We start from the raw sequence: 230,686 nt of genomic DNA, 5'->3' as shown, positions 1-230,686 counted from the left end.
ACCCTTGAATGTAACTTCCTTACCAACAGATCTTTCAGATGCAACGGCTAATAATTCCGTTACCGGGAAATTACGCTCTTCGAGCACTTTGAGGATTTCGCCGCCCACCAGACCGGTAGCGCCTACTACTGCGATTTTCATTCTTGCATTAAGATTAAAAATGGATATGATATAACTTACAACTCTTCTTGTCCAAAAAGGATTCTGAAAAGTGCCGCAAATTTACGAGGAATTTTAGAATGAATTGTGTTTGGGCCTCATTTAATGTATTTAAATTCAGGATTTAAGGGCAAATCTGAACATTAATGAGTGTCGGAACAATAGAAGGGCATAGTCAGAACAGGTGAATTTTTGTAGGGGCGATACAGATATCAAGCGGAACGTCATATTGATCTTTGTCCTCAATTTTTTCAACAGGATCAAAAAAAGACAGACCAATTTTAATGGCATCCGGTCTGCATTTTTTTAAAAACCGGTCATAGTATCCCCCGCCGTATCCTACTCTGTATCCTTTCAAATCAAAAGCAAGCAGTGGGACAAAAATGGCATCAATCTGCTCAGGATCAACTTTTTGAGAAGTCAAAGGGTCAGGTTCGGGGATTTTCCATTGATTTTCGATCAGCGATGTTTCAGCTGAAATCAGATAATGTTCCATCTCCCTGGTTCCCGGAATAATATAGGGTGAAGCAATCGAAACCGAAGGATATTCCCGTCTGACCATATCGATAATTGGCCAGGTATCGACCTCTTTGGAATTACGCTGAGGCAAAAATGTGTGTAAAATATTGAATTCTTTGTCTTTCAGATATTTACGGACATTCGCGGAAACTGCCGCCATTTTTTGCGCAAGGTCGATGGCTTCGAGCGCCTTTCTTTTACTTATATATTCCTGGCGGAGAGAAGATTTATCCATGTCAGCATGCATGTTTGCAATACATTATATCAAATGAAATATTTTTTATATCAAATCCCGTTGTGTTCATTACCAGTTCTTTATTCTCTAAAAAGTTGCCGGCAGGCCCAGACTTAATCCTTCTTTTTTCGCCTTTTTACGCTATTGTTTGTACTTTCACGCTCGCGTTTTAAAAAATCTTTAACTATAGTATAGAAATAAGACATGAGCAAAATTAAAGTTGCAAATCCCGTAGTGGAACTTGACGGAGACGAAATGACCAGAATTATCTGGAAGTTTATCAAAGAAAAACTTATTTTACCTTATCTGGATGTAGATATCAAATATTACGATTTAGGTGTTGAATATCGTGATGAAACGAACGATCAGGTAACAATAGATGCAGCCAACGCAATTAAAGAATATGGTGTTGGTATCAAATGCGCTACCATTACGCCTGACGAAGATCGCGTAACTGAGTTCAATTTGAAACAAATGTGGAAGTCTCCAAACGGAACGATCCGTAACATCCTGGATGGTACTGTATTCCGTGAGCCTATCGTGATGAGCAATGTTCCCCGATTGGTAACCAACTGGACTGCACCTATTATCGTTGGTCGTCACGCTTTCGGTGATCAATATAAAGCAACTGATTTTGTAGTACCTGGAAAAGGTAAGCTTACCATCAAATTCGAAGGAGAAGATGGCAATGTGATCGAGCACGAAGTGTATCAGTTCAAAGGACCTGGTGTTGCGATGGGAATGTATAACATCGACGAGTCGATCCGTGGATTTGCCCGTGCTTGTTTCAATGTTGCGCAGGATAAAGGCTGGCCGCTATACCTTTCAACAAAAAATACGATCCTGAAAAAATACGACGGACGTTTCAAGGATATTTTCCAGGAAATTTACGATCAGGAATATGCGGGAAAAGTACACTATGAGCACCGTCTGATTGATGACATGGTTGCTTCTGCATTGAAGTGGGAAGGTAACTTTGTTTGGGCTTGTAAAAACTATGATGGTGACGTTCAGTCTGATACAGTTGCGCAAGGTTTTGGCTCACTCGGCTTGATGACTTCCGTGTTGGTTACGCCCGACGGCAAAACAATGGAAGCCGAAGCTGCACACGGAACTGTGACCCGTCACTACCGCGAGCATCAAAAAGGAAAACCAACTTCTACCAACCCGATCGCTTCAATTTTCGCATGGACGCGCGGTTTGGCATTCCGTGGAAAACTGGATGACAACCAGCCGCTGATCGATTTCTGTCTGGCTCTTGAAAAGGTGTGTATCGAAACTGTGGAAAGTGGAAAAATGACCAAGGATCTTGCTGTGGGAATTTATGGTAACGACGTGAAACATGGTGACCATTACCTGTACACGGAGGAATTCCTTGAAGCCATCGATACCAATCTGAAAGCTGCATTGGCATAATACCAATTTATTTTTGGCAAAAGCGGCCGGTTTCACCAGAAACTGGCCGCTTTTGTTGTTGCGGGTATCATTTTATTATAAATTACTAGTATCCGCTTATAAACCTGACTATTGAAAAAGGCCACCTGCATATTAACCCTTTTAATCTCCCTGACCATGAGCCGTCTGGCGGCATCGGTATGCATTTTGCGGATAGAGGAAGTGAAGACGATTACCACATCAGAAACTGACTCCGTACGTAAAGCGGGGCAAAAGGATATTATCGATATTTTTAAACAATGGAAAAACAAGAACAAGTCTGATTCATTGAACAGGGTTCCCAAGATCAGATCGGGTAAGCCAATATTTTCAATAGTTCCGGCTTTGGGTTATACCCTTTCGTCGGGATTGACGGGCTCGATCAATGTCAACACAGCTTTTTACACCAGCAATCCCAAGACAACCAACATTTCCAGTATTACTACCAATTTTATCTACACCGAATACAAGCAAATGACTATTCCGGTGCAGGCCAATATCTGGACGAGGAATAACAATTATAATTTTATCGTAGACTGGCGGTTTTTTAAATATCCGCAGGATACTTATGGCCTCGGCTCCGATACCAAGCTGGGTGACGCATTCAGGCTGGAATACAAGCATCTTCGCTTGCATCAGTCGGTTTTGAAAAAGATCGGGAAATCTTTTTTTGTGGGACTTGGGTTTTTCTACGACAAACGCTGGGATATCCGGCAGGAGGAGGACCCTGAGAAGAAAAACGAAGATATTGAAACTTATGGGCTTGGCCGGAAATCGTCTTCTGTGGGGCCTGTTGCCACGATTTCTTACGACAGCCGAACCAATTCCATCAATCCCTTACATGGATTGTATACCAATATTCAGTTCAGACCAAATATGAAAGGCTTGGGTAGTACGAGCAACTGGCAGTCGCTGGTGATAGATGTGCGGAAATATATAAACTTGCCGCGAGGTAGCCAGAATACGCTGGCGTTCTGGAATTATAACTGGCTCACTATCGGCGGTAAACCTCCGTACCTCGATTTGCCCAGTACCGGATGGGATCCGTCCAATAATATCGGTCGTGGTTATATCCAGGGCCGGTTCAGAAGTACTAATCTGCTTTATTTCGAGTCGGAATACCGGTTTGCACTGACGAGAAACGGACTTCTGGGAGGCGTTGTGTTTGCCAATGCGCAAAGCGTCAGCGACTGGCCGTCAAAAAACTTTAAAAAAATAGCCCCTGCCGGAGGCTTTGGCATCAGGATCAAAGTAAACAAAACCTCCGGAGCCAACATTGCCATCGACTACGGCTTCGGTATGGATGGATCGAGGGGGTTGTTTGTGAATTTGGGAGAAGTATTTTAGATTAAAGCTTCTTATACCTAATTGAAATCCGTGACCATCTGAATCAGCAGAATATTCTCATGTGAACAGGCTTCTTCAAAATTTTTAACATCATATGATGCCAAAGCATTGATTCGGTGAAGTTTGCAAATCGGCATCGGTCACTGAAAAAACATCTACTAATGAACCTAAATGCACAAATCATCAAGGAATCAGGAAAGCCAAAATATGCAGTTTTGCCTATTGCTGACTATCAGTTGTTACTAGATGAGCTTTCCGATTTTGACAGCATCGAAGATCTGGCGGACTATTTGAAGGCAATCAAAATTCAATCGCAAACAAAAGTCTGGCATACTTTGGACACTGTGAAATCAGAATTAGGCCTGTAATAGCGGCCAAACAACACCTGACAATCCATGTCAACACATTTCTCCTTTAATTACTCCCCGGCCGCCAGCTTTTCACAAATCTTTCCCCTTATAACACAATCAACATCCAAAAAACCTGTACCTTTGCGGGCAATTTGTTGATATCGATACCAGTACCTTCTTTAACTAAATTTTTGTTGCAATGTCCGCAGTAGCAGAGCAAACCCGGTTGGAAACCCGGTTGGCCGACCGGATCAACGCCCTCGAAGAATCTTCGACACTGGCAATGACCAAAATGGCCCGTGAATTGGCTGCCCAAGGCCATAGAGTAATCAGTCTGAGCGTGGGAGAGCCGGACTTCAAGACGCCCGCACACATCTGCGAGGCTGCAAAAAAAGCAATTGATGATGGATTTCATGGTTATTCGCCAGTGGCGGGATACCCTGATTTGCGCAAGGCAATCGCTGACAAGTTAAAGCGCGATAATAATATTGAGTGGAAGCCGGAAAATATCGTGGTTTCAACAGGTGCCAAGCATTCTTTGGCCAATGTGATCCAGGTTTTGATCAATCCGGGCGATGAGGTTGTGATTTTTGCACCTTACTGGGTCAGCTATTCCGAAATGGTGAAGCTGGCAGAAGGAAAGTCGGTGATTGTCGACGGTGCTTTTGAAAATGATTTTAAAGTAACAGCAGAACAATTGGAAGCTGCCATTACACCACGGACCAAAATCGTGATGTACGCATCTCCCAATAACCCCACCGGTGCCGTATATTCTGAAAAAGAATTGAGAGAAATAGGTGCCGTGCTTGAAAAGCACCAGGGAGTTTACGTTCTGGCTGACGAAATTTATGAATATATCAATTTTACTGAGGAAGGACATTTCAGCATCGGATCTATTCCTGCGTTGAAAGAACGTGTCATCACGGTAAATGGTGTTGCCAAAGGATATGCGATGACCGGATGGAGAATCGGGTTTATCGCTGCTGCAAAATGGATCGCCGACGGCGTTGAAAAATTGCAGGGCCAGGTAACTTCCGGAACGAACTCCATTGCCCAGAAAGCTGCCACTGCTGCTTTTAACGGTTCTATGGAACCTTCATTGGAAATGGCAAAAGCATACGCCCGCCGTCGTGACCTGGTGGTAGGTTTGTTGAAAGAAATTCCTGGATTCAAAGTTAATGTTCCTCAGGGCGCTTTTTATGCTTTCCCTGATGTGAGCTATTATTTCGGAAAGTCAGATGGAACGACAACTATCAATGACTCGGATGATTTTTCAAACTGGTTGCTGAACAGCTTCTATGTTTCAACAGTAGCCGGTTCCGGCTTTGGTGCACCAAACTGTATCCGGATCTCTACTGCCGCCGCTGACGAAGCACTGGCAGAAGCGGTTGAAAGGATCAAAACAGCCGTCGCTACTTTAAAGTAATCACTTTTGAAATCTTAAAAGCCTCATAGGTGTTACCTGTGAGGCTTTCGTATTCTATGATTATACCGTTTGGCATAATTGCGGAAATTATAGAGCTGACAGCCAATAGCTAACCGCCAAAAGCGAATTCACACAATGAGTAAATACTATTTTCTGAAAGTTAAAGAAATAGAGAAAGAGACCGAAGAAGCATCTACTATACATTTTTGGCACCCGATCAACGAAGTAGTGGCTTACAGGCCGGGGCAGTTCCTGACATTATTATTGCCTTCTGAAGATAAAAAAGTGCGGCGTTCCTATTCGATGTCGAGCTCTCCATATACGGATGTTTCCCTGGCCATAACGATAAAACGGGTGCCGGGCGGCTTTGCCTCCAACTTTCTTCTTGACACAATAAAAGAAGGTGACGTTGTGGAGGTGATGGAACCTATGGGAACGTTTTTTCCAAAACAGGCCGACGATCAAACCAGGCAGGTTGTGTTTATTGGTGCAGGAAGTGGGATTACACCTTTATTTTCAATAGCAAAGTCCATTTTGATGGTCGAGCCGGAAAGCGAAGTTTTCCTGATTTATGGAAGCAGAAATGAAGAAAGCATCATTTTTAAAGATAAGATCAGCAAGCTGGAGGCAAAATACGGCGCCAGGTTTACGGTTGTTCACACATTGAGTCAGCCATCTGATTTCTGGACAGGCGAAAAAGGGCGGCTAAACAAATCCCATATTCTGAAAATCATGGAAAAATTGCCGTCGCTGGATAAAAGTCAGGCAGAATTTTTTATGTGCGGACCTGAGGATATGATGGAAGAGGCGCACCGCGCATTTTCCATTTTGGGAATTCCTGATAATAGGATCAGAAAAGAAAGTTTTCTTACAGCCACCGCAGCGCAACCGGGAGAGGTCACTATGGAAGAGGATAATTCTTTAATAACAAGAGAGATCACTTTGTTTTATGAAGGCGCGGAATATAAGCTGCCTGTAAAACCTCATGAAACAGTTCTGGAGGCGGCATTGAATATGGACATCGATTTGCCGTATTCCTGTCAGGCGGGTATGTGCACGGCTTGTCTGGGACGATGTGTTTCCGGAAAGGTTCACCTGGACGAGGAGGATGCACTTTCACAGGCTGAGTTGGATGAAGGGTTTATCCTGACATGCGTGTCACATCCGATGAGCGATGATGTGATTATTGAAGTGGAGTAAAACGCAATATTTTAAAAGATAAAAGCAGCTCTCGTCATTGGGGCTGCTTTTATCTTTTCATCAAAATTACCTTTTGGCCGGAGGAGCAGGAGGTGGCGGCGGAGGTACGACAGCCTTCGCTGGTTTTGCCGGTCTGGCAGCAGGAACCGGTGGAGGCGGAGGGGCCAGAGCTCTTCGGCTTCGGGGAACGCGCGCCACCCTGGGACGAACAGTCGTTTCAAGTTTTTCGAAGCCCAGTGCCTCAACACCTATTTTTACGTTGATGTCGTTGATTTTATCATTGAGTTCCTCACTTTCAACCTCCAGCCTGCGAACGGGTTCCTCCGCCTTAAGAGCTTCTTTTCTTGTTGCTGCAAGCTGAGAATTCAAGTTTGAGATTGTTTCTTCCTGCACTTTGATTTTTTGTTCAAAATCGGCCAGTTGTTTGTCGAGGTCTGTCTCATTGACTGACTGCCCTGGCTTTTTGCCACGGTCGAACAGAGAAGAGCGTTTTTCCATCAGTTCAGATCTAAGCTGCATCGCCTGATCTTTTTTCCACTCAATTTTCTCCATTTCACGATGGTATCGCTCCACCTCGAACTGCTGCTTTTCCATTTCAAGGTTTATTTCTTCAATACGTTGATTCAGCGGCTGCATTTCATTTTGAAGGGCCTGCACTCGCTTATGGATCTCATTCATTTTTTTGTTCAATGAATCATTGCCAAATGAAATATCGAAGTTAACTGGGTCCAAGGTCGCGTCTGCAATAATTTCTGCAAGCTGGCCATCTTCTTCTAGTTCAAGAATAGCTTGATCCTCCACTACCTCAGATAGCTCATTCTCAATCCGGATTTCCTCAAGGCCCGATCTGTTTTTGTCCCGGATTGTATGCTTGATTACTTTCTTTGGCTTCGGCTTATCGACCTTCTGGGCTACCGAGTAGATCGAACCTCCGATGATCAGACTTATGGCAATCAATATTACCGGCATGGACCCAAATGTGCTGGCAGGTTTGGAGTTCATACCCAAAACCCTTTGTATCCTTTTCAGCAGCAAGGGCTTGCTTGAAGCAAATGCCATCGCCATTTGAGGTGCATTTTGCCACTCCGCCACTTTTACCAACGCATGTGCAAGTGAAACGCGGTCACCGCAGGCGGACAGTGCAATGTCGTCGCAGCAGTGTTCACGTTCCGCACGGATTTTTTCCGAGATCCACCAAATCGCAGGGTGAAAGAAGAAAACGACTTCAAGAAAAGACTGGAGCATATTCACCAGATAATCGTTCCGGCGAATGTGTGCCAGTTCATGAGCAAGTATCGCTTCCACCTGCGCGGTCGAAAATCCGGAGAGCAATCCGATGGGAATCAACACAACCGGCCGGAAGGCCCCGATGACCATGGGGGTAAGTATTCTGGCAGTTTCTTTGAATTCGATGGCTTGTGAAATATTCATCCGGGCTGTAAGCACACCGAACCTCGCACGCCACTCTTTGTCCATCACAACTTTTGCGTTAGTCCGCAGCCTTTCGGTAAATATCCACCCACCCGCAAATCTCAAAAGCAAAAATGCTGCGCCGATCAGCCAGCAAATAACCAGCTCCGAAATATGCGCGGAAAGCCACATCTGAAGTTTGAAGCTAACAGGCAGCTCGTATTTGATATTCTCCAGTGTCACCGAAGTTGGGACATAACTGGATAAGGGTTTTGCTGCGGGAATGGAGATAGCAGCCAGTTTTAAATAATAATATACAAAAGTCGCAGCTGAAATAAAGACTTGAAATGTCAGCGCAAATACGCCGGTAAGATAGCGTACATTGGCGGAGTAGGAGCGGAGGAGATATAACGCAAAAACCGTTATCAGCGCAAGCGCCGCCCCTTGCCATACAGAATGAACCAGAGTCCATCCGAAGGCGACGACAGCCGAATCAGAAAGCAAATGGGAAATGATTTTCATGACGGACGATTGTTTTCCAGGTTATCTAATAATTCACGGATTTCATCTAGCTCTTCCTTCGAAGTGGAGTGGTTGCCCAGCGCCTGCATCACCATTTGCGCGGCTGAGCCTTGAAATAATGTATCGACCATTTTTCCAAGCAGATTTTGCTGCGTTTCTTCTTGGCCGAGCAGCGCGATGTAAATGTGGGAGCGTCCCTGTTCGGTCCGGTAGAGCAGGCCCTTGTCGTGCATGATCTGCATCAACTTTAATGTAGTGGTATAACCTACATCTTTGGTCGCCGAGAGCGCATCGTGTACAGCTCTTACGGTGCTCGGCCCCGCTTGCCACAAGTAATTTAAAATTTCGAGTTCTGAATCGGTCGGTTTGATATACATGGCGTTAATTGGACTACGATAATCTTCGTATCAAATGTCTACGAAAAAAATCGTACTTGCAAGGGTTAAGTACGATTTTTTTCGTAATATAAATATTTAATTGGATAAAGTGTATGGTTTTCAATTGGTTATATCAAAAAGAAGAGTTTTTGACCTAGATAGGTATGCCAAAAGCCCGAAGGGCTGAAATTATTATAGCAACGAATTATGGCGGAAGTGGAAACCCCTTAGGGGTGACATTGTACCGAATGATATCACCACCGTCGGGTTTCATATCAACGATGCGATATCAATTTCTAGAACAATTACATTCCTTCGGGGTTGGAGGAAACCGTAGTCGTATGGAACTACAAATAAAAAAAGGCCAGCCACTGAAATGACTGACCTTCCAAGAATATAAATTTCGTGGTCCTACACGTAAGTATTTAGCATTACAGGCATTACCAGCATCAGGATATCTTCGTTCTCTTCCTGCTCTGCCGGGATGATTAATCCTGCCCGGTTCGGAGCGGAAAGCTCGAAAGTAATGGTCTTGCTGGATAAGTTGCCCAAAACTTCAATCAGGAATTTAGCATTAAAACCGATCTCCATATCGTCGCCATTGTATTCGCACATCAATCGCTCGTTGGCTTCGTTGGAGTAGTCAAGATCTTCTGCTGAAATGACCAGATCATTCAACGACATTTTCAAGCGAACCTGGTGTGTTGTCCGGTTTGAGTAAATAGAGATACGTCTCAGAGAACTCAGGATTTCCATCCGGTTAATGGTAAGCGTATTCTGGTTATTGGTCGGAATCGCATTTTCATAATCAGGGAAACGCTCGTCGATCAAGCGGCAGATCATTCGGATATGTCCGAAATTGAAGAATGCATTGGAAGATGTAAACTCGGCTTTTACGGGAACGTCGTCAGAAGGAAGACATGATTTTAACAAATTCAGTGCTTTCCGCTGAATGATCATCGAAGTGTCCACATCGGATTTGATGTCGGTGCGACGGTAACGTACGAGGCGGTGTCCGTCGGTTGCTACGAATGTAGCGTTCTCGGTACCCATTTGAACGAAAACCCCTGTCATCGCCGGGCGAAGATCATCGGTGCTCGTTGCAAAAAGTGTATTGGCAATTGCGGAACTCAGTGCCGAGGAAGACAGATCCACAGACTGGCCTCTGTTTACTACCGGCGTTTTTGGAAAATCGATCGGGTTTTCTCCCGAAAGCTTGTAGCGTCCGTTATCAGATATGATCTCCGTTCCGAAGGTTTCACTGTTAACCTGTAAGGTAATAGGTTGCTCCGGAAGCCCGCGAAGCGTATCAAGCAATAATTTCGCAGGAATTGCAATCGCACCTTTCTCAGAAGATTCCACTTCAATCTCCGTAATCATAACGGTCTGAAGATCGGAAGCTGTTACGGTCAAAGCATTTCCTTCGAGCGTTAACAGGAAATTCTCAAGTATAGGTACAATTGGGTTCGTTGAAACGACACCATTAATAGCTGACAGCTGTTTAAGAAGGATTGATGACGAAACGACAAACTTCATAATTCGTGACGTAAGTGTTTGATTAGATTAATTTAAAGATAACAGATCACGCGAATCTGTTTTGTAGGGAACAAAAGTATAAAAAATTACGCAGGAAGCACCTTACTCAGGCATATTTTCGCCGTCTTAAATAGTAGTGGAGTCCACCGAAAACTCCTATGAAAGCCAGGGGAATTATCAAATTAACGCTTTGCCAGAATTTCCTTTTTTCCTGAATCTGTATTTTGTCCAAAGCGCGGATGCTTACCTGCTTGGTCCTGGCACTGATCAACCCGTTGGCGTCCGTCATGTAATCAAGCGCGTGCATCACGAAATCCTTGTTTCCAAAAGTTTGCTTGGAGACGCGGTCGTAGCCGAGGGGAAGGGGTGTATTCCTTTTATAATCATAATCATTGACCACAATGTCGCCGTCGGAACAGATAATAACCTTTCCTGTATTACCGCTTTCTTTGAATTTCACTGCCCTCGGATCGTCCGGCAATATCCGGTTTTTGAAAAGAGAGCTGAAAGAACCTTCCAGCAGAACACCTGCGATCTTTACCCCGCCTCTGTAATCGGCTGCAACAGGTTCTTTCCTGGCTTCATTATAGCCTATTAGTGCCGGGGAATTGACGAGCTGAGTATAAGGTGACGTCATCAGAAGCGGTGTCTTGACAATTTCAGCGGCACCTCCGACTGTATCTATGGAACTCAAAAACCGCGTGTACACGGCATTAATGTTTCTGCTGATGGGGTGTTGGCCGAAGTTGTTCAGAACCGGGAAAAAACGCCAGGGCAGAGGTTTGATCTCGGGCTGGTCACCCATGTTTCCGACATTAAGCAGAATTTCGGCGCAATTAAGGTCTTTTACCAAATTAGTATTCACGCGTGCGCCCCATCGGAAAAAAAGATCGCTGAGATTCAGGTCTATGGGCTGCGCATAATTTCCGTCCAGGCTTACACTGTCTACTCTGGAACCATCTACAAAAAAGATTGCCCTTCCGCCGCCCACAACATACTGGTCCAGCTTGAATTTCTCATCTTCTGAAAAAGCACTGTCTGGCTTCAACACGAGCAATGCATCCAACCCGTCATAGGATTCCGGATTATTCATATCCAGAAAAACATCATAATTCTGCTGAATTGTCGCAATCAGGTCACTTAACCTGGCTGGCGGAACTTTGGTATGGCTTACTACCAGACCGACTTTTTTTCTTTCCCGGTTAGCGAGCAACCTGATCGCAGAAGCAATTTCAAATTCAACGCCTTCATACGACTGATTCAATTGTTCTTCGGGAGAGCTCGCCCTGTTACCTTTCAGCAGCTGCACCGGAACAGCCAGGGTGTCGGCCTGTACAATTACGCCCGGGAAGATGATCTTTTCAGTCCGTTTGCCGTCTTCGTTGGCAAATACATTTGTTGGTGTAAGGCCTCTGTCTACAAGATTGAGAAATTGCTTTTGGCGCTGTTCTTCATTAACAGCCTGGGTTGGATCGGAATAATTGACCGTCAAATGGCCGTTTGCGTAGGTTTTGAATTCGTCAAGTGTTTCCCGCGTAGCGCTTTCCAATCTCTCAAAGCCTGCTGGAAAGTCACCCTGTAGGTATACGTTAACGGTTATGTCCTGGTCCAGATCGTTCAGCAGTTGTTTGGTCGCATCGGAGATGGAGTAGCGTTTGTCTTCCGTCAGATCCCACCTGAAAAATAGTATTGACGCTAACCAGTTAATCCCCGCCAGAACAGCTATCAGCAAAATAAGACGGAGAATTGTATTTTTCATGAATGCGGTTTTGATCCTGCCGGCTGATTTTGGTAACAAAAAATGGACGTGCCAGATTTGCAGGTTTAACGTCCAATTTTTTGCAAAAATATAAAAACCAAAAATCAATTGGTTAATTATTGTTGATCCAATAAACCGCCGGATTACAGATATGACTTACTTTTTAAACTTACAGGTGGCGTTATCCGCAAATTGATAATAGGACTTGTAGTTGACTGCTTTCGGGTTCATGCAGCCTTTGAGGTTCAAGAGCTCGATGTTCCGGAAATCGATGGGATGGCTTTCGGCCTGCAATGCAATGTAGCCGCTGCCGAGCGGCGTATTGTCTTTTTTGATCCACCCGGCCTCGTCCCCAACTTTGCCGTCTTTAAACGTATGATTTTTACCAACATACCCGCCGCCCACTTTCGGATTGGTAAAAACCAGGACTGTGTCGCCTTCGATCAGATGATACACGATGGAATCGCCAAGGACAATCGCTTCCGCAGTGACCCACTGATCGCCGTTGTAGGTTTTGGATGTGGAATTGATACAGTGATTTTCATCCACCTTACCATTGATCTCGACAATCGTCCCGGGTGTACAGAGATTGCCAGTGGTCCTTTCACCTGCATTCAAGCCGCCCAGATACTGCATTTCCAACGAGATCGGGAAATCCTGGTCAATTCCCAGGCTGGCAGCCGACTGGGAATGCAGCATGATACCGCTATTGCGCACATTCCACGATGCCCCACCCGGCACCTGATTTCCGGTAAAACGATACTGAAGACGGATTTTATAATGTGAAAATGGCTTATTATAATACATGTGGCCATATTCCGTAGTAAAACGCTCGTATTCTTTGTAGTTCACCCGGATCATATTGTCCTCGACAATGAAGGTGTTTTTATAATTGTCATTTACCTTGTGCCCCGCGATTTTGATATCCCAGCCGGTAAGATCTTTACCGTTGAAGAGCGATTGCCATTCTTCCTTATCCGCTTTTTTCTGGGCAAATGAAGTGAATGAAACGAAGAGTAACAGGATGCAGATTTTTTTCATTTTGAGAATTTTTGATGCTTTTTTTGCCACGGATACACGAATTCCCACGGATACGTTAGTGCCTTATTCCTGTATTCGTGGCAAAACTAATTAGTAAAAATTCAAAGCACCAATCGCTTATATTCTAATTTCCCTCGTCCGAAATTAACAAGCAGTCCAAGTTTGTTGCCGGAGACTTTGAGATAGTTAATCGTCTGAGCAATATGTTCGTCCGTCAGAAAAGTTACACATTTTAGCTCCAGAATGATTTTGTCGTAAACCACAAAGTCCGCCCAGAATTTGTGACGAAGCAGAATTCCACGGAAATAAACGGGGTATTCTTTCTCTCGCTCGTAACAAATGGCATTCTGAGTAAGCAAAATTTCCAATGCATCTTTATACACAATTTCCAGGAAACCATGTCCGAGTTCATTGTGCACTTCCATGCATTTGCCGATAATCTGATACGACTCTTCTTTGTAAATCAAGTCCATAAAAAAGGAATGTAACATTTAAGTCCATTCCCTTTGACGTTGATTACGTAATTTGGTAACGTTTTAAAATTACCTCCGACGCCGCGACTTCGGCTTAGCCCCTGACGTTGGCGTAGGCCTCCTGCTCCGTCCGGAAGAAGAAGAACGCTCCTCCCTCGGCTTGCGAAAACTGTCACGGCTGCTATTATTGCTGCTGCGGTTCGGACTGGGAACGGTTCCGGCAAGATACAAATCCATACTGCGACGTGCCAGATTGGTATCTTTTACCTTCACTTTGACTATGTCCCCAAACGTATATATCTTTTTGGTACGCTGACCTACGATCCGGTAATTCTCTTTTTCAAGCTCGTAATAGTCGTCTCCCAGGTCGGTCATCCGGATCAGACCTTCCGACGCGGTCTCAGTGATCTCTACAAATATCCCAAATTCGGTAACTCCTGTAATGATCCCGTCAAATTCCTTGTCAGGGTCCATCATGCTCATGAACTCTACCTGCTTGTATTTGATGGAAGCTCTTTCTGCCTCGGCAGCAAGTCTTTCCCGTTCGGAAGAATGTTTGCTCGCAGCCTCGTAAGTTTCCTTGTCCACATTCGCGCCGCCGTCCAGATAATGCTGAAGTAGTCGGTGCGCCATTACGTCAGGATACCGGCGGATCGGGGAAGTGAAATGAGAATATCTTTTGAATGCAAGCCCGAAGTGCCCAAGGTCTTCCACGCTGTAACGTGCTTTTGCCATGGTGCGTACCGCCAGCGATTCGATGAGGTTCTGCTCGGGTTTGCCTTCTACCTTTGCCAGCATGCTGTTCATGGATTTGGCAATTTTATTTTCTTCATCCACTTCGAGTTTATGCCCTAATTTGGCAACAAAAGTGGCAAAAGTTTTCAGGCGGTCAGGGTCGGGCGCTTCGTGAACCCTGTATACCATTGTATTTTCCACATCACCTTTGGATAGTGAATATACATATTCGGCCACCCGTTTATTGGCAAGAAGCATGAATTCCTCGATCAGCTTATTTGAATCGTGCCGCTCTTTTTGGTAAATACCCAGTGGTTTTCCGTTTTCATCGAGACGGAACCTCACCTCCGGCGTTTCAAAATTGATTGCGCCATTTTTAAAGCGCTCCTTCCTGAATATTTTGGCCAGGCTGTTCAGAGCTTTGAGTTCATTGGGAAAATCCCCTTCTCCTGAATCCAGTACCGCTTGTGCCTCCTCGTAAGAAAACCGTCGGTCGGAATGTATCACAGTGCGCCCGAACCATTCTTTTAAAACTTTCCCTTTCGGGCTTATCTCAAAAATCGCCGAAAATGCCAGCCTGTCCTCATTTGGACGTAAGGAACAAAGGTTATTGGACAATTTTTCCGGAAGCATAGGCACTGTCCTGTCGACCAGATACACCGAAGTTGCGCGACGATAAGCCTCTTTTTCCAGCTCTGTTCCCGGCAGGACGTAGTGCGAAACATCCGCGATATGCACGCCAACCTCAATAACACCATCTTCCAGATATTTTACCGATAAAGCATCATCGAAGTCTTTTGCATCCACCGGATCAATCGTGAACGTCAGTATGTCGCGGATGTCCTTGCGTTTGGCTATATCTTTTTTAGCGATCTTATTTGGGATTTTTTGTGCTTCCGCCTCCACCGTTTCAGGGAAATGATAAGGTAACCCGAATTCCGCCAGGATCGCATGCATTTCGACATCGTTGTCCCCGGCTTTGCCCAGAATTTCCAGAATTTCACCTTCGGCCTGACTTCTTCTGGTTGGCCATTGCAATACTTTTACAATAACCTTATCGCCGTTTTGTGCACCCTTAAGTTCTTCAAGTTCAATAAAAATCGGATCGAACAATTTCTTGTTATCCGGCTGCACGACTGCAAAACGGGAGTTGATTTCTATAATTCCCACAATCTCCGTGCTGGATCTTTCGACGATTTCTGCTACCCGGCCTTCTACCCTGCTCTTGCCTGAATCATTTCTGCCGGACCTCGATCCACGGCTGCTTTTGGTCAAAGGCTGAACCGCTACAATATCACCGTCCCACGCACCGTTCAGAAGTTCTGCTTCTACGTAAATATCGTCTTCGCGGCCTTCGATGATTATAAATGCAAAAGACTTGTTAACCCTGTCCACACGACCGGTAAGCCCTTTTTTTACCTCCTTGTCAGGCCCGGCAGCATAAGAACCATTGTGGTGAACCAGCCTGCCCGACTCCTCCAGTTCGTGTATGATCTCGTTAAAAAGTTGCCGCACCTTTTTGTCCTGAACGCCAAAATGGTCATGGACATCAAATGGCCTGAATGAATGTTCACTGTTCAGATCGAAGAAAGCGGCAATGTCAGCTTTTAAATTATCTATATAGGAAACAATATGGTGAGGTGTTCTGACCTCTTTCTTTTCTTTATTCTCTTTTCTTGGTTTTTTATCTTTCATGTAATTCTTTAATTCTTTGGGCAGTAATAAGCATTATTCCACCCTTGTGATATTTTCCGGTTTTACGGTCTGGAAACAATGTAGCCTAAGATAAAGCTGTGCCAGTACCACAACATCCTCCCTGCAATACCGGCAAATTTTAGAGAGATCCTTTTCTTCGTAATATACCTTGGTAACCTGGTCCCCGCTCATTTCGTTTTTACTTCCCGGAACGTCAAAAACGGCAGCCAGCAGGTCGAGGGAAGTGTAGCTTTTGTAATCACCGAATTTCCAGAGCTCCATGGTGTCCTGATGCAGAATTTCCCACGGTTTTTTGCCTGATATCTGCAGTGCCCTTGGGATTTCAATACAATGGATCAGCATACGGCGACAGATGAAGGGAAAGTCAAATTCTTTGCCGTTATGCGCGCAAAGTACCAGTTGGTCGGCAGGGTATTTTTCAATCAAAGCCTTGAATTGAAGCAGAAGCTGTACTTCATCATCTCCCGAAAAGCTACTTACTTTAAAAGCAATTTCATCTCTCTCATTCCAGTAAAATGCCCCGAATGCAATGCAGACAATCTTGCCAAATTCAGAATATATCGCGCCACGGTCGTAAAAATATTCGGCGTTAGACATTGTTTCGTCCCCTCTTTTGAGACTGACCGCTTTTTTGTCCCATAACTTCTGCATCCGTTCCGGCAGCTGCTCGTAAGATGCAAATCCCGCTACGGTCTCAATATCAAGCAGGAGGAAATTCTTAAACCGCTTCTTAAATTCTTCTGTCATTATAGTGGTGTGTTTTGGTTAAAGATCTTCGTCAGGACAGGTCGCTTTTAGTCAAGAAGTTGTCATTTATGGTCATTGATTGTCATTTAGTCGTTGATAGTCAACACCTGACAACAAATGACCATTTATGACTACAAATGACGACACCTGACCACAAATGACATTTTCCTTCACTCATGCAAAACCCCCTCCATTCCCAGGGAATCAATAGTGATCAGGTTGGATTCGATGATGCTGTCTGGCACGAAGATAAACTTTTTATCGTATATCTGGTTTTCAAGGAAATAACTGACCCAAAACTCATTATTAAGGTGGAAAACATCAGGCATGATCGGTTCCACCACAACATGTCCGCCGGCAGCGATTTCGGGAAAAAAATGTCTTAATGTGGAAGTCCGCTGATCTGAATTCGTTCCGGATTCGCTGTTTCCATAGCCTTTGGACGTGACAAAACAATTCGTGACCGGTTTTTCGTTGCGATTGATCACGATAACATTCCATTCCGGCGCCTTCAATTCGTTGAAAGTTCTGGCAATGGCGACCTGTATTCCCTGAACGGGGTGAAATATGATGTCCTTTTTCATTAAACCGTTACTTGCAATTCCATCTGGAAAAGCGCTGCTAAATGATTTTTTAATTGATTAGAAACTTCGTCCATGTCGATATCATAGCCCAGCTCTGCCGACATAGACGTCACCGCCTTGTCCTGAATGCCGCAGGGAATGATATTTCCAAAATAGGATAAATCAGTATTGACGTTCAAAGCAAAGCCATGCATGGTGATCCACCGACTGGCTTTAACGCCCAACGCACATATTTTTCTGGGATTTTTTTGCTCAACGTAATCCAGCCAAACGCCCGTCAGCCCCTCGATTCTCCCTGCTTCAATACCATAATTGGCCAGTGTCAGGATAATTCCCTCTTCCAGCGTCCGCATGTAGCGGTGAATATCCGTAAAAAAATTGTCAAGGTCGAGAATCGGGTAGCCCACCAGCTGGCCGGGCCCGTGGTAAGTAATATCGCCTCCGCGGTTGATCTTATAGTATTTGGCGTGTTTTTCTTCCAGACCGCTTTCCTGCAGCAGCAAATGATCCGGTTTTCCGCTTTTTCCCAAAGTATACACATGCGGGTGCTGGCAGAAAATCAGGTGATTGGGCGTAGGGATTTGTTGTTCTGAGGCCAGGTTCCGGTTCCCGGTTTTCACGGCAGTAGTTTCCGCAAAAAGTTTTTCCTGATAATCCCAGGCCTCCTGGTAATCGATCAGCCCCAGATCCTGAAAATGTACTTGTCTGTTAATGAGGGTATTCATTATAAAATTTCCTGAAATCAAATTTATTTTTCGCAACCAGCGATACTTTTTAAAGCCGCTAACGTCTAAAAGTCAATTGAAAAGAATGTTCGCAATATGGAATACGGCTTTTCTCTTTAGTTCTTTTAATAATAACACTAATTTGCAATATAAATGTTCGTCAAAAAGAAACTAGCCTATTATCCACATCATAGATCGAGCTATATGAAAGCTTTGCTAAATTTTCTGCACTCGAAAACCACCTATGTGTTGGAATTGCTTACAATGCTGCCTTTTTTTAGAAAAAGGAGCATTTCTTCACACAAAGCCAAGGTCCTTAGTGACTTAAAGCAATCCGTCAAAGAGATGCATTTGGTCAAAGAAGGCAAGTTGATTGCTCGGGATGCGGATGAGCTTTTCAATGAGCTTTAAGGTAAAAGTCATTCCCAAATTTGAATCGGAGCTTAAATGACTAGTCAAAAAATACCCCTCTTTGAAATTTGAGTTTAGAGATCTAAAAGAATCATTAAAAATCTCTCCGATTCAGGGTATCCCGCTCGGTCACGACGGCTTTAAAATACGACTGTCCATTGTCTCAAAAGGAAAGGGTAAGTCGGGAGTAGGCAGGATCATTACTTGTGTTTTCGTATCTGAAGAAACTGTATACCTTCTATCCATTTTCGATAAAAGTGAAAAGGACAATATTCAGGATAAGGAATTGAAAGAATTGTTAAAACTCCTTCCGAAATAGAAATTAATCTACACACATGGCGGCACACAATGACATTGGAAACTGGGGAGAGCGAAAAGCTTCAGCCTTTTTAGAAGAAAAAGGATTTGAAATAATCGAAAAAAATTACCGCCACCGCCACGCCGAAATTGACCTGATCGTCAGAAAAGACAAAATGCTGACTTTCGTCGAGGTGAAAACCCGCACCGGCAACGCGTTTGGCATGCCCGAAGAATTTGTTAATGTTACCAAAGCCAGGCTGATCATGGCTGCGGCAGAACATTATATTTACGACAAAGACTGGCGTTTCGATATCCGTTTCGACATTGTTTCCATCCTCATCCTTCCAACCGGGAAAACGGATATCAGGCACGTAGAAGATGCTTTCTGGAAATAATGCCTGTAAGAAACTCATTGACAAGTAGAATCAATTTGTAAACAGATTTTGAGGATAACATTTCTTATTCTTAAAGCGCTGTTAATATGAATGATGATCTGCCTATTGGTCGTAGGGAAATGATTAAAAAAAGCTCGCTTCTGCTGGCGGGCTCAGCGGTTTCGGGCCTTTTAAACACTTTTGCTCCAAAATTTCAGCTGGGTGCGTGCGACTGGTCTGTCGGGAAAAGTATGAATCCCGAAGCTTTTGACCGTGCCAAACAAATCGGTTTGCAGGGTATACAGGTCAGTTATAATACAGGTCAGGATCATAAAGGACTTTCCGTTCCCGCCACGCTTCAGGCGATCCGCGACGCTTCCGAACGTACGGGCATCAAAGTTTCCAGTCTGGCGATAGGCGAGCTGAACCGGGTACCTTACAAATCAAAACCCGAGACAGAAGAGTGGGTATGGAATAGTGTAAATGCCGCGCAGGCGCTTGGCGTTAAGGTAATTTTGCTTGCTTTTTTCTCCGAGGGCGATCTCCGGAATGATGACGCCGGGAAAAAGGCCGTGGTCGAACGTTTGAAAAAAGTGGCCTCTCATGCAGAAAAACAAGGTGTTACCCTGGGTATTGAGTCATATCTGACGGCTCAGGAACACCTGGATATCATACAGGCGGTGGGTTCAAAAGCCGTCAAGGTATACTACGATTTCCGGAATGCCGTAGATGCCGGCAATGATATTTACAGGGAAATTCCCATGCTGGGGAAAGAAATGATCTGTGAAATCCACATGAAAGAAAATGGCCAGCGCCTCGGACAAGGTACGCTCGACTGGCCGAGGATCGCAAAAGCTGTCAAAGAAATTGATTACCAGGGGTGGATGCAGATAGAAGGAGCAACACCTCCGGGCGTCGACATTATTGAATGTTATAAAGACAACCGGAAGTATCTGGAAACGCTGTTCTCCTTTTCCTGAAACCACCATTGCGAACCATATTTAAACCCGTAATATGACTTTCGTTATCCATACTTTTCCCAGATTCCTGGTCTTTTCCGTAGCTTCCATTTTATTGGCTTTTTTCGGTTTCAAATACCAGAATCATCAGCCTGGGTTACCACAAAAATCATTCGTAGCAATCAACGCGCAGGAAGATTCTTCCCGCCTGTTTTTGCCCGACGATCTTGAAGCGACACTCTGGGCCGAGGCGCCTTTGTTTTACAATCCTACCAATATGGATATTGATGCAAAAGGACGTGTCTGGATTACGGAGGCGGTGAATTACAGGGATTTCAATACCAAACCCGCGGAACGTTTGAGCCATAAACAAAAAGGCGACCGGGTCATGATCCTGGAAGATAAGGATGGAGACGGGAAAGCGGAGTCGGCGAAAGTGTATGTAGAAGATACATTGTTGACCGCGCCTCTGGGCATTGCGGTGATTGGTAATAAAACCATCGTCTCCTGCGCCCCGAACCTGATCATTTATACAGATACAGACGGAGACGACAAGCCCGATCATCGGGAGGTATTGTTAACCGGTTTCGGCGGATTTGATCACGACCACTCCTTACATTCCGTCGTTTCCGGGCCGGACGGCAGGTATTATTTCAACACAGGCAATGCAGGTCCGCATCATGTAACGGATAAAAGTGGCTGGACTTTACGCAGTGGGAGCTTGTACACCGGAGGTACTCCCTATAACAAAAGCAACGAAGGAAACCAGAAATCGGACGATGGCCGGGTGTGGGTAGGAGGGCTTGCATTACGGATTAACCCGGACGGAACGGGATTGAAAGTTTTGGGACACAATTTCAGGAACAGCTACGAAGTTTGTCTGGACAGCTATGGCAACATGTGGCAGAATGATAATGATGATCAGGTGATTACGTGCAGGGTTTCATTTTTACAGGAAAATGGAAATGCCGGCTATTTTTCACAAGACGGTACACGGTTTTGGCAGGCGGACCGCCGGCCGGGCCAGGATATCTTCACAACGCACTGGCACCAGGAAGATCCTGGCGTGATGCCGGCTGGTGACAATACCGGCGCAGGTTCGCCGACGGGTATTGTTTATTATGAAGGAGATGCTTTGGGTAAAAATTACCGCGGAACGCTGCTCAGCTGCGAAGCCGGGCGAAATGTCATTTTTGCTTACCAGCCTGAAAAAAATGGTGCAGGTTTCAATCTCAAACGACGTGACCTGATAAGCTCGTTCCCCCAGGCTTCCGAGCGTTATGAGTGGTATGAAACGGACAATGATTTCAGGAAATGGTTCCGTCCTTCGGATGTATCAGTTGGGCCTGATGGAGCTGTGTACATTGCTGACTGGTACGATCCCATCGTCGGCGGGCATGGTATGCGCGATAAAAAAGGCTACGGCAGAATATATCGCATCACACCTAAAGGCAAAAAACTGACTATTCCCCAACTTGATCCGAATACTACAAATGGCTTGGTCGAAGCATTGAAAAATCCCGCTGTAAATGTCCGTGCGCTTGGATTTGAGGGATTGAGAAGCAAAGGAGATGCTGTTGTCGAAGATGTTATGAAGCTGCTTTCTGCCGAAAACCCATTCCATCGGGCGAGGGCGATCTGGCTGCTGGCGCAACTGGGGCAAAAGGGGAAGGCAGAAGTTGTGAAGCTGCTGCAATCTCCCGACGCGTCGTTTCGGCTCACGGCTTTCCGGGCATTAAAATCGGTAGATGCGGTAAGCCCCTATTTTAAACAAATGGCAGAAGACCCTGACGCAGCAGTTCGCCGGGAAGTGGGGATTGCGCTACGGGATGTGCCTTATGAAAACGCGCAAGAGAGCATTTATCAGCTTCTCAGACGATATGATGGAAAAGATCCATGGATGCTGGAAGCAATTGGCACAGCATCGGATGGTAAGGAATCGGAGGTATATAGCTATGTAAGCGAACATTACAAGGCTGATCCCTATCACTTTTCACCTCAGCGCGCAAATCTGACCTGGCGTTTGCACCCGGTCGAGGCTGTTGACGAGCTAAAGGCACGCGCGGGATCGGATCAGGTTCAGCCAGCCGAGCGACGCAAGGCATTGACTGCAATTGGTTTCATCAAAGATAAAAAAGCTGCCGACGCCATGGTTTCCTTGTCCAAATCGGCATTTCAGGATGTGTCAACCCAGGCATCCTGGTGGCTCAATTTCCGCAAAACGAACGATTGGGCTGACCTGCTGAACTGGGAAGAGGCGACAACGCAGGTGATGACGCCTGCATACCGCAAAATGCTGGAAATGAAGAAAACCGTTTCTGACAAAAACCAGCCGATGGCAGCCCGCATTGAAACTGCAAAACAAATGGCGTCCGATCTCAACGGTGGAAATATTCTGGTGGACATGCGGGTACAGGGACAATTGCCCGATACCATCGCCAGGTCGGTGAGTGAAGTGATTTTTAAAAACCCCGATCAGAACATCCGGGTGGTGGCCAGCCAGTTTTTTCCAAGAAACGGGAAAGTCCTGAAAACAGACTTCATTGCGCGGATGAACGGGAATGTTGAAAAAGGTGAAAAGCTTTTTGCAAATACCTGTGCGGCATGCCATAAACATGGAAAAGCAGGAGCCGACATCGGGCCCGACCTGACTTTGATCCACAAAAAATTTGATAAAAACGGCTTACTGGATGCTATCGTCAATCCGTCTGCCAGCATGGTTTTTGGCTACGAGAGCTATACCATTGTTACCAAAAAGAATGAAACGTACTTTGGTTTTCTGCTCAGCGACGGGGCTAATGTGGTATTGAAAGACGCCGCCGGTCAGCAGCATTCCGTCAAAGCCGACCAGATCAAAAGCAGGGAAAAAATGCCTTCGTCGCTCATGCCTGAACCGACAGCGCTGGGTTTGAACGAGCAGGACCTCGCAGACTTGACGGGTTATTTAATGAGTTTTAAATAATGGTTTTACAGTCCTTTCTGGAAATTTTTACGGTAATTCAGCGGGCTCATTTTCATGTTTCTTTTGAATATTTTATAAAAATGAGAAACATCACCGAACCCGCTTTCCATGGCAATTTCCGAAACAGGCTTGTCGGTTGAAAGCAATTGCCGGATCGCGAAATTGATGCGGTAATCAATCACCGTATCCATGAAAGTCTTATTGGTTACCTTTTTGAAGTACTTGCAAAAGGCATTGGGTGACATGTTGACGATGCCCGCTACTTTATTCAATAAAATCTCGTTTCTGAAATTGTCGACAATGTAGCCCAAAGCCGCATTGATCCTTTCTTTGTTGCTATTCAGCTGTTGCGCCACCATTCCATCCTGGTCCAGCAAAATATACTCCCTGGATATGGCCAGGTTTTCCAGGATATCGAGCAGCATCTGCATTTTCCTGAAAGCGTTTTCCTCCTGGGCCAGCAGTTTCATCTGGCTGCTGATATTTTCGGTCGTTTTGTCAAGATACCGGATGCCATAGGCGCTGATCTTGAACAGGTTATTGATATTGGCCAGTTCGGGTTTATTAAAAAATTCGGTTCCGAGAAAATTTCTTTCAAACTGCACAACGATGGATTGTACATAACCGCCCGGCTCCGTCACGTCTTCCGATTTCCACGAATGCGGCAGGTCTGAACCCAGAAAAACCAGGTCGCCATCTTCAAAATCCCCCATATTTTTCCCTACATACCTTTTGCCCCTCCCCCTCACGATCAACGTCAGTTCGAATTCCGGATGAAAATGATAGGGAACCGTAAAGCTTTCCAGCTTAAACGAATTGACCAGAAAAGACGCGTGGGATTTCGGATTCAGGGATTCAAACTGAGCCTTTATCATTGACTATATTATTCACAAATGATCAATTGTAATAAAAATAGATAAAATACTCCATTAAATGGCCATTATCGGCCTAACTGAAAATGCGGGAACTACCGAAATTTGATATGATTATTCCTAAATCTTAAAAACACTCGACATGACCGATTTCCTTGCCCCGGACCTAACCGGCTTTAAAACTGTATCTACGGAAGAAATTGACAGCTTCAGAAAAGACGGGCACATTTTGATCCCCGACATTCTGAATGAAACCGAAGTGGCCTATTACAGGGATGTGATTAACAAAGCCGCGTTAAAGTTTAATACCGAAAAGCGTAAGCTCGAAGACCGTGACACCTACGGAAAAGCATTTCTCCAGATTATGAATTTGTGGGAAATGGATGAGGATGTGAAAAATTATACACTGGCCAAACGTTTCGGGAAGATTGCCGCAGATTTGCTGGGCGTCGAAAATGTCAGGATTTACCATGATCAGGCATTGTACAAAGAACCCGGCGGTGGTTTCACGCCCTGGCACCAGGATCAATACTATTGGCCGCTCGACACCGACAAAACTGTCACTATGTGGATGCCATTGATCGATATTACCGAAGACATGGGTATGCTGACCTTCGCGTCGGGCTCGCATGAAGCCGGTTTTATCGAGAATATGCCGATTTCGGATGAATCGGAGGCTGCCCTGGAAAAATTTATTCAGGAAAAAGGTTTTGAGATCAAGCGAGCCAAAACGATGGACGCCGGGGACGCAACCTGGCACTACGGCTGGACCCTGCACTCGGCCCCGGGCAATAATTCCAAAGAAGTACTGAGGGAAGTAATGACCATTATTTTCATTGCCGATGGCGCCAGGATCACCGAACCTCAAAACAAACATCAGGAAGCCGACCGCCAGCGCTGGATGTGTGGCGCATCTGCCGGAGAATTATTGGCATCCGAGCTCAATCCATTGGTTTTGTAACAAGGAGTCGGATTTTAAGTCAATCGTAATTTCGTAACGATATCTTTAACGGTAACCAGTATGGTTAGTGCGCCTGCTATGATCAGGTAAAGGCGATCGAAATAATTGTCGACGGGTAATTTACGGTCGAATGACAAAATAATGATCTTCAACGCGGGCACTAACGCGGCAAATTCAGTGATTATCAACAGAAACTCCTTTTCATTGATATTGTGAAAACCGCGTCTGATCCCGCAGGTCAGACCATACGAGATGGCACCGATCAGGCCCATGATAAGTGGTGGGGCAATTCCGCTCAGGGATTCCCTCACTACAAGAAGATGTTCGTTCATTGAAAGCGAAGTTAGCCGGGGCTAGCTGTGGTGAACAATAGTCCTTTTTGACGCTTTCACGGCAGACCTGCCTTTTTTTGAGGAATAACTTTGTCGTTTTTGTCGATTCGAAAACCTATGATAGCACCGGCTATTGAGCCAAACAATGCTCCAAAAGGCCCGGCAATTGCTCCAAAAATAATTCCGGAAGTGGCTCCAATTGTTAGTGGAGTGCTGGAAAACCTGTTTTCTTTTTGATCTGTGTGCATATGTTCTGTTTTTTCTAACACAATAGAACAGAATTTATACAAAATTAACAAATAGCCCAGCTCTCGGGTTGCAGTCCTCGAGGGTAGATTCTTGTCAACTTTGCTTTCTTAACATTTGCGACTCGTAGACGCATTTTGTATTTTAGTCCACGCGGGTTTTGGAATTATTCTGGCATGACAGACGAAAATCTTTTATCGGAACAAAATCAGATAACAGCATTGAAAAATGGTGACGAGGAGGCATTTACCAGAATCTACCATGACTACTGGTACAGAATGTTCCTCGTCGCCTACAGAAAGCTGCAGAACCGGGAAGTAGCGGAGGAAATTGTACAGGATATTTTTACCAGGCTCTGGAAAGAAAGAGCTAATATACAGGTTGCCAATCTGGACTACTACCTGTTCTCGGCTGTGCGATATGAGGTCATAGATCATATCCGGGCCAAAGGTGTACAGGGCGATTATGACAATTATTTCAGGGCTTTTTCCAGATTTGAAGACCTGAATACTGAAAATACCATTGTCTTTAACGATCTCGTCAATACCATTCACAAGGGCCTCGAAATGCTTCCCGACAAGCCCGGCGAGATTTTCCGTTTGAGCCGGCTTGAACATTGGCCAGTTCCCAAGATCGCCGCGCACTTCAATTTATCCGAAAAAGCCATTGAATACCATCTGGCGAAAGCAACCCGTTTTTTCCGGGTTTACCTCAATGAAATGCTTATTTCGCTTCCTTTTTTATTCCCTTGTTTTCTTTGACAATGTCATTTTTTTTCAATCCGAATAATGATCGGGTGATTTGAGGATAAACCTTTGATCATTTGGTGCTAGTGCCATAGTAGCAAAATTATATAGTACAATTTCAATGAATTCTGCCCATTTTTTTCATTTCTATATAAACTTTCGAAGAACCGTCGAAAGTGTTTAGGAAATTTTCCCACTTCCACGGCTTAACGTTAGAAATGAAAAAAGCTTTATAACGGGTTACCCCGGTTTCAGGGATGGACAAAAAAGAAATTCTGGCGCTGCTTTCGAAATACCGCCAGGGGAAATGCGATGATGAAGAAATCAGGAAAATCCATTTGTGGTACGAAAGTATCAATCACGACCCGGAATTTTCGCTGACCACGCATGAAAAGCAGTTGCTTGAAAACAAGTTGCTGAAAAATATCCGTAGGGAAATCAATGATAGTGAATCTGAAATACTGGAAATAGAGGAAAATAGAGGTTGGTGGAGAACATCTTTCGTTTATTCCGGCATTGCCGCCAGTCTGATCATCGGGATTTTTTATCTCTTGTTTTTTAATAACCAGAGACGGAATGAAAAGGCGCTTGCCGGATCATTGATCACCGTTTCGCCTACCAGCAAACTGGTTATTAAGAAAAATGAAACGTCAGAGAGCGAACAAATCAGGCTTTCGGACAATAGCCTGGTTACAATGTCGCCGGGGAGCGAGGTAACCTACCCCGAGGAATTTGAAGGAGGCAAAAGAGAAGTGCAGCTGAAAGGCAATGCGTTTTTTCAGGTAACTAAAAATGAGTCCAAGCCCTTTCTGGTATACAGCGGAAAGCTCATTACCAAAGTTCTGGGAACCAGTTTCTGGATCAAAACCAATGAAAAGGACATGGCGCTGGAAGTGGAAGTGGTGACCGGGAAGGTGTCGGTTTTTGAAAATAATATGGTAAAAGAATCCGATCCTGAGGCTGCGCATACTGATAAGAGCAACAACGGTGTGCTGCTGACGCCCAACCAGCGGGTAACCTATTTTTCGGAAAGCGGGCATCTGCTGACCAGCATTGTAGCGAAACCAGTCGTGATCGAGGACCGGAAAGTTTCTGCCAGGCTGAATTTCAATAATACACCCCTGCCCGAAATTATAACCGTGTTACATCAGGAATACGGTATCGAGATTGTTTTTGCCAATGACCGCCTTGAAAAATGCACTTTCACCGGCGATGTTTCGGATATGTCATTGTATGAAAAGCTGGATCTGATATGTAAATCCAATTCGGCGGATTATGAAGTAAAAGGAACCCGGATACTTATTTCGGGAGAAGGCTGTGAGATCTGATCATTTTGTGAGAACCATATATATAAATTCCTGACCCACATATAACCGAGCACCACCAATGAACTTCAAAACCTGACCCCGCCGCAACCGGACGAACACCATCGTCTGGGTTCCATTTTAAAAAGCCGGTAATGATCCCCACCATTACCGGCCGATTCTTCCTTCACTCTTTAAACATTTATCCTGGCAGATAAACGGAGTGAAGTTTTTGTCCTGATTTTCACAACAGAACCTTTCAAAATTATGCAAAAATTTCGACAGTTTAAATTTTGTGCGTCCCTGTGCGTGCTTATGAAAATTTCCCTGACCCAGATCATTTTTTCCATTGCATTTGCCGGCTTCACCTACGCCGGGCATGAAGGACGAGCCCAGGAAATATTAGATCGAAAAGTGACTTTGCATGCTGAAAAAGCGGAACTCAAGGAAGTTCTTAAACAGCTGGAAACACAGGCGGACGTGAAGTTTGCCTATAGTCAAAGAACAATCAGAGCGGAACGAAAAGTGATTTTACATGCTTCCGGACAGCGGCTGTCGGAAACTTTGAATGCGTTGCTCACCCCTTTGAACATAAGTTATCAGATTGCCTCCGGCAGGATATTGCTTACGGCAGCAAAGCCTCAGTCCATTAAAACGGTTGAGAAAATTCTTGAAAATGAAACAGATCCGCTGCTCGCCCAGATCAGTGGCAGGGTGACGGACGAAACCAGCGCGCCGCTACCCGGCGTAAGCGTGGTGCTGAAGGGAACGCAAAGAGGGACTACGACGGATGGTGACGGCCAGTTTAAACTGGAAGTTCCCGACGCCTCGGCGGCCGCCGGCGGCCCGGTGGTGATCGTGCTCAGTTTTGTGGGTTATGTGACGCAGGAAATCAATATAAGCGGTCAGACCAGTTTGTCGGTAAGTCTGGTGCCGGACAATACTGCCCTGAAAGAGCTGGTTGTGGTAGGTTATGGAACGCAGAAAAAAATAAACCTGACAGGCGCGGTAGCCACGGTGGGGTCCGAGCAGGTTACCAACCGGCCGGTTACCAATATGTCGAGTGCCTTACAGGGCGTTTTGCCGGGTGTGGCGGTTGTGCAAAGGTCAGGTCAGCCGGGCAAAGACACAGGTATTATCAGGGTGCGGGGTGTGGGAACGATGAACAGTGCTGCCACCGCCGCCTCTCCGATGGTCGTTGTTGACGGGTTGATTTCTTCGATGGAAAACCTTAATCCGAATGATATTGAAAGCATAAGCGTATTGAAGGATGCATCTGCGGGGGCTATTTACGGATCGCGTGCCGCAAACGGGGTAATACTGGTAACAACTAAAAGAGGGAAAGCTGGTAAGCCGGTGGTGAGCTACAACGCTTATATAGGTTTTCAAAAGCCGACCAATCTTCCCGATTATCTGGGATCTTACGAATATGGGAAATTGCTGAACGAAGGACTGGTGAATGAAGGCCAGCAGCCCAGATTTACCGATGCCGAGCTTGAAAAATTCCGGGACGGTTCCGATCCGGTCAATTACCCCAACACCGACTGGCTGAAACTTTTGTACAAGGGTTCAGGAATACAGCAGGCCCACAATCTAAGCGTTTCGGGCGGAAGCGAAGCTTCACGTTATCTGCTTTCATTTGGTTATCTCAATCAGAAAGGGTTAATAAAAGCTACTGATAATGAGCGATATAATGTCCGTGTCAATCTGGACAGCAAAATTTCGGAACGGCTTTCCGTAGGGCTTACCTCTTCATTTATAAGGCAGGGCATCAGTGAACCATCCGCGATTGGGACTGCGCCCGGTCTGGATTTCAGTATTGTATATGCAAACCGCATTCCGCCGACAGTGGCCGACAAGTATGCCAATGGTACCTGGATGAGATACCTGGACGGAAACCCTAATGCCTGGGTGCAAAATGGCGGCTCGGTAGGTAATACGATTTCGAATGGAATGGGCAATGCTTTTGCCGAACTGGTTATTGCGAAAGGATTGAAACTGAGAGGTTCTGCCGGAGCCGATTTTACTTTTACCGACCGGAAAACGCATATCAAGGATCTCACCTATGGCGATGGAAGTTACCAGGGGCCGAATTCTATCAAAGATGAAAACCTCCGCAATTCCCGCATTACTTTACAAGCATTGCTGACTTACGAAAAGAGCTTTGGACAGCATAACTTCAACGTTCTGGCAGGCTCATCACGCGAAACATACTCATATAAGGAAGACAAAGCTTTCAGAAGAAACCTGCCGAGCAATAATCTTACAGACATTGACGCGGGTTCGACGGAGGGTATGACCGCAAACGGGCTGAGTTATGAAAGTAAGCTGGGCTCGTATTTCGGTAGGGTCAATTATGATTACAAAGGGAAATATCTGCTGGAAGCCAGTATGCGTTACGATGGATCATCCAAATTCGCTGCGGATAAAAGATGGGGCGTTTTCCCTTCATTCTCGGCGGGATGGAGAGTTTCGGAAGAGGAATTTCTTAAAGACATACAGATCATTACTGATCTGAAACTGAGAGGTTCGTACGGTTCGGTAGGTAATAATGACATTCTGGACTACCTGTATATCCCGACTGTTGCTCTTGGCGTGAACTATCCTTTCAATGGTACCATTGCTGCGGGTGCCGCCCAGCAAGTAGCTGCCAATCCCAATTTGCAGTGGGAAAAAAGTACCACTTTTGATATAGGCGCGGATGTAGCTTTATTTAATAACAAGCTGACCGTAACGGCCGATTATTACAACCGTTATACAAACAATATCCTCGTTGCGGTTCCGGTATCGTCAATTTACGGACTTCCGGCACCGACTGTCAACGCGGGAGCGATGAGAAACAAAGGATTGGAATTGGTTGTAGGCCATACCAACCGCGTAGGGGATTTTTCTTACGGCGCCTCATTTAATATCGGCATCAACAAAAACATTGTAGAGAAATACGCAAACCCGGCTAAAACCAAACGGATCCAGGCAGAAGGTTATGCATGGAATTCCTTTTTTGGCTATGAGGCAATCGGCATGTACCAAACCGACGAGCAGGTTCAAACGCTTCCAAAAGTGGTAGGTTCGCCGGTTCAGAGAGGGGATTTGATTTTTAAAGACCAGAATAACGACGGTAAGATCAACGGCGATGACCGGGTCGATCTGGGAAATGATATCCCTAAAACAACCTATGGCCTTAACCTGAATGCCCGTTACAAGAACTTTGATATCTCCATACTAGGCCAGGGAGCGGCGAATGTCCGACAATATTTACAGGATCAGGTGCAGTTTGCTTTTGTAAATGGCTACAAGGCGCAAACCAAACATTTGAACCGCTGGACGCCTGAAACACCCAACGCCCGCTTTCCCAGAACGCACGTAAGCCAGTGGCACAATTATGCGATCTCCAGTTTCAGTGTAGTGAACTCGAGTTACCTGAGGATGAAAAATCTGCAAATAGGCTACAATGTTGCTCCAAAAGTTCTTAAAGCGATAAAAGTCAGTTCGTTGCGAATTTATCTGAGTGGTCAGAACCTTTTGACTTTTACCAAGCTTGACAGCGGATTTGATCCCGAAAGTGCGGAAAATGCCCAGTTCGGCTATCCGAATGTGAAAGTTTACACTGCTGGTTTAAATCTCAATTTCTAAACTCCAAGACGATGAAATTCATATACAAAATATTCTGCCTGACAATTTTCGGTTCGCTATTCACTTCGTGCGGGGAAAAATTTCTGGGTGTTTCTCCTACTGATAAACTATCTGATATGACTTTCTGGAAAACAGAAAAGGATGCGGATATGGCCCTGGCGGGTGTTTATAACAAATGGGAAGAGGTTAATAATGTGCTCTGGTGGGATCTGATGACCGATAACGGTTTCTCGCAGTATGCCTGGGACAATGTACAGGTGATCGGGAACGGTCAGGCCAATGCGTCCAACTTCGGGAAAGATTATTTTAACTATAACCTGATCCGGAAATACAACCAGTTTATAGAAAAGATACCGCAAATCGACATGGACGCGGCGAAAAAGGACAGGTATCTGGCCGAAGCACGTTTTCTGCGTGCCTATGATTATTTTCGGAAAGTGCAGTTTTACGGGGACGTGCCGCTGGTTACCGAAGTAATTGAAAACCCGGAAGATGCAAAAATCGAAAAAACACCGAGGGCAGAAGTTGTGAGTTTTATTCTCAGTGAGCTGGATGCAGTTTCCAAAATACTCCCGGTGCAAAACATGCGTCAGTCGGGCGGGCATGTTACGAGCGGCGCGGCACTTGCATTGAAAGCCCGGCTTGAACTATACGAAGGAAAATACGCGGATGCCATGGCCGATGCCAAAAAGGTAATTGATATGGCAAAAAGTGGGGTTTACCAGCTGTTTCCTGATTATTACGGATTGTTTCAAGTGGAAAATGAGAACAGCAACTACGAATCCATTCTGGAAATACAGTATATCAAGGACACCTATGCCAATAATTTGTGGCAAAACATCCTGCCGTCCAAAGAAGGCGGTTGGTCGTCTATTTCAGCTGTACAGAGCATTGTGGATGCTTACGAGATGAAAGATGGCAAAACGATTTCGGAGTCGGCATTGTACAACACCGAAAAGCCGTTTGACAACCGCGATCCGAGGCTTGCTATGACGGTTCTGTACTCGGGAGCCAGATACAATGGCAGGTTTTTCAATACGCTTGAATTGTCCAGCCCGGATTTTTACCAGTCAGCTTCTGCTCCCAAGAGTGGTTATAATGTATTGAAATACACCACAATTGTACCTGAAGCGTTATTAAATAATGGTGATGCGAACGTGATGATCATCCGCCTCGCAGAAGTGCTTTTGACTTATGCAGAGGCAGCGATCGAATCAGGGCAGATCACCGCTGATGTTTACGATGCGATTGATATGGTGCGGACCCGGGCCAAAATGCCGGTTGTTGACCGGACGGTATATGCTACCCAGGCGAAGCTCAGAGAACTGGTCAGAAGAGAGAGAAGAGTGGAGCTTGCTTTCGAAGGACTGCGCTATTTTGATATAAAAAGATGGGATATCGGTGCCCAGGCATTGAACGGTCCGGTATACGGTTCACGACTTGGGACTGTCAATGCGGAAACGGGGGCGGTAAACTGGTCTGCGACGAGAATTAAAGTGGAAGACCGGGTTTTTCAGCCCAGCCGTAAATATTATCTGGCTATTCCGCAGGCCGAGCTCGATGCAAATCCGAACATACAGCAGAATGCAGGCTACTAGGACATATCGGCATGCCAGCGACGGAATTGAAAGCAAGAATATGTCTCTGCATAAGTAAGTAGGTGACTAGCAGCCAATTCTTTTATTGGAATAAAAACACGTATTTGGCACTTTGAAGAATACCAGGATCAATTAATAGAAAAATGAGAAACAGGGTTTATATAGGTATTGGTGTGGCGGTGATTCTCATGTCCTCTTTTACGTGGTCTGGAGGTTGGTTTGGCCAGAAAGTCGATTACAATTCTGAGGTCAAGCCAATCCTGAACAAGCACTGCATGGGCTGCCATGGCGGTGTCAAAAAAGCCGGGGATGTGAGTTTTCTGTTTGAGCACGAAATGCTGGAACCGGGTAAATCCGGGAAGGTTCCTGTGGTGCGCGGCGATGCTGATGCCAGCGAGATGATCCGCCGTATCCTGAGCAACGACCCGGACGAAAAAATGCCGAAGAATGGTACACCGCTTACTGAAGATGAAATCGGCACTTTAAAGAACTGGATCAATGAAGGAGCCGCGTGGGAAAAACACTGGTCTTACAAACGGATTGAAAAGCCCGAGGTACCGTCGTTAAATAATGTCTGGAACCTGTTTGGGCTGCTTGATACCGGCGATAAGAAATGGGCAAAGAACGAAATTGACCATTTTGTATTAAAAAAACTGAAAGAAAAAGAACTGTCAGTTTCTCCGGAAGCCGACAGGGCAACTTTGATCCGCCGCGTGAGCCTGGACATTACCGGGCTGCCGCCGACAGAGCAGGAGGTCAGCGATTTTAAAAATGACAAATCAGAAAATGCCTATGAAAAAGTAGTCGACAGACTACTGAAATCGCAGGCTTACGGCGAAAGATGGACATCGATGTGGATGGACCTGGCCAGGTATGCAGATACCAAGGGGTACGAAAGCGACGGTGGCAGGACCATGTGGCGCTATCGCGATTATGTGGTGAAATCCTTTAATGAAGACAAGCCTTTTGACCAGTTTACGATTGAGCAGCTTGCCGGGGATTTGTTGCCCAAAGATCAGAACGGCTTTCCCAAAGAACAAAACCTGATTGCGACTGGTTTTCACCGGAATACCATGACAAACAATGAGGGCGGTACCGATGACGAAGAGTTTCGTACAGCCGCGCAGATCGACCGGGTAAACACAACCTGGGAAGTGTGGCAGGGTACTACTTTCGCTTGTATCCAATGTCATAGCCATCCTTACGATCCGATTCCGCACGAGGATTATTACAAATACATGGCATATTTCAATAATTCGAGAGACGAGGATGTTTGGGATGAATGGCCTAAGCTGCGGTTTTACAAAGGAGAGGATTCCGCCCGTGTTGAGAGGGTGAAAGACTGGATCAAAAAATACAATCCTGCACAAGAGGCTGATGTTAACCAGTTTATGCGGGTAATGGAGCCGAAGATCAACGCCCACAATTTTGTAAAAGGCGACGAGTCCACGGTACATCTGATATCCTACTATGCCGTAAAAGACAAAGGAAATGCCCGCATCCCGCAAGTGGATCTGACCCATGCCGATAATGTGGTGATGAATGTTTCTACCAAAGCTGAAAAAGCGGTTTTGAAACTTCATCTCGACAAGCTTGACGGACCTGTGATATCGGAAATAAAAGTACCTGTAAGAGACACTGTTGTAATAGCGCCGATTTCGAAGGCGGCCGGTAAGCACGATATTTACCTGAGCTTGACCAGTCCAAAAATGCCGGAAGAATGGGTCAGGATTACCTGGGCGGCTTTTCAGAAGGCATTGCCGGGCAAAGACCAGCCCGATTACGCCCAGATTGTTGCTGATTATGCTACCGCATTGACCAAGTCAACCGAAAGTATGCCGGTTATTTGGGAGGGTAAAGGTGATTTTGCGAGAAAAACGCATGTTTTTGTCAGAGGGAACTGGATGGTAAAAGGAGCGGAAGTAAAACCGGATGTTCCAAAGCTTTTGGCCCCAATGCCCAAGGAATTTTCGAAAGACAGGCTTGGATTGGCTAAATGGATCGTGAATCGTGAAAACCCGCTGACCGGGCGCGTGATCGTGAACCGTTTCTGGGAGCAGCTTTTTGGAAGGGGTTTGGTAGAAACCGTGGAAGATTTTGGGTCACAGGGCAGCGAGCCGACCCACCAGGAATTGCTGGACTGGCTGGCTGTCAAGTTTATGGAAGAAGATCACTGGAGTGTGAAAAAACTTTTGAAAACGATCGTGATGTCGGCCACATACCAGCAAAATTCAAAATCGGATAAGGTAAGACAGGAAAAAGACCCGTACAATATCTGGATATCGCGAGGCCCGAGAGTAAGGCTGAGCGCCGAGCAGGTGCGTGACCAGGCTCTGGCTTGCAGTGGGTTGATTTCAGATAAAATGTATGGTCCAAGCGTTATGCCTCCGCAGCCGGATAAAATCTGGCAGTCGCCTTACAGCGGCGAAAGCTGGATTGTAAGTGAAGGGCCGGACCGTTACCGGAGAGGGGTTTATACGTATTGGAAACGTACGGCGCCTTATCCGTCGATGACAACGTTCGATGCGCCCAGCCGGGAATTCTGTCAGTCGCGGCGGATTTTGACCAATACACCATTGCAGGCGTTGGTCACGTTGAATGATCCGGTTTATCTGGAAGCTGCTGAGAAACTGGCCGGTACGATGAAAAAAAGAGGGAAAACGCCAGAGCAGCAATTGAGCGAAGGGTATCGTATGCTGACCTTTCAGCCAATTGAAGCTAAAAGCCTGAATGTGCTTTTGAAAATATATCAGGAAGCTCTGACCAATTATAAAAAGACACCGTCCGATGTGGACAGCATTCTGGTTTACGGAAAAGAAAAGTCTCCCGAACTGGCAGCCCTGACGATTTCGGCGAATGTGATGCTGAACCTGGACAACGTGGTGACCAAAGAATAGCCCAGATAGCCCAGGGCTTCAGCTCTGGGTCCGGGATGTGGTCGGGGAAGCGTCAGAGGACGTATCGGCGACGGGTGTCCGAAAGGGTATCGGCGGTGGCCATCCAGAGAGGCATCGGCGTTCGATCGCATTGGATCCCAGGGCTGAAGCCCTGGGCTGGGGATAAACCGGCATCGGGTGTACCAACCCAGGACTTCAGTCCTGGGACTGAGACAAAAAAGAACAAAAAACATGGAAAAACTACTAAAAGAACTTCAACACGCAGACTTGCAGCGCCAGACCAGGCGTCACTTTCTGCAATCGTGTGGATTCGGGCTTGGAGCATTGGGATTGGGTTCTTTACTGAGTTCATGCGGCGATTCAACGGCCGGAACTGATATTTCGGCTGAAAATATTTTAGCAAAGATCCCGCAGTTTGCACCCAAAGCAAAGCGTGTTATTTACATTCACATGGCGGGCGCTCCGTCCCAGCTTGAATTGTTTGACTACAAGCCGGAACTTGTAAAGTACCACGGGAAAGACTGCCCTGCCGAGTTTCTTGAGGGGAAGAAATTTGCCTTTATTCAGGGTGTCCCGAAAATGCTGGGACCTCAGGGGAAATTTGCACAATATGGTCAATCCGGCGCCTGGATGTCGGATTATGTTCCTTATCTGCAGACGGTTGCGGATGAAATCACATTCGTCAAATCCATGCATACCGACCAGTTTAACCATGCACCTGCCCAACTGCTGCTGCATACAGGAAGTGCACGTTTGGGGCGGCCGAGTTTGGGTGCCTGGGCAGTATATGGACTGGGTTCGGAAAATAAAAATTTACCGGGATTTATAGTGCTTGCATCAGGCGGCAGGCAGCCTGATGCTGGTAAGAGTGTTTACGGCAGCGGATTTTTGCCTTCTGTTTATCAGGGCGTGCAATGCCGTACAGGCGGCGACCCGGTTTTGTATGTAACAGACCCCAGCGGGATGAACCGTAACATGCGTAAACAGACCATTGAGGCCATCAATGAGATCAACAGGCAGACTTACGAGGATGTACAGGATCCCGAAATTCTGACACGCATCAGTCAGTATGAAATGGCTTTCCGGATGCAGATGTCTGTGCCGGAAGTAATGGATGTGTCGAAGGAACCGCAGTTTATCCTGGATATGTATGGTGTAAAACCGGGTGAAGGTACCTTTGCGATGAATTGTCTTTTGGCAAGAAAGCTTGTTGAAAATGACGTTCGTTTCGTACAGCTTTTCGACTGGGGTTGGGACGGACATGGAACTTCCGCCGGAGACAATGTAGAAGGCGGGTTAAGAAATAAATGCCAGCTTTCGGACAAACCAATCGCCGCGTTGATCCAGGATCTCAAAATGCGCGGTTTGCTGGAAGAAACACTGATCGTCTGGGGTGCGGAATTCGGCCGGACGCCCATGCAGGAAAATAGAAATGGCCTTGTAATGCCTTATATGGGTCGCGACCACCATTTGGATGCATTTACAATGTGGATGGCCGGAGGTGGCGTGAAAAAAGGTTATTCGCACGGAGAAACCGACGAGCTGGGTTATTATGGGGTAAAAGACCGCGTACACGTCCACGATCTTCAGGCCACGATCCTGCATCTGATGGGTTTTGATCATGAAAAATTCACATATCCTTTCCAGGGAAGAAATTTCCGGCTGACAGATACCGAAGGAAAAGTTGTCAAACAGGTAATAGCTTAAAAATTCGAAAAAACGATAATAAATCCTTTGATGACCAAAGTAAAAGCATTCCGGATGCAGTTAAAAGCCGGAAATGAGGCGGAATATAAAAAGCGGCATGACGAGATCTGGCCGGAATTGGCAAGTCTCCTTAAAAGTGCGGGAATAGAAGAATATTACATCTTTCTGGACGAAGAGACACTTGCGCTTTTTGCTTTTCAGAAATTGGGAGAGAATGATACCTCAGCCAGTCTGGCGTCTTTGCCGATCATGAAAAAATGGTGGGATTACATGGCTGATCTGATGGAAGTTAATAATGATAACTCTCCAAAGGCTGTTCCATGTCCCGAAATTTTCAGATTGTAACTACATAAGAATGATTTATCCACTTTTGCAAGCCTCAGGCTGGGCTCTTTTTATCGGAAGGTTTCATCCCGTCCTGGTTCATTTACCGATCGGGTTTTTACTCGTAGCCGCTCTTCTTGAGATAGGCAGACGAACCGGAAAAATCAATGTAAGCGAATCCGCAGTCTCGTTTGTTCTGTTCTGGTCGGCAGTCGGAGCGACTTTTGCATGTATTGCCGGTTATCTCCTGTCGCTGGGCGGAGGGTATGACGAGGAGCTTTTGGGTGATCACATGTGGCAGGGCATAGGAGTAGCGGTTTTTGCATGGATTGCCTGGCTGCTCAAATCCGACTGGACAGCCTGGAGAATCCCCTTCGGCCCTAAGATCTACCTGCCTGCTCTCGGCTTGGCAACCCTGCTTACTTTTACCGCCGGCCATGATGGTGGGTCGCTCACGCATGGTGAAGATTATCTGACCCAATATACGCCGGAACCATTCAGGAGCCTGGCCGGGATACCCCCCGCGAAAGAACAAACTACTGAAATAAAGCCGATTGCAAACGTGGAGCAGGCGGTCGTATACAAAGATATCGTTCAGCCGATCCTGGAACAGCGCTGTGTGCAATGCCATAATGAATCCAAGAAAAAGGGCGACCTGCGTATGGATGAGCTGGCGTTGCTGGTAAAAGGTGGAGAAGGCGGACCGGCTTTTGTAGCAGGAAAGAGTGCAGAAAGTGATATGATCAAGCGCTGTCTGCTGCCGGAAAGTGACGATGATCACATGCCTCCGAAAGGCAAGCCGCAGCTTTCAACGGAGCAGATCGCATTGCTTTCCTGGTGGATCGATCAGGGTGCACCGGCAGATAAAAAAGTGTCGGAACTGAAAGTTTCGGATCAGGTAAAGCCTGCTTTGGCGTCGCTGGGAACAGGTTCTTCGTCGTCTGGCAGTACAAAAAGCAGTAAGTCCGCCGTACTTAGTCTGAAAGTACCGGCTGCGAACGAAAAAGATATTGAGGCGCTGAGAAAAGCAGGCTTAATTGTAAATTCACTGGCGCAGGATCAAAACCTTATTGAAGTAAGTGCGGTAAATGCGCCGAATTTTGATGATAAACAAATGGCACTGCTGGCTCCGCTTTCCGAACAGATCGCCTGGCTGAAACTTGGAGATACCAAAATCACTGATGCTGCCTTAAAGGAAATTGCAAAGCTGAAAAATCTTAATAAACTGCATCTGGAACATACGGCTGTAACGGACGCCGGCCTGGCGAACCTGAAAAACCTGGCCTACCTGGAATACATTAATCTGGTCGATACCAAAGTAGGGGATCCTGGATTAAAGGATGTGGCATCAATGAAAGGACTGAAATCCGTGTATGTCTGGCAATCGGCTGTGACCGATAGTGCTGTCAGCCAGGTTAGCAAACAACATCCCGATCTTTTGATTGTCAGCGGATTTAATGAAGCCACAGTAGCACAATTCCTGCAAGCGGGCGATTCTACGGCTCAGAAGAAACAGTAAATTTTATTCATCCAAAGTATTTCAGGCAAATATGAACCGCCGCAATTTTGTAAGCACTGCATTGGCTACGGCCGGAGTATTATCGGGCATTGAGTCCATCGCATCAGAAAATCCTGCACCGTCCCGGTTTGACAATAAATTATCTTTAAAAGTACTCGGGACTAACTGGGGTTTTACAGGTACAACGGATGAATTTTGTGCAAAGATTAAAAAAGAAGGTTACGACGGAACAGAAATGTGGTGGCCTGGCTCCAAAGAGAGACAGACAGAATTGCTTTCGGCTTTAAAGAAGCATGGATTGGAAGTAGGGTTTCTCTGCGGCTCGGGAGAAAGACAATATCCTGCGCATCTGGATGCTTTTAAAAAGCAAATTGACGCGGCTACGACGCAGTTTGGTCAAAAACCACTTTATATCAACTGTCACAGCGGGAAGGATTATTTTACCTATGAACAGAATAAAGCTTTTATTGATTATACTACCGAAGCTTCTTCCAAAAGCGGAATTCCCATTTATCATGAAACACACCGCGGGCGGATGCTTTTCGCTGCCCATATTACCCGTAATTTCATTGAAAAAAACCCCGGTTTAAAACTTACGCTCGATATTTCGCACTGGTGTAATGTGCATGAAAGTCTGTTGCAGGATCAGGAGGAAACGATCAAACTGGCGCTTTCGAGGGTGGGACATATCCACTCGCGGATCGGTCATGAAGAAGGGCCACAAGTGAATGATCCGCGGGCACCTGAGTGGGAAGCCGCTGTGAAAGCACACCTGGCGTGGTGGGATGCAGTAGTAGAGCAAAAAGTAAAAAATGGTGAAACCCTGACGGTTCTGACCGAATTTGGCCCGCCTAATTATCTCCCGACTGTTCCTTTCACGGGCCAACCGCTGGCTGATCAGTGGGGTATCAATGTTTATATGATGCAGATGTTAAGAAAAAGATATCTGAAGTAAATCGGCATCGATTCGATGGATGGGAAATTCATTTTTTTATAACTTGCAGTTATATCAAACGTCGGCTTTATACTATGAAAAACACACACTTTCTGATCGCAAAGGAAGAAAAGGACATCCGTAAAGCCTTTTTAGGTGCATTTATTGGTCAAATAGACGGCAGCAAAGCAATGTCGATCAAAGACTTTCAGGAGCAGATTGCAAATGCAATGGAATTTCCGGATGAACCTGCTAGGAATCTGGAAGAGTTGGACGCTATGCTCAACGACCTGCAGTGGATCAAAGAACAAAAAGTGATCATTTATATCAATCATTCCTCAGACTGGCTTTCCAAAGAAAAATCTGAGGAAAAAATTCTTTCTGTCATCGACATTCTGGATGCAACCGCTGAAGATTGGAAATGGATGGATGATGAAGAAGAAGAAGGTTTGGTCAAGAAAGAGTTGCAAATCGTTTTCCAGGATTCGCCCAGAATAAAGAATTTGCTGGAAGAGCAGGAGATTCCGTTTGGCATATTTGACTGACCAGGAGGGGGGCGTCATTTATTGTCATTCATAGACATGTGTTGTTACTTGTTGTTAAGAGCGATACCTGACCACTTTACGACTACCCTGACCAGACGCGATTACTTCATGACTACCCCTGACCAAAAATGACCATCCCTGACCAAAGACAACATCATAATTTCTTGGCGGTTTTGCATAGCATATCCCGCTTCCATTGAAAATACCCCATCACAGCCAGAGCGAGAAATACTGCATATAAAATCGCCGTTAAATGCAGGTCTTTGTAAAAATACATGACCACGTAACAAGCGTCGGCGAGGATCCAGACAATCCAGTTTTCGAGGTATTTTCTTGCCATCATCCATTGCCCGATGAGACTGGCGACAGTTAATGCGGAATCGGCATAAGTAAGGCTTGCATTCGTAAAGTGACCCAGAAGGAATCCCCAGGAGAATGTGACAACTATAAAAATGAATCCGAAAACAGCATAAAGTTTTAAGGGAGTGGATGTTACCCTTACTCCGTCGTGACTTTTGCCACCAAATTTCCACATCCACCAGCCGTAGATACTGGTCACAAAATAGTATCCCTGCAATCCCATATCGGCGTAGAGCCTCACCTGCCAGAAAACCGCGGCGTATAAAACAGCGTTAATAATTCCGAAAAACCAGCCCAGCACATTCTGGCGGGTGTTGAGATATACACAGATTGCACCGGTAACAAAGCCCAGAATTTCAAGCCAGGTAGTGGCAATACCTCCCAGGGAAATGGGTTGATTGAGCCAATCGATCATTTTACGGAATCAGCGGGTTATGGAGGTAAATATATCGGATTAACAATTAAGTAATTTGTCCTGATCTTCTTTTGGACCTATTTTTGCAATGATTTGATAACGGTTAAACAAATTCAAAAAAACTGTTGTTACCTATAATGCCGGTCAGGAAATTTCCTGGAACGGCTTTTTGCGTTTAATCCTGTCATACATTCACTGCGGCGGAAAACCGGCTAATATTGAAATTACTTGGAAGTTAAAGACTTATTGAAACTATACGGAGGCGACAGTTACCTGGATCTGCTGGTCTCCCAGATTGACTCAAAAAATCCGGAAGCCGCTCACGTTCAGATCAAAGGATTAGTTGGAAGCCTTGATGCAGTAGTCACTGCGGCAATCCAGCAAAAAAAGAAAGGTCCGGCAGTTTACATTTTAAGCGACCGGGAAGAAGCTGCCTATTTTCAGAATGATCTGCAGAATCTGATTGGAAAAACGGAGGTCCTGTTTTATCCGACATCTTATAAGAGGCCTTATCACTACGAGGAAGTGGACAACGCCAATGTCCTGATGCGGGGGGAAATTCTTAATAAACTCAATGTGAGCAGGGCTGTCCCGCTCCAGATCGTGACTTATCCTGAGGCTTTGTTTGAGAAAGTAATCAACAAACGGTCTCTGAAAGCCAACACTTTTTCTGTTAAGGTTGGCGAGAAGCTGGATCCGTCCTTTCTGACTGAATTTCTGACGAGTTATGGTTTTGAAATTACAGATTTCGTTTTCGAAGCCGGGCAGTTTTCGGTCCGGGGGGGTATTCTCGATGTCTTTTCATTTGCGAACGAACATCCTTTCAGGATTGAATTGTTTGGGGACGAAGTGGAGAGTATCCGGTCATTTGATCCCGATACACAGCTTTCTTTGGAAACCGCCAAGCAGATTAACATTGTACCGGATATTCAGCAAAAACTGTCGCATGAAACGCGGGAATCCTTCCTGAATTTCTTTTCTCCTGAGACAGTTTTATGGTTCAAAGATGCTGAACTAACGCTGGAAGTAATTGAAAAATGTTTTGAAAAGGCTGAAAAAGCACTGGAAGAAGTAACCGGGGGAGGTGTGCAGATCGTAGCCAATCCGCAGGATTTGTTTGAAACGAGAAGAGGGTTTCTGAGCCAGGTTAAAAAATTCAAAACCGTTGAATTCGGGAAAAGATCTTATTTCAAAACCGAAAGCAAGCTTCCCTATTCTTCAAAGCCGCAGCCTTCTTTCAATAAAGATTTCAAAAGATTATTGGATGATCTGTCTGATAATCAGTCCAAAGGCTTTGTCAATATCATTGTGGCCGAGCAGCCCAAGCAGCTCGACCGGCTTGAAAGGATTTTTGAGGATCTAGATCCTTTTGTGAAATTCCAGCCGATGCACATCTCGCTCCGGGAAGGTTTTGTGGACGATAACCTGAAGGTTGCGTGTTATACCGATCACCAGATTTTTGCGCGCTTTCACAAATACAGGCTCAAAGAGAAATTCAGCAAATCGAAGGCGATTACACTGAAAGAACTCAAATCCCTGCATCCGGGCGACTTTGTGACCCACGTGGATTACGGGATCGGTCGATTTGCAGGTATGGAGCGGAAGGATGTAAACGGAAAGGAACAGGAAGCGATCAGGCTGATTTACCGGGATAATGACCTGCTGTACGTAAGTGTGCATAACCTGCATAAGATCGCCAAATACACCGGCAAGGAAGGCACGCCGCCGGCGATGAGCAAGTTGGGCTCGGGTGAGTGGGAGGCTAAAAAATCGAAAGTTAAGAAGCAGCTCAAAGACATTGCGCATGAACTAATCGCACTGTATGCCAAGCGCAGGCAGGCGCCGGGTTTCCCGTTTTCGCCGGACAATTACATGCAGGCAGAGCTGGAATCTTCATTTTTATACGAGGATACGCCCGACCAGGCAACGGCTACAACCAATGTAAAAGAGGATATGGAAAAGGCACATCCGATGGACCGTCTGGTTTGCGGGGATGTAGGTTTTGGAAAAACTGAAATTGCAATCCGGGCTGCCTTTAAGGCGGTTTGTGACAGCAAACAGGTTGCGGTTCTGGTGCCGACGACGATTCTTGCTATGCAGCATTTCAAGACTTTCAGTGATCGTCTGGCAGATTTTCCGGCGAGAGTTGGTTACATCAACAGGTTCAAGTCTACGAAAGAAATTAAGGATACGCTGAAGGATACTGCCGATGGGAAAATAGATATATTGATCGGTACCCACCGAATTTTAAATAAAGACATCAAATTTAAAGACTTAGGGCTTCTTATTGTCGATGAAGAACAAAAATTCGGGGTAAAGGCAAAAGATCGGCTGAAGGAAATGCGGGTTAATGTGGACGTACTTACCTTAACCGCTACGCCGATCCCGAGGACACTGCATTTTTCACTCATGGGAGCCAGGGATCTTTCGGTGATCGCTACGCCGCCGCCTAACAGACAGCCGGTTACGACAGAAGTACATACTTTCAGTGAAGAGTTTATCCGGGATGCAATCAGTTTTGAAGTGCAGCGGGGCGGGCAGGTTTTCTTTGTACATAACCGTGTCAACGACATTGAATCCATTGCCAATATTATCATGCGATTGGTACCGGATGTCCGGATCGGCGTGGCGCACGGGCAGATGGATGGCGACAAGCTGGAAAAGGTCATGGTGGCTTTTATCGAGGGAGAATATGATATTCTGGTCTCTACCAATATTATCGAGTCGGGAATTGATATTGCGAATGCCAATACAATCATTATTAATTCAGCGCACATGTTCGGGTTATCGGACCTGCACCAGATGCGCGGTCGGGTAGGACGTTCCAATAGAAAAGCTTTTTGCTATCTGCTGACACCTTCAGTATCTACACTGGCAAGCGATTCTAGAAAGCGTTTGCAGACGCTGGAAGAATTTTCGGAGCTGGGCGACGGTTTTAAAGTGGCTATGCGCGACCTGGATATCAGGGGGGCGGGTAATCTTTTGGGCGCGGAGCAAAGCGGTTTTGTGAATGATCTGGGTTATGAACTTTACCATAAAATGCTGGATGAAGCGGTTCAGGATCTTAAAAATAATGAGTTTAAAGACCTTTTCACGTCGGCGTTGGGGCTGCCCAAAAATCTGGTTCCGGATTGTCAGATAGAAACGGATTTTGCTACACTGATTCCTGACGATTACGTCAAAAATATTTCAGAAAGACTATCGTTATATACCCGCCTTGACAATATTGAAACTGAAGACGAACTTGCCAAATTCGAAAAAGAAATACTGGACAGGTTCGGACCGGTCCCGCCGGAAGTTTCGGACTTATTGCGAACGGTGCGTTTACGCTGGGCAGCAGAGCGTATGTACTTCGAAAAATTGACCCTGAAAAGCAATACCATGAAAGGCTACTTCGTTACTTCGCAGAACGATGAGTTCTTTCAGTCGTCGAAATTCGGACAGGTTATAGAGTATATTAAAAAGCATCCGAAACAAATTGCTTTGAAAGATCAGAAAGGTAAGTTGATGTTGATCTGCGAGGATGTAAAGAGCATTGATCAGGCCCGGAGTATTTTGTCGGAAATGACCCAATAAACGATTTTTAAGTAATAAATTCGATTCATTTCATACATTTGCGGTTTAGCATACTATAAAATACCAAACACTTAAGTCACTTTAAAGCAATGATTTGCATGCAAAAGATGGGTATCCGGTCGATCTCGTTGATTCTGATTGTGTTATTAGCGGCTACTTCTTGTAGTAAAAACAAAAAACCGACAAGCTTGAAACCGGGAAAAACCAGCTCCAAAACGGGTCTGGCTTATAACGGTAAAGATGGCTTTGAAGTTAAACAATATAAGGCCCTGCCTGCAGGTCCGGACCTTGTTTATATTGAAGGAGGCCGATTTACGATGGGTTCTCTGGAAGAGGAAGTGATGAACAGGCGCGATAATCCTAAAAGAACTGTAAGTATCCAGTCCTTCTACATGGATCAGACCGAAGTGGCGAACGTTCACTATTTGGAATATCTGAATGCAGTGCAGCGTGATTCTTCCGAAGAATTTTACAGCAAAGCACTTCCTGATACCAACGTTTGGTTTAACGATTTATCGTTTAATGATTCTTATGTAACCATGTATCTTCGTCACCCTGGTTTCCGTTTGTATCCGGTTGTCGGCGTTTCGTGGGTTCAGGCAAATGACTACTGTGCATGGCGCACGGCAGCTGTTAGTCAGGCCAACAATACAGCTGGTGCAGCCGCCAGTGGAAAGAAAAAAGGCTTTTCGTTTGGCAAGAAAAAGAAAGCAGCTGCTGCCGAGGCCGAAGCTGTTGCCAGCACGCAGGCTGCTCCGCAGCTTAGAATTGAAAGTGGCTACGTGATGCCGCCATACCGCCTCCCGACAGAAGCAGAGTTTGAATATGCTGCTATGGCAATGATAGGCACCCAGTATTCGGATGAAAATCAATCTAATCAAAGAATTTACCCTTGGGACGGTTCCACAATGCGTAATCCACGCGGCCGTAAGCAAGGTACGATGTTAGCGAATTTCAAACGTGGCCCCGGTGATTACGCGGGTATAGCAGGTAAATCCAATGATGGAGCGATCATTACCCAGGAAATCCGTTCTTATCCGCCGAATGATAACGGCCTTTATGACATGGCCGGAAACGTGAGTGAATGGGTATATGACGTCTACCGCCCGCTTTCAAACTCGGATGTAAATGACCTGAACTCTTTCCGCCGCGATGGTTATCAGGATGAGGCAAAAAGTTATGATACAAAAAACAATAACTCACTGGTGAATGATAATCTGAGAGTTTACAAAGGAGGTTCCTGGTCGGACGTTGCCTACTGGTTGTCACCCGGCACACGTCGCTATATGGATCAGGATTCGGCAACTGCGATGGTTGGTTTCCGTTGCGCAATGATTGCCACAGGAAGCCACAAAGAGTGATTTATCAGGTAAAAACATAGGCAAGTCGCTGCTCATTCAGAGTGGCGGCTTTGTTGTTTTTAATGGTGTGCCAAAGCGATTGTCATGATATAAAATTTACGGCAGCCTGCGGCTTTCAATGTTTCTGCGCACTCTTCTAAAGTTGCGCCTGTTGTGAGCACGTCATCCATGATGATGATGTTTTTGGCGGAGATACTCTCTTTCACCAGAAAAACACCTTTTACATTCTCCCGACGTTCGGCTTTGGTTTTTCCGGTTTGGGTGGCGGTGTGCCTTATTCGTTCCAGAGTGGTTCCTGTCCATGGAATTCCGGTGGCTTTGGAAAATCCGGCAGCCAGCAGATCGCTTTGGTTATAGCCTCTCAGTTGCTTCTTTTTCTTGTGTAAAGGTACGCTGATGATCAGATCGGCATCGGGAAGATGGCCCGCAGCAGCCATTTCCTGCCCAAACATAAAACCCAGTAAAGTCCCAACTTCTTCATTTCCCTTATATTTCAGTGCATGTAATAGCTTCTGGACTTTCCCTTTTTTTGTAAAAAGTAAAAACGAACTTGTTGAAAATACTTCCGGTGCATTTACAAACTTGAACTGCATGATGTCTTTGTAAATACCGTCGGCTGTGATTCTGGGGAGGGAAATTCGGCAACCGGTACATATAACTTCTTCATTTCCAATAAGACTTTTGTCACAAGCTTCGCAGCATCGTGGAAAAGCGAGGTCGATAAAATCGTTCCAGATAGTTCTAAGGCTCATATTTTAAACAATATCAAGTGAGTGATTTTCGCGCGGACTGAATACCTTTGCACAGTAAAAATTCTGATTCCCGACATGACAACGCTGATCGTTAATGCACAAGTAGTAAATGAAAACAGCACGCATCAATATGACGTGCTAATTCAAAATGGTCACATAGAAAGGATAGGAAAAGATTTGCAAAGCGTTCATGCGGATCATGTCATTGATGCAAAAGGAAAGTATCTGATGCCAGGTGTGATTGACGATCAGGTACATTTCCGGGAGCCGGGACTTACGCATAAAGCGACTATTTATACAGAGGCCAAGGCAGCTGTGGCTGGTGGGGTAACATCCTTCATGGAAATGCCGAATACCGTTCCAAATGCACTCACGCAGCAGTTGCTGGAAGATAAATACCACATTGCTTCTGAAACATCTTTAGCTAATTACTCATTTTATATGGGCGCCTCTAACGATAATTACGAGGAGGTAATGCGGACAGACCCGTCCAGGATTTGTGGTATCAAGATCTTTATGGGTTCATCGACCGGAAATATGCTTGTAGATGCGCCCGAAGTCCTCGAAAAAATATTTGCCAATGCACCTTGCCTCATTGCCACACATTGTGAAGACGAGTCGACCGTGCGCAAGAGGATGGCGTTTTTTAAAGAGAAATACGGAGAAAACGTTCCATACAATATTCATGCGTTGATAAGAAATGAGGAGGCATGCCTTACTTCATCTTCTTTTGCCAGTTCGCTGGCCCATAAACATAAAACCAGGCTGCACATTTTACATATATCAACCGGAGACGAAGTTTTCCTTTTTGAAGTAGGAAACAGAAGTAACGGGCAGATTCTTTTGTCTGACGGGCAGCAGAAACTTATCACAGCTGAGGCTTGTGTACACCATTTGTGGTTTGATGCTGAGGACTATCACAGGCTTGGGAACAAAATCAAATGTAACCCTGCGATAAAGGCGCCGCATCACAAGGAAGCTATTTTACAGGCGGTTTTGGATAACCGTATTGATGTGATTGCTACCGATCATGCCCCGCATACTGTGGAAGAGAAAGCGCAGCCTTATTGGCAATCCCCCTCCGGCCTGCCACTTGTGCAGCATACACTTAATGTGATGCTGGAACTTAGCAAAGAAGGTAAGATTTCAGTGGAACGGGTGGTCGAAAAAATGTGCCACGCTGTTGCTGACTGCTTTCAGATCAAAGACCGGGGTTACATCAGGGAGGGATATTGGGCTGACCTTATTTTAGTAGATTCTCAGGCAACGACGACCGTGGAGGCGGGAAATATCTATTCTAAATGTGGTTGGTCTCCGTTTGAGGGCAATCAGTTTAGATCCGCAGTTACACATACATTTGTCTCCGGACATCTGGTATTTGAAAATGGCAAATTTGATGAAACTGTGAAAGGGAAAAGATTACTATTTAGCCGCTAGGTATCGGTAGTAATTCTGGATAATGTCTAAGTCTGCCTCGGTCCAGTCAAGGGACGGCAATTCCTCGGATTTAAGCCACATAATTTGCTCGTGCTCGGTCAGCTTAATGTTCTTAGTTCGGAGACGGCAAACAAACGGGACAAGGATTATTTCGCGCCAGCCCTGATCTTTGGAAGTGACAGGAAGCTTGTGTAAAATTTCAATTTCAACGTTGAGCTCCTCTCTTATTTCCCTGACAAGACCTTCTTCGTCTGTTTCATTTTTCTCCAGCTTGCCTCCCGGAAATTCCCATTGTAGTGGAAAAGATAAAGCAGCACTTCGCTGTCCTGCCAGGATTTTTCCATTATGTTCAATCACAGCACAAGGCACTCGTACAACCAACTTTTCAGAAACCAATACTTCAATCATAGAGGCAGACACAGTAATTTACCGCAAAAATACTACATCTAATGTTAACTTACGTTGAATTCTTAAAACTTGGAAGAGTAATATTTTCAAAACAGCTCTCCTGATCTGTGACGTGGTAAAATTCCCATGTGCCTGAAAGCCTTTTCAGTAACCTCACGTCCGCGAGAAGTTCGTTTCATATAGCCCTCCTGAATCAGGAAAGGCTCGTATACTTCCTCAATGGTTTCTGCTTCTTCTCCGCAGGCTGTCGCAATCGTTGATAACCCAACCGGGCCTCCTTTGAATTTTTCGATGATGGTACTGAGTATGCGGTTATCCATTTCGTCCAATCCGTTCTGATCAACGTCCAGAGCAAGTAACGCAATTTCAGCAATGGCTACGGTTATTCTGCCGTTACCTTTCACCTGGGCAAAATCCCTCGTGCGGCGTAGAAGATTATTGGCTATACGCGGAGTGCCGCGGCTTCGTCTTGCGATTTCAAAAGCGGCATCATCTTCAAGTGGAGTTCCCAGAATTGCGGATGAACGCTTCAAAATAGTGGTCAAAAGCTGAGCATCATAATACTCCAGGCGGGCATTGATCCCAAACCTGGCGCGCAAAGGAGAAGTGAGCATGCCGGCCCGGGTAGTGGCCCCTATCAAAGTAAAAGGATTCAGTCCTATCTGAATACTGCGGGCGTTGGGGCCGCTGTCCAGCATGATATCTATTTTATAATCCTCCATAGCCGAATACAGATATTCTTCGACAATAGGATTCAAGCGGTGAATTTCGTCAATAAAAAGGACGTCGTGTTCCTGTAAATTGGTAAGGAGTCCGGCCAGATCACTGGGTTTGTCCAGCACCGGTCCTGACGTTATTTTAATGCCCGCGCCCAGTTCGTTGGCTACAATATTGGACAAAGTGGTTTTTCCAAGCCCCGGAGGGCCATGTAATAAAACATGGTCTAGTGCATCGCCGCGCTGCCGTGCGGCCTGAACAAATATTTTAAGGTTTTCAAGAATCTTGTCCTGCCCTGTAAAATCATCAAAAGACAGCGGTCGTAGTGCGCGTTCGATTTCCTTTTCAGTATTGGAAAGATTTTCTTTTTCTCCGGACAGATAATCCTGGCGCATAATCAATTTGTTATTTAGCCAAAAATAACGGTTTTAATCTGCAAAATGAAAGCCTACCGGATGATCATCACAGAGCCGCGTTTGACAGTCGGAGCGCGTTCGGGGTAGTAAAGACTTTCATAGGACAGCACATATGGATAACTTCCGGGCTGCACTTTCAACCCTTTGTATGTACCATCCCAGCGATCTTCGAGGTTATTGGTCGCGTAAATCACCTCTCCCCAACGGTTGTAAATGCGCATAGAGAAATTGGTATAATACGCCCCAAAGATCTCCAGGATTTCATTATGTCCTTCCCCGTCTGGCGTGAATGCGTCAGGAATAAAAAACCGTGGTTCGCATTTATCCACCACATTCGTGGACTGCTCCGTTACGCAACCATCATTATTTGTGGCCTGAACGGTATATGTTCCCTCCAGGTTCACCGAGATAGTCTGAGTAGTATCGCCGGAGGGCTGCCATTCATATTCCAGCACGCCCTGCCCTCTCGCATCCAATGTGACTGATTGGCCGTCCGGAATACAGATTACGTATTCAGGTGCAAGGTTAAGGATCGGAGAAGGTAACTCGCCAACCTGGATCGTGTCTGAATTGAAGCAATCGTTGCGGTCTTTTACAATAACAAAATAAGAACCTGGCTGACCAACTGTGATGTCTCTTGTCTGTTCACCGGTACTCCAGTTAAATTCAATCCAGCGTTCACTTCCTACTGACAGAACAACGGAACTGTCACGGCACAAAGTGGTGTCGGGGCCGATGGAAAATGCCGGCGGGCGGCGCAACGTAATTTCGAGTGTATCGGCAGAAAAACAGTCACCCTGAGGGCCATTGAAAGCCACCGCAATGTATCTGCCGGTTGCTGTGGCACGATATGTTTTTTCACGGCTAACCACCCGGCCTCGGTGAATCCAGGCATATACCTCGGCAGTCACTTTCATATCCAGCGGAACATATGCACCACAAGTATCTTTGTCCGGACCAAGGTCTATCTGCGGAGGTGTTTCATAAATTGTAACTTCCTGAATGACTGTTGTGTCTTTGCATTTATTGGTAGCACGCATCGCAACCATGTAAGTACCAGGCTGGGTATAGGTATAAGTAGCCTTTTGCTCCTTGGACGGAGCGGTAAAACTGCCGTTTCCTAGAAAATCCCAGGAGTACATATCTTCGATGGGCTGGCAAATGGGGCTGGCCTCAAATGTCGTAGGCTCATTTGTACAAAATCCGTTTGCCTCAAATCCCGGGCCGGAGGATTCTTGCGTAAAATCCTGAACCATATTCGGTAGCCCCAACTGACTGTTTTTTCCTCCCAGATTTACCCCGTCTCTTTCATAATCCACGCCTGTTAACGAGTTGCCTTCCGGCTCACCAATGACGGCCAGATATTCGCTTCCCTCGATAGCCATATAAATCCTGCCGTCGGGGCCAAACTGGAGAGCACCGTATTTTCGGTTCGCGGAACTGTCTATGGTGATAGCCGTTTCAGTCAAAAGGCTGTCGGGGAGTGTAAGATCGTATTGTTTAAGATAGGAATTCGTACCGTTTTCGCCCTGGAATGAAATGTACATTTTTTCTCCCGTGGGCGAAAATTCAATTCCATAAGCAATGGGCGGAGCCGGGCCAAGGTCGATTGTTTTATCGTAGGTGAGTACACCTGTTGAATCATTGAAATTGAATAACTCCACGTAATTCTGCGGAGGACCAGGTATGATCACCGCAAGTCTGCGCTGACCGGATGCGCTGTCGGGAGAAGAGAATTTCATGTAGCCCTCCGCCTCATTGGGGCTATCATGTACCATGCCCAGTTCAGGGGAGCTGGTTTCTACCAGACCGCCAGGTGTAGCGTGAAAAATGCGGAACTTATTGGTGCCGTAGTCGTGGGAAATGACCCAGTAAGTACTATCAACATCGTTACGCGCAGACACTATACGTTCCGTGGTTGGGGTTTGTAAAGTAGTGTTTTGTTCGATGATCATTCCCTTGCCGTTATTCCTACGCATATCCACAACACTTACCGTCAGGAGCTTTTCCCCGTTGATATCAGAAGTCGTAAATACATTGAAAAGATACTCGCACCCGCGGCAGGTAGGCTGCGGGACTATCAAAACGGATTGGGTGGAGTTCGGGCTGCCTTTCAATGGGACGCAATTAGCCAGCTCAAAACATTGCATGACCTCCCCGTCCTTGTTGTATATAGTTATCCCGTCTGAATAGAAGAGCAACTGACCTTTGGAATTGGCAATTGCAGAAGTACCTTCGGGCGTATTCAATTTACCATCAGTAATGGGGGACGGCGGATTATTGGAGAAATCGAGCCCCGCATTTCCACCGAAATACCACTTTGAACCTTCCTGGGCGGCTGGCTCCATACATATTTTCACATTGATCCTGTCCTGAATTTTACAACCATTTGGCAGGATAACCTCTACCGAATAACACCCTGAACTGTCTACTTTCAAGGTTTGTGTCGTGTCGCCTTTCGGGTACCAGACGTATTTCGCACCCGCGGGAGCGCCGTTAGGGTAAGGATCAAGGGTAAGGGTATCGCCGGGGCAGATCGTAGTGTCGGCTTTCCACTGCTGAAAAGGCGGAGGTAGTTCTCCTATGGTAACACTTTTAAAAACTATTTCTGTAGCCCCGCCGGCAATGGTTCTGGTTAAAGTAACATTATAGGTTCCAGGGGAAAGATAAGAGTGTTGCGGGTTTCTACGGGTATCGGTAGCGCCGGCTTCGCCAAAATCCCAACGCCACGCAGTAGACGTTTTCAGCGTATCACTGAATGAAGTCGAGTCAGATTCGCAATCCGGGTTTTGCATGCATTGTCCCTCAACAACAAAGGGAGTCTGCGCCTCAGCATATACCGAGGATAGCAGTATAAGAAGGAGAACCGGATAAAATATTTGTTGGTACTTATTATAAATTCGCCCCATGTTTCGTTACTTGTTCAAACACCCCCATCCTTCACAATTAATATCTGGTTACCCGACAATACTAACGAAAATAAAATGTTAAAATTTTGTGTGATATTGTCGCAAAAACCACTCTAATTTGAATATTAATACGCAATTTGATGATATTTTGTGAATTAAATTACCTGATTTTTTTTGAGCCTTTTCATCGACCTGCTTTAAAGTACGTCAATAAGTTATATTTATGATAAAGCGTATACTACCTCTTTTGTTGATGACACTCCTTGGTTTGAAAGGTTGGAGTCAGGATCCGCAGTTTTCTCAGTTTTACGCAAATCCGTTATACCTTAATCCTGCTCTCGCGGGCGGTGCGCTTGCACCCCGCGCAACAATCAATTACCGCAATCAATGGCCTTCCTTGTCGGCAAACTTTGTGACTACCTCTATCGGAGCGGATGTATTTTTGCCAAATTATAACAGCGGACTGGGCGTGCTGGTGACAATGGACAGCCAGGGTTTAGGCAATCTGAAGTCGACAGAGGCTGCACTCCAGTATTCATATCAATTGCAGTTAAATGAGGTTACATCTTTGCGGCTGGGTATCCAGGGTGGTTTTGCATCCCGTACGCTGGATTATTTCGGATTAACATTTGGTGACCAGTTTAACAATGGCGGACTTACAGGGCAACCTTCGGAAGATCCTTTTGCAAAAGGAGGGCCCAATGTTTTTTATGCAGACTTCGGTGCGGGGATGATGTTGTATTCCGACTGGTATTGGGCTGGCGTATCTGCGCATCATTTGAACCGGCCGAATCAGGCGTTTTCTTCCATTTCTGACGCCAGGCTGCCGGTTAAGGCGAGTTTGCAGGCTGGTTTGCGGATTCCTTTTGCCGGTTATACATTTTTAGGCGACGAAATTGACAAGGAAAAGACCATTTCCCCGGCGATTATGTACAAGAAGCAGGGAAAGTACGACCAGTTTGATGCCGGTTTATATGCGACAATAGAGCCATTGGTACTCGGCGCCTGGTACAGGGGGATTCCTTTCAAAAAATATGCGCAGAATATCAATAACCATGAATCACTGATATTTCTGGCAGGGTTTCGTCAGGATAAGTTTTCTATCGGTTACAGCTATGACCTGACGATTTCTACCCTCGGAGCGAGCAGCGGCGGCGCTCATGAAATTTCCCTCTCCTATATATTTGATCCTTTCGACTCAAAACCACGGCGGAGCAAAAGCAGTAAAAAACAACTTTCCTGTCCCAAATTTTAAGGATAGTAGCGCTATCGACTTGTAGCAAATATAAACTGGCGGTTAAAGGGTAAAGTTGGAAGCAGTTTGTCTTCTTTATTACAATTGAATCACCGTTTAACATTATATCCATCCATGGTTAATTGCTCTAGGCTCAGCGTTTTCGTTGCCTTGTTTTTGCTTACGATCTCGTGGAGTGCTCAGTCAGCTGCTCCTAAAAAGGAATTTTACGAGATAAGAATTTACCACCTGAAAAATCCGGATCAGGGATCGAGGGTGGAAAAGTATCTGAAAGATGCCTATCTACCGGCCATGCATCGCGCCGGGATCAAGAATATTGGTGTGTTCAAACCTGTAGCATCGGATACTTCTGCCGGAAAGCTTATTTATGTCCTGACTCCGTTAAAATCACTTGACCAACTCTTAGCTCTTCCAAAAACACTGGAAAAAGATGCGGCTTATTTATCAGCGGGCAAAGATTATATTGATGCAGCTTACAATAATCCACCTTATGCCCGTTTCGAATCCATTGTTCTGGAATCATTCCGGGATATGCCTGTACACAAATTGCCCAATTTGTCGGCACCGAAAAGCGAACGGGTCTATGAATTAAGAAGCTATGAAGGGCATACTGAAAAAATCCACAGGAATAAGGTGAAAATGTTCAATGACGGTGGGGAAGTACCGCTTTTTGACAGGCTCGGATTTAATGCAGTTTTTTATGGTTCGGTCATTTCAGGTAGTCACATGCCGAATCTGATGTACATGACCACTTTTTCTGATAAAGCTTCCCGCGACGCGCATTGGAAATCGTTTTTTGAGGACGACGTTTGGCTCAAACTGAAAGCAAATCCGGAATATCAGAACAACGTATCAAAAAACACGATCTTCTTCCTTTATCCTACGGATTATTCGGATATTTAGGAGGCCGGATCAATGTTCATTTTGAAGTGATGGAAGTTGGTTTGCATCTTCAGGCAAAGCCGGTTCCATCACTTTTTTTATTTTAAATCGATTTTATGAAAGCCGCTGTTTTAAGAAATCTGCATGAAGAGCTTGTTATTGAGGAACTTGAAAACCTGGATCCTGCCGCAGAGGAGGTAATTGTTGAATTGAAAGCAGCATCTCTCAATCACAGGGATGTATGGATCCAGAAAGGGTTGTATCCAAAAATTACGACTCCGATTATCCTTGGCTCAGACGGTGCAGGTATCGTGATTAAAGTTGGTGAAAGTGTTGAAAAGGCTTGGATTGGCAAGGAGGTGATTATCAACCCTTCTCAAAACTGGGGTGACAACCCCGATTTTTATGGTGCCGATCATAAAATCCTGGGACTGCCTGATAACGGCACTTTCGCCGGGCAGGTAAGGGTAGAAGCCAAATATCTGGTTGAAAAGCCGAAACATCTTACTTTTGAACAAGCATCAACCCTGCCACTTGGGGCACTTACAGCGTGGAGATCGTTGATGACACGCTGCCGTTTTACGCCGATTGACAAGGTACTGGTTACCGGCGCAGGCGGAGGCGTGGCGCTTTTTGCCATTCAGTTTGCTATCGCAGCAGGGGCGGAAGTATGGGTTACTTCAGGATCAGACGAAAAAATTCAGAGAGCGATTGAGCTGGGTGCGAAAGGTGGGATCAACTACAAAAATCCAACCTGGTACCGTGATTTGCTTGTAAAGGCGCGGGGGCCCAAAATCGGATATTTTAATGTGATCATCGACAGTGCCGGCGGGCCTGGTTTTGCAAGACTGATAGATATTGCTGCACCAGGATGCAGAATTTGTTTTTACGGGGGAGGAACAGGCAATATCACTGACATTGTTCCAGCCAAAGTTTTTTTTAAGCAACTCAATATCTATGGTAGCACAATGGGTACGGAATATGAATTCCGGCAGATGATCAATTTTATTGAAGAAAAAGAAATAGTACCCATTATAGACAAAGTATTCCCGATCGAACAGGCTGAGCAGGCACTAAGGTATATGGAGTCCGGGCAACAGTTTGGTAAAATAGTTTTGAAGATTGAATGACCTAAGTTTTCTAATAAATCGCTCATCGCGCCGGCGACCCGGTCATTCAATCATTCAATGTTATTTTTTAACCGCTTCAATCGCTCCACGAACACTCCCGTGTTCTTTCAAGAGAGATTCTGCCTCATCCGGAGAAATATGAAGTTCATCGATGATCATTCTCAATGCCCTGTCGACCAGCTTTTCGTTGGTAAGTTGCATGTCTACCATTTTGTTGCCTTTTACTTTCCCAAGCCGTATCATCACCGCAGTTGAAATCATATTGAGTACCAACTTTTGAGCTGTTCCTGATTTCATCCTCGTACTGCCAGTCAGAAATTCGGGGCCTACTACCACTTCAACCGGAAATTCTGCTGCTTTTGCAACTGGCGAACCGTCATTGCAAACGACGCAGCCTGTCAGCAATCCCGCTTTTTTTGCTTCGTTCAGCCCCCCAATTACATAAGGCGTCCTTCCAGAAGCTGCAATTCCGATAAGCGTATCGTTTTCATTCGGTTCATAAGTTGCGAGATCTATCCAAGCCTGGTTCCAGTCGTCTTCAGCATTTTCTACAGCCTTTCTGATCGCCTTGTCGCCTCCCGCAATAATTCCGACTACCAGATCAAACGGAACGCCGAAAGTAGGGGGACATTCGGAAGCATCGACGACGCCAAGCCTGCCGCTGGTGCCGGCACCTATGTAAAACAGCCTCCCACCTTTCTGCATACGCGGAACGATCTGCTCCACCAGCGCTTCTATTTGAGGAATCGATTTTTTTACAGCATTGGGGACTGTCTGATCCTCCTGGTTGATAGAGACCAAAATATCTTTGGTGCTCATTTTTTCGAGATCGTGGTAAAGCGAAGATGATTCTGTGGTAAGCATTGTATATGGTGATTTTTATGAATCAAAATTAAATCTTTTCCTTTTACCATCCTTTTAACGCCATAAATTTGGTATTTATCATAGATTAATAACAAATAATCGCGTGAATGTTTGGAAAATAAAAAGATACCCTTCTAATTTGTAACATAAATAAAAAACGAGCGAAATTTCGCTAAATTTAATTGTTACGCTAAAATGTCTTTAAAACTAATCATCCCAGTACTAGTTGTCACGCCCCTGGCGTGAGTGGGACGATTATAATAGATCTGGCACCTCGCTCACTACAACGAGTGGGGTATTTTTATTTTAATCCAATATTTTCACCATGGCGACAGAATTAAATAAGTTTTCAAAAACCCTAACCCAGGAAGTTACAAATCCAGCTGCGCAGGCGATGCTGTATGGCATTGGTCTCACTGAAGAAGATCTTCAGAAACCGCAGATTGGTATCGCCAGTACCGGCTACGAAGGAAATACCTGTAATATGCATTTGAACGGTCTTGCTGTTTATGTAAAACAGGGAATACAGGCAAATAAAGATATGATCGGATTGATATTCAATACGATAGGTGTTTCTGATGGTATGACCAACGGAAATGACGGGATGAGATATTCGCTTCCCAGCCGTGATATTATTGCCGATTCTATAGAAACGGTTGTAGCTGCGCAATGGTACGATGGCGTTATTGCAGTAGTGGGATGTGACAAGAATATGCCCGGCGCCATCATGGCTATGGCACGTCTGGACAGACCCGCTATCATGGTTTATGGAGGAACAATCCGTTCAGGACATTATAAAGGCCAGAAACTGGATATTGTTTCGGCGTTTGAAGCACTTGGAAAGAAGTTTGCCAACAATATATCGGACGAGGATTTTAAAGGAGTAATCCAAAATTCCATTCCCGGACAAGGTGCCTGCGGTGGTATGTATACTGCCAATACGATGGCGTCGTCTATCGAAGCAATGGGTTTGAGCTTGCCTTTCAGCAGCAGCTGGCCTGCAACACACCCAGGTAAGCAGGAGGAGTGCAAAAAGATAGGTGTAGCGATGAAAAGGCTGCTTGAACTGGATCTCAAGCCAAGAGATATCATTACTAAAAAGTCGCTGGAAAATGCATTGACTGTGGTAATGGCTTTGGGCGGCTCTACAAATGCAGCTCTTCACTACCTGGCCATTGCGCGCGCCGCAGATGTGCCGCTGACATTGGACGATATCCAGGCTATCTCGGATCGTACGCCGTTCATAGCCGATCTGAAACCGAGCGGAAAGTATTACATGGAAGACCTGCTTGAAATCGGAGGTGTTCCCGCGATTATGAAATATTTGTATGCAGAAGGTTTGATCCATGGCGACTGCCTGACTGTTACCGGTAAGACATTGGCGGAGGATCTGGCGGAAGCTCCGGACCTTAATTTTGATACACAAAAAATAGTTTTCCCACTTTCTCAGCCGATCAAGTCATCGGGACATATCCAGGTTATGTATGGCAATCTTGCACCGACGGGCTCTGTTGCCAAGATCACTGGAAAAGAGGGGCTCCAGTTTGACGGGACTGCCAAAATCTGCGAGCACGAAACAGAGATCATTACGGCGCTATCAAAAGGAGAAATTTTGCCAGGACAGGTTGTTGTAATCCGCAACGCCGGTCCAAAAGGAGGACCAGGGATGTCTGAAATGCTGAAACCGACCTCAGCTGTTATGGGAGCAGGTTTGGGAGATAAAATTGCCTTGATCACAGACGGACGTTTTTCTGGCGGTACCCATGGTTTTGTAGTAGGACATATTACACCTGAGGCATTCGACGGCGGGCCAATCGCGCTTGTAAAAGACGGCGACCGTATTACGATTGACGCCAATACGCGCCAGTTGACCCTGCATATTTCTGATGAAGAAATGGCAATCCGGAAAGCAGCCTGGGTTAAACCGGAGCCACGTTTTACAAAAGGAATGCTGGGAAGATACATCCGCACAGTAAAATCAGCCAGCGAAGGCTGCGTTACTGACGAAGCGTAAGATTGATAGCTTGAAAATTCATCGGACTAAATAAAAAAGAGAAGTCATGGAATTTAATGAAAATCAAACAGAAACAGTCCAGATTGCGGAGCCGCAGGTTTCGGTAGCTAAACCGGAATTGATCAATGGTTCGCATGCATTGATCAGGTCTTTGATTGAAGAGGGTGTGGAAACGATCTTCGGATATCCCGGCGGAGCTATTATGCCGGTTTACGATGCGATTTATGATTATCAGGATCAGGTCAACCACATTCTTGTACGTCATGAGCAGGGTGCCGCGCATGCAGCCGAAGGCTTTGCGCGTGTAACCGGGCGGGTTGGCGTTTGTATGGTGACTTCCGGTCCTGGCGCTACCAACCTTGTGACAGGAATCGCAGATGCAATCATCGATTCGACTCCTATGGTGTGTATTGTTGGGCAAGTTGCAGCTCACTTGCTGGGAACAGACGCTTTTCAGGAAACGGATGTGATTGGAGTTACTATCCCGATTACAAAGTGGAACTACCAGGTTACCCGTGCCGACGAAATTCCTGAGATTATTGCAAAGGCTTTTTATATAGCTAAATCCGGCCGTCCCGGACCAGTGCTTGTTGACATTACAAAAAATGCGCAGCAGGAGTTGATGTCAAAATCTTTTACATACAAAAAATGTGAAAAACTGGTCAGCTATCATCCCCGCGTTTCTCCAAAACAGGACCAGGTAGAAGCAGCTGCAAAGCTCATCAATGAAGCGAAAAAACCGTTTTTGTTCTTCGGTCACGGCGTGCAGATTGCCGGGGCTGAGCAGGAATTACTGCGGTTCATAGAAAAAACAGATGTACCGGCGGCGTCAACATTGTTGGGTCTCTCATCTGTGTCTGTCGATCACCCGAATTACGTGGGCTGGCTTGGGATGCATGGTAACTATGGTACCAATGTGTTGACCAACCAATGTGATTTGATTATTGCGGTCGGTATGCGTTTCGACGATCGTGTTACAGGAGATTTGAGCAGGTATGCGAAACAGGCTAAGATCGTACACATCGAAATTGACCCGGCTGAAATTGATAAGATCATGAAGGCAGATGCGCCGGTTGTAGGTGATGCTAAAAAAGCGCTTGAACAGCTTCTTCCACTGGTAAAAGAAAACAACCATCAGGAATGGCGTGCCGAATTCAAAAAGTTTGACGCGATTGAAGATGAAAAAATCACACAACCAGAACTCGCTCCTACCACTGAAAAGATAAAAATGGCGGAGGTAATCCGCACACTTTCTGATAAAACAAAAGGTGAGGCCGTTATTCTGGCAGATGTTGGCCAGCACCAGATGATGACCGCACGTTATTATCAGTTCAAAAAACCGAATTCATTTATTACTTCCGGCGGGTTGGGTACAATGGGCTATGCATTGCCGGCAGCGTTTGGGGTAAAAGTAGGTGTCCCCGACCGTGAAGTGGTCGCTATTATCGGGGACGGCTGTTTTCAGATGACGATTCAGGAATTGGGTACCATTGCGCAAAGTGGCCTGCCAGTAAAGATCATTATTCTCAACAACAACTTTTTGGGAATGGTACGGCAGTGGCAGCAGCTTTTCCATCAGAAACGCTATTCATTTGTGGAATTGCAAAACCCTGATTTTATCACCATCGCCAAAGGTTTTGGTATAGACGGGCATACCTGCGCGGAAAGGGAAAATCTTCATGCGTCTCTGGACAAAATGCTTGCTTCCGATAAACCTTATTTGCTGGAAGTATTGGTTGAAAAAGAAGAGAATGTATTCCCGATGGTTCCTACCGGGGCCTGCGTGGCGGATATCAGACTGGAATAAGTTAAAGTCGGCTAAATTTAAATAACATGACAACATACACCATCTGTGTTTTTACGGAAAACACAATTGGCATCCTTAACAAGATTACCACTATTCTGACGCGGAGGCGGATCAATATCGATAGTCTGACCGTGTCTGAGACGGAACGTAAGGGTATTTCACGATTTACGATCGTCATACATTCCGAGTCCCGTGAAGTGGTTGAAAAGCTGGTTCGCCAGATCCGGAAAGTGATCGAAGTGCTGGCCGTGTTCGGGTATCTGAACGAGGATATCGCATTTAATGAAATCGCAATGTTCAAGATTTCCACGCCAATAGGTGCGAAACCGCTTGATATAGAAACCATTAATAAGGTATATAAAGCCTGGGTAGTATACTGGCACCTCACTTATGTGATCATCCAGAAAACCGGGACGGAAGAAGAAATTTTCGAATTCTTCGACTACATCAAGCCGCACGAGATCCTTGAATTCGTAAGATCAGGAAGGGTTGCGGTAAGCAAATCGCCTCAGACTCTGGTGGATTATCTGCCGGAAGCAGAGTGGGAATATTACCAGTAGCAAATATTTTTAGTAGTATTGTTTTCAATTTGTAGTAAATCAATAATTCAATCAATAATCAATGGCAAAATTAAATTTCGGCGGGGTCGAAGAAGAAGTAGTTACCCGCGAAGAATTCCCTCTAGAAAAAGCACGTGAAGTACTTTCCAATGAAACAATTGCTGTAATAGGATACGGTGTTCAGGGACCAGGTCAGAGCTTGAATATGCGTGACAATGGTTTCAACGTAATTGTTGGACAACGTAAAGGCGGTAAATCATGGGACAAGGCAGTTGCTGACGGATGGGTACCTGGCGAAACTCTCTTCGAACTTGAAGAAGCATTGGCAAAAGGAACAATCATTTGCTACCTGCTTTCTGACGCCGCTCAAATCGAGTTATGGCCGACCGTTAAAGCTAATCTTACTGCCGGAAAATCATTGTATTTCTCACATGGTTTTGGCGTAACTTATAAAGATCAGACTGGTATCGTACCTCCTGCTGATGTGGATGTATATCTTGTAGCCCCAAAAGGGTCAGGAACTTCACTGCGTCGCTTGTTCGTAGAAGGTAAAGGATTGAACTCTTCTTTTGCGGTTTTCCAGGATGCAACTGGTAAAGCACGTGAAAAATGTATCGCAATGGGTATCGGTGTTGGTTCAGGATATTTGTTCGAAACTGATTTCTACCGTGAAGTTACATCTGACCTTACAGGTGAGCGCGGAACTTTGATGGGCGCGATCCAGGGAATTTTCGCTGCACAATATGAAGTACTTCGTTCGAACGGACACTCTCCATCAGAGGCTTTCAACGAGACAGTTGAAGAATTGACGCAGTCATTGATGCCATTGGTTGCTGAAAATGGTATGGACTGGATGTATGCCAACTGCTCTACAACTGCACAGCGCGGTGCGTTGGATTGGTGGAAACCTTTCCGCGACGCTACTAAGCCTGTTTTCGAACAGCTTTACAATTCTGTAAAAAGCGGCGAACAAGCAAAAATCTCTATCACCCGCAACTCACAATCTGATTACCGTGTGAAGCTTGAAGAAGAATTGGCTGAACTTCGTGAATCGGAAATGTGGCAGGCAGGCTCAACCGTTCGCGGCCTACGTCCGGAACGCAGCTAACCCCGGACTGAAGTCCGAGGCTATGTAGCCTCACAACCAAGCCCCGGACTTCAATCCGGGGCGATTTTGTTTCCAAATCAGCAATGAGCACTAACCATCAACTTCCGACACTCGACAATATTTTCCTAGCCGCAGAACGACTACGCGGTGTGATTAACCATACCCCTATCTTTTATAATGCACATCTTTCGGAACAGTATCAGGCGAATATTTATCTGAAACGGGAAGACCTGCAGACGGTGCGTTCGTACAAGATCCGTGGTGCATATAATAAAATGGCGAGTATGAGTGCCGAGGCGCTGGCGGGCGGAATCGTCTGTGCGAGTGCAGGTAACCATGCCCAGGGCGTCGCTTACGCCTGTCGCAAAATGGAGGTAAAGGGCGCGATTTTCATGCCGACCACTACACCGGCACAAAAAGTAAAACAGGTTCGGTTATTTGGTCAGGACTGGATAGAAATTCATCTGGTAGGCGATACTTATGACGACGCCTATCACGCATCGATGCGTTACAGGGATACTACAAATGCTGTTTTTGTACATCCCTTTGATGATCTGCAAGTGATTGAAGGCCAGGGAACGGTTGGTCTGGAAATTTTCAAAGATGCCGATTTTAAGATCGATTATTTGTTAATGGCGATTGGCGGAGGCGGATTGGCTTCTGGTATATCAACCGTTTTTAAACAACTTTCTCCTAAAACACAATTAATTGGTGTAGAGCCGCTTGGTTCCCCAACTATGCAGAAATCGATTGAGGAAGGACATGTGGTCACGCTGGACCATATCGACAAATTTGTGGATGGAGCAGCCGTGCGCCGGGCAGGTGATATCACTTTTGACATCTGCAGTAAAAGCCTGGACAAGATACTATTGGTTCCCGAAGGAAAAGTCTGCTCTTCGATTTTACAGCTTTACAATGAAGAAGCAATTGTTGCCGAACCTGCTGGCGCATTGACGGTTGCAGCTTTGGACTTCATAAAAGATGAAATCAAGGGGAAAAATATCGTTGCACTCATCAGTGGCGGCAACAACGACATTACGCGCACCGAAGAAATCAAAGAAAGATCCTTGCTTTATGAAGGTCTTAAACATTATTTTATTATTCGTTTCCCACAACGTTCCGGTGCTTTCAGGGAGTTTTTGAATGTACTCGGGCCGACGGATGATATAGCCAGATTTGAGTACGTCAAGAAGACAAACCGCGAACAAGGGCCTGCTTTAGTTGGAATTGAACTTAAAAACCGGGAGGATTTTGAGCCGCTGATCAAGCGAATGGATGCAGGCCGCATTGTTTACGAATACCTCAATAACCAGCCTGATTTGTTTCAGTTTATGGTTTAGCAATACTTATAACTATCACATTTTGCTACGCGTCCCTTCCGATATCAGCTCACAGGAATTTGAATCCCTGAAGATTCAGGATATGACTTTTGTAGCGTATCGGAATGAAGTGTATCCGTCGCGCTATGACGTTTTTTTTGAGGAGCATGCGGTAATTGTGGTTTTGGAAGGGGAGAAAAAGTTTACAAGCCCGACCCAGGAAGTTCATGTCAAAAAGGGGGATATACTTTTTGTGCAGCGTGGATTTTATCTGATGTCCGAATCCATTAATGAATCTTATAAAAGCTTGGTTTTTTTCTTTGATGAAAAGCTGCTGAAAGAGTTTGTGAATTTGCATCCCGAGCTTTTCAATCCCGGAAAAGCCGCTGCTACATTTGAAAAGCCGATATTGCTTTTGGCTTCTGACGATAATTTTGAGAAATTCATTCAGTCTGTATTTCCGTATTTTCAGTCGCGTGCTGAATTGAAAAATCATTTTTTACGGCTTAAATTTCAGGAATTACTCCTGCACCTGCTTGAACTGGATACATCAAAACAACTCAGAGCAATACTTTACAGCCTCTACATCGGGGAGAAAGTAGACCTGGCATTTCTGATGAACAGCTACTATCTGAAGCCGCTCACTTTGAATGAACTCGCGAGATTGTCGGGTCGTAGTCTTTCTGCTTTCAAGCGCGATTTTCAGGAGGAATTTCAGACGTCACCCGCCGCATGGCTTAAAAACAAGCGCCTTGAATATTCGGATTTTCTGCTTCGTAACAGCACCAAAAATGTCTCGGAAATAAGTACAGAGATAGGTTACGAAAGCGTTTCTCACTTTATTAAAAGTTATAAGGAAATGTTTGGGGTGACTCCGAAGAAGCATGGTTGAAACCCTGAGATTTCATCTTGTTGGCCGATTTCTTATATTTGTTAAGTTCAGATAAATCCAATTTCATGGAAATTATACATGTTTATCCCACCAAGGCCCAGGAAAAGGTAGTAGTGGCTTTTCTTGAGTCGTTAAAAATTCCATTTGAAAAACCGGAATCTTTGCCCTCACATGTTTTGGCTGGAATTCAGAAAGGGAAGGACGATATCGAGGCAGGAAGAACAATGACTTTAGAAGAGTTTCAGAGAAGAAAACGTTGAAGGAATGAGTTTAGAAGTAATACTTACACACACTGCAGTGGAAACCTATGACGCTATCTTTGAACAGATTACCTTAAAATTTGGCTCAAACGTCTCTGATAAGTTTCAGGATAAAGTTTTCAAAATACTGAAAACAATCTCAAAATCGCCATTGATTTTCAAAGCCACGACAGAAAATCAGAATATTAGGAAAGGGTATATAAACAAAAATTGCTCTTTTTTCTACGAAGTCACTGCTACACAAATACATATATTGTTCTTTTGGGATAACAGACAAGAGCCGTTGATCAGCTAGATGTTATCCCAACATTCGAAAAACTTCAATAAAGATTCCCGCCCAAAAGGGCGCTTCAAACCAAAATCGCTACTTTTTGAACGTTTTACGTTATCGTAATTCACTTTATTTTACGGTAATTTGTACTCTCATTTCTTCTCTTAAGAAATACGTTTTGAACGGTTATTTTCTTCAAAGTCAGTGAGAAAGGCGAAATTTTAATTTATAAAAAATGAGTAATCAAGCGAGTACCCTTTTTGACAAAGTGTGGGATGCACACGTTGTCCGCAAAATCGAGGACGGTCCGGATGTTTTCTTCATCGATCGCCATTTTATTCATGAAGTAACCAGTCCGGTTGCTTTTCTCGGGCTCGAAAGCAGAAACATCGGTGTAATGTACGCCGAGCGCACATTTGCTACTGCCGATCACAACACACCAACTATTAACCAGCACCTTCCGGTGCAGGACCCTCTTTCTGCAAACCAGCTGAAAGCGCTTGAAACAAACTCTGCAAAATACGGTATCTCCCACTGGGGACTTGGACACGCCAGAAATGGAATTGTACACGTAGTAGGCCCGGAAAACGGGATTACACTGCCGGGTATGACGATCGTTTGCGGTGATTCACATACTTCAACCCACGGAGCTTTTGGTGCAATTGCCTTTGGGATAGGTACTTCCGAAGTTGAGATGGTTCTTTCGTCTCAATGCATCATGCAGCCGAAGCCGAAGAAAATGCGTGTCAACGTAAATGGTAAATTGGGCAAAGGTGTTACACCGAAGGATGTTACATTATATATTATTTCAAAACTGACTACTGCCGGCGCAACAGGCTATTTTGTTGAATATGCAGGCGATGTATTTGAAAACATGAGCATGGAAGGCCGTATGACGGTTTGTAATATGAGTATTGAAATGGGTGCGCGTGGAGGTATGATCGCTCCCGACGAAACTACATTTGCATATATCAATGGCCGTGAACAGGCGCCGAAGGGTGAGAAGTGGGACAAAGCGCTTGCCTATTGGAAAACATTGAAAACAGACGAAGGTGCTGTTTTTGATAAAGAATATAACTTCGATGCAGCTGATATCGAGCCAATGATCACCTATGGAACAAATCCGGGGATGGGTCAGGGTATCTCTAAGGCGATTCCTTTTTCAGATCAGGTAGAAGGAGGAAAAGCTACTTATGATAAGTCTTTGAATTACATGGGCTTCCATGAAAATGAATCCATGCTGGGCAAGAAAATAGATTACGTGTTTATCGGTAGCTGCACCAATGGCCGTATCGAGGATTTCCGGGCTTTTGCGTCTATCGTAAAGGGAAGGAAAAAAGCTGATAACGTTACGGCATGGGTTGTACCGGGGTCGCATATCGTAGAAGCGCAGATTAAAGAAGAAGGAATTCTTGATATCCTTACAGAAGCTGGATTCGAACTTCGTCAGCCAGGATGTTCGGCTTGTCTTGCGATGAACGATGACAAGATCCCAGCCGGAAAATATGCGGTAAGTACTTCAAACCGTAACTTCGAAGGTCGTCAGGGCCCGGGGGCAAGGACGCTTTTGGCAAGTCCACTAGTGGCTGCTGCTGCGGCAGTGACTGGTGTTGTTACTGATCCGAGAGATCTTTTGTAACCAGACCTCGAAATCCATAAAATTAATTATTATTCAAAGAATAACTGCTGAGGTATAGGATTAGGCAAGGCCCGACAGCCAACAGCCGAAAGCCGAAAGCCGAAAGCCCCATAATATGGCATACGATAAATTCACAGTACTGACAAGCACGGCAGTTCCTTTGCCGATAGAAAACGTTGATACGGATCAGATTATCCCTGCACGTTTTTTGAAAGCCACCAAACGCGAAGGTTTTGGTGATAACCTTTTCCGTGACTGGCGCTACAATGGCGACGATAGCCCGAAACAGGATTTTGTACTGAACAATCCTATTTATTCAGGGAAGATCCTCGTAGGCGGACATAATTTTGGAAGCGGATCAAGCCGTGAGCACGCAGCCTGGGCTATTTATGACTATGGTTTCCGCTGCGTGGTATCCAGCTTTTTTGCAGATATTTTTAAAGGTAACTCATTGAATATCGGTATCTTGCCAGTACAGGTAAGTCCCGAATTCCTCGATAAAATTTTCCTGGCCATTGAGGCTGATCCAAATACGGAACTTGAGATAAATCTTCCGGAACAAACCATTACAATTCTTGCCACCGGCGAGCAGCAGTCATTTGATATCAATGGCTACAAAAAGCATAATATGATCAATGGCTTCGATGATATTGATTATCTGCAGGCTATGAAAGGTGAGATCAAGGAGTTTGAAGCTGAGAGAATATATTAAAAAGGTTATCGGCTGTCAGCTATCGGCAATTGGCTTTAATGTCGGTTCCGTGGCTGACGACAGACGACCGTAAGCCCTATGAACAGCCGCTATATAGAAATAATGGACACGACACTTCGCGATGGTGAGCAAACCAGCGGTGTGTCGTTTTCCGCATCTGAGAAGTTAACCATTGCCCAGCTTCTTTTGCAGGAAGTAAAAGTGGATCGTATTGAAGTGGCATCTGCCCGGGTTTCGGAAGGTGAATTTCAGGCGGTACGGAAAATTACCGACTGGGCAAAGGAGCATGGCCTTTTAAATAAGATAGAAGTCCTGACTTTTGTTGACGGTGATGCATCAATCAACTGGATGCTGAAAGCCGGAGCAAGGGTGATGAATTTGCTGACCAAAGGGTCATTGAATCACCTCAAACATCAATTAAAGAAAACGCCGCAAGAGCATTTCGAAGAGATAAGAAATGTAATCGAACTGGCGGATTCTAATGGTATTGAATGCAATGTTTACCTGGAAGATTGGTCCAATGGCATGCGTAATTCTCCGGAATACGTATTTGCCTCGCTGGATTTTCTGACAACGTTGCCTGTTAAAAGGATACTTCTTCCTGACACGTTAGGCATTCTTACTCCTTCGGAATCCTATGACTTTGTAAAAACCATAGTGGACCGATACCCCAAAAGTCATTTCGAATTTCATGCACATAACGACTACGATCTGAGTGTCGCTAATGTGATGGAGGCTTTAAGAGCTGGTGCTCATGGACTACACCTGACTGTAAATGGAATGGGCGAAAGGACAGGCAACGCTCCTTTGGCAAGCACTATTGCAGTCTTGAATGACATGCTCCCGCAGTTTCAAACGTCGGTCAATGAAAGGTCTTTGTACGCGGTCAGTAAGATCGTGGAAACGTTTTCGGGAATCCGTATTCCTTCCAACAAGCCTATTGTCGGCGAAAGTGTCTTTACGCAAACTGCTGGTATCCACGCGGATGGTGACAAAAAAAATAACCTGTATTTCAGCAAGCTGATGCCGGAGCGGTTTGGCCGACAGCGACTTTATGCGTTGGGCAAAACTTCCGGAAAGGCTAATATTGAAAATAATCTGCGAGACCTTGGCATTACATTGGCCGACGAAGATCTAAAAAAGGTAACACAGCGGATCATTGAACTGGGTGATCGGAAAGAGGCGGTGACACCCGATGATCTGCCTTATATCATTTCCGATGTACTCGCCAGCAATGCGATTGAGGAGAAAGTAGTGATCGTCAATTATGTCCTCACGCATTCAAAAAACCTGAAACCTTCTGCTACGCTGCAGATTAGGTTCGGGGACGAAATTTTTGAGGAAAATGCACAGGGCGATGGACAATATGATGCATTCATGAATGCACTGAAAAAAATCTACTGTCAAAAAGGGATCAGTTTGCCAATGCTGACCGACTATACCGTGCGTATTCCGCCCGGTGGAAAAACGGATGCACTTTGTGAGACGATCATTACCTGGGAAATTAACGGTAAGGATGTCAAAACAAGAGGACTGGATTCAGATCAGACCGTTTCGGCTATTATGGCTACCCAGAAAATGTTGAACCTGATAGGCATACCGCATAACCAGGATCTTATTGCGCAGATTCCGCTCATGAATTCATTGTAAGTCGCTGATAGGGAGGCTATTAAATCAAATATAATTTACTGATTATCAATTAATTTATTAATGAAGAAGAATATCTTAATAGTTCCTGGTGATGGAATCGGGCAAGAAGTTACTGAGGTTGGAAAGAGTGTACTCGTCAAAATTGCTGAGAAATTCGGCCATGAGTTTATTTATGATGAAGCCTTAATGGGCCACGTGGCGATTGAAGCCACGGGTAATCCTCTGCCTGATGAAACGCTTGCGAAAATGCGGGCTTCTGATGCAATACTTTTCGGGGCGGTAGGCCATCCGAAATACGACAATGATCCAACAGCAAAAGTACGTCCTGAGCAAGGTCTGCTTAAAATGCGTAAGGAGCTGGGTTTATATGCCAATTTACGTCCCATCAAATTGTTTGACGAACTCTTGGGCGCGTCATCTATCAAGCCTGAAATCCTGAAAGGGTCGGATATTCTTTTCTTCCGGGAATTGACAGGGGATATTTATTTTGGAGAAAAAGGCCGTAAAAATGATAACAATTCGGCTTATGATATCGCGGAATACAGCCGCTATGAAGTGGAGCGTATCGGTCGCAAAGCTTTTGAAGCAGCCCGTACAAGAGGTAAGAAATTATGTTCTGTTGATAAAGCTAATGTTTTAGAAACAAGCCGTTTGTGGCGTGAGGTCATCCAAGGGCTTGCTGTTGAATATCCTGATATCGAAGTAGAACACCAGTTTGTGGATTCGGCTGCGATGATGCTGATCAAAGATCCACGTCGTTTTGATGTTGTAGTGACTGCTAACTTGTTCGGAGATATCCTTACAGACGAGGCTAGTCAGATCGCTGGCTCAATGGGTATGCTTGCGTCTGCATCGGTTGGGGACAGTACCGGCGTTTACGAACCTATTCATGGTTCAGCTCATGACATTACCGGAAAAGGTATCGCCAATCCGTTGGCATCAGTGCTTTCCGCGGCGCTGCTTCTTGATATTTCATTTGGTCTGAAAGAAGAATCTGAGACAATTATTGCGGCGGTCGACAAATTATTGAAAGATGGTTTCAGAACCCGCGATATCGCTGATGCCTTAACTCCTGCCGACAGGATTCTTAATACGGAAGTAGCTGGTATTGAGCTTTTGAAACGGATTTAAATAATTGCAAGTTTTGCCAAATATTATTTGTTGTGAACAAAAGTTATGTTTTCTTTGCAGAAGAAACATGCAGTTAGCGAAATTTCGCAACTTTGAAATCATGAACACACGCGATAAAAACTTAGCCCTTCTTAATCTGACTATCCCGTAAGAGCGGGAAAGGTAATGTTTTGACTCGTTTTAAAACCCTTTCCACAATCCGGAGAGGGTTTTATATTGTTTGAAAATTATTAAATTCGTATCCATTAAAATTTTAATACCCGCAAATGAGTAATCGAGTTCAAGTCTTCGACACAACTTTACGAGACGGCGAGCAGGTCCCAGGCAGCCAATTAACTACGGAAGAAAAGATTGTTGTAGCCACGCAGCTCGAAAAACTAGGGGTAGATATCATAGAAGCGGGTTTTCCGGTATCAAGTCCTGGCGACTTCCGGTCGGTGGTGGAAATTTCAAAAGCAGTTCGTCAACCGATCATTTGTGCGCTTTCGCGCGCGGTTCAAGGCGATATCGATGCGGCAGCCAATGCTTTGCAGTATGCGCAGAGAGGCCGCATCCATACCGGAATCGGATCTTCGGATATTCATATTCAGCATAAATTTAATACGACCAGGGAAAAGATCATCGAACGAGCTATTGCGGCCACAAAATATGCCAAAAGCAAGATTGAAGACGTAGAGTTTTATTGCGAAGATGCAGGAAGGGCAGACTTGGTATTCCTTTCCCAATTGGTTGAAGCTGTGATTGGTGCGGGGGCCACGGTAGTGAACATTCCGGATACAACAGGCTACTGTTTGCCGGATGAATATGGAGCAAAGATCAAGTATATTTTTGAGCACGTTTCCAATATTCATAAAGCAACAATTTCAATACATTGTCATAACGATCTTGGCCTTGCAACTGCAAATTCAATCGCTGGTATAACCCAGGGCGCGCGCCAGGTAGAAGTTACGATCAACGGAATAGGTGAACGTGCAGGTAATACATCCCTTGAAGAGGTTGTGATGGCACTTACCGTTCATAAGGAACTAGGTCTTGAAACCGGTGTGAACACGCAGTTTATTTATCCAACAAGCCAGCTGGTTTCCAAAATGATGCGTATGCCAGTGCAGGCAAATAAAGCAATTGTAGGAAGGAACGCTTTTGCACATTCCTCTGGAATTCACCAGGACGGTTTCCTGAAAAATACATTGAATTACGAGATCATGAACCCTCAGGATGTAGGTGTTGACAAGTCAGACATTGTTTTGACAGCGAGGAGCGGGCGTCATGCATTGAAGCACCGTTTGGAATTATTAGGGTTTAGTTTTGATAAACAAGCTCTGGATGAATTGTATACGCGTTTTCTGGAAGTCGCTGACCTTAAGAAGGAAGTTAATGACGCAGATTTAGTAGATCTTGCTCGCACAGCGATTCCCGTGTAATTAGAATCTTATTAGAATTACTTAAACGTACCGAATCTGAATTTGATGTTTTAAAGAAATTTTTGTAACATTACATATTCAATAACATCCATCAGATTGCAAAAAGCCCTCGGTGATTCTGACTAAGGGCTTTTTTCTTGTATTATAGTATAATCGTACGGTTGCCGTGAATAAAAACACGGTCATTAAATACGAGTTTAAGCGCCTTCGATAACACGGCTTTTTCCGTATCTCTTCCCAGCGTAGCCATATCCGAGGCGGTTTGTCTGTGATCCACTGATTTTACATCCTGCGCTATGATAGGTCCTTCATCCAGGTCATTATTCACAAAATGTGCTGTTGCCCCAATAATTTTCACCCCCCGCTCATAAGCCTGCCTGTAAGGGTTTGCACCTATAAATGCTGGTAGAAATGAATGATGGATATTGATGATCTTATCAGGGAAATTGCTGACAAATTCAGGAGAAACAATACGCATGTACTTGGCAAGAACCAGGTATTCAGGGCGATAAATGTCCAATGTCCTTAATATAGCCTGCTCATGTTCTTCTCTCGTTTTATTTTCATGCGAGATAAAATGGAACGGAATCCCGAATTTCCCGACGAGCGGTTGAAGTGTATTGTAGTTGCTTATTACTGCCATAATAGTAGCATCCAGTTCGTCAAACGCATACCTTATGAGCAGTTCTCCCAGGCAGTGGTGCTCCTTGGTTACCAGGAGTACGATGTCTTTTTTCTTTTTTGGATTGATACGGACATTCAGGCCATGCGGTAGCTCCGTTCTGAGTACCTGGAGGACTTCATTTACATCCGTTTCTCCCTCAAATTCCGTACGCATAAAAAAATACTTCGAAGGGCTCACATATTCGTCGTTCCGGATGATATTCTGATTGTGGGCGAAAAGAATTCTGGTTACCTGATAAATCAGACCTTTGTGGTCTGGTCCGTCCATCAGTAATATATGACGCTGAATCATTGGCAGTTTGAACTTTGCAAAAAACAATTTTACGAAATAACATATTATAAAGTGTATTCAAACTATACATAACCCGAATATCTTCTTTACTAATCTGCGAAGGCAGGTAACGATTAAAGAACAATTTCTGTTTTTTGGAATATCAGTTTATCAAAATACAATGGCAGAAGAATTAATAATTCCCGCGGGAGCTGGTCGAGCTATGGTTTACGAGGCATTGTTACCGCAAATCAATGCGCTGGTTGAAACAGAAAGTGATCTTACAGCGAATCTGGCAAATATCGCAGCAGCTTTAAAAGAAGCTTTTAGCTTTTTCTGGGTCGGATTTTACTTGGTTAAAGAAGGCCAGCTTGTACTAGGGCCTTTTCAGGGGCCGATAGCTTGTACAAGAATCCCCTTTCATAAAGGTGTGTGCGGTGCAAGCTATACCAGAAAAGAAACGATCATAGTTCCTGATGTAGAGGCTTTTCCAGGACATATTGCATGCAGCTCGGCGTCAAAGTCGGAAATTGTATTGCCTGTTTTTCACAGAAACGGAACAGTCGCGATGGTCTTGGATGTCGATAGTGATCAAATGAACGACTTCGGTGATGCGGATGCAGCAGGACTTCAGCAAATAATCGCGTTGATCGAAAGGAAACTATAAGGCATAAAAAACCTCACCGCAGTTTGACGAGCAGTGAGGTTTTTTTATTGCTGTTATTTAATTCAGCGAAAACATGGGCAGTCTCAGCGCAACAACATTGTTGAACATGAGTTTGCAAATTTTGGGATCCATATAATCGATTAACGGAAACTCCGAAACGAGCGACATCACTTCAAATTCACTTTCTGCCCTTACCACGCACCAGAGCCTGGAGTAATCATCTGACAATGCATAGGACATTAGTTTCCCTTGCTCCATCAGTTCATTGATCTTTTTTCTCTGAGCAGGTATTTTCGCTGTAAAATCTTCCGACATAACAGCAGGAAGCTGGATTTCAACCATATATTGGCTCATGGGCGATAGAAGTTTGGGTTATAAAATACCTCTTTCATACTTCGACAATAATAAAAGGATATGTTCCGATTATTAGTTCCTGTGGGTAATGTAGTAAATATCTGATAAAAACATTCCTGCAGTTTTCCAACCATTTGAAATTTGGCTGTGTCATAACTTTTACGGATTGTGAAATGTGGAATTACACAGTCAAACATATAGAAACAGTAATCAACTATCTTTGGGTAGCGGTGCTGATCTAACTAATAACCGAATGAAGCACCCCTAACCTTCGGATGACCTTTAACGAACAGGAATTGGTGAAAGGCTGTAGACAGCGCAACCGAATCGCCCAAAAACAATTATATGACGTTTTTGGGGGTAAGTTGTTTGCTATTTGCCTGCGCTACACCAAAAACCGCGCTGACGCAGAAGATGTTTTACAAGATGCGTTTATTAAAATTTATGAAAATATAGATTCGTTCCGGAGCGACAGTCCGCTGGAATACTGGTTGCGTTCTGTAGTTGTTAACACAGCTCTGAACCATCTCAGGCAGCAGAAGTACTGGAAGGATCTGGATGATATTGAAATGCATCATAATGGCATTGCAGACAAGGAAATTACGCTGGGCAATTTTCAGATGCAGCAACTACTGGAATTGATACATGAATTACCGCCAGGCTGTCAGACGATATTTAACCTTTACGCCATTGAAGGTTATCAGCACAATGAAATTGCCCAGAAATTGGGTATATCTGAGGGAACATCCAAATCGCAATATGCAAGAGCGCGAGGAATTCTTCAGCAAAAATTGAACAAAGAAAAAAGATTTGATGATGGATCCGTCCGGAATAAACAATTTTGAAGATCAGTGGAAAAGAGCTTTGCAAGAAGCATCTGAGACACCTCCTCAATCAGTTTGGGAGGGTATAGAAACGCACCTTGACCAGCATGACAACGGCAGGATAATTCCTCTTTGGTGGAAATCGGCCAAAATCTGGTACGCTGCGGCCTCTGTTGCCGCGCTCTTACTGGCGGGAGGAATTTGGTATAAAAATGCAGGTACGAACCATGAAAATGCTTCTGTACAGATTGCCGCTAATCAGAAAGCTGAAAAAGCATTGACCCACGAAAACTTGGCAACCAATGAAACTGAAAAAGCCGGCAAGGGTAATGCAAGTGCCCCAGTAATAGCCAACAATGGTGTTTCCCAATCCAAAAGTGAAATTGCTGAGGTAAACAAAAAAGCTGATACGAAACAAAATACCACCGAAAATGTAACAGGAACTTTGGGAAATACCGGTTCTCTGGCATCGAAAAGGTCAAACTCCCAAGGCGAGCAATATGCAGGAAAAAATTCTTCAAATAAAAATGCGCCGGAACCTAAACCGGTTGCTCTGTCCGAACTTCCTTCTGAGAAAATTGCGGCTGTGAAAGAAGTTGCGGCAGTTATAGCAGTTACTGAAACACCTGAAAAATCCATTTCCGCGGAGCGGTTGACAGGGTTACCATACAGTGATCTTGATGTTCATCTTCAGAAACGGTATGTATTTTTCCGTCCCGAAGTAAAATCTGTAACCAAGGAAGAAGAAACTGTGAAAAAGAAGGAATATTGGGCCGGTCTGAGTTTGATGCCGGCATCATTTAACCCTGATGTAAAATTGAAGGAGGCCCCCATGGCTTTTGCTGCCCAATCACTCTCAAATAAAAAATCGGTGACTGGTAGTAGTGAAGCCGGTGCCTCATACGCGGTTCAAACGCAGGGAGGTGTGCGTATCTCGAAACACTGGTCTATGGAATTCGGGCTTAGTTACCTGAAGGGAAATTCCAGCTATTTGGGGGGAGGATATGTGTTAAGTGCCTATAACAGTCAGAAATCCAACGTTTTAGAATCTGCCGTAAGTCCGGCTTATGGTAACAAAAATGCCGATTTTATCAATAATGGTGCACTTTATATTGATGTGGATAAAAAGGTGAGCAATAATTACCAGTATCTGCAGTTGCCCGTGCAGGCCGGATTTACGCTGAATCCCGAAGGAAAACTAAGTTATTCTTTATTGGGCGGACTTATGGCTAATTTTTTCCTCAGCAACGAGCTGGAATCTGCATCTGGTGACATCATCAAAACAACGGCCGTCGACCAGGTGTATCGTGACATGAACTGGGCGGCAACAACAGGTTTACGTTTTAACTACAGGCTGTCTTCGAAGTGGAAAGCGAGCCTTACGGGATCGTATCAAAAAGCAGTTTCTTCCGGTTTCAGGTCTAATCAAAGCCTGGATTCCCACCCCTATCTGTATGGGGTCTCTTGGGGTGTCCGTTATTCTTTTTGAAATAATTTAAAGGATATTTCCAACCAATTCGTATTGTTCTGAATCTACCTAGAGTAACCTTAATTGGCGGATCAGTACATATTTCTTCTTGATTCCCAAAATTGGCCAAACATCTATTAGCCATGATCAAGACTCTTAAAGTTTCCTTTTCAACATTAACTTTCATCGCTGCTGCGCTGATTAGCTGCACGAATGATACAGTTAATCCTGGGAGTAACGAGGTAACTCCAGTTGAGATTCCCAGCCGGATTTCCGATGGTACTACTAGTTTCGCATTTGATTTTATGCATAACCTGCTGGAAACGCAGCCTGCTGAAGACAATCTTTTTGTTTCTCCGCTCAGCCTGCATATGGCATTGGGCATGCTTTTGAACGGAGCTGAAAACGAGACCTCCCAGGAAATATTGAAAGCATTGAAAATGGAGGGAGTATCCATTGAAGACTTAAACAGCGCCTACAAAACGCTGATCAATAACCTTCCTGTCGCTGATTCGAAGGTAAGTCTCGGACTTGCCAATTCAGCCTGGTACAAAAGCGGTTTTCAGGTGGAAACAGATTATCAGAATGTGCTTAAAAGTTCCTTTAACGCTGAAATAACCGGTCTGCCTTTCGATGATGCCGGTAAAGACAGGATTAATAAATGGGCGAGTGATAAAACAAACGGCAAGATCAAAAAGGTGCTGGACAAAATAAGTCCTGAGCACGTCATGTTTTTGTTGAATGCATTGTATTTCAAAGGTGACTGGAGCTATCAGTTCGATGCCAAAAATACCGTTGATGCACAGTTTCAGCTCGAAAATGGCACAACCAAGCAGGTTAAGATGATGAATGTAAAATCTGACTTTAAATCTGCTTCCAATACAACATACAACGCGGTGTCTCTCCCTTACGCAAACGGACAGTTTAATCTTACACTGGTGATTCCTAATGGCCAGAATACTGTGGACAAGGTGCTAAAAGAGATGACTGCAGAAGAATGGAACACACTGCAATCGACCGGGCTAAGGAAAGCAGGTATCAATGTTGGATTACCGCGTTTTACCCTGGACTATTCTGCTGATCTGAACAGTACACTTGATAATATGGGCATCAAAAAAGTATTTACAGGTGCCGCTGAATTGGGCAAAATCAATAAAACAGCCGACTTGTATGTCGATTTTATTAAGCAGGATGCCTATCTGGGAATAGATGAAAAAGGGACCGAGGCCGCAGCTGTCACAACTATTGGAATTGGATTGACTTCCGTCACTCCCGAACCACCCAGATTCATTTGCGATCGGCCTTTTGCATTGATAATAAGCGAAAATACATCCAATACAATACTATTTATGGGAAGGATCAAAAATCCGGAAAGTAAATAGGCTGGGCCGTTAGGCACAGCAGATCTATTAGCCATAATAAAAACATTAAAGATAAAAAATGTCGGAATTCCGGCATTTTCGGGGTGCGTTATCGTCCGAAGGCATTGCTTTCGGACGATTTTGTTTTTTGTTCCAACCTTTTTTTAAAAGGCTGTGTCTTGGAATTAGCTAAGTATTAATATGATTTTTACTTGTGTCCCCTAACTCTGAGCTATGAAATCAACACCTCTACACATCCTCTTTGTACTGTCTGCAGTTTTGTTCTGGTCATGTAATGACCAATGCAAAGAGACGCGCGTTACACGCCGCTTTTCCACAGTAACACTTTCACTGATGGAACTTCGGACGCTGGTTAAGACTGAATCTCCGCGTTTAATGGAGAAGCCCGGGAAAATGTATGTTAAGGGCAAGTATTTGTTTGTCAATGAAATAAAAGAAGGTATCCATATCATCGACAACAGTAATCCTTCAAGCCCTAAATTCGTTTCCTTTCTGCGGATTCCTGGCAATGGCGATATTGCGGTGCGCGACAATATACTTTATGCTGACAGTTATTCGGATCTTGTGGCGGTGGATATCACCAATCCTTCCAGTCCCAGTGAAGTGGAACGACTCAAAAACGTATTTGTGTCCGGTCAATTTGAAGGGGGGAATTGGGTCGTGAACGAATCCGTTGGGTCCATCACCGATCAGAATGTTGATTATGTTACAGAAACGGTTACCGTCAATTGCGAAGAAAACGTATCCCCCAATTTCTGGTGGGGAGGTATGTTGGTGTTCGCTGACAGGGCGTTTTTCGGTAGCGCGGCTAGTTCTTCCGCACCCCAGTCTGCGGGTGGTAGCAGCGGACAGGCAGGGTCAATGTCACGTTTCGCGATTCACAATCAATTTCTTTACACAGTCGGTCAAAACAATCTTCGGTTGTTTAATATATCAAATCCGAAAAAGCCGGTCGATTTCAAGAACATTAACTTTGGATGGGGTATAGAAACAATCTTTCCCTATCAGAACAAGCTGTTTATAGGGTCTGCGACAGGGATGTTTATTTTTGATAACTCCGATCCGTCCAATCCGGTGCAGTTGTCCAGCTTCCAGCATGGTCGCGCCTGCGACCCGGTTGTTGTGCACGACGACATTGCCTACGTGACACTTCGCACGGGCACTGCCTGCGCAGGAACACAAAACCAGCTGGATCTCGTGGATGTAAGCAACGCATCATCGCCACAATTGATCAAAAGCTATCAGATGGAGAATCCCCACGGGCTGAGTATTGATTTCCCGACATTATATCTGTGTGAAGGTGAACATGGTTTGAAGGTTTTTGATGTAGCAGACAAGTTTGGTGTGGACAAGCATCAGCTTGCACACTTCAAGGATATGGATGCGTATGATGTGATTTCCCTGGGTAAAACCTTGCTTTTGATAGGCAAAGATGGTTTTTACCAATATGATTCAAGTAACCCGAAGGATCTGAAATTACTGAGCAAAATCCCGGTGGGAAAAGCGATCTGAGATCTAAACCTTTTTCCCCGATGAGACGTAAAATATTATTTCTAATAGGTCTGACGCTAGCCGGTGCCTCATTGAGAGCACAGGAATTACTGGACACCAAACGGAAGTTTTATGTGAATCAGACAGAATTTGGCATTTTAGCGGGTAGGGTGAAATATCCAAATCTCTATAATGGCAACCAGGAACAAGTGGACAATAAGTTCAGCCTTACCGTTCAGACATTCAATGGGATACAGATTGATGAGCGTTTCGCAACGGGTATCACAGTTGGTATGGATTGGTATAAAGCAGCACTGCTTAATCCTGTGGCCGTGGGCTTTCGTTATAATCTCACCAAAAAAAGTCCCGTGAAATTATTTGCTACGGCCGATGTGGGCTATGGCTTTACCTGGTTTCATGATGATTCCGAAGGTTTTGATACCAAAGGTGGATTGATGATCAATCCTGGTTTAGGGCTTAAATATGGACGAAAGAACGGTGCAGCATTTACGATTGCGATGACGTATAAACGACAGGAGGCCCGCGTCAACAAGCCGGTTCTCTGGGATCAAACCGAACGTTCGGAAGAGAGAATATACAACCGGCTGGCATTGAGGTTAGGAATGAGTTTTTAAAAATCATAACAACCATGAAAAAGTACATATCATTGATAGCCATCACATTGCTCTTCGGGTTGACCGCTTTTCAGTGTGAACAAAAAAGAGACTGTTGTGTGCCTCCTGTATGCAGCGAAATACATACCCTCAAAGGAAAATGGCGGCTCACAGGGTATGAGAATAATTTAAACGGTCAGATGGAAAATGATCCTGAGCCAGATGGAAAGGGGGTGATCTTTACATTTGATGACAACTCTAAGGAGGGAAGTATAACCGGACATACTTTTGTGAACGAGGTTTCCGGATCTTATACATTGGGGGAAGGATGTTCCTTTAAAGTACTGGTATTCGGCGGGACAAAGGTTGGTGAACCTGTAGATTTCAGTCGGAAAGCCTGGCTCAAATCCGACGTGAACGGATACTATCAGATTGTTGGCGGCACACTCAAAATAGGGTTTGCCGGGTCCCAGGACATGATGGTATTTAAGAAGATATAACCTTAATTTTTTTCTCAAAATCCTGAATTTCCTTTAAGAACATTGCTTCACCACGGTGATACCAGGCCCGGAATTTTCCGGACTGGTCGGTATGCCTGGGCAAATAATCGAGCAGGACAGATAAGTCAAAAACCTTTGACATAACTCCGGCCCCGGAAATTACGCCGTCTATTGCGTTGCACGCCTGTTCAAAGTGATTCGGAACAGGGACCATCATGACCGGCTTTCCCAAATACATGGCCTCACACACCGACTCAAACCCTGCGGTCGTCACCAGAGCCCGGCAACTTGCCAGCATTCTAAGGTATTTTTCGCTGTTAATTTTGTGAAAAGTCAGAGTCTGGTCTACAACAAATTCATCGGGCGCTTCCGGATTATCCCAAAAACAATGCAACTGAACATCAGGATGAGCCGCGTGCCAGTCTGTAATCTGTTTGCTCAGGCTGTGGTGCGTCATATACACCAGAAAAAAATCATCTTCCCTTGTCGGAAGATTAATCACCTCCCGGCGTAAAAGGGGGGGGACAACAGTTACTTTCAAGTCGTTGCGCGATTCAATTTCACGGAATGACAATGCAAGGCGCTTGGCCGCAAGCCAGGAAGTGGCTTTGGAATTGAGATTAATCAGTATCTTATTGATACCCGGTTTTTCAGGAAAAACAAACCTCGGGTGCAATAGCAGATATTGATGCGCAATACAAATCATGGGAACCGTAGTTCCGTACAGCAAATTATACAGCCCGCTGTAAGTTTCATAAAAGCTGATAATCAGATCGGGATTAATTTCCTGTATGGATTCACGGATCTTACGAAGGCTTTTCAGGTATTTCGGCAAGTTGGTCAGGTGCGTAAACACCGTCCGTTTAAGGTTCATTCCGCCACCATGCGCGTTGTAGATAATATTTGGTGCGTCAAAATGCAAAACGGGTGCGGAAATCTGCTCGGCAAAAAAAGATGGAATAGTTCGTCCTGGTGACGCGCCGACCATGGCCGCTGTGATTTCGTGCCCCGCAGTTCTCAAAATCTGGCTTAACGAAATAGCCTGGGTCAAATGGCCCCGGCCTTCTCCCTGTACCAAAAACAGAATCCTCATAGCCTTGTTATAAGATACGTTGGTTTTTCCCGAGGAAAAGCCCTGAAAAAGCAACCTGCTTTTCTACTCCGGGGAAATTTTCAATAATAGTATTGGAATTGCTGTTTTTGCTGACAGGTTTTGGCTCCACGGCCGACGATTGATTGTAATACAAAAGACTCCAGTTTCCGTCAAAATCTTCCACCAGTGCACTTAGGGTTTCGACCCAGTCGCCCGAATTCATGTAGGTAATGCCATCGATTTCACGAATAGCCGGGTGGTGAATATGGCCGCAGATAACCCCGTCGCAACTTCTTGACCGTGCAAGCTCCGTCAGCTTTTCCTCGAAGTCGGTCATGTAATTAACAGCCATCTTCACCGACTGTTTGATGCGCTGCGAAAGAGAATAATATGGCAGGCCTCTCCATTCGCGGTATTTGTTATAGAACTTGTTGACCCATAACAAAAAAGTATAGCCAAGGTCACCCAGGTAAGCGAGCCATTTAAGATGTGTGGTTATAGAGTCAAAAACGTCACCGTGGGTGATGTAAAAGCGTTGTGACCCCGAGTTGAGGATATAATCTTTTCTGATCTGAAAGTGCTTGCCGAGGCGTAAGGGGATGATCTGATCCAGAAAATCATCGTGATTGCCGCGAATGTAAATCACTTTGGTTTTGTTTTCTTCGATCATTTTTAAAACCCTTTTGAAGAACATGGTGTGTTTCCGCTTCCAGACTCCATATTTTTTCAATTGCCAGGCATCAATGATATCACCATTCAGAATCAGCTTTTTACAAGAATAGCTTTTCAGAAAATTAGTAACTTCTTCTGCCTTCGAACCACCTGCTCCGAGGTGTAAGTCAGAAATAATAATTGTTCGAAAGTGAGTGGTATCTCCCATGTTACAAATTTTCTCATTTTATATTAACTGGATGTTACTCGCAGGTTATCAGTAGGTTAAGTTTTTTCTTGTCAGAACTATTACAATTGGTTAGAATTATCTCTATATCACGTATTTGTAATATGTCAAGGATAAAAAATACTTTTTTAATAATTGAAAAATTCGCCTGCCATCGCCGTTCACGGATTCTCCGAGCCAGCTATCTGGTTTTTTGAATTGTACGTCCAACTTCTGCGTTGGAAATTGAATTGAATTTGATAATATTATGATATCATTTTACTATCACAATATCAACTATGATTGAAAAAGAACTACGCTCGATTTCAGGCTATTTGCTCTTTGCAATAGGCCTGTTGATGCTCTTTGGCGGCATTGCATTTTCGATTTCAGATGAAACCCCGTTTTTAGGCATCCTGATCTCACTGACTGGCTTCGTTATACTTATAGGACTTACAGTGATCAATCCGAACGAAGCGGTTATTACTACGTTTTTTGGCGATTATATGGGAACAATGAAGCAAAATGGTTTGCGTTGGGTAAACCCTTTGTTTCGCAGGAAAAAAATCAGCCTGCGCGCCAGGAATCTCAACGGGCAAAAACTGAAAGTCAACGACAGGCTGGGTAACCCGATCGAAATTGCGGCGGTGGTAGTATGGAGAGTCGGTGATACTGCAAAGGCTTCTTTCGAGGTGGATGATTATGTCAAATATGTAGAAATACAGTCTGAGGCTGCTGTAAGGCACCTGGCGGGTATTTATGCATACGATACGATGGAAGATGAAGATCTGCAAATCCAGGAGGTAACATTGCGGGACGGCAGCGGAAAAATCAATGAAATGCTGGAAGCTGAGCTCACCGAGAGACTAAGCCGCGCCGGAATTGATGTACTTGAAGCAAGGATCAGCCACCTGGCCTATGCGCCCGAGATCGCGGGAGCAATGTTACAGCGTCAGCAGGCTTCGGCAGTGGTAGCGGCACGGCGGCAAATTGTGAACGGAGCAGTAGGAATGGTCGATATGGCGCTGGCCATGCTGTCGGAAAAAGGGATTGTACAATTGGATGAGGAGCGCAAAGCTGCCATGGTGAGTAATTTGCTGGTAGTTTTATGCGGTGAAAAAGCGGCAACTCCCATTTTGAACGCCGGAACTCTTTATCCTTGATATGGCCGAAAAGAAAGCATTTGTACTACGCGTAAATCCTGATATGCTCAAGGAACTGGAAGCCTGGGCACAGCAGGATTTTCGTAGTTTGAACGGACAAATAGAGTATCTGCTCAGCGAGGCTTTGAAAAAGAAGAAACGTACGAAGGCAAAAGAAGACGAAGCCGGGGATGTAACAGGATAATTTATCTTGCCATTGCTATACCGCTTTTCATTGTCTTACGTAAGATAGTGTGAAGCGGTATATTTTTAATCAACAGGGCAGTATTGGTGTTTTTGTAAAACAAAGTATTAAAATTGCAAACTATAGTTGTTGTACTATCTAATTTTAACAGCGCTGATGAAGCATATTATCAAGACTTTTATTTTAACAATTCTTTCTTTTCAGCTTTTTGCACAAATCCCTCCTACCTTTCAATGGCTGGCTGAAGGCACCGGTTTCCGGGACGTAGTTGAAGGTGAGATCATGGAAATCTCTCTGCCGGGCAATCAGGAGAAGGTTATTGTATCAAAGCAGCAGCTTACACCTTCGGGTGCGGGAGTGGCGCTGGATATCAAAAGCTATACAATGAGCCAGTCCGGAGATAAAGTGCTGATTTATACCAATGCAAAAAAAGTTTGGCGTTATCAGACCCGGGGCGACTACTGGATTTTTGATCTTACCTCCAAAACATTGAAACAACTTGGGAAAGGTCTCCCGGAATCTTCAATGATGTTTGCCAAATTTTCTCCTGATGGTAAAAAAGTAGGCTACGTGAGCAAGCATAACGTATACGCGGAAGATATCCAGACCGGAGAGATCAAACAATTAACCAAAGACGGTACCGACAGAGTGATCAACGGAACGTTTGACTGGGCTTATGAAGAAGAATTTGACTGCCGGGACGGTTTCCGCTGGAGTAACGACAGCAAATCCATCGCTTTCTGGCAGCTGGACGCACGAAAGATCCGCAACTTCCTGATGATCAATACTACGGATTCTATTTATTCTTTCAATATACCGGTGGAGTACCCGAAGGTTGGCGAAACCCCTTCTCCGTACAAGATTGGTGTCATCGATATCAATAGTGCCGAAACAAAATGGATGAACATTCCGGGAGATCCGCAAAATACCTATCTGCCGAGAATGGAGTGGTCAGGACAGCCTGGCGAACTTGTTGTACAGCAATTGAACCGCAAGCAGAATGAAAGTACGCTTTTCTATGTGGACGTTCAGAAAGGAACTGCAAAGCCGTTTTATTCCGAAAAAGACGAGGCATGGATCGATATCAAGAGCCGCTGGGAAGATGACCCGATGGGCTGGGACTGGATTAACAACGGAAAGGAATTTCTGTGGGTAAGCGAAAAAGACGGCTGGCGGCATGTTTACCGGGTGAGCCGCGACGGGAAAAAAGAAACACTTATTACAGCGGGCAATTTTGACATGATCAACCCTGTCAGGATCGATGAAAAGAACAATGTGTATTATTTTATAGCCTCGCCTGAAAACGCCACGGAAAGCTATCTGTACAAAGTCCCGCTGGACGGAAAAGGGAAAGCGGTGCGGGTTTCTCCGGCAGACCAGACCGGCTGGCATACCTACAGCATTTCTCCGCAAAGCAAATTTGCGATGCACAGTTTTTCCAATGCCCAGCTTTCACCCATGATGGAATGGGTCACGCTGCCCGATCATAAACCGGTAGATCCTGCGAACTCTATCCAGCAAATCATGATGCGCATTAGGCCGGCTGCTATCGACATCGAATTTTTTAAGGTCAAAACAGATGAGGGTGTTGAAATGGATGCCTGGATGGTGAAACCAATGAATTTTGATCCGACAAAAAAATATCCTATCGTTTTCACTGTGTATGGCGAAGCAGCGGGAAGTACTGTAAAAAATACCTATGGAACCGGCCGGAATCGCCTTTATAACGGAAGTATGGCGCAGGATGGTTACATATACGCATCGATGGACAATCGCGGCACACCTTCACCAAAGGGAAGGGCATGGCGTAAGTCTATTTATAAAAATATCGGGACCATTAACATAAAAGATATGGATGGAGCGGCTGTGGCGATGTTCAAAAAATATCCTTTTATAGATACGAGCAGAGTGGCAGTGCATGGGTGGAGCGGAGGCGGTTCATCTACGCTGAATTTGCTTTTCCAATATCCGCAGCATTTCAAAACGGGAATAGCAGTTGCCGCGGTTGCAAACCAGCTTACTTACGACAATATTTATCAGGAGCGTTATATGGGCATTCCGCAGGAAAACAAGGAGGATTTCATCAAAGGGTCGCCGATCACCCATGCTAAAAATCTGCGGGGAAAATTGCTCTACATTCATGGGACCGGCGATGACAATGTACATTATCAGAATGCGGAAATGCTTGTGAATGAGTTGATAAAGCATAACAAAGTGTTCCAGTTTATGCCTTATCCAAACCGCTCGCACAGTATCAATGAAGGTGAGGGTACATCCGCGCATCTGAAAACTCTGTTTACGGATTATCTAAACAAAAACTGCCCTCCGGGAGGCAAATAGTTTTCGCAATATTTTGATCTAGCTATGAAACGGTTCTTTTTTGGAATAGTAATAAGTGTCCTCGGTTTTCAAGCAACAGCGCAGGTTAGCGAAGGTACAAAAGTCGGTATTGCCACGGGACGTGGGCTTAATGCGCAAAGATCGGATGTGTTCTGGACCTCGCCGACGGCCGTTTCCAATGTGATCGGTGATTTTTACATAGATTCTTTGTGGCAGAATGGAAATGTAAAGTTCACAAACAAAATACCCCAGTTCGGTGGCGGGGAATCGGACAGCCTTTCCGGAATAATGGTACGTTACAATGTGCTGAACAATGAACTGGAGGTGCTTGTTGATAAAAGCAAGAACGATATCCGGGTTATTCGCGGTAACCAACTGAAAAAATTCACGATCCGAAATGGAGCTGATGCTGAAACTTATGTAAATGCGGCAACATTCAAATCAGAAAAGCCTTTATCGGGCTTTGCATCAGTTTTGGCAGTGGGAAAACTGACGCTCGTTAAATATTTCTATCCCAAAATCACAAAACCTAATTACAATCCTGGCTTTAATACCGGGGAGAAAAACACAATTGTACGTGTTGCGAGCGATTACTACATTGTTTCGAATGACAATCCGGAGAAGCTAAATGTCAGCAAAAAAAGTATTCTGGCATTGATGAAAGATCGGGGTGCAGATGTTGAAAACTACATCAAAGAGCATGATGTAAATTTTAAAAGCGAAGAAGATCTATCCGGGCTGTTCAGTTTTTACAATTCGAAATAATTGACAACTGTCCGCCGACGATCAACTTCACCGGCGGACAGTTTACCTTATTACTTCCCGTAAAGTTTCTTGGCTGCTTCTTCATATTTATCTCCTGCCGACCATTGGGGAGCCTTTTCACGGTTGGCGATGAGCCGGGCCGCGTAGGTATAGGCCTGACTGAATTTGAGGAGATAATTAAAATCGATTGTCTCGGGATTATCAGAAACCTGGTGGTAATTTTTCATGATATCCCCATTGAATTCCTTGAAACCGGGCGTGAAAGTAGGCGAGGGAATACCCTGCTTCGCGAAGCTTACATTATCCGAACGGTCAAACAAACCTTGCTCCGGTGACGGATCTGCAAATATTCCAAGCCCGAATGCCTTGGTGGCTGTTTCCATTTCGGCTCTCGCGCCAGTCCGGTCCAATCCCATTACTGAAACTATAGTAGTATCATTGTAGCCGGCACCATCAGAATTGATATCAAAAATACATTTGTTAAGTGGTAGCAGCGGATGGGCCGCATAATATTGGCTTCCAAGCAAACCGACCTCTTCTCCGGTCAACGCTACTATGAGTATTGAGCGTTTCGGAGGGTTTTTGGCAAAAGACTCGGCGGCGCTCAGCAGTGCAACTGTGCCAAATGCATTGTCGCGGGCACCATTAAAAATACTATCCTCGGGAGTATATGGTTGTCCGCCTTGTTTTCCAATCCCGATATGATCGTAGTGGGCTGTGAGCAAAACATATTCATCTTTCAGTTTTGGATCGGAGCCAGCTATATAGCCGACAACATTGTAACTGTTAACAAGCTGGGCTTTTCTTCCGCTGGTTTTAAACGTGACTTCCTTTACACCCCGCAAGGCACGTGTAAGATTCGCCTCTTTTCCATTGACCCAGGCATGAGGGATCGTTTTTGCTACGCTACCATCAGCAGCCAAAGCCATTTTTTCACCGGTAAAATATTTATTCACTACATTCCACGGTATAGGCGCATTGAAAAGCTCGATGATTGCGATAGCCCCTTTCTCAATCGCTACTTTGCGTTTTTCGCTTGATGAGGCAATCATTTCGGCTGGTGTCTGTACATCGGGTGTTCCGCTTTGGACCAAAACGATTTTGCCATTCACATCGAGGTCTTTGTAATCGTTCCAGCCTTTCGAAGCATTTTCCAGGCCATAACTTGCATAGACCAGTTCAGATTTCAGGTCAGCGGCGTCGCCGCTCATTAATATCCAGTCGGTCCCGCTTTTCAACACATCCGCGTCGGCTGTGATTTCGCCGGTTCCATTTGCGCCCATTTTTTCAAAAGGCACATGCTGGTAATATGAAGTCGTTCCAGCATCAGTCACGCCCGGTACTGGTGTAACCCCAAACTTGCGAAACTGCTCAGCAATGTATCGGGCCGCTACCATGTTTCCCTGCTCGCCAGTCCGCCGGCCCAAAAGCTCATCCGCCGCCAGAAACCGCATATGCCCTTCTGTATCAGATTTTTTAATGCTGAATTCAGGAGGAAGCGATTTCTTCTTTTGGGAAAAAACCGGCGCTTGGGTAGCAGCCAACGAAGCTATGCAGAGTAGTAAAGTTTTTATTTTCATGTTGTTGGAATTGATTAAAAAGCCAGCCGGACGATTTTGCCTACATCGACAAAATCGTCCGGAGACCCAATTTAGCCAAAAAACTTCACCCAACGCAGGGTTTCAACCCTGCTCAGACCAGAAAAGGTGAACACCAAATCACTATGCGTTCAAGATCACAGCCGCCTCCTTAGCAAAATACGTAAGGATACATTTTGCCCCGGCGCGGCGGATGCTCAGCAGAATCTCCATCATGGCACGTTGGCCGTCGAGCCAGCCATTTTGGGCGGCGGCCTTCACCATTGCATATTCGCCGGAAACATTGTAAGCGGCAATGGGGATGTCAAAATTTTCGTCCAGCAGACGTATGATATCAAGGTAAGACAAGGCAGGTTTCACCATCAGCATGTCAGCACCTTCTTCAAAATCAAGCCCCGCTTCGAGCAAAGCCTCTCTTTTGTTGGCCGGGTTCATCTGGTAAGTTTTTTTATCCCCGAATTTGGGTGCCGATTCCAGAGCATCGCGGAACGGTCCGTAAAATGCGCTTGCATATTTCGCGGAGTATGACATGATGCTTACCTCTGTAAACCCGTGGTTGTCGAGCTGGCTGCGGATATAGCCTACACGCCCATCCATCATATCGCTTGGGCCGAGGATATCGGCACCGGCTTTTGCCTGGGCGAGTGACATGTTGCCCAGTATTTCCAGCGTGGCGTCGTTCAGTATTTTCCCGTTTTCAACCAGGCCGTCATGCCCGTCGGAACTGTATGGATCCATGGCCACATCCGTCATGATCACCAGCTCGGGAAATTTTTCCTTAATGGCCGTAATGGCTTTGAGGTAGAATGTATTTTCGTGGTAGCTCTCCGAGGCAAAACGGTCTTTTTTGCTCTCCGGATAATTGGGAAAAAGATCGATGGCTTTGATACCCAGATCGGTAACTTCTTTCAGCTCTTCCAGCAAATTGTCCAAGGAAAACCGGTAAATGCCCGGCATCGATTTCACTTCCACTTTTTGATTAAATCCCTCCTGAACAAACATCGGGAAGATAAAATCGGAAACCTGTAACGTTGTTTCCTGCACCAGATCTCTGATAGCGGAAGATTTTCTATTGCGTCTAGGGCGACGGGATATATAGGTCATGATGGGCTTTCGGCGATCAGCTTTTGGCTGTCGGCTTTTAATTTGGTAATTAATTTCTAATACTTTTTAATTAACCAATCCACCAAACCAAGAGTTCTTTGCGTCCTCCTTTTTCCATCCTCCCTTTCATCCTGGTTCACCCCACCATCAATTTAAAACCCTCTCCATGCAAATTCATGATCTGGATGGTAGGGTCTTCCCGGAGGTATTTCCTCAGTTTGGTAATATAGACATCCATACTTCTTGCGTTGAAATAGGAATCGTCGCCCCAGATAGTTTTAAGGGCAAAGCTACGGCTGATGGGCTGGTTGAGGTTCTGGCAGAAAAGTTTGAGCAGCTCGGACTCCTTGCTGGTAAGTCTTGCAGATTTGTCGTTGGCCGTCAATTGCTGGTGGCTGTAATCAAAGCTATACTGGCCGATCTGGAAAACGGTAGCTTCCTCCCGGTTATCGGGTTGTTTTTTATAGCGACGGAGGATCGCCTCGATGCGAAGCAAAAGCTCTTCTCTGTCAAATGGTTTGGTGACATAGTCATCCGCGCCCACCCGGAAGCCCTGCATGGTATCTTCCTTCATGGATTTTGCGGTCAGAAATATAATAGGCACATCCCGCCCGCTCATCCTCACTTCTTTTGCCAGAGAAAACCCATCCTTTTTTGGCATCATCACATCAAAAATACACAGGTCGTACGCTTTGTCGACAAACGATTGCCAGCCCTTCTGGCCATCGGTAGCCAGGTCGGTCGGAAAGCCTTTATCGATCAGATATTCCTGAAGCAGAGATCCCAGGTTGGTATCGTCTTCAACGAGTAAAAGATTAGGCATTAGTAAAATATTAAAAATTATGTTTGCAAGATACTAAACCTGCATATTCATTATTTGCCTAAAACTAACGATCTTTCCAGTGTGTGAAACCTTCTTAATTCATAAAAAATGTTAAAGATGTTCTTATGGATCGTCGCTGTCATCGCGATTCTCGGCATTATCTACCTCGCTGGTCCGCGGGTTTCCAAAGCGGAACTCACCCCAGCCCTGCCAAATGTGAATGCCGACCTTGTACAGCTCGACGAAGAGATTAACCAAACAGAAAAAGCGACTCCGTTCTTAAAGCCTGACAATCAGGCAAGAATTATTTGGGCAGATTCTTCTAAAAAAGAAAAGACACCTTACAGTATTGTTTACATACATGGTTTCGGCGCAAGCTGGGCCGAGGGTGATCCTGTACACAAGGATCTCGCAAAAAGATATGGAGCCAATTTATACCTTGCGCGTATGCATGACGCCGGTATCAGTGATCCCGAAGCATTTGAGGATCTCACACCGGAAAACTTTCTGGCCGGGGCCAAGCAGGCGCTGGCTATCGGCGAGGCTATCGGGGACAGTGTAATTGTGATCGGGACATCGGCCGGCGGCCTGTTGTCGGTTTATCTGGCATCCACGCATCCTGAGATAAAAGGTCTGGTACTTTACTCGCCATGCATGGCGGTGGCTAACTCTTCCATGAAACTGATCACCGGTCCCTGGGGTAAGCAAATCCTGCATTCCGTCATGGGAGAGTATCGTGAGCCAACCGACGAAGACGCTGAACGTGCCAAGTTCTGGTTACAACGTTATCATACCAATGGCCTGATCACCTTGCAGCAAATGATCGATGCGATATCCAGACCGGAGGTTTTTGAAAAAATCAAAATGCCGGCGTTCGTAGGGTATTATTATAAAAATGAAAAAGAGCAGGATGAGGTGGTTTCTGTGAAGGCTATTCAGAATATGTTTCCTGAACTCGGTACGCCCGAAAATTTGAAAGTACTTAAGGCATTTCCTGAATCCGGCGATCATGTGATCAGTTCCAGATTACGGTCGAAAGATGTGAAGGGCGTGTATGAGGCGACGGATGAGTTTTTTCAGCAAAAGCTTGGTCTTAAACCAGTAGAAAAAAACATTTTGCAGCCTTGAAATGGTACCCGGGAAAAGACCAGTAACATAAAGAATCTGGTTAAACCCATCAAAATTGCTTTACTTTGCCGCCCTAAACGGACATTTATCCTAATTAATCAATAATAAAAGGAACCATGGCTTACGGTTTATTAAAAGGAAAAAGAGGAATTATATCAGGTGCACTCGACGAAAACTCGATCGCGTGGAAAGTGGCATTAAAAGCAAAGGAAGAAGGGGCCACATTTACATTGACCAATGCTCCGATCGCAATGCGGATGGGCGCAATCAATGATCTGGCGAAGCAATGTGATGCACAGATTATCCCTGCTGATGCTACGTCAGTTGAAGATATAGAAAATCTTTTTACACAGTCCGTAGAGATTCTGGGGGGCAAAATAGACTTCGTATTGCATTCGATCGGTATGTCGGTCAATGTGCGTAAGGGCAAATCCTATGGCGACCTGAATTACGAATGGTTTCAGAAAGGGATAGATATTTCGGGATTGTCCCTGCATAAATTCCTGCAGGTAGCAGAAAAGCTGGATGCAATCAATGAATGGGGCTCGGTTGTGGCATTGTCATACATCGCCGCACAACGTACCTATTCTTTTTACAGTGATATGGCCGAAGCCAAAGCCGTGCTCGAAAGTATCGCCCGCAGCTATGGTTACCGTTACGGAAAAGCGAAAAATGTGCGTGTAAACACCATTTCTCAGTCCCCTACCAAAACAAAAGCAGGTTCCGGAATCGAAGGTTTCGACGCTTTCTACGACTTTGCAGAAAAAATGAGCCCGCTTGGAAACGCTACTGCCGACGATTGTGCCAATTACGCAATTACTTTGTTCTCGGATCTGACGCGTTTCGTAACCATGCAAAACCTTTACCACGACGGAGGATATTCGTCAACAGGCATATCCGAAGAACTGGTTGAAATGATACAGAATCAGCACAAATAAGAGTTTAGATGATAGTTATAAAAACCCTTTGGAGCTAGGTTCCGAGGGGTTTCTGTTTTTTTGGTAAAATAAATCAACTCGTCAGCCGTTTCGCGTTGTATGATATTTGTGAACTAATTAGTTTCGCTAAATAATTGAACAACATGGATCGCACGGTAACCCACCCTATTTTCAAGACATATTTGCTTCACTGGAAGTACATCCTTTTTTTCGGATTTTTCATGCTGTTGGCTTCCTGCGGAGGCGAAAAGGAAACTGCCGCCACCGCCCCGCCAGTAACAGTTCACACATTGGTTTTTTTGGATAAAACGCAAAGCGTGAATGTGAACAAAGGTTACGTGAATGAAAAGTACCGCCAGGCGCTGACGGATATTGTGGAAAACAATATGAAAAACAAAGGCGACAAGCTGGAAGTATATTTTATCCATGAAAATACCTCCAAGGCCCGCGCCTTATCCCTGACCGTTCGCAGTGAAAAAGATAACCTCGAAGGTGCCAATGCAACTGACCGCGAAGGAATTGAAACCGCTTTTCAATTGGCTCTGCAACGCGAAAAAGGCATTTACCTGAAACAATTGCTGACCAAAATGAACCAGCAGAACACAGGCGCTTCCAACCAGTCGACGGATATTTGGGCGAGCCTGCCGGTCATCGCCAAAGCGGGCGAAGACGGATCGGAAGTAAAGGTGTATTATTTCAGCGACATGGTTGAAAGCGTAAAGGGGTCCGGTCGCCGTGATTTTCATATCAAACCACCGGTAGACGATAACCAGGCCGAGGCAGCTGCCAAAGAAGACATCAAACAGCTTGCAAAATATACAATCGGTTCTCCGCAGGTGACCATTGTTTCCCCTTTCGAACCGACAGCATCCGTCAAAGAAAACAACCCGCACGTTACCCATTACTGGCAAACGCTGTTTCAGGAGTTAGGAGGGGTCAGTATTGAGGAGTTGTAGGAATTCTATAAACCAGCAACAGTCTTCAAATTCTCAGTTCCGTCGAAAATGGCTGAAATAGGAATCCGAAGACCATCGATTGCAAAGCTAGTGACTGGGCCCTGTGAAGATTTCAATACAAGGTCATATTCATTGCCTCTAAGGTGGTACTGTTCCAAAGTCTGGTTTTCAGAGTCAATAATCCAATACTCTTCAATCTTATGTGCCTGATAATCTTTGAATTTCACGCCTCTGTCTCTTGATTCTGTCGATTCAGAAAGTATTTCTATTACAAGATTCGGGGCGGGAAATAATGTTTGGTCCTCGGTGAAATTTGCGGATATTTCTTTTTTGAAAAAACAGATATCTGGTTCGTAATCATTGCGGGTCAACGTGATCATGATCTTTTCAATTCCCACAAAACCCAGATCGTTTTTCCCGCAATATATGCTTAGGAGCCTGTACAACAACCCGCTCGCCGCATTATGCCTTTTGGTAACAGGAGAATGAACAATGATTTCGCCATTGATAAACTCTACTTTTTCCTGTTCGGTGACGTCGTTATAAAATGCAAATCTTTCCATTACCCAGCCCAATTTTCCCGGTCCAGGCTGCGGTATTGAATCGCCTCTGCGAGGTGCTCAACCTTGATATCATCACTTCCTGCGAGATCTGCTATGGTCCGCGATACTTTCAGGATGCGGTCGTAAGCCCTGGCCGACAAACCCAGCCTTTCCATCGCCGTCCGTAAAAGAGCCTTACCGGGATCGCTGATAATGCATATTTCCTTTACCATTTCTGGCGGCATCATGGCATTGGAGTAAATTTCCTTTTTGTCCTTAAACCTTTCTGTTTGCCGTTCCCGGGCCTTGATCACGCGGTTACGGATACTTTCGCTGCTTTCGGATTTCCGGGTAGAAGCGATCTGGTCAAAGGAAACAGGGGTTACTTCTACGTGCAGGTCAATGCGGTCGAGCAAAGGGCCGCTGATCTTATTCAGATATTTCTGCACAACACCGGGCCCGCAAACACATTCTTTATCGGGATGGTTGTAATAGCCGCACGGACAAGGGTTCATACTGGCGATCAGCATAAAATTCGATGGGAATTCAACCGTCATTTTTGCCCTCGAAATAGTGACTTTACGTTCTTCCAGCGGCTGCCGCATTACTTCCAGAACTGTTCTTTTAAATTCAGGAAGCTCGTCCAGAAACAGTACGCCATTGTGTGCCAGAGAGATTTCCCCGGGCTGAGGAAAACCACCGCCACCTACCAATGCCACATCACTGATCGAATGGTGCGGCGCGCGAAAAGGACGTCTTGAAACCAGCGTGGCGCGTTTCCCGAGTTTACCGGCTACTGAATGAATTTTTGTGGTTTCCAATGCTTCGGGCAGGCTCAGCGGGGGAAGAATGCTTGGGATACGTTTTGCAAGCATGGTTTTTCCGGCACCCGGTGGTCCGATCATGATGGCATTATGCCCGCCGGCTGCGGTGATTTCCAGTGCTCTCTTGATATTTTCCTGACCCTGTACGTGTTCAAAGTCAGCATCATATTCATTCTGAGAAGTAAAAAACAAATCCCGCGTGTCAACAACCAGCGGCTGTATATCCGACTTTCCTTCAAAAAAAGCAATGGCATCTGTAAGCGTTTCTACAGGAATGACATCGATGTTGTTCACAATAGCAGCCTCGTGGGCGTTTTCCGCAGGTAGTATAAATCCTTTCAGACCTTGTTTTCTTGCTTCGATCGCGATAGGGAGAACGCCTTTAATAGGTCTTAAAATGCCATCAAGCGACAACTCGCCCATAATCACATAGTCTTCAAGGTTTCGTTCACAAATGAGCTGCTCGGAAGACTGCAGGATACACAGTGCAATAGGCAGATCATAGGCAGAGCCCTCCTTACGTATATCCGCAGGAGCCAGGTTCACGACCAGTTTTTGGCGGGGCATTTTGTAATCGAAGTATTTCAGAGAAGCCTCTACGCGCTGCTGACTCTCTTTTACTGCACTATCGGCCAGACCGACCATGAAAAACCCTATTCCCTGGGCTACATTTACTTCAATGGTGATCATTGTGGCGTCCACACCGGAGACGGTGCTGCCGAAGGTTTTTGCTAACATGTGTGTGTATAAATTTTATGGTTAATGAGGGATTTCAATTCAAGCATTTCGGCAAAAATAGCAGGAAATCGGAGAAACAAATCATTAATTGAAGATTGCTTGTCAATCAGCCAAAACATCCCTATTTTATTGAAAAATGTCGATATCTGTCTCATGAACAAATATATTGCTCTGCTTTGCCTGTTTTTCGGGTTAAAAAATGTGGTCTCAGGTCAGGAAAATAGCAGTACTCTCAGAGGAAAAATCATCTGCATCGATCCTGGTCACGGCGGAACTGCACTTACTGATAGTTACCGCGTGGGACGTGCGGGCGAGCGGGAAGAGTGGGTTAATCTGAGGGTGGGATTACTGCTTCAAAAAAAGCTGGAAGCCAAAGGTGCGACGGTGATCATGACCCGGACAGTAGATAAAATCGTCACATTGCCGGAGCGTGCAAAACTGGCGCTGGATAACAAGGCCGATCTTTTTGTTTCGATCCATCATAATGCTACCGCGGACTCTTCCGTCAATTTTCCGATTATTTATTTTCATGGTAACGGATCTGAAAATCAGGCGAGTGTTGCATTGGGAAAAGCATTGGCTTCCCGTTTGCTGAAGCATTTGTATAAAAGTAAAACACCGGTTTCCGTCGTTTCCGATTTTACGGTTTTTGCCGAGTTGGGCGCGTCGGTTTTGCGTAATACTTATGGTATCCCGGCGATTCTCGCAGAAGCGTCGTTTTTTACAAATGCACAGGAAGAGCAGCGTTTAAAGTTGCCGGATTACAATGAAAAAGAAGCCAGTGCATATGCGGAGGCCCTCGAAGTTTTTTTCTCAAAACCAATCGAAAAAATACAGCCTAAAAACTCCATCGTACCGGTTATCCCCGCGTTCAAGGTTTTCCAGGAAGCCGAACGCATGACTCCTATCGCCAAGCGTTGGAAGCAGGATTTTATGGAAGGCGAAAAGTTGATAAAACGAAAGGATTCAACTTCCTTACAGCAAGCATACGAACTTTTTACTAGGTCTGCCCGCTCATTTCCCGACTCCTATGTTGCTGCTCGCTGTCACGCAAATCGTGCCAGGATTTTAATGCAGACAGGAAAAACGAAAGAATCGGAGCAGGAGGCGCAGCGGGTAAAAGAGTACTATATCGCATTTCCCTGAGGAATGCTCAACATATCATTTTTTGTCCTTTGCCACGCATTTCATAACCGGATGCCGCTAGATATCATTCCACCACTGCGGATACACAAATGTACGTCGGGATAATACCTGTACTTCTGATCCGGACTTCCGCATCTTCTGCCTGGGTATTACCGGTTAATACCAGGGCAGTATCAAGCCCGAACTTGTTCCCGCCCAAAATGTCGGTGTGGAGGGTATCTCCTACCATGAGAATATCCCGTTTGCTGACATTGGGATAATTTTTGATGTGCTGGTACGCAAAAATGAACATCTGAGGATCCGGCTTTCCAAATCGTATGAATTGTCTGCCGATAGTATCTTCCACCATTTTGGCCAAGGCGCCAACGGCTATGGATAAACGGCTTTTGGACGCGGGGTAAGTTTTGTCCGTATTGGCGACAATTACAGGAATATTCCTTTTTCTGAGCAGGTTGAGCGTTTTGGTCAGGTCTGTATTCCAGTCAAAACCTTCATCGTCCAGAAATACCAACGCGTTTACATCAGCTACGGAATTCAGGTCCAGCTCTCTGATCGATAGCGTTTTCAGGTCTTGTGTGGCGATGTAATGTGCGGAATTATCGGTTCCGAGATAAGCAACAATCCCTTTTCTTACTTTCAAATCAAGGTATTCGCGGGCCAGCATACCCGATGAAATAATGCGATCGGGTGTAACATCGTCGATGCCCAGCCGTACATAGGATTCTGCAAGCTGCTCGGGGCTGCGGGAAGCATCATTGGTGACCACATAAAAATCTTTGCCATTCTCCCGGAGGTAGGCAAAGGTATTTTCAATGCCCGGAATCAGGCCATTATATGTTTTTAAAACACCAAAAGCATCAAAGAAAATAACTTCATATCTTGACAAAACAGATTTAAAATTGTCTAATATCATAGGGCTGGTGTCTTGGAGTAAAAAGAGGGATATCTGATGTTGTCCCTATATTTTTAATATTCTAAGGATTTTTTCTGCATCGAAACCGTCGATGGAAGGAAAATAAAGCTCGTAAGCCTCCTTTTGCAATTTGGTGCAATAGGATCTGTGAAAGAAATACTTACCGTATTTGATCACATAGTTCAAGATAAAGAAACGGTAGGCTTCCTTCATAAAACGTACTTCTTTCTCAGTCAAAGGATATACTTTATGATACTCCTGAAGAAATATCATAAAACGGTCTTCCATCAGCGGCCCCATCAGATAACTGAAAACCGTACGGTCACCGACATTGGAAACGACCCGACTGAAAAAATAGAAATCCATGATCCTGGACGACACCCTGAACCAGTCGTAATCCCAACGTGAATAAAATTTCAGATCTTCGGTCACAGAAAAGTTACCGATATTCCAGTCCACAAAAACGGGCATCAGGTCGAATGAACTTACATTCAGCCGCTGGATATTTTTCATGAAAATATCGCATTGTCTTTTCAGGGTTTGGATGTAACCGCGATGTTCGTATTTCCCGGTATCGGTTTCAAGAATATCCAGGAGATGCTGTATGTCTGTGCGCAGGTTTTTGGAAGATTTCGGAATGGATTTTCCTGCCCTGAAACACGCCTGATGAAACTTGGCGGCTTCCGTCCCCAGTTTCCTGATCTGATCCTCATTCAATCTGCGGGGCATGCGGTTCATAGCCCGGATCGGATTGTAAAAAACTACCCAGGTATCGACAAAATCCTCCTGATAACGATAGGTATAAACCTGATTGTTTTTCATAAGAGACCTCGCCAGAACGTTTTCATAAGGAAACAGGAGGTTGTTGGCCAGCGTCTGGATAATGCGGTGATCCTCTTTGAAATGCTCGTATTTTCCGAAATAGGAAAGCTTGGCAATTACTTTATCATCATTGTCGAGTGTGACCCTGAAAACGTGATTGGTTGATACTTTGGCACTGATATCCTCAACAAATTTCACACCGATAGAATTATCAAACCCTGCCCAGGCCGTACGGATAATTTCGGGATAATCTTTTAAACGCATTATTGATCTTCATTAGGCCTTGCAGGACGCCGATGTGTTCTCCTGCGAAAGTTGAAACTGCTTCAAAGGTAACAACTTCAAAGAAGTTGAACGCGGAAACGGGTGTATGGATCGAAAATAATAAATAATTTTGCGTCAAACTTACCAGTTATATTTTGTTTTACTATTTCTCCCGTTTCCTGATCCGCTTTGCATTGCCTATTTATTTAAAAAAGCTTTGCGTTGCCAATCTTGATAAACTGCCTGTCGGAAAGCCACTGCTTTTAGCTTCTAACCATCCCGATTCGTTCTTTGATGCGGTTGTTATCGGTTCCGTCCTGCAACAGCCGATCCATACCCTCACCCGGGGCGACGTTTTCAAAAAGCCTTCGGCTGCTTTCTGGCTTCGGCAGATCAAGCTGATACCCGTTTTTCGTGGCTCTGAAGGAAGGCACAATGTGAAAAATCATGATGTTACCACCCGAGAAAGCCACGATGCACTCAAAAAAGGCGATGCAGTGGTAGTTTTTTCGGAGGGGATTTGTGTGAATGAATGGAAATTGCGTCCGCTTGGAAAAGGTACAGCGCGCATGGCTTACCAGACCTGGTATGGTGATGATGCTCTGAATGATATGAAAGTGATCCCGACCGGACTCAATTATGAACATTTCAGAGGGCCGGGTAAAAGGGTTTTCCTGCGTTTTGGCCAAGAAATCAATAAGGAGGAAATCGGGACGAGCCCGCTGGAATATGAAAAATGGCTGCGCGAATTCAATGAAATCCTGGACCTGCGCATGAATGCCGAAATCCTGACCATACCTGCGGACTTGCCGCGAGAAGAGCATCAAACCAGGCTAAATGCATTTTTTGGGAATTGTGACGCTCCCCATACCAGCAGCGCATTGTTAAAGGCAATCGGCTGGTTGGGCAGATCCATTCACCGGCCATTGTATTCATTTTTTGTAAAGAAAACCGCGAAGCTGACGGGCAGATCGGTATTTTATGATTCAGTGCTTTTTGGCTTGCTGGTCTATATTTATCCCATCATTGTAACGCTGCTGTCTATTATACTTGGTGTTTTTGCTGGCTGGCAGGCTGGGATCGCGTTATTTTTCGTGCTGCCGGTATTAGCTTGGTTTGGGGCGAGGTACAATTAATCCTTAACCCTGTTCAGTCTCATCATTTTCAGCATCCAGTCGGGTAGCGGACGCTGGTGTTTCCTTTTTTGTATATCAAGAAACCAGCCGATTTTTTTCAGGATTGGCAGTTTGTGGGTTTCCACCAGTTCGATCAAAGTACCATCAGGATCTTCCAGATAAGCAAAACGGCCTGCCGCAGATTCCATTCCGAATGACTTTTCACTGTCAATGGTAAAAGGATATCCCTGGGCCTGGAGCTTGGTCTTGAGCGTATCCATATCAAGCGTATCAAAACAAAGGTGGATATAGCCGCAGTCACCCCAGAAACGGTTTTCAAATATCTTCTTGGGCGTACGGTCGAGCGCTTGTATCAGCTCAATCTGAACATCACCAAGCAGTTTGCTGAATGCACCCTCCGGAGTAAAGCTTTTTCTCAACAATACTCGTCTGAAACGCTGACCCGGAATAGATGTTGGCAAGTCTTCGAAGACGCCGGTTTTATCATAAACAACTTCGAGCGGCTGCAACAGGTTTTTATAGAAAACAAGGGATTTGTCGACATCCGTCACACCTACCACAACGCCGGCAACCCCTCCTACCGGTTTGCCTGTTTTTTGGAACCAGGATGCGTCACCAGTGATCTGGAATGTGTTGCCATAAGGATCGGTTCCCCAGAAACCTTCGCCCTCGGGTAGGGCAACCAAAGGGCCTACTGCTTCCTTGGATTGGCTTTTGAGCCATTCGTGCGCCTTTTTTACATCCGGCGATTTGAACCGGATTGCATTGATACCCAGGTCTCCGGGTTCGGTTTTGAAATTGGCGGGCTGGGAAGTGCGGCTGGTAAAAGACCATATTTCAAGACCGCCACCGCCAGCGAGGTTAATCGCCAGGATCGCATGACGGGCGTGTACAGCTCCGCCTGTATAAGGAGTCATCAGAGGCGCTTCGGCCTTTTCATCGAAAACAGGCACGTCGAAGCCCAGGATACGGCGGTACCATTGCCAGGCCTCAGGTGCATTCTGAACACCAATTCCAACTTGTTGAATTCCTGATATTAGCGGCGCACTCATTATTGATTATAGATTAAAATTTAGGAATCAGATCTCAATCCGGTTAAACGGACGGCAATTTTACAAAATAAAAAAGGAAATCAGACCTCCGGCAGGATATTGCACGGAAAATCAAAAAAATGTGGAAAAATTTCTCACAACACAAGACCTAATTGATTAAGAGATAAACATAATAATTCATATCTTTAAAAGAGATTTTCAGAATTTTATTTTAAAAACCTGAAAATCAACGCATCCATTTGACTGCTCTCGCCGTATATACGACGGACGGTCTCAATTAAAGTTAGAATGAACCAGTCTGTAGTTATTGCACCGATTACCCAGAGTTTACCTGAATTTTTAAGTTCAAAACAGTATTCAAAATTAGTCGTTGTAGCGGATAACAATACAAAAAGACACTGTTATCCTGCATTAAAGACGATTTTGCCAAAACATAAGCTGATATCCGTTCCCAGTGGCGAGTCATTTAAAATATTGGCAACCTGCGAAAAGATATGGGAGGCGATGACCAGTGAGGAGCTGGACAGACACGCACTGGTGATTAATATAGGCGGCGGGGTGATCGGGGATATGGGCGGTTTTTGCGCAGCGGTTTATAAACGTGGAATAGATTTTGTGCAGGTGCCGACGACACTTCTTTCTCAGGTAGATGCAAGCGTAGGAGGTAAGCTTGGGATTGATTTTCAAGGATTTAAAAACCATTTAGGCGTTTTTAATATTCCAAAAACAGTACTGATAGATCCTGACTTTCTGACAACTTTGCCCGAAAGAGAAATACGTTCGGGTTTTGCGGAGATAGTCAAACATTGCCTGATCGCAGACGCTGAAAAATGGAACGAGATCAGACAAAAAGATTTTGAATACCAGAACTGGAATGACCTCATTGCACATTCGGTGAAAATTAAGCAGAATGTGGTGGAGCAGGACCCGACGGAAAAAGGCTTGCGGAAGATCCTGAATTTTGGGCACACGCTAGGACATGCCGTGGAAACATTGTTTTTAGGCAAAACAGAAAACCAGAGACTGTTTCATGGGGAGGCGATTGCGGTGGGGATGATCATGGAAAGTTATTTGTCTTTTGAAAGGAAAATGATCGATGCCCAGACGTTACAGGATATTGAAGAATTCCTTTTCGCAACCTATGGAAAAGTGGAGATCAAGCCGGAGGAAATAGAGCAGATCATTGCACTGACGCGGCAGGATAAGAAAAATAAAGGAAAAGAAGTACGGTTTTCATTGCTTAATGGAGCAGGGCAATGCGGTTATGATATAGTAGTTTCTGCTTCTGAAATGCGTAAATCAATAGCTTATTATTTGGGATAATTGTACGTGGATTTTGGGATAAGCTATTGTTCTGGTTTAGATTATTTTTTGATATTCTTAAATATTTATTTACAACCTGACAAAAATTAAATGCTTATGTTGAAGTCCGTTACAATCTATGCCGCTTTACTTTTGGTAGTTATAATCGCGGGGTGCTCGAGTGGCCGTAAAGTGTTTGTGGAGCACGATTATAGTTATGAAACCAATTTCAAAGATTACTCCTCCTATACGTTTCTGGAGTGCGAAAGAGATACGAATAATCTTTGCACGGAAATATACGAGGCGATCCGCCGTCAGATGCAGGTGAGGGGTTATAAGCTTACTGCTGAAAAACCTACTCTGCTGGTTAATTACGGGATATTCTATGATAACCTGCGCTACCAGGGATACATGCAGCCTGTGATTAAAAACTGGGTGGATACGGAAAACGATGGTTTCCGTTATGAGCCTATCAAATATGCGCTGGATAAAGGGACATTGATCGTATCGCTGATTGACGCGGACAGTGATCAGGTGGTGTGGAGAGGATACGCTTCCGGCATATTTAAAGGCGTTGAAAATTCAAATAACCACTACCGGAGTGTCGTAAGACGTATTTTTGACCAATACCCGCTCTTTGCAAAAGGGTATGATCCGAGGAGATACAGTGAGCAGGTAGGACGGTAAGAGATCATCCGGATAACAATAAATGACCTTATGACCTAATGTCAGACTGAGCGGAGTCGAAGGCTTTCCAGCAACTTCGACGCTCAGTCTGACATTCTTTTTTACCTCAACTTCAAGGTAGCAAGCGTCAAAATCGCCAGGATAATTCCTACGATCCAGAAACGCGTTACTATTTTTGATTCGTGAATTCCTTTCTTTTGATAGTGGTGATGCAGCGGCGACATGAGGAACACTCTTCGGCCTTCGCCGTATTTGCGTTTGGTGTACTTGAAATAGCTGACTTGTACAATAACAGATAGGTTTTCGGCTATGAAAATCCCGCACATAAAGGGGATCAACCATTCTTTCCTGATCGCCAGTGCAATAACTGCAATCACCCCTCCAAGCATCAGACTACCCGTGTCACCCATAAACACCTGGGCTGGATATGCATTATACCAGAGAAACCCGACACAGGCCCCGATAAACGCAGCACAAAAAATTACGAGTTCTCCCGAATTTGGGATGTACATAATGTTCAGGTATTGCGAAAACTTGGTATTACCTGATAAATAGGCCAGGACGCCTAAAGTAAGCGCAATAATCCCTGAAACGCCCGCTGCCAGACCGTCGATCCCATCGGTGATATTTGCACCGTTGGAAATAGCTGTTATAATAAAAATGGCTACAATGGTATAAATCACCCAGGTGTATTCTTCCGGAAGCCAGCCGAATAACAGGGTTTTGTAGTCAAATTCATTGTTCTTGATAAATGGTATGGTAGTTACCGTAGGGTGAATGATATCCCGGTATCGCTGGATTTCTCCCAGATTGGAGCTGAGCAGGGGTTGGTCATACACGCGTATCCGGACGTTGTCGTTAAAAGATAGGGTCACGCCGACAATAAGTCCCAGACCGACCTGCCCGACAATTTTAAACTTTCCGTGAAGGCCTTCCTTGTTGTTTTTGAATTTTTTAAGGTAATCATCTACAAAGCCGATCATGCCTGTCCAGACGGCGGTGATGATCAGCAGTACAATATACACATTGCTAAGCTTGGCAAACAATAGTACGGGGATCAACAGAGAGGCAAGGATAATAAACCCGCCCATCGTTGGGGTTCCGGCTTTTTCCATCTGACCTGCCAACCCAAGGTCACGGATGGATTCACCCATTTGCTTTTTTCTCAGAAAATTGATGATCGACTTTCCGTATGTAGCGGCGATGAAAAGGGATAACACCGTTGAGCCCAGAGCCCTGAACGATATATACTGGAATACACCGGCACCGGGAATATTGAAATTTTTGTCGAGATATTCGAATAGATAATAGAGCATGTAAAAACGTATTGGGATGACAGATGCAAAGTTGCTTCTTTTCGAAGATTACACAAAAGGTCAGCAGATTATTAAGGATCGAATTCCTGAGTCAGCTTGAATATCTTTTTGCAAAAATTTCCAAAAGCTCTTCTTTATCATCAAAGTGGTGCTTTACCCCTTTGATCTCCTGATAGTTTTCATGCCCTTTTCCGGCAATAAGGATAATATCTTCCGGATTTGCTTCTTCGCCTGCCTTTTTGATCGCCTCCCTACGGTCCTCGATCACCACCGTTTTTTTATAGTCCAGCGGAGGAACACCTTTTCGCATTTGTTCCAGAATATCCATAGGTTCTTCATAACGGGGATTGTCAGAAGTCAAAATCACCCTATTGCTGTATTTACATGCGATAGCGGCCATTTTCGGACGTTTTTCCGCATCACGGTTTCCACCGCATCCCACAATGGTGATGACTTTTTCGTTTCCGTGCCGCAGATGGTTGATTGTTTCCAGCACATTTTCCAGTGCATCCGGCGTGTGTGCGTAATCTACGATCCCCACAACGTTGTCGGCGGAATGAAACTGTTCAAACCTGCCCGGAGGGCTTTTCAGATTGGATAGTTCTGTCAGCACCGACTCCGCTTTTTCTCCCAGCAACAACGCCGCTCCGTACACAGAAAGCAAATTATAAGCATTAAACCTCCCGATCACCCTGAACCATACCTCCTGTTGGTTGATCTCCATGTGCATACCTGTAAGAGTATCGGAAATGATTTTCCCCTTAAACGATGCGAGGGTCTGCAGCGAGTATGTTTCCACTTTTGCCTTTGTATTCTGCACCATTACCGTTCCGCGTCGGTCATCCACATTCACCAGGGCAAACGCGCTTTTAGGCAGCTGGTCAAAAAAACCTTTTTTGGCTTTAATGTAATTGTCAAAAGTTTTGTGAAAATCGAGATGGTCGTGCGTGATATTGGTAAAAATCCCACCTGCGAAATGTAGTCCGGCAATGCGGTGCTGACTGACAGCGTGGGAGCTAACCTCCATAAAAACATGGGAACAGCCTTTTTCAAGCATTTTGGCAAGAAGCTGGTTCAACGCAACCGAGTCGGGGGTGGTATGCGTGGAAGGAATCACCTCGTCTTCGATCTGATTTTGAACCGTCGATAAGAGTCCACACCGATATCCCAGCGCGCGGAAAAGCTGAAAAAGAAAAGTGGCTACTGAAGTTTTTCCGTTTGTACCGGTTACGCCTACCAGCGTAAGTTTCCTGGAAGGATGCCCGTAAAAAGCAGAGGCGATCTGGCCCATTGCGGCCGCCGAATCAGGCACAACAACATAAGTTACGTTGTCGCTTGTTTGCTGCGGAAGTTCTTCACAAAGAATCGCACTTGCGCCGGTTTCGGTGGCTGTGCCGATAAACTGATGTCCGTCCGTCTGCGTGCCGCGGAGGGCCACAAACAAGCTTCCGGGCAAAACCCTTCTTGAATCTATAATGATATTTTTAACCGGAACATCGGGACTGCCAATGATCGTCGCGTCGGCGATGCCGGTAAGAATATCGCCTAATTTTTTTTCCTGATTGGTTTCCATGAAAGGAATTACTGTAATGTTAAAAGGATTGTTTTGATCCCCGACCTGTTTGAACCTGGCGGCAGCGATTGCTCCACCACCTTGCCTGAACCTCTGAATGTCACGGTGAATCCTTTGTTTTCCATGATATACAAAGCGTCGCGCATGGGCATTCCCTGAAGATTCGGGATATCCCTAGCATCGATGCTGCGCGATTGCCATTTCGTCTTCCCTTTTTTGAAAAGCGAACCTGCGGCATATTCTTTATCTTCGGGTACGGGCGTAAGTTTCAGTTCTTTGCTGATAATCTGAAGGTCTGAAGTTTTACCGGCCCATTTTACGTCCTGCGAAACTTCGGGAACCGAGTCTTTCAAAGGTTTTTGAATGCTGACGTCATAAGCATAAATACGGTCGGCCACTTCCTTGAAAACCGGAGCCGCAACACTGCCGGCATACCGGGTATAGTCCGCGCCGGAACTTTTGGGATTGTCAATAATGACAATGCAGCTGTATTTGGGTTTGTCGGCTGGAAAGTAGCCGGCAAACGAAGTATAGTTTTTTCCTTCTGTATATACACCGTTAATAAGCTTTCTCGCAGTTCCTGTTTTACCGGCAATTCTGTAAAGGTCGTTTTTGACTGTTTTTGTCAGACTGTTTTCCACAACGCCTTCCAGCATCTTCTTCACTTTTCGGATCGTCTCTGGAGAGCAGATCGGCTTTTCTTCCACGTACGGGATCATTTTATCTTCCACGTCTTCTGCATTTCTGATCTCGCGTACGATCATCGGGCGAACCCAGTAACCGTCGTTGGCCACAGCGTTGTAAAATGCCAGCGTCTGGAGCGGGGTCATTTGCATTTCGTACCCATGCGCCATAAAATAGAGCGAATAATTGCTCCAGTGTTTGGACGACCGGTCACGGATCAGCGGAGGCTTTTCCCCTTTCATGCGGATTCCGGTGGGCACAGTCAGGTGGAACCGTTTGAGGTAGTTAAGATAACTGTCAGGTTTTGTGGCAAAATACCGCTGCATTAATAACACAATACCAATATTGGAGGATTTTTCGAGTACCTGAGAAGCGGTAATCGTGCCAAAACCACCCCGGTGGGCGTCTTTTATAGTATGGTTTCTGAATCGCATGGCACCCGTGCCGGTATTGACGGTAACCTGATCCGGGTTCATTTTTGTTTCTTCCAGCAATGCCATCATTGTCGCCAGCTTGAACGTAGAGCCGGGATCGTTGCTTCCTGCGAGAGCATAATTAAAGACTTCTTCGTATTTATCATTGCCCCGTTTTGTGAGATTGGCCATCGCTTTAATCTCCCCGGTCGCTACTTCCATCACCACCACTGATCCAAAATCAGCCTGCATCTCTGTCAGTTTTCGTCTGAGCGCAATTTCGGCCATATCCTGGTAGCTCATATCGAGCGTAGTATAAATGTTCTTACCGGCTTCGGGCTGTACGTTCAGTGCATCTCCAACAGGGATTTTTACACCACCTTCTACCATTTCAACCCATTCTATGCCCGATTTTCCTTCCAGTTCCTTGTCGAAACTTGCCTCTATCCCAATATAGCCTCTCCCGCTTTTTGGGTCAATGCCGCCAATAGTGCGGTCTGCCAGCGGACTGAATGGTTTGTATCGTTTGTAAATTGTCTCAAATTTTCCACCACCTCCTTTGCGGTCTTTTGTGAAAAATGGCCATTCTTTTATTTTTTCCCTTTCCAGATGTGTGATTTGTCTGGACTTTAATCTCAGATACCGTTTCGTCTTGCTGTTTCGGTAGCGTAATATTTTGCTTCTGTAACCATCGGCGGTATTTTCTCCGAAATTTTTGGCCAGCAAAGCGCTTAGTTTGTCGAGGTTTTTGTTAAAGTAGGCCGAGTCAGGCACTTTTGTATCGAAGCCTACATAATAATAAGGCAATGAAGTAGCCAGGAGGCTGTTATCGCTGGAATAAATGTTGCCGCGCATAGCGGGTATGGTGTCCAGCTTGAGGTCATTTTTTAAAGAGTATTCAGCCCAGGTTTTCCCCTTAAATGTGTCGTAATACTGAACGCGGATCAATTTTGCAAAAACCAGTACCGCCAGTAAAAACAACAGCCACCCCACGGTCCTCGCCCGGTTGATCAGGGCCTTTTTATTATTCTGACCGCTTTCAATGTCGTTCCTCATTACTTGTTTGCAAAGAAATATTGATGATGAAAAGTTGAGTGTCTGTCAGGTAGCGAGGTTAGTCTTCTTCTTTGAGGATTATTTTTTTCGGAGGGGTCAGGTTTTCTTCCAGGCCGCTTGCCTTCACTTTCTCGATCACGACCGACTGCAATCCGCTTTTCATATATTCTGCATGAATCGACGTATATTCCGCACGGAGGTCGTCAACTTCTTTTTTCAGTTTAATGCTGTTACGGACATATTGCTCCGACTGAAAGCCGATCCTTTCATAGGCGACCAGAAGAATGACAACCCAGCCGAAATAATAAAAATATTTCACCGGAACCCGCTCTTCCTGTCCGGGCAATTTTTCACCAAAAACTTTGTCCAGCGGTAAAAAGCGGTTCAGCCAGTTGAACAGGTGATACTCCCGTTTTGGCTTCGGCTTTTTAGGCGGTAAAGGTTTGATACGTTTCCTATTTTCAGGCATTCTTTCTCCTTGGTTATAGTTATGTTCTGTCACTTATGGTAAAGTATGGTCATTTTTTGTCATTTATCGATATTCAAAAGCAACCTCATGACTACACCTGACCACAAATGACTTACCCTGACAACATCATGACCAGACCTGACTATATCTTCTCCGCAACCCGCAACTTCGCGCTTCTCGCTCTCGGGTTACGGGCGGTTTCCTCCGGTGTGGCTTCGATAGGTTTACGGGTGATGCTTTTAAGGGGCTTTATTTCATTACCATAAAAATCCTTTTCAACCTGACCATCAAATTTTCCCTTTTGTATAAAGTTTTTCACCAACCTGTCTTCCAGCGAATGGTAGGACATTACTACCAGCCTTCCGCCCGGATTCAGTACCTCCGCGGTTTGGGTAAGAAACTCTTCCAAAACGCTCAGTTCATCGTTTACCTCAATGCGTAAGGCCTGAAAAACCTGTGCAAAATACTTGTTTTCGCGGTGCTTGGGCGCATAACGCATCAATATCCCTTTCAGCTCACTCACGGTTTCTATGGGTGAATTATGCCTTGCTGCAAAAATGGCCTCGGCGGCAGTGCGGGCATTGGTAACCTCGCCGTACATACCCAATATCCTTTGTAACTCGGCGGTAGACCTTACATTTAAAACTTCCCGTGCCGTTTTTTCGCTGGCCGGGTTCATCCGCATATCGAGGTCAGCGTCGAAACGCGTGGAAAAGCCTCTTTCCGGCGTATTGATCTGATGCGACGATACGCCCAGATCTGCTAGAATACCATCCACTTTTGGCGCTTTATGCAATTTCAGGTAACGTTTGAGGTGCCTGAAATTGGCTGCAATGAATGTAAACCGCTCGTCATTTTTGTAGGCCTCCGCATTGGCGAGGGCATCGGGATCCTGGTCAAAAACCAGTAGCCTTCCGGTCGTCAGTTTTTCAAGAATCGCCCTGGAATGTCCGCCTCCGCCAAATGTTACATCCACATATATTCCTTCAGGTTGAATATCAAGCCCGTCCAGACACTCGGTTAACATTACAGGCTCGTGATATGTACTTTGTAAATCCATTTGTTAAAAGCAACGTATTTAGGAACTATTTCTTGCCGGGAGGCAGTTACAAACTTAGCAATTTTCAAGCGTAGGAATCACGGTTGACATTGGATTTAATTTTAACGCCGCACCTGTAATTTCATAATAAAGGATTGTATATGAGATTAATAAATTCTGTCGTGGCCGTCATGTTTTTTGTTACGCTGGCGGCATGTGATTCGTCTTCACAAACAAATTTGAAAACCGGTATATGGAGGGCGACATTGAGCCGCGATGCGCACAAGCTGCCCGTAATTCTGGATGTCAGCAAAAATCCGGATGGCAAAACGTACACTGTGTACTCGGTCAACGGAGCTGAAAAGCTGCGGTTGGATACGGCCTATTTTCAGAATGATTCCCTGCATATTCCGATGCTGCTTTTTGATTCGAAAATTGTGGCGAAGCTGGAAGGGGATCAGCTGACTGGTAAATATTACCGCTATCTCAATGGAGCTACATCGGGGTTTTTACCTTTTGAAGCTAAGTTTGGTGAAAACTATAAGTTCTTCAAAGAAGGCGAGGCGAAAAGCGCTAAAAATATCTCCGGAAGCTGGGCCACATTATTCAAAAATGAACTGACAGGCGATACTACCCAGGCAGTTGGAAATCTATCTCAAACCGGCACCGCTGTGGAAGGCTCATTTCTTACCCCAACAGGGGACTACCGTTTTCTGACTGGCAGCGTCAATGGCGACAGCCTTTACTTATCGACCTTTGACGGTTCCAATGCTTATTTGTTCAAAGCCGCGATCCAAGCTGACGGATCTTTGAACGGATCCTTCTGGTCGGGGTTGAAAGCATACAAAACGTGGAAAGCAAAGCCCGATCCTTCTGCAAAACTTCCCGATGCGGACAAGCTGACTTACCTTAAGCCTGGGTTTGAAACCGTCAATTTTACCTTTCCGGATGCAGATGGAAAAAATCTGTCACTGACTGATGCCCGTTTCAAAGGAAAGCCGGTTATTATCCAGATCTTGGGTTCGTGGTGCCCGAATTGTATGGACGAAACCAATTTTCTGGCCCCCTGGTACAAAAAAAATAAAGAGCGGGGCGTAGAGATCGTTGGGCTTGCATTTGAACGGTCAGACAAGCCGGAGGTGTCCGGACCCAGGATCAAGCGTATGAGCGACCGCCTTGGAATCGATTATCCTGTTTTACTTGCGGGTACCAATACTGACGAAGCTACCGGAAAGGCACTGCCCATGTTAAATAAGGTAATGTCCTATCCTACAACTATTTTCATCGATAAAAAAGGAAAGGTCAGGAAAATACATACTGGTTTTTCGGGGCCGGGAACGGGCAAATATTACGATGATTTTGTCGCTGAATTTAATGGTTTGATGGACAAACTGATCAGCGAAAAATAGTTAAGAAGAGCGCATCGGTATTTAAAAGGCCGATGCGCTTTTTGTTTGACCGAAAATAGTATGCTTGCATAATGGTGTATGGATTTCTTACATTTGTAAGGCCAGGATGTTCCCGGTATCCGATTTATTATTCGATCATGCGCAAGGAAAAAACAATCGATTTCCAGATAAAATGGGCCTGGCATTCCATTTCGAGAATGTACAATGCCTATGCGGCGCGTTATGATACAACCATGGCCGTTGGTTATGTATTGTTAAACATCGACATAGAAAACGGAACTCCCGCAACAAAAATAGCCCCGCTGCTGGGAATGGAGCCCAGAAGCCTGGTGCGGATGCTTAAAACGCTTGAAGAACGCGCGCTCATCAAAAGGGAAGTAAGTAAAAGTGACAAGCGGTTTGTGAGAATAGTACTTACCGATCTGGGAAAGGAAAAACGAGAATTGGCCAAAGAAGGCGTTATTTCTTTCAATACAATGATCAGGGACAAAATCCCTCTCGACAAGCTGGTCACTTTTTTTGATGTGATCAAAGAGATCAACAGGCTCGTGGAAGAGGAAAACCAGAAACTGCGGGCGGGAGAAACGGAAGGTGAATTTTTGACAGACAATACCTGAACTCTGACATTTAACACCAATTTTCCTGGAAAATTATCCTAAAAACCAAACCTTTAAAGAATGAATCGTTCAATTCGTAAAGTAGCTGTGCTGGGCTCAGGTATAATGGGATCGCGCATTGCGTGCCATTTCGCCAATATAGGTGTTGAAGTTTTATTGCTGGACATTGTTCCAAAAGAATTGTCCGAGCCTGAAAAGGCAAAAGGACTGACAACTGCCCACCCGGCTTTCCGTAACAGAATCGTAAATGATTCATTTCAACAGACTTTGAAGGCTACGCCAGCCTCTCTTTATAGCCCCGCTTTTGCATCAAGAATCAAGTTGGGAAACTTTGATGATAATCTTGCCGATATCAAAAACTACGACTGGGTGATAGAGGTGGTGGTTGAGCGGCTCGACATCAAGAAAACCTTATATGAAAAGGTGGATGCACTGCGAAAGCCGGGCACATTGATTACCTCCAATACTTCCGGAATCCCTATCCACCTGATGTCGGAAGGGAGGAGCGATGACTTCAGAAAGAATTTCTGCGGGACCCATTTCTTCAATCCGCCAAGATACCTTCGTTTGCTGGAGATCATCCCGACACCTGAAACAGACCCTGCGGTAGTGGATTTTCTCATGCATTACGGTGATCTTTTTTTAGGGAAAACAACCGTTCTGGCAAAGGATACACCCGGGTTTATCGCAAACCGGCTCGGAATTTACGCATTGATCCAGACGATAAGGGTGGCCGAAGAAATGAAGCTCACTGTGGATGAAGTGGATAAACTGACAGGTCCCGTAGCAGGTCGGCCCAAGTCCGGAACATACCGGTTGTCTGACGTGGTCGGGCTGGATACGACAGTGCATGTTGCCAATAATTTATATGCATCGGGCGAAGGGAAAGACGAGTCGCGGGACGGGTTTATTTTGCCGGCTGTAATGCAGAAACTGTATGAAAATAAATGGCTGGGGGATAAAACCGGTCAGGGTTTTTATAAAAAAATAAAAGACGAAAAAGGTAAATCGGTAATCCTTGCGCTGGATTTTGAGACATTGGAATATAGACCTTCCCAAAAAGTGAAATTTGACACTTTGGAAGGTACCAAGGCAATTGGCGATGTTGCTAAAAGATTTGCCGTACTGATCGCCGGGAAAGATAAAGCCGGGGAATTTTACCGGAGAACCTTCGCCGATATTTTCCGTTACGCTACATTTCGCATACCTGAAATTTCTGATGAAATATTCCGTATTGACCAGGCCATTTCCGCCGGCTTCGGGTGGCAACTGGGACTTTTCGAAACCTGGGATGCGATCGGCCTGAAAGATATGCTTTCGGTTATGGAAGACCTGAAACTCAAACCGGCAGACTGGGTTTATGAAATGCTTGCAGCCGGTCATGATTCCTTTTACAAGATCGAAAATGGCAAAAAACTGTATTACGACATTCCTTCGGCATCATACAAGAAAATTCCGGGGCAGGAAAGCTTCATTTTGCTGGGCAACCTTTCCAACAACATTGTATGGAAGAACGCCGGGGCCAATTTGTACGATCTTGGAGACGGTATCCTGAACCTGGAATTTCGCTCCAAGATGAATACTATGGGCGCGGAAGTGATCGAGGGCATTCAGAAAGGTATCAGTTTGGCGGAAAAGGATTTTCGCGGGCTGGTGATCGGAAATGAATCAAGTGAGGCGTTTTCCGCCGGGGCCAACCTCGCGATGCTGTTTATGTATGCCATCGAGCAGGAATTTGATGAGATCAATCTGGTTATAGCCCAGTTTCAGCAAACCATGATGCGGGCGAGGTATTCTTCGATACCTGTTGTGACAGCTCCGCATACACTTGCATTGGGAGGCGGATGCGAATTGAACCTTCATGCGGATAAAGTTGTGGCACATGCCGAAACTTACATGGGATTGGTAGAATTCGGGGTAGGAATTATTCCAGCCGGAGGCGGCACGAAGGAAATGGCGCTCCGGTGCTCGGATATGTACCAGGCTGGGGATACCGAATTGAACATCCTGCAAACCGCATTTATGAATATTGCACAGGCAAAAGTATCCGCTTCTGCCCAGGAGGCGAAGGAAATGAATTACCTTCAGGATAAGGACCAGATCGTGCTGAACCGTTCCCGGCTGATTGCGGAGGCCAAGCAGGCTGCTATGGATCTGGCGGACAACGGATATACCCAGCCAAAGCAGCGAAACGACATCAAGGTTCAGGGGAAAACGGGTATGGCATTGTTCATGGCGGGAATTGCGCAAATGCGGCTGGCCAATTACATCTCTGACCATGATGCGAAAATCGCGAATAAACTGGCTTATGTCATCAACGGAGGCGATCTGAGTTATGCGCAGAATGTTACGGAGCAATACCTGCTGGATCTTGAAAGAGAGGCATTTTTATCCCTCTGCGGCGAGAAGAAAACACTTGAGCGGATGCAGGGGTTACTGAATGGCGGTAAGCCGCCGCGGAATTAAACAGCGGGCTTTTGATGACGGGAATTATTGCTTAGCCAATTTATGTTCTGGAATTAGTAGAATATTCGACTTAAAGTTCGATATTTAGAATTAATCAAGTGAAATGTTTTCTAAAACCAATGCATTTTTGCGCATAGAAAAACGCTAAAAAGTACATTTGATCAACAATGATTTCAAAAAAAGCAAAATACGCCCTTAAGGCTTTAAAAGTTCTGGCAGAACAATATGGGAAAGGACCTGTGTTGATCTCCTATATTGCAGAAAAAGAAAAGATCCCCAAAAAGTTTTTGGAAGCAATATTGCTAGATCTGAGGAACAACGGTGTTTTGCAGAGCCAAAAGGGAAAAGGAGGAGGATATTTGTTGCGTGTGCCACCGGGAGAGGTGAATTTTTCAAAGGTGCTGCGGATTATAGACGGTCCTATCGCGCCTGCACTTTGTGTTTCCATGTTTTTTTACGGAAAATGTGATGACTGCAAGGATGAAGAAACATGCAGCCTTCGGACAGTGCTGGAAAAATGGAGGGATGCAAACCTGGCCGTGCTGGACAGAACGACTTTGAACGACCTGCTTCTCTCAGAAAATGCAGCTCAACCTGATATTTTATTGTAATTACAGGCGGTCATTTCTGACGTACAGCCTCGTACCGTCAAAATTTCCCAGAAAAGTATAGTGGGTTTGGATAAAATGAAATAGGCGGGGATAACTTTCGATTCCCTGTGTTTTTGGATCCTGGACCCAAAAGCTGTTTTTCCCAACCGCATCCAGCAACACCGCCGGTTTATTTCTTTCCATATCTGCAAGATACCGACTTCGGTATTTTTCCCGCAAAGGATGATCGAAGATCGATCGCTCGGAATGGTTTTCTGCAGTTCCCTGCGCGAGCTGAGCTTCCACGTAATATACACATTGCCAGCCCCAAACAACCATGTAATCTTCTTTTTGAGTGTATTTTTTAAGCTCGGACACCACCGGACTTTGCCAGAGTTCTCGCGCATCGACTGAGGAATAATTGTTCAGCCGGCGCTCTTTGACAAAGTAAAAGGCATCATTAACTCCAAACCATGCAAGCAGCAGGATCGGGAAAATAACAGCCTTTTTTCCAAGTCGTGACAATCCGAGCGCTGCCAGCAAAGTCCAGGGAATGATACAGAAATTGAGATAATGGATAAAATCATTTCCCGATTTGGTGACTGCGTAAATGCTCGCTAGCAGCAAAAGGACAATTGTTGTGGGTACCTGATATACCCCCGCTCTTTTTACGGAAAATCCTGAGAACTTGCTGAAAGATGCTAAGATAGGAATGCTCAAAGCAATTGTAAAAGCGATAAAATCAGGACTTTGTGAAAATATTCTTGCAAACTGGGAGGGTATAGACAAAAATCCTTTTCCACCGGCATAGATTACATTCCCCAACAAATAAAAGTCGATCAGGTCTTTCAGGACATGGAATGAATATGTCCATATCAATGTGATCAGAGGAAATGTAAGTCCGCCTGCGATCAGTGCCAGCGATGGTTTATAGCTTTTTGTCGATCGAAAATTCCGGTAGCAAACCCAGAATGCTGAAAGTACCAGAATCATAGCCTGAGGCACGGCCTGAAGTTTTGCAAAAGGAATGGCCCCGGCAAAAAGTCCCAGTAAATAGGCAGTTACAGCCAATGATCCTCTATTTCTCGTCATTTTTGATAACAGCCACAAAACCAGCGCCAGCAGGAAAACCGGAAGCTGTTCACTCGAATAATGCACAAAATCGATTTCCTGGGTGAATGACAAAAAAATGACCGGCAGAATGAAAACCCTTCTGGCGACCGCAGCCCCTATCCAGTTTTTGAGTGCGGAAAACAGAAAAAGGAGTGAGCCTGCTGAGCAGAGCAGGCCTATTAATCTTCCTGAAGTGTAATTGATCTGAAAACCGAAGAGACGGGGAATAACAAGCAAATAGTTGTCCAGCGGCCCTATTGTCGTTCCGTCTACCGACCGCCAGTAAATTGGATCCTGAAAAAGCGTAATTGCATGACTGAGCATCTGGCTTTCATCCGGATTGAGTTCCCGGTTAAAAAGGATCACAGGCAATCGCATTGCTACCAGGAGCAAAATGCTGACAAAGAGGAAAATGTTCGTTGGGATCTTTTTGAAATCAGCTGCGAAAATGACCCATGCAGCCAACGCGTAACCAATAAGCCAGTATACCGTCGGGGAATTATCGAAAGTGATCATACTAGCTGAAAGTATCTACCTTTTCCACGAAGTCGCGGTAATGTACCGCTGGGATGAAATGTTGCTGGGAGCGGTACTGCAGAACCATGAAAACCAGAAACAGTGAAATGAGAAAGGATTGCAACATCAGGATCATCAGCGTGCTGCCCAATGTGGAAGCCCAGCCGGGTGTGGCATTGCCTATCAGTTTTAAGAAAACAATAATAAAGATAAACAGCACAGCCAGTCCTGACATGAAAATGGAGAAAATCAGAATCCTGACGGCAGTTGTATCAATCATGACCGATATAGCACTTAGGCCGTGCAAAACGAGCGATACAAAGTTCATTTTACTTTCACCTGCCAGTCTTTTCGCACGGTCGGTGAGGACGGAATCGTATGGTATCCTGGATTTAATGATGCCGCCGGGATAGTTGTTCCAGATTTCGGAAACGCGCACCAGATTCTGAAGACGTGATTGAGGAACGAGGCTGAAATTACCGAATGTAATAATTTTGCCGGTCAGCAGCTTGAAAACCACCTTATATATCATGTAAAATAACCTGAAGAGCAGGTTTTCTGTGCGTTTGTTCCGCTCCGCAAAAATGATTTTGTCGGGTTGTTCTATTGATCTGGCTACCAGTCTGTTGATATCGGAAGGCGCATCCTCCCCGTCTGCATCCATGACGATCACTTTGTCTGCCGCCATCTTTTCGGCGACATAGGAAAGGCCGATCGCAATTGCTTTTTGATGGCCGAGGTTACGGTATAATTTCAGTACCTGGATGTCCTTCCCATTGAAATGGACGAATGGCTGTTCCCTGGGGCGGGTTGAGCAGTCGTCGACGATCAGGAGTGTTGAATTGTCTAGTATCGAGGGACTTAAATCTGAATTTATCTTTTGTATCAATAGATTCAGCGCCTCCCAGTCGTTGAATTGAGGAATTATGATGACGTAGTGCTGTGGCATAGGGGAGGAATTTGAAGATCTCCGGGCCCGAAGAGTTTACCCGGAGATCTCAGTATTTTAAACCGTTTTTGCTCCTAATCTGGAAGAAATACCATCGTGGATCTGCGTGAGCGTCTCAACAAGTCCGTATTCCCAATTCCAGCCTGGATAGTGCGATTTAAATTTGGAAAGGTCGCTTACATACCAGATGTGGTCACCGATCCGGTTGGTTTCCGAATAGGAATAAGACAATTTATTTCCAGTGATTTTCTCGCACAAAGTGATGGCTTCCAGCATGGAACAGTTGGCAAATCGCCCGCCGCCTGCATTGTACACTTCTCCCGGACGCGGGTTCTGATAAAAATGCCAGAACATGTTTACGAGATCGTGGCTATGGATGTTGTCACGCACTTGTTTTCCCTTGTATCCGAAAATGGTATAGTGATTACCTGTAATCGCACATTTCATCAGATAAGCAAGGAAACCATGCAATTGGGCACCAGAGTGATTTGGCCCGGTAAGACAACCCCCGCGGAAAACCGCAGTTTTCATACCAAAATATTTACCATATTCCTGCACCATGATGTCGGCCGCAACTTTGGAGGCACCAAAGATCGAATGCTTGGTATGATCGATGCTGTGACTCTCGTCTATGCCGTTTTTGAAATATGGATGGTTTTCGTCAATTTCCCAACGTGTTTCCAGCTCTATAAGTGGCAGATAATTAGGATTGTCACCGTAGACTTTGTTCGTTGAGGTGAAAATGAAGACAGCTTCAGGTGTATGAAGACGGGTCATTTCCAGCATGTTCAACGTGCCCACGGCATTTACACCAAAATCCGTGAAAGGCTCTCTAGCTGCCCAGTCGTGGCTTGGCTGCGCTGCTGCATGGATAATCAGTTTGATATCAGTTCCATACTCTTTGAAAATAGGTTCGAGCTGGCTTACTTCGCGGATATCGGCCGAGTAATGTTTGTAATTATCAAATGCGCTCTGGATGCGGTTGCGGTTCCATTCTGTATTTCCGTCAGCGCCAAAGAAATATTCCCTGAGGTTATTATCAACACCGATTACGAGATCAAATTTATCAGCCAAAAAAGCAACTGACTCACTTCCAATAAGTCCGGCAGAGCCGGTAACCAAAGCTATATTCATGTTTTGTGTATTTTTAATTGTCTTTCGTTTTCCGAAAAAATACAAATCCTGTTTGTCCTTAATGTGTAAAGTAAATTAAAAATGTTCAATTGTCACAACTTCAGTTATTCTGAGGAGGCCTGGTAAAACGAATTACGTGCGGGACATATATTGAAATTATTCAATCGTTAAAAAATAAGGTCAAAAAAAAGATATCCCCGGATTTGGGGATATCTCTGTTATAGGCAAATAAAAAGTTGCTATTCCTTTACCACTGCGCTTGTGATGCCACCGTACAATTTTTCACGGATATCGTTTACACGTGCGTCAAGTTCCGGTTTGGCCTCATACTTGTTGGCCATCTGGCGTGGCAATGAATCCGGGCTTACTCCATAAACATATTCATTCCCAAGATTCAGGTCTTTCTGCTCCTTGTGATTATATTTTTGGTAATCGCAGGAAGAAAGCAATGCCAGACATGCAACAAACGCAACTATTTTATTGAATTTCATTTCTTTGACAGTTCATAGTAATACACGCAAAAATAACCGCCATTTTTATAACCACCAAATCGCGGAGAAATGAAATGTTATTTTTTTAACCGCTCCAGTTCGGTACGCACAAACTGCATTAATTCGGTGATATAATCTTTGGAAAAATCGAACGGAATGTTCGCAGCCTGATAAATCTCGCCGATCGTTGCAGTATACCCAAGTTTTAATGCGTCGAGATATCCTTTTAAGCCTTTTTCGCGATCCTGACGGTAATTTTTCCATACGCCGATTGCTCCCAGCTGTGCGATCCCATACTCAATATAATAGAAGGGTACCTCGTAAATATGTAGCTGGCGCTGCCAGAGGTACTTTTTGAAAGTTTCCAGCTCTGACCAGTCCATCACATCATCCGTAAATTGATCATAAATCCCGACCCACGCATCCGTGCGTTGCTCAGCTGTGTGCTCTGGGTTTTCATACATCCAGTGCTGGAATTTATCCACCGTAGCAACCCAGGGCAACGTTTCAATGATGGATTCCAGATGTTGAATTTTGGCCCGTTTCAGATCAGCTTCATTGTCGAAAAACTCATCCCAGAAGTCCATCGTGATCAGTTCCATAGACATAGAAGCCAGCTCTGCAACTTCCGCCGTCGTATGTTTGAAAGAATTGATAGCCAAATCGCGAGTCACCAGGGAATGTACCGCGTGACCGCCTTCGTGCAGAAGCGTGATCATATCGCGAAGGTTCGACGTAGCGTTCATGAAAATAAACGGTACGCCAATTTCGTCCAGGGGATAGTTGTACCCGCCTGGCGCTTTCCCTTTCCGCGATTCCAGGTCAAGGTGTTTCATTGTTTTCATGATCCGCAGGCAGTCGCCCAAAAACGGGTCAAGACGGGAGAAACAGCGGATTGTTTTATCCAGCAATTCTTCCCCGGTTTCAAAAGGTTTCAGAGGCGCAAGTCCTTTCGGATCGACTTTTGTGTCCCACGGGCGCAGCGCATTAACTTTTAAAGCTTCCTTTCTGTTGGTTGCCATGTCGTTCAGCAGCGGCACGACGGCCTCTTTCACAGAATCATGGAAATTGAAACAATCCTGGGGAGTGTAGTCAAAGCGGCCCATGGCAGCAAACATATAATCCCGGTAGTTTTCGAAACCTGCATTTTTCCCAACTTTGTCCCTCAGGCTTACTAACCTGTTCAACAGTTCGTCCAACAGCCCATGGTCCTCGTAACGCCTCTCGCTTATGGCCCGCCAGGCTTCTTCCCGAATTTCCCGGTCGGTAGACTGCAGACGGTCAGCGGCTTTTTGCAAAGTCATTTCTTCGTTGTCCAATGTAACCGTCATGGCGCCGGCAATAGCTCCGTAGCGACGTTCTTCGGTTTGCATTTCGGTTATCACGGGGATGTTCTCATCGCGGAAAATTTCGATGGCTTTTTTCATTCCCCTGAGCGTGATTGCGAAGCCGGGTTCAGTCAATTCGCTTAAAAATGGACTGTCAACCACTTTTTTATCAAGAGCATTTCCGTATTCTGCGAGCTTGGGCTGTATTTCGGTGATGAAAAACTGCAAAGCATTGATCAGGCCGGTATTGGCGGTATCGCAAGTCTGCCGGATGTAACGCCAGGCAAAATTTTCGGATAAATAGGATTCCACTTCACTGCGATCGGAGAACCATTGTCGTAGTTCCGAGGCGGAATTGATCTCGCGGTTTTTAAGATTTTCAAAAAATGGTTCAACGTCGCCCCATGTTTTCAGATCAAATTCTTCCCCGATAAATGGCCGGGCTGATCTGCGAGGTATATCAATTGTGTCCTGATCTGTCATTTTTTCCTTACTAAAATATATAATGTTCAAAGTTAAGATTGAAATTGAAGAATGAACAAGAGGTTATCTAAAATGGCCGCGATTTGATTTGCGCGTACAACCACTCTTCGAAGTCGTCGTGTTCAGTGAAAATAATCGAGGGAGTATTTCGGATTAAGAAGATTACGAATATTGCAGCACAGCCTGGATGGACTCTTTGTCAAGGTGAGGATACATTGCAATAAGATCAGCCGTCGTAGCACCTTCGCCCAGTTCCCGTAAAATCATCTCTTCGGACAATCGAGTGCCCTTAATAACGGGTTTGCCCAGCAATACCCGGTGGTCTGAAACTATGTAATCTTTATAATTCATAGTAAAAATTCTCAGCGTAGTAGATAAAGATAGTAAATGTTGCAGAAACTAACGCTTCATCTGCTGTGGAAGTGTCTTATCACTAAGATTATCAGTAACGATGTTTTCAGATTCCTTTATGTTGGCGAAAGCGTAGTTCATTTTATCGCGGTCAAATTCTTTTTCGTTATTGGCCAGCCAGATCGTTGCTACTCCATTCCCGATAAAATTGGTGATAGCCCTTGCTTCGGACATAAAACGGTCGACACCCAGAAGTAAGGCCAGCCCCTCAACCGGTATCACCTTTATAGCCGTCAGTGTTGAAGCCAGCACGACAAAACCACTTCCCGTTACCCCCGCGGCGCCTTTTGAAGTAACCATCAATATTCCGATCAGCGAAAGTATTTGTCCGATGGTGAGATGTACATTGAAAACCTGTGCAAGAAAGATCGTCGCCATAGAAAGATAGATCGTGGTTCCGTCCAGATTAAAAGAATATCCCGCGGGTACAACAAGGCCAACTACCGGTTTGGAGCAGCCCATGCGTTCCAGTTTTTCCATTAAGGACGGTAGTGCGGCTTCCGAAGAAGACGTGCCGAGCACGATCAGGAGGTCTTCACGGATATATTTGAGGTATGACCATAAACTGATCTGATAGCTTTTAAGAATGAGGCCCAGTATACCGAAAATGAAAACGCCCATGGTAGCATAAACTGTACCCATAAGCTTCGCAAGCGGAAGCAGGGTTGCGATGCCGTACTTCCCGATGGTGTAGGCCATGCCACCGAACGCACCGATTGGAGCGAAGATCATAACCAGGTGCAACGCCCGGAACACATATTTTGAGGCATAATTGAGCCAGTAAATTACCTTCTCTTTACCCTGATATTTGCTCAAAACCGTGCCCAGGATCAGAGAAAACAGCAGAACCTGTAACGTAACATTATCAAAGAAAAATTGGAGCCATGAAAACTCCTGCACCTTACTGGCATAGACCGATATGTCGCCTTTCTGGAGATTGGTAGTGACAACGCCGTCGCCGGGACGGATGACATTGGCTACGATCACACCGATCACCAATGCCAGAGTTGTTACAATTTCAAAATATAGCAAGGCCTTTGCGCCCACTTTCCCAACCTTTTTAAGGTCGCCCATGCCGATAATACCGAGGGTAATGGTCAGGAAAATGATCGGATTGATGAATATTTTAACGATCTGGATAAATCCTTTCCCAAGAAATTCCATTTGCACGGCAGTATCCGGCTGGTAGTGGCCTAGCAGCGCGCCGCCGGTAATAGCAGTCAGAACCCAGAAAGTAAGGTTTGTAAATAACTTTTTCAATTTTATAAGATTAATGATTAGGAATCTGACGGAACAAACCCGGGGGCGTTTTGCAGAAATAGTGCAAGTTTTGAATATACAATAATAAAATCCTAAAGGCAGGATTCTGAAATCGGAAAAAGTAAATTTTTATCATTGTTTATACTTGGTCTAAATAAATAATTTATATTTGCTCAAACAACAGACACTTATGCACAACGATCCGCATTCTTACAATTCATTACGTATTCTGAGCCAGTCTGAGAACGGCTATATCGGGCAATGTTCCTGTTGCGACCATTACAATTTCGTGTTTGGCAATGCCCTTTTTATTTTCACGGAAGACGGGCTTACGGGTTTTCATTCCGTGCTTTACAATAAGTGCTATTTTCAAAAGCTGGAAGAACCGCTGCCACACGGGAAAAATCACCTGCTGCTTTCCCCCATACCCAATTTCATGCTCTCTTTCGACAGCAGCGAGATGGAGGAAATAAAAAACCTTTTTCAAGAAGCCCTGCTTGCGCTCGAAATAGACAAAATATTTTCCTATAAAAAATAGCGTGCATGCGTACTATTAAATTTTTCAGAATTCTTTTTACCTTTTCCTTACTGTGCATAATTAACGTCAATGTATTTGCAGTCAAGTCTTTACGAATTGTATCTGCAAACGGTACACTCAGTGAAATCCTGGTAGGGCTCGGCCTTGAAAAACAGTTGGTGGGGGTTGATGTGACGAGTACATATCCCGCATCTCTTGATAAAATCCCGAAAATAGGACACAACAGAAGCATTGCCGCAGAAGGGATTCTCTCATTGAACCCTGATGTCATTATTTATACAGATCAAAGTATGCTTTCCCCTGCGGTAGTGAAGCAGCTCAAAAGCAGTGGGAAAAAAGTAATGGAGTTCAAGCATGTGTATTCAAGCGACGGGGCTGTACAATTGATCAGGGAGGTCGGTGCATACTTCGACGCGAAACCGCAGGCTGAGAAAATGGTTAAGAATTTACAGACAGATCTCACTAAAATACCAAAACCTGTCAGTCCTAAAAACCTCCTTTTTATTTACGCAAGAGGAACAGGCACGCTGATGGTCTCGGGTACAGGGACATCGCTGGACAAAATGTTTGAGTTGGCCGGACATAAAAATGCGGTGACGGGATTCTCCGAATTCAAACCGCTGACAGCAGAATCCCTTATTGTTGCCAATCCGGATGTACTTGTTTTGTTTTCGAGCGGGCTGGAAAGTCTGGAAGGAATGGACGGACTGTTGAAAGTGCCGGGAATTGCGAATACCAAGGCAGGAAAGAATAAAAAAGTGATTTCGATGGACGGGCAATTGCTCACCGGCTTCGGCCCCAGGCTTGGAAAAGCAGCTCTTGAATTGGCACAAAAAGTAAAATAAAAACGAATGTTGGCTGAGACGATCAAGGAACCGCAGATGATCAGGGGAAATAGCAATCAAAACCTGATTGATGTACCCTCTTCCATGGGGAAAATGGTTTGGACACTGAGCTTGCTGCTGCTGGTGTGTGTTATTTTTTCGGCCTGTACGGGTGCCATATCCATTTCTCTCACAGAGCTGGGCCATATTATTCTCAATCAGCTGGGTATTATTACAGACGCTCACGTTGAAGAACAGAAATCGATTGTTTTCCGGATTATCCGTCTGCCAAGGGTATGCCTGGCGGTACTTGTCGGCGCAGGCCTGGGCATTGCAGGCGCTTCACTTCAGGGACTTTTCCGGAACCCGGTGGCCGACTCGACTTTGATCGGCGTATCATCCGGTGCGTCCCTTTTTGCGGTTTTTGTTATTATGCTCAATGCAAGATATTTCGGAATGCTGAACGAAATGGCGGGAGCGTATGCTATATCATTTGTTTCATTTATAGGTGCGGCGCTTACTACTTATATTGTATATCAATTATCCAAAGTAACCGGCGAAGGCGGAGTGACCACCATACTGCTTTGCGGCATTGCGATCAATGCATTTGTCGGTGCAATTACGGGGTTAATGACCTACCTGGCGACAGACGATCAGCTTCGCTCGATCACATTCTGGAACCTTGGAAGCCTTGGAGGCGCAAGCTGGACATCGGTCATGGCGGTGGCGCCTTTCGTGGGTATTTCGGTGATCTTGATGCCATATCTTTCAAAAGCACTCAATCTGCTTGTTTTGGGGGAAAGCCAGGCTGCCAGCCTCGGTGTCAATATGAACGTCCTAAAAAAACAGGTAATTATATTGGCTACTTTGGGGGTTGGTGCCTCAGTGGCTGTAGCCGGGACGATCGGTTTCGTAGGTTTGATCGTGCCCCACATTATCCGGACTTTGTTCGGTCCGAACCATCGCACACTTTTAGTAGGTTCAGCGATCGGTGGAGCGATTATCCTGACCCTGGCGGATACAATTTCGCGTACAATTGTCGCACCATCAGAGCTGCCGATCGGGATTCTCACTGCTTTGTTCGGCACACCATTTTTTCTGTATATTCTTTGGGAGCAAAAACGAAAAAGAATATGATAGAGACCAGACAAGCCGGTTATGAAGTTAGGAGCCGTAAACTTTTGCAGGATATCAACCTGAAGGTTCTGCCCGGGCAGTTTTGGGCTGTTGTCGGTGCAAATGGTGCAGGGAAATCAACGCTTATCAAATTGCTATCGGCCGAATACACGGCGTCGCAGGGGTCTGTTTTGTTTCACGGGAAGGACCTGAATAGTTTTAAACTGAAAGAACTTGCCCGTAAAAGAGCAGTTCTGGCCCAGCAAAACAATATTTCATTGTCATTTACAGTCCAGGAAATTGTTTTGATGGGAAGATATCCATTTTATGAGACCCAGCCAGAGCAACGGGATCTTGCGATTGTAGACTTTTGCCTTAAAAAAATAGGTATAGGATATCTTAAAAACCGACTTTATCCTACACTCTCGGGAGGCGAACAGCAGCGGGTGCAGCTGGCAAGGGCATTGGCGCAAATCTGGGAGATCGAAAACGGCCTTTTGTTGCTCGACGAACCTACCACCGGGATGGACCTGCTGCATCAGTATGAAACGTTTCAACTGGCCAAGGAAATGACAGGGCGTGGTTTTGCGATAGTAGCTGTGATCCATGACCTGAACCAGGCATTGCAATATGCGGACCAGGTATTGATGTTGAAAGAAGGAAAATGCTACGCCTCCGGTTCGGCCCGGGAAGTTTTGACGGAAGAGAATATTAAAACCGCATTCGGGTTGCCGGTGCAGATTATCCAGCCTGAAAATACACGTTTTCAGATCATCGTCCCCGACGTGCCAATCATGTCCGAATCTCATTATCAAAAATAAATTCACTATGAAAACCATCCTGCAGGTAGATAGAACCGAGCTGAAAGAACTTTGGGCTGCCTTTAAAGTCGCCAATCCAAAAACCCGTATCCGTGATGCAGCCAGGGAGCTGAACACTACCGAAGCAGAACTGCTCGCGACTGGAATTGGTGAGAATGTTACATTGCTGACCGGGGATTTTCGCGAACTGATCAAAGAAGCTGGCTCACTTGGCCATGTGATGGCGCTTACCCGCAACGATCATGTTGTACACGAGCGGAAAGGTGTTTATGAAAAAATATCATTCAATAACCATGTTGGCTTGGTACTAGGTGCCGATATCGATCTCCGGTTGTTTTTGGGAGACTGGAAATATGGTTTTGCGGTACATGAAAACGATCGGTTCAGTCTGCAGTTTTTCAATAGCTTCGGAGAAGCCGCACATAAGATATATCTGACGGACAAAAGCAACAAAGATGCTTATGATGCAATCGTAGAGAAATACAGGGCCGACGACCAGGAACAACCTCTTATTATAAAAGAGAAAGAACCAAAAGATATTGAGCCGGAGGCTGATGCAGACATTGACAAAGCTGCTTTTCAGGCGGAATGGCTTGCACTAAAGGACACACACGACTTTTTTACATTGCTGCGGAAATACAAACTATCCCGCAAGCAAGCGCTGCGTAATGCACCGGATGGTTATGCATACCAGATTAAGCCGGAAAGTATGAAAGCGGTTTTTGACGCTGCTTCTGAAACGCAGATCCCCATCATGGTATTTGTATCTAACCCCAATTGCATTCAGATTCACACAGGGCCAGTCAATAAAATCTTTGTAATGGGGCCATGGCTGAATATTATGGACCCGGAATTTAATCTCCACTTGCGCGAGGATGCAATCGATGAGGCCTGGGTAGTCAGAAAGCCGACAGAGGATGGCATCGTTACAGGAATTGAACTCATCGATAAGGACGGGACGATGTTCAACCAGTTTTTCGGCAAGCGCAAGCCGGGTATCCCCGAGCTTGCCGAATGGCCCGAATTGATCAACAAAGCAGTTATTAAAATCTGAAAAATGGGCTTTACAGCCTCAGCTCGTTAGGCAAAAACTTTAAATAAAATTTCGCCATAGTAATTAGAAAAAAGGCCGGTCTGCGTTGACCGGTCTTTTTTTTGGAGGCCCTGGCATCTGCTAAAATTACAATCCCGAAGGGCTGGAATTGTTTTAGAAATTGACATTAGCCGGGGATTCAACTCCGAAGTAGTCGCATCGCTTCAATAATGTCACCCGTCACGGGGTTGTTGGCGATGTAGTGTAGCGTTTCTTATAAAAATATCAGCCCTTTTGGCTTTTCCAGGATGGCTTCAAAAGACATTGTTAATAGTCTTAACGGGTATAAGAAGTATATGTAAATCAGGCATGTTACGGTAAACTTATAATTTACAAGAAAATAGATAGGAATAATTTTATGTAAACATTTTTGGTCAAAGAATACCGTAATTATCTGATTTTGAGCACAGTGATCTGATTTTTTTGTAAACTATTTTTAATTACATATAAACAAAAGCAAAAAATTAGTTAAATTTGAAACTCGCTTTTCTGCAAAAAACCACATCAATTATATTCATGGAAACCATCAATTCGTCAAAAATTGAGCACACTTATACTTCGGACGAAGCTTATCAGGCATCCCTTAAATATTTCAAAGGAGATGATCTTGCGGCCAGGGTTTGGGTTAATAAATATGCGTTAAAAGATTCTTACGGAGCTATATATGAAGCCACTCCCGACGATATGCACAAGCGTATCGCCGGTGAAATTGCCAGGATTGAGCAGCGTTATCCAAATCCGATGAGTGAGAAAGAGATTTTTGAACTGATCAGAGATTTTAAATATATCATTCCCCAGGGAAGCCCTATGACGGGCATTGGAAATCCTTTTCAGATTGCCTCACTTTCCAATTGTTTCGTGATCGGAAATAAAGGAGAATCCGATTCCTACGGAGGTATCATGAAAATTGACCAGGAACAGGTTCAGCTGATGAAAAGACGCGGAGGTGTCGGTCATGATTTGTCGCATATCCGACCCAAGGGTTCTCCCGTGAAGAATTCAGCTTTGACTTCTACGGGAATCGTGCCTTTTATGGAACGTTTTTCCAATTCGACGCGGGAAGTGGCCCAGGACGGACGCCGCGGCGCACTGATGCTTTCGGTAGCTATTAAACATCCTGATTCAGAAGATTTTATCGATGCCAAAATGGAGCAGGGAAAAGTTACCGGCGCCAATGTTTCGGTCAGGATTGACGATGAATTTATGAGAGCGGTTGATTCTCAAAGTCTTTACAAACAACAATATCCGATTGACAGCGCGACACCCACGCATCAGAAAGAAATCGACGCCAATGCACTGTGGAAGAAAATTGTGCATAATGCGTGGCAGTCAGCAGAGCCGGGCATTCTTTTCTGGGATACCATTATCCGCGAGTCGGTTCCGGATTGTTATGCCGATTTAGGATATAAAACCGTATCTACGAATCCGTGCGGTGAGATTCCTTTGTGTCCCTATGATTCATGCCGGTTGCTGGCGATCAATTTGTTTTCATACGTTGAAAATCCTTTTACGCCGGAAGCAAAGTTCAATTGGGCTTTGTTCAAGAAACATATTGCTGCTGCACAGCGTATGATGGACGATATTATAGATCTTGAGCTTGAAAAAATAGATGCGATCCTCCAAAAAATTGACGAAGATCCCGAGGGCGAGGAGGTTAAAAGAGTTGAAAAAAATCTGTGGCTGAACATTCAGACCAAGGCGAATGAAGGAAGAAGAACAGGCATAGGCATCACTGCCGAGGGAGATATGCTGGCTGCGCTGGGACTGCGGTACGGAAGCGATGAAGGCTCTGAATTTGCGGAGGAAATCCATAAGACTGTCGCACTGGAAGCATATCGTGGTTCGGTACATACCGCCAGGGAAAGAGGCGCATTCGCGATTTTTGACCCGGAAAGAGAAAAAGAAAATCCTTTCATTTTACGGCTCAAAGAGGCTGACGGTCAGCTTTATTACGAAATGCTGGAGTATGGGCGTCGTAATATTGCGCTACTCACCATCGCTCCGACGGGTACTACCAGTCTTATGTCGCAGACTACTTCGGGTATCGAGCCGGTTTTCATGCCGGTTTACAAAAGAAGAAGAAAAGTGAACCCCAATGACAAGGACGTTCGGGTTGACTTTGTGGATGAGGTAGGGGATTCGTGGGAAGAATATGTCGTGTTCCACCACCGGTTCAAACAGTGGATGGAAGTAAACGGATACGATACTTCGATCAATTATGCGCAGAAAGATCTGGATGAACTGGTCAAGAAATCACCATATTATAAGGCGACTTCCAACGATGTAGATTACCTGAAAAAGGTAAAAATGCAAGGGGCGATCCAGAAATGGGTAGATCATTCGATCAGTGTGACCATTAATATGCCGGCAGATGTGACGGAGGAATTGGTAGGTGAATGTTATATGGAAGCCTGGAAGGCAGGTTGCAAGGGTGTAACCGTTTACCGCGACGGTTCACGGTCGGGTGTTTTGATTGCCAATACTGAGAAAAAAGAGGAAGCGGTTGCTGGTAACACGCCTTTTCCAACAATTAGACCGCAAACTCTGGAGGCGGACGTCGTACGGTTCCAGAACAAGAAGGATAAGTGGATTGCTTTTATTGGTTTGATCGATGACAGACCGTATGAGATTTTTACCGGTTTTGCCGACGATGAAGATGGTATCCTGATCCCAAGATGGGTTAATGAAGGTTTGATCATTAAAAATCGCGAAGCTGACGGAAGTTCACGTTACGACTTTCAATATAAAAATACACGTGGATACAAAACGACAATCGAAGGGCTGTCCCACAAATTCAATCCGGAATACTGGAACTATGCAAAATTGATTTCCAGTACATTACGTCACGGAATGCCGATTGAAAAGGTTGTTGATCTGATCAGCAGCCTGCAATTGGATGAATCTATCAATACCTGGAAAAATGGGGTGGCACGGGCATTGAAACGTTATGTTCCGGATGGTACCGAGGCTGTAAAGCAAAAATGCCAGAACTGTAATTCGACCAACCTTTTATACCAGGAAGGCTGCCTTACTTGTAAAGACTGCGGATCGTCCAAGTGTGGATGATTCGAAACAAAAAAGCCGCTTTATGCGGCCTTTTTTGTTTCGAACTGAGCGCAGTCGAAGTTTACAAGCTTGATCGCTCCCTGGCTTCAACTGCGCTCAACCTGACAATTGATCAATGCGCAATTGAAATCAATGCGTATCTTCAACCACGCCCAAATAGTTAAACGGCGTCAGCGCACGAAGTTCTTCACGGATCTTTTCCGAAACATCCAGCGTTTCGATGAACCTCGAAATAGATTCGTGGGTGATTTTCTCATTGGTACGCGTTAATTCTTTCAATGCTTCGTATGGTTTCGGGTAGCTTTCCCGGCGAAGGATTGTTTGTATTGCTTCTGAAATAACAGCCCAGTTCTCTTCCAGTTCTGTTTTCAGGATTTCCCCGTTCAATTCCACTTTACCAAGACCTTTCAGCAGCGAGTTCAGCGCAATAGCCAAATGTGCCAAAGGAACACCAATGTTACGTAAAACTGTAGAGTCGGTAAGGTCGCGTTGCATACGGGAAATAGGCAGTTTAGAAGCAAAATGCTCAAATAACGCAGATGCCAGTCCCAAGTTCCCTTCAGAATTTTCAAAGTCGATCGGGTTTACCTTATGGGGCATTGCTGAAGACCCAATTTCCCCGGCCTTGATTTTCTGTTTAAAATAACCCATCGATATGTAGGTCCACATATCGCGGTTCAGGTCCGTAAGTATGGTATTCAGTCTTTTCAGACAGTCAAAAGTAGCCGCCAGGTTATCGTAGTGCTCAATTTGGGTGGTATGGCGGCTTCTTTTCAAACCGAGGCTTTCCACAAAGTGATGTCCGAAAGCCATCCAGTCCTGCTTGGGATAGGCGACATGGTGCGCATTGAAATTACCCGTAGCCCCTCCGAATTTGGCGGAATGAGGGATTTTGTCCAGCATTTCCAGCTGGCGTTCCAGCCGTTCCACAAAAACCAGGAATTCCTTGCCTACACGCGTAGGTGATGCAGGCTGTCCGTGAGTGAAAGCAAGCATCGGGACGTTTTTCCACTCGATAGACATTCTTTTCAGGACGAATAGTACCTGGCGGAACAATGGTTTGATCTGCCGTTCCAGCGCATCTTTCAGGGAAAGCGGAATAGCTGTATTGTTGATATCCTGAGAGGTGAGGCCAAAATGGATAAATTCCTGATACGATTCAATCCCAAGCTTTTCAAATTGCTCTTTTATAAAATACTCTACTGCTTTTACGTCGTGATTAGTAACCTTTTCAATATCCTTAATATGAAGTGCATCCTGTTCACTGAACTCTTCATAAATGTTACGCAGTTCAGGATATTTTTTCTTGTCAAATTCCGACAGTTGCGGCAAAGGAATTTCACACAAGGCTATGAAATATTCTATTTCTACGTATACTCTGTAATAAATCAGGGCATATTCGGAAAAATAGGCAGAAAGTTCGGATACCTGCTTGTAATAACGGCCGTCAACCGGTGAAATGGCCGTAAGTTGGTTTAAAGACATGATTTTCAGTACAAAGAATAGATTATGAGGCAAAGTTAGTAGAAATCAGCGTCGAAAACTGGTAAATAAAGCATGAAATATTCTTTTTGGTATTTGTGGCAGATATTTTAAAACTATTCGCATATTCGTCATTTCATCTCTGAATCCCGTAAATCTTATGCAGCCTTCCCCCTTTCTTGGTGAATTAGTTGGAACAATGGTACTCATTTTATTAGGTAACGGCGTTGTGTCCAATGTGGTGCTGAAAAGCACAAAGGGGGAGAGTTCGGGGTGGATAGTTATTACCGCCGGCTGGGGTTTTGCGGTGATGATAGGGATTTTCACTGCCAATGCTTTTGGGAGTGCCGCCGCACATTTGAATCCGGCGGTTACTGTTGGTTTTGCAGTGCTTCGGCAGGATTACAGCCTGCTTGCCAGCTATATTCCGGCACAACTGATCGGGGCATTTTTGGGGGCAGTACTGGTTTGGCTTCAGTATTTGCCACATTGGAAAGTAACCGATGACGCGGGGGCCAAGTTGGCTTGTTTTGCAACAGGCCCCGCGATACGCTCCTCTGGCTCCAATTTCCTGAGTGAATTTATTGCCACTATTCTATTGATCGTTGGTGTAGTCGTAATCGGATATGCCGGTACTTCGGATCCGGAAAAAGGTGGAATTCCTTCCGGGGTTACCCCTTACCTGGTGGGCATGCTGGTCTGGAGCATAGGCTTGTCGCTTGGAGGTACTACCGGTTATGCAATAAACCCCGTCCGTGACCTGGGCCCAAGGATCGCACATGCCATTTTACCAATTCCCAATAAAGGAAGTTCCGATTGGACATATAGCTGGATTCCTGTAATGGCCCCCATTTTGGGAGCCATCATCGGTGGATTGGTTTTGCGCTTCTTTTATTTCTGAGAATCTACTCAACCTTTATTTTTCCCCCTCCCGAATAACTTCTGAACTCACCCTGGTACATGGCATCGGCTGCTGCCGGCCCCACTGTAAATGTGCCTTTGGAAGTGAGCCGCACCTGATAATAGAAGGTTTTGGGCTGCTGGTTAGCGGACGTGAAAAAATGAATGCGGTCATCACGGATATCGTAAGCGTCAGGAATCGATGTGTTTTTGATCCATGGCATATCCCTCGGCTCAGTAAGTCTCGGATTTTCTATTTCAAAGCCGGAAGGAAGCAGGTCAGTTATCACCACATTTTCTATGGGTAGCCCATTATTGCTGGCCAATGTGAGTTTTACAACAATCAGATCGTTTTGATCGAAATCGGAAGCCGGAGCACCGTTTCTTGTTAAAAACTGCCTTCTTACAGTCAATCCCTGATCTTCTTCCACAAAAGTTCCGGTAGCTGACATTCCTTCTGACTGCGTAAACCAGTATAAATCACCTTTTCCCTGCGTAGTGACGGCCAGTTTCTGATTACTAATCCCTTTCGAAAGCTTCAATTCCTTTCCACTAAATGTAGCCAGCGGCTTGTTGTTTTTAAAGACCGTGGCCGTCACCGAAGAGCCGGAAGTACGTTTCGCAATTTTGCCCAAAGCCAAAACTGCGAAAGCGGCCTCCTGCGTATTCAGATAAGTTGCCGACTGAACTGCTTTGGATAGTTGCCGCGCGAGAGGCGTTATCTGCGGATTATCCGGATCGGTATCGATTAGGGTGCTCAAAACGAGTGACATATTGCGTAACGGAGACGAGTAGCTATGATCCGTAATCTGCGAACCATTTTCAATGACATATTTTTTAGGAAGTAAGGCGGCAGCACTTCTTGAGTCGCCGGTGAGCTGAAAAGCTCCTGCCAGTAAATACCTCGTATCCAATGTCAGCAGCTGCGGATTTTGTTTGTAATAGTTCATCGAAGACCGGTTCGGATGCCCGGTCAGAGCCAGCACGTACAAGGAATAAATGGCCTCCCTGCGCGCGACGGTTTTTCGCACTTGTGTACCTGATAATGGCTCATTTTCATAGGCAAGCCCGGTATTTGTGCTGGCGACAACCACCTCTTTGTTTGCTGTTGTCCCACTTTTGGCGGTCAGGTAATCTATCGCTTTGGCCATTCTTTTTGCATCGACTTCGAATCCGGCTTTGCGGGCTTCTTCCAGGAAATGCACAGCGTAGGCAGTCGCCCACCAGTCTTCTATGGTCGTGGCACCCGGCCACATGGACATGCCGCCATTATAGATCTGTTGCGATTCTATTTTGAGGATGGCCTGCTGAACATTGGTCATCGGATTAAAATCACTTTCCCCGGTCTTGACCTGGTAAACAGGAGCCGCCATCGCTTTCGTGAGATCAGCAAAATATATTTGCGGGAATGCCTTGGAAATAGTCTGTTCAAGGCAGCCGAAGGGATAGCCCAGCAAGGTAGCGAGGGCCTTGCCTCCTCCCTGAACCAATGGTGATCGGCTGAGAATCACCTGACTATTGCTTGTACCCGGAATAAATGAGGATGAAAGATCGATGATCCCCTGTTTTCCGCCAGCGATCAGTCCCGAGTTATTGGTTTTTAACAAAGGCGAGGCGGGTCGTACTGTGATGTTGGTTTCATTCAAAAATGTCTGACCAAAGGCGCTTACTTTCACAATGATCTTCCCTGCACCGATTGCCTGCAACGCTTTCACTGAAAATATCGCGCGGGATTCTTTACCTGCCGGAATAACCATTTTTTGTGCAGAAGCATTTGTTCCGGGTGTAAGCTGACCGGATAATTGTAACGAAACTGTGGCGCTGGCTGCGCGGATTTCGGTGTTGCTGATATTCACCGGCAGTTCCAGTTCGTCACCGGGACTGAGAAACCGGGGTACACCGGCACTGATCACCACCGGATCAGCGACTTTCATATTCCTGCTGGCCGACCCAAAGGCATTGTCCTTATATGCTACGGCCATGATTCTCAAGTCGCCGCTGAATTGCGGAATGTCCACGTCGAAAGTAGCGTCTCCGTTTCCATTCGTTGTCAATATGCCACTCCAGAACGAAACCAGTTCTGTGCGACCATTGCTCAAAGGATTGATCCTCCTTTCGAGATCATAGCCGTCACCACCGAAACTGGACGTACCTGAAATAGAGATTTCAGGGAAGAGCTGGGCGTAGAGATCGTGGCTGGTAACTTCTAATGCCCGTTTTTGATAAAAATAACCGTGTATATCGGGTGTTTTGAAATTCTTGATCTGAAGAATGCCTTCATCCACAATGGCCAATGTGACTTGTGTATTTGGCTTTGTTTTGATCTTGATCTGTTGCTGCGTTTTGGACCGGGATTTTTCTGCTGCCAGTATTTTTACATCCAGATACCGGTTAGAATCTTCCACTAAAAGCGGAGCGAAACCGTGGGCTACCGTCAATGGCATATCCGAAGAGTCCACCGGGCGGATCAGGGTTGCGGTTATAAATACATTAGGCAGATATTCCTCTTTCAGGTCAATTTTCAATTCAGCAGCCTTTTTCTCGCTTGTAATGATGTGGTGTTCGAGCACATTGTTGCGTTCGATGGTTACCAGCATCCTGCCGTCAAATGGTGTTTGAAAAAGGATTTTAGCAGATTCTCCGACTTTATATTTGTCCTTATCTGTCTTGATAATGACTTGTCCCTCATTGCTTACTTCAAAAGATGAATATTGCGTGAAACCATATCCATAAGCATAAAAGCGGCTGATCGTATAATGATCTGCATCCGGGCGACGTACCCTCACTTCGTATTCTCCGGATACCGTGGGAACATAGTTAACCGTACCTATTCCACCTCCGAGTTTCAGGATATTGGAATAAACAACTTTCTCGCTTTTGCGCGAGGTATAGCGAAGTTGCTCATATTTTTTCTCTACAACGGTTTGGTATTCAATACGAACGACTTCAACTTTAGCGGATATGCCATTTTGTAATACACCTTTGTTATTGACGCCGACTATATCTACCGGTACCGGAGCATTGACACCCAGATAAGAATCGGGCATTCGGATACCATAAAATACAGGCTGTGTAAATACCTCAAAACGTTGCAGGCGATTGACGGGACGGCCATTTTCATCAAAAACAGTCACGTAGATCTTTCCTTCTAGCACACCTATATCTTTTAGTCCTGGCGCGATCACAAACTTTTCGGTAGCCTGGCCTTTTTCATTGGTAACGCCTTGACGGACTTCCCGTTCGAAAACGGTTTCGAGCGGGATATTGAAAGTATATTCCGGAAATTCAGACGCGGAAAAGCCTTTACGCTCGTACTGGGACTGCATTTCGTAATTCCGGTTCGTAGCAGGCGGACCAAATAGATTCAGGGCAGTGGCTGTCAGCATAACCGTTCCGCCGGATTTATACGTATCGGCTGCGCCGCTTAAATCAACTTTGATACGGTCTGGCATAAATTCTTCCACACTTACCGATCTGGAAGCCAGTAGCACATCGTTGGCATTGTATACCTCAAAAATGTAGCTGCCTGTTAGTGCCGCCGGATCCATTTTTACTTCCGTTTCGACTGCGCCCTGGCTGTTGGTCGATTTTCGCCAAGTACGATATACTCGTCCGTTGGGTGTCAGGAGACGGAGTTTCAATGGTATTTCTTTGGCGGAATCCCATTTTTGATTGCGAAGTACCGTATTGAAATGTATCGTTTCGCCAGGCCGGTATATGTCCCGCTGACCATAAATGAATGCTTGAAAACCAGATGTGTTATCACGCTGACCACCCACTTCGTATCGCGATGTTTCCACCTGCGTGTCATTTAACAGCAAATAATTAAAGTCGTCCTCACTATTGGCAGTAATCATGGCGACGCGAAAACCCGGCGCTTTTTCATCCAGTTTGTCAACATGCGCAATACCGTTGCGATCAGTGTTGACAGTATGAATGGTCTGGTTATTGGAGCTGATAAGTGTAATTTCGAGATCGGCCAGCGGTTCATTATTCTTTATAGAATTGGCAAAAACCCATAGCTCGTCCTGCCCTTGTTTGGCAATAAGTCCGATATCAGAAATCGAAACCAGCTTGGTTGCGCCCAGGTAAGCTTCTTCCTTTGATTTTACCGAAACGAGGTAAACGCCACGGCGACGATTATCGTCGGGAAGCGCGATATTCAGTGCGGAGATATTTTTGCTGACAGGCAGGTTTTTTGTTTCAACCGTTTTATCTACGACCACGTCGCTGTACTCACTTTGTGTATCGTCGCCATACTGATATGCTCCGGATGGTTGCCATTCATCGTCAACATAAGCATAATCTCCCCAGCGGTTAGTGCGCACATAACCGAGAATATTATTTGCATACAATTTCGATATCCGAACTTGTACTTCAGGCACATTGACGATCTGGACCCCAATATTTTTGGAGCCTTTTGGCGTCATATAAACAGCTTTTTTATTGGAAAAAGAGATCGCCGAAGGCATTTTACCGAAAAACAGGTCACGGGAAACTTCACTTTCCAGTAGCGGGCCGAGCATTCCTTTCAGATTTTTGTTGAGCAGCAAAGCATAAGTATCTGTCTCGTTAAAATCCGCTGCGATCGTAAAACCATTTTCAGTCATCGCTGTTTGCGGAGTGAGCACAGGATTGATACTAAAACCTGCCGTAATGCTTTCCTTGTCCAGCGTCTGAGAAGTGACCACCCGGATACGGGCTTCATTGTTTTCGAAGCCGGTTTTGATGTCGACGATTTCCAGATGGAGCGGCGAGGGAAGGCTAATAGTTCGTGAAAGTGCGTCTTGCGTTACATAGGATGTACTTTGTGCCTTAATGCCTTTTTCAAGCGTGAGTGTTAATGGTATCGGATTGTTATCAACGCTGCCGGTATGGGCCAGGGCGAGTATTACCGTTGTTTCGGATACAGATGGTATTATTTTGTAATCCAGCGATTTATCTCCCAGGCTGACTTTTAGTTTTTCAGCTATATTCTGGCCGTTCACTGGATAATTGAAAACCAGCTTTACGCGTGCTTCCTGTTTTTGTTCTGCGGATAATGTCCACCAGCTCTCGCTGTCGATCAGCTGCAAATATGGAGTATGGAATGCTACGACATTTTTTGACAAGTCGTATTTCTTTTTATCGGCTGATCCGGATAAAAGCAGATCGGTAAGCCTGGCCTTGTACGCGGTTGCGGGACTGAAACCGGCAACCGGGGAAAAAATCAATTCATTAGGTGCCGCCCATTTAAATTTGCCTTTTACTGCGGGTTCAAACTGCAGATATTGCGTTGAATCCCAGCTGTTGAGCTGGCTTTCTCCGACCAGGTCTTTGTTAAAAGTAAAAACAAGATTTTGTGACTGGTTGATTTCATCCGTGAAATTGGTTCCTGCAATCCGGACCTCGTGAAGGGATGAGCAACTGTTTAGAAACAGGGAGGCGAAAACAGAAAGAAAAATGTAAATCGCAGAGAGTTTTTTCATAGGAAATAATGGTGGGACGGCTATGCAAAAGGGCTTTTGCACACTAACGTTTTGATTTCAAAATTGAGATAAAAAAAGGGTGGTTTTTATAAAAAACCATCCTTCTAATTTAAAGCTAATTGAATCAAATCCTGATGTCGCCAATATCAAATGAGTAAACGGCTGGCAATACTTTTTTTTCGCAAAAACTAGAATTCCTTCATCACTTCCTCAATCGGTTTTGCGCCGTCGAAAAATGAAAGTAACCGCATTAAAATGGCCTCCACTACTGCGTCAGGGCACGATGCCCCGCAAGTCAGCATGATGCGTGCAGGCGTATTTCCGGGGAGATAATTTTCCGTCACGACCTCTTCTTTCGTATGCAAGTTAAAGTGCCGGATCAGCTGTTTGTCAAGGATTTTATTGACGGACTCGATAAAATAGGTTGGGAATTTTTCTTCGCAAAGTTCAACCAGATGTGAAGTATTGGAGCTATTATATCCTCCTGCAACTACTACAAGATCAGCCGAATGCGTCAGTAAGGCATAAGTAGCATCCTGATTATCATTCGTAGCATAGCAGAGTGTGTCACGTGTATTGGCAAAACGGTCCTCCACTTGCTCCGGGCGAAGGTTATAATGTCTTACCATCACATTTTTGAGATAATCGGCAATGCCTTGTGTATCAGAGGCGAGCATTGTGGTCTGGTTCACAACCCCAATACGCTGCAAATCTTTAGCGGGATTAAATCCGTCGGAATATCTGCCTTCGAAATCCGAGAAAAACCGGGAGCCGGGCAGCTCGTGGGTGATGTATTGGGCGAGCAGTTCAGCCTGCCCGATATTTTCTATGACAAGTGTCGGCGCATTTTCCTTGCTATGCGAAAATGTTGCCCTTGTTTCTTCATGGTTAGGCTTTCCGTGAACAATAATGGTATAATCCTTCTCCCCGATCTGCGCCGCACGATTCCATACCTTTTCCACAAACGGGCAGGTAGTATCATATATTAGGGAATCGACACCCAGCTCCGCGAGTTTTTTCTGGTTTTCCACGGTTGTTCCAAATGCTGGTACGATCACAATATCTTCCCGCGTAATTTCCGGCCAGGGAATAAGCTGATTTCCTTTGGTATCCATGATGAACCGCACGCCCCGGTCGGTAAGGTCGCGGTTGACATCGGGGTTATGGATCATCTCACTGAGCAGAAAAATCCGGCGCCCGGGATTTTCTGCTATGGCTTTATAGGCGATATCAATCGCATTTTCGACCCCGTAGCAAAATCCGAAATGCCGTGCGATCAAGAATTGAACAGGCCCGAAATCCAGCAATGTAGGCGAGTAATCCCGTTTCAACTTGTCATTTTTACGGCGGAAATCCTTGATAGGTGTAATGATACGGCTCCGGTAAAAATCAGGGATGTTAAACGTTTTCATTGACTAAATGGGTAGATTGCAATTAACAAAATAGGATATTTTCTCATCAATAGTCAAAGATATCCCTGCTTTTATAAGAAACAACCGACGATAGATCTTTGTTCAGGCCGTCTACTTTGAAAAATATCTTTCGATTTGTGCAACATGTTTGTTACGGCAGTGGTCTTTATCCGGAACGTTCAAATTTAAACCTTCTGCTTGAAAACACAATTTTACACCGACCGGCATGTAGAACTGGTGGAGCGTTGTAAACTCGGGGAGCGAAAAGCCCAGTATGAGTTGTACAAATGTTACTCCAAAGCTATGTTCAACATTTGCATGCGGATTTTAAATCATTTGGGGGAGGCTGAGGACGCTTTGCAGGAGGCTTTCGTGGACGCGTTCACGAACCTGCACCAATTCCGTCAGCAGTCGACTTTCGGGGCCTGGCTGAAGCAGATTGTGGTTAACAAGGCCATTAACCACATGAGAAGCCGCAAGGTGAAATGGGTGGAAATTGAAGAGTGGAAGGAAACTATGGAAGAAAGTGATCACATTGAAGAAACTTTCGGATGGAGTGAAAGTGATACCATGCTTGAAATTGAAAGGGTCAGAAGTATGGTACAAAAATTGCCCGACGGTTACCGGGTTGTGCTGAGCCTTTATTTATTTGAAGGGTACGACCATGAAGAAATCGGCGAAGTGCTTGGAATCAGCGAAACAACGTCAAGAACGCAGTACATGCGTGCGAAAAGAAAATTGACGGACATGCTGGTGAGATGACGTGGGGAAGGGGATTTTGGTCATTTATAGTCATTAAGAGTCATTTATTGTCTTGTGTAGTTTTTGTTAACAACTTGGCTAAAAAATGACGACCCCTGACTAAAAATGACTATTCCTGACAAAACATTACCACTTTTGACTTTTAGAATAATGCTAGCAAGAATTGATTTTTCACTTAAACAAATACAGGTTTGAAAAAATATTCTACACTTTACAAGTTAATGAATCTATGAAAAATTCTTCTGATAAAAAAGATCGATTGGAGCGGTTTGTGCGGGATAACAGGGATGGATTTGATACTTTCTTACCTCAGGATTCTTTGTGGAATCGAATAGAAGGAGAGCTTCGCATTGAAACGCCGGCAGCCGCGGAACAGCCCCCCAAGAAAGTCAGGCGATTAAACAGTCCCTATTTTGACTGGCGGATTGCGGCCGGTGTTTTTCTTGCGCTGGGAATTGGTTTTCTGGTCTATCTCAACAACGAATACGGAATAACCCGTGATCCCCGCGTGGCACTCAAAGTCCCCACCTATGCACGCGAATTCAATCAGTACAATGTTGCAATTGATCAAAAGCGTGAAGAAATCATAAAGCTGGCGCACAATAACCCGGAGCTTTATAAGGATTTTGCCGCTGATCTGAAAAGTTTGGAAGTAAGCTATAAGACCTTACGCTCCAACTTGTCCAATGCCCCTAACCAGGAGGCGTTACTGGAGGCCATGGTCCAGAATCTACAATGGCAGGTTGACTTGCTCAACCAACAACTTGATATTTTGCAACGCATTAACAAAGTAAAAAATGACGACGATAAAGAAACCAATAATTCACCTGTTATATAGCATTGCCCTTATATTGCCTCAGACATTATTTGGAGAAAATCCCGATCCCAATCAGAACGGGCTTATTGAAAAGCGAAGAAATATCGTAAAAGTGTTTGATGTTGGAAATCATGATCTGCTGATGGTCGATAATCAGTTTGGGCAGGTAAAGATCAATCTCTGGAGTAAAGAAGAGATCAAAGTTGAGATCATTGTAACGGCCAATGCGCCTACTGACGAAAGAGCCGCGGAGTACCTGAGCTCCGTCAGCATCGATGAAAAACGAGTCAAAAATCAGATCAGCCTTACGACCAATATCAACCGGAGCCAGTTTGGTAACAATGGTTGGAATAACAAAAAAGGGGAAAAAAACTTTATCCGCATCGATTATACAGTGTATATGCCAAAAGAGAATGCGCTGATTGTGCGTAATAAGTTTGGTGATACCGATATCCCCTCCTTCCACGCGCCGCTGACAATCGACTCGCGCTACGGAAATTTCATAGCCAATGTGCTGGACAATGCTGAAAATACGATTGACGTCAAATATGGAAGTGCCAAGATCGGCAAGATGGATGGGGGTAAACTGGAATTCCAATATTCAAATCTGAAACTTGATCAGGCGAAGAAATTATTTCTGAGCAATAAATTCGGTGATCTTAGCATTGGTGATGTGACCAATCTGGATGCGGATATTGATTACTCGGGCGCCAAAATCGGAACTATGCGGGGTTCGGGGAAAATCAAGCTGAATTATTCCGGGAATTTCAAAATTGATGAACTCTCCAATTCTGCACAAAATGTGGATATCCAGGCAGCTTACTCTTCGGTTGTTTTGCCTGCTGAGGCCAATCAGTTCAATGTGACGGTAACTTACGGCAGTTTCAGTTATCCTTCCACCAATGTGAATTTCTCTCAACAGCCTTCCAAGGAGGAAAAGGCACACAAATCGAGACAATATCAGGGGAAAGTGGGCGCCGGGTCAGGTACCAAAATAACTGTTAATTCAAAATTTGGTGATGTCAGGCTGAAAGAATAAGACTGTAAATCAAGTAATTATTCTTCCAAAAGTACATTATACCTGAAGTCAAGCGGGTCAAAAGCTTTGAAAAGCTTTTGGATAAAGCTGGAATCATTGGTATAGAAATTCAACAGATTATCATAGCGTTCCTGGGCGATTCCGTTCGGGAACAGCTTGTTTTTAAGGCCAATTAACTGATGGATTTCAGATTCATGGTTTCTTTCTTCGGCCCTCAAAATACGTTTTTCAAGATGCTGGAGAGAATTAAGCAACCGGGTCTGTTCGGCCTTTACTGCACCTAGCATGGTTTGGTCCACTGCCGTTGCTTTATCAAGAATTTCGTCAAATATGTTGTGGAAAGCAGCTTTCTGATCGTTCAGATTTAAGGTATGGGTTGAGTTTTTTTCAATAAAAATCCTACGCAAAGCTACTTCGTCCAGGAACAGATCTTTGTAATTGATCTTCAATTTTTGTGCTTTCTTGCTTTGCTGACTATTTACATACAGCGCAAAATTGCGCGGTATCAGCATTGGGAAAGGCACTTCAAAGTGGTCAAAAACACCTTTCAGCTGCATCCAGTACGGGATTTCGGAGGGGCCGCCGATGTATGCAAGATTTGGCAGGATTATCTCCTCGTACAGAGGGCGCAAAACTACATTGGGACTGAATAAATCGGGTTTATTTTCTGCAAGATCAAGAATTTCTGTTTCCGAAAATGACAGTTCGGTATTTAAAACCCTGTAAGTGTCGCCTTCTTTGGTGATACGTTCGCGGAGGTTGTTATCCAGATAAAAAAGGTTGATTTCTCTTGCGTGAAGTGGGGTGTGGTACCCGAGGGCATTTAACTTGGAAGTGGTTTCTGTAACCAGTTTTTCGGAGATCAGCCCGGAAAGCTCCTGCCGGATGACGGGGAGGAAATGACGCTTTAACTCAGTGTGATCTGCATCCAGACAAATCAGACCATGTTGGCCGAATAATTCATGCATATAACATCGAACAGCATCTGCCAGAGTATCATTTTCCAGATATGCTTTTGCGAAAAGAAGCGGCTTGTCGGGAAGTTGCTTGATAATACTTTCCAGTTCTTTCGGGTTCAGCCTGCCTACAGCACCTTTATGCTCACCGGTCCATTTGTGTGTTTGACCAAATAAATGAAAAGAGGCAATCTCTTCGAAATCATGGTCTTCGGTCGCCATCCAGTATACGGGCACAAAGTTATTACCGGGATAGGCTTCCTTCAAAGCCGAGGCCAGTTTAATGGTCGTTACGATTTTATAGATAATGTATAGGGGGCCTGTAAAAATATTCAGCTGATGGCCTGTCGTAACTGTAAAGGTGTTTTCGTCCAGTAATTTCGAAAAATCTGGCAGATAAGGCAGCCCCTGATATTGTTTTGTAAGGACGTCTACAAGGGTTTTTCGTTTTTCGATATCAAAATTCCCTTTTTTCAGAATCGTCTCGCCTGCATTTTCCAGGGTTGGAAAAGTGCCGTAGAATTCTTTCAGAGAAGGTTTTTTATCAAGATAATCAAGAAGTAAAGCCGGAAATTGCCCGGTAGTACGCAGATCCACAGAATGTAGAGTCATGAAAGGTGGTTTTTCAGTAGCCAGTAGAGAATCCAACGTAAGAAATTTTGTGATATTTAGTCAAAACGAACCTTGGTAGTAACGAGAAACCCCGGGATTTTGGTTTCCCAAAATTGCGTAATTTGAGATAGAATAAAAAACGTTTTGCCTGATACAAAAAAGCCGAACCTGAAACAGATCCGGCTTTTAAACTTCATAGGATTTTCAGTTGTGCAGGTTGTCAGCCTGAGATATCCTGTATGTTTCAGTTAGAAAACGTATTCATTTTTACGAATCAGTTCGTCAGCAACACGACGGCGGGCGTCTTTCAGGTTTACGGGCTCAATTTTGGTAAAACGTTTCAAGCCCATCAGCATCACCCTCAGTTCATCACTTTCTGCAAAGCTGGTGATGGCTGCTTTTCCTGCATTATTGACCTTTTCCACAGCTCTGTGCAGGTATATGACAGCAATGTCCTTGTGCAGGGCGTTGGCATCCACACCCAGCAAATTGGTACGTTTCTCTACTCTTAACAGAACGGATTCTGCGGCATAGATCTGAATTATCATATCAGCTACGTTCATGATAATTTCCTGTTCTTCGGAAAGTTTCATCATGAATTTCTGAACCGCCGCACCTGCGATCATAAGTACTGACTTTTTTAGGTTTTTGATCACCTTTTTTTCGGCTGCAAAAAGCGTTTCATCTTCGTCTGTATTGAAATCGGGAATAGAAAGGATTTCCTTCCCGACTGCCGTGGCCGGGCCCATGAGGTCAAGTTGTCCTTTCATGGTACGCTTAAGGAGCATGTCTACGATCAGAAGGCGGTTTATCTCATTGGTACCTTCAAAAATACGGTTGATCCGGCTGTCACGATAAGCACGGTCCATAGGAGCGTCGGCAGAAAAGCCCATTCCACCATAAATCTGTACACCTTCGTCGACGACGAAATCAAGCACTTCGGAACCATGCACTTTCATGATGGCGCATTCGATAGCAAGTTCTTCCAGGGCTTTCAGTTTCGACTGGGAGTCGGGCATTCCTTTCTCCTGAAATGCGGCAATCAGGTCGTCGATATTCTGGCCGACACGGTAAGCAGCCGATTCCGTAGCAAACATCCCGACCGCTATTTCAGCCAGTTTGTGTTTTATAGCCCCGAAATTAGCGATGGTCGTACCGAACTGTTTACGTTCATTAGCATAATTAATCGCTTGCTTCGCAACGAGTTTTGCCCCGCCCAATGCCGCGGCAGACAATTTGATACGGCCGATATTCAGAATATTTACAGCGATTTTGAATCCGTTTTCACGTTCGGAAAGCATGTTTTCAATCGGAACAAGGCAATCATTGAAAAAAATCTGCCGCGTGTCCGATCCCTTGATGCCCATTTTGTGTTCGGGCTCATTCATGGTAATGCCGCCAAAAGACTTTTCAATAATGAAAGCCGTCAGGTTTTTGTCGGATTTTCCATTCTCTTCGATTTTGGCGAAGACAATAAAGATATCTGCGAAGCCGCCGTTGGTGATCCACATTTTCTGGCCGGTAATCGCATAGTACTTTCCGTCACCAGTCAGGACAGCTTTGGTTTTCCCTGAGTTGGCATCCGAACCGGAATCCGGCTCTGTCAGACAGTAGGCCGCTTTCCACTCTCCCGAAGCCAGTTTAGGCAAGTATTTTGTTTTCTGGTTTTCATCACCATAATAAAGAATCGGTAATGTTCCGATGCCGGTATGTGCGGAAAGTGCGACAGAAAAAGAATTACCCGCACCCGTCGCTTCCGCCACGAGCATGGAAGTATTGAAATTCATCCCGAAACCTCCGTATTCCTCAGGAACGGCTGTTCCAAGCAGGCCCAGTTCTCCGGCTTTGTCCATCAGACCGGAAATGAGTTCAGTGCTTTTTGCCTGGTCGATCTCATCGAGACGTGGCCAGATTTCCTTGCCCAGGAAATCTCGGCAGGTATCTGCTATCATTTTTTGCTCTTCGGTAAATTCTTCGGGAATAAAAACCTGTGAAGCAGATGTCTCCTTAATCAAAAATTCCCCTCCTTTAATAGTCGTTTTGTTATCCTCTGCAACGGCCATGTCTTTATGAATTTTTAAGAGTAAAGGTTAAATTAAAGGTATGCTTGCATACTATTTGCGCGCAACACAAATATAAATCATTAATATTTCAAGCAGGCAAAACACCGGAAAAATTAAAACCGGCCAGGACCGGGGCAGATTACTTTTTGAATATTTTAAATTGTTTCAAAAGCGAGCCTTTGTCTTCCAGACGGATAAAATAGATGCCAGCAGGGACACGGAGCGTGGTTAAGTCGATATTGGCCAGATCATCGGCCACCGTTACGTAGCTTTTAGGGATTTGCATTCGTTTCCCTGAAACCGTGATAAGAGAATACTCGATTTCAGTGGCGGCCTGTTGCACCGGCAATTTTATATTCAGAATATCCTCCAACGGGTTGGGATAAAAAGCCCATTCTTCCATATCCCGCGTAATATTTACCGAGTCACCATAGGAAATACTGAACTGTATGGAATTTGAAATAATGGCTGAGTCTTGCTTGGAGGCGGTAACTGTGAGCGTGTACCGGCCGATATAAGGTGCAAAACCTGACGCATTTTCGTAAAGTGCGTATGGGAATTTTGAGGTTTTGGATTTTTTGCGGTAGGGCCCGTTCAGGTCAAAAGCTACTTCGTCGAACTCGAAATTTCCATAAGCCAGAATATTCAGCAATGGAGGTAATTCACTGGCGGGAAGCACATCATCGGCAGCCAGTGGTTGTAAAACTTGCTGATCTACCTTACTGCCCCCTCTTGTCAGTTCAAATCGTATTCTTGGAATTTCAACTTTGATAATAAACGGGATTTCTACATAAGCCCCTGAATTGTCATAGGCCCGAACGATCAGCCGGTATTCCCCTTCCTCGGTCGGTGTTCCCGAAAAGACATTTAATGAAAAATCAAGCCAGGAAGGACGGTTTTGCAAGGAAATTGATGAAATATAACCATCGGGATCTCCAAAAATACCGTTAGGAAGAATGTAGTTGAAGGGCATATTGAGCTGGGCATATTTGACCGGCAGCGTGCCACTCGCATAAGGAGGGGAGTTCAGGTACTGGGGTTCTACGACCTTGATGGTAAAATAGGTTTCGACGAAGGCAGTAAGATTGTCATACGCTTTGAGAATAATCCTGTATTCTCCGACGCTGGCTGGTGTCCCGCTGAGTACTCCGTTCGAAAAATTAAGCCAGGAAGGAAGTCCGCCCGCTTCAATGTTGGTGATCTGTCCATCGCTGTCTATAAACGCACCTTTCGGGATTGTCAATGTAAAAGGTTGACTGACCGCTACAAGCTGGTTGGTAAAATTGCTGCTGACAGTGGGCGGCTTGTTGGTATTTTCGCGCTCATCCACCCGGACCGTCAGATATGCTTCTGCTGATCCGCCCTCATCATCGATACCTTTTACCAAAATCCGGAAGTCGCCCAATGCAGTGGGTCTCCCTCTCAGCTGCCCCGATTCGTATCTTAGCCAAGATGGCAGTGTACCCACATCCATCCGGACGATAGTACCGTCCACGTCCGAAAACGTATCCATTGGCAGTCGGTAGGTAAAATCTTTATTGATCGGAATGATCTGCATCGGGACCGGGCGGAAAACGTAAGGATCGTAGTTGGTGGCATCATCCCAATACGAAGGTGAAAGCAAATCCTCATCCAGATTGACCCGAACAGGCCTCGGATTGGCAGGATCGGCATAGGCGCGTTTTGCCCATTCGCTGTAAACCACATTCAACGGCCCCCCCTTTTCCACTGCGGCGGACAGCCGGTAACCTACAGATTCATTGTAGATGATCGGGGTCAACGGTTTATTGAGCCAATTCGACGCAGCTTGTCTTAGAAATGACTCGGACCTGGACATCTGGTCGGTAGCGGATATTACTACTGCTACCACATTGGCGCCATGTTCAAAATTCTCATTGATCTGTTTCAGGTGGGCGTTGTTATCAAAGTATGCATTGACAAACAACTCATTGGCCGTTATAAAATTAGCCGGAGCGCTGCTTTTCAGAATATCAACAGACCAGCGGTGGTCGTGTGAAGCCAGGTTATCATTGATCTTGATACCGTCTGACTTTTCATTCAAGTCCCTGAATCCCAGTGTTCCCCTCACTGCCGACTGTGTGTCAAAAACCGAGCCGTAGTCGGAGACAAACTTAATGTTACCATTCACCGATTTCACAGCGGCGATCATTTGCTCGGTATATTTTTTAAGAATAATGTGGCGGTAAATGTACCAGTCCTTTCCGGCCCGCTGCTTGAAGGAGTCTCCCGGTTCCCAGGGAGTGGAAGGAGCCGTGGCATTTGCAAAAGATTTGTAGGAAGTTCCCCATAAAAAATTGAGGCGCTGGATTTTTTTATAATTTGTCTGTAACCAGGTCTGAAAACCTGCTATCATGGATTTGGAATAATCAAATGCGGCAGACTGCTCTTTTCCATTGAGAATAATACCGCCGGGATATTCACCTTCCTGCGTGGACGTGTTGGTGACGGAAACATACAAAAGCTTATTCTCGGTCTGGAGATGTTTGTATCTGTTTACAGTTTCTTTTACAAAGTCAATTCCTTTATTAACAAGAGTTTGATTGTCAAATCCAAAGAAAGTATCACCATATCCACTCACCAGCGGCTGGTTCGACTGGCTCACCTGATTGTCGGCAACGTTCCAGAAACCATTTATACGGGTGTTATAGCGGCCAAGATGAATTCTCAGTGCGACCTTCATACCAAGGTCCGTCGCAATTTTAATTTGCTCATCGTACTTGGCCCACTGCGGAGTTTCGGTCGGGGAATTGTAATAAACCTTGTCCCAGGGTATGGTAATGTAAACTGCATTCAGGCCCAATTGGCTGGCGGTCCGGATCAGGTCTGGTTCGGGCCCTCTGTCGTTGGGAGCAGTCAGGTTGAGAAGCATGAGCGCAAGGTAGCGCTGGGGATCGGCCTCAGTTGTTCTGGTATGTGTCTGCGCCGAAACTAATTGTATGGAAATAACCCAACAAATGAACAAGTGCGGGATTTTACATATTAAATTAAAGACAGGCGTAGATTTGTACATGCTATTGAGTTTGGTCAATTAATCCGATCCAGTTGTTATAACCATTTTCTACATTGAAAAGACTTGCCACTTCTACACTTTTTGACGGATCAGTAGCTATTTTCCCTTCCATGATCGCGCGCATAGCCGAGACCATCTGTCTCACACTCAGCTCTTCAGTAACAATCCCCATTCCATCCTGAATGAATTCCGAAGCCCCGCCCGAAGGAAATGAAACAATAGGCTTGCCGAGCAGGGCAGCTTCTATCATAACCAGCGGAAAGGGGTCCTGGCGGGAAGTAAGCAAAAAACCGTCTCCTAGATTGAGGTAATTATAATAGTCGTCTTTTTGCTTTCCGACCAGGTGAACTCTGGTTCGCAAGCCGGAATGGAGGCAGCGTTGCTCGGTGTAATATACCAGTCCGTCGTCGATCCTGTCACCCACCCATATCAAATGAACGTGAGGATCATTCAATTCTTGTGCAATATCCGGTAACATATCAAAACCTTTTCGCTCGGAGGTCATGCCCGACAATATCCAGATAAAGTCATTGCGGGGAATCCCCAGGTTTTCTCTCAGAGCCAAGGTCCGGGTTGCATCGTGTACGACTTTGGTGTTATCAATGAAGGAGTACAGTAGTCCTATATTTTTGGCACCGGCATTTTTCAGGGCATCGCAGGTGGTTTGGGAGCATCCGATCAGAAGGTGCGAATAGTTGATGATACTTTTGAAGTCCGTCCCGCTCAGGTAAGCGTAGGTCAGCGGCAGTTCATGAAAATGTGTGACAACTTTGATAGAAAATTCTTTCGCAACAATGATTGTTTCGGGGATCATGGTTGTATTTACATACCAAAAATCAGCCTTGAATTCTTTTGCGAGTTTTTGAAGGTATCTCAGGGTAGGGTTTCTGCCGAGGTGATATGAGATTTTTTGCAGGACATTGAATTTCCTCGGAGCAATGAAAACCGGAACATCCTCCGGAAATTCTTTGAGCAGCTCACCATTGGCAAAACTTACAATACCTATATCAAAGCGGCTGCGGTCAATCTTTTTAACGATATAAAGGAGCATCATCTCCGATCCGGTGCGTGTGGCATAGGGTGTAAAAAAGAGAATTCTTTTTTTTACTTGTTTCATGTAGAAGATGTTAGCAAATCTATGTTCTCATTTGGTTTGATTTTAAACTGTCCTTTCCCCAAAAATAAGGTTTTCCGGAAGTACTTCAGAAGGACATAGATTTTTCTTGCATAAATGTGTTGTGTCTTTAATTCTCTCAATGGATTCCCGTATTTTTTCAAATTGAAAAACATTTTCCAGATAAAAACCACCGGTGTCATTGTTAAGTAATGCGTGATCAGCATCAAGTACTGAAATATCCCGTACTGCTTCCGGATCCACAAAAAATTGGATACCTGCATTTGCGTGCTGAACCGGTTGATCCATGAAATATTGGTGCGCCGGAAGGGGTTATTGTTTTCCAGGTGTATGAATGTGCAGTCTTTGAAGTAACACAGCTTGCCCAGCTTTCCCAGCCTGCCCGACCATTCCACATCCTCTCCGTACATAAAAAAATTGTCGCTGAAACCGCCGGTTTTTTCAAATCCTTCCCTACGTACAAACATAAATGCGCCAACGAGCCAATCATACTGATCCGGGTCGCTATGTTTTGGCTCAGGATAAAGCCAGTCGATGACTTTACCGATCACTCGGTTTGGAGGAAGGATAAAAAACGTCTTGCGGAATTCGTTAAAGCTTTTGTAAAACGGCATCGGCGTGCCGTCCGCATAATATTGTAGGGCTCCGCAGGCAATTACATCCTGTCGTTTGTTCATTTTTTCAAAACACCTGCCGATGACATTATCCGACACCAGGGTGTCGGCATTGAGTAGCAGCAAATACTTTCCTTCCGCCTCCGACATTCCTTTATTATTGGCAATCCCGAACCCCGAATTAAAAGCCATGTCAATCCATTTTATGTCTGGAAAGCGCTCTCTGATCAATGCCCCGCCGCCGTTTTCCGGGTCATTATCTACAACGATCACTTCAAAATTCACATCAGAAGTAAACTGATATATGGAATGTAAACAGTTGATTATTAGCTGAGGAGTTCTGTAATTAATAATAATAATGGATACATCCATGAAGAGACGGGCATGATTGATCGGGCAAAAATAAAGATTCTCGGCGGAAGACAAACAGCACTTCCGCCGAGACCTGGAAAATAATGATTTTGACGACTTAGGGCTTTAATTCAATCTTTCATAAATCCCGGCCACGCCCTGGCCACCCCCTACACAGGCGGTTACCATACCATATTTCTGGTTTTGTCGGCGCATTTCGTTAATCAGCTGTACCGACAACCGGGCCCCGGTGGACCCCAAAGCATGGCCGATCGCAATCGCGCCGCCGTTTGGGTTAACGATTTCGGGGTTGATCCCAACTTCCTGAATTACAGCCAGTGACTGCGCTGCAAAGGCTTCATTAAGCTCTATCTGCTCAATGTCATTCAATTTCAGGCCAGCCTGTTTCAGTGCCAGCGGAATAGCAGCTACCGGTCCGATGCCCATAACCCGGGGATCTACGCCTGCCGTTGCATAAGATAGCATTCGTGCCACAGGTTTCAAATTGAGCTCATTCACCATTTTTTCGGACATGACTACTACGAAAGCAGCTCCGTCTGAAGTTTGTGAAGAATTGCCGGCGGTCACAGATCCTCCGGCTGCAAAAACCGGTTTGAGTTTATTTAAAGCCTCCAAAGATGTATCAGCTCTTGGGCCTTCATCCTGGCTGATTGTGATTTCTTTTGTTTTTTTCTTGCCGGATGCAGCGTCAAAATACGTTTCCGTAACGGTTACAGGGACTATACCATCTGCGAACCAGCCTTCTTTCTGGGCCCTCAACGCTTTCTGATGCGACTGAAATGAAAATTCATCTTGCTTTTCCCGGCTGATATTGTAATCCTTGGCAACCTGCTCCGCGGTAAGTCCCATACTCAGATAATAATCAGGATTACTATGCGCGATTTCATAGTTAAGAGCGGTTTTCCAGCCCATCGTTGGCACCATTGACATGGATTCCGTTCCTCCTGCTATGATACATTCCGCCATTCCAGCATGAATTTTGGCCGCCGCCATTGCAATTGCCTCCACGCCCGAGCCGCAATAACGATTGATCGTAATACCTGAAACATTCTTAGGGAGAGCCAGCAGTGCTACGTACCGTCCCATCTGCATACCCTGCTCCGCCTCCGGTACTGCATTTCCCACAATCACATCGTCCACTCTGGCGGGATCGAGTTCCGGTAGTTTTTCGAGCAAATACTTAATCACTTTTGCTCCCAGATCATCAGGACGTGTAAAACGGAAACCGCCGCGGGTTGCTTTTCCGACTGCGCTGCGGTATCCGGCTACAATATATGCGTTCATATTAATGTGGTTTTAGGTCAACGAAAAAAGGGGGAATATTGAAGTAGTATGCCTGCATACCATAGGTAAAAGTAGCAATTAAAAGTAAAACAACAAACCGCAGAAATTTGTTTTCCTGCGGTTTGCAACTACCTGACTTTTACTGATGGAGCCTTTAATTTTATGAGGAAATATGCCTTTCCTCCAATGATTTAGGCTGCTTTGCAATGTCCGGCATCACGATCCAGAGAATGATATAGAACAATACGATCGGGAACGAAAATGGGATAAAAATTGCCATTACGAAAAGTACCCTTACGATTGTGACATCAATTTGGAAGTAGTCGGCCAGGCCGGAAGCTACACCACCAATCATCTTGTTATTGGTATTGCGAAATAATCTATTGCTGTTCATGGCTATTGCGTTTTGTTATTGTTGATTCAAAGGTACTATGTATTACCAAGTAGGCTATTTTTTCTTTACAAACGGTTCCTGGAAGTGAAGTTGGGCGGATTTTGGTGATTAAGGATGGTCAGAAGTTGACATGTGTGGTCATGGATTGCCGGAAAGGGCATGTTTTGAAAATGGTTACAAAAAAATTAGAGTTCTATTAGGATTCTTAAAGATGTTGCAGAATAGTATGGTCAATGAATTACCTTTGAGGTTGAAAATGATAGCTTTGCTGACAAACTGACATCAGAACGGATGCAGGCTCAATATTTTTGAATAAAATGAACGATTAAAACATTATATAAAAAGTCATGTTTAAAATATTTTCGAAGCTATTTGGTACAAAATCAGAACGGGATTTAAAGGAGTTAACCCCGTATGTTGATAAAGTGAATGCCGAATACGCCTTGCTGGCCTCGCTCACCAATGATGAATTACGTGCTCAGTCTGAAGGTCTGAAACAGCATATTGCTAATCAACTTCAATCTATCGACGATCAGATTGCCGCTTTGAGACAACAAGCAAACGACGAGCCGAATGTGGACAGCAAGGAAGCTATCTTTAAAAAAATCGATGCCCTGGAACTGGATCGGAATAAAGAGCTTGAAAGGGTTCTTCTGGATATTCTTCCAAAGGCATTTGCAATAGTAAAGGACACCGCACGCCGTTTCAAGGATAATGAAAAAATCGAAGTAACTGCTTCGTTTTTTGACCGTGAAATAGCCACCAGAAAATCACACGTGACGATTGAGGGAGACAAGGCATTCTGGAACACGACCTGGGATGTGATCGGCCAGCCTATCAAATGGAGCATGTTACATTATGACGTTCAGCTGATTGGTGGTGTGGTTTTGCACCAGGGGAAAATTTCTGAAATGGCAACGGGTGAAGGTAAAACATTGGTAGCAACCCTGCCGGCTTTCCTTAATGCCCTGGCCGGACAAGGAGTTCACATTGTAACCGTCAACGACTATCTAGCCAAGCGTGATGCGGAGTGGAATGCGCCTCTTTTTGAGTTCCACGGCATGAGTGTCGATTGTATCGACCGCCACCAACCTAATACCGTTGCCCGCAGAAATGCTTACAAAGCGGACCTTACCTACGGTACCAATAATGAGTTCGGTTTTGATTACCTCCGTGACAATATGTCACGAACGCCCGAAGAACTCGTTCAGCGCAAGCATCATTTCGCGATGGTCGATGAGGTTGACTCCGTGTTGATCGATGATGCACGTACACCTTTGATCATCAGCGGCCCGGTACCTCGCGGCGACGAGCAGGAGTATCTTGAATTAAAGCCACGTGTAGCCAGGATTGTAGAGGCTCAGAAAAAACTGGCCATGGATTTTCTGAATGATGCGAAGAAAAAAATCGCTGCCGGTGATAAAAAAGAAGGAGCGCTTGCATTGTTCAGGGCACATAGAGGTATGCCAAAATACAAGCCTTTGATCAAGTACCTGAGTGAATCGGGGATCAAAGCATTGATGCAGGAATCGGAGTCAATACACCTGGCCGAAAATCAGAAATTAATGCCGGTGGCCGATGCACCTCTTTATTTTACTATTGATGAGCGTCACAACAGCATTGAGCTAACAGAAAAAGGGATCGATTTCCTGACAGGAGAATCTGATGAAACCAATTTCTTCATTTTACCGGATATCGCTGTCGATCTGGATGTGATTGAAAAAGATCCTTCACTCACAGAGCAGGAGCGAATCTTGAAAAAAGAAGCCCTCATCCGTGATTATTCTGTAAAAACCGCCCGTATCCATACAGTAAACCAGCTTTTGAAAGCATTCACGCTTTTTGAAAAAGATGTGGAATACGTGATCATGGACGGAAAGGTAAAGATCGTTGATGAACAGACCGGTCGTATTATGGATGGCCGTCGCTACTCCGATGGTCTGCATCAGGCGATTGAAGCGAAGGAAAGTGTAAGGGTTGAAGATGCTACGCAAACTTATGCGACCGTAACCCTGCAGAATTACTTTCGTATGTACCACAAGCTGGCTGGTATGACGGGTACTGCGGAAACGGAAGCGGGCGAGTTCTGGGAAATTTACAAACTGGACGTAGTATCCATTCCAACGAATGTGAGTGCGGTCCGTAAAGATCATGAGGATAAAGTTTACCGTTCGGTACGTGAGAAATACAATGCGGTAACAGATGAGATCGTAGAGCTGGTTGAAGCCGGAAGGCCTGTTTTGGTCGGTACAACTTCGGTTGAAAATTCCGAGATCATCAGCCGGATGCTTACACTGCGTAAAATTCAGCACCAGGTACTGAACGCAAAGCAACATCAGAAAGAAGCGGAAGTTGTTGCCGAAGCTGGTAAGCCCGGTACTGTGACTATCGCGACGAACATGGCCGGCCGTGGTACGGATATAAAACTGACACCGGAATCCAAACAGGCGGGCGGTCTTGCCATTATCGGTACGGAGCGCCACGAAAGCCGCCGTGTCGACAGGCAGTTGAGAGGTCGTTCGGGACGTCAGGGTGACCCGGGTTCATCTCAATTCTTCGTTTCGCTGGAAGATAACCTGATGCGTTTGTTCGGGTCCGACCGGATGGCGAAGGTAATGGACCGGATGGGGCTGGAAGAGGGAGAAGTGATCCAGAGCGGCATGATCACGAAATCGATCGAGCGTGCTCAGAAAAAAGTAGAAGAAAACAACTTTGGTATGCGGAAGCGCTTGCTGGAATATGACGATGTCATGAACTATCAGCGTGATGCGATTTATACACGTCGCCGCAATGCGCTTTTCGGAGAACGTCTGGCGGTGGATATAGCCAATACTTTATATGATGTTTGCGATGAGCTGGTAAGCACAGCTGGTACTTATGCCGAACTGGAACTGGCGGCTATTACCACGCTGGGAATGGAACTGCCATATACCGAGCATGAATATGCTGCTTTCAAACCAGCCGATCGTTCTCAAAAACTCTATGAAGCTGCGGAAAAGCAGTATCAGGAAAAAAATTCGGCTATTTCCCAAAAAGCCCTTCCGGTACTCGGATCTATCCACGCAGAGCGCGGTGGCACGATTACCGAAATCATGATTCCGTTTAGCGATGGTATCAGGCAAACGGGCGTTGTGGTTGGTCTCAAAAAGGCTCTTGAAAATGAGGGCCGTGAAATCACGCACGAAATGGAAAAAGCGATTGTACTTTCGTTGATCGATCAGGAGTGGAAAGAGCATTTGCGCGAGATGGACGATTTGAAGCAATCCGTTCAGAATGCCGTGTTCGAACAGAAAGATCCATTACTGATCTATAAATTTGAATCTGTTGAATTGTTCAAACGCTTTTTGAGCAAAGTAAATTTCGACATGATTTCGTTCCTGATGAAGGCAGATATCCCTCAGGAAGAAGCGGTTCCTGCTACGGCGGTTCAACAGACGGTACGTCGCCCGGCGCCTGCACCTGCGTTGCATACCAACCGTGAAGAGGAATTCGAAACGCCGGAACTTGACGGCCCAAATGAATACGGTCGCCAGATGGAATCCACTACAAAGACCCAGCCTGTAAGGACGATCAAGATTGCGGACAGAAATCAGAAAGTTTCCGTTCAATACCGTGACGGACGTATTTTAAGGGATGTTAAATTTAAAAAGGTTGAGCACGAAGTGAAGAATGGGGATTGTGTGGTGATTGAGTAGCCAGTGAATTTCTTAACTGTTTTCTGAAAAAACTTGGCCCTGCCTTCCCAAAACGGGTTGGCAGGGCCTTTTTGATTGAAAGTAAATCAGTATTTATACGATATTTGTATTTTAAAGGCCATTTTTAAACGAAACTTACACTAGATGAAATTGCACAGAGAAGGATATACAATAATGGCGGTAACAGCCATCGTATTGATATTGATCAATTTGGGTATCCGTTTTCTTCTTCCGGAAGGCTACTGGATCCCACGTATTGTGCTGGTGGCTAGTATCTTTGTTTTTCTGCTTGTCGTGCAATTTTTCCGTGTTCCGAAAAGAACCGTCCATAAAAGCGACCGCCAGATCGTTGCTCCCTGTGACGGAAAAGTGGTGGTGATCGAGGAAATTGTAGAAAATGAGTATTTCAAAGGCCCGAGGAGGCAGATCAGCATATTTATGTCACCGCTCAATGTGCATATCAACTGGAACCCGATCAGCGGGGTAATTCAGTATTTTAAATACCATCCCGGGCTTTATCTTGTTGCCTGGCACCCCAAATCAAGTACCGACAATGAGCGTACAACAATTGTAATCCGTACCATTGAGGGCGTTGATATTTTATTCCGTCAGATCGCAGGAGCTGCCGCACGGCGTATCCGCTGGTACGTGAAAGAAGGCGACAAAGTAGAGCAGAGTACGGAGATGGGTTTTATCAAGTTTGGCTCAAGAGTCGATATCTTCCTGCCTCTCGACGCAGAAATAAAGGTTAATCTTCAGGATAAGACTGTTGGTAGTATTACCGTGCTGGCGGAATTAAAATAGTCTCCAGCTCAGGATCTGTGCAAAAAATTGCGGTACCGCACTCGGATAAACAATAGCCATAAACACCATTCCGAAAATAGCGCCGAACATGTGCGCGCTGTGGTTTACATAGCTTGTACCTCTTTTGGATTCATAAAAAGAATAGCCTAAAAACAGCAGTCCGAAGATAAATCCGGGCATACATATAAAAAAGTAGAGGCATATACTCATCAGCGGTGCATACAGAATAGCTGCAAAAAGAACCGCCGAAACGCCGCCCGACGCACCCAGAGAGTTGTAGTTTGAACTGTTACGATGTTTCAGGAACGTGGGGATATCCGACACGATGATCCCGACGATGTACAGGAACAGGTAATAAATAGAACCGTTCGGGCCGAAAAGCATTGAGAAAAGCCGCTCAATGCCTTCTCCTACAAACCACAAACTGAGCATATTGAAGATCAGGTGCCCGAAATCAGCGTGAACAAATCCGGATGTCACAAATCGGTAGTACTCATTGCGTTTGGTTACTTTGTAGGGATTCAGGATCAGCTTTTCCATCAGGCTGGGGTTATTAAAAGCATAATAACTGATCCCGCAGGTAATGATCACAAGTATGAGGGTAATTGACATGGTTTTTATCTGTTTTATCTAATTTAAAAATAGCCGGCCCGGTTAATTAATTTTCTCGGTCGACCAGCTTGTGGACAAATTCCAGTAGCGGCTCTTTCCGTTCGCTGCTGATGTTAAGTTGTTCAAGGCTGCTGATACCGCGCGTGAAATATTCGCGGATCTTTTGTCCTGTAAAAGTACGTATATCCAATGTCTCGTAAATAGCGCTGACCGCCTCCACTTTTTCACTTTTGTCGAAAGTTTTCAGGGAGATCCATTTTTCCAGTTCAATTTTTGTTTCTCCCGTTGCCTTGGAAAGTGCTTCAATCAGCAGGAAAGTCTTTTTATTGGAAATAATATCACCGCCTACCTGTTTCCCGAACTTGGAAGGGTCTCCGTACACATCCAGGAGGTCATCTTTGAGCTGAAACCCGATCCCCATATTTTCTCCGGCGGCGTATAACAACTGCGTTGAATGATCATCTGCACCACCTACGATCCCTCCCAGTTCCATTGCAAAACCAAGTAAAACCGATGTTTTAAGACGGATCATGCCAAGATATTCTTCTTCGGTAACATCCCAGCGTGTCTCGAAATTCATGTCCAGCTGCTGACCCTCACAAACCTCCGCCGCGGTTTGGTTGAAGCGCGACAATACCCTGCGAAGCTGCTCTTTCGGTATATCCAGCAGGAGGTCATAGGCTTTGATCAACATTACATCTCCCGACAATATTGCAGTGTTGGCATTCCATTTTTGATGTACGGTCGGATTTCCGCGCCTGAGCGGTGCCTGGTCCATAATATCATCGTGCATCAAAGTGAAATTGTGAAAAACCTCTACGGCCATCGCCGGTTTCAGCGCCTTTTCCCACTCGTTTGTATAGATAGAGGCCGCCAGCAGCGTGAGCAGCGGCCGAAAGCGTTTACCGCCCAGGGACATGATGTATTTGATAGGCTCGTATAGTTCTGCGGGATTTTCACCATAAACATGCTGATCGAACTCGGTTTGCAGTTTCTGGAGTAATTGTTCAGGGTTAATCATTCGAAGTATAATAAAGAGCTGCGCTAATCACAGTTCCTGCGAGATTTAAGGATAACGGTTTTCCAGTTCGGAGATGTTTGCAAAATAGGAAAAAATGTCCGGTTTCCGGTGATTCCGAAGTAAACGCGAACATTTCAATATATTTGGGATTCAGTGCGCATTGTATTTAACCGATCAGTTGTATGCCTTTTTATCAATATTTCAACGGGGAGATCTTACCAATTGACAGCCCTGTTTTCAAAACGAACGACCTGGGACTGCTGCGCGGTTTTGGATTATTTGATTATTTCAGGACATACAATGGCGTACCGTTCCGATGGAATGATTACTGGCAGCGATTTGAAAATTCGGCCCGTTTGCTCAAACTGACTTTGCCTGCCACGCAGGGGGAAACCGAAAAAGTACTGGCGGACTTACTGGCCATGTCGGGTGAAAACGAAGTTGCTTTTCGCTTTGTACTGACGGGCGGGTATGCGCCGGATAGTGTAAATGTCGTAGAACCTAATTTCCTGATTCGGACGGAGCCGCTTCCGCAGGATAATCCCGCGGGGAGGCTGAAAGGAATAAAAGTACTGCCTTACGAATATGTGCGTGACCTGCCGGAGGTCAAAACTACGAACTACGTACACATGGTGCTCATGGCGGAAGAAATGCGAAGGCAGCAGGCAGCCGATCTGTTGTTTCACAAGGACGGAGAAGTGAGCGAGCTTACCAGAAGCAATATTTTTATTTTCAGCGGGGACAAGCTGATTACCTCTGACCGCAATATTTTAAATGGGATTACGCGCCGGGTTGTGTTGGAACTCGCCGCATCGGATTTTGAGATAGAAGTGCGTCCGGTGACTTACAGAGAAGTGGTAACCGCGGATGAGATTTTCACAACAAGCACAACTAAGTGGGTAATGCCAGTAGTTCAGATCGGCGAACTGCCTGTGGCGGATGGACTGGCGGGAAAACGTACACTCTTTCTGCAGGAAAAATTCGAAAACCTGATCACCGGCTGGGGCAGGTAAACAATGTAATTTTAAGGCCGTTCACTAAAAAAGTGGCGATCCATGCGGAAAGCCACTTTTCATTACTTTGTAACAAATTGCAATTTAGTCAGGCGCATTTGGTGAATCCTTATTGACAATTGGCCAGACTCCCGGCCTCGGAACGCTAACCCCCTTGGTAGCACCACGAACCATCGCATCTAATCCAAAATAATATAATGGCCAGCCTTTGTAGGTAAGTTGTTTTTTACCAAAAACATCGATCACACCGAAAAGTGTTTTGTCAATTGCAGATGGTATATCTTTCAACTCGGCGGTGTATACCGGCCAAACAGCATCATTGCTGAAATCTGGCTTGGTAAAATTGTTTTTATTCTTTTTATCGTTTGCGAAAGCATAAAGCGTGCGACCGAGGTCATCAACCAAGAATTGAGTTTCTCCCGTTCCTTCGGTATAGTCCGATTTATACGATTTGCCATCATTGCCTACCAGCTGCGCATTACCCAGCATCAAAGAGTAGCTCGTGCGGGCAACAAACCATATACCACCCACATTTTCACCGTTCACATCTCCGGCCGCTGCATCATTTTTGAAATAATACAATGGCCAGCCTTTGTAAGTTACCTGCGTTCCGCCCTCTGCCCGTGTGATTGTTCCGAAATCCGCCGCATTTAATCCTGCGCCCAACTTGGGGTTCGCGACGGTAAATACTGGCCAGTTGGCAAGGCAGTTACCGGAGCAGGCGGACATTCCGGCAACATCTTTTGTGAAAAAGTACAGCGTTTTTCCGTCTTTGTCAGTTAAAACCTTCCCGGCTTTACTGTCTTTTTCCTGAATGTCGAATGTCTCTACCGGATCAGGCGTGTCGTCATCGTCAGAGCAGGAAATGCTGACTGCCAGCAGAAATCCCACGGCCAAAAGCATGCGGGTTAATGGAAATAATTTCATCGTATTTTATTTTATTGTTAGAGATGAATTGGTTTTGTTGTTAGTACGATGAAAGGCACCTACCGGTTGCGTCATGTTTTTGGCTGCTTACATAGAGTTTGTTTTATGAGCTAGTGGAATAAAAAAGCAGCATAACCGGTTTGGCTATGCTGCTTGGCATTACAGACTCGATTTGTTTTATGTCCATCCCTGGGCTGTGATAGGCACGCGACTATCTGCTTTGGTATGGAGTACAATTTCCTCTTTATTGTCGGTTATATAACCGATTACGCTAATTTTCGGGTTGTTCTTAATGAGCTCATAAGAAGTTTGAGAAACGGTAAAAAGCAGCTCATAATCTTCTCCTCCGTTCAAAGCTGCCGTCACCGGTCCGATGTTGAGCTCGGATGCAGCCAGGTAAGTTTGTTCGTCTATGGGCAGTCTTTCTTCTACCACAACCGCTCCTACCTGCGACTGTGCGCAAATATGCAGCAGATCAGAGGCCAGGCCATCGGAGACGTCGATCATGGACGTAGGTATCACGCCGGCTTCTTCCAGTTCATAGATCACGTCCATACGCGCTTCCGGGCGCAACTGGCGTTGTACTACATAATCCTTTCCTTCCAGCTCCGGCTGCATTTCCGGATTGGCCAGAAAAACCTGTTTTTCCCTTTCCAATAATTGCAAACCAAGGTAAGCTCCACCAAGATCGCCTGTGACACACAGCAGGTCATTCGGTTTGGCGGTGTTCCGATAAGTAATTTTGTCTTTTTTAATCTTGCCAAAAACGCTGACCGAAATCAATAGTCCTGATCGGGAGGAAGAAGTATCGCCGCCAACCAGGTCGACATTAAAATCTGAGCAGGCAGCTTTTATTCCAGAATACAATTCATCTATTGCCTCTACCGAAAATCGGTTGCTCAGAGCGAGATTCACAATCACTTGCCTTGGAACACCGTTCATTGCAGCAATGTCCGACACATTGATAGCGATCGCTTTATAGCCAAGATGTTTTAAAGGGAAAAAAGTAAGGTCGAAATGCACGCCTTCAAGCAGCATATCGGATGTTAACAAACCATATTCTTCCCCTATATCAAAAACTGCCGCGTCGTCACCTATTCCTTTAATCGTATCCGGCAGCATATTTTTTACACCTTCATTAATTCTCTTGATAAGCCCGAATTCTCCCAGGCTGCTTATTTCGGTTCTAGTTTCCATTCCGTAAAATTAAATAAAAAAAGCGAAGCCGCTTTCCGGAGAAAATAGCTTCGCTTTTGTAAAATATCATTGTTTGATTACGCAGGTCAGAAGCCTGTGGATCTCAAAACTATGGATTGCTCAAAGTATATTCATTAATGGTCCCGCCTGTTTTTGGGCTGGCTGTAAGCCTGGTAAGAACCACCTTGGCATCGTCAAGGGATGAAATAGTAAATTCAATTGTTCCGCCGCTGCCGGTAGGCTGAGGAGTAAGGCCTTTCAAGACCAGTTTGGTTTCGCCTTCCACGTCCCAGGTGCCGGTAAATGTATCTCCGTTCCACTCGGTATAGGTTACAGTTTTTGTGCCGGACGAATTATTTAATGTAAGCCGGAAGCCCGAATAACCAGGTACAGTGCTGGAACCTGCTTTTGAATAGACAACTGTACTCCCATGTTTCACTGTTTCTGCGGTCCATGCTTTGGCAATACGTTCTGATATTGGTTTTACCTTTTCCTTACAACCGGCGGCAAATAGTGTGAGAGCCAACAATGTACACCAAAGAAGAGAGTAACTTTTTTTCATATTATTTTTTCATGATTGTCTTAACAAAACGCCAAGTTCTTACATTTTAGTCTTATTATCAAAATATTCCGGCAAGATCATTTTTATTTCATGCGCAAAGGTGGTTATCATTAAATTGCAGCCAAAAAAGGATTTAATGAAAGAATATACAAGGGCGCAACTGGCGCTTCGGAACGGGCAGGACCGCGAAGAAATCTGGTGTGCGTTCAAAGGGGTTATTTATGATGTGAGCAAATCGAGGCTCTGGCGTAACGGACATCATTATGAACACTGGGCCGGGCAGGATTTGACAAAAGAGCTTGGCGATGCCCCCCATACCGAAAAAGTTTTCGAACGTTTTGACAAAATCGGAAAGCTACTGAATTAGCCGGAACGTAAGATACGCAAAGAAATAAGCTCAAAATCATCAAAAATGAGGCAAAAAAAGCTGGCAGCCGACAGCCTGTTAAAAACAATGCATTCAACCCCATTTCTAATAGCCGACAGCGGATCTACCAAAACTGACTGGGTAGCCATCAATCCCGGCTCGGATATGATCCGCTTTCAATCTGCTGGAATTAATCCTTTTTATCAGACGGCCGGTGAAATCATCCCCGTACTGGAAAATGAAGTTTTGCCGCATCTGGGTGATGATATCGACAGTATATTTTTCTATGGTGCCGGCTGTGCGGACGAAAAATCGGGGCGGCCGGTTTACGATGCATTGAAGCATTGTATTACATCTGCGCGGATCGTTGAGACTGCCTCGGATATGTTGGGAGCTGCACGCGGACTATGCGGGCATGAACCCGGACTGGCCTGTATTTTGGGTACGGGAGCCAATAACGCTTTTTACGACGGTAAAAATATTGTCCATTCCATTGGATCACTGGGTTTTTGGCTGGGAGACGAGGGAAGCGGGTCTTATCTTGGTAAAACACTGGTTGTACATTACCTGCAAAATGAGTTGCCTGCGGCGCTTCATCAAAGCTTTGCTGCGGAATATCCTGAGATCAACCGGCTGTCGGTATTGGAGCATGCTTACAAAAAACCGTATCCTAACCGTTATTTTGCCTCATTTTCAACATTCATCTCAGACAATATTGAACTTCCTTTCATCAATGATCTGGTGCGTGAAGCATTTCAGATTTTTATCAAAAAATACATTTGTAAACATAAAGATCCCGAAAAGTATCCGGTACATTTTACGGGTTCCGTCGCTTACTATTATCAGGATATCCTTAAAGCTGCCTTGCAGAAGTCCGACTTGAAACCGGGTCGGATTTTGAAATCACCTTTGGAAGGGCTGGTACAATACTATTTATAGAAATCAGCGACGGTGGGCAGGGAATATAAGAAGTTAATGAAATGTTAAACATAGCATCTCCATGACATGCCCTGCGATTCCATGATATCTTAGCGTTTCATTTTTGACACCAGTAACAGTAAATGTCCCGTCGTACCATTCAATTGCTTGTTGTATTTTCTGCGCTGCTGATCTGCGGGGTGGTTATCACACAGATATTTTGGGTAAAACAGGCCCTCGATCTGCGGCACCGGCAGTTTAATCAGAATGCTCACGTCGCCTTGCAGGATGTGGCCGGAAAGCTGGCCAAAGTGAGTGGGGTCATGCAGACTACAAACCCTGTGGAGCAGCTTTCCCCGGAATATTTTCTGGTCAACACCAATGCTACCACGCAGCCTGATCTTCTCGAACTTTTCATTAAAGACAGCTTTCATACGCATAATCTGATCACTGATTTTGAGGTGGGGATTTATGATTGTACAACCAACCGTATGCGTTATGGCATGTCGCTCAGCACAAAGGACAATGATAAAAAGGCTGCGACACTGACATCAAACTGGATTAAAACCGATAAGTATCCCTACTACTTCGGTGTGCGTTTTCCGGAACAGGAAACCTATTTCGCAGGGAGCATGAACAGCGCAATATGGTCGTCGATTCTTGTGCTCGTGGCGGTATCATTTTTTGCGTATGCGCTTTTTATAATTTTGAGACAAAAGCAATTATCGGAAGTGCAGCGGGATTTTGTCAATAACATGACCCACGAATTGCAAACGCCTATTTCAACAATCCGGATCGCCGCGGATGTACTGAACTCAGAAAACATCGTGACGCAGCCGGTCAGGCACAAAAGATATGTGCAGATCGTGCAGGATGAAATTCTGCGCCTGCAGGGACAGGTTGAAATGGTTTTATCGATGGCTAAGGCCGAGCGGGATGTACTGACTTTGCAGAAGGAAAACTTCAACGCGGAAGAAATGATCCGGTCCATTTTGCTGCCTTTTGAGGACAAAGTGAAGTTCAATTGCAATGCGTCAAATACATTTATAGATGCTGATACTTTTCATTTCAGATGTGTGATCAATAACTTGATAGACAATGCGCTGAAATATTCCAATGATGTGCCGCACGTCGCTGTGGAAACTTATAATCAGGGCAAAAATCTTGTGATAGCTGTCCGTGACCAGGGCATCGGCATTGCGCCGGAGTATCAGAAAAAAATCTTTAACCAGTTTTTCAGGATCCCTTATGGTGATGTGCACAATGTAAAAGGATTCGGGATCGGGCTTAGTTATGTGAAACAGATCGTCAGGGCGCACCGCTGGCGGCTGGATCTTGAAAGTACACTGGGCGAAGGCAGCACATTTAAAATTACGATTCCGCAGGCATGAAAAAGAAAATTTTATACGTCGAAGACGACCCGAACCTGGCTTTTGCAACCAAGGATAATCTGGAGGAGTATGATTATGAGGTAGTGCATGCCGTGGACGGGAAACAGGCACTCGACTTTTTCGGAAAAGACCATTTCGATATTTGCGTACTGGATATCATGCTCCCGAAAATGGACGGGTTTACCCTGGCCGAAAAGATCAGAAGCGCGGATAGCCAGGTGCCGATCCTTTTTCTCACGGCCAGGGCTCTTCAGGAGGATAAGATCAAAGGGCTTAAACTCGGAGCCGACGATTATGTTACCAAACCTTTCAGCATCGAAGAACTGAAATTACGGATCGATGTTTTTTTGCGCAGGAGCAAGTCGGATCAGCCGGTGCCGGTTAAGGTAAATTCCAGCCAGGTAGGAAAGTATGCATTTGACTTTCAAAAACTTACCCTTACAATTGATGAGACCCGTCAGAATCTCACTTTCAGAGAGGCGGAAGTGCTCAAATATCTGGCTGAAAGGACAGATCAGGTGATCAGGAGAGATGAACTTCTGAAGGCGATCTGGGGAGATGATGATTATTTCATGGGACGTAGCCTGGATGTTTTTATTTCAAGATTACGTAAATATCTGTCCGGCGATCCCGACATCCGGATTGATAATATTCATGGAGTCGGGTTCAGAATGAGATGGTAAGCAGGGGTTTTTTGAAAAATTATTTTTACCTACACTTGCTCAAAGAAAAATAATTGCACATCTTTGCACCCTCATTTGGAAAAATTGCAAGGTTATGGCTAAGGTTTGTCAAATTACAGGTAAAAGAACTCGCGTTGGAAATAACGTTTCTCACGCTAACAATAAAACAAAACGTAAATTCTTCCCGAATTTGCAAAAGAAACGTTTCTTCCTTCCTTCAACCGGAGAGTGGGTTACGTTGAAAGTAGCTACTTCTGCTCTTCGCACCATCAATAAAAATGGTATCGAAGCTACTATACAAAAAGCATACGACAAAGGAACGCTTACGTTCTGAGACATTAGAATGATTTTATAAAAAGGACTTCTCTCTTAACCGGGAAGTCCTTTTTTTCGTGTTTCAACCTGATTGTTTTACAATACTCCATGATAGCAGGTCTGAACAGCATTTATCTTCTTCTCGGATCCAACCTCGGTGACAGGTTACTGATCATGGAGTCTGCACGTAATCTGATCAGTAAAAACGTGGGGCACATCAGTATTGAATCATCTATTTACGAAACTGCACCCTGGGGAATCACGGATCAACCTGCTTTTCTGAACCAGGTGATCCGGGCAGAAACTTCACTGGCCCCCGAAAAAGTTCTAAGAAACATCCTGGACATCGAGCATGAGCTCGGACGTGTCCGGTACGAACGCTGGGGCGCCAGGGTCATTGATATCGACTTGTTATATTATCAGGACCTGATCCTCGATACCGCCGTGCTTACCCTCCCTCACCCACGTCTGCAGGACCGTCTTTTTACATTAATACCGCTGGCCGAAATCGCCCCTGATTTTGTACATCCATTGCTTGGTGAAACGTCCGCAGCATTACTTGCGAAATGCACCGACAAAGGTTTGGTGTCAAAAATATCTTAAAAAAGTTATATTCTTTTTAAGTGCCTGATTTTTTCATTTTGCCCACTTATTCCGTTTTTTCGGCAGTTCATCATTTTTTTCTAAGATATTATCCTCATAAACACGTGCTTTGTTCGTCGGTAAAATTGGCTCGGAATATTTTTATCAGAAACCAAAAGGGTAAACCCCGGCTGAGTTGTCATTCAGAAAAGGGAAAAATTCAATTTCTGATAATTTTTGAAATTTAGGTTTAAACACAACAGAACTTACCATCTATTAGCACATGAAAAATAAAATACTCAACAATTGCTTTGTCCTGCTTTTGCTTAGCCTGACGTTTCCAGTAGTAGCCCAGGACCGGCATACAGTCAGCGGATTCATCAAAGATCAGGCAAACGGCGAGGGGTTGATCGGCGTATCTGTGTACGTTAGGGAGGCGGAAACAGGTGTGGTTACCAATACGTATGGTTTTTATTCCATTACGCTGCCAGCCGGTTCCTACACACTCGTGTTTAGTTATATCGGTTATCAAAAGGTAGAAAAGCCTGTGGCGCTCGATGCTGACAGGACGGTGAGCATCGAAATGTCCGACCAAAGCAACGAACTGGCGGAAGTGACGATTTCGACCCAGAAGGCGGATGAAAACGTGAGAGGTATTGAAATGTCGGTGAACAAGGTGGAAATGAAAACCATCCGGAAAATGCCTGCACTTCTTGGCGAAGTGGATTTGATACGCAGTATTCAGCTTTTGCCGGGTGTTACAACAGTTGGGGAAGGCGCTTCCGGATTTAATGTCCGCGGAGGTGATATTTCCCAAAACCTGGTGTTGCTCGATGAAGCACCGGTTTACAATTCCTCTCACTTGTTTGGGTTCTTTTCTGTTTTCAATCCGGATGCGGTGAAGGATGTGAAGCTGATAAAGGGGGGGATCCCTTCGCAGTATGGCGGCCGGATTTCTTCTATCCTGGATGTGCGGATGAAAGAAGGTAATTCCAAAAAACGTGAAATCAACGGAGGTATCGGGTCCATTTTTTCCCGTCTTACTTATGAGCAGCCTTTTGCCAAAGGAAACGGTTCATTTATTGTTGCCGGGAGGAGATCTTATATCGATGTACTCGCCAAGCCTTTCCTGAACTCAGACCTGAAGGACTCGAAGTTTTTCTTTTACGACCTTACCGCGAAAGTAAATTACCGGTTGGGCGATAAGGATACCTTTTATGCATCGGGTTATTTCGGAAAAGATGTTTTCGGAGGTGGGGATTTCGGTTTTGGTTGGGGAAATGCCACTGCTACGGGCCGTTGGAACCATATTTTTTCCAACAAGCTGTTCATGAACCTGACTGGTTATTACAGTAATTATGACTACAATCTCGGCCAAAATCAGAATGATCCGAATGCCAAGGATAAGTTTGACTGGAAATCCAAGATTATCAGTACCAGCATCAAACCCGATTTTACCTATTACCTCACACCCAACAATCAGCTGACCTTCGGTGGGCAATATATTTATTATGATACACGTCCCGGAAAGGCGATTGCGGTGTCGGAAGGTGAGAATACGGACATAAGCCTGGAACCGAAGTATGCTGACGAATGGGCGCTTTACATTGGTAATGAGCAAAAACTTTCAGACCGGATTTCGTTGCAGTACGGCGTTCGCTATTCTTATTTCAGAAGCCTCGGACCGGGTACCGAATATGATTACATCGAAGTAGACAAAGGTCAGCGCAAGTTGCCGGTGTTTCCCGGGACGGAATACGAAAAAGGGGATGTGATCAAAAGTTACGGCAATTGGGAGCCCAGGGCGTCTCTTAATATCGGCTTGAATTCAACCACTTCTATTAAAGCAAGCTATAACCGTACCGCGCAGTACCTGCATCTTCTGTCCAATACTGCTGCCAGTTCGCCACTCGATGTGTGGACGTTGAGTTCGCCGTTGATTGCGCCCGAAAAAGCGGATCAGGTGGCGTTAGGATGGTTTCAGAATTTCAAGGATAACACTTATGAAGCATCGGTTGAGGTGTATTACAAAAAACTTTATAACCAGATCGACTATGTGCCCGGCTCAGAGTTGCTCTTGAACCAGTTTGTCACAGGGGATTTGCTTTTTGGGAAAGGGCGGGCATATGGTGCTGAGTTTTATCTGAAAAAAAACAAGGGGAAACTAACGGGCTGGGTGAGCTATACTTTGTCCAGAACGGAACGCAAGGTGGAGACGATCAACAATGATAACTGGTTTCCGGCAAGATTTGATAAGCCTCATAACTTCACTTCGGTCGCCATTTATGAACTTCGGAGAAGATTATCGCTCTCGGCGAATTTCACGTTTGCAACAGGTACTCCTGCTACTTTCCCTACCAACCGTTATGACGTCGGAGGATTTCCGATCGGGAATAATTATGATGGCGCGAGAAACAATAACCGCATCCCGGCTTACCACCGGTTGGATCTGGCTGCTACTTTGAAAGCGAAGAAAAAGCTTTTCTCAATTGGTGAAGGTGAATGGGTATTTTCGATCTATAACGTGTACAATCGTAGAAATGCGTTTTCCGTATACACCAGGGCGAATGAAGGTACACCACTTAGAACAGAGGCTGTTCGCTACTCTGTTATCGGTAGCATGATACCTTCGGTCACCTATAATTTCAAGTTCTGAGCCCATTGGAACCCATTATTAAGATAAACAACCTGATTTTTCTTTTGGCCTGAAAATAGAAACGATGAAAAATTTTATAAAAACAGACAACATCAATAAACTGATAACCGGTGTGTTTTTCTTGGGTGCGTTAACTGCACTCACCAGCTGCGAGGATGTTATTGACCTGGAAACCCAGACAGGTCCTACCCAACTGGTGGTCGACGGCTGGATTACTAACCAGGCCGGGCCGCAAACCATCACGCTTAGCTGGTCATCAAGTTATTTTGATAACGGAGCGCCGAAACCTGTTTTGAATGCTGAGGTAACCGTTACCGACGATAAGGGAATGGTTTATGAGTTCGAAGACCTGGCAGGAAATGGAAAGTATGTATGGACACCAACGAATGACACCCTTGGACATATCGGGCGGACTTATAATCTGCGGATAAAAAATGAGGATGATATTTATACGGCTACAACTCAGATCAAGAGGGTGCCGGCAGTAGACTCAGTGGTATATGAAAAGGAGAAATTACCATTTAAGCCGGATAAAGGTCCTCAGGAAGGTTATATTGCCCAGTTTTATGCCAGGGATTTCGTCGGGGCAGGAGATACTTACTGGATTAAGCCGGTCATTTCGGGTAAGGCTGTTGTGGAAAAGGCTGTTAACATTTCGATCGCATACGACGCGGCGTTTAGTGCGGGTGCCCCTTCTGACGGACTGATATTTATCCTGCCGCTTCGTCAGGCGATTACAACCGATTCTTTGTATTCTGCGGGAGCATCTGTGGGCGTGGAACTGCACAGTATTACAGGTGAAACTTTTGAATTTTTGAAACAGGTAAGTGAGCAGGCGGCAAATGGAGGATTGTTTGCAACGCCGATCGCGAATATAAAATCCAATGTTACCAATACCAATCCGAACGGAAAAAAGCCTTTGGGGTTGTTTAGCGGATCAGCGGTCAGCCGGATGGAAACTGTTATAGATCCTGCGAAAGCCCGTCCTAATGACGACTGAGTTTATGGAGATCGATTTTTGAACCGGGTGATGTCAGTAGAGTAAGGGTCAATATTTAGCCACTGGTAAATCATACTTTACCGGTGGCTTTTTACTAATTTACCTTTTAAAATAAAGGGTTTCTTTATGCGACTAAATCTACTTTTACTTTTTTGTCTGCTCAATTTATCCGTCTCCGCGCAGATGCGTCCGCGTGAGCTGGGTATAAAAATAGGCGTTCTGCCAACCGGCAAACTGAATGCCATCACTGACGTTGCCGGCGTACGGGTAGGTCAGGTTACACTAATCGAAGGCGCGGATATCCGGACCGGGGTAACGGCTATCATTCCGCACAGCGGTAATCTTTTTCAGGAAAAGGTTCCTGCAGCTATTTACATTGGAAACGGATTTGGGAAACTCGCCGGCTTTTCGCAGGTAGAGGAATTGGGGACAATAGAAACTCCTGTTGTATTGACGAATACTCTAAACGTTCCTACCGCCTCCGACGCGATTATTGACTGGACATTAGGCCAGAAAGGAAATGAAAATGTACGCTCAGTAAACCCGGTAGTGGGAGAAACCAACGACGCTTTTTTAAATGATATCCGCGGTAGGCATGTAAAGAAAGAACATGTTCTCAACGCCCTGGCGCAGGCGGAAGGTGGTGCGGTTCAGGAGGGAAATGTCGGTGCGGGAACCGGAACGGTCTGTTTTGGGTGGAAAGGTGGAATCGGTACATCCTCCCGCGTACTATCCCAGAAACTGGGTGGATATACTGTGGGGGTTTTGGTACAGACCAACTTTGGCGGCGTGCTGAAAGTAAATGGGGTTCCTGTTGGCGAAGAACTTGGGAAATACTCATTTAAAGAATCTCTGGATAAATCATCAGACGGATCTTGCATGATGATTATTGCTACGGATGCGCCTTTGGATGCAAGAAATTTGAAACGCCTCGCCAAACGGGTAATGCTTGGAATGGCACAAACCGGAGGGATTGCTGCAAATGGGAGTGGTGATTATGTGATTGCATTTTCGACGGCGAACCGCGTATTGCATGAGGCGGCTGAGCCCACTTTCAGCGCAAGCTATTTACATAATGACTATGTGTCGCCTCTTTTTCTTGCTGCTATCGAATCAACGGAAGAGGCGATTATCAACTCGCTCTTTATGGCAAAAACCTCAGAGGGGACGCAGCGACATAAGGTAGAGGAACTTCCCAAAGACAAAGTGTTGGAAATTATGCGCAAGTACGGAAGATTGAAAAAATAGCTGGGGAAACATTCCCCAAAATATTGCTTGCGATTGTAATTTTTTAAAACAAAATTTGCGGTTTATAAGGAATACCGTAACAATACGTGAAAACAACCCGAGTTATCAACCAGACAATCAGCTTAATGCTGGCCATCATGCTTCTGATGGTAGCAGGCATGCGGTCGTGGTCGGATGCGTCGGGTTTGGTTAAAAAATATTCTTCAGAGAACAAATCTGTCTCGAAGGATGTAAAACAAGGTAATGAACAATTGCCGGAGGGCGATCAGGCCAAAGTGAGCACATTGTCACTGAATGCTGTTATCACGCCCGCGATTTCTTTCGATTTTTCTCATTATTTCTATTTTCTTCCGCAACCGGTCTGGGATTTTGTTCAGGACGAATTTTGTTCCCGGATAGCATTTAAGGAATCTGTTTTTCTCTTCTCCTACTTCCACAGAGTCTTCGGGAAGTATATAGTCACCAACGCCCCGTAGGGTTTGTCCGCCAATTTATTTCGTGGTTACTAATTGTTTGATATGCAAATAATTAACTTCGAATTTAAGTGTATTTCTCAAAGATTTTCTTTCTCAATTTTTATAAATAACAATGACTAATAAGAATGGAATAATTGGGTTGACCATTGTGCTCGCCCTGATTAGCGTTTATTATCTGTCCTTTACTTTTGTTTCCAGGAACATCAAGAGTAAGGCGATCGTTTACGCCACAGATGCCAAAGGAGAGGTGGATCCTGCAAAAAAACAACGTTATATCGACTCACTCTGGCGTGAAGATGTATACATAGGTCACACTTTGCAAGAGGTAATGGAACGTGAACTTAACCTGGGTCTTGACCTTCAGGGTGGTATGCACGTGGTACTTGAAGTAGCTCCGGCGGATATATTGAAAGGAATGGCTGGCGGAAATGCAAGAAGCGTTACTTTCCAGAATGCCCTGAAAAAGGCAGGTGAAGATAAATCAGCCAGCAACAAGACATTTATCGACCGTTTCGCGGCAGCTTATAAGGCTGAGGCGCCTAACACCAGTCTGGCAAGTGTGTTTGCGACCAGTGCCAACCGTGGCAAGATCAGCAGCAACTCTTCGGACGGTGATGTTATCAAGATGCTGAACACCGAGATCGACGGATCTATTGACCGTGCTTTCCAGATCACGCAGGCACGTATAGACAAATTTGGTGTTACCAATCCTAATATTCAGCGTTTGCCAGGTCAAAACCGCGTTTTGGTTGAGCTTCCAGGTGTTGATAACCCTGAGCGTGTGCGTCGCTTGTTATCCGGTGCAGCCAAGCTGGAATTTGCAGAAGTATATTTGACCAACGAAGTAGCACCTGCGCTTGACGGCTTGGGAAAATATCTTACGCAACAGGATGCCATTCAGAAATCTACTGCAAAACCTGGTGCTGATAGTGCCGCTGCGGATACTGCAAAGAAGACAGCATTGGAAGGCCTTGCTGCCCAACTTGAACAGAAAGGTGATTCTACTAAATCCGATTCATCGGCTTTGGCAGCCCAAAGTGCAGCGCTAACCAGTCTTTTTGTGCCGATGCCACAGGGGCTGGGAGTATATCTTAAAGACACTGCCAGGGCAAGTGAAATCCTTCGTCGCCCGGAAGTACGCTCGTTATTCCCGGCCGACCTTGTATTTATGTGGGACCGTAAAGGATCAGAAGGAACCAATAATCAGTTGATCCTGCCATTGTATTTTATCAAAAAAGTAAATGGTGTGGCAGCAATGGAGGGGGATGTTATCGTAGACGCTACCCACGATTACGATGAGCGCGGCCGCCCGGAAGTAACAATGCGAATGAACGGAGAAGGTGCCCGTAAATGGAGGTCTCTTACCGCCCGCAGCATCAATCGTCCTGTCGCGATTATTATTGATAATCTTGTTTATACTGCTCCTACGGTACAAGGCGAGATACCTAATGGTAACTCCAGCATTACCGGTAATTTTACCGTGGAAGAAACAAAAGATATGTCTAACGTATTGAAAGCGGGTAAGTTGCCTGCTCCAACCCACATAGTGGAAGAAGCAGTCGTAGGTTCTTCGCTGGGTGCGGAAGCGATCAATGACGGTCTTTGGTCTTCGGCTATCGGTTTGGTAATCGTTCTTGTTTTCATGTTTGCCTATTACAGCAAAGCGGGCTGGATTGCTGACATCGCATTGCTTATTAACTTGTTCTTCCTGCTTGGTGTGATGGCTTCCCTTGGTGCCGTGCTGACGCTTTCAGGTATTGCCGGTATCGTGCTTTCAATCGGTATGGCTGTGGATGCGAACGTACTGATTTACGAGGGGATCAAGGTTGAAATTGCAGAAGGGAAACCTTTTGCTCTCGCTGTGAAAGAAGGTTTCAAGAATTCGATGACGGCGATTATTGACTCTAACGTTACTACTTTGCTGACGGGGATCATTCTTTATACGTTCGGTACAGGTCTTGTACTGGGCTTTGCCACGACACTCGTACTCGGGTTACTTACCTCTTTGTTTTGTGCGATTTTTATCACCCGTCTTTTACTGGAATACCAGATCAAAAAAGGCAGGACTTTTCATTTTTATTCCGCATTGACCAAAAACTGGTTCAAGGATAATGATTTTGATTTTGTATCACAACGCCGCAGGTTCTACATCATCTCAGGTATCATTATTGCTATCGGGATCGGCTCTTTTATTTTTAAAGGATTTGGACTTGGTATCGATTTCAAAGGTGGACGCTCTTATGTGATCCGTTTTGAGAAAAATGTTGATGCTGACGATTTGCGTACGATCATGGATGATGTACTTGCATCAACGACCGAGGTTAAAACTTTTGGTGGCCTTGACCAGGTAAAAATAACAACGGCGTATCTGATTGAAGATACAAATCCCGATGCTGATCAGAAGGCAGAGGCGAAGGTGATGGAAGGTGTTAACAAGATCAAGGACAATCCTGGAAAAATCGTGAGTTCCAATAAAGTAGGTCCGACAATGGCTTCTGATACATTGTTATCAGCAGTTTACGCGGTATTGCTGGCACTTGCAGCCAACTTTGTATATATCCTTATCCGTTTCAAGCGGGTTGCCTTCAGCTACGGAGCGGTTGTGTCCCTGGCTCACGACGTGGTCATTATCCTTGCCATTTTCTCATTGTTTAATGGCTGGCTTCCATGGTCGCTGGATATAGACCAGGCGTTCATCGGCGCGATCCTTACCATGATCGGATATTCGATGAATGACACGGTTGTAATTTATGACCGTATCCGGGATTACCTTGCAGATGACAAGTCGCGTGGTCAAAGCCTGCCTACTGTCATTAACAACGCATTGAACAGCACGCTTAGCCGCACAGCGGTTACTGGTATCTCAGTGATCCTGGTGCTTATTGTGTTGATGGTCTTTGGAGGTGCTGTGATCCGTGGGTTTACATTCTGTATGTTGCTGGGTGTGATCGTGGGAACTTATTCGTCTCTTTTCGTGGCGGCACCTATTGTTGTTGATTTGCTACAGCGTCAGCAAAGTAAGGAGCCGGCACCGCTGGCAGTCGCAGACGTTACGGCACCTGGGGCGAGCAAAAAGATCAAGGCGTAGGATTTAAAAGAATAAAAGGGGGTAAGTATTATACTTTCCCCCTTTTTATTTTGTCATCATACGTACTTAGCAAATTTTATTTTAGATTTATACATCTATCAACTTCAAAAACGAATCCAGTTTATATGGCAAGTCAACTATGGATCAGAAAACCTCTTGATAAATTAATGCAGGAGTCCAGTGGAGAAGGCAACCAGCTAAAGCGTACGCTTGGACCTGGAAGTCTTGTCGCCCTGGGGATTGGGGCAATTATCGGGGCGGGATTATTTTCCATTACCGGCGGCGCTGCGGCCAACCAGGCCGGGCCGGCGATCACCATTTCTTTTATTGTTGCCGCATTGGGTTGCGGGTTCGCAGGTCTTTGTTATGCTGAGTTTGCTTCGATGATCCCTGTTGCCGGTAGCGCTTACACCTATTCTTACGCTACGATGGGCGAGTTCATTGCCTGGATTATTGGCTGGGACCTTGTATTGGAATATGCAGTAGGTGCCGCGACGGTCAGTATTAGCTGGAGCAGGTATCTGGTCAAGTTTTGTGAAGGCTTTGATGTGCATTTGCCCACTGCGCTTACAGTGGGCCCGTGGGATGGCGGTGTTATCAATCTGCCTGCAATTTTTATTGTGATCCTGGTGAGCTTACTATTAATGAAAGGTACCGAAGAAAGTGCTACGGTCAACGCAATCATTGTAGGCTTAAAAGTGACCGTCGTGCTGATTTTCATTGTTTTAGGGTGGAAATATATTAATGACACCAACTATGTACCCTACATTCCCGAGAACACCGGGAAGTTCGGAGAGTATGGTTTTAGCGGCATTATTCGAGCTGCCGCCATTGTCTTCTTCGCCTATATTGGCTTCGATGCCGTGAGTACTGCGGCGCAAGAGGCCAAAAACCCGCGGAAGGACATGCCGATCGGGATTCTGGGCTCTCTGGTTATTTGTACGATTCTGTACATTCTTTTTGCTCACGTCATGACTGGCGTGACCAATTACACTTCTTTTAAAGGTCAGGACGGTATCGCGCCGGTGGCAGTGGCTATCGAGGCGATGGGAACACCGGATGCAGCTGGTGTCATTCACCCTGATTATCCTTGGTTGAACCGCGCCATTATCGTGGCTATTTTGGCAGGATATGCATCTGTGATCCTCGTGATGTTGCTGGGCCAGAGCCGTGTGTTTTTCAGTATGAGTAAAGATGGTCTGTTACCACGTGTATTCTCGGCCGTTCACCCCAAGTATCAGACTCCCGTCAAGAGCAATACCATGTTCCTCGTTTTCGTGAGCCTTTTCGCAGCATTCGTTCCGGCTCGTGTGGTGGGTGAAATGACCAGTATCGGTACATTGTTTGCATTTATCCTGGTTTGTATAGGTGTTTTGGTCATGCGGAAACAAATGCCGGATGCGCCCCGGGCATTCAGGACTCCCCTGGTGCCGCTGGTGCCAATCCTGGGTGTTTTCGTTTGTTTTTTCATGATGGCATTTTTGCCACTTGACACTTGGATCCGTTTGTTGGTGTGGATGATTATCGGATTTGATGTGTACCTGTATTACGGTATCAAAAACAGCTACCTGTCAGATAAATTGCCGCAGTCGATTGTGAACGGGAGTAAAACTGTTGGAATAGTGGGAATTTTGCTTGCGATAGCACTTGCGGTGATTGCCTATCTGCATCATGTTCAGACGGATGGTTCTGATACAGGCATTTATTATTTCTCTATGATTTTCGCTTTGGTTCATTTGGTTACTTTCGGCTTGACGCAGACCAAAAAATAGATTTAAACCGGTAGGTTTAAATAAAAAATCCCTGGTTTCAAATTTAGAAATCAGGGATTTTTGTTTTTTAAGTCGTCAGAATTATTGCCTACATTCTTGCGAGAACTCTTTCGGAGACGGTTTGCCCGATCGACAGCGACGAGGTTGCTGCCGGTGAGGGTGCGTTACAAACATTGATCGAGCCTTTATTTTCTATGATCGAGAAATCGTCGAGCAGGCCGCCGTCATAATCACATGCCTGTGCCCGCACGCCCGAGCCACCGGGAATCAGGTCTTCGCTCTGTATTTCCGGTATCAGTTTCTGTAATGCTTTTGTAAATGCAGTCTTTGAAAACGACCGGTAGTATTCGCCCATTCCTGTTTTCCAATATTTTGCAGCAACTTTCCTGAAACCAGGCCATGCCAGCGAATCCAGTAGTTCCGGCACATTAATGTCCAGTTTATTGTAACCCTCGCGCCGAAATGCGAAAACGGCATTGGGTCCTGCTTCAATGCCACCTTCGATCATCCTGGTAAAATGTACGCCAAGAAAAGGGAAATTAGGATCAGGTACCGGGTAAATCAGATTTTTGACGAGGTAGTGCTTTTCGGGACGTATCTTGTAATATTCACCGCGAAAAGGGATGATGCGGACTTTTATGGTTTCCGGTTGTGTGAGCTGGGCTACTTTGTCAGAATATAGTCCTGCGCAGTTTACAACTAATTTTGTTTCAAATACTTTGCCGGTAGCAGACACAACCTCGGAAAAGGTATTACGGCTTTTGATATCAATTACCTTTTCTCCGAAAAGAATCTCCCCATCCAGCTTTCGCAGGCATTCTGCATATTTTTCTGAAACCGCTTTGTAATCAATAATGCCAGTATAGGGCACCCATATACCTTCCAATCCGTTTACATGCGGCTCTATTTCCTTGATTTCGGAGGCGGAGATCATGCGGTTCTGAACCAGCCCATTTTGCATGCCTCTTTCATACAGATTACGTAAAAGGGGCTTTTGGTCTTCGCTCGTAGCAACCACAACCTTTCCGCACAGATCAAACGGAACGTTTTCCCGCCGGCAAAAATCCAGCAGCATTTCGTAACCGCGTATACAATTGGTTGCTTTGAGGCTTCCGGGTTTGTAATAAAGACCGGAATGGATTACGCCGCTGTTATGTCCGGTCTGATGCCTCGCTACCTCGTTTTCTTTTTCCAGAAGCAGGATTTTAAGTCCGGGCTTTTGCTCTTTGATACGGAGGGCGGTTGCAAGCCCAACGATTCCTCCTCCAATTACAGTAATGTCGTACATGTATTTTAAGACTGCTTATTTAATAATCGGCGTTATTGCGGGAAAGAAATTTTCCCCATTGATATACCTGGAACACCTTCTTTCTCTCCAAAATGTGTTTGGTTCCCGGCTACCGTTTCATTGGCGAGTACTGCAAAAAGCACCGCTTCTTTGGCGTCTCCGGAAACGCCCAGTTCGTCGATGAGTTTCACGGGACAACTACCCAGCTGTTCACGGATAGCGTCCATCAGTACCGGATTATGGGCACCGCCGCCGCTCGCGTAGACGGTATATGACTCTCCGGAATGAATTACACTTTTAATTGCATCAGAGATGGTGTCAGCGCTGAGCCTGGTTAAAGTAGCGATGATGTCCTGGCGGGAAAGCGAAGGAAGTTTCGATTTTTGAATCGCGGTCTCCACATAGTCAAAATTGAAAACTTCCGGTCCTGTTGTTTTTGTAAACGACTGCCTGAAAAAAGCTAGTGATTTCAATGTTTCAAGTAAGGCATCATTAACCTTTCCGGTTGATGCGATCTGGCCGTTTTCGTCAAAGGGTTTATGATAAAATCTGCGCGTGTAAGCATCGATGAGGGTATTTCCTGGCCCTGTGTCTGTTGTAAAAACAGTGGTTGCGTCCAGCGTTGCAGGTAAAAAAGTAAAATTGGCGATTCCTCCCATATTCAGCAGAATCCGGTTTTCACCGTTTTTTGAGAATAAATAATAGTCTCCATATACTGCCAGCGGTGCGCCTTCACCTCCCGCAGCTATATGTTTCTGGCGGAAATCACTTATGGTAATGATATTTGTTTTGACGGCAATATGGTCCCCATCGCCGATCTGAAGCGTTGCGTCGGGAAACCCGGCCAATTTGTGTTGTTTTTTGGGAGCATGAAAAACGGTTTGTCCATGGCTGGCAATCAAGTCGATATCTGCCCCAGGTATGTTCCAATCTTTCAGACAGTTCAGCACCATTTCGCCGTGCGTTGTGCCGATAAAAGGGTTGAGCAGGCAGAGTTGCTGAAAGTCAATTTCCCTTTTGGCGAAAATTTTACGGATTTCGTCCCTGAAAGGCTCTGTGTAGGGTATTGTAGTAAATCTTTCCAACTCCAGAACGGTTTCCAGCCCGCTGCCTTCGATTTTGCACAGCGCTATATCCAGGCCGTCAAGCGATGTCCCGGACATTAATCCGATAATCCTTCGTGATTTCTGAAATGCGATCTCATGAAGTTTTTTGATGTGTTCTTTCATACTGAAGGGCTTAATAAAAAAGAAGCCAAGCTTTTTCAACTTGACTTCCTGAAAATTATGGCATCCGCATAGACATTAAATCTAATATTATTGCGGAGAGCATGACGGCTGGGGCTTGTTATTATTATTCTTGTTTTTTCCCGACCTGTTTTTCTTCTTTTTCTTCTTTTTCTGTTCCTCGCTGTATTTTTTGTCCAAATTTTCCAAGTCGCTGTTCAGCTTGTTGGATCCTTTTTCCAGGCTCTTTTCAGGCTCTGGCGTAAGAATTTCAAGCGATTCCGGAATGATGTCTTTTTTGTTCAAAGCCATGATCTCCAATACCTTATCAATCGCTACGGGGTACCAGTTTGTATCTTTATCAAAACCAAACCACATCACTTTTTTAAAGATATCCGTCTTCTGCAAAACCGCCACCCCTTTTTTTGTCTTTAAAGGAACATCCACTGTCGGGATATCTCTGAGTGCATCAATGTAAGTTTCTAGCTCATAGTTCAGACAGCATTTCAATCGTCCGCACTGACCCGAAAGTTTTGCAGGATTCAACGAGAGGTTTTGGTAACGTGCGGCTGCCGTTGAGATGTTTTTAAAATCTGTGAGCCATGTAGAGCAGCAAAGCTCCCGGCCACAAGATCCCAATCCTCCCAGCCGGCTGGCTTCCTGGCGCAGGCTGATCTGCCTCATTTCAATCCTTACCTTAAATTCAGAAGCAAGTGACTTGATCAGTTCGCGGAAATCGACGCGTTCTTCGGATGAGTAATAAAACGTCGTTTTAGTATTGTCAGACTGAAATTCAACATCGGACAATTTCATATTCAGCTTCATCTCCCGGATAATTTCGCGGGTACGGTAGAGTGTAGGCATTTCGCGCGCCATAGCCTGCGTATGCTTGTCCAGATCCTTTTCCGTTGCAATTCGGTATATCACATGCAGATCGTCGCTGATCACCACATTTTTTCGCTTCATCTGAAGACGAACCAGCTCACCCTGAAGGGACACGGTACCTATATGCTGGCCAGATGCCATTTCACAGACAACGTGGTCACCCGTGATAAATTCCAACTGATTTATATTGCGGAAATATTCCTTTCTGCCTCCTTTAAATTTGACTTCTACAACATCGAACCGTTGGCTGGTCGGCACATCCATATGGCTCAACCAGTCGTAGACATTCATTTTATTGCATCCGCCTGTTCCACAGGTTCCTTTACTTCCACATCCGGAGACAGCCGATCCATTAGTACCGCATCCGCCGGATGAACATGATCCACATCCCATAATTTATGCCTGTTCATCTATCAATCATTGTAACGAATCAAATCCACACCAATGTCGTGCCGGAAGTACTTACCTTCAAATTGAACCGCTTGTGCGGCGCGTTGTGATTTATGTATAGCATTTTCAAGAGAATTGGCGATACCTGTAAGTGCCATTACTCTGCCTCCGTTGGTCACGACTTCAGTATTTCCATTAAAAGTAGTTCCAGCGTGGTATAAATACACATCTTCTACCTTCTGATTTCCTGAAATCACTTTTCCTTTTTCATAGTCTCCGGGATAGCCACCTGAAACCACTACTGTGGTTACGGCAACCTGGGGAGAAATATGCATTTCGCAGTCATTCAGCGTACCTTTTCCTGTCGCTGCCATCAGCATTGCAAAATCCGACTGAATACGGGGTATTACTACTTCGGTTTCGGGATCTCCCATCCGGACATTATATTCAATTACAAAAGGCTCACCTTTGATATTCATCAAACCAATAAAAATGAAGCCAACATATTTGATACCCTCACTTTTTAATCCCTGAAGCGTAGGTTTGACGACTTTTTCATCGACCTTACGAAGGAAATTGGCGTCCGCAAAAACCACTGGTGACACGGCTCCCATCCCTCCGGTGTTAAGCCCCGTATCGTCCTCCCCGATACGCTTATAATCTTTGGCCTCTGGAAGGATCTTATAATTTTCTCCGTCCGTAAGTACAAAGACCGACAACTCTATTCCCTTCAAAAACTGCTCCACAACCACTTTACTTCCGGCATTTCCGAATTTGCCGTCTACAAGCATTTCTTTAAACGCTTGCTCGGCATCTGCGTGTTTTTCGGCAATAATTACACCTTTTCCAGCCGCCAGCCCGTCTGCTTTCAGCACAATTGGTAGTGGAAGTGTTTCGAGATATTCCAGACCGATTGCGAGAAGGTCGGCGGTGAAGGTACGGGAAGAGGCGGTAGGAATACCGTATTTCTGCATGAATTGTTTTGAAAAATCCTTGCTTCCTTCCAATTGGGCACCCGCTTTGTTGGGACCTATGATCTTAACTTTGGCCAGGTCGGTTCGTGACTCAAAAAAATCCACGACCCCGTTGACAAGAGGTTCCTCCGGTCCTACAATGACCAATTCAATATCATTTTCTAAAACTGCGTTGGCAACTGCATCAAAATCGTTGTAAGAAATAGAAAGGTTTGTTGCCACTTCGGCTGTTCCGGCGTTTCCAGGAGCAACATATAATTTATCGCAGAGAGGGCTTTGGGAGATCTTCCAGGCAAAAGCGTGCTCTCTTCCCCCGGACCCCAATATAAGTATGTTCATAAATTGGTTTAAAAAAATTCACTGTACTGACTAATCACTAGTCTTTATTTAACGCCTGTTAGTTTGCAAGCTCTGATAAAAACTTGATGCGCATCAGTCTCAATTCTTCTTCGCTTATTTCATCATTTGCAAATTCATCCAATGCCGCGGCGATATTATCCGTTTCAGCAGTCATGAAATAATCATAGATATCCTGCTGTCTCTCCCGGTCGATGACCTGGTTAATATAGTAATCCAGGTTAAGCTTTGTGCCGGAATAACAAATATGCTCAACTTCCTCGATAACATCCGCAAGTGCAAGGTCCTTCACCTCGGCTATTTCATCCAGGCTTACCTTGCGGTCGACCTGCTGAATAATAAAGATTTTAATCTTGGATTTATTAATTGTCGACTTGATGACCACATCCTTCGCCGTTTCAATTTCATTCTCTTCTACGTACCGGGTGATGAGATCGATAAACTGGCGACCGAATTTCTGTACTTTCCCCATACCAACACCGTTGATCTGGGCCATTTCCTGCTGAGTGGTCGGGTAGGTTGTGGCCATCTCTTCCATAGACGGATCCTGGAAGATTACATAAGGAGGCAGGTTTTTTTCTTTTGCTACTTTCTTGCGAAGTGCTTTAAGCATACCCAGAAGCGCCTCGTCATAAGCATGTGCACTTCCTCCGCCGGTCGCGGCATCCTTATCATCATCCTCTGTCTTAACCTCTTCTTCCTCGAAATTATGGTCTTTGTGCAAAGTTACCTGGTATGGGTCATTCAGGTAATTTGAACCTTTTTCGCCAATTTTAAGAACACCGTAATTCTCGATGTCCTTTTCCAGATAATTGAAAATCACGAGCTGGCGTATGGTAGAGATCCAATAATCGCGCGACTCGTTAATTTCTAACCCTTTACCATAAACTTCCAGCTTGTCGTGCTCATAGCTCTTAACATACTGGTTTTCAGTAGCGGTAACCAAATCGGCAATATGGTCTGCGTCGAAACGCTGTTCAGTAAGCTGTACTGATTTCAGTATCAGGACTACATCATCCTGTACCTTGGTCTTTTCCGTCGGTTTGATACAATTGTCGCAGAAGCCACAGTCTTTTTCCAGATATTCCCCGAAATAGCTGAGCAACTGCCTCCGCCGGCATACACCAAGCGTGGAATAAGCCACCATTTCATTGAGTAAATGACGTGCATTGTCGCGCTCAGTAACGGTCTTATCCTTGTTGAATTTCTCCAGTTTCTGGATGTCATCGTAACTGTAGAACATCAGGCAATTGCCTTCCAGTCCATCTCGCCCTGCACGTCCAGTTTCCTGATAATAGCCTTCGAGGGACTTGGGTACATCATAATGGATCACAAAACGTACATCCGGCTTGTCGATCCCCATTCCAAAAGCAATAGTGGCGACGATTACATCTGCCTCTTCATTCAGGAAAGCGTCCTGGTTTGCCATGCGCGTGTTGCTGTCGAGGCCGGCATGATATGGCAACGCACGCACATCATTAACAGTTAGTAATTCAGCTACTTCTTCAACCGTTTTTCTGCTCAGGCAATAGATAATGCCCGACTTGCCTTTGTTGTTTCGAACGTAGCGTATCAGTTGTTTTTTTACATCCTTTTTGGGACGGATTTCGTAGTAGAGGTTCTTTCTGTTAAAAGACGACTTGAAGGTTTCTGCTTCTTCCATCTGGAGGTTTTTCCGGATGTCCTGCTGTACCTTGGGAGTGGCTGTAGCAGTAAGTGCAATGATAGGAAGCTGACCAATATTTTCAATAATACCATAAATACGACGGTACTCAGGTCTGAAATCATGGCCCCACTCGGATATACAATGGGCCTCGTCGATCGCGACAAAAGATATTTTTACTTTTTTAAGGAAGTCCAGGTTCTCTTCCTTTGTAAGAGATTCGGGAGCGATATAAAGTAATTTGAGGCTTCCGTCCAGGGCGTCAGATTTGACCCTGTTCATTTCTGCTTTTGTAAGTGTGGAATTCAGGAATTGAGCATTAATGCCAAAGGCAGTCAGCTGATCAACCTGATTTTTCATCAATGCGATCAGAGGCGAGATAACGATGGTCAGGCCGTCACTGACAAGAGCGGGTAACTGATAACAAAGTGATTTCCCTGCTCCGGTAGGCATGATCACAAAAGTATTTTTACCGAGAAGGATGTTCTGAATAATTACTTCTTGCTCACCCCGGAATTGACTGTACCCAAATATTTCTTTAAGTCTTTCTTTTAACGTGTCTAATACGACTTTATCAACCTTCTTTACCATACTCTGTTAACAAAATGGTTATCCCAAACTTCTCTATCTTTGCTTTTGAAATTAATAAATCCAATTGGTTCTCAATAAAACTGTGTTTCAGATTTGAAATTAATAAAAAATATTCAGTCAATAGCAAAAGAAGTATTACAGCAAGAGGCAGAAGCATTGCATAATCTTGTTGGAATGATCGGGGATGAATTTGAAAACTGCGTATATGCTATACTGAACTCAGGAGGACGGGTTGTTATTTCCGGAATTGGCAAAAGTGCCATCGTAGGTCAGAAAATAGTGGCGACATTAAATTCCACGGGAACGCCCGCATTGTTCATGCATGCAGGTGATGCCATACATGGGGATCTTGGCATGATTCAGGACAACGATGTAGTAATTGTAATTTCTAAAAGCGGGGATACACCTGAAATCAAAGTGCTGGTACCCCTTTTAAAGCGCATCGGAGTAACCATGATCGCTATGGTGAGCAACAGGGACTCTTATCTCGGGAGGAGCTGTAGCCATATTCTGCACGCTTTTGCACCAACTGAAGCCGACACGATGAACCTGGCTCCAACGACCAGTACTTCCGTGGCCATGGCTCTTGGTGATGCCCTGGCGATTTGCCTGCTGGAAGCCAGAGGATTTACTTATGACGATTTTGCAAAATACCATCCCGGCGGATCGCTTGGGAAACGTCTCTATCTGAAAGTCTGTGACATTTATCCTAACAATGCTTTGCCAGTAGTCGCAGAGAAGGCAACATTACAGGAAGTAATTCTTGAAATAACGTCAAAAAGACTCGGGGCCACAGCTGTTAAGAAGGAATCAGGAAAAATGGCAGGCATTATCACCGACGGTGACCTTCGCCGTATGCTCAATCAGCATGCAGGTGACAGCATACTGGACCTGAAAGCATGCGATATTATGACCACGTCACCGATTTGCGTATCGCCAGAAGAATATGCGGTCAGGGCACTTGAAATTATGCAGCTTAAAAGCATCACCCAGGTTGTGGTGGTGGAAGATGATGTTATCCTGGGCTTTGTTCACCTCCACGATTTGCTGAGGGAGGGATTAGTATAAATTTCAGGGCAACGGGTTATTATTTCCATTGCCCCGACCATTCGTTTTATCTGAATCTTTTAGATTGCTGCACTTCCCGCTCATCTTTACGGATAAACCGGTTGGCAAAAACATTTGCAAGCATAGCCGCCACAAGACCGTAGAAGCCCATTTCGTAATTGCCAGGCGTTTGGGGATCAAATAATTTCGCCGTTTTATAAAAAGTGAAATAGATCACCAGTCCCATAATAATGGTCATCAATATGGAATTAACTGCGCAAAGTGCAGACTGTAAAACCCGATTTCTGAATTGGAAAATAGCATACGCGGCAATTCCGGCAACCAGGATTGCCAAAATGATCAAATAATAGGCCGGCTGAACCTGGGACTGAACTGCATTGACCTGATGATTCAGCCTTATCGCAGTAAGATCGGCATGTTGCTCTCCTGAAACAGATACCTTGCTCCATATTGGAAATGCAAGAAAAATACCCATTCCAACGATAGTAATGGCCAAAAAAATAGTTTGGATTCTTTGTAACATAAGTCTTTTAAATAATTATTAATGCGGCTTGGCAAGCGACAAATTTAATAACAAGTCAAACAGCAGAAAAAGAAATCAGGAAATTACCTCTCCGTACAAATCGAATTCTTCGGCATTGGTAATTTTTACGTTGGCAAAGTCGCCAAGCCTTACATATTGACTGGCTGGTACCAATACTTCATTATCGACTTCTGGTGAATCGAATTCGGTGCGGCCAATAAAATGTCCTCCCTCCTTGCGGTCAAAAAGGACTTTATAAGTATTGCCGATTTTTTGCTGGTTCAATTCGTAAGAAATGCCTTGCTGCAATTCCATAATCGCGTCTGCGCGTTCCTGTTTGATCTCTGCGGGAATATCATCCGGCATTGTATAAGAATGAGTATTGTCTTCGTGGGAATACTGGAAAGCACCCAGCCTGTCAAAACGCATCTTTTCAACAAATTCAAAAGTCTCGTCAAATGCGGCGTCAGTTTCTCCGGGATGTCCAACGATCAGCGTAGTACGTAAGGCAATCTCTGGTATCTTTTCCCGGATCGACTCGATCAATGCTTCTGTTTTTTCACGGGTAATGCCCCTGCGCATCGATTTCAGGATTTCAGTGGACCCTGATTGCAGCGGCATGTCCAGATATTTACAAATATTGCTTCGCTCCTTCATCACATCCAGAACATCCATGGGGAATCCGGCAGGATAAGCATACTGCAACCTGATCCATTCAATGCCTTCAACATCGGAAAGCTGGGCAAGCAAGTCGGACAAATTTCTTTTTTTGTAAATATCAAGACCATAATAAGTAAGGTCCTGGGCAATCAGGATCAGCTCTTTTGTGCCGCGTTTTGCCAATGATTTTGCCTCTTTGACCAATTCGTCAATGGATCTCGAAACATGTCCTCCGCGCATAATCGGTATAGCACAAAAACTGCATGGCCTGTCGCATCCTTCGGCGATTTTCAGGTATGCATAGTGTGTCGGTGTAGTAAGAAGACGCTCCCCGACTAGCTCGTGCTTATAATCTGCTTTGAGTGTTTTGAGAAGCCGCGGAAGTTCATTTGTGCCGAACCATGCATCTACGGTTGGGATTTCTATGGAAAGCTCATCTTTGTAACGATGCGACAGACAGCCTGTTACGTAAACCTTGTCCACCATTCCTGCCGCTTTGGCGTCGGCGTAACGAAGGATGGTGTTGATAGACTCTTCTTTGGCATTATCGATAAATCCGCAGGTATTGATAACAACAATCTGCGAATCATCTTTTTTCGACTCGTGGGCAACATTAAAACCGTTTCCTTTGAGCTGGGTATAAAGTACTTCCGAATCCACCAGGTTTTTGGAGCAACCCAGTGTTACTATGTTAACCTTATTTTTGACTATTCCTTTGGTTTTCATTGGGGGAAAAGCTGTCAGCAATCAGCTACTAGCTTATGATTAATATTGAAAAACTACCATTTGTATCAGGCAAAGTGATTGATACTGACTGGAAAATGGGCTGCAAAGTTCGGTAAAAATGTCAGGAATGCCTACTTAATATAGGGAAATCGTTCTTTGCGATATTCGACAGGGATGTGCTGCCAGTGGTGATATTCAGAATAAGATGAAGGGCACGCACATATCCGTACCAACTTTCAACGGCGAGTTGTTGCCGATGGTATTTTTGGTGAAATTAAGTAGTTTTCATGGCCACCAGCTAAGAGTCCGAAGGCGAACCAAAGATCAGAAGGCGTATGGTTATCCGATCTTTTTAAACAATGAATCCACAAATTCGTCCCTGTCAAACACCTGCAGGTCCTCCATTTTCTCGCCGACACCGATGTATTTCACAGGAATTTTGAATTCGTCAGAAATGCCTATTACGACCCCGCCTTTTGCCGTTCCGTCCAATTTGGTAATTGCGAGCGCCGTTATTTCAGTTACCTTGGTGAACTCACGAGCCTGTATAACAGCATTTTGCCCGGTACTGCCGTCCAGCACGAGCAATACTTCATGTGGAGAATCCGGAATAATCTTTTGCATCACGCGCTTGATTTTCGAGAGCTCGTTCATCAGGTTTACTTTGGTATGCAAGCGGCCGGCCGTGTCAATTATAATTACGTCGGCACCAGATTCTGTCCCTTTTTTTAAAGCATCGTAGGCAACGGCCGAGGGATCAGTGTTCATTCCGTGGTCGATTACCGGAACATCCACGCGCTTGCCCCATAATTTCAGCTGGTCTACCGCCGCAGCCCGGAAAGTATCAGCGGCTCCTAACACAACTTTATGTCCCTTTTGATGAAACTGGTGGGCAAGTTTTCCGATCGTTGTCGTTTTACCGACGCCGTTCACACCTACCACCATAATCACATAAGGCTTGGGAAGGTGCTCTGTTTCAAAGCTGTCTTTGATGTCTACAGATTTGTTTTCGGTCAGAAGCGCGGCAATTTCTTCCCGCAGGATATGGTCAAGTTCTGCCGTGGTAGCATATTTGTCCCTGGCAACGCGCTCTTCTATTCGTTTGATGATTTTCACAGTAGTTTCAACACCTACATCGGAGCTGACGAGGATATCTTCCAATTCGTCCAGAACGTCTTCGTCGATTGTCGTTTTACCAACTATTGCGCGCGACAGTTTTCCAAAGAAACTGTCCTTTGTTTTTTCGAGGCCTTTGTCTAACGTTTCTTTTTTCTCTTTTGAAAAAAAACCAAATAAGCTCATAATCGGAGTATGGGATATAAAATCTGTAAGCGTATGTGTATTTATTACGGCTCAAAAATATAACAAAAAAAGTCCCAAAAGGGACTTTTTAAAACTCAATATCAAAACCTATAAAAGGAAATCAGTTTTTCAACGCTCCTTGAACACCGTCAAGAGGTACGATTTCTTCTTTGAACGTGTAAGCTCCTGTTTTTGGAGATTTAACGGCTTTAATCACTTTGGCAAATGATTTACCGCCTTCTTTTTTCAGGGTAGCAACTACTTTCTTTGCCATGTCTGTATATTTTTAAAATGTTATATATTAAAAGCTATCAGTTAGTGATACGCTGCCTGGCTACTTATGTTAAATTTCCTAAGCAACCGCCGAGCTTACAACGAACTTACTTAATCTCTTTGTGGATTGTATAGCGTCTCAGAAAAGAATTGAATTTTTTCAATTCCATACGGCTAGGCGTATTTTTCCGATTTTTTGTAGTCACATAACGTGACATTCCTGGAACACCACTATCTTTTTGTTCTGTGCATTCCAATATAACCTGTACTCTATTACCTTTCTTAGCCATTACTTTACATCGTTTTACAAATAGGACTGCAAAAGTAATAACATTTCATATTATTCACAATAATATATTTCAAATAAAGATAAAATTTGAAGATTTTTATTTTTATGGTTTGATGTTAATGAGCTGATAAATAATGTTTTGTCGATTGTTTTTGTTAAAAAAGATCGTGCTTTCCGTAACAAATATCAAGGAATTCTAACGCAAACTTGCTTTCTTCGTGTGGCGATTAAACAGTAATGACCTTAATCTGGCGGAAATTTTAAAAAATTGAAAACAATGACACTCAAAAAAAGTACTTCTTGGGTATTTACAGCCCTTGTAGTTTCTCTTTGCGCAGGCTGTTCTTCCAAAGAAGATCGCGATAAGTACGATCATTATTATGGCTCGGGTAGCAAAGCCAGGGAAGAAGCAGCTCTTGTAACCCTTCAAAGTGAAAGAAAAAACCAACCTGAGCGGACACCAGCATCTGCACCCGCGCCTGCCACATCTCCATCGGATTCAACCAAACCAGGAGATACTACTGCTGCTGCTGCCACAGCAACGCCGGTAGATGCAGCCCCTAAACGCAAAGCGGTACCTGCGGATGTTTCTGCATTATTGAACAAGCATGCTTGTTTTGCGTGTCACCAAGCTTATGATAAGGTGATCGGGCCTGCTTATTCAGAAGTGGCGAAGAAAAAGTATACAGCGGATGAAATCGTCGAACTGGTACATAATCCAAAACCAGAGCACTGGCCCGGATATCCTCCCATGGCTCCTCTTGCACACGTTCCGAAAGCCGATATTGTTATTATAGCAAACTGGATTAACTCTTTGTAATATCAAAGGGTAGTCTTTATATAGAAAATACGGGCCGTTCATGCTGTGGACGGCCCGTATTTGTATCTTTGCGAAAGCATTTGTTAATTATTATGACCGAAAAGGCACATCATCCCGCTGATATCAGTGATGAACTTTTAGCCACTTACGAAACCGTCATTGGGCTTGAGGTACATTGCCAGCTTCTAACCGACTCCAAATTATTTGCCCAGGACCGCAATCTTTTCGGTGCCGGGCCCAATACCAATATTGGCCCGCTGACTCTGGCTTTGCCGGGCACCTTGCCCAAGATCAATAAAAAGGCAGTTGAATACGCAATACGGCTCGGGCTGGCTTGCGGATGTTCTATCAGCCGACGGACTATTTTTGACCGGAAAAATTACTTTTACCCTGATCTTCCTAAAGGTTACCAGATTTCCCAGGACAAAAAGCCGATCTGTGAAAATGGAGGGGTTAAGATTTCTGTGAAAAACACCGCAGGGCAAATCAACGAGAAGCTGATCCGTTTTCATCATATACACTTAGAGGAAGATGCCGGAAAATCAGTTCATGACGGCAGCGACACTGCTACTTTGCTCGATTACAACCGGGCTGGAACGCCGTTGGTGGAAATGGTTTCAGAGCCTGATTTGCGCTCGGCGGAAGAAACCGGGGCTTTTGTAACGGAAATCAGAAGGCTGGTGCGCTATCTTGGTATCAGCGACGGGAACATGGAGGAAGGGTCACTTCGCTGCGATGTGAATGTATCCATCAGGAAGAATGGAGAGAGCAGGCTCGGGACCAAAGTGGAGGTGAAAAACATGAACTCGATCCGGAACATGATGCGCGCTATCGCTTATGAAACCAGAAGGCAGGTGGCGCTGCTCGAGAATAACATTGAAATACAGCAGGAAACACGCATGTTTGATGTCGAAAATGGTCAAACTTACGGCATGAGGGTAAAGGAAACAATGAACGATTACCGTTATTTTCCCGATCCTGATCTTAGTCCTATAATAGTGTCAGACGAATGGCTTGAAAATATCAAGGCGAGTATGCCTGCGCTTCCGCATGAATTACGTGAAAAATTTACGTTGAAGTACGGAATTCCGGCATACGATGCAATGGTACTCACTGACACCAAGGAAATAGCAGATTATTTCGAAACGGTCTGCTCCAAAACATCTTCATATAAAGCTGCGTCAAACTGGCTGATGGGTCCTGTAAAATCTTATCTCAATGACCACGACGGAGATATAGCATTGTTCCCCGTGAGCGCACAAAGTCTGGCCGATCTGATAGAGCTGAGCGAATCCGGGGTTGTGAGCAATTCGGTAGCTTCCCAGAAAATATTTCCTGTGTTATTGGCTGAGCCTGAGCGGACACCGACAGAAATTGCAACATCAAATAACTGGCTGCAAAACAGCAATACAAACGAACTTGAAACGTTGGTAGATGAGGTAATCAGCTCAATGCCAGATAAAGTCGCGGCATATAAAAAAGGTAAAAAGGGACTGTTAGGGCTGTTTGTAGGGGAGATTATGAAAAAATCAAATGGTACCGCAGATCCGAAACTGGTCAACCAACTTCTTGCCGGGAAACTCTGAAAATTTGTCACACAAATTCTAGAATATATCATGAAGGAATATTTTAAACGGTGTCTACTTGCCTCCGGTTTTTCTATCGTCAGCCTGCTGTCGGTAGCTCAGGAAATTACGCCAAAAGAGTTTACGGTGACGGGAAAAGTCAAAAATGGAGTGAAAGGAGAAAAGATTATTCTTTCGCGTTCCGGAGCCAATGGATCTTCAGTTAAACTGGATTCCACGCAGCTTTCCGGGGACGGGTCTTTCACAGTAAAGGGTACTGAAAAAGAAAGGGGAAGTTTTTTCTCGATCAATGTGGCTGACCGTCAGAAAGTCGTTTTGCTGGTTGAAGGCGGGGAGAATTTTAATGTAATAGCGGACGGAGTTGCTAAAGACAGCAAGGGCAAAAACGGAAAAGCTGAGGTGACAGGATCCAAAAACATGGAGTACTATGCCAAAATCGATCAGTTAATGCAGGGTTTTGCTGCGAAAGTGACCGTTTGGAACGAAGAATATGCTGCTGCGGAAGAAAAAAAGGATACCAAAAAAATTCAGGAAATACAGCAATCTTTTGCCGCTGCTGATAAGGAGCGCCTGGAAGTAATCAAGAAGTTGTTGCCGGAAATGGGGACCTCACTAGTAGCTCTGTTTACAGCCAATAATTTCCTGAGCCCGGAAGATGATCTGGAAATCCTGAAAAAACTGGCTGAAGATTACAGCCAGGTTCAGCCCACGCCTGTGCTGGCAAAGTCTTTCATTGGCCAGGTGAAACGAATGGCGGGACTTGCAGTTGGTGAGCAGGCCCCAGATTTTACGCTGAACGATCCCCAGGGAAACAAAATAGCTCTTTCTTCATTGCGCGGAAAATTTGTTCTGATAGACTTCTGGGCTTCCTGGTGTGGCCCCTGCCGCATGGAAAATCCGAATGTGGTTCGCATGTATGACAAGTTCAAAGACAAGGGTTTTTCTATTTATGGCGTTTCGCTTGACGATAATGAGAAGGCATGGAAAACGGCTATCGAAAGGGACAATCTCAAATGGAACCATGGCTCAGAACTCAAAAAATGGAACTCAGGCGTGGCGCAGGCGTACGGAGTAAATGCTATCCCTGCGACATTTCTCCTGGACAAGGACGGTAAGATCATCGCCAAAAATCTTCGTGGCCCGGCTCTTGAGACCAAACTGACAGAGTTGCTCGGGGCGCAGTAGAAAACAGATATGACAATGAAAAGTCCATGGGATATGATCTCATGGACTTTTTTTGTAAATTAATGATTTGATTATGCCGGTTTTAACGAAGTTCGTCTTCCAGGCTGTAATAGAAGTCCAGCGGATCAGAGAACAGGAATTTGTAATCGTAGAAAGAGGAAAATTTATCGGCCGAAATAATTTTAAAGTCTTGCTCGGTTGCAAATTGGTCGAAGGTGGGTACTTCCCAGCCAAATTGGTTACATGAGGCTTCGTATACTTCACCACGGGTTGGATGGAGTGGGGCTACAATATTAAATGTCTCGTTCACCACGCCGCGTTCCAGAATGGTTACAATGATCCCGACAGCATCGTCGCGATGGATATAATTTACAGGTATTGAACGGGTTGTCATATTTTTTTGTCCCTTTACGTATTTCCCCGGAATGCGGTTGTAGCCAAGCAGACCGCCAAGCCGGAGAATTGATACCGTTTTTTCATGGCGCAGTGATTGAATTATATTTTCGGCGGTAACCATGTCCGGAGATGCAGATTGTTCCGGAAGCAGCACGTCATTTTCCAGGACAATCCTGTTTAAGTCAGGATAAATTCCGGTTGAACTAATGAAAATTATTTCTTTGATGAAAGATTTTTCTATTTCATCAGCCACTGAATCAATCTGTCTGGTATAGAATCCAGGTTCAGTTTTGCCCAGGCGCGGTGGCAGGGAAATGATCAACGAATCGGTATCGAAGAAAGACATCGTTGAGGAATCATCACTTCGAAGCTCAGGGGTCAAATCGAGTAGGTAGCCGTCAATTCCGTTGGTTTTGAAGTTTTCCAGTTTGAAGAGCGACGTTGTACTTCCTTTGATTTCCGAAGTGATCGGGTGACTTCGAAGCCGTATGGCAAGCGGAAAACCCAGCCAGCCACAGCCCAGAATGCTTATTCGTTTTTTTTCTACTTTTGATTGCTGATTCGACATATTAATCTTTTATCCCACACAATGATATATTCCAGAATCTTACCCTTCCTAATGCTATTTGCCGTTTTTGTTGTTTCCTGCAAAACTGATGACAGGGAAGAAACAGCTGCAGATGCCATTCAAATGGACCTTTTTTCGGAAAATCTTGACCAGGAGCTTTTCTCCTGCAAATCGGTTAAAGATGTGCAAAATTTTCTGAATAAGCATCCGCATCTTTCGAGCATTTACTTCACAGACTCACCCGTTGATTCAGCACAGTTTACGTCATATTTATATAATATTTTACAAAATCCGGATTTACAAGCTTTTAAAAAGCAGCTGGATTCACTGATCGGAAACCGGAACACGACGATTTTAAATCCGCTACAGAAGGCTTTTAAAAATATAAAACATCATTATCCTGATTTTAAAGCGCCCCGGATTGAATTTATGGTGACTGGTTTTACCGGCAACGATCTTTACATTTCCGACTCGCTTATCATCATTGGTCTCGACTATTTCGGAGGGCCCTCCGCTCGTTTCCGGCCTGATGTCTTTGATTATCAGCTCAAAAGATATCAAAAGGAGTATATTGTTCCGGCCATTATATTCTTCACATCCAACCGTTACAATAAAATGGATGCTGCCGATCAGACACTTCTCGGAGATATGGTGGGCTATGGAAAAGGATACGAATTTGTAAAACAGATCATGCCAGATACACCCGATAGCCTGATCCTGGGGTACTCCGGCGAAAACCTGCGCCGGACCTACAATAGCCAGCTTCAAATATGGTCTTACTTTATTTCCAGCAAATTGCTATATGAGAAAAGTGACCTGCGGAAAAAGAAATTTATAGAAGAAAGACCATTTACGTCCGAAATCGGGGAAAAAGTGCCGGGCGCTATCGGACGTTGGCTTGGTTGGCGTATTGTTGGCCGTTTTATGGCGGAAAATCGTAAAGTAACGCTGGTCGAGCTGATGCAGATCGACAATGCCGCCAGGATTCTTCAGGAATCGGGATATAAAGGTGAGCCCGATGACCAGGAGTAAGTTTTTTACTTACTTTTGTGAAAATTGGAAACGTATATAATTGGTTGTTGATGCCGTTTACACTCATCTTTTTCTTGTTGGCGGTCCCCGGGTTTGTCGTAGTTGGGGTATATCTGGAACGTAAAGTCTCAGCATTCATACAAGACAGGATGGGGCCTATGGAAGTGGGTAAATGGGGGCTACTGCAACTTTTCGCCGATTTGCTGAAGTTGCTTCAGAAAGAAGATATTGTTCCCAAAGCCGCCGATCGCCGGCTTTTTCTTATAGCGCCTTTCGTAATTTTTCTATCCGTATTTACTGGCTTTGCAGTGGTTCCTTTAGCCCCCGACCTGGCAGGATCAGCCGCAACTGTGGGGGTTTTCTTTTTACTGACAATAGTTTCGATTGATGTCATCGGGCTGCTGATGGCGGGCTGGGGCTCCAATAACAAGTTTGCATTGTATGGTGCGATGCGGGCGGTAGCACAGATCATTTCATACGAAATCCCGCTGGGCCTCGCGATCCTCTGTGTTGTTATGCTCACGCAAACATTAGATTTACAGGTAATTAGCTATCAGCAAGGAATTTACAGTCCGGACACGATATATCTTTTTGGAATGAAAAAACTCGGGATCGATGTCACGGGTGTGGGCGGTTTTTTATCCTGGAATGTGATCAGGAATCCATTTTTATTAATTGCTTACATTGTATTCTTCATTGCTTCGCTGGCCGAATGCAACCGTGCGCCTTTTGATTTGCCGGAGGGAGAATCTGAATTGGTGGCCGGTTTCCATACTGAATATTCCGGGATGCGCTGGGCATTGTTTATGCTTTCTGAATATGGTATGATGCTGCTGGTTTGCCTCTTGGGAGCGATTTTATTTCTGGGAAGCTGGAATACCCCTTTTCCAAATATAGGCCCTCTGAAACTCGCGGATTGGACCAGCGGTGAGCCTGGAACCTGGTTTGGCTACATGACCGGAGCTTTCTGGTTATTAAGCAAAGCGATCACTGGTATCTTGATTCAGATGTGGGCACGATGGACATTGCCGAGGCTGCGTGTTGATCAGCTGATGTATCTGGGCTGGAAAGTGCTGACGCCGGTAGGGTTGGTTTTGTTCTTTATTTCAGGTGTCTGGCGCCTGGTAGGGATTCAGTGATCAATTCGCGATTTCAGCGTTTTCGAGGATATAATTCATTTGATATATATCGTCTGCATTGAGCTTTAAAGTGCCCACGAACGTGAGCCGTTCGTCAGTTTTAAATTTCTTTCCGTCTTTCTTCTTAAAATTCAAAGTCATAACGGTTTCCGGACCAGCACCCCCGCAGAAAAAACAGGCACTGAACGGAAAAGCTGACAATACATACAAATTAGCTTCCAGATCCACCGGAAGAATATAACCGGTAATTGTCACCTGCTGGTTTTTTAGCTTTTCGACACTCGGGCCAAAGGTCGGATGAAGCATATATATGGACTCTTCGGCATACCATTTCTTCTTAAAAGTGACGTCACGCAATATTTCCCATGTCAATTTTACCGGATTGGGAGCAGGCGTGAATGCGAAAAGAGAAGTAATGCAGCAGAATAATATGATGGCTTTTACAGATTTCATCGGAGTTATGGGTTTGCCTAAAAGATGATAAGCTAGGTTAACAAATTTAAGCAGAATATCATTCCTCTGCCAATGTTCGCGATATATTGAGGCGATATATGCCAAGAGAAGGCAATGCGGCTGCCAGCAAACCGATCACCAACGCGCCTAAAAAGAGAAAAATTTCTTCCGGTAAAAGACTGAATTCACTCAAAGAATAATGAAAATCCCGCTCTGCGGCTTTGGAAAAAAGCAGAAGGCCAATCCTGCTAACGATAATTCCCGTAAAAAATCCGGTTATAGCCAGCATTATCCCTTCCATCAGCAGCATCAGAAAAAGTCTGGAACGTGTAGCTCCCATGGACATCATGAGTGCCATTTCGTATTTCCTTTCCTTGAGCGAATTGTAAAGAGAAATGAATACACTTACCCCTGCGATGCTAATAATGATCAGCGCCAATGCGCGGAGAGTTTCAATGCCGACACCCAGTAATGAAAACAAACGGTTGATCTCGATACTTGGCAGTGCAGCTTGCATAGATGTGTTTTCGTTGATCTGACGCGGAATTGTCATGAGACCCATCGGGCTTCTGAATTGGACAAGCGCACTGGTCACTTGTTTTTCTTCATGATGTTCGGGATCGGCTTCATGGTGATCTTCTTCATGATCATCATGCCCGGCAGGTTCTGCATGTTCATGAATATCCCAAACACTGGAAAGGCTCGTCAAAACCAGCTGGTCCACTACTGAACCGTTTGCCTCAAAAATTCCTACGACCTTGTATTTTTTCTCGCCATGTGCATCGCCTTGTGCATCAAGCCCGTGCGAGCTGGCGAAAGTATCCCCTATTTTCAGTTTTGTGGCTTCAGCAACTTTGCTTCCAATGGTAACTTCCATAGAGGCATCAAATAATTTTCCTTGCGTCATCTTCGCTTCAAAATGCGCCGGATATTGAGCTGTTGTGCCTAATATTCTGAACCCTTGATAATTATCTCCCATTGAAAGAGGAATAACAGTTTTTACAAAGGGGTTTCTTTTTAATCCGTTGACCTCCGCAAGCGGGATATTGCCCGTTGGAGCGTCTATCTGGTAGATACTCGAAAGTATCACTTGCAGCGGACTTCCCTTTGCCCCGACTACCATATCGATACCCTTAATGTTTTTCTTGAACTGCTCATCCAATTGTCGGTCGAGCAGTAGCAGCAGGGATATCATCCCAATGCCTAACGTAAGAAGAAGCGCACTCAAAAAACTGTTTAGTTTTTTCTCCTTAAGATTGGCAACACTTATTTTGAGAAGGTTCATTCCGATAATATAATAGAATTAAAAATCAACAGATTTTCCGAAATAGGGAATTTGTTTACAAAAAAACCTGGTTCGAAAATTCATCCTTCAGTCGTTGGTCGTGCGTAACAACAACCAGACTGGCTCCTATTGACCCCGACTGCGTTTTCAGCAGGTCAACAACTTTGCGGCAATTGTTGTCATCCAGATTAGAAGTCGGTTCGTCGGCAAGGATCACATTTGGATTGTTCATCAACGCCCGGGCTATACTTACCCGTTGCTGTTCACCTTGGCTGAGTTGGGTGGTTTTTTTAGACAAATGCTCAGCGAAACCCAATTGCTCGGCAAGATATATAGCCTTGTTCTTGTCCTGACTTCTGTTAGCGAGGTAGTTGGACATCAAAATGTTATCTATTACTGTAAGCGAGCTGACGAAGTGTGGCTTCTGGTAAATAATGCCGATATTTTTGGCCCTTATTTCAAGAATCTGTTTTGCCGAAAGGTCGGTAACCTTGCTTTCGGCAATATGAATTTCCCCGGAATGAGGCTTCAATAGCAGAGCAAGCAAATGAAGAAGAGTGGTCTTCCCTTTTCCTGATTGTCCCAGGATCAGTAGAGTTTCCTTGTCCCCGCAGGTGATATCGGGAAAAGTAAATTTCTTTTCAGGAGAATATGCGAACTGTAAATTGTTGCTGGTAATCATCTGAGGCGGTTTTTCCTGATGTACAATGATAATGAAGTTTCAAGCGCTTTCGTTAAAACCGTCATGAAGGCATTGTTATTTGTATTTGAAACAATGTTGCAATTTGCGAATAATGTTGATTATTTAAAAAATACATCGGCACAAATAAATTAATCGCAAATACGTTCAAATGATGATGAACCCTGAATAAAACCAACAACTATTCTATTTTTGCAAAAAAATCATCAGAAAATGCGTAGAAATTTTGAATTGAAAAGAGTATCCGGAGCATTGACATTGATGTTGGCTCTCGGACTTTTATTGTCAAACGGAGAGTCTTACGCACAGAGCCGGGGTATTTTTGTACCTTATTCTACGGCTGGTTTTGGATTGGGAACTTCGAATTATTACGGCGATTTTGCTCCTTACAGAAGACCTATCGCATCTACTTTCAAAATGATGCGCTGGAGTATCGGCGGAAACTATACACGTCATTTTACACCACGTCTTGCGGCGAGAGCTGCATTTACCTACGCCCGGATCGCTGGCGATGATTACATCATGAACCGCGATTCGAAGCATGAAACCAACATTTACTACGCACGAAACCTTCATTTCAGAAATGACCTGAAAGAATTTTCTATCCAGGGTATTTTTAAGCTGATCCCCGACAACCGCAGTTATGACCGGCGTCCGCAATTTGGGGCCTATGTGTTTGCTGGGGTCGCACTGACCGCGCACAATCCCAAGGCGCTTGATTCTCTGAAAGGAGATTGGATCAAACTGCAGCCACTGGGAACCGAAGGTCAAGGTAATGAAGGTTATGCAAAACCTTATTCATTAGTGCAATTTGCTATTCCTGTGGGAATTGGTGTGAGATATAAAATCAATTCCAGATTCGACATTTCCGCAGAACTTGGCTTCCGGAAAACATTTACTGATTATCTCGATGATGCTCACGGTAACTACGCCGATCCGGCATTATTTGCAGATAATCCTACGGCACTGGCTCTTTCGAACAGGTCAGCCGAGCAGTTTGCCGTTAGAAAGGGTGCGGACAGGACTGAAACTATTAGGAAATTTCTGCAGGTAAATTATAACATTGATACCAACGATCCCCTGGCTACGCTGCCGTCCACAGGTTATGCTGCTCCCGGTACTTTCAGAGGTAACAGCCCTACACTAAAAGATAATTACCTCTTTGGTATGATACATATCAATTACATGCTTCCTTCCCAGATTAAATGTCCACCGCTCAAATAACAGGAATATCATTGAAGCATTTACGTAAATTTTTCATAAACAGATACTTGCTTTATCTTTTGATAGCAGGTATTTGTTTTTTTACGGCATCGGAGAACAAGCTTTTCGCACAAAAAATTGAACTGGGTGCCGGCATAGGCGGGCTCAATTACAAAGGGGATATTTCGCCGTCTTTGCGAATGCGGTTTTTCAGACCGGCGGGCAGTTTGTTTTTTCGTTATAATCCTAATCAGGCCCTGTCACTTCGTGCCGAATTGATGATGGGCGGCATCGGAGCTGCTGACCGGCATAGTGATGACCCGCTTCTCGTCGCCAGGAATATGTCTTTCAAGACGCGCATTCTAGAAGGCAGCGCAGTCGCAGAATATAACTTCCTCAATTTTGTTGACCGCAGGTTTGCGATAAACTGGAGCCCCTATGTCTTCGGGGGGATCAGTTACTCCAAATTTAATCCTGACATTCAGACCAGTTCTTACAAGACTTCCGGTTTTGTGTTGCCTTATGGAGTAGGAATAAAATATCAGGTCCGTCGTCCGTGGAATATCGGGCTTGAATTCGGGTCACGAAAAACCTTCACGGACTATCTGGATAATCTGGGGGGAGAGCCGGTTAACAAGGAGAAATTACAGCAAGGCGATCCATCGGTAAAAGATACTTACTATTATCTGCGTCTTTCTGTAAGTTATACTTTTTATAAAATTGTTTGTCCATAGTTAAGTATGAAAAAAATTCTGCTGATTGTTTTAGGTGTACTTGCAGTGTTGGCATTAGGCTTTTTCGGATTTAAAAAATACACAAAATCGTTTAGCCCGGAAGCTGTCGCTGAAACCAGTAATAATGGCGTTAATGTAAAAGTGAATTATAGTAAACCCGGTAAAAAAGGCAGGCATATCTTCGGAAGAGAGCAGGACAAAGCATTGCTGCCTTATGGTAAAGTCTGGCGGACAGGCGCAAACGAGGCCACAGTCATAGAAATAGGTCAGGGAGTTTCTATTGCCGGCAAGCCCGTGGAGGCAGGTAGTTACTCCTTGTATTCCATACCCGATCAGGGAAGCTGGAAAATTATATTGAATTCCGATGTCGGCCAGTGGGGTACTGAATACAATGATGGTAAAAATGTGTTGACTGTCGAAGTGCCGATCCGGGTAAAACCATCTGTTCAGGAATTATTTACAATTTATTTCGAGGATATACCTAACGGATCAAACATGATTTTAAGCTGGGATCAGACCGAGGCAATAGTTCCTTTTACCCGCAATTGATGTTGGCCCAAAGTACCCTCTTCTATGTTTGTTGAAGCTATTGAAAAAGTAGATCAATTCACCCGCCCTGTTCATTTTATTCTGCGTTACTACACTGGCAGCGACATTGTTCCTGGTACCGGAACCTTGTTTTTTGTAAATGAGGAGGGGTTTGCAATTACCTGTCGGCATATCGCCCGTCAAATCATGTACGCTAATTCGATTTATGAAAACTACCTGAAATTCAAGACGGAACTACGGAGGTTTGAGAAGGATCCCGGTCAGGAAACGCAGCGTAATTTTCTGGAATTGAAGTACAAAATCAACTCTGAAAATCCGATCAGGATACTTTTTAACTTTATTAATTGCGTAGCAAATTATAAGGCGCTGAACGTTTATCTGCATCCAACCCAGGATCTGGCCATCATTCAATTCCGGGATTTTGAATCCAGGCAATACCAGGGATATGCGCGGTTTCTGAAAGATTCTAAGTCGGTCAGACAAGGAAGGTATTTGTGTAGGCTGGGATACCCATTCCCGGAGTTTACCAATTATCAATACAACAAAGACACGAATGATATTGAGTGGACAAAAAAGGGCAGGATAACTTCACCAAGTTTTCCAATTGATGGAATTATCACGCGTCATATAGGCGAAGGCAACGAGATCACCGGAATTGAAATGAGTACGCCGGGGTTGAGAGGCCAGAGTGGCGGACCTCTTTTTGATAAAAACGGGACAGTTTACGGGATGCAAAGCTCAACCCGTCACTTGCACCTCGGATTTGATCAGGTTAACCGGGAAGTGATTACGGACGGTCATCGCAAAAGAGTATCCAATTATCCTTTTTTAAATGTAGGTCAATGTGTTCACGTCGAGGTTATAAAGCATTTTCTTCGTGAAAAGAAGATTGCATTTTATGAAACGGAAGGGATAGGGTAGTTTCGGATTATCAGTTTCTTTTTATTCAAAATAAACTGAAAAATGACAGAGCAGAGCACAGACTTACTTCATAAGGAACTTTCAGAGCCTTTCACCGTTGCTCGTGAAGCGATTGAACATTTCGATACCTACGGATATGTGAAGCTCAAGAACGTACTGAGCGAAGCACTACTTTCGCATTATGATTCCTTGATTACAGATTTGGTATTTAAGCTTAATAAGCTGACCAAGCCTATGGAAGAACGTACGACCTACGAACGGGCTTTTTTACAGGTCATGAACCTTTGGCGTGAAAGTGAAGAGGTAAAGGAATTTGTTTTTTCAAAACGTCTGGCCAAAATAGCAACTGACCTTTTGCAGGTAAAAGGTGTAAGACTTTATCACGATCAGGCACTATATAAAGAATCAACCGGAGGAATCACTCCTTGGCATGCTGACCAGTTTTACTGGCCGCTTTCATCTCCAAAAACTGCGACTGTCTGGATCCCGCTTCAGAAAACTTCGATGGAAATGGGGCCTTTGGCTTTTGCCGAAAAAAGTCATCATGTAGAGATCGGGCGTGATCTGGAAATCAGTGACGAAAGCGAAGCATTGATGAGCGAACAATTAAAACAATTCCGGCTTAATGAAGGCCCGTTCGACCTCGGGGAAGTAAGTTTTCATGCAGGTTGGTTGTTTCACCGTGCGGGAGCAAACACTTCGGGATATCCAAGAAAGGTAATGACTATGATATATATGGACGCGGACCAAAAAATCACGCAGCCTAAAAATGAATACCAGCAAGCTGATTGGGAAACCTGGCTTTCGTCCAGGCCGATCGGTGGAGCGACCGATGGCGAGCTGAATCCAATGCTATTTAGTTACTAGAATAGCGAGCAGTTTTTTTAAAATATAAGCAACAGCTCTTCCAGGCGCTGAATATCGTAAGTAGGGGACTCGTCGAATTTTAAGCCTGCCGGATTATAATAGACCGTATCAATTCCAAACTGTTTGGCACCCATTATATCAGCAATCCAATTATCGCCTATCATAATACTTTCTTCTGGCGTAGCGTTTGCTACTTCCAATGCGTACGCATAGATTTTTGGATCGGGCTTTTTAGCATTGGCAGTTTCAAAAGTCACGACGTTCTCGAAAAAATGACCGATATCAGAACTCGCTATTTTTTTTGCCTGAATTTCATTGAAGCCATTGGTGATGATATGCAGCGTGTACCCCGCGGACCGGGTATAATTCAGAACATCCAAAGCACCTGACAGCAAGTGCTTTTTATCAGGTAATGTTTTAAGGTAAATTTCGCCGATTTCGCTATGGTTTGCCGGACATGCTACGCCAAGTTCTTCAAAAACCATTTTAAACCGATTTTCACGTATATAGGTATGGTGCAGTTTTCCGCTGTCGAAGGCATTCCAAAGCTCAGTATTGATCCTCAGAAAGGATTGGATAAATGCATCCAAAGAGGAAATGCCGTATTGGTTCAGCAACAAATCATGAAAGATTTCCCGCAATGATTCGGAAGAGTTTTTTTCAAAATCCCAGAGTGTATGGTCGAGGTCAAAGAAAAGATGCTTATACTTCATTTCTTGGTAAAGTTCTATATTTAGTAAAAAAGTGATATTCTCAGTCCGGGCAAAATTTTTCTTTTATTTTTTACAATATATGATCGAAATACCTGGTGAGAATCGTATATCTATTTGATAAGTTCTATTAATTATTATAATAGGTACACGGTCATGTTATTGCGCACCAGTATTCATGAAAACGTCGCCAAATTGTTAACATGTGTTAATAGAAAATAATTTGGAAAAAAAAGAAACCCAAACATTTGCAAATTATTTCTCAAATCTATTTCTTTGATTCGTATAATTCAAAATACATCCAAGCTACTTCATTTTTTCACTTACACAGAAAGGAGAAACAATATCGACGAACCGCTCTACGTTAACTAAATCGAATAGGAAAATGGAGAAAGTCCAAGTTAGCGACAGTGAGTTGGTAACATTGTATATCCAAGGTAATGAGAAGGCTTTTGAAAAGCTTGTTCAACGCCACAAGTCAAGAATATACACCACTATTTATCTGATTGTCAAGGATCAATATGTAGCCGAAGACTTATTACAGGATACATTTATTAAGGCCGTTGATACGATAAAAGGTGGTAGATATAATGATGAAGGCAAGTTCCTTCCCTGGATAATACGTATCGCACACAACCTCGCCATTGATTATTTCAGACGCGATAAACGCTACCCCAATGTAGTGTTCGAAGATGGAAGCAGTGTTTTCAATACGCTGGATTTTTCGGAGGATTCCGTTGAGTCGATCCAGATTCGTCAGGAGACGCATGAGCAGCTGCGGGAGATGATCCAGCGGTTACCTGATGTGCAAAAGCAAGTATTGATCATGCGCCACTATGAGGACATGAGCTTTCAGGAAATTGCGGATGCCACAGGCGTGAGTATTAATACGGCATTGGGTAGGATGCGTTACGCGCTAATAAATTTGCGTAAGCAGTTCAATCAACGTGCCCCACAGTATGACAAAAACTTTTACCTACGATGATGTTGTAAGGTATTTATATGCCGAAACATCAGAAAATGAAAATGACCTGATTGTTGAGGCGCTTGCCCTTAACGAAGATTTGATGAACTTCTACATGGATTCTCTAGAAATACAGAGTCAGATGGATGGAATCGTTAGAACTCCTTCGGATGTCACGATTTCGGAAGTTTTCAAATATTCTCAACAATTTTCACCAAAACAGCCTGCAGCTCTTTCTTGTTAGAGTAACAGGCTGTTTTGGTGTTTAAGCTGTCACTTTAACGGCTTAATGGTTTTGTATTGAGGAGGCGAGATATTTCTTTGCTTGAATTTATCGGTGTGCCATGGCAGCCTGGATTTTATTTCCCTGGCAGAGGATGTAATTTTGTCTATGCTTAAAAAAGAACGCTTCAAATTATTTTTGGATTATTTTATCCAGAACTTTCCCGAGCCAGAGACTGAACTTCATTACGGGAATCCGTACGAACTTTTAGTTGCTGTGATTTTGTCTGCGCAATGCACAGATAAAAGGGTCAATATCGTTACTCCGCCTCTTTTTGAACGCTTTCCGGATCCTGAGTCGCTGGCTGCTTCGAATGCCGAAGAAGTTTTTAGCTACATTCGGTCTATTTCATATCCAAATAATAAAAGTAAACACCTTGTAGGTATGGCCCGCATGCTGGTTGAAGATTTCAATTCTGAAATTCCAGCCTCTGTGGACGAATTACAGAAGATGCCTGGAGTGGGGCGTAAAACTGCCAATGTGATTGCTTCGGTTATCTTTAACCAGCCCGCGCTGGCGGTTGATACACACGTTTTCCGCGTGTCGCGTCGACTTGGACTTGTGCCGCTAACGGCAACAACACCACTGGCTGTCGAAAAGGAGCTAATGAAATATCTCCCCAAAAGCCTCGTTTACAAAGCCCACCACTGGCTTATACTACATGGTCGGTACGTTTGCCTTGCCCGCAGCCCGAAATGTGCGGAATGTCACTTGAAATCCTTTTGTAAGTACTATGAAAAATTGATACAGCAAGAAGTTTTTTAAGAATGTTTACAACTATTTATCATCCGGTTGAGTCTAGGTTGAAATAGTGGAAATTTATATTTTGTTTGAACGAAAAGTAAAAAAATGAAGCGTACCAATTTAACATTGTGTTTCTTGTTGGCGGTAATTCTTGGCCTTTCAGGCTGTATGGATTCATCTAGCAATCAGGACGAACAAAAAATTATCGAGAACGAAGCGGCGATTGAAGCATACCTTAAAACTGATAGCGCCGGATCGACGGCAGTGAAGGACAGTTCGGGTTTGTATTACATCAAACGCGTTCCAAATCCAGCTGGAGAGCTAGCTAAACGAGGTGATGCAGCCACTATCAAGTATACTGGCTACTTGCTGAATGGCACCAAGGTAGTTTCCTCAACTGTGGACAATAAGGTAGATTTCACGTTTCCTGTCCAGGGATACCAATACTGGGGAGGCATAGAGGTTGGCATCTTTTTAATGAGAACAGGCGAAAAAACCACCTTTTTATTGCCATTTTATCTGGCTTCGGGAAATGTTGAAAAAGTGAATATTCCTGCGTATTCGCCAATTCGCCTTGAAGTGGAATTTATAAAAACCCGTACCGAAATTCAGCAGATAGACGATTTTATAACTGCCAAAAAATTCGTAGTGTCCGAGAGAACGCCCGAAGGCTTGGTTATTGTACGAACAAACACTGTAGCAGGCGACACGATCGGTCCCGGGAAATCGGTAAGTATCAAGTATACCGGGAAGCTATTGAACGATACAAAGTTCGACGACGGTACCTACAACTTCATTACTGGAAATAGCAATGCGATCAAAGGATTTGATGCCGCTATCCGCAGAATGCGTAAGACCGAGAAAGCGATTATTGTATTTCCGTCGTCTCTTGGGTACGGAAAAACAGGAAACGGGAGTATCCTGCCATATTCTCCATTACAGTTTGAGGTAGAGGTTTTATAAAAAACACCAGACTATCATACCCTCCGAGACCTTCGTCCCGGAGGTTTTTTATGTCGGGCCCGGCCTGTTTAATAGTAAGCTGTCGCATCTAACCGGTGAACTTTTCCATGCATTTGTCCTTATTCTGATTTATGCCTTTTCTGTTCACTACTGACATTACGGTCAGGAAAATGATTTTCATATCCAGTTTGAACGACCGGTTCTCAACATACCAAAGATCGAATTCAAATTTTTCCTCCCAACTTAAAAAATTTCTCCCCCTGATTTGTGCCCAGCCTGTAATGCCCGGAAGAACTTTGTGGCGTTTTCGCTGATCAGGATTATATAATTTCAGGTATTCGGGTAGTAAAGGCCTTGGTCCGACCAGACTCATATCTCCTTTTAAAACATTCAAAAGCTGAGGAATTTCATCAAGAGATGTTTTTCGAAGTAAATTCCCAATATATGTAATTCTTTGAATGTCAGGCAAAATGAATCCTTGCTCAGTTTTCAAGCTGGTCATTGTACGAAATTTAATGAGGGTAAATATTCTTTCGTTTAAACCCGGCCTTGCCTGCAGAAAAAAAGGATGTCCATCATTTGTGAAGTACAACAGGATTGTCAGGAAAAGAAAAAGCGGAGAAAGGATTATTAATCCAGTCGCCGCCATCATGATGTCTAAAAATCTTTTGCCTGTTTTGAGATACATTCGGATCTGCTAAAATAACTCCGGATAACTTTCTGGATCCGTTTCATGCATGATCCCGTAGGCGGTTTCCAGGATATCGTCCATATTAGGTTTGGAGAAGTAATCACCATCGGATCCGTAAGGCGGACGGTGGTCCTTTGCGGAAATCGTCACGGGTGGAGAATCAAGCCAGCGATACGCATTTTGTTTTTCAATCACTTGCTGCATCATGTATGCAGATGCACCGCCGGGAAAATCTTCGTCGGCAAAAATAACGCGGTTTGTTTTCTTTATAGATTCAGCAATGCTACTGTTGATGTCAAATGGTAGCAATGTTTGTATATCGATAACCTCAGAGCTAATGCCTAAATTCTGGAGATGTAACGCAGCTTCCATCACAATACGACACATCGATCCGTAAGTCACAATGGTAATGTCACTTCCCTCACGTATCACCTCAGGCTGACCCAGGGGCAGGCAAATTTCACCGATATTGTCAGGCAGTACTTCTTTTTGGCGATAGGAATTAAGTGGCTCAACGATCAGGGCTGGGTCGTCGCCTTTGATTAATGTATTGTAAAAACCTGCTGCCTGCGTAAAGTTTCTGGGAACAACCACATGCATACCGCGCAAGCTTCCCAGCATGGCTCCCATTGGAGAACCCGAATGCCAAATTCCCTCCAGCCTGTGCCCGCGCGTACGAACAATCAGCGGCGCCTTTTGCCCTCCCGCTGTCCGATAGCGCAAGGAAGCGAGGTCATCAGTCAATGTCGCCAGCGCATAAAATATATAATCGAAATACTGAATCTCGACTATCGGCCTTAAACCACGCATAGCTAATCCGATACCTTGACCAACAATTGTCGTTTCGCGAATACCGGTGTCTGTGATACGCAGTTCGCCAAACTTTTCTTGCAAGCCCGCAAGACCCTGATTTACATCGCCGATCATACCGACGTCTTCTCCAAGCGCTACTACACGCGGATCCTTTTCAAAAAGTGCATTGAAATAAGACCTTATCACATCCCGTCCATCTACAACAGGACTGTCTTCCGAATATACCGGGCTGACCGCCGAAACATTTAATGGAGATTCCGGTGATTCACTGTACAGGTTTGTGCTGAACCGGGCTTTATTGTCTTCTAGGCTTTTATGAAGAGAATCCTTCAGTGCTATTTTTGAAGAGAGATTTTCTTTGCCAATGATCCGTAGCGCTTTACGGATGCTGGATACCATATCCCGGCGAACGGGTAAATAGGTTTTTGTAAGTTCGAGAATTACATTGCTAAGTTCTTTTGAAAAAGAACTTTCGTGCATTACATCCTGAAGGATTTTTATGGTTTCGAGATATTCTTTATCAAGTTCCTTACGGTAGGCCTGCCATGCCATATTTCTAGCCTGAGTTGCACTTTCCTTCGCCTCTATTTCAATCTGTTCCAGCTCATCATCTGTTGCGTAACCATTTTTGAGGATCCAGTCCCTGAAATGAATGTTACAATCGGTGTCATTTTCCCATTTGAGTCGTTGCTTGGATTTGTAACGTTCATGTGAGCCGGAAGTGGAGTGGCCCTGAGGCTGCGTAAGTTCAGTTACATGTATCAGAACAGGGACCTGCTCGTTCCTGCATAAGTTAGCTGCCCGCTGGTAGGTTTCGATCAATGCCGGATAATCCCAGCCCTTCACAGTCAAAATTTCTATACCTGGTTCATCTTCATTTCTTTGAAGACCTGCAAGCGCTTTTGATATGCTGGCTTTGGTCGTTTGGTACTGAACAGGAACAGAAATTCCGTATCCATCGTCCCAGACTGAGGTCAACAAGGGAATTTGTAAAACTCCCGCAGCATTCATCGCCTCCAGAAACATTCCCTGAGAAGTAGAAGCATCTCCTATGGTCGCAAAAACGATTTCGTTCCCGTTATGTGAAAAGTTGGACAGATATTCGAGGTTTTGGTTGGCCCTGTATAATTTGGATGCATAGGCGAGACCAACTGCCCTGGGAATTTGCCCTGCTGTCGATGAAATATCGCAAACTGAATTGTAGATTTTGGTCTGATCAAGCCACTGACCGTTTTCGTCCAGCCAGCGGGTAGAGAAGTGCCCGTTCATAGACCGCCCTCCGGTGCTTGGTTCATGCGCCAGATCGGCGTGGGCATACATTTGGGCAAAAAATTGCTGCCATGATACATTTCCCAAGGCAGCCTCAATAGTTTGATCTCTGTAGTATCCCGAGCGAAAATCACCTCTTCTGAAAACCCTTGCCAGGGCAATCTGCGCCAGCTCTTTACCATCACCGAAAATTCCAAATTTAGAACGGCCACCCATCGTATCTTTCCTTCCCAGCAAGCTCACCTGACGACTTTCACAAGCAAGGCGATAGTCGTTTATAATATTTTCTTTACTCAGCACACTGGAACCGGTCAAACTGTCATTTTCAAGCATAAGCAAAAGTCACGGGGTATGAATCCGTAGTTAAATTACGTTTTTTTGAATGCAAGCCAAAATTATACAGGAAAATAATAATCCACTGTACCCATAGGGTATAACTTTAGAGGCATTGTTAATATTGGTTAATGTTTATTAAATTTAATTTTTAAACATTAATCTTGTTACCTATTTATTTTCCACCACTTAAATGTATTGTTTCAATTATGAAAGTTTTTGTTTCAGCTCTGGTTCTGCTTTTAGGCCTGACCACTGTTAGTTTTGCCCAAAAAGGTGTTTTAAAATTCAAAGAGGAAACACGGAATTTTGGTAAAGTACCACAAGGCACTCCTGTTACGCACGAGTTTGTTTTTACCAACGCAGGTACAGATCCTATCGTTCTTTCCAATGTAACGGTTTCTTGCGGGTGCACTACTCCGGTTTGGTCTAAAGAGCCGGTGATGCCAGGTAAAACAGGTTCTGTAAAAGCTACTTTTAATGCAGCTGCTGCAGGTCCTTTTAGCAAGCCGGTTACGGTTTTCAGCAATACTGAGGGTGGGTCTATTACTTTGTACCTGAAAGGGGAAGTGGTTCCTAAAGTTGCAAAGCCTGCTTCAAAATAGGGAATTCTATAAAGATCATGAGGTGGCTGTCCGGACTGGATGGCCATTTTTTTTGCAAAAATTAATAGGCTGATCTGTCGTAGAAGGAGCGGCGCCGGGTAACTTTCAAATCCTGGAGGATGCTGGATTTAACTTTCAGGGTAAAATTGTAATTGCTTACGCGTGAGGCGCTTCCTGCGAACGGTGTCCAGCTGAAGCTCATATCCCAGCAGTGAAGGTCACGGTAAAGGGTTAACGACGTAATAGTCGGTTGGAATGCAGTGAAGTCAAACCCGGTGTTGATGCTGATTTTAAAATTCTTCGAAAGGCTCAGATCTCCCGTTGCCTGAATCGCCTGAATCAACATTGCCTTTGAAAGACCGGGTTTCGTCAGTCCAAAGTTGTAGTTCAGAGAAACATTCCAGGGGATATTGAAATCCACATAAAGCTCGGGGTTTTGGGCAATAAATTCGCGTTGCTCTTCGGTAGTAGTGCTCGTATTTGTACCGTTTGTGCTCGGTGTGGAGCTGGTTTTGCTAGAAGTCTTGGGCGAAAAACTGGTACCCAGCGTAAAGCCGAGATTTTGCAGATTGGCCAGCCCCTGACCCTGGGTGATTGCATACTTATTTACTTTATAACCGACCTGATTGGTAAGAATCCTCGGATTTGCTTCATAAGCATAGGGGTCCAGGTTCATGTTGAAGTTCAGGTTCAGATTTCTTCCGATACGCGCATTGGCGTTGATCGTGATATTGGACAGATTCAGAGAGTCGGCTAGCAAATTGTAGCTTCCACCAAGACTTAAGTTGTCAAGCAGTGATACTTTTTCGAACTGAGTGGCAGCCGTATCGCTTTTTGTTTTCAGTTTCATTTCAAACGAGTTGTTCAGACTGAATGAAATTACGCTTGATGCCCGCCCGTTACCCACACCGCTTCCCACTCCACGGAAACGCGATAACGATAGCTGTCTGTCAACACCTTTGCTGTCCGTTACCGTTAGATTTTCGTAAAAACCAAATGCGTCTCCCGTGAAATCTGGTGTGTAAGTAAATGATAATGAAGGAATTACTGTATGTCTGATAGCTTCAAGGCGCTTGCCTCCGAAAAAGAAAGTACCGTAAAAGCGGGTGTTCATGCCTGCCCCAAAGGAATAAGAATATTCAGAACCAACCTGTTTAAGCGTGTCGATGCGTACGGTGTCTCCGCCTAGATGTGTGTATTTATATTGTTTTGTGAAAACCTCACCATTCAGGGAAAGGCTGGGCGTGATGTTGACAAACCGCAGAACTTTGAAATTGGGCAGTGAAATCGGGAGGCTGTAACGACCGGTAAACTGCGCATCCTTTAACATATCCGGCAGATTGCCTATGTTAAAAGGTACTACCTTAGTAACTAGTCTGCTAGAATCAACATTATTTTCAATTCTGAAACCAAGTCGTGAATACGAGGTATCAATGGCTGTCAGTGAGTTTGTCAATGCATAATTACCGCTGAAATCGAGTCCCAGACGAAAGCTTTCATACCAGCGCCCGCGTCCGCCTTTTAATGCAAAGGGTGCGATTTGATTTACACCAAAACTGAAATCGGAAGAAACGTTCGTTTTTCCGCCCTCCTTTTTCTGGGTTTGTGAATTAGTCTGCCCGAAATTCTGATTGACACGTAAACTGGCTGCCGCACGCATATACTGCCCGAATGTGCGATTGTACTGGACAGAAGAACTGGCCACGTTGGAAATGTATTTTTGAGTATCAAATTCCTGAAACTGGTTGTAGCTGTTACTGCTCACATTCACATTTGCAGAGAACTGAGAATTCCCGCGGGGTCTTGGCGCGTGTGACCAGATCACGCTGAAATCATTGGTAACGCCACTACCAACCAGCTTCTGCACCTCATCACTCGGACGGTTACGGTTGAAACGGAGAGCGAGGTTACCATTATACTGATAGCGTTTGGAATAAGTGGAAGTTACACCCAGCCCCCAGCTCCCAGTCGAGTAAATCTGGCCGGTGACCGACGCATTGATATATTCACTGATCGCAAAATAATACCCTCCTTCGCGCAGATAGAACCCACGTCCGTTGGGCTCTTCTCCGTAGGTAGGAAACAATATCCCCGAAGTCCCGGTCTCTTTTTTCTTCGGGAAAGGGAAAAATCCAAAGGGTAGGGCAATAGGCAGTGGAATATCACTGATCACGAGATTAAACGGCCCGGATATCACCTGTTTTTTATTTACCATTTTGATCTTCGGCGCATTGATATAATAATGCGGGTGTGTAAGATTACAAGTGGTGTACATCGAATGCCGTATATAAAAATTCCCTTCGGCATCTTTTTTTACCTTTTCTCCCCTGATATTACCATCACCTTCCTGTGTGATAATACCTTGTATCATAGCCTTTTTAGACTTGAAATTATATCTGATTTCTTTGGTATTGTAAGTTTCCGGGCCATCCTGAAATATAGGATCGCCGGTTATTTTCTTGGCGGTGGAGTCGTATGTACCAACTGCATATACTTCATTGGTAATCCAGTTTAGTCTGATATAGCTTGCTTTCAGATTAATGGTTCCGTAGGTAACCTCGGCGTTGCCGTACAAATGGACCTCTTTCAAAACAGCATCCATAACGGTGGAGTCTTCGGCTACATACTGCACCGTGTTATCAAGATCGTCGGGATTGGAAAGAGAGTCGGTAGCTGCCGAGTCGGCAGGGGTCAAACCATTGTTGGTGAGCGAAGTATCACCTTTTACGGTCGCTCCGTTCAATGACGTAGCAGGTTTGACAGTGCCGGATGTGTCCGCACCTGATCGTTTTTTTGCCGTAAGGAGAGAGTCTGCGGATGCTTTGGCAGAGGTTGATCCGTTAACCTTGCCAGAACTTCTACCGGGTCCCTTGGTGCGTTGCTGAACACATGCTACTGTGCTGAAAATTAGAAACGCTACAACAACTGACGATATAATAATCGCCTTTCTTTTCAGTTCTAACAAATAGAGTATTTTTGCATATCGATTGTCAAAATTAGCAGAGAAACCTCTAACGAGTAACGCCGTAATTAAAAAATAATGTTAAAAGTTCTTAAATTAGTAATTGTTGGAAGTTGCCTATTGACGAGCCTCGCCTTTGTTTTTCAAAATGAACCCCTTTCCCCTAAATCAAATAGTAAAGTTAATACGGTTGTAATCGACGCCGGGCACGGGGGCAAAGATCCTGGAACGCGGGGAAGAAGAACAAAGGAAAAAGATGTCGCACTAGCCGTGGCGTTGGAGCTTGGCAGGAGAATCAAAGATGAGACGCCTGAAGTAAAGGTGCTGTATACCAGGTCGACGGATGTTTTTATCGAATTGGGAGAACGCTCCGCATTTGCCAATCGTAACAACGCCGACCTTTTCATTTCCATCCATTGCAATGCAACACCGAGGTCCAGATCGGTGAGAGGAACGGAAACTTTTGTAATGGGTTTGCATAAAACCGAAGGTAACCTGGAAGTAGCAAAGCGGGAAAACTCGGTAATCTTGCAGGAAACCAATTACAAACAAAAATACAAGGGATTCGACCCCAATTCTCCCCTGGCGCATATTATGCTCGCCAATTACCAGAGCGCTTTTATATCCAGCAGTCTCCGTTTCGCGGATCACGTTGAAAAGAAATTCCAGTCGGTTTCCGGTCGTGAAAGCAGAGGTGTGAAGCAAGCCGGTTTTTTGGTTTTGTGGCGCGCAGCCATGCCCAGTGTCCTGATTGAAACCGGGTTTTTATCTACACCGGATGAAGAAGATTATCTCAGTTCAGAAGACGGACAGGCTGAGGTTGCGGAGTCGATCCATCAGGCATTCAAGTTGTATAAGTCAGAAATGGATCGCTGAATAATGCAGAGGCCGTTTTGTATTTGCCAAAACAATTTTGAATACTTTGGTGTTAACATGAAAAACGAGTTACTTACAATCAGCTGAAAAATTATTACTGCATTTAAAGCCTGCTTTTTGTGACAGGTAAATTAATTAGTCCATGAAATTATCAAGAGAAGCAAAAGTCGGTGTAATGGCCATATTCGCCATGGTAATGTTGTATTTCGGCTTTCATATCCTCAAAGGCTCCGATGTTTTTTCCCGGACGCATAAGTACCATGTGATTTACGATAATATTGACGGATTAACTGCCTCCAATCCGGTATTGTTAAATGGATTGAATGTAGGGCGGGTTCAGGAAATCAAGTTGTTGCAAAACAGGAAAAACCATTTACTGGTGATTCTGGATGTGCAGAAAGGCATAATCCTTCCGGGAGGTACCGCGGCAGTACTGGCTGATGGAGGGTTGCTCGGCGGTAAAGTAATCCACCTGTCGATGGGTACAAAAGGCGGAGCTTTGCAAGAAGGGGACACTTTACTTGCGAGCAAGGAAGCCGGCATTTCGGCAGTTTTGCAGGAACAGGCATTGCCATTGGTTACCCACGCGGATTCACTGGTGAAAAATCTCTCCCTGGTAGTGGCTGGATTTGAAGAAACCGGCTTGATATTGAATGATGTTCTCAGGAATTATAATCAAACCGGTTCGAGCCTGCAGGGACTTCTGGCTGAAAACCGCAGTAATTTGCTTGCTTTAACTTCCAATTTGAATAAGCTGTCAAGTTCGCTTGTCGAAACTGAAAAAGAACTCAAACCCCTTTTGTCCAAAACCGGAACACTGGCGGACTCTTTGAATGCACTGAGATTGGGGGAGACCGTTCAGGGAGCTAATAAAACAATCGCTGAACTACGTCAGATACTGGCCAGTGTGGAATCCGGAAAAGGTACTGCTGGAAAGCTTATTAAAGACGAAACACTCTACAATAACCTGGACCGCACGGTAGTGAGCCTTAACAAGCTTTTGACTAATCTGCGTGAGCATCCTAAGCGTTACATCAGCATTTCAGTTTTTGGTAAAAAGGACAAAGGTCCTTCGGAATCACCTCTTGACACCGCTACTCAGATTAAGTAGGGTAATAAAAAGATGTAGCTCATCATAAAATAATGAAGTCGTTTGCTTACCGGTGAACGACTTTTTATTTTTGAAAACGGCCGGTATTTATATCAATTACAGCTTCATTACTTCACCAGACTATGACAAACCAGGAAAGCTTTTTGCAATTGGTACATACCCTCCGTCAGAAGTATGATAAGGTGAAACTGGGCGGCGGTCAGAAGAAGATAGATGCGCATCACCAAAAAGGTAAGCTCACAGCCCGGGAACGCATTGATTACCTGATCGACACAGATTCACGGTTTCTGGAAATCGGGGCTTTTGTTGCGGATGGAATGTATGAAGAAGAAGGAGGTTGCCCCTCGGGCGGAGTAGTTGCCGGAATTGGCTATGTGTCTGGAAAACAATGTGTGATCGTTGCCAATGATGCCACAGTGAAAGCAGGCGCGTGGTTTCCTATTGCAGCCAAAAAAAATCTGCGCGCACAGGAAATTGCAATGGAAAACCGCTTGCCTGTAATTTACTTGGTGGATAGTGCGGGGGTATATTTGCCACTCCAGGCCGAAGTTTTTGCAGATAAAGAGCATTTCGGACGAATTTTCAGAAATAATGCGCAAATGTCCGCAATGGGAATTGTCCAGATTTCGGCTATCATGGGAAGCTGTGTGGCGGGCGGGGCTTATTTGCCTATTATGTCTGATGAGGCTTTGATCGTCGAAGGTACGGGCTCATTATTTCTGGCCGGGCCCTATCTTGTTAAGTCCTCGATAGGGGAAGATGTAGATGCCGAAATTCTGGGAGGCGCCACGATGCATTGTGAAATATCGGGCGTAACGGACAACAAGTTTCCCGACGATAAATCCTGTCTGGACGCAATTAAAAGGCATATCGATAAAATTGGCAAACCGATTTCAGCAGGTTTCGACAGAAAAATACCTGAGGCACCAGCCAGGCTTCCGGAAGAAATTTATACAGTACTTCCGGTCGACAGACTGAAACCTTATGATATGCGCCAAATTCTGGAGTGTATTGTGGACGGGTCGGAACTGGACGAATACAAACCTGATTATGGAAAAACGGTCATATGCACATATGCGAGAGTGGACGGCTGGGCAGTAGGAATTGTGGCCAATCAGCGTAAAATGGTAAAATCCGGGAAGGGCGAAATGCAAATGGGCGGGGTAATTTATAGTGAGTCAGCAGACAAAGCAGCCCGTTTCATTATGAATTGCAACCAGAAGAAAATCCCGCTGGTGTTTTTCCACGATGTTACCGGATTTATGGTAGGCAGCCGTGCCGAGCAGGGTGGTATTGTGAAAGACGGGGCAAAAATGGTCAATGCAGTAGCGAATTCGGTTGTTCCTAAATTTACGTTTATAGTAGGCAATTCTTATGGTGCGGGAAATTACGCCATGTGCGGAAAAGCCTATGACCCAAGGTTGATTTATGCCTGGCCTACCGCGCAAATGGCGGTCATGAGCGGATCCACCGCGGCGAAAACATTATTACAGATTCAAACCGCCACTTTAAAAGCCAAAGGCGAAACAATTACTCCAGAGGCAGAAAAAGAACTTTTGGATCAGATTACAGATCGCTATAATGCGGAGCTGTCGCCGTATTATGCAGCGGCCAGGCTTTGGGTTGACGGTGTCATTGACCCTCTGGAAACCAGGCAGATCATTTCAATCGGGATCGAGGCGGCAGATCAGTCACCGATTACCAAGGCGTTTAACGTCGGTGTTATGCAGGTCTAGAATATCTGAACTTGAACAGAATATTTACTTTATAAAACCTTAAACTTTAAATTATGTCTGAAAAGATAGCATTTCTTGGCCTTGGAAATCTGGGTGCGCCTATTGCCGAAAGTCTGATCGGCTCGGGATTTGATGTGACGGTTTGGAACAGAACTTTTTCCAAAGCGCAACCCCTGGCAGAGCTTGGCGCTAAGATTGTAGAAAATGCGATCGACGCCATCACGCCCGGCGCTCTTGTTTTTTCTGTCCTGGCCGACGACGCTGTTCTGAAGGAAGTTTTCAGTCCGGAACTCGTAAAGAAAATCGGGAAAAATGGCGTTCATATCTCCATGAGTACCATATCTCCTGACACGTCCAGACAATTGAGCAAAATCCATGACGAATATGAAGCAATATATGTTGCGGCCCCGATCTTTGCCAGGCCAGAGGCTGTCCGCGCAGGTATCGGTAATATCTGTTTTTCAGGCAATGCGGACGCAAAAGAGCGTATCAAGCCTGTTTTACAAACTTTTGTAAAAGGTATTTTTGATTTCGGGGATGATCCGGGAGCTGCGAATGTGATCAAACTGGCAGGGAATTTTATGATCGCGGCCAGTCTTGAAATGATGTCCGAAGCTTTTACAATGGCTGAAAAAAACGGTATTTCCCGGCAAAGCATTTACGAAATGCTCACTCAGACCTTGTTCGCCGCGCCGATTTTTCAGAACTACGGCAGGATAGTCGCACAGCATGGTTACGACACAGTAGCTTTTGGGTTGCCGCTTGGATTGAAGGACGTTAACCTCACGTTGCAGACCGCCTCAAAAGTGAATGTACCAATGCCTATGGCTGACCTGGTGCGAAACCGCCTAATTTCCGCTATCGGAAAAGGCCGCTCGCATCTGGATTGGAGTGCTTTGGCACTCGGTGCTTCCGATGATGCCGGACTGTGATATAAAAAAGTAACGCTGCCCACAAGGACAGCGTTACGCTCATTCAGATTCAAAAAAGCAATTACTCTCTGATCTCCATTAACATCTCATCAGTAATTTTGTTTTTCTCTTTAAAGTCCGCTACAGTTTCCGTAAAGGAAGTCTGAAGATCTTCTACATGCTGAAGATTTTTATACACGCCGTCGTAAATTTCGTTTAATGACTTGTCAAGATTCTGGACATTAACATTCATATTTTCTGTTTCGATCTGTCCGATTTTCTTGATAACCGCAGTCTCACTATTTTTCAAATCTTCGATTTCACGGAGAATCTTCTCCATGGTTTTAAACTTTTCAATCTTATCCATAATCTCTCTTTTGAAGTTTGATATATAAGTATAAAATATCATACCAAAGTGGGTAATTCTGGCGGTAAATATGAGGTCGTTATTTCTTTGTGCATTATGAAAAGAAAATACTACACATGGTTTTGGTGCGTAATATTGTTGTTTACCACTTTCGGAATCTCAGCGCAAACATCCGAAAAAACCATTTCCTGGAAGGGATTTGATAAGGTAGAATTTACTTTTGAAAATAGGGGCGCATGGTACGTTAAGCCTCAGAAAGCTCTTCCCGGAAATCCCTGGGTGTGGCGGGCCCACTTCCCTACCTGGCATACCGAAATGGACAGTATTTTGCTTTCCAGGGGTTTTCATGTCGCTTATGTCAACACCAATGATATGTTCGGGAACCCCAAAGCCATGCAGGTTTGGGATCGGTTTTATGACTACCTCGTGAAAGAAAAACAGTTTGCGCCAAAGGTAGCACTGGAAGGCGTGAGCCGGGGAGGATTGTATGTATATGGTTGGGCAAAAAGAAACCCCGACAAAGTAAGCTGTATCTACGCGGAAGCCCCGGTTTGCGACCCAAAAAGCTGGCCGGGCGGAAAAGGTAACGGGCCTGGTTCGAAAGACGACTGGGCCTCCTGGCTGAAACTCTACAATCTGACGGAAGAACAGGCCAAAGATTTTAAAGATATTCCACTCAATGACCTGGCCGGGCTGGCTGCATTCAAAGTTCCGATCCTGCATGTGATCGGATTGGCGGATAAGGTAGTGCCTGTTGCCGAAAATAGCGATATCCTGATAAAAAATTACACGCAGTTAGGCGGACCGGTGAGTGTTTATCCCATGACACGTAGGGAGCAGAAATTGGAGGGGCATCATTTCCCGATCGAACATCCCGAGTTTTTTGCCAATTTCATTTATCAACACAGTGTTCCGGTTGTAAAGCCGCTTTCGCATCAACCTTACATCGAAGTAAATCGCGGTTTGGGGAATGCTTATGAGAAATTCCGGACGACTAAAAAGGGAACTGTTGCATTTCTGGGTGGGTCGATCACGCATAACCCGGGCTGGCGCAACAAAACCTCCCAGTATCTGACGGAACATTTTCCTGATACCGAATTCACGTTCATCGCCGCCGGAATTCCTTCCCTGGGAAGCACACCACATGCCTATCGCTTTCAGCGGGATGTAATTGGTAAAGGGGTACCCGATTTACTTTTTGTAGAAGCGGCGGTGAATGACCGTGGAAATGGTTTTAGCGAGAAGGCTCAGATCAGGGCACTGGAAGGTATTCTCCGTCAGATGTACGCCAAAAATCCAAAAGCAGACGTGGTCATGATGGCTTTTTCTGAGCCGGTAAAAAACAATGATTACGAGGCAGGAAAAGAACCGGTTGAAGTTGCGGTGCATCAGAAATTGGCAAAATACTATGGAGCCTCCTATATTAATCTCGCACGGGAAGTATATGACCGGATCCGTGCCGGGGAATTTTCCTGGCAGTATGATTTTAAAGATCTGCATCCGTCTCCCTATGGTCAGGAGGTTTATTTCCAGACGATCAAAGAGTTGCTGAAATTGGATTTCCCCTCTGTTCAGGAAGTAAAGCTGCCCGCTTTGCTTGACAAATTCTCCTATGAAAAAGGGAATTATCACCCGATTGAGGAAGCGAAAAACCTGAAAGGTTTTACATTGGTGCAAAGCTGGACACCCAAAGATAAAGTGTCGACCAGAGATGGTTTCGTCAATGTCCCGATGCTGGTAGGAGAGGAAGCAAATGCGGCGCTGGAATTTGATTTTAAGGGGAAAGCAGTTGGAATTGCAATTATTTCCGGTCCGGATGCCGGGAAAATTTCCTACTCTATTGACGGTAAAAAAACACAGACACTGGATCTGTTTACAAACTGGAGCACGCAGCTGCATTTACCCTGGTACCTGATGCTGAATGATGAACTTTCACCCGGAAAGCACAAATTACGCCTGAATATTACTTCCGATAAAAATGAAAAGAGTGCAGGTAATGCCTGCCGGATCGTGTATTTTCTTGTGAATGAATGATGCAGGGCATTTGTTAGTTAGTTGATAAATGATTAGTTTGATCCAGGCCTGGGTGGAACTACATAGAGATGATTTGTTAACAAACTATCAGGAATCTCAAAAAGATAACGGACAGCTACGAAAGATAAAACCCTTGCAGTAATGAACCCGAGAGTGAAGCAAATATTGTCAATTGACCCTTTTACCGTCAAAGCTCTATGGAGTGATGATAAGGTGAGGGTGACTGATTTTGGCAGCTTTCTTTCAGAATACTTTCAGAAAAAGAAAAGTCTGTACTACAAGATATTGCAAGAGAATACTTTCAAACAGGCAAAGGCAGACGGGCGAACTATTTATTGGGAGGACATCGCAGAAATGATCGATTACAACGGCAAAAAGATTTCCGCTCCCCTCAATTTTTGCCCCGATGTACTTTTTGAGCAATCTGTTCTGGTTGACTAGGTCACCGCGACGTTTGCGTCGTATAAGTACTTTCAAAAATTTTATCTGCATTGGCAGCCTCGAAACCGTCGCGGCGATGCTTTCTTTCAATTTCAGCAGGAGGCAGGTTTTTGAATTCAGGTAAGACTTTCCGTTCCGCGAATTCTACATAAGACCCTGATATCCTGAATTTTTCTCCATCCGCAAATTCAGCATCCAACATTTCCGCAACAGTAGCACTCTGCAGCAAGCCTCCGTCCGGGCTGACCTTTATTTTCCCCCCGGCGGTATTAAGTTTGATGCCGTTTTTCTCTAAGAATTCATTGAATTGAGAAACAGTCTGATATCCCTCGGGCAGATTATGTACGCTGATTGTAAAGTGATTGAGATAATATCTGTTGTAAATTACCCAGGCGGCGTATTCGCTTTCTTTCAAAAGTGTCTGATAATCAGCTACCGTCGGTGTACGCCATAGTGGTTTGTGCAGGAAAGCATCTACAGCCAGGCCATTGTCCAGGTCAAGACTATCGACCGGATCGCTTGTGACTTCGTCGGTATAACTCCTTATGATACGCTGGCTTTCCTCTGACAGATCCCCCACCCGGAGCTCGCTGACAAATATTCTCGGATCACTTTCGCGGGGTGGGCTGTACCACCAGGCATCCAGTTTTTTCCCTTCAAAAAAATAGTGATCTCGCTTTTTATAACCATAATGGATAAAAATCTTTTCAAAAGACTTGATCCCCAGGTTAGGTACACCCATTGTTCGAAAAGCAATGTGGTCATTTTCAATGCGTTCGATATTTTCAATAATGCCATCTGAAACCATTGCATTGATGATTTTACTCACATCGGGAACCCTTTCTTTATAGCGGCTCATCAATCCGTTCAAGACGATGTCCAATGTTTTTAGATTATCTGATGATTCACTCATAATCAGTTATTTAATTCAGGAAATGTGTGGTATTATGTAAATTTGCCTAGGCAAACAGCTAGCCAGCGATATTCGCCACGAAGGCTGGGATAGATCTGAATTTAACTATTAAACGATAGAAACGCAACTAAGATCTCTTTGCAATCCATAGACTTGGCGACCATTCAGTACACACGGGCAATCTTTAAATTATTTAAAAAATACTAGCTAATAAATAATTTAATTGAGTAATTTGTTTATAATTATATTGAGAAATTTTTACAATCACAAGGTAATTTCATCATGAAAAATAGACTTTTCTTTTCAGCAGGAGGATTAATCGCCATCGGCATTATGGTGCTGTCCTGCTTTCAAAAGAACGGTACACTAAAGAGCAAATCTTCCACCGAAGCGATCAGCTATAATTTTAATGTAAGACCGATATTATCGGACAAGTGTTTTGCTTGCCATGGTCCTGATTCTAAGAAGAGAGAGGCGGGATTGCGGCTGGACATGGCTGAAAGTGCTTATGCCAAACTGAAAGATGGAAAAGGTGTAGCCATTTTTCCGGGTAATCCCGAGAAATCCGAGCTTTATAAAAGGATTACTTCTGTGGATCCGGAGTATCAGATGCCGACACCGGAATCTCATTTGGGGCTTTTAAATGAGACGGAGGTCGAGACGATCAAAAAGTGGATTGAGCAAGGCGGGAAGTATGAGAAGCACTGGGCCTTTATTGCGCCTGTGAAATCAGCCTTGCCGGAGATAGATAAGGAAGATTGGCCAAAGAATGAAATCGACTATTTTGTGCTGGATAAAATGGAGGCTAATAACCTGGCCCCTAATGAAGAAGCCGATAAAAGCCATTTGTTGAAAAGGGTATCTCTTGACCTGACTGGTTTACCGCCGTCTATCGAATTGCAGAATAAATTTGAAGCTGACAAAAGCGAAAAAGCTTATGAAAATGCAGTCGATGAGTTGCTAAGCCAGAAAGCTTACGGTGAGAAAATGGCCGTCTATTGGCTGGATGTGGCCCGGTATGCCGACTCCTACGGGTACCAGGACGATGAGTTCAGGACGCAGTGGCCGTGGCGCGACTGGCTGATCAATTCTTTTAATAAAAACTTACCCTACGATAAATTCCTGACCTGGCAGATTGCCGGGGATATGCTGCCGAACGCGACCAAGGAACAGGTACTCGCGACGGCATTTTTCCGTAATCACAAGTATACCGAGGAAGGCGGGGTTATTCCTGAAGAATACCGCATCGAGTACAACATTGATAAAACAAAGACTTATGGAATGGGCGTTCTGGGGCTGTCGGTAGAATGCGCGCAGTGCCACGACCATAAGTATGACCCTGTTTCCCAGGAGGATTACTACCGGCTTTTTGCTTTCTTCAATAACTCGAAAGAGGTCGGATATGAGGGCGATGTTTCCCAGTCGAAACCCGCCAAAAATCCGATCATGAGCATTACCGACGAGGAGGCGAAAACTTTGCTGAAGTTTATCAACAGGCCGGACACAAGTCGGTTGATTGTCTCGGTACTTGGAGATCTGGACACCTTGCGGCCGACACATATCCTGAACCGTGGCGTTTATGATGCACCCGGGAAAGTGGTTACCGCTTCGGCGCTTCCGGCGGTGATGAAGTTTGATACAACGAAAATCCCTCAAAACAGACTTGGACTCGCCACTTGGACCACGAATAGAAGTAATCCGCTTACTGCCAGGGTTTTTGTGAATCAGGTATGGCAGGAATTCTTTGGCCGGGGAATTGTAAAAAGTACAGGTGATTTTGGTATGCAGGGAGACCTCCCTACCAACCCCGCACTTCTCGACTGGCTCGCGGTCGATTTCATGGATCATGGCTGGAATATAAAAAGGCTTGTTAAACAGATAGTAACATCTTCGACATATCGGCAGTCGGCCAGGATCACAGATGAAAAGTTAAAAGCAGACCCTGATAATGTGTATTTGTCAAGAGGGCCCAGATATCGTTTACCTGCAGAATTTGTGCGTGATATGGTATTGTCGAGCAGTGGATTGCTGGTACCGAAAATTGGCGGGCCAAGTGTAAAGCCATATCAACCCAAAGGGCTTTGGGAAGCAGCTACCTCCGGCCGCGGACAGCTTGCAAAATACCGTCAGGACGATGGGCAGGCTTTGTATCGCCGCGGGATGTACACCTTCATCAAACTCACGGTTCCGCCGCCCTCTATGATCATATTTGATGCCAGTAACCGCGACCATTGCGAAGTAAAGCGTTCAAAAACAAATACCCCTTTGCAGGCTTTGGTGATGCTGAATGACCCTACGGTTTTGGAAGCTTCGCGGGTTTTGGCCGAGCGCATTACGTTGAAACAGGGTACGGTAGAAGATAAAATCAAAGAATCTTTTCAAAGGATTGTATGCCGGAAGCCTACCGAAAAAGAAATCAAACTGCTGGTTGAATACTATAACGATCAGGCAGGCATGTTCACAAAAAATAGGTTGCAGGCGCACAAAGTACTCAATGTTGGCGAGCATCCACACGAGGAAAAATTGCCGGAAGATCAGGCGGCTGCGCTGATGCGGGTGATCAATACTTTGTACAATATGGAAGAAACAATCACAAAGTCTTAGAGGCTATCGGCTGTCAGCTATTGGTTTTCGGCTTTATTTCAAATTTGTTTTGTGACTTTATAATAGAGTCGACGTATACAAGAAGATCTTTTTATCAAACAATATAAATGGCTTATAGCTAAAAGCTGTAAAATGGAAAAACAGGTTTTTGATTTTGGAATAAACACGACCCGTCGGCATTTTCTTTCCAAGCTGAGCCTTGGGGTAGGCAGTGCCGCGCTCGGTTCATTGTTGATCCCTGATCTGTTCAGAGGGAATGGCGAACCCAATATGGACGATATCGTCGCAGGACTGCCGCATTTTGCTCCGAAAGCAAAAAGGGTCATTTATCTTTTTCAAAACGGTGCCCCGTCTCAGCTGGATTTGTTTGATTACAAACCTATGCTGAATAAAATGCATGGAGAGGATTTGCCCGAATCTATCCGTGGCGGCCAGCGGTTGACGGGTATGACGGCCAATCAGGCCAAGTTTCCGCTGGCGGGGTCGGTATTTAAATTTGCCCAGCACGGAAAATCGGGTGCCTGGATGAGCGAGTTGCTGCCACACATGTCGAGCATCGTCGATGATCTTTGCATTATCAGATCACTTAATACTGAAGCTATCAACCATGATCCGGCACTCACTTTTTTCCAGACTGGCGCTCAGGTTGGAAACCGGCCAAGTATGGGCTCCTGGCTGAGCTACGGACTTGGCAGTGAAAATCAGAATTTACCGGGTTTTTGTGTGCTGCTTTCCCGTGGTAAGGGAAATGGACAGGGCGTTTATTCCAAATTATGGACAAACGGATTTCTGGACTCGGTACACCAGGGCGTGCAATTCAGCAGCGGGGAAAATCCTGTTCTTTATCTGAACGATCCGGATGGTATGGACAGGGCCCAACGCAGAAAAATGCTGGATAAGCTGTCGGAACTGAACCAGGGTACATTTAGTGAATTCGGGGATCCTGAAATTACTGCGAAAGTTCAACAGTATGAAATGGCTTTCAGGATGCAGACTGCGGTACCGGAAATCACCGATATGAGCAAAGAACCTGAGTCTATCGTGAAATTATACGGCCCCGAATGTCTTGTGCCCGGTACTTATGCAGCCAATTGTCTTTTAGCGAGGAAGTTATCCGAGCAGGGTGTGCGTTTTGTACAATTGTATCACCAGGGCTGGGATAGTCACGGTGGTCTTCCCAATGAGATCAAAGGACAATGTATGGATGTGGACCAATCCTCTGCTGCATTAATTACGGATTTGAAGCAAAGAGGGCTATTGGATGAGACACTGGTGATATGGGGCGGGGAATTCGGGCGTACCAATTACTGCCAGGGTACGTTGACCAAAGATAATTACGGTCGTGACCACCACCCGCGGGCCTTTACAGTATGGATGGCGGGAGGCGGTGTTAAACCCGGTATTGTATATGGGGAGACGGATGAATTTGGATATAATATTGTAAAAGATCCGGTTCATGTACACGACTTTCACGCAACTATCCTTAATCAACTGGGCCTCGATCATGAGAAATTAGTTTTTAAACATCAGGGCCGTCGTTACCGTCTGACAGATGTAGCCGGAAAGCTGGTAAAAGGTCTTATCGCTTAATGAATTCAAAATCAAAACCCTCGCATCAGTATTTCGCAGATTGGAAAGGCATCATTTACAATCTGGCTTTCTTTTTAAATGGATTGCTCGTATTTCTGCTTGTCTTTGAAGAGCGACTTTCCATTCCTTTCTGGATGCAGTCCATAGGGCGTATGCATCCGCTGGTTCTTCATTTTCCTTTGGTTGTTTTGCTGCTCTACTCGATCTGGACCCTGCTCGTCGGGAAACCGGAATCGACGCGATGGAATTCGGACTTGGCCGACACCTTACTGCTGATCGGCACATTTACAGCAGTGATAGCCGCATTTTCGGGTTTTGTGCTTTCTAAAGAAGAAGGTTATGAAGCAGATACCTTGTTTTGGCATAAATGGCTTGGGATCGTTATTTCAGTCGCGAGCATTGTCTGGTACAGCACCGGGAAATATCTGCCGCCATGGAAAATTCTTTCCAAAATAATCGCAGTTTCGTTTATTCTGCTCCTGTTGATCGGGGGACATTTGGGCGGAAACCTCACTCACGGAGAGGATTTTTTAACCGCTCCGCTTGAATTGTCTTCGGAGCCTGAAAATAAAATTTCTTTCGAGGAAGCCAAAGTATATGCAGACCTGGTTCAACCTGTATTGAAGCAAAAATGCTACGCTTGCCATAACGCAGAAAAGTCAAAGGGCGACCTGCAGATGCAGACGAAGGAATTGTTGACAAAAGGAGGTAAAAACGGTGCGCTCTGGGATACGACCAGAGCAGATCTCGGGCTACTGCTTGCCAGAGTACATTTGCCTCTGGACGATAAAAAGCATATGCCCCCAAGAGGAAAAGCCCAGCTGACGGACGAGGAAATTGTGTTACTGGCTGAATGGGTAAAGGGCGGTTCGAGTTTTGAGCAGATGGTGAGTGCGATTTCACCTCAAAATCCGGTTTATAATTATGCACAAAATATCCTGGGAGGCAGCCGAACCGAGGAGAGTTATGATTTCAGCGCAGCAGATCCTGGTAAGGTAAAAGAATTAAATACAACCTATCGGCTTATCAAACCTTACTCTGCCGAATCGCCGGCATTGTTCGTCAATTTTTACAACAGGGCTGCTTTCAAAAGCTCCGATATCAGTGACCTTGCTCCGTTGAAAGATCAGATCGTGGCAATGGATTTGAGTAAAATGCCGGTAAAAGATGAAGATTTAAAAACGATTGCACAATTTCCCGAGCTACGAAAACTGCTTCTCACATTTACTGATATCCAGGGCAGGTCATTAAGTGAATTGAAGAAACTGACCAAACTCCGTGAATTGTCATTGAGCGGGACGGCCATCAAGCTTGCCCAGGTTAAAGAACTTGAAAGTATCCCTTCTCTTAAAAAGGTCTTTATATGGAGTACCGATATCCAGCAGGAAGAATTGGCGCAATTGAAAAAGAGCAGGAAAATTGATTTTGAAACTGGTTTTCGGAGTGATACAGTTGTGCTGGCTCTCAATCCACCGATCATTGAAAACGAGGAGCAGATCATTTCCGGCAATACGCCCATCAAAATGAAGCATCAGATTCCGGGGACGGTCATTAGGTATACCATTGATGGCACTGAACCCGATAGCATTAACGCCCCTGTCTATGACAAACCCATTCTTATCAGTAAAAACACCGATCTGAAAGCAAAAGCCTTTAAAAAGGGATGGTACGGCAGTAAACAGGTGGATAAGACATTTTTAAAATCGACCTACCGGGCCGACAGTGTAAGGCTTATCACAGAGCCGGATGCGAAGTATAAAGCCAAAGGAGGAAAGTCCCTGGCCGATGGTGTGAAAAGCAGCGCCGAGCCTGGAAGCGGTAGCTGGCTGGGTTACCGGGAAACCGATTTTCAATCGTATTTATTGTTTAAAAAACCTGTCAAAGCTAGTAGCGTCACGCTAAGTATGTTGCGTAATGTTGGAGGGTTTATCTTCCCGCCGGTACGTATTGAAGTTTGGGGTGGAAGCGACGAAAAATCGCTGAAATTGCTGAAAACGATTACCCCGCAAATGCCTGACAAAACGACTTCCAATGTTGACGACCTGGTTTTTGAAGCTGATTTTGCTCCTCAGGAGATCAGTTGCATTAAAGTTATCGCCAGGCCCTTAGCAAAGCTTCCAGCGTGGCATCCCGGAAAGGGCCAGAAAGCGTGGGTTTTTGTAGACGAGGTTTTGGTTAATTAGTAGCGCGATGTTAGCACGAAGCTGCGCTTCGTGCTTTCTATTCCAAGGCCTCCGGCCGGCTCAGTGAATTACGAACACCGGCCGGAGGCCTTGGAATATTGGGTACGAAGCGGAGCTTCGCACCAGCTAGCCTTTTGAAAGTTCTGTTGACCTTACCTGTGCAGCGATAATACCTTGCTTTAACGTTTCATCCAGATGCCCGGCTTCAAATTGCCGTAGCGCTGCTTCGGTAGTTCCGCCTTTTGACGCAACAGCCTTAATCAATTCATCCAGGGATTTATCTGCTGTATTGATCAGATGAAAAGAGCCAAGCATGGTTTGCTTCACCAATAATGCAGCCACTGATTCCTCGAAACCCATTTGTTTTCCGGCCTCGATCATCGCTTTTACAACATAGAAAAAATAAGCCGGGCCGCTGCCGCTGAGTGCCGTCACAGCATTGAGCTGCTCCTCGTCTTCCAGGAACACCGAGCGGCCGGTAGCATTGAGAAGGTTCTCAATTTTACGCAGCTGGTTGATATCAACTTCCGGGGACGCAGAATAAGCAGTGATCCCCATTCCCAGCATTGCTGGTGTATTGGGCATCGCCCGGATGACAGCTTTATGGTTCAACGCATTTTGTATGATCTGGATCGTGACGCCTGCCATAATTGACAATACCACCTGGTTAGGCTGAACGACTTCTTTTAAAGCTTCTGATACCGAGATAAAATCCTGCGGTTTAACAGAGAGGATAATCAGGTCATACTCGCCAATCTGAGGCCCGATTACACCGGTAATTACCCCCGGTTGGAAGTTGTTGAGGCTGTCCATGCGGTCGGCACTTTTTTCAACCATCAAAAAATCTTCTTTTTTAACCAGGTCAAATTTCAGGAACGCCCGGGCGAAGGCCATGCCCATATTGCCGCAGCCTATGATTGCAATTTTCATTTGAGTTAATATAATGGTAATTCAGGATTTAGGCGAAGTACGTAACTTTTGAACAAAATTATTAATTCCCGGATTGTAAATAGTGGGATTTCTTTCGGAATGAATTGGGAATAGAGCACGTTTGGAATAATATCCTGTTACTTTCGTAAAATAGTAATCCGGATGAAACCGAAAAGTGTGAAAAGGAAATAATATTTTGCATAATGCAAGTATTATAAGGATATATTTTGAAAAATAAGTATAATACATTTCTTTCGAAGCAGGTATTTTCCTGACTGCCAAATCATTTAATATTATTGTAATACTCCAACTATGGCTATAAAAGTTGCTATTTCGCATAAAACAAAATACAAGTTTGACAGGAGTGTTTCACTTTCACCGCATATTTTCAGGCTTCGTCCGGCACCGCATTCGAGAACGGCGATAGAGGGGTACTCATTAAAAATATCTCCCGAAAATCATTTTATCAATTGGCAGCAAGATCCCTTTGGCAATTATCAGGCCCGTGTTGTTTTTCCTGAAAAAACCACGGAACTCAGTCTGGAAGTGGAAGTGATTGCCAAAATGCAGGTTATCAACCCGTTTGATTTTTTTGTTGAGGAATATGCAGAAATGTATCCTTTTCAATATGACCCTTCGCTGAAAAAGGAGCTGGGGCCATACCTGGAACCACGTGAAAATGGGCCGCAGCTGATGCAATGGATTGCAAATGCCGCCGTAAACCGGGATATTAAAACGGTCGATTTCCTGGTTCATCTTAACCAGCAGCTTTACAATGCCATTCACTATAATATCCGCATGGAAGTCGGCGTGCAGACCTGCGAAGAGACTTTAACCATCAAAAGTGGCTCATGCCGTGATTCGGCCTGGCTGTTTGTACAAATCTTGAGGCATTTGGGTATCGCCTCGCGCTTTGTGTCGGGATATCTCGTTCAGCTTACTTCCGATATCAAATCCCTGGACGGACCTTCCGGGCCTGAGGAGGATTTTACGGATCTTCACGCCTGGACTGAGGCCTATGTTCCGGGTGCGGGCTGGATCGGCCTGGATCCTACTTCCGGGCTCTTTGCCAGTGAGGGTCACATCCCGCTTTGCTGTACACCCGACTACGCCAGCGCAGCTCCGGTGTCGGGTGCGACGGACGTTTGTGAAGTTACGTTTGAATTTGACAATAAGGTCTTCCGCATACATGAAGATCCCCGGGTCACCAAACCTTATAGTGAGGAACAATGGGCTGCCGTGATGCAGGTAGGTGAGGATGTAGAGAAAGACTTGCAGGAAGGCGACGTCCGGTTGACAATGGGCGGCGAGCCTACTTTCATTTCAATTGACGATTTTGAATCCCCTGAGTGGAATACGGCCGCTGACGGTCCGCTGAAAAGACAGCTGGCTTATGATCTTTCACTGAGATTGAAAAAGCGTTTTGCTCACGGCGGACTGCTGCATTTCGGCCAGGGCAAATGGTATCCCGGCGAACCTTTTCCGAGGTGGCAATATGCTCTGTACTGGAGAAACGATGGTGTGCCGATGTGGCGCAACGATGAGCTGGTCACGAAAGAAGGTCAAACCAAATATACTTTCAGGGAAGCAGAGACTTTTGCAACGGAACTTACAAAGTTTCTTGGCATAGACATTAACAACATTACTCCTGCTTACGAGGACCCGATTTACTGGGCAATGGAGGAGGGTAAGCTGCCTGTTAATATCGACCCGTTAAAAGTAGATTTAAAAGATTCTATCGAAAGACGGACGTTGGCGAAGCTTTTGGAAAAAGGTTTAAATAATCCCGCAGGCTTTGTTTTACCAATAAAATGGAATGAAAAAGGGAAACACTGGTCAAGTACGGCCTGGCAGTTCCGGCGCGAGCATTGTTTCCTGATCCCTGGAAATTCAGCGATCGGATTTCGGTTGCCGCTGAAATCACTTCCCGAATTGGCAAAAGAACATCGTGAGCAGCCTGTGGAACGCAGCCCCTTCGAAGATTTGCCGGTTTTGGCTGATTACAAGCCGCTTGTAGAATCTCGTTACGGATCGGTTGCCCCGGCTTATGTGCCTCCGGTTAATGTTTTGCCAGAAGAGGAGGATGGAGGAAAGGGAGGAAAGGAGGAAGAGGGTAAATTATTATTTGAGGTTCCTATTATTAAAACTGCGCTTTGCGTGGAAGAAAGAGACGGGATCATTTATGTTTATCTGCCTCCTACCGATTATCTGGAGCATTATCTGGATCTGATGGCTTCGATTGAAGCTACGGCTGAAAAATTGCAGATGCCCGTGCGGATTGAAGGCTATGCTGCACCTTCCGACAGCCGCGTGCAGAAGCTTATTGTTACGCCCGATCCGGGTGTGATAGAAGTGAATATACATCCTGCGAAAACCTGGCAGGAGCTAGTGGATAACATCAGCGCATTGTATGAAGAGGCTTTCTTTTCAAGATTAGGTACTGATAAATTTATGGTCGATGGCCGGCATACGGGAACCGGAGGTGGAAACCACGTGACAATCGGAGGCGCGAAACCAGCCGACAGCCCTATACTCCGTAGACCCGATTTACTCAGAAGCCTGCTTACCTACTGGCAGCATCACCCTGCATTGAGTTACCTTTTTGCGGGACCGTTTATCGGCCCTACCAGCCAGGCGCCGCGTATTGATGAAGGCCGCGATGAGCGGCTTTATGAAGTCGAAATTGCTTTTGATCAAATACCGGACGATAAGGAAGTGCCTT

Annotated in this window: 194 protein-coding genes (2 of these 194 only partly in view); 112 read left to right on the top strand and 82 right to left on the bottom strand. The window is 44.9% G+C overall.

What is annotated here, in order from left to right:
• Together FBF61_RS25470 and FBF61_RS25465 are read right to left on the bottom strand one after the other, a co-directional pair.
• On the bottom strand, window positions 1-141 hold the beginning of the coding sequence (locus FBF61_RS25470) for an aspartate-semialdehyde dehydrogenase (RefSeq protein WP_138482664.1). 870 nt of this gene lie to the left of the window's left edge; 141 of the gene's 1,011 nt are visible here — the first part of the coding sequence; the start codon lies at window positions 139-141; the stop codon falls past the left edge of the window.
• A 193-nt stretch (window positions 142-334) separates the two neighbouring features.
• Window positions 335-913, bottom strand: a complete 579-nt coding sequence (locus FBF61_RS25465; protein ID WP_138482663.1) for a 5-formyltetrahydrofolate cyclo-ligase — start codon at window positions 911-913, stop codon at window positions 335-337.
• A 204-nt stretch (window positions 914-1,117) separates the two neighbouring features.
• On the opposite strand from FBF61_RS25465, the gene FBF61_RS25460 reads away from it, so the two are divergent.
• The 5 genes from FBF61_RS25460 to FBF61_RS25440 all read left to right on the top strand — a co-directional run bounded on the left by FBF61_RS25460 (window position 1,118) and on the right by FBF61_RS25440 (window position 6,670).
• Entirely contained in the window at window positions 1,118-2,329 is a 1,212-nt protein-coding gene (locus FBF61_RS25460) for an NADP-dependent isocitrate dehydrogenase (protein ID WP_138482662.1), read from the top strand.
• 156 nt (window positions 2,330-2,485) lie between these two features.
• Window positions 2,486-3,694 (top strand): BamA/TamA family outer membrane protein, encoded by a 1,209-nt coding sequence (locus tag FBF61_RS25455; RefSeq protein ID WP_138482660.1) that lies wholly within the window; start codon window positions 2,486-2,488, stop codon window positions 3,692-3,694.
• A 161-nt stretch (window positions 3,695-3,855) separates the two neighbouring features.
• Window positions 3,856-4,062: a prevent-host-death family protein gene (locus tag FBF61_RS25450; RefSeq protein ID WP_138482658.1), complete on the top strand. Its 207-nt coding sequence runs from the start codon at window positions 3,856-3,858 to the stop codon at window positions 4,060-4,062.
• Between the two features lie 181 nt (window positions 4,063-4,243).
• Window positions 4,244-5,470, top strand: coding sequence for a pyridoxal phosphate-dependent aminotransferase (locus FBF61_RS25445; protein ID WP_138482656.1), 1,227 nt, complete (start codon window positions 4,244-4,246; stop codon window positions 5,468-5,470).
• A gap of 135 nt (window positions 5,471-5,605) precedes the next feature.
• Window positions 5,606-6,670 (top strand): ferredoxin--NADP reductase, encoded by a 1,065-nt coding sequence (locus FBF61_RS25440; RefSeq protein ID WP_138482653.1) that lies wholly within the window; start codon window positions 5,606-5,608, stop codon window positions 6,668-6,670.
• A gap of 66 nt (window positions 6,671-6,736) precedes the next feature.
• Here the strand turns inward: FBF61_RS25440 and FBF61_RS25435 are convergent, their stop codons facing one another.
• From FBF61_RS25435 to lipB, 10 genes are all read right to left on the bottom strand, one after another.
• Window positions 6,737-8,602 carry a M56 family metallopeptidase gene (locus FBF61_RS25435; RefSeq protein WP_138482651.1) on the bottom strand — a complete coding sequence of 622 codons (1,866 nt, stop codon included), beginning with the start codon at window positions 8,600-8,602 and terminating at the stop codon, window positions 6,737-6,739.
• Window positions 8,599-8,979, bottom strand: coding sequence for a BlaI/MecI/CopY family transcriptional regulator (locus tag FBF61_RS25430; protein ID WP_138482649.1), 381 nt, complete (start codon window positions 8,977-8,979; stop codon window positions 8,599-8,601). The genes FBF61_RS25435 and FBF61_RS25430 overlap by 4 nt, the downstream gene beginning before the upstream one ends.
• 411 nt (window positions 8,980-9,390) lie before the next feature.
• Window positions 9,391-10,515, bottom strand: coding sequence for a DNA polymerase III subunit beta (dnaN, locus tag FBF61_RS25425; protein WP_138482647.1), 1,125 nt, complete (start codon window positions 10,513-10,515; stop codon window positions 9,391-9,393).
• 106 nt (window positions 10,516-10,621) lie between these two features.
• Entirely contained in the window at window positions 10,622-12,274 is a 1,653-nt protein-coding gene (gene gldG / locus FBF61_RS25420) for a gliding motility-associated ABC transporter substrate-binding protein GldG (RefSeq protein ID WP_138482645.1), read from the bottom strand.
• 156 nt (window positions 12,275-12,430) lie between these two features.
• Entirely contained in the window at window positions 12,431-13,315 is an 885-nt protein-coding gene (locus tag FBF61_RS25415) for a 3-keto-disaccharide hydrolase (RefSeq protein ID WP_138482631.1), read from the bottom strand.
• A 101-nt stretch (window positions 13,316-13,416) separates the two neighbouring features.
• Window positions 13,417-13,788: a GxxExxY protein gene (locus FBF61_RS25410; protein WP_138482629.1), complete on the bottom strand. Its 372-nt coding sequence runs from the start codon at window positions 13,786-13,788 to the stop codon at window positions 13,417-13,419.
• A 69-nt stretch (window positions 13,789-13,857) separates the two neighbouring features.
• Complete coding sequence (gene rnr, locus FBF61_RS25405; protein ID WP_138482626.1) at window positions 13,858-16,218, bottom strand: ribonuclease R; 2,361 nt, start codon at window positions 16,216-16,218, stop codon at window positions 13,858-13,860.
• A gap of 33 nt (window positions 16,219-16,251) precedes the next feature.
• A complete protein-coding gene (locus tag FBF61_RS25400) occupies window positions 16,252-16,986 on the bottom strand; it encodes a 3'-5' exonuclease (protein WP_138482624.1) in 735 nt (244 codons plus the stop codon).
• Between the two features lie 170 nt (window positions 16,987-17,156).
• Window positions 17,157-17,570 carry a hypothetical protein gene (locus FBF61_RS25395; protein WP_138482622.1) on the bottom strand — a complete coding sequence of 138 codons (414 nt, stop codon included), beginning with the start codon at window positions 17,568-17,570 and terminating at the stop codon, window positions 17,157-17,159.
• On the bottom strand, window positions 17,570-18,295 hold the full coding sequence (gene lipB, locus FBF61_RS25390) for a lipoyl(octanoyl) transferase LipB (RefSeq protein WP_138482620.1): 726 nt from the start codon (window positions 18,293-18,295) through the stop codon (window positions 17,570-17,572). Before lipB ends, FBF61_RS25395 begins: the two co-directional genes overlap by 1 nt.
• A 472-nt stretch (window positions 18,296-18,767) precedes the next feature.
• Between lipB and FBF61_RS25385 the strand changes: the two genes are divergently transcribed.
• From FBF61_RS25385 to FBF61_RS25370, 4 genes are all read left to right on the top strand, one after another.
• Complete coding sequence (locus FBF61_RS25385) at window positions 18,768-19,025, top strand: type II toxin-antitoxin system RelE/ParE family toxin (RefSeq protein ID WP_229215213.1); 258 nt, start codon at window positions 18,768-18,770, stop codon at window positions 19,023-19,025.
• 16 nt (window positions 19,026-19,041) lie between these two features.
• Window positions 19,042-19,401 (top strand): YraN family protein, encoded by a 360-nt coding sequence (locus FBF61_RS25380; protein WP_138482618.1) that lies wholly within the window; start codon window positions 19,042-19,044, stop codon window positions 19,399-19,401.
• Window positions 19,402-19,487: 86 nt separating this feature from the next.
• On the top strand, window positions 19,488-20,360 hold the full coding sequence (locus FBF61_RS25375; RefSeq protein WP_205748316.1) for a sugar phosphate isomerase/epimerase family protein: 873 nt from the start codon (window positions 19,488-19,490) through the stop codon (window positions 20,358-20,360).
• Window positions 20,361-20,394: 34 nt separating this feature from the next.
• Complete coding sequence (locus FBF61_RS25370; protein WP_138482616.1) at window positions 20,395-23,301, top strand: PVC-type heme-binding CxxCH protein; 2,907 nt, start codon at window positions 20,395-20,397, stop codon at window positions 23,299-23,301.
• A gap of 5 nt (window positions 23,302-23,306) precedes the next feature.
• Here FBF61_RS25370 and FBF61_RS25365 read toward each other — a convergent pair whose 3' ends face one another.
• On the bottom strand, window positions 23,307-24,176 hold the full coding sequence (locus FBF61_RS25365) for an AraC family transcriptional regulator (protein WP_138482614.1): 870 nt from the start codon (window positions 24,174-24,176) through the stop codon (window positions 23,307-23,309).
• Between the two features lie 139 nt (window positions 24,177-24,315).
• On the opposite strand from FBF61_RS25365, the gene FBF61_RS25360 reads away from it, so the two are divergent.
• Entirely contained in the window at window positions 24,316-25,134 is an 819-nt protein-coding gene (locus FBF61_RS25360) for a phytanoyl-CoA dioxygenase family protein (RefSeq protein ID WP_138482612.1), read from the top strand.
• Between the two features lie 14 nt (window positions 25,135-25,148).
• On the opposite strand, the gene FBF61_RS25355 is transcribed toward FBF61_RS25360, so the two are convergent.
• Together FBF61_RS25355 and FBF61_RS25350 are read right to left on the bottom strand one after the other, a co-directional pair.
• Window positions 25,149-25,466 (bottom strand): hypothetical protein, encoded by a 318-nt coding sequence (locus FBF61_RS25355; protein WP_138482610.1) that lies wholly within the window; start codon window positions 25,464-25,466, stop codon window positions 25,149-25,151.
• Between the two features lie 56 nt (window positions 25,467-25,522).
• The gene (locus FBF61_RS25350; protein ID WP_138482608.1) at window positions 25,523-25,735 is read right to left on the bottom strand and encodes a hypothetical protein; all 213 of its coding nucleotides are present in this window, start codon (window positions 25,733-25,735) and stop codon (window positions 25,523-25,525) included.
• A 153-nt stretch (window positions 25,736-25,888) separates the two neighbouring features.
• Here FBF61_RS25350 and FBF61_RS25345 point away from each other — a divergent pair, with 153 nt between their 5' ends.
• The 10 genes from FBF61_RS25345 to FBF61_RS25300 all read left to right on the top strand — a co-directional run bounded on the left by FBF61_RS25345 (window position 25,889) and on the right by FBF61_RS25300 (window position 40,919).
• Window positions 25,889-26,473 (top strand): sigma-70 family RNA polymerase sigma factor, encoded by a 585-nt coding sequence (locus FBF61_RS25345; RefSeq protein WP_138482606.1) that lies wholly within the window; start codon window positions 25,889-25,891, stop codon window positions 26,471-26,473.
• 242 nt (window positions 26,474-26,715) lie between these two features.
• Window positions 26,716-27,786, top strand: coding sequence for a FecR family protein (locus tag FBF61_RS25340; RefSeq protein WP_138482604.1), 1,071 nt, complete (start codon window positions 26,716-26,718; stop codon window positions 27,784-27,786).
• Window positions 27,787-28,077: 291 nt separating this feature from the next.
• The gene (locus FBF61_RS25335; RefSeq protein WP_166444608.1) at window positions 28,078-31,395 is read left to right on the top strand and encodes a TonB-dependent receptor; all 3,318 of its coding nucleotides are present in this window, start codon (window positions 28,078-28,080) and stop codon (window positions 31,393-31,395) included.
• Window positions 31,396-31,406: 11 nt separating this feature from the next.
• Window positions 31,407-32,993 carry a RagB/SusD family nutrient uptake outer membrane protein gene (locus FBF61_RS25330; RefSeq protein ID WP_138482600.1) on the top strand — a complete coding sequence of 529 codons (1,587 nt, stop codon included), beginning with the start codon at window positions 31,407-31,409 and terminating at the stop codon, window positions 32,991-32,993.
• A gap of 143 nt (window positions 32,994-33,136) precedes the next feature.
• Window positions 33,137-35,890, top strand: coding sequence for a DUF1553 domain-containing protein (locus FBF61_RS25325; protein ID WP_138482598.1), 2,754 nt, complete (start codon window positions 33,137-33,139; stop codon window positions 35,888-35,890).
• 231 nt (window positions 35,891-36,121) lie between these two features.
• Window positions 36,122-37,597 (top strand): DUF1501 domain-containing protein, encoded by a 1,476-nt coding sequence (locus FBF61_RS25320; RefSeq protein WP_138482596.1) that lies wholly within the window; start codon window positions 36,122-36,124, stop codon window positions 37,595-37,597.
• Between the two features lie 30 nt (window positions 37,598-37,627).
• Window positions 37,628-37,942 (top strand): L-rhamnose mutarotase, encoded by a 315-nt coding sequence (gene rhaM / locus FBF61_RS25315; RefSeq protein WP_138482594.1) that lies wholly within the window; start codon window positions 37,628-37,630, stop codon window positions 37,940-37,942.
• A gap of 10 nt (window positions 37,943-37,952) precedes the next feature.
• A complete protein-coding gene (locus tag FBF61_RS25310) occupies window positions 37,953-39,440 on the top strand; it encodes a c-type cytochrome domain-containing protein (protein ID WP_138482592.1) in 1,488 nt (495 codons plus the stop codon).
• 31 nt (window positions 39,441-39,471) lie between these two features.
• The gene (locus FBF61_RS25305; protein ID WP_138482590.1) at window positions 39,472-40,395 is read left to right on the top strand and encodes a sugar phosphate isomerase/epimerase family protein; all 924 of its coding nucleotides are present in this window, start codon (window positions 39,472-39,474) and stop codon (window positions 40,393-40,395) included.
• Between the two features lie 74 nt (window positions 40,396-40,469).
• Entirely contained in the window at window positions 40,470-40,919 is a 450-nt protein-coding gene (locus tag FBF61_RS25300) for a barstar family protein (RefSeq protein ID WP_138482588.1), read from the top strand.
• A gap of 154 nt (window positions 40,920-41,073) precedes the next feature.
• On the opposite strand, the gene pnuC is transcribed toward FBF61_RS25300, so the two are convergent.
• Window positions 41,074-41,694 carry a nicotinamide riboside transporter PnuC gene (gene pnuC / locus FBF61_RS25295; RefSeq protein WP_138482586.1) on the bottom strand — a complete coding sequence of 207 codons (621 nt, stop codon included), beginning with the start codon at window positions 41,692-41,694 and terminating at the stop codon, window positions 41,074-41,076.
• Between the two features lie 228 nt (window positions 41,695-41,922).
• Here pnuC and mfd point away from each other — a divergent pair, with 228 nt between their 5' ends.
• Both mfd and FBF61_RS25285 read left to right on the top strand, forming a co-directional pair.
• A complete protein-coding gene (gene mfd, locus FBF61_RS25290) occupies window positions 41,923-45,270 on the top strand; it encodes a transcription-repair coupling factor (protein ID WP_138482584.1) in 3,348 nt (1,115 codons plus the stop codon).
• Between the two features lie 98 nt (window positions 45,271-45,368).
• Window positions 45,369-46,631 carry an SUMF1/EgtB/PvdO family nonheme iron enzyme gene (locus tag FBF61_RS25285; RefSeq protein ID WP_138482582.1) on the top strand — a complete coding sequence of 421 codons (1,263 nt, stop codon included), beginning with the start codon at window positions 45,369-45,371 and terminating at the stop codon, window positions 46,629-46,631.
• Between the two features lie 59 nt (window positions 46,632-46,690).
• Here the strand turns inward: FBF61_RS25285 and FBF61_RS25280 are convergent, their stop codons facing one another.
• Window positions 46,691-47,383, bottom strand: a complete 693-nt coding sequence (locus tag FBF61_RS25280) for a ComF family protein (RefSeq protein ID WP_138482580.1) — start codon at window positions 47,381-47,383, stop codon at window positions 46,691-46,693.
• A gap of 75 nt (window positions 47,384-47,458) precedes the next feature.
• Here FBF61_RS25280 and FBF61_RS25275 point away from each other — a divergent pair, with 75 nt between their 5' ends.
• A complete protein-coding gene (locus FBF61_RS25275) occupies window positions 47,459-48,820 on the top strand; it encodes a dihydroorotase (protein ID WP_138482578.1) in 1,362 nt (453 codons plus the stop codon).
• On the opposite strand, the gene FBF61_RS25270 is transcribed toward FBF61_RS25275, so the two are convergent.
• The 3 genes from FBF61_RS25270 to FBF61_RS25260 form a co-directional block, all read right to left on the bottom strand.
• The gene (locus FBF61_RS25270; RefSeq protein ID WP_138482576.1) at window positions 48,806-49,228 is read right to left on the bottom strand and encodes a (deoxy)nucleoside triphosphate pyrophosphohydrolase; all 423 of its coding nucleotides are present in this window, start codon (window positions 49,226-49,228) and stop codon (window positions 48,806-48,808) included. The two genes, FBF61_RS25275 and FBF61_RS25270, sit on opposite strands and share 15 nt — an antisense overlap.
• Before the next feature lie 86 nt (window positions 49,229-49,314).
• Window positions 49,315-50,340, bottom strand: coding sequence for a Holliday junction branch migration DNA helicase RuvB (ruvB, locus tag FBF61_RS25265; protein WP_138482574.1), 1,026 nt, complete (start codon window positions 50,338-50,340; stop codon window positions 49,315-49,317).
• A gap of 53 nt (window positions 50,341-50,393) precedes the next feature.
• Entirely contained in the window at window positions 50,394-53,156 is a 2,763-nt protein-coding gene (locus tag FBF61_RS25260; RefSeq protein WP_229215212.1) for a PKD domain-containing protein, read from the bottom strand.
• A 337-nt stretch (window positions 53,157-53,493) separates the two neighbouring features.
• On the opposite strand from FBF61_RS25260, the gene FBF61_RS25255 reads away from it, so the two are divergent.
• From FBF61_RS25255 to FBF61_RS25245, 3 genes are all read left to right on the top strand, one after another.
• Window positions 53,494-54,525, top strand: coding sequence for a PorP/SprF family type IX secretion system membrane protein (locus tag FBF61_RS25255; protein ID WP_138482572.1), 1,032 nt, complete (start codon window positions 53,494-53,496; stop codon window positions 54,523-54,525).
• Window positions 54,526-54,639: 114 nt separating this feature from the next.
• A complete protein-coding gene (locus FBF61_RS25250) occupies window positions 54,640-55,428 on the top strand; it encodes an NIPSNAP family protein (protein ID WP_138482570.1) in 789 nt (262 codons plus the stop codon).
• Between the two features lie 95 nt (window positions 55,429-55,523).
• Window positions 55,524-56,537 (top strand): zinc-binding dehydrogenase, encoded by a 1,014-nt coding sequence (locus tag FBF61_RS25245; protein WP_138482568.1) that lies wholly within the window; start codon window positions 55,524-55,526, stop codon window positions 56,535-56,537.
• 60 nt (window positions 56,538-56,597) lie between these two features.
• Here FBF61_RS25245 and murQ read toward each other — a convergent pair whose 3' ends face one another.
• On the bottom strand, window positions 56,598-57,401 hold the full coding sequence (gene murQ, locus FBF61_RS25240) for an N-acetylmuramic acid 6-phosphate etherase (protein ID WP_138482566.1): 804 nt from the start codon (window positions 57,399-57,401) through the stop codon (window positions 56,598-56,600).
• 325 nt (window positions 57,402-57,726) lie between these two features.
• Between murQ and ilvD the strand changes: the two genes are divergently transcribed.
• The 13 genes from ilvD (at window position 57,727) to FBF61_RS25180 (ending at window position 72,185) form a co-directional block, all read left to right on the top strand.
• Window positions 57,727-59,415 (top strand): dihydroxy-acid dehydratase, encoded by a 1,689-nt coding sequence (gene ilvD, locus FBF61_RS25235; protein WP_138482564.1) that lies wholly within the window; start codon window positions 57,727-57,729, stop codon window positions 59,413-59,415.
• Between the two features lie 46 nt (window positions 59,416-59,461).
• Window positions 59,462-61,222: a biosynthetic-type acetolactate synthase large subunit gene (gene ilvB, locus FBF61_RS25230; RefSeq protein WP_138482562.1), complete on the top strand. Its 1,761-nt coding sequence runs from the start codon at window positions 59,462-59,464 to the stop codon at window positions 61,220-61,222.
• A 26-nt stretch (window positions 61,223-61,248) separates the two neighbouring features.
• Entirely contained in the window at window positions 61,249-61,782 is a 534-nt protein-coding gene (ilvN, locus tag FBF61_RS25225) for an acetolactate synthase small subunit (RefSeq protein WP_138482560.1), read from the top strand.
• A 61-nt stretch (window positions 61,783-61,843) separates the two neighbouring features.
• The gene (ilvC, locus tag FBF61_RS25220) at window positions 61,844-62,890 is read left to right on the top strand and encodes a ketol-acid reductoisomerase (protein WP_138482558.1); all 1,047 of its coding nucleotides are present in this window, start codon (window positions 61,844-61,846) and stop codon (window positions 62,888-62,890) included.
• Between the two features lie 83 nt (window positions 62,891-62,973).
• Window positions 62,974-64,230, top strand: a complete 1,257-nt coding sequence (gene ilvA / locus FBF61_RS25215; protein WP_138482556.1) for a threonine ammonia-lyase IlvA — start codon at window positions 62,974-62,976, stop codon at window positions 64,228-64,230.
• A 22-nt stretch (window positions 64,231-64,252) separates the two neighbouring features.
• Window positions 64,253-65,101 carry an AraC family transcriptional regulator gene (locus tag FBF61_RS25210; protein ID WP_138482554.1) on the top strand — a complete coding sequence of 283 codons (849 nt, stop codon included), beginning with the start codon at window positions 64,253-64,255 and terminating at the stop codon, window positions 65,099-65,101.
• Between the two features lie 65 nt (window positions 65,102-65,166).
• Entirely contained in the window at window positions 65,167-65,361 is a 195-nt protein-coding gene (locus tag FBF61_RS25205) for a hypothetical protein (RefSeq protein WP_138482552.1), read from the top strand.
• A 4-nt stretch (window positions 65,362-65,365) separates the two neighbouring features.
• Window positions 65,366-65,656, top strand: a complete 291-nt coding sequence (locus tag FBF61_RS34705) for a type II toxin-antitoxin system RelE/ParE family toxin (protein ID WP_166444607.1) — start codon at window positions 65,366-65,368, stop codon at window positions 65,654-65,656.
• A gap of 211 nt (window positions 65,657-65,867) precedes the next feature.
• Window positions 65,868-67,271, top strand: coding sequence for a 3-isopropylmalate dehydratase large subunit (leuC, locus tag FBF61_RS25200; RefSeq protein ID WP_138482550.1), 1,404 nt, complete (start codon window positions 65,868-65,870; stop codon window positions 67,269-67,271).
• A 115-nt stretch (window positions 67,272-67,386) separates the two neighbouring features.
• Window positions 67,387-67,983 (top strand): 3-isopropylmalate dehydratase small subunit, encoded by a 597-nt coding sequence (leuD, locus tag FBF61_RS25195; RefSeq protein WP_138482547.1) that lies wholly within the window; start codon window positions 67,387-67,389, stop codon window positions 67,981-67,983.
• 78 nt (window positions 67,984-68,061) lie between these two features.
• Complete coding sequence (locus FBF61_RS25190) at window positions 68,062-69,633, top strand: hydroxymethylglutaryl-CoA lyase-like TIM-barrel protein (RefSeq protein WP_138482545.1); 1,572 nt, start codon at window positions 68,062-68,064, stop codon at window positions 69,631-69,633.
• Between the two features lie 60 nt (window positions 69,634-69,693).
• Window positions 69,694-70,764: a 3-isopropylmalate dehydrogenase gene (gene leuB, locus FBF61_RS25185; RefSeq protein WP_138482543.1), complete on the top strand. Its 1,071-nt coding sequence runs from the start codon at window positions 69,694-69,696 to the stop codon at window positions 70,762-70,764.
• A 266-nt stretch (window positions 70,765-71,030) separates the two neighbouring features.
• Window positions 71,031-72,185: a 2-isopropylmalate synthase gene (locus tag FBF61_RS25180; RefSeq protein WP_138482541.1), complete on the top strand. Its 1,155-nt coding sequence runs from the start codon at window positions 71,031-71,033 to the stop codon at window positions 72,183-72,185.
• A gap of 142 nt (window positions 72,186-72,327) precedes the next feature.
• On the opposite strand, the gene purU is transcribed toward FBF61_RS25180, so the two are convergent.
• Window positions 72,328-73,161 carry a formyltetrahydrofolate deformylase gene (gene purU / locus FBF61_RS25175; protein ID WP_138482540.1) on the bottom strand — a complete coding sequence of 278 codons (834 nt, stop codon included), beginning with the start codon at window positions 73,159-73,161 and terminating at the stop codon, window positions 72,328-72,330.
• A 160-nt stretch (window positions 73,162-73,321) separates the two neighbouring features.
• Here purU and msrC point away from each other — a divergent pair, with 160 nt between their 5' ends.
• Window positions 73,322-73,807: a free L-methionine (R)-S-oxide reductase MsrC gene (gene msrC, locus FBF61_RS25170; RefSeq protein ID WP_138482538.1), complete on the top strand. Its 486-nt coding sequence runs from the start codon at window positions 73,322-73,324 to the stop codon at window positions 73,805-73,807.
• Between the two features lie 57 nt (window positions 73,808-73,864).
• Here the strand turns inward: msrC and FBF61_RS25165 are convergent, their stop codons facing one another.
• A complete protein-coding gene (locus tag FBF61_RS25165; RefSeq protein WP_138482536.1) occupies window positions 73,865-74,161 on the bottom strand; it encodes a muconolactone Delta-isomerase family protein in 297 nt (98 codons plus the stop codon).
• Between the two features lie 275 nt (window positions 74,162-74,436).
• On the opposite strand from FBF61_RS25165, the gene FBF61_RS25160 reads away from it, so the two are divergent.
• The 6 genes from FBF61_RS25160 to FBF61_RS25135 all read left to right on the top strand — a co-directional run bounded on the left by FBF61_RS25160 (window position 74,437) and on the right by FBF61_RS25135 (window position 80,440).
• Complete coding sequence (locus FBF61_RS25160; protein ID WP_138482534.1) at window positions 74,437-75,006, top strand: RNA polymerase sigma factor; 570 nt, start codon at window positions 74,437-74,439, stop codon at window positions 75,004-75,006.
• Window positions 74,975-76,474 carry a hypothetical protein gene (locus FBF61_RS25155; protein ID WP_229215211.1) on the top strand — a complete coding sequence of 500 codons (1,500 nt, stop codon included), beginning with the start codon at window positions 74,975-74,977 and terminating at the stop codon, window positions 76,472-76,474. Before FBF61_RS25160 ends, FBF61_RS25155 begins: the two co-directional genes overlap by 32 nt.
• 122 nt (window positions 76,475-76,596) lie before the next feature.
• A complete protein-coding gene (locus tag FBF61_RS25150) occupies window positions 76,597-77,835 on the top strand; it encodes a serpin family protein (protein WP_138482532.1) in 1,239 nt (412 codons plus the stop codon).
• Window positions 77,836-78,048: 213 nt separating this feature from the next.
• Entirely contained in the window at window positions 78,049-79,347 is a 1,299-nt protein-coding gene (locus FBF61_RS25145; RefSeq protein WP_166444606.1) for an LVIVD repeat-containing protein, read from the top strand.
• 20 nt (window positions 79,348-79,367) lie between these two features.
• Window positions 79,368-79,961 carry a hypothetical protein gene (locus FBF61_RS25140; protein ID WP_138482530.1) on the top strand — a complete coding sequence of 198 codons (594 nt, stop codon included), beginning with the start codon at window positions 79,368-79,370 and terminating at the stop codon, window positions 79,959-79,961.
• Window positions 79,962-79,975: 14 nt separating this feature from the next.
• Window positions 79,976-80,440, top strand: coding sequence for an META domain-containing protein (locus FBF61_RS25135; RefSeq protein WP_138482528.1), 465 nt, complete (start codon window positions 79,976-79,978; stop codon window positions 80,438-80,440).
• On the opposite strand, the gene FBF61_RS25130 is transcribed toward FBF61_RS25135, so the two are convergent.
• Entirely contained in the window at window positions 80,427-81,533 is a 1,107-nt protein-coding gene (locus tag FBF61_RS25130; RefSeq protein WP_138482526.1) for a glycosyltransferase family protein, read from the bottom strand. The two genes, FBF61_RS25135 and FBF61_RS25130, sit on opposite strands and share 14 nt — an antisense overlap.
• Window positions 81,534-81,540: 7 nt before the next feature.
• Window positions 81,541-82,413 (bottom strand): UDP-2,3-diacylglucosamine diphosphatase, encoded by an 873-nt coding sequence (locus tag FBF61_RS25125; protein ID WP_138482524.1) that lies wholly within the window; start codon window positions 82,411-82,413, stop codon window positions 81,541-81,543.
• A 296-nt stretch (window positions 82,414-82,709) separates the two neighbouring features.
• On the opposite strand from FBF61_RS25125, the gene FBF61_RS25120 reads away from it, so the two are divergent.
• The 4 genes from FBF61_RS25120 (at window position 82,710) to FBF61_RS25105 (ending at window position 86,862) form a co-directional block, all read left to right on the top strand.
• Window positions 82,710-83,573 (top strand): SPFH domain-containing protein, encoded by an 864-nt coding sequence (locus FBF61_RS25120; protein WP_138482522.1) that lies wholly within the window; start codon window positions 82,710-82,712, stop codon window positions 83,571-83,573.
• 1 nt (window position 83,574) lies between these two features.
• Window positions 83,575-83,757, top strand: coding sequence for a type II toxin-antitoxin system antitoxin (locus tag FBF61_RS25115; RefSeq protein ID WP_138482521.1), 183 nt, complete (start codon window positions 83,575-83,577; stop codon window positions 83,755-83,757).
• Window positions 83,758-83,913: 156 nt separating this feature from the next.
• Entirely contained in the window at window positions 83,914-86,097 is a 2,184-nt protein-coding gene (locus FBF61_RS25110) for a S9 family peptidase (RefSeq protein WP_138482519.1), read from the top strand.
• 24 nt (window positions 86,098-86,121) lie between these two features.
• Complete coding sequence (locus tag FBF61_RS25105) at window positions 86,122-86,862, top strand: hypothetical protein (RefSeq protein ID WP_138482517.1); 741 nt, start codon at window positions 86,122-86,124, stop codon at window positions 86,860-86,862.
• A 50-nt stretch (window positions 86,863-86,912) separates the two neighbouring features.
• Here the strand turns inward: FBF61_RS25105 and FBF61_RS25100 are convergent, their stop codons facing one another.
• The 3 genes from FBF61_RS25100 to FBF61_RS25090 all read right to left on the bottom strand — a co-directional run bounded on the left by FBF61_RS25100 (window position 86,913) and on the right by FBF61_RS25090 (window position 90,387).
• Window positions 86,913-88,442, bottom strand: coding sequence for a M28 family peptidase (locus FBF61_RS25100; RefSeq protein WP_138482515.1), 1,530 nt, complete (start codon window positions 88,440-88,442; stop codon window positions 86,913-86,915).
• Between the two features lie 141 nt (window positions 88,443-88,583).
• Window positions 88,584-89,564 carry a porphobilinogen synthase gene (gene hemB, locus FBF61_RS25095; RefSeq protein ID WP_138482513.1) on the bottom strand — a complete coding sequence of 327 codons (981 nt, stop codon included), beginning with the start codon at window positions 89,562-89,564 and terminating at the stop codon, window positions 88,584-88,586.
• A gap of 136 nt (window positions 89,565-89,700) precedes the next feature.
• Complete coding sequence (locus FBF61_RS25090) at window positions 89,701-90,387, bottom strand: response regulator transcription factor (protein ID WP_138482510.1); 687 nt, start codon at window positions 90,385-90,387, stop codon at window positions 89,701-89,703.
• A 108-nt stretch (window positions 90,388-90,495) separates the two neighbouring features.
• On the opposite strand from FBF61_RS25090, the gene FBF61_RS25085 reads away from it, so the two are divergent.
• From FBF61_RS25085 to FBF61_RS25075, 3 genes are all read left to right on the top strand, one after another.
• On the top strand, window positions 90,496-91,515 hold the full coding sequence (locus tag FBF61_RS25085) for an alpha/beta hydrolase (protein WP_138482508.1): 1,020 nt from the start codon (window positions 90,496-90,498) through the stop codon (window positions 91,513-91,515).
• A 116-nt stretch (window positions 91,516-91,631) separates the two neighbouring features.
• Window positions 91,632-92,453, top strand: coding sequence for an enoyl-ACP reductase FabI (locus FBF61_RS25080; protein ID WP_138482506.1), 822 nt, complete (start codon window positions 91,632-91,634; stop codon window positions 92,451-92,453).
• Between the two features lie 143 nt (window positions 92,454-92,596).
• Complete coding sequence (locus tag FBF61_RS25075; protein ID WP_138482503.1) at window positions 92,597-93,409, top strand: hypothetical protein; 813 nt, start codon at window positions 92,597-92,599, stop codon at window positions 93,407-93,409.
• 5 nt (window positions 93,410-93,414) lie between these two features.
• Here the strand turns inward: FBF61_RS25075 and FBF61_RS25070 are convergent, their stop codons facing one another.
• Both FBF61_RS25070 and FBF61_RS25065 read right to left on the bottom strand, forming a co-directional pair.
• The gene (locus tag FBF61_RS25070; protein WP_138482501.1) at window positions 93,415-93,972 is read right to left on the bottom strand and encodes a Uma2 family endonuclease; all 558 of its coding nucleotides are present in this window, start codon (window positions 93,970-93,972) and stop codon (window positions 93,415-93,417) included.
• Window positions 93,972-95,513: a YifB family Mg chelatase-like AAA ATPase gene (locus FBF61_RS25065; protein WP_138482499.1), complete on the bottom strand. Its 1,542-nt coding sequence runs from the start codon at window positions 95,511-95,513 to the stop codon at window positions 93,972-93,974. Before FBF61_RS25065 ends, FBF61_RS25070 begins: the two co-directional genes overlap by 1 nt.
• A gap of 153 nt (window positions 95,514-95,666) precedes the next feature.
• On the opposite strand from FBF61_RS25065, the gene FBF61_RS25060 reads away from it, so the two are divergent.
• A complete protein-coding gene (locus FBF61_RS25060) occupies window positions 95,667-96,659 on the top strand; it encodes an N-acetylmuramoyl-L-alanine amidase family protein (protein ID WP_138482497.1) in 993 nt (330 codons plus the stop codon).
• 64 nt (window positions 96,660-96,723) lie between these two features.
• Here the strand turns inward: FBF61_RS25060 and FBF61_RS25055 are convergent, their stop codons facing one another.
• Window positions 96,724-97,572, bottom strand: a complete 849-nt coding sequence (locus FBF61_RS25055) for a TIGR01459 family HAD-type hydrolase (RefSeq protein ID WP_138482495.1) — start codon at window positions 97,570-97,572, stop codon at window positions 96,724-96,726.
• 45 nt (window positions 97,573-97,617) lie between these two features.
• Window positions 97,618-98,658 (bottom strand): aminoglycoside phosphotransferase/kinase family protein, encoded by a 1,041-nt coding sequence (locus tag FBF61_RS25050; RefSeq protein WP_138482493.1) that lies wholly within the window; start codon window positions 98,656-98,658, stop codon window positions 97,618-97,620.
• Window positions 98,659-98,813: 155 nt separating this feature from the next.
• On the opposite strand from FBF61_RS25050, the gene FBF61_RS25045 reads away from it, so the two are divergent.
• Window positions 98,814-99,794 carry a 1-acyl-sn-glycerol-3-phosphate acyltransferase gene (locus tag FBF61_RS25045; protein ID WP_138482492.1) on the top strand — a complete coding sequence of 327 codons (981 nt, stop codon included), beginning with the start codon at window positions 98,814-98,816 and terminating at the stop codon, window positions 99,792-99,794.
• Here FBF61_RS25045 and FBF61_RS25040 read toward each other — a convergent pair.
• A complete protein-coding gene (locus FBF61_RS25040; protein WP_138482490.1) occupies window positions 99,791-100,846 on the bottom strand; it encodes a VOC family protein in 1,056 nt (351 codons plus the stop codon). The two genes, FBF61_RS25045 and FBF61_RS25040, sit on opposite strands and share 4 nt — an antisense overlap.
• Before the next feature lie 288 nt (window positions 100,847-101,134).
• Between FBF61_RS25040 and aroB the strand changes: the two genes are divergently transcribed.
• Together aroB and FBF61_RS25030 are read left to right on the top strand one after the other, a co-directional pair.
• Window positions 101,135-102,169, top strand: coding sequence for a 3-dehydroquinate synthase (gene aroB / locus FBF61_RS25035; RefSeq protein ID WP_138482488.1), 1,035 nt, complete (start codon window positions 101,135-101,137; stop codon window positions 102,167-102,169).
• A gap of 90 nt (window positions 102,170-102,259) precedes the next feature.
• Window positions 102,260-102,835 (top strand): DUF4136 domain-containing protein, encoded by a 576-nt coding sequence (locus tag FBF61_RS25030; RefSeq protein WP_138482486.1) that lies wholly within the window; start codon window positions 102,260-102,262, stop codon window positions 102,833-102,835.
• A 101-nt stretch (window positions 102,836-102,936) separates the two neighbouring features.
• On the opposite strand, the gene mraY is transcribed toward FBF61_RS25030, so the two are convergent.
• The 5 genes from mraY to rsmH all read right to left on the bottom strand — a co-directional run bounded on the left by mraY (window position 102,937) and on the right by rsmH (window position 109,406).
• Entirely contained in the window at window positions 102,937-104,151 is a 1,215-nt protein-coding gene (gene mraY / locus FBF61_RS25025; RefSeq protein ID WP_138482484.1) for a phospho-N-acetylmuramoyl-pentapeptide-transferase, read from the bottom strand.
• A 91-nt stretch (window positions 104,152-104,242) separates the two neighbouring features.
• Complete coding sequence (locus tag FBF61_RS25020; protein ID WP_138482483.1) at window positions 104,243-105,724, bottom strand: UDP-N-acetylmuramoyl-L-alanyl-D-glutamate--2,6-diaminopimelate ligase; 1,482 nt, start codon at window positions 105,722-105,724, stop codon at window positions 104,243-104,245.
• 8 nt (window positions 105,725-105,732) lie between these two features.
• Complete coding sequence (locus FBF61_RS25015; RefSeq protein WP_138482481.1) at window positions 105,733-107,877, bottom strand: PASTA domain-containing penicillin-binding protein; 2,145 nt, start codon at window positions 107,875-107,877, stop codon at window positions 105,733-105,735.
• Between the two features lie 58 nt (window positions 107,878-107,935).
• Window positions 107,936-108,346 carry an FtsL-like putative cell division protein gene (locus FBF61_RS25010; RefSeq protein WP_138482479.1) on the bottom strand — a complete coding sequence of 137 codons (411 nt, stop codon included), beginning with the start codon at window positions 108,344-108,346 and terminating at the stop codon, window positions 107,936-107,938.
• 142 nt (window positions 108,347-108,488) lie between these two features.
• Window positions 108,489-109,406, bottom strand: a complete 918-nt coding sequence (gene rsmH, locus FBF61_RS25005) for a 16S rRNA (cytosine(1402)-N(4))-methyltransferase RsmH (protein WP_138482477.1) — start codon at window positions 109,404-109,406, stop codon at window positions 108,489-108,491.
• Between the two features lie 140 nt (window positions 109,407-109,546).
• Between rsmH and FBF61_RS25000 the strand changes: the two genes are divergently transcribed.
• The 4 genes from FBF61_RS25000 to FBF61_RS24985 all read left to right on the top strand — a co-directional run bounded on the left by FBF61_RS25000 (window position 109,547) and on the right by FBF61_RS24985 (window position 114,488).
• Window positions 109,547-110,794 (top strand): TlpA disulfide reductase family protein, encoded by a 1,248-nt coding sequence (locus FBF61_RS25000; RefSeq protein ID WP_138482475.1) that lies wholly within the window; start codon window positions 109,547-109,549, stop codon window positions 110,792-110,794.
• 137 nt (window positions 110,795-110,931) lie between these two features.
• Window positions 110,932-111,411, top strand: coding sequence for a MarR family winged helix-turn-helix transcriptional regulator (locus FBF61_RS24995; RefSeq protein ID WP_138482473.1), 480 nt, complete (start codon window positions 110,932-110,934; stop codon window positions 111,409-111,411).
• 60 nt (window positions 111,412-111,471) lie between these two features.
• Window positions 111,472-113,877, top strand: coding sequence for a 3-hydroxyacyl-CoA dehydrogenase/enoyl-CoA hydratase family protein (locus FBF61_RS24990; protein WP_138482471.1), 2,406 nt, complete (start codon window positions 111,472-111,474; stop codon window positions 113,875-113,877).
• A 167-nt stretch (window positions 113,878-114,044) separates the two neighbouring features.
• Window positions 114,045-114,488, top strand: a complete 444-nt coding sequence (locus FBF61_RS24985) for an RrF2 family transcriptional regulator (protein ID WP_138482468.1) — start codon at window positions 114,045-114,047, stop codon at window positions 114,486-114,488.
• On the opposite strand, the gene FBF61_RS24980 is transcribed toward FBF61_RS24985, so the two are convergent.
• The 7 genes from FBF61_RS24980 to FBF61_RS24950 all read right to left on the bottom strand — a co-directional run bounded on the left by FBF61_RS24980 (window position 114,489) and on the right by FBF61_RS24950 (window position 122,152).
• Entirely contained in the window at window positions 114,489-116,096 is a 1,608-nt protein-coding gene (locus FBF61_RS24980) for a hypothetical protein (protein WP_138482466.1), read from the bottom strand.
• Between the two features lies 1 nt (window position 116,097).
• Complete coding sequence (locus tag FBF61_RS24975; RefSeq protein ID WP_138482464.1) at window positions 116,098-117,045, bottom strand: glycosyltransferase; 948 nt, start codon at window positions 117,043-117,045, stop codon at window positions 116,098-116,100.
• 57 nt (window positions 117,046-117,102) lie between these two features.
• The gene (locus FBF61_RS24970) at window positions 117,103-118,179 is read right to left on the bottom strand and encodes an NAD-dependent epimerase/dehydratase family protein (protein ID WP_138482462.1); all 1,077 of its coding nucleotides are present in this window, start codon (window positions 118,177-118,179) and stop codon (window positions 117,103-117,105) included.
• A 239-nt stretch (window positions 118,180-118,418) separates the two neighbouring features.
• Entirely contained in the window at window positions 118,419-118,670 is a 252-nt protein-coding gene (locus FBF61_RS24965; RefSeq protein ID WP_138482460.1) for a hypothetical protein, read from the bottom strand.
• A gap of 77 nt (window positions 118,671-118,747) precedes the next feature.
• On the bottom strand, window positions 118,748-120,481 hold the full coding sequence (locus FBF61_RS24960) for a M3 family oligoendopeptidase (RefSeq protein WP_138482458.1): 1,734 nt from the start codon (window positions 120,479-120,481) through the stop codon (window positions 118,748-118,750).
• Window positions 120,482-120,643: 162 nt separating this feature from the next.
• Window positions 120,644-120,832, bottom strand: coding sequence for a DUF433 domain-containing protein (locus FBF61_RS24955; RefSeq protein ID WP_138482456.1), 189 nt, complete (start codon window positions 120,830-120,832; stop codon window positions 120,644-120,646).
• Between the two features lie 48 nt (window positions 120,833-120,880).
• Entirely contained in the window at window positions 120,881-122,152 is a 1,272-nt protein-coding gene (locus FBF61_RS24950) for a cation:dicarboxylate symporter family transporter (protein WP_138482454.1), read from the bottom strand.
• Window positions 122,153-122,342: 190 nt separating this feature from the next.
• Here FBF61_RS24950 and FBF61_RS24945 point away from each other — a divergent pair, with 190 nt between their 5' ends.
• From FBF61_RS24945 to FBF61_RS24920, 6 genes are all read left to right on the top strand, one after another.
• Window positions 122,343-122,690, top strand: a complete 348-nt coding sequence (locus tag FBF61_RS24945) for a DUF6686 family protein (protein ID WP_138482452.1) — start codon at window positions 122,343-122,345, stop codon at window positions 122,688-122,690.
• A gap of 5 nt (window positions 122,691-122,695) precedes the next feature.
• Window positions 122,696-123,535 carry a heme/hemin ABC transporter substrate-binding protein gene (locus tag FBF61_RS24940; protein WP_138482450.1) on the top strand — a complete coding sequence of 280 codons (840 nt, stop codon included), beginning with the start codon at window positions 122,696-122,698 and terminating at the stop codon, window positions 123,533-123,535.
• A gap of 6 nt (window positions 123,536-123,541) precedes the next feature.
• A complete protein-coding gene (locus tag FBF61_RS24935; protein WP_138482448.1) occupies window positions 123,542-124,651 on the top strand; it encodes a FecCD family ABC transporter permease in 1,110 nt (369 codons plus the stop codon).
• Entirely contained in the window at window positions 124,648-125,451 is an 804-nt protein-coding gene (locus tag FBF61_RS24930) for a heme ABC transporter ATP-binding protein (RefSeq protein WP_138482446.1), read from the top strand. The genes FBF61_RS24935 and FBF61_RS24930 overlap by 4 nt, the downstream gene beginning before the upstream one ends.
• Window positions 125,452-125,458: 7 nt before the next feature.
• A complete protein-coding gene (locus FBF61_RS24925; RefSeq protein ID WP_138482444.1) occupies window positions 125,459-126,505 on the top strand; it encodes a hemin-degrading factor in 1,047 nt (348 codons plus the stop codon).
• A 555-nt stretch (window positions 126,506-127,060) separates the two neighbouring features.
• Window positions 127,061-129,610, top strand: coding sequence for an adenosylcobalamin-dependent ribonucleoside-diphosphate reductase (locus FBF61_RS24920; RefSeq protein WP_138482442.1), 2,550 nt, complete (start codon window positions 127,061-127,063; stop codon window positions 129,608-129,610).
• A gap of 129 nt (window positions 129,611-129,739) precedes the next feature.
• On the opposite strand, the gene purB is transcribed toward FBF61_RS24920, so the two are convergent.
• Window positions 129,740-131,095, bottom strand: coding sequence for an adenylosuccinate lyase (gene purB, locus FBF61_RS24915; protein WP_138482440.1), 1,356 nt, complete (start codon window positions 131,093-131,095; stop codon window positions 129,740-129,742).
• Between the two features lie 157 nt (window positions 131,096-131,252).
• Here purB and FBF61_RS24910 point away from each other — a divergent pair, with 157 nt between their 5' ends.
• Window positions 131,253-131,993: an MIP/aquaporin family protein gene (locus FBF61_RS24910; RefSeq protein WP_138482438.1), complete on the top strand. Its 741-nt coding sequence runs from the start codon at window positions 131,253-131,255 to the stop codon at window positions 131,991-131,993.
• Window positions 131,994-131,997: 4 nt separating this feature from the next.
• Here FBF61_RS24910 and FBF61_RS24905 read toward each other — a convergent pair whose 3' ends face one another.
• Together FBF61_RS24905 and FBF61_RS24900 are read right to left on the bottom strand one after the other, a co-directional pair.
• A complete protein-coding gene (locus FBF61_RS24905) occupies window positions 131,998-137,460 on the bottom strand; it encodes an alpha-2-macroglobulin family protein (RefSeq protein WP_138482436.1) in 5,463 nt (1,820 codons plus the stop codon).
• A 188-nt stretch (window positions 137,461-137,648) separates the two neighbouring features.
• Window positions 137,649-138,872, bottom strand: a complete 1,224-nt coding sequence (locus tag FBF61_RS24900; protein ID WP_138482434.1) for a 4-hydroxy-3-methylbut-2-enyl diphosphate reductase — start codon at window positions 138,870-138,872, stop codon at window positions 137,649-137,651.
• Between the two features lie 198 nt (window positions 138,873-139,070).
• Between FBF61_RS24900 and FBF61_RS24895 the strand changes: the two genes are divergently transcribed.
• The 3 genes from FBF61_RS24895 to FBF61_RS24885 all read left to right on the top strand — a co-directional run bounded on the left by FBF61_RS24895 (window position 139,071) and on the right by FBF61_RS24885 (window position 141,490).
• A complete protein-coding gene (locus tag FBF61_RS24895; RefSeq protein WP_138482432.1) occupies window positions 139,071-139,634 on the top strand; it encodes an RNA polymerase sigma factor in 564 nt (187 codons plus the stop codon).
• A 229-nt stretch (window positions 139,635-139,863) separates the two neighbouring features.
• A complete protein-coding gene (locus FBF61_RS24890) occupies window positions 139,864-140,472 on the top strand; it encodes a hypothetical protein (protein WP_138482430.1) in 609 nt (202 codons plus the stop codon).
• Window positions 140,432-141,490, top strand: coding sequence for a hypothetical protein (locus FBF61_RS24885; RefSeq protein WP_229215210.1), 1,059 nt, complete (start codon window positions 140,432-140,434; stop codon window positions 141,488-141,490). Before FBF61_RS24890 ends, FBF61_RS24885 begins: the two co-directional genes overlap by 41 nt.
• Before the next feature lie 17 nt (window positions 141,491-141,507).
• On the opposite strand, the gene bshC is transcribed toward FBF61_RS24885, so the two are convergent.
• The 7 genes from bshC to FBF61_RS24850 all read right to left on the bottom strand — a co-directional run bounded on the left by bshC (window position 141,508) and on the right by FBF61_RS24850 (window position 151,951).
• A complete protein-coding gene (bshC, locus tag FBF61_RS24880; protein ID WP_138482428.1) occupies window positions 141,508-143,058 on the bottom strand; it encodes a bacillithiol biosynthesis cysteine-adding enzyme BshC in 1,551 nt (516 codons plus the stop codon).
• A 248-nt stretch (window positions 143,059-143,306) separates the two neighbouring features.
• A complete protein-coding gene (locus FBF61_RS24875; RefSeq protein ID WP_138482426.1) occupies window positions 143,307-145,121 on the bottom strand; it encodes an acyl-CoA dehydrogenase FadE in 1,815 nt (604 codons plus the stop codon).
• A gap of 139 nt (window positions 145,122-145,260) precedes the next feature.
• A complete protein-coding gene (locus FBF61_RS24870) occupies window positions 145,261-148,104 on the bottom strand; it encodes a putative Ig domain-containing protein (protein ID WP_229215209.1) in 2,844 nt (947 codons plus the stop codon).
• A 49-nt stretch (window positions 148,105-148,153) separates the two neighbouring features.
• The gene (locus tag FBF61_RS24865) at window positions 148,154-149,269 is read right to left on the bottom strand and encodes a glycosyltransferase (protein ID WP_138482422.1); all 1,116 of its coding nucleotides are present in this window, start codon (window positions 149,267-149,269) and stop codon (window positions 148,154-148,156) included.
• Complete coding sequence (locus FBF61_RS24860) at window positions 149,266-150,273, bottom strand: glycosyltransferase family 2 protein (RefSeq protein WP_138482420.1); 1,008 nt, start codon at window positions 150,271-150,273, stop codon at window positions 149,266-149,268. The genes FBF61_RS24865 and FBF61_RS24860 overlap by 4 nt, the downstream gene beginning before the upstream one ends.
• A gap of 105 nt (window positions 150,274-150,378) precedes the next feature.
• Window positions 150,379-151,557, bottom strand: a complete 1,179-nt coding sequence (locus FBF61_RS24855; protein WP_138482418.1) for an acetyl-CoA C-acyltransferase — start codon at window positions 151,555-151,557, stop codon at window positions 150,379-150,381.
• 160 nt (window positions 151,558-151,717) lie between these two features.
• A complete protein-coding gene (locus FBF61_RS24850; protein WP_138482416.1) occupies window positions 151,718-151,951 on the bottom strand; it encodes a PspC domain-containing protein in 234 nt (77 codons plus the stop codon).
• Window positions 151,952-152,298: 347 nt separating this feature from the next.
• On the opposite strand from FBF61_RS24850, the gene secA reads away from it, so the two are divergent.
• Both secA and FBF61_RS24840 read left to right on the top strand, forming a co-directional pair.
• On the top strand, window positions 152,299-155,646 hold the full coding sequence (gene secA / locus FBF61_RS24845) for a preprotein translocase subunit SecA (RefSeq protein WP_138482414.1): 3,348 nt from the start codon (window positions 152,299-152,301) through the stop codon (window positions 155,644-155,646).
• A gap of 144 nt (window positions 155,647-155,790) precedes the next feature.
• Window positions 155,791-156,450, top strand: coding sequence for a phosphatidylserine decarboxylase family protein (locus FBF61_RS24840; RefSeq protein ID WP_138482412.1), 660 nt, complete (start codon window positions 155,791-155,793; stop codon window positions 156,448-156,450).
• On the opposite strand, the gene FBF61_RS24835 is transcribed toward FBF61_RS24840, so the two are convergent.
• Together FBF61_RS24835 and FBF61_RS24830 are read right to left on the bottom strand one after the other, a co-directional pair.
• Window positions 156,442-157,062 (bottom strand): rhomboid family intramembrane serine protease, encoded by a 621-nt coding sequence (locus tag FBF61_RS24835; RefSeq protein ID WP_138482410.1) that lies wholly within the window; start codon window positions 157,060-157,062, stop codon window positions 156,442-156,444. The genes FBF61_RS24840 and FBF61_RS24835 overlap by 9 nt on opposite strands.
• Window positions 157,063-157,108: 46 nt before the next feature.
• On the bottom strand, window positions 157,109-158,080 hold the full coding sequence (locus FBF61_RS24830; protein WP_374756632.1) for a polyprenyl synthetase family protein: 972 nt from the start codon (window positions 158,078-158,080) through the stop codon (window positions 157,109-157,111).
• 185 nt (window positions 158,081-158,265) lie between these two features.
• On the opposite strand from FBF61_RS24830, the gene FBF61_RS24825 reads away from it, so the two are divergent.
• Window positions 158,266-159,096, top strand: coding sequence for an aminotransferase class IV (locus tag FBF61_RS24825; protein ID WP_138482406.1), 831 nt, complete (start codon window positions 158,266-158,268; stop codon window positions 159,094-159,096).
• An 84-nt stretch (window positions 159,097-159,180) separates the two neighbouring features.
• Here the strand turns inward: FBF61_RS24825 and FBF61_RS24820 are convergent, their stop codons facing one another.
• The 3 genes from FBF61_RS24820 to FBF61_RS24810 all read right to left on the bottom strand — a co-directional run bounded on the left by FBF61_RS24820 (window position 159,181) and on the right by FBF61_RS24810 (window position 161,782).
• On the bottom strand, window positions 159,181-160,023 hold the full coding sequence (locus tag FBF61_RS24820; protein WP_229215208.1) for a hypothetical protein: 843 nt from the start codon (window positions 160,021-160,023) through the stop codon (window positions 159,181-159,183).
• Between the two features lie 177 nt (window positions 160,024-160,200).
• Window positions 160,201-161,220, bottom strand: coding sequence for a thiamine-phosphate kinase (thiL, locus tag FBF61_RS24815; RefSeq protein WP_138482404.1), 1,020 nt, complete (start codon window positions 161,218-161,220; stop codon window positions 160,201-160,203).
• A 109-nt stretch (window positions 161,221-161,329) separates the two neighbouring features.
• Window positions 161,330-161,782: a hypothetical protein gene (locus FBF61_RS24810; RefSeq protein WP_166444605.1), complete on the bottom strand. Its 453-nt coding sequence runs from the start codon at window positions 161,780-161,782 to the stop codon at window positions 161,330-161,332.
• Between the two features lie 136 nt (window positions 161,783-161,918).
• Between FBF61_RS24810 and FBF61_RS24805 the strand changes: the two genes are divergently transcribed.
• The 12 genes from FBF61_RS24805 to FBF61_RS24750 all read left to right on the top strand — a co-directional run bounded on the left by FBF61_RS24805 (window position 161,919) and on the right by FBF61_RS24750 (window position 176,278).
• Complete coding sequence (locus FBF61_RS24805) at window positions 161,919-162,149, top strand: cytochrome b5 domain-containing protein (RefSeq protein ID WP_138482402.1); 231 nt, start codon at window positions 161,919-161,921, stop codon at window positions 162,147-162,149.
• A 45-nt stretch (window positions 162,150-162,194) separates the two neighbouring features.
• The gene (locus FBF61_RS24800) at window positions 162,195-163,088 is read left to right on the top strand and encodes an N-acetylglucosamine kinase (RefSeq protein ID WP_229215207.1); all 894 of its coding nucleotides are present in this window, start codon (window positions 162,195-162,197) and stop codon (window positions 163,086-163,088) included.
• A gap of 122 nt (window positions 163,089-163,210) precedes the next feature.
• Window positions 163,211-164,458, top strand: a complete 1,248-nt coding sequence (locus FBF61_RS24795) for a sensor histidine kinase (protein ID WP_138482399.1) — start codon at window positions 163,211-163,213, stop codon at window positions 164,456-164,458.
• Window positions 164,455-165,141: a response regulator transcription factor gene (locus FBF61_RS24790; RefSeq protein WP_138482397.1), complete on the top strand. Its 687-nt coding sequence runs from the start codon at window positions 164,455-164,457 to the stop codon at window positions 165,139-165,141. Before FBF61_RS24795 ends, FBF61_RS24790 begins: the two co-directional genes overlap by 4 nt.
• 94 nt (window positions 165,142-165,235) lie before the next feature.
• On the top strand, window positions 165,236-165,475 hold the full coding sequence (gene rpmB / locus FBF61_RS24785; protein ID WP_026632020.1) for a 50S ribosomal protein L28: 240 nt from the start codon (window positions 165,236-165,238) through the stop codon (window positions 165,473-165,475).
• Between the two features lie 89 nt (window positions 165,476-165,564).
• Window positions 165,565-166,059 carry a 2-amino-4-hydroxy-6-hydroxymethyldihydropteridine diphosphokinase gene (gene folK, locus FBF61_RS24780; RefSeq protein WP_138482395.1) on the top strand — a complete coding sequence of 165 codons (495 nt, stop codon included), beginning with the start codon at window positions 165,565-165,567 and terminating at the stop codon, window positions 166,057-166,059.
• 262 nt (window positions 166,060-166,321) lie between these two features.
• On the top strand, window positions 166,322-168,694 hold the full coding sequence (locus FBF61_RS24775; RefSeq protein WP_138482393.1) for a TonB-dependent receptor: 2,373 nt from the start codon (window positions 166,322-166,324) through the stop codon (window positions 168,692-168,694).
• 64 nt (window positions 168,695-168,758) lie between these two features.
• Window positions 168,759-169,694, top strand: coding sequence for a DUF4249 domain-containing protein (locus FBF61_RS24770; RefSeq protein ID WP_138482391.1), 936 nt, complete (start codon window positions 168,759-168,761; stop codon window positions 169,692-169,694).
• Window positions 169,695-169,820: 126 nt separating this feature from the next.
• Window positions 169,821-170,942: a DmpA family aminopeptidase gene (locus FBF61_RS24765; RefSeq protein ID WP_138482389.1), complete on the top strand. Its 1,122-nt coding sequence runs from the start codon at window positions 169,821-169,823 to the stop codon at window positions 170,940-170,942.
• An 86-nt stretch (window positions 170,943-171,028) separates the two neighbouring features.
• Window positions 171,029-171,418: a hypothetical protein gene (locus tag FBF61_RS24760; RefSeq protein ID WP_229215206.1), complete on the top strand. Its 390-nt coding sequence runs from the start codon at window positions 171,029-171,031 to the stop codon at window positions 171,416-171,418.
• A gap of 112 nt (window positions 171,419-171,530) precedes the next feature.
• Window positions 171,531-174,506 carry a protein translocase subunit SecDF gene (gene secDF, locus FBF61_RS24755; RefSeq protein ID WP_138482387.1) on the top strand — a complete coding sequence of 992 codons (2,976 nt, stop codon included), beginning with the start codon at window positions 171,531-171,533 and terminating at the stop codon, window positions 174,504-174,506.
• A 125-nt stretch (window positions 174,507-174,631) separates the two neighbouring features.
• Entirely contained in the window at window positions 174,632-176,278 is a 1,647-nt protein-coding gene (locus FBF61_RS24750; protein ID WP_138482385.1) for an amino acid permease, read from the top strand.
• 88 nt (window positions 176,279-176,366) lie between these two features.
• Here the strand turns inward: FBF61_RS24750 and lhgD are convergent, their stop codons facing one another.
• The 6 genes from lhgD to recQ form a co-directional block, all read right to left on the bottom strand.
• On the bottom strand, window positions 176,367-177,566 hold the full coding sequence (gene lhgD / locus FBF61_RS24745; RefSeq protein ID WP_138482383.1) for an L-2-hydroxyglutarate dehydrogenase: 1,200 nt from the start codon (window positions 177,564-177,566) through the stop codon (window positions 176,367-176,369).
• Window positions 177,567-177,598: 32 nt separating this feature from the next.
• The gene (locus tag FBF61_RS24740) at window positions 177,599-178,795 is read right to left on the bottom strand and encodes an anhydro-N-acetylmuramic acid kinase (RefSeq protein WP_138482381.1); all 1,197 of its coding nucleotides are present in this window, start codon (window positions 178,793-178,795) and stop codon (window positions 177,599-177,601) included.
• A gap of 87 nt (window positions 178,796-178,882) precedes the next feature.
• Window positions 178,883-179,968, bottom strand: coding sequence for a PSP1 domain-containing protein (locus FBF61_RS24735; RefSeq protein ID WP_229215205.1), 1,086 nt, complete (start codon window positions 179,966-179,968; stop codon window positions 178,883-178,885).
• Window positions 179,965-180,087, bottom strand: a complete 123-nt coding sequence (locus tag FBF61_RS35310; RefSeq protein WP_262712834.1) for a hypothetical protein — start codon at window positions 180,085-180,087, stop codon at window positions 179,965-179,967. Before FBF61_RS35310 ends, FBF61_RS24735 begins: the two co-directional genes overlap by 4 nt.
• Window positions 180,088-180,090: 3 nt before the next feature.
• Window positions 180,091-181,380 carry a phosphoribosylamine--glycine ligase gene (purD, locus tag FBF61_RS24730; RefSeq protein WP_138482377.1) on the bottom strand — a complete coding sequence of 430 codons (1,290 nt, stop codon included), beginning with the start codon at window positions 181,378-181,380 and terminating at the stop codon, window positions 180,091-180,093.
• Window positions 181,381-181,438: 58 nt separating this feature from the next.
• Window positions 181,439-183,652, bottom strand: a complete 2,214-nt coding sequence (recQ, locus tag FBF61_RS24725; protein WP_138482375.1) for a DNA helicase RecQ — start codon at window positions 183,650-183,652, stop codon at window positions 181,439-181,441.
• A 93-nt stretch (window positions 183,653-183,745) separates the two neighbouring features.
• On the opposite strand from recQ, the gene FBF61_RS24720 reads away from it, so the two are divergent.
• Window positions 183,746-184,720 (top strand): KpsF/GutQ family sugar-phosphate isomerase, encoded by a 975-nt coding sequence (locus FBF61_RS24720; RefSeq protein WP_138482373.1) that lies wholly within the window; start codon window positions 183,746-183,748, stop codon window positions 184,718-184,720.
• A 46-nt stretch (window positions 184,721-184,766) separates the two neighbouring features.
• On the opposite strand, the gene FBF61_RS24715 is transcribed toward FBF61_RS24720, so the two are convergent.
• From FBF61_RS24715 to rpmG, 5 genes are all read right to left on the bottom strand, one after another.
• A complete protein-coding gene (locus FBF61_RS24715) occupies window positions 184,767-185,243 on the bottom strand; it encodes a DUF4293 domain-containing protein (RefSeq protein ID WP_138482371.1) in 477 nt (158 codons plus the stop codon).
• Between the two features lie 75 nt (window positions 185,244-185,318).
• Entirely contained in the window at window positions 185,319-186,629 is a 1,311-nt protein-coding gene (gene rimO / locus FBF61_RS24710; RefSeq protein ID WP_138482369.1) for a 30S ribosomal protein S12 methylthiotransferase RimO, read from the bottom strand.
• 339 nt (window positions 186,630-186,968) lie between these two features.
• Window positions 186,969-187,931, bottom strand: coding sequence for a signal recognition particle-docking protein FtsY (gene ftsY, locus FBF61_RS24705; protein ID WP_138482367.1), 963 nt, complete (start codon window positions 187,929-187,931; stop codon window positions 186,969-186,971).
• Between the two features lie 121 nt (window positions 187,932-188,052).
• Window positions 188,053-188,205, bottom strand: coding sequence for a DUF4295 domain-containing protein (locus FBF61_RS24700; RefSeq protein ID WP_138482365.1), 153 nt, complete (start codon window positions 188,203-188,205; stop codon window positions 188,053-188,055).
• Between the two features lie 106 nt (window positions 188,206-188,311).
• Window positions 188,312-188,494, bottom strand: coding sequence for a 50S ribosomal protein L33 (gene rpmG, locus FBF61_RS24695; protein ID WP_138482363.1), 183 nt, complete (start codon window positions 188,492-188,494; stop codon window positions 188,312-188,314).
• A 276-nt stretch (window positions 188,495-188,770) separates the two neighbouring features.
• On the opposite strand from rpmG, the gene FBF61_RS24690 reads away from it, so the two are divergent.
• From FBF61_RS24690 to FBF61_RS24680, 3 genes are all read left to right on the top strand, one after another.
• Window positions 188,771-189,313, top strand: a complete 543-nt coding sequence (locus FBF61_RS24690) for a c-type cytochrome (RefSeq protein ID WP_138482361.1) — start codon at window positions 188,771-188,773, stop codon at window positions 189,311-189,313.
• Between the two features lie 92 nt (window positions 189,314-189,405).
• Window positions 189,406-190,899 carry an Asp-tRNA(Asn)/Glu-tRNA(Gln) amidotransferase subunit GatB gene (gene gatB / locus FBF61_RS24685; RefSeq protein WP_138482359.1) on the top strand — a complete coding sequence of 498 codons (1,494 nt, stop codon included), beginning with the start codon at window positions 189,406-189,408 and terminating at the stop codon, window positions 190,897-190,899.
• A gap of 30 nt (window positions 190,900-190,929) precedes the next feature.
• The gene (locus FBF61_RS24680; protein WP_138482357.1) at window positions 190,930-192,084 is read left to right on the top strand and encodes a TlpA disulfide reductase family protein; all 1,155 of its coding nucleotides are present in this window, start codon (window positions 190,930-190,932) and stop codon (window positions 192,082-192,084) included.
• A gap of 82 nt (window positions 192,085-192,166) precedes the next feature.
• Here FBF61_RS24680 and FBF61_RS24675 read toward each other — a convergent pair whose 3' ends face one another.
• Complete coding sequence (locus FBF61_RS24675) at window positions 192,167-193,048, bottom strand: Rossmann-fold NAD(P)-binding domain-containing protein (protein WP_138482355.1); 882 nt, start codon at window positions 193,046-193,048, stop codon at window positions 192,167-192,169.
• A 21-nt stretch (window positions 193,049-193,069) separates the two neighbouring features.
• On the opposite strand from FBF61_RS24675, the gene FBF61_RS24670 reads away from it, so the two are divergent.
• Both FBF61_RS24670 and FBF61_RS24665 read left to right on the top strand, forming a co-directional pair.
• The gene (locus tag FBF61_RS24670; protein WP_138482353.1) at window positions 193,070-194,080 is read left to right on the top strand and encodes a gliding motility protein GldB-related protein; all 1,011 of its coding nucleotides are present in this window, start codon (window positions 193,070-193,072) and stop codon (window positions 194,078-194,080) included.
• 50 nt (window positions 194,081-194,130) lie between these two features.
• Window positions 194,131-195,219: a complex I subunit 1/NuoH family protein gene (locus tag FBF61_RS24665; RefSeq protein ID WP_138482351.1), complete on the top strand. Its 1,089-nt coding sequence runs from the start codon at window positions 194,131-194,133 to the stop codon at window positions 195,217-195,219.
• Here the strand turns inward: FBF61_RS24665 and FBF61_RS24660 are convergent, their stop codons facing one another.
• The 3 genes from FBF61_RS24660 to FBF61_RS24650 are packed head-to-tail and all read right to left on the bottom strand — an operon-like array spanning window position 195,220 to window position 197,639.
• Window positions 195,220-195,672, bottom strand: a complete 453-nt coding sequence (locus tag FBF61_RS24660; RefSeq protein ID WP_138482349.1) for a DUF3299 domain-containing protein — start codon at window positions 195,670-195,672, stop codon at window positions 195,220-195,222.
• A 58-nt stretch (window positions 195,673-195,730) separates the two neighbouring features.
• Window positions 195,731-196,957, bottom strand: a complete 1,227-nt coding sequence (locus tag FBF61_RS24655) for an ABC transporter permease (protein ID WP_138482347.1) — start codon at window positions 196,955-196,957, stop codon at window positions 195,731-195,733.
• 55 nt (window positions 196,958-197,012) lie between these two features.
• Entirely contained in the window at window positions 197,013-197,639 is a 627-nt protein-coding gene (locus FBF61_RS24650) for an ABC transporter ATP-binding protein (RefSeq protein ID WP_138482345.1), read from the bottom strand.
• 231 nt (window positions 197,640-197,870) lie between these two features.
• Between FBF61_RS24650 and FBF61_RS24645 the strand changes: the two genes are divergently transcribed.
• The 5 genes from FBF61_RS24645 to FBF61_RS24625 are packed head-to-tail and all read left to right on the top strand — an operon-like array spanning window position 197,871 to window position 201,931.
• Window positions 197,871-198,881 carry a DUF6089 family protein gene (locus FBF61_RS24645; protein WP_229215203.1) on the top strand — a complete coding sequence of 337 codons (1,011 nt, stop codon included), beginning with the start codon at window positions 197,871-197,873 and terminating at the stop codon, window positions 198,879-198,881.
• A 47-nt stretch (window positions 198,882-198,928) separates the two neighbouring features.
• The gene (gene porG / locus FBF61_RS24640) at window positions 198,929-199,594 is read left to right on the top strand and encodes a type IX secretion system protein PorG (protein ID WP_229215202.1); all 666 of its coding nucleotides are present in this window, start codon (window positions 198,929-198,931) and stop codon (window positions 199,592-199,594) included.
• A 6-nt stretch (window positions 199,595-199,600) separates the two neighbouring features.
• On the top strand, window positions 199,601-200,143 hold the full coding sequence (locus FBF61_RS24635) for a DUF2911 domain-containing protein (protein ID WP_138482341.1): 543 nt from the start codon (window positions 199,601-199,603) through the stop codon (window positions 200,141-200,143).
• Window positions 200,144-200,167: 24 nt separating this feature from the next.
• On the top strand, window positions 200,168-201,064 hold the full coding sequence (locus FBF61_RS24630) for a S1 family peptidase (protein WP_138482339.1): 897 nt from the start codon (window positions 200,168-200,170) through the stop codon (window positions 201,062-201,064).
• 42 nt (window positions 201,065-201,106) lie between these two features.
• Window positions 201,107-201,931 carry a phytanoyl-CoA dioxygenase family protein gene (locus FBF61_RS24625; RefSeq protein ID WP_138482337.1) on the top strand — a complete coding sequence of 275 codons (825 nt, stop codon included), beginning with the start codon at window positions 201,107-201,109 and terminating at the stop codon, window positions 201,929-201,931.
• A 17-nt stretch (window positions 201,932-201,948) separates the two neighbouring features.
• Here FBF61_RS24625 and FBF61_RS24620 read toward each other — a convergent pair whose 3' ends face one another.
• A complete protein-coding gene (locus tag FBF61_RS24620; protein ID WP_138482335.1) occupies window positions 201,949-202,644 on the bottom strand; it encodes a YjjG family noncanonical pyrimidine nucleotidase in 696 nt (231 codons plus the stop codon).
• Window positions 202,645-203,026: 382 nt separating this feature from the next.
• Here FBF61_RS24620 and FBF61_RS24615 point away from each other — a divergent pair, with 382 nt between their 5' ends.
• The 4 genes from FBF61_RS24615 to FBF61_RS24600 all read left to right on the top strand — a co-directional run bounded on the left by FBF61_RS24615 (window position 203,027) and on the right by FBF61_RS24600 (window position 205,595).
• Complete coding sequence (locus FBF61_RS24615) at window positions 203,027-203,626, top strand: RNA polymerase sigma factor (RefSeq protein ID WP_138482333.1); 600 nt, start codon at window positions 203,027-203,029, stop codon at window positions 203,624-203,626.
• Window positions 203,601-203,849, top strand: a complete 249-nt coding sequence (locus FBF61_RS24610) for a hypothetical protein (RefSeq protein ID WP_138482331.1) — start codon at window positions 203,601-203,603, stop codon at window positions 203,847-203,849. Before FBF61_RS24615 ends, FBF61_RS24610 begins: the two co-directional genes overlap by 26 nt.
• A 147-nt stretch (window positions 203,850-203,996) precedes the next feature.
• The gene (gene nth / locus FBF61_RS24605; protein WP_138482328.1) at window positions 203,997-204,653 is read left to right on the top strand and encodes an endonuclease III; all 657 of its coding nucleotides are present in this window, start codon (window positions 203,997-203,999) and stop codon (window positions 204,651-204,653) included.
• 147 nt (window positions 204,654-204,800) lie between these two features.
• Window positions 204,801-205,595 (top strand): FKBP-type peptidyl-prolyl cis-trans isomerase, encoded by a 795-nt coding sequence (locus FBF61_RS24600; RefSeq protein WP_229215201.1) that lies wholly within the window; start codon window positions 204,801-204,803, stop codon window positions 205,593-205,595.
• Between the two features lie 88 nt (window positions 205,596-205,683).
• Here FBF61_RS24600 and FBF61_RS24595 read toward each other — a convergent pair whose 3' ends face one another.
• The gene (locus FBF61_RS24595; RefSeq protein ID WP_138482324.1) at window positions 205,684-206,283 is read right to left on the bottom strand and encodes a sugar transferase; all 600 of its coding nucleotides are present in this window, start codon (window positions 206,281-206,283) and stop codon (window positions 205,684-205,686) included.
• A gap of 9 nt (window positions 206,284-206,292) precedes the next feature.
• Window positions 206,293-208,701 (bottom strand): alpha-ketoacid dehydrogenase subunit alpha/beta, encoded by a 2,409-nt coding sequence (locus FBF61_RS24590; RefSeq protein WP_138482322.1) that lies wholly within the window; start codon window positions 208,699-208,701, stop codon window positions 206,293-206,295.
• 209 nt (window positions 208,702-208,910) lie between these two features.
• Between FBF61_RS24590 and FBF61_RS24585 the strand changes: the two genes are divergently transcribed.
• Window positions 208,911-209,306: a DUF1573 domain-containing protein gene (locus FBF61_RS24585; protein WP_138482769.1), complete on the top strand. Its 396-nt coding sequence runs from the start codon at window positions 208,911-208,913 to the stop codon at window positions 209,304-209,306.
• Window positions 209,307-209,367: 61 nt separating this feature from the next.
• Here FBF61_RS24585 and FBF61_RS24580 read toward each other — a convergent pair whose 3' ends face one another.
• Entirely contained in the window at window positions 209,368-212,271 is a 2,904-nt protein-coding gene (locus tag FBF61_RS24580) for a putative LPS assembly protein LptD (protein ID WP_138482320.1), read from the bottom strand.
• Window positions 212,272-212,346: 75 nt separating this feature from the next.
• On the opposite strand from FBF61_RS24580, the gene FBF61_RS24575 reads away from it, so the two are divergent.
• The 4 genes from FBF61_RS24575 to FBF61_RS24560 all read left to right on the top strand — a co-directional run bounded on the left by FBF61_RS24575 (window position 212,347) and on the right by FBF61_RS24560 (window position 216,923).
• Window positions 212,347-213,144, top strand: coding sequence for an N-acetylmuramoyl-L-alanine amidase family protein (locus FBF61_RS24575; RefSeq protein WP_138482318.1), 798 nt, complete (start codon window positions 212,347-212,349; stop codon window positions 213,142-213,144).
• Window positions 213,145-213,286: 142 nt separating this feature from the next.
• Entirely contained in the window at window positions 213,287-214,255 is a 969-nt protein-coding gene (locus tag FBF61_RS24570; RefSeq protein WP_138482316.1) for an MlaD family protein, read from the top strand.
• Window positions 214,256-214,377: 122 nt separating this feature from the next.
• The gene (locus tag FBF61_RS24565) at window positions 214,378-215,991 is read left to right on the top strand and encodes an acyl-CoA carboxylase subunit beta (RefSeq protein ID WP_138482314.1); all 1,614 of its coding nucleotides are present in this window, start codon (window positions 214,378-214,380) and stop codon (window positions 215,989-215,991) included.
• Between the two features lie 53 nt (window positions 215,992-216,044).
• Window positions 216,045-216,923 carry an NAD(P)-dependent oxidoreductase gene (locus FBF61_RS24560; RefSeq protein WP_138482312.1) on the top strand — a complete coding sequence of 293 codons (879 nt, stop codon included), beginning with the start codon at window positions 216,045-216,047 and terminating at the stop codon, window positions 216,921-216,923.
• Window positions 216,924-216,984: 61 nt separating this feature from the next.
• Here FBF61_RS24560 and FBF61_RS24555 read toward each other — a convergent pair whose 3' ends face one another.
• Window positions 216,985-217,269, bottom strand: a complete 285-nt coding sequence (locus FBF61_RS24555) for a hypothetical protein (protein ID WP_138482310.1) — start codon at window positions 217,267-217,269, stop codon at window positions 216,985-216,987.
• A 96-nt stretch (window positions 217,270-217,365) separates the two neighbouring features.
• On the opposite strand from FBF61_RS24555, the gene FBF61_RS24550 reads away from it, so the two are divergent.
• Together FBF61_RS24550 and FBF61_RS24545 are read left to right on the top strand one after the other, a co-directional pair.
• Entirely contained in the window at window positions 217,366-219,303 is a 1,938-nt protein-coding gene (locus tag FBF61_RS24550; protein ID WP_138482308.1) for an SGNH/GDSL hydrolase family protein, read from the top strand.
• A gap of 141 nt (window positions 219,304-219,444) precedes the next feature.
• Complete coding sequence (locus FBF61_RS24545) at window positions 219,445-219,744, top strand: hypothetical protein (RefSeq protein WP_138482306.1); 300 nt, start codon at window positions 219,445-219,447, stop codon at window positions 219,742-219,744.
• Between the two features lies 1 nt (window position 219,745).
• On the opposite strand, the gene FBF61_RS24540 is transcribed toward FBF61_RS24545, so the two are convergent.
• Complete coding sequence (locus tag FBF61_RS24540; RefSeq protein ID WP_138482304.1) at window positions 219,746-220,657, bottom strand: DUF1338 domain-containing protein; 912 nt, start codon at window positions 220,655-220,657, stop codon at window positions 219,746-219,748.
• Between the two features lie 282 nt (window positions 220,658-220,939).
• On the opposite strand from FBF61_RS24540, the gene FBF61_RS24535 reads away from it, so the two are divergent.
• From FBF61_RS24535 to FBF61_RS24525, 3 genes are all read left to right on the top strand, one after another.
• On the top strand, window positions 220,940-223,261 hold the full coding sequence (locus FBF61_RS24535) for a PSD1 and planctomycete cytochrome C domain-containing protein (RefSeq protein ID WP_138482302.1): 2,322 nt from the start codon (window positions 220,940-220,942) through the stop codon (window positions 223,259-223,261).
• A gap of 132 nt (window positions 223,262-223,393) precedes the next feature.
• A complete protein-coding gene (locus FBF61_RS24530; protein WP_138482300.1) occupies window positions 223,394-224,851 on the top strand; it encodes a DUF1501 domain-containing protein in 1,458 nt (485 codons plus the stop codon).
• Window positions 224,851-227,034 carry an FN3 associated domain-containing protein gene (locus FBF61_RS24525; protein ID WP_138482298.1) on the top strand — a complete coding sequence of 728 codons (2,184 nt, stop codon included), beginning with the start codon at window positions 224,851-224,853 and terminating at the stop codon, window positions 227,032-227,034. Before FBF61_RS24530 ends, FBF61_RS24525 begins: the two co-directional genes overlap by 1 nt.
• 126 nt (window positions 227,035-227,160) lie before the next feature.
• Here the strand turns inward: FBF61_RS24525 and proC are convergent, their stop codons facing one another.
• On the bottom strand, window positions 227,161-227,964 hold the full coding sequence (proC, locus tag FBF61_RS24520) for a pyrroline-5-carboxylate reductase (protein WP_138482296.1): 804 nt from the start codon (window positions 227,962-227,964) through the stop codon (window positions 227,161-227,163).
• A 312-nt stretch (window positions 227,965-228,276) separates the two neighbouring features.
• Here proC and FBF61_RS24515 point away from each other — a divergent pair, with 312 nt between their 5' ends.
• A protein-coding gene (locus FBF61_RS24515) for a transglutaminase family protein (RefSeq protein WP_138482294.1) crosses the window boundary here: on the top strand, window positions 228,277-230,686 show its 5' portion. Its footprint extends 1,010 nt past the window's final position; only the first 2,410 of its 3,420 coding nucleotides appear in the window; the start codon lies at window positions 228,277-228,279; its stop codon lies off the right edge, out of view.

It is taken from the genome of Dyadobacter bucti (assembly GCF_005869225.1).
Classification (GTDB): Bacteria; Bacteroidota; Bacteroidia; order Cytophagales; family Spirosomataceae; genus Dyadobacter; species Dyadobacter bucti.
Note: the sequence above shows the minus strand (reverse complement) of the source record. Positions and strands in the feature narration are given on the sequence as shown.

What these genes read in the sequence shown, in the direction of transcription:
- FBF61_RS25325 (WP_138482598.1), top strand. Translation starts at nt 33,137, where the DNA reads ATGAGAAACAGGGTTTATATAGGTATTGGTGTGGCGGTGATTCTCATG.
- FBF61_RS25280 (WP_138482580.1), bottom strand. Translation starts at nt 47,383, where the DNA reads ATGAGCCTTAGAACTATCTGGAACGATTTTATCGACCTCGCTTTTCCA.
- FBF61_RS24675 (WP_138482355.1), bottom strand. Translation starts at nt 193,048, where the DNA reads ATGTCGAATCAGCAATCAAAAGTAGAAAAAAAACGAATAAGCATTCTG.
- FBF61_RS24610 (WP_138482331.1), top strand. Translation starts at nt 203,601, where the DNA reads ATGACAAAAACTTTTACCTACGATGATGTTGTAAGGTATTTATATGCC.
- FBF61_RS24925 (WP_138482444.1), top strand. Translation starts at nt 125,459, where the DNA reads ATGAAAACCATCCTGCAGGTAGATAGAACCGAGCTGAAAGAACTTTGG.
- FBF61_RS24920 (WP_138482442.1), top strand. Translation starts at nt 127,061, where the DNA reads ATGGAAACCATCAATTCGTCAAAAATTGAGCACACTTATACTTCGGAC.
- gatB (WP_138482359.1), top strand. Translation starts at nt 189,406, where the DNA reads ATGACCGAAAAGGCACATCATCCCGCTGATATCAGTGATGAACTTTTA.
- FBF61_RS24985 (WP_138482468.1), top strand. Translation starts at nt 114,045, where the DNA reads ATGATTTCAAAAAAAGCAAAATACGCCCTTAAGGCTTTAAAAGTTCTG.
- FBF61_RS25000 (WP_138482475.1), top strand. Translation starts at nt 109,547, where the DNA reads ATGAGATTAATAAATTCTGTCGTGGCCGTCATGTTTTTTGTTACGCTG.
- FBF61_RS25345 (WP_138482606.1), top strand. Translation starts at nt 25,889, where the DNA reads ATGACAGACGAAAATCTTTTATCGGAACAAAATCAGATAACAGCATTG.
- FBF61_RS25015 (WP_138482481.1), bottom strand. Translation starts at nt 107,877, where the DNA reads ATGAGGAACGACATTGAAAGCGGTCAGAATAATAAAAAGGCCCTGATC.
- FBF61_RS24635 (WP_138482341.1), top strand. Translation starts at nt 199,601, where the DNA reads ATGAAAAAAATTCTGCTGATTGTTTTAGGTGTACTTGCAGTGTTGGCA.
- FBF61_RS24840 (WP_138482412.1), top strand. Translation starts at nt 155,791, where the DNA reads ATGAAATTGCACAGAGAAGGATATACAATAATGGCGGTAACAGCCATC.
- FBF61_RS25125 (WP_138482524.1), bottom strand. Translation starts at nt 82,413, where the DNA reads ATGGGAGATACCACTCACTTTCGAACAATTATTATTTCTGACTTACAC.
- FBF61_RS35310 (WP_262712834.1), bottom strand. Translation starts at nt 180,087, where the DNA reads ATGAACAGGCATAAATTATGGGATGTGGATCATGTTCATCCGGCGGAT.
- FBF61_RS24820 (WP_229215208.1), bottom strand. Translation starts at nt 160,023, where the DNA reads ATGAAATTATTTCCATTAACCCGCATGCTTTTGGCCGTGGGATTTCTG.
- FBF61_RS25075 (WP_138482503.1), top strand. Translation starts at nt 92,597, where the DNA reads ATGGATCGCACGGTAACCCACCCTATTTTCAAGACATATTTGCTTCAC.
- ilvD (WP_138482564.1), top strand. Translation starts at nt 57,727, where the DNA reads ATGGCGACAGAATTAAATAAGTTTTCAAAAACCCTAACCCAGGAAGTT.
- FBF61_RS24885 (WP_229215210.1), top strand. Translation starts at nt 140,432, where the DNA reads ATGACGACGATAAAGAAACCAATAATTCACCTGTTATATAGCATTGCC.
- FBF61_RS25320 (WP_138482596.1), top strand. Translation starts at nt 36,122, where the DNA reads ATGGAAAAACTACTAAAAGAACTTCAACACGCAGACTTGCAGCGCCAG.
- FBF61_RS25410 (WP_138482629.1), bottom strand. Translation starts at nt 13,788, where the DNA reads ATGGACTTGATTTACAAAGAAGAGTCGTATCAGATTATCGGCAAATGC.
- FBF61_RS25070 (WP_138482501.1), bottom strand. Translation starts at nt 93,972, where the DNA reads ATGGAAAGATTTGCATTTTATAACGACGTCACCGAACAGGAAAAAGTA.
- FBF61_RS25300 (WP_138482588.1), top strand. Translation starts at nt 40,470, where the DNA reads ATGAAAAACACACACTTTCTGATCGCAAAGGAAGAAAAGGACATCCGT.
- FBF61_RS25310 (WP_138482592.1), top strand. Translation starts at nt 37,953, where the DNA reads ATGATTTATCCACTTTTGCAAGCCTCAGGCTGGGCTCTTTTTATCGGA.
- FBF61_RS25370 (WP_138482616.1), top strand. Translation starts at nt 20,395, where the DNA reads ATGACTTTCGTTATCCATACTTTTCCCAGATTCCTGGTCTTTTCCGTA.
- nth (WP_138482328.1), top strand. Translation starts at nt 203,997, where the DNA reads ATGCTTAAAAAAGAACGCTTCAAATTATTTTTGGATTATTTTATCCAG.
- FBF61_RS24690 (WP_138482361.1), top strand. Translation starts at nt 188,771, where the DNA reads ATGACACTCAAAAAAAGTACTTCTTGGGTATTTACAGCCCTTGTAGTT.
- FBF61_RS25380 (WP_138482618.1), top strand. Translation starts at nt 19,042, where the DNA reads ATGGCGGCACACAATGACATTGGAAACTGGGGAGAGCGAAAAGCTTCA.
- FBF61_RS24665 (WP_138482351.1), top strand. Translation starts at nt 194,131, where the DNA reads ATGCCGTTTACACTCATCTTTTTCTTGTTGGCGGTCCCCGGGTTTGTC.
- FBF61_RS24560 (WP_138482312.1), top strand. Translation starts at nt 216,045, where the DNA reads ATGTCTGAAAAGATAGCATTTCTTGGCCTTGGAAATCTGGGTGCGCCT.
- FBF61_RS25375 (WP_205748316.1), top strand. Translation starts at nt 19,488, where the DNA reads ATGAATGATGATCTGCCTATTGGTCGTAGGGAAATGATTAAAAAAAGC.
- msrC (WP_138482538.1), top strand. Translation starts at nt 73,322, where the DNA reads ATGGCAGAAGAATTAATAATTCCCGCGGGAGCTGGTCGAGCTATGGTT.
- FBF61_RS24530 (WP_138482300.1), top strand. Translation starts at nt 223,394, where the DNA reads ATGGAAAAACAGGTTTTTGATTTTGGAATAAACACGACCCGTCGGCAT.
- FBF61_RS25180 (WP_138482541.1), top strand. Translation starts at nt 71,031, where the DNA reads ATGAGTAATCGAGTTCAAGTCTTCGACACAACTTTACGAGACGGCGAG.
- FBF61_RS25055 (WP_138482495.1), bottom strand. Translation starts at nt 97,572, where the DNA reads ATGATATTAGACAATTTTAAATCTGTTTTGTCAAGATATGAAGTTATT.
- FBF61_RS25160 (WP_138482534.1), top strand. Translation starts at nt 74,437, where the DNA reads ATGACCTTTAACGAACAGGAATTGGTGAAAGGCTGTAGACAGCGCAAC.
- FBF61_RS24765 (WP_138482389.1), top strand. Translation starts at nt 169,821, where the DNA reads ATGCGACTAAATCTACTTTTACTTTTTTGTCTGCTCAATTTATCCGTC.
- FBF61_RS25460 (WP_138482662.1), top strand. Translation starts at nt 1,118, where the DNA reads ATGAGCAAAATTAAAGTTGCAAATCCCGTAGTGGAACTTGACGGAGAC.
- FBF61_RS25030 (WP_138482486.1), top strand. Translation starts at nt 102,260, where the DNA reads ATGCTTATGTTGAAGTCCGTTACAATCTATGCCGCTTTACTTTTGGTA.
- FBF61_RS25395 (WP_138482622.1), bottom strand. Translation starts at nt 17,570, where the DNA reads ATGAAAAAGGACATCATATTTCACCCCGTTCAGGGAATACAGGTCGCC.
- FBF61_RS24585 (WP_138482769.1), top strand. Translation starts at nt 208,911, where the DNA reads ATGAAAGTTTTTGTTTCAGCTCTGGTTCTGCTTTTAGGCCTGACCACT.
- purB (WP_138482440.1), bottom strand. Translation starts at nt 131,095, where the DNA reads ATGTCTTTAAACCAACTTACGGCCATTTCACCGGTTGACGGCCGTTAT.
- ftsY (WP_138482367.1), bottom strand. Translation starts at nt 187,931, where the DNA reads ATGAGCTTATTTGGTTTTTTTTCAAAAGAGAAAAAAGAAACGTTAGAC.
- FBF61_RS24615 (WP_138482333.1), top strand. Translation starts at nt 203,027, where the DNA reads ATGGAGAAAGTCCAAGTTAGCGACAGTGAGTTGGTAACATTGTATATC.
- rpmB (WP_026632020.1), top strand. Translation starts at nt 165,236, where the DNA reads ATGGCTAAGGTTTGTCAAATTACAGGTAAAAGAACTCGCGTTGGAAAT.
- FBF61_RS24980 (WP_138482466.1), bottom strand. Translation starts at nt 116,096, where the DNA reads ATGATCACTTTCGATAATTCCCCGACGGTATACTGGCTTATTGGTTAC.
- FBF61_RS24965 (WP_138482460.1), bottom strand. Translation starts at nt 118,670, where the DNA reads ATGAAATTCAATAAAATAGTTGCGTTTGTTGCATGTCTGGCATTGCTT.
- FBF61_RS25330 (WP_138482600.1), top strand. Translation starts at nt 31,407, where the DNA reads ATGAAATTCATATACAAAATATTCTGCCTGACAATTTTCGGTTCGCTA.
- FBF61_RS25060 (WP_138482497.1), top strand. Translation starts at nt 95,667, where the DNA reads ATGAACAAATATATTGCTCTGCTTTGCCTGTTTTTCGGGTTAAAAAAT.
- FBF61_RS24890 (WP_138482430.1), top strand. Translation starts at nt 139,864, where the DNA reads ATGAAAAATTCTTCTGATAAAAAAGATCGATTGGAGCGGTTTGTGCGG.
- FBF61_RS24850 (WP_138482416.1), bottom strand. Translation starts at nt 151,951, where the DNA reads ATGAACAGCAATAGATTATTTCGCAATACCAATAACAAGATGATTGGT.
- FBF61_RS25340 (WP_138482604.1), top strand. Translation starts at nt 26,716, where the DNA reads ATGGACAAAAAAGAAATTCTGGCGCTGCTTTCGAAATACCGCCAGGGG.
- FBF61_RS25285 (WP_138482582.1), top strand. Translation starts at nt 45,369, where the DNA reads ATGCAAAAGATGGGTATCCGGTCGATCTCGTTGATTCTGATTGTGTTA.
- FBF61_RS24805 (WP_138482402.1), top strand. Translation starts at nt 161,919, where the DNA reads ATGAAAGAATATACAAGGGCGCAACTGGCGCTTCGGAACGGGCAGGAC.
- FBF61_RS24790 (WP_138482397.1), top strand. Translation starts at nt 164,455, where the DNA reads ATGAAAAAGAAAATTTTATACGTCGAAGACGACCCGAACCTGGCTTTT.
- FBF61_RS24650 (WP_138482345.1), bottom strand. Translation starts at nt 197,639, where the DNA reads ATGATTACCAGCAACAATTTACAGTTCGCATATTCTCCTGAAAAGAAA.
- FBF61_RS24645 (WP_229215203.1), top strand. Translation starts at nt 197,871, where the DNA reads ATGCGTAGAAATTTTGAATTGAAAAGAGTATCCGGAGCATTGACATTG.
- FBF61_RS25255 (WP_138482572.1), top strand. Translation starts at nt 53,494, where the DNA reads ATGATAAAGCGTATACTACCTCTTTTGTTGATGACACTCCTTGGTTTG.
- FBF61_RS25140 (WP_138482530.1), top strand. Translation starts at nt 79,368, where the DNA reads ATGAGACGTAAAATATTATTTCTAATAGGTCTGACGCTAGCCGGTGCC.
- FBF61_RS25440 (WP_138482653.1), top strand. Translation starts at nt 5,606, where the DNA reads ATGAGTAAATACTATTTTCTGAAAGTTAAAGAAATAGAGAAAGAGACC.
- FBF61_RS24810 (WP_166444605.1), bottom strand. Translation starts at nt 161,782, where the DNA reads ATGAAAAAAAGTTACTCTCTTCTTTGGTGTACATTGTTGGCTCTCACA.
- FBF61_RS24825 (WP_138482406.1), top strand. Translation starts at nt 158,266, where the DNA reads ATGCCTTTTTATCAATATTTCAACGGGGAGATCTTACCAATTGACAGC.
- secDF (WP_138482387.1), top strand. Translation starts at nt 171,531, where the DNA reads ATGACTAATAAGAATGGAATAATTGGGTTGACCATTGTGCTCGCCCTG.
- FBF61_RS24935 (WP_138482448.1), top strand. Translation starts at nt 123,542, where the DNA reads ATGTTGGCTGAGACGATCAAGGAACCGCAGATGATCAGGGGAAATAGC.
- FBF61_RS24700 (WP_138482365.1), bottom strand. Translation starts at nt 188,205, where the DNA reads ATGGCAAAGAAAGTAGTTGCTACCCTGAAAAAAGAAGGCGGTAAATCA.
- FBF61_RS24570 (WP_138482316.1), top strand. Translation starts at nt 213,287, where the DNA reads ATGAAATTATCAAGAGAAGCAAAAGTCGGTGTAATGGCCATATTCGCC.
- FBF61_RS25305 (WP_138482590.1), top strand. Translation starts at nt 39,472, where the DNA reads ATGAACCGCCGCAATTTTGTAAGCACTGCATTGGCTACGGCCGGAGTA.
- FBF61_RS25115 (WP_138482521.1), top strand. Translation starts at nt 83,575, where the DNA reads ATGGCCGAAAAGAAAGCATTTGTACTACGCGTAAATCCTGATATGCTC.
- FBF61_RS25120 (WP_138482522.1), top strand. Translation starts at nt 82,710, where the DNA reads ATGATTGAAAAAGAACTACGCTCGATTTCAGGCTATTTGCTCTTTGCA.
- FBF61_RS25190 (WP_138482545.1), top strand. Translation starts at nt 68,062, where the DNA reads ATGAACAGCCGCTATATAGAAATAATGGACACGACACTTCGCGATGGT.
- FBF61_RS24975 (WP_138482464.1), bottom strand. Translation starts at nt 117,045, where the DNA reads ATGCCACAGCACTACGTCATCATAATTCCTCAATTCAACGACTGGGAG.
- FBF61_RS24945 (WP_138482452.1), top strand. Translation starts at nt 122,343, where the DNA reads ATGCACAACGATCCGCATTCTTACAATTCATTACGTATTCTGAGCCAG.
- FBF61_RS25155 (WP_229215211.1), top strand. Translation starts at nt 74,975, where the DNA reads ATGATGGATCCGTCCGGAATAAACAATTTTGAAGATCAGTGGAAAAGA.
- FBF61_RS24955 (WP_138482456.1), bottom strand. Translation starts at nt 120,832, where the DNA reads ATGAATTATAAAGATTACATAGTTTCAGACCACCGGGTATTGCTGGGC.
- FBF61_RS25020 (WP_138482483.1), bottom strand. Translation starts at nt 105,724, where the DNA reads ATGGAAACCAATCAGGAAAAAAAATTAGGCGATATTCTTACCGGCATC.
- rsmH (WP_138482477.1), bottom strand. Translation starts at nt 109,406, where the DNA reads ATGGATTTACAAAGTACATATCACGAGCCTGTAATGTTAACCGAGTGT.
- FBF61_RS24590 (WP_138482322.1), bottom strand. Translation starts at nt 208,701, where the DNA reads ATGCTTGAAAATGACAGTTTGACCGGTTCCAGTGTGCTGAGTAAAGAA.
- proC (WP_138482296.1), bottom strand. Translation starts at nt 227,964, where the DNA reads ATGAAAATTGCAATCATAGGCTGCGGCAATATGGGCATGGCCTTCGCC.
- FBF61_RS25250 (WP_138482570.1), top strand. Translation starts at nt 54,640, where the DNA reads ATGGTTAATTGCTCTAGGCTCAGCGTTTTCGTTGCCTTGTTTTTGCTT.
- FBF61_RS25260 (WP_229215212.1), bottom strand. Translation starts at nt 53,156, where the DNA reads ATGCAAAACCCGGATTGCGAATCTGACTCGACTTCATTCAGTGATACG.
- murQ (WP_138482566.1), bottom strand. Translation starts at nt 57,401, where the DNA reads ATGCTTACCACAGAATCATCTTCGCTTTACCACGATCTCGAAAAAATG.
- FBF61_RS24940 (WP_138482450.1), top strand. Translation starts at nt 122,696, where the DNA reads ATGCGTACTATTAAATTTTTCAGAATTCTTTTTACCTTTTCCTTACTG.
- FBF61_RS25130 (WP_138482526.1), bottom strand. Translation starts at nt 81,533, where the DNA reads ATGAGGATTCTGTTTTTGGTACAGGGAGAAGGCCGGGGCCATTTGACC.
- FBF61_RS25430 (WP_138482649.1), bottom strand. Translation starts at nt 8,979, where the DNA reads ATGTATATCAAACCGACCGATTCAGAACTCGAAATTTTAAATTACTTG.
- FBF61_RS24595 (WP_138482324.1), bottom strand. Translation starts at nt 206,283, where the DNA reads ATGTATCTCAAAACAGGCAAAAGATTTTTAGACATCATGATGGCGGCG.
- FBF61_RS24795 (WP_138482399.1), top strand. Translation starts at nt 163,211, where the DNA reads ATGTCCCGTCGTACCATTCAATTGCTTGTTGTATTTTCTGCGCTGCTG.
- FBF61_RS24750 (WP_138482385.1), top strand. Translation starts at nt 174,632, where the DNA reads ATGGCAAGTCAACTATGGATCAGAAAACCTCTTGATAAATTAATGCAG.
- FBF61_RS34705 (WP_166444607.1), top strand. Translation starts at nt 65,366, where the DNA reads ATGAGTTTAGAAGTAATACTTACACACACTGCAGTGGAAACCTATGAC.
- ilvC (WP_138482558.1), top strand. Translation starts at nt 61,844, where the DNA reads ATGGCAAAATTAAATTTCGGCGGGGTCGAAGAAGAAGTAGTTACCCGC.
- FBF61_RS24680 (WP_138482357.1), top strand. Translation starts at nt 190,930, where the DNA reads ATGAAGGAATATTTTAAACGGTGTCTACTTGCCTCCGGTTTTTCTATC.
- FBF61_RS25465 (WP_138482663.1), bottom strand. Translation starts at nt 913, where the DNA reads ATGGATAAATCTTCTCTCCGCCAGGAATATATAAGTAAAAGAAAGGCG.
- FBF61_RS24735 (WP_229215205.1), bottom strand. Translation starts at nt 179,968, where the DNA reads ATGAATGTCTACGACTGGTTGAGCCATATGGATGTGCCGACCAGCCAA.
- FBF61_RS25150 (WP_138482532.1), top strand. Translation starts at nt 76,597, where the DNA reads ATGATCAAGACTCTTAAAGTTTCCTTTTCAACATTAACTTTCATCGCT.
- purU (WP_138482540.1), bottom strand. Translation starts at nt 73,161, where the DNA reads ATGATTCAGCGTCATATATTACTGATGGACGGACCAGACCACAAAGGT.
- lipB (WP_138482620.1), bottom strand. Translation starts at nt 18,295, where the DNA reads ATGAATACCCTCATTAACAGACAAGTACATTTTCAGGATCTGGGGCTG.
- FBF61_RS25355 (WP_138482610.1), bottom strand. Translation starts at nt 25,466, where the DNA reads ATGAACGAACATCTTCTTGTAGTGAGGGAATCCCTGAGCGGAATTGCC.
- FBF61_RS24550 (WP_138482308.1), top strand. Translation starts at nt 217,366, where the DNA reads ATGAAAAGAAAATACTACACATGGTTTTGGTGCGTAATATTGTTGTTT.
- rhaM (WP_138482594.1), top strand. Translation starts at nt 37,628, where the DNA reads ATGACCAAAGTAAAAGCATTCCGGATGCAGTTAAAAGCCGGAAATGAG.
- rimO (WP_138482369.1), bottom strand. Translation starts at nt 186,629, where the DNA reads ATGAAAACCAAAGGAATAGTCAAAAATAAGGTTAACATAGTAACACTG.
- FBF61_RS24860 (WP_138482420.1), bottom strand. Translation starts at nt 150,273, where the DNA reads ATGGATGTATCCATTATTATTATTAATTACAGAACTCCTCAGCTAATA.
- FBF61_RS25165 (WP_138482536.1), bottom strand. Translation starts at nt 74,161, where the DNA reads ATGAGCCAATATATGGTTGAAATCCAGCTTCCTGCTGTTATGTCGGAA.
- FBF61_RS24620 (WP_138482335.1), bottom strand. Translation starts at nt 202,644, where the DNA reads ATGAAGTATAAGCATCTTTTCTTTGACCTCGACCATACACTCTGGGAT.
- FBF61_RS25110 (WP_138482519.1), top strand. Translation starts at nt 83,914, where the DNA reads ATGAAGCATATTATCAAGACTTTTATTTTAACAATTCTTTCTTTTCAG.
- FBF61_RS25040 (WP_138482490.1), bottom strand. Translation starts at nt 100,846, where the DNA reads ATGAGTGCGCCGCTAATATCAGGAATTCAACAAGTTGGAATTGGTGTT.
- FBF61_RS24540 (WP_138482304.1), bottom strand. Translation starts at nt 220,657, where the DNA reads ATGAGTGAATCATCAGATAATCTAAAAACATTGGACATCGTCTTGAAC.
- FBF61_RS25050 (WP_138482493.1), bottom strand. Translation starts at nt 98,658, where the DNA reads ATGCGTTTAAAAGATTATCCCGAAATTATCCGTACGGCCTGGGCAGGG.
- leuB (WP_138482543.1), top strand. Translation starts at nt 69,694, where the DNA reads ATGAAGAAGAATATCTTAATAGTTCCTGGTGATGGAATCGGGCAAGAA.
- FBF61_RS24525 (WP_138482298.1), top strand. Translation starts at nt 224,851, where the DNA reads ATGAATTCAAAATCAAAACCCTCGCATCAGTATTTCGCAGATTGGAAA.
- gldG (WP_138482645.1), bottom strand. Translation starts at nt 12,274, where the DNA reads ATGAAAAATACAATTCTCCGTCTTATTTTGCTGATAGCTGTTCTGGCG.
- FBF61_RS24905 (WP_138482436.1), bottom strand. Translation starts at nt 137,460, where the DNA reads ATGAAAAAACTCTCTGCGATTTACATTTTTCTTTCTGTTTTCGCCTCC.
- FBF61_RS25270 (WP_138482576.1), bottom strand. Translation starts at nt 49,228, where the DNA reads ATGATTGAAGTATTGGTTTCTGAAAAGTTGGTTGTACGAGTGCCTTGT.
- FBF61_RS24970 (WP_138482462.1), bottom strand. Translation starts at nt 118,179, where the DNA reads ATGAATATAGCTTTGGTTACCGGCTCTGCCGGACTTATTGGAAGTGAG.
- lhgD (WP_138482383.1), bottom strand. Translation starts at nt 177,566, where the DNA reads ATGTACGACATTACTGTAATTGGAGGAGGAATCGTTGGGCTTGCAACC.
- FBF61_RS24660 (WP_138482349.1), bottom strand. Translation starts at nt 195,672, where the DNA reads ATGAAATCTGTAAAAGCCATCATATTATTCTGCTGCATTACTTCTCTT.
- FBF61_RS25205 (WP_138482552.1), top strand. Translation starts at nt 65,167, where the DNA reads ATGGAAATTATACATGTTTATCCCACCAAGGCCCAGGAAAAGGTAGTA.
- FBF61_RS25335 (WP_166444608.1), top strand. Translation starts at nt 28,078, where the DNA reads ATGAAAATTTCCCTGACCCAGATCATTTTTTCCATTGCATTTGCCGGC.
- purD (WP_138482377.1), bottom strand. Translation starts at nt 181,380, where the DNA reads ATGAACATACTTATATTGGGGTCCGGGGGAAGAGAGCACGCTTTTGCC.
- FBF61_RS24715 (WP_138482371.1), bottom strand. Translation starts at nt 185,243, where the DNA reads ATGTTACAAAGAATCCAAACTATTTTTTTGGCCATTACTATCGTTGGA.
- FBF61_RS24900 (WP_138482434.1), bottom strand. Translation starts at nt 138,872, where the DNA reads ATGAAAACGTTTAACATCCCTGATTTTTACCGGAGCCGTATCATTACA.
- FBF61_RS25400 (WP_138482624.1), bottom strand. Translation starts at nt 16,986, where the DNA reads ATGACAGAAGAATTTAAGAAGCGGTTTAAGAATTTCCTCCTGCTTGAT.
- aroB (WP_138482488.1), top strand. Translation starts at nt 101,135, where the DNA reads ATGAACCAGTCTGTAGTTATTGCACCGATTACCCAGAGTTTACCTGAA.
- leuC (WP_138482550.1), top strand. Translation starts at nt 65,868, where the DNA reads ATGAGTAATCAAGCGAGTACCCTTTTTGACAAAGTGTGGGATGCACAC.
- FBF61_RS25450 (WP_138482658.1), top strand. Translation starts at nt 3,856, where the DNA reads ATGAACCTAAATGCACAAATCATCAAGGAATCAGGAAAGCCAAAATAT.
- FBF61_RS25085 (WP_138482508.1), top strand. Translation starts at nt 90,496, where the DNA reads ATGTTAAAGATGTTCTTATGGATCGTCGCTGTCATCGCGATTCTCGGC.
- FBF61_RS25455 (WP_138482660.1), top strand. Translation starts at nt 2,486, where the DNA reads ATGAGCCGTCTGGCGGCATCGGTATGCATTTTGCGGATAGAGGAAGTG.
- FBF61_RS25275 (WP_138482578.1), top strand. Translation starts at nt 47,459, where the DNA reads ATGACAACGCTGATCGTTAATGCACAAGTAGTAAATGAAAACAGCACG.
- ruvB (WP_138482574.1), bottom strand. Translation starts at nt 50,340, where the DNA reads ATGCGCCAGGATTATCTGTCCGGAGAAAAAGAAAATCTTTCCAATACT.
- FBF61_RS24770 (WP_138482391.1), top strand. Translation starts at nt 168,759, where the DNA reads ATGAAAAATTTTATAAAAACAGACAACATCAATAAACTGATAACCGGT.
- FBF61_RS24910 (WP_138482438.1), top strand. Translation starts at nt 131,253, where the DNA reads ATGCAGCCTTCCCCCTTTCTTGGTGAATTAGTTGGAACAATGGTACTC.
- folK (WP_138482395.1), top strand. Translation starts at nt 165,565, where the DNA reads ATGATAGCAGGTCTGAACAGCATTTATCTTCTTCTCGGATCCAACCTC.
- FBF61_RS24865 (WP_138482422.1), bottom strand. Translation starts at nt 149,269, where the DNA reads ATGAAACAAGTAAAAAAAAGAATTCTCTTTTTTACACCCTATGCCACA.
- FBF61_RS24575 (WP_138482318.1), top strand. Translation starts at nt 212,347, where the DNA reads ATGTTAAAAGTTCTTAAATTAGTAATTGTTGGAAGTTGCCTATTGACG.
- FBF61_RS24630 (WP_138482339.1), top strand. Translation starts at nt 200,168, where the DNA reads ATGTTTGTTGAAGCTATTGAAAAAGTAGATCAATTCACCCGCCCTGTT.
- FBF61_RS24670 (WP_138482353.1), top strand. Translation starts at nt 193,070, where the DNA reads ATGATATATTCCAGAATCTTACCCTTCCTAATGCTATTTGCCGTTTTT.
- FBF61_RS24835 (WP_138482410.1), bottom strand. Translation starts at nt 157,062, where the DNA reads ATGTCAATTACCCTCATACTTGTGATCATTACCTGCGGGATCAGTTAT.
- thiL (WP_138482404.1), bottom strand. Translation starts at nt 161,220, where the DNA reads ATGGAAACTAGAACCGAAATAAGCAGCCTGGGAGAATTCGGGCTTATC.
- FBF61_RS25360 (WP_138482612.1), top strand. Translation starts at nt 24,316, where the DNA reads ATGACCGATTTCCTTGCCCCGGACCTAACCGGCTTTAAAACTGTATCT.
- recQ (WP_138482375.1), bottom strand. Translation starts at nt 183,652, where the DNA reads ATGGTAAAGAAGGTTGATAAAGTCGTATTAGACACGTTAAAAGAAAGA.
- FBF61_RS25010 (WP_138482479.1), bottom strand. Translation starts at nt 108,346, where the DNA reads ATGCCTGAAAATAGGAAACGTATCAAACCTTTACCGCCTAAAAAGCCG.
- FBF61_RS24875 (WP_138482426.1), bottom strand. Translation starts at nt 145,121, where the DNA reads ATGGCCGTTGCAGAGGATAACAAAACGACTATTAAAGGAGGGGAATTT.
- FBF61_RS25105 (WP_138482517.1), top strand. Translation starts at nt 86,122, where the DNA reads ATGAAACGGTTCTTTTTTGGAATAGTAATAAGTGTCCTCGGTTTTCAA.
- FBF61_RS24775 (WP_138482393.1), top strand. Translation starts at nt 166,322, where the DNA reads ATGAAAAATAAAATACTCAACAATTGCTTTGTCCTGCTTTTGCTTAGC.
- pnuC (WP_138482586.1), bottom strand. Translation starts at nt 41,694, where the DNA reads ATGATCGATTGGCTCAATCAACCCATTTCCCTGGGAGGTATTGCCACT.
- FBF61_RS24555 (WP_138482310.1), bottom strand. Translation starts at nt 217,269, where the DNA reads ATGGATAAGATTGAAAAGTTTAAAACCATGGAGAAGATTCTCCGTGAA.
- hemB (WP_138482513.1), bottom strand. Translation starts at nt 89,564, where the DNA reads ATGACCTATATATCCCGTCGCCCTAGACGCAATAGAAAATCTTCCGCT.
- FBF61_RS24990 (WP_138482471.1), top strand. Translation starts at nt 111,472, where the DNA reads ATGAATCGTTCAATTCGTAAAGTAGCTGTGCTGGGCTCAGGTATAATG.
- dnaN (WP_138482647.1), bottom strand. Translation starts at nt 10,515, where the DNA reads ATGAAGTTTGTCGTTTCGTCATCAATCCTTCTTAAACAGCTGTCAGCT.
- mraY (WP_138482484.1), bottom strand. Translation starts at nt 104,151, where the DNA reads ATGCTCTATTATCTATTCGAATATCTCGACAAAAATTTCAATATTCCC.
- FBF61_RS25100 (WP_138482515.1), bottom strand. Translation starts at nt 88,442, where the DNA reads ATGAAAATAAAAACTTTACTACTCTGCATAGCTTCGTTGGCTGCTACC.
- FBF61_RS24960 (WP_138482458.1), bottom strand. Translation starts at nt 120,481, where the DNA reads ATGACAGATCAGGACACAATTGATATACCTCGCAGATCAGCCCGGCCA.
- ilvA (WP_138482556.1), top strand. Translation starts at nt 62,974, where the DNA reads ATGAGCACTAACCATCAACTTCCGACACTCGACAATATTTTCCTAGCC.
- FBF61_RS25365 (WP_138482614.1), bottom strand. Translation starts at nt 24,176, where the DNA reads ATGATAAAGGCTCAGTTTGAATCCCTGAATCCGAAATCCCACGCGTCT.
- FBF61_RS25065 (WP_138482499.1), bottom strand. Translation starts at nt 95,513, where the DNA reads ATGTTAGCAAAAACCTTCGGCAGCACCGTCTCCGGTGTGGACGCCACA.
- FBF61_RS25435 (WP_138482651.1), bottom strand. Translation starts at nt 8,602, where the DNA reads ATGAAAATCATTTCCCATTTGCTTTCTGATTCGGCTGTCGTCGCCTTC.
- FBF61_RS24545 (WP_138482306.1), top strand. Translation starts at nt 219,445, where the DNA reads ATGAACCCGAGAGTGAAGCAAATATTGTCAATTGACCCTTTTACCGTC.
- ilvB (WP_138482562.1), top strand. Translation starts at nt 59,462, where the DNA reads ATGGAATTTAATGAAAATCAAACAGAAACAGTCCAGATTGCGGAGCCG.
- FBF61_RS25090 (WP_138482510.1), bottom strand. Translation starts at nt 90,387, where the DNA reads ATGCCTAATCTTTTACTCGTTGAAGACGATACCAACCTGGGATCTCTG.
- FBF61_RS24565 (WP_138482314.1), top strand. Translation starts at nt 214,378, where the DNA reads ATGACAAACCAGGAAAGCTTTTTGCAATTGGTACATACCCTCCGTCAG.
- FBF61_RS25080 (WP_138482506.1), top strand. Translation starts at nt 91,632, where the DNA reads ATGGCTTACGGTTTATTAAAAGGAAAAAGAGGAATTATATCAGGTGCA.
- FBF61_RS24655 (WP_138482347.1), bottom strand. Translation starts at nt 196,957, where the DNA reads ATGAACCTTCTCAAAATAAGTGTTGCCAATCTTAAGGAGAAAAAACTA.
- ilvN (WP_138482560.1), top strand. Translation starts at nt 61,249, where the DNA reads ATGACAACATACACCATCTGTGTTTTTACGGAAAACACAATTGGCATC.
- FBF61_RS24740 (WP_138482381.1), bottom strand. Translation starts at nt 178,795, where the DNA reads ATGAAAGAACACATCAAAAAACTTCATGAGATCGCATTTCAGAAATCA.
- bshC (WP_138482428.1), bottom strand. Translation starts at nt 143,058, where the DNA reads ATGACTCTACATTCTGTGGATCTGCGTACTACCGGGCAATTTCCGGCT.
- FBF61_RS24930 (WP_138482446.1), top strand. Translation starts at nt 124,648, where the DNA reads ATGATAGAGACCAGACAAGCCGGTTATGAAGTTAGGAGCCGTAAACTT.
- leuD (WP_138482547.1), top strand. Translation starts at nt 67,387, where the DNA reads ATGGCATACGATAAATTCACAGTACTGACAAGCACGGCAGTTCCTTTG.
- FBF61_RS24995 (WP_138482473.1), top strand. Translation starts at nt 110,932, where the DNA reads ATGCGCAAGGAAAAAACAATCGATTTCCAGATAAAATGGGCCTGGCAT.
- FBF61_RS25245 (WP_138482568.1), top strand. Translation starts at nt 55,524, where the DNA reads ATGAAAGCCGCTGTTTTAAGAAATCTGCATGAAGAGCTTGTTATTGAG.
- FBF61_RS24800 (WP_229215207.1), top strand. Translation starts at nt 162,195, where the DNA reads ATGAGGCAAAAAAAGCTGGCAGCCGACAGCCTGTTAAAAACAATGCAT.
- FBF61_RS25415 (WP_138482631.1), bottom strand. Translation starts at nt 13,315, where the DNA reads ATGAAAAAAATCTGCATCCTGTTACTCTTCGTTTCATTCACTTCATTT.
- FBF61_RS24535 (WP_138482302.1), top strand. Translation starts at nt 220,940, where the DNA reads ATGAAAAATAGACTTTTCTTTTCAGCAGGAGGATTAATCGCCATCGGC.
- rnr (WP_138482626.1), bottom strand. Translation starts at nt 16,218, where the DNA reads ATGAAAGATAAAAAACCAAGAAAAGAGAATAAAGAAAAGAAAGAGGTC.
- FBF61_RS25145 (WP_166444606.1), top strand. Translation starts at nt 78,049, where the DNA reads ATGAAATCAACACCTCTACACATCCTCTTTGTACTGTCTGCAGTTTTG.
- FBF61_RS25445 (WP_138482656.1), top strand. Translation starts at nt 4,244, where the DNA reads ATGTCCGCAGTAGCAGAGCAAACCCGGTTGGAAACCCGGTTGGCCGAC.
- rpmG (WP_138482363.1), bottom strand. Translation starts at nt 188,494, where the DNA reads ATGGCTAAGAAAGGTAATAGAGTACAGGTTATATTGGAATGCACAGAA.
- FBF61_RS24855 (WP_138482418.1), bottom strand. Translation starts at nt 151,557, where the DNA reads ATGAACGCATATATTGTAGCCGGATACCGCAGCGCAGTCGGAAAAGCA.
- FBF61_RS24625 (WP_138482337.1), top strand. Translation starts at nt 201,107, where the DNA reads ATGACAGAGCAGAGCACAGACTTACTTCATAAGGAACTTTCAGAGCCT.
- FBF61_RS24600 (WP_229215201.1), top strand. Translation starts at nt 204,801, where the DNA reads ATGGATTCATCTAGCAATCAGGACGAACAAAAAATTATCGAGAACGAA.
- FBF61_RS25135 (WP_138482528.1), top strand. Translation starts at nt 79,976, where the DNA reads ATGAAAAAGTACATATCATTGATAGCCATCACATTGCTCTTCGGGTTG.
- secA (WP_138482414.1), top strand. Translation starts at nt 152,299, where the DNA reads ATGTTTAAAATATTTTCGAAGCTATTTGGTACAAAATCAGAACGGGAT.